This window comes from Burkholderia sp. Leaf177, assembly GCF_001424345.1.
Classification (GTDB): domain Bacteria; phylum Pseudomonadota; class Gammaproteobacteria; order Burkholderiales; family Burkholderiaceae; genus Caballeronia.
This window is the reverse complement of record NZ_LMPF01000024.1, coordinates 173,015-402,717: the sequence shown is the minus strand read 5'-3', so window position 1 is coordinate 402,717 and position 229,703 is coordinate 173,015. Positions and strand designations below refer to the sequence as shown.

Below are 229,703 nucleotides of genomic sequence, written 5' to 3'. Positions count from 1 at the left end.
TGTCGCGTTGCTGAACGATCATCTCGTGCCGCGCTTGATTGGACGCAATCCAGCCGAGTACGAAGCCATCTGGCGCGACCTGTTTTTCCACACGCACGCAACGGCGGTCGGCGCGATCACGAGCCTGGCGCTCGCCGCAATCGATACCGCCTTGTGGGACCGCAACACGCGCGTGGCGAACGTGCCGCTTTGGATTGCCGCGGGCGGCGCGAAACCGCGCACGCGCACGTATTCCACCGAGGGCGGCTGGCTGCATTTATCGGCGCAAGAACTCGTCGATCAAACCATCCAGGCGCGCGATGCCGGTTTTCATGGCGCGAAGATCAAGGTCGGCCGGCCTCATCTGGCGGAAGACATGCGCCGGCTCACAGCCGTGCGGGAAGCCATGGGCGACGATTTCGAGATCATGGTCGATGCCAACCAGGGCTTCACCTTGTCCGAAGCCATTCGCCGCGCAAATGCATATGAACCGCTGCGTCTCGCGTGGCTCGAAGAACCCATGCCTGCCGAGAATATCGCGGCGCATCAGCGTCTGAACGCGGCGAGTTCAACGCCTGTTGCCGTCGGTGAATCGATGTATCACCCGGGGCAGTTCGGCGACTATCTGAAAGCCGATGCATGTTCGATCGTGCAGGCGGACGTGGCGCGCATTGGCGGGATTACGCCGTGGCTGAAGGTCGCGCATCTCGCGGAAACCATGAACGTTTCCATCTGCCCGCACTTTTTGATGGAGTTGCATGTGAGCTTGTGCGCGGCTGTTCCGAACGCAACGTGGCTGGAATATATTCCGCAACTCGACTCGTTGACGGGCAAGCAGGTTCAGATCGAGCAAGGCTACGCCGTCGCGCCGATGGAGCCGGGCATTGGTATCGACTGGGACTGGGACGCGATTCAGGGAACGCAACGCACGCACGTTCGTGTGGATGCGCGCGCGGCCGCTTGAAGATGAACGCTCATATTGCGCGCCATTGCCTGATGCTCGATCTGCGCAATGACCCCACGGTCATTGCGCAATACGATGCTTATCACGAAGCCGTCTGGCCTGAAGTGCTGGAAGCGCTGAAGGCGTCGGGGATTGTCGACATGACGATCTGGCGACGCGAAACGCGGCTCGTGATGCTTATTAAAACCGAGCCTGATTTCAGCTTCGACAAACTCGTTGCCGGTCCTGATGTACATCCGCGCGTGACGGAGTGGAACGCGTTGATGGCGAGTTTTCAGCAGCCGTTGCCGAACGCTTCGACCAAAGAATGGCAACCGGCAAAGCTCGCGTTCAACATGCAGACGCAATTGAAGAGACCGTAACGTTCAGGTGACGCGAAGGATCAACGAGAACACTGCGACCGCAAGTCCGACGCCGCCAATAAGACAACCCGCAACCACGCACAATCGCCAGAGCGTTTTCATTTTTCGCGGACCAAAAAAGAAGGCCGCTAGGCGGCCTAAGAGGGGTACTACAGGGGGTCAAGGCACTACGTTAATTTGCCAACCTTAAGTCAACATTAAGCCGCGTTCATTGGATCAACCAACTCCTTACCCAATCTTTTCCTGCAATGAAAAAACCGATGCCGGATGAACGGATAGTTCATCCGGCATCGGTTTTACCGCTTCCTACGTTTTGCGTGAGTCGCGGATGTGAGTCAGTCTGGGAATCGCGAACTGACGCAACTTCATTAAGCTTAGTTATGCGAGTACAGGTTCTGCGTGGTGTTCGCACGAATGCGGCTGCCCGATTGCGAATGCGTGTCTTGCACGCCGCCGTAGGACTTTGCATCGCTTTGAGCTTGTGCGTTTTCAGCAGCAACGGTTTGCGCGCTTTGGCCGCGCTGCGAAGCCGGTGCGCCGACCGTCGGGTTGTACGACGGTGCCGGGCCGTAGCCGCTGCTTGCAAATGCGGGAGCAGCCAAAGCTGCGGAAGTGGCGATCAACAACGTGGCGATAAGGTTCTTTTTCATGATGCGCTCCGATATTCAGTTGTAAGGGGCGCAGTGGCGGTTTGCTCTGCTCACTGCGTCGATGAAATGCAGTGTATACCCCTACTATCGGTTTATTGTGTTCGATAGGCGCAAATCAGTTTTCGGGATAGACGAATAATAAGAGGCCGTAGCTCGATAAAACTAACCGTGAAGCGTCTTGATGATTGCCGCCGTAATCCCGCTTCTTCCGTACGAAGCCCGCTCGATCATCCCGACTGTTCGCAAGATCGGCGGCTGTGCGATCGAAACCAGCCGCAGGGACGGATCCGCCCGCCATTCCGCACGATGCAGTTCCGGCAGCACGGTCACGCCTACATTCTTCCGGACGAGCGCCACGATCGTTTCGATGGAATTCAGTTCCAGATATTCCTTCACTTCCAGCCCGAGCGCCGTCAGCGCCTGATCCACGACCACGCCGGTGCGCACGCGCCGGTCGAACCGCAGGAAACCGTTCGACGCCAATATGCGATGCGCGTCGGTATCGGTAATTTCGCGGCTCACCACCAGCATCAGCGGCTCGGTATAAAGCGGCGTCCATTTCAGCGTGTCGGGCAGCGTCTGATCGGGCCGCGCGACGACCGCCGCGATATCCACTTCGCCTTGCTCGACCATCGCGGTGAGTTCGTCCGATCGCGCCGATAACAACCTCACGTCCAGCCCGGGATGCGCGGTTTTCAGCTGCGCGACGCCCAAAGACAACGCCCCGATCACCGATACCACCGCGCCAATCACGACCGGCCCGTGCATGGAATCGGCGGGCGTGGCTTCGAGTTCATCGAGTAAATCGAGAATCTGCTCGATCTTCGAGCGAATCTCATGGCCTTGGCGGCTCAGCACGACCTGCCTCGCGCTTCGGTCGAAAAGCTGGCGGCCAAGCGCCTGTTCGAGGCCGCGCATCTGCAAGCTCACGGCCGCTTGCGTGAGCGCGACTTTATCGGCGGCGGCAGCGAACGAACCTGAACGCGCGACCGCGCGAAACGTCTTCAGCATCCGGATGGTCGGCATCGGCTTACTCAAGGAAATTTTAAGTGTCGAAAAGAAAGTTTAATATTTCCTGATGCATTGCGCCGCACATAATGAGTGTGAAAGATTCATGTCTTTGCTTCACGTCCCGTCAAAGCAGCGGAGAGTTGAAATTTGTCGACGTTGAATAAGCCGCTCCAGGATCAGCCCACGAAAACTCCCGTACTCGAAGTCAGCGGTTTCTCGCTGAAATTCTCGCGCGCCGCGAATGTGCCGAACCTCGTTGAAGACGTGTCGTTCTCGGTGAACGCGGGCGAAACGCTGTGCATCGTGGGGGAATCGGGTTGCGGGAAAAGCGTGACGTCGCTGGCAATGATGGGTTTGCTGCCGAGTCCGCCGGCGAATATCGTCGCGGGAAAAGCGCTGTTCGACGGCCGCGATCTCTTCACGCTCAGCGAACGCGAACTCGCCGATATCCGCGGCAACCGCATGTCGATGATCTTCCAGGAGCCGATGACATCGCTGAATCCGGCGTTCACCATCGGGCATCAGATTGCGGAATGCGTGCAGCGGCATCGTGGTTTGAAGGGCGCGGCGGCAAGGAAGGAAGCGCTGGAAATGCTGCGCCTCGTGCGCATTCCCGCGCCGGAAAAACGCCTCGACGCCTATCCGCACGAACTCTCGGGCGGCATGCGCCAGCGCGTGATGATCGCGATGGCGCTCGCCAATCGCCCGCAATTGCTTATTGCCGATGAACCCACGACCGCGCTCGACGTCACCATCCAGGCGCAGGTTTTATTGCTCGTGCGAAACCTGCAGGCCGAAACCGGTACGGCCATGGTCCTGATCACGCACGATCTCGGCGTGGTCGCGGAAGTCGCGGATCACGTCGCCGTGATGTACGCGGGGCGGATCGTGGAATATGGCTCGGTGGATGAGATCTTCGATGACCCGCAGCATCCGTACACCATCGGTTTGATGGGCGCGATACCGTCGGTGGGAAAACGCGAAGGCGCGTTGGCGACGATTCGCGGCTCGGTGCCGTCGCCGGAACAAATGCCGAAGGGTTGCAGGTTCGCGCCGCGTTGTCCGTTCGTGGAACAGCGGTGTATCGACCAGGCGCCGCCCGACAAGATGATCGATGGTTCACATCGCGTTGCGTGCTGGGTCGCGCCGGTCGAAGCCGCTTTGACCGATAAGGCGGCCGCATGAATCCGCCGATCATCGAAGCGCAGGAACTCACCAAACACTTCGGCGGCACGCGCAGCATGTTCACGCGCGCGCCGACCGTCTATGCCGTGAACGGCGTGTCGTTCTCCGTGCAGCAAGGCGAAACGTTCGCCATTGTCGGAGAATCGGGCTGCGGAAAATCGACGCTCGGGCGCTTGTTGCTGCGTCTTATCGACAGCACCGAAGGCCGCGTGATGTATCAGGGCCGCGACATCACGCATCTCGGCACCGAACCCATGCGCCGCCTTCGCCGCGAGATGCAGATCATTTTCCAGGACCCGTTTGCATCGCTGAATCCGGGGATGACGGTGGGGCAGATCATCGGCGAGCCAATTGCGCTGCATGGACTCGCGAAAGGCGCGGCGTTACAGGAACGCGTCGCCGATCTGCTGCGCACGGTCGGCCTGCAACCGGGTTATGCCGAGCGATATCCGCACGAGTTTTCGGGCGGCCAGCGGCAGCGGATTGGCATCGCGCGTGCATTGGCGGGCGAGCCGAAGCTGATCGTGGGCGACGAGCCCGTGTCCGCGCTCGACGTTTCCGTTCAGGCGCAAGTGATCAACCTGCTTGAATCGCTGAAACAGAAACTCGGCCTTACGCTGATCATGATCGCGCACGATCTCGCCGTGATCCGCCACATGAGCGATCGCGTGGCGGTGATGTATCTCGGCGAAATCGTGGAGATGGCCGACGTCGACGATCTCTTCGATCAACCCTTGCATCCGTACACGCAAGCGCTGTTGCAGGCGATTCCGGCGAGCAGTCCGCGTCAGCGGCGCAGCAAGGCTTCGCTGACGGGCGATCTGCCGAGCCCGACATCGCCGCCTTCGGGATGCCGCTTTCATCCGCGATGCCCGCACGCAAAATCGCGTTGCGCCGATGAACAGCCGGTCAACGAAACCTTGCCGAACGGGCATCGCGTGGCGTGCCATTTCTGGCGCGAGATTCAGAACGCGGGCGGCGGCGCGCCGCTGGTTTCTATCGTGAGCCCGAAGCTGACCGAACGGCTCGCGGTGTACCGGCAACGTCAGGCGGTTGTCGACGGCGCGCTCAAAGAACATTCGAATACACGATAAAACGGGGAAATCCAGATGCGAAAAATTCTCTTGGCGGCAGTAGCGATCACGACAATCGCCGCCAGTACGAGCGCTGCGATGGCGCAAACAAATTCCACGATTCGGATTGGCTTGCAGGACGATATCGGCACGCTGGATCCGGCGCGCAGCAGTCAGGTCGTGGACCGGATCGTGTTCAGTTCGCTGTGCAATTCGCTGGTGGATATTGGCCCGGATCTGAAGATCGTGCCCATGCTTGCCACGTCGTGGAGCATGAGCGCCGATAACAAGACGCTCACGTTCAAGCTGCGTCAAGGCGTGAAATTTCACGACGACGAACCGTTCGATGCCGCCGCCGTCAAAGCCAATCTCGACCGTTCGCGCTCCATGCCGGCGAGCAATCGCAAGAGCGAACTGGCATCGATCGATCATGTGGATGTTGTCGATGCAAACACTGTCGCCATCGTCCTGAAAGCGCCGGATGCCGCGCTGCTCGCCACGCTCACCGATCGCGCCGGCATGATGCTCGCGCCGAAAACGCTCACCGACGACGCCGGCGTCTCCACGCATCCGGTCTGCTCGGGTCCGTACAAATTCGTGCAGCGCGTGCAGAACGATCGCGTCGTGCTCGAGAAATTTGCAGGCTATTGGGACGCGGGCAAATACCCGATCCAGAAGGTCATTTTCCAGCCGATTCCGGATAGCACCGTGCGTCTTGCGAACCTGCGTTCGGGTTCGCTCGACATGCTGGAACGTCTGGCGCCGTCCGACGTGGCATCGGTGAAAAGCGACAAGAATCTCGACTTCATTTCCATGAGCGGGTTGGGTTTCTACGACCTCACGTTCAATGTATCGAACGGCGCGCGCGCGCCGAAAGCGTTCAAGGACAAGCGCGTGCGCGAAGCGTTCGAACTGGCGATCGACCGCGATGCGATCAACCAGGTTATCGGCGGCGGCATTTTTGCGCCGATCAATCAGGCGATCCCGAAGAACAGTCCGTACTTCGATACCTCGTTGAAAACCACCAAACGCGATATCCCGAAAGCGAAGGCGTTGCTCAAGGCGGCGGGTTTCGAGAAGCTCGATGTTGAGCTGACGTTCGGCAACAACACGGTGTCGAACCAGATGGCGCAAATGCTGCAAGCCATGTTGTCCGAGGCCGGCATCAACCTGAAACTGCGTCCGACGGATTACGCCGCGGCGCTGAACGCGTCCACGAAAGGCGACTTCGAATTGCTGTATCTCGGCTGGTCGGGCCGTACGGACCCGGACGGCAATCTGCATCAGTTCGTGACGTGCAAGGGCAATCTGAATTACGGTCGTTATTGCAATGCCGATGTAGACAAGCTGCTCGACGATGCCCGCGTGAAGTCGACCGTTGCCGATCGCAAGACGGCCTACGATGCCGCGCAAAAGATCCTCGCCGACGAAGATCCGATCATCTATCTCTACGCGCAGCCGTGGCCGTACGCCATGTCAAAGAAAGTGCAGGGATTCACGCCTTATCCCGACGGCCTGATTCGCCTGCGCGGCGTGAGCATCAAGGGATAACGCTCATGTTGCGAATCATCGCCAACCGCGCGCTCGTCGCGATCCCGACACTGATTCTTGTCTCGATGATGATCTTCGGCCTGCAAAAAATGCTGCCCGGCGATCCGGTCCTGGCGATGGCCGGCGAAGATCAGAACCCGCAAGTCATTGCCACGTTGCGGCTGAAATATCACCTCGATGAACCCGTGCCCGTGCAATACGCGCTGTGGGTTCGCGACATTTTTCATGGTGACCTGGGCGCGTCGTTGCGCACGGATGTGCCGGTGACGAAGCTCATCGCGCAGAAGTTGCCTGTGACCCTGCAACTCGCCGTCATGGCGATGATCATTGCCGTGGGAATCGGCATTCCGCTCGGGGTTTTATCGGCGGCGAACAAAGGCAAAGCGCTCGACTACGGCGCGAATATTCTCGCGCTCACCGGCATGTCCATACCGAATTTCTGGCTCGGGATCATTTTGATCTTTGTGGTGTCCGTGAAATGGCAGTTGTTGCCATCGTCGGGATATGTGTCGCCGGCGGAGGATTTCTGGCTGAGCATCAAGACCATGCTGATGCCCGCGTTCGTGCTCGGCGCGGCGCTCGGCGCGCAATTGATGCGGCATACGCGTAGCGCAATGTTGAGCGTTTTGCGCAGCGATTACATCCGGACGGCGCGCGCGAAAGGCTTGCTAAAAGGCACGGTCGTCGTGAAGCACGGCTTTCGCAATGCGCTGATTCCGATTGTCACGGTGCTTGCCTTGCTGTTCGGCGAATTGCTCGCGGGCGCGGTTCTGACCGAACAAGTTTTCACTATTCCGGGCTTTGGCAAACTGGTTGTCGATGCGGTTTTCAATCGCGATTACGCCGTGGTTCAGGGCGTGGTGCTGGTCACGGCGGTTGGATTTATCGTGGTGAATCTGTTTGCGGATGTTCTGTACATTCTTCTCAACCCGCGCTTGAGGAGAAGCTGATGGCAACCATTGTTGAAACCGCGTTGCCGCGCAAACGCAACCGCGCGCTCGGCCGGTTCCTGCGCAATCGTGCGGCGGTGGCGGGTGCGGCGATCGTGCTGCTCGTGATTCTCGTCGCGGTGTTCGCGCCGTGGCTTTCGCCCTACGATCCCGTTCAGGCGAGTTTCATGACCGTGCGAAAAGCGCCGTCGGCGATCCACTGGTTCGGAACCGATGAACTCGGCCGCGACGTCCTCACGCGTCTGCTCTGGGGCGCGCGGGCTTCGTTGCTCGCAGGCGTTGTGTCGGTGGGAATTGCGGTTGTGATCGGCGTGCCGCTGGGATTGCTCGCGGGCTACTTCGGCCGTTTTGTCGATGGCGTCATCTCCCGTTTCACCGATGCCTTGCTCTCCATCCCGTTCCTGATCTTAGCCATTGCGCTCGCGGCGTTTCTCGGACCGAGCCTGACCAACGCGATGATCGCCATTGGCGTCTCGGCCATGCCGCGCTTCGTGCGCCTCACGCGCGGCCAGGCGATCAGCGTCAAGGCCGAGGATTATGTGGAAGGCGCGCGCGCGATCGGGCTCGGCCATTTCCGCATTATCGCGAGGTACATCCTGCCGAACGTGCTGCCGCCGATCATCGTTCAGGCGAGTCTGACGGTCGCCATGGCGATCATCGCGGAAGCCAGCTTGTCGTTCCTCGGGCTGGGGCAATTGCCGCCGGCGCCATCGTGGGGATCGATGCTGAACACCGCCAAGGACTTCGTGAGCCAGGCGCCGTGGATGTCCGTGTTTTTCCGGGCATCGCGATCTTCCTTGCGGTCCTCGGCTTCAATCTTCTCGGCGATGGATTGCGCGACGCGCTCGATCCGCGCGAGCTTTGAACAACGCCTTGCCGCATTAACTTCACTAATCAAAGAGACGAGTTTTCCATGACCCGCTTTAACTGGCAGAACCCTTATCCGACGCCGCGCTTGCCGGTGTTCGCGCGCAATATCGTTTCGACTTCGCATCCGCTTGCAGCGCAGGCCGGTTTGCGCATGTTGTGGAAAGGCGGCAATGCGGTCGATGCCGCCATCGCCGCCGCCGCCGCGATCACGCTGGTCGAACCGGTATCGTGCGGTCTTGGCGGCGACGCGTTCGCGCTCGTCTGGGACGGCAAGAAACTGCACGGGCTGAATGCGTCGGGCGTGTCGCCGGCCGCGTGGAACGTGGATTACTTCAAGAACAAATACGGCGAGCAGAACGGCATTGCCAACAACCCGAAGCGCGGCTGGGACGCGGCAACGGTTCCTGGCGTGATCGCGGGATGGGAAGCGCTGCACGCGAAATTCGGCACGCTGCCGTTCGCCGATCTGATGGAACCGGCTATCGAAATCGCCGAGCGCGGTCATGCGGTCGCGAGCATCGTTGCTTATAAATGGGCGGCCGCCGTTCCCGAATTGAAGGACTATCCCGGTTTCGCCGAGACCTTCATGCCGCGCGGCCGCGCGCCGGAAATCAGCGAACTGATGCGTTATCCGGGTCACGCAAAAACCCTGCGCACCATCGCTGAAAAAGGTCCACGCGCGTTCTACGAAGGCGAGATCGCCGAGAAGATCGCGGCGTTTTCGAAGCAGGGCGGCGGCGCGATGACAGCCGACGATCTGCGCAATTACAAGGCGGATTGGGTCGAGCCGATATCGAAGGATTATCGCGGATATACCGTGCACGAAATTCCGCCGAACGGGCAAGGCATCGCGGCGTTGATCGCGCTCGGCATTCTCGACAAGTTCGACGTGAAGGCGCTGACCGTCGATAAAATCGAGTCGCAGCATTTGCAGATCGAAGCCATGAAGCTCGCTTTCGCCGATGTCTACCAGTACGTCGGCGATCCGCGATCCATGGACGTCACGCCCGAGCAAATGCTCGACGACGCATATCTCAGCGAGCGCGCCAAGCTCATCGATCCGAACAAGGCGAAGCACTTCGACTTCGGCATGCCGCCGGCGGGCGGGACCATTTATATGTCTGTGGCGGACGAGCGCGGCATGATGGTGAGTTTCATCCAGTCGAACTACATGGGTTTTGGTTCGGGCGTAGTCGTGCCGGATACGGGCATCGCGATGCAGAACCGTGGCTTCGGTTTTTCGATGGACCCAAAATCCGCGAACGTGGTGGAAGGCGGCAAGCGCCCGTTCCACACCATCATTCCGGCGTTCCTCACGCAGAAGGTCGACGGCACGGAAGAAGCCGTGATGAGCTTCGGCGTGATGGGCGGCGACATGCAGCCGCAAGGGCATTTGCAATCGATCGTGCGCATGCTCGATTACGGCCAGCAACCGCAAGCCGCCTGCGATGCTCCGCGCTGGAAGGTCAATCGCGATTTCACGGTGGATGTTGAAGCAACGCTCGATATGGAAACGGTGAAGGCGCTACAGGGCTACGGCCACACGATCAAATCCGTCGATGATCCTTATATGGACTTCGGTTCGGGACAGTACATCTGGAAGCTGGATCGTAACGATCCTGAACGCGGTTATGTCGCGGCGAGCGATAGCCGGAGAGATGGTCTGGCGGCTGGGTTCTAAATTAAGGCGTTTAATTTCAAGATACGCCCGGTTACTTTTATCGCATTCCGGTAGCACCTGTATCTGAACGCCGCTCCTACACTTGGTTGCGTAAACAAGAGCACGACAAGTGCGCGGAGAGACTAGATGAACAAGAAGATACTGGGTGCGGTACTGGGGCTGGGCGTTTTGATGGCATCGGCGGCAGCTTCCGCGCATGTCAACGTGGATGTGGGGATCGGCGTGCCGGGCTACTACGCGCCGCAAGCGCCGGTGTATGTGGCGCCGCCTCCGCCAGTTGTGGTGGGGTATGGCGGTTACGGCGGTTACGGCGGTTATCGTGACGATGGCTGGCGTGAACGCGAATGGCGTCGCCGTGAATGGCGGCATCATGAATGGCGCGAGCATCACTGGCGCGAACGCCATGGTTATGGGTATTGATCTTGTTCTCGATGTATGAAAGGCCGCTCTTCGACGAGCGGCCTTTTTTTATCGTCGGCCTACAAAGCCGGCGTCAACGCATATCGCCGGCAATGTTCCAGATAACCCGCCTCGTGGCTGCTCACCAGCGCAACGATACTGTTCCAGAGCCACGAAGGCGCATCGAGCGACTTGCTGCGCGCCCGCCGCAGCTCCGTCAGCCACGCGCGCCGGCCCGCTTTGTCCATCTGCCGCGCATGCGCTTTGCCGACGACCATCGCGAGGAAACGCGCTGCCTTCATGGCTTCCTCCTGCGTCAGCTGCTCGACCGTCAGCTTCATGTCTTGCGGCAACAATTCGCGAATCACGACCGAACGATCAATCAAGCGCGCCGAGCGCATGCGTTCACCGAGCGCCGGCGTCAAATGCCGCGCGCCTTCCACGATGCGTTCGCCGTTGTCGCGCGGCATGTCCTGCCCACGATAACGCGGCGCAGCGGCTTTCAGACCTTCCTTGATATCGATAAGGCAAAGATCGTCGCCTTCCACCGCGCCGCCATCCACGTCCAGCAACACCGCATATCGCAAGCGCCCGAGCGAACTGCAGCCTTTGACCCAGTAAGCAGCGTCGATGACCGAAACCTTTTCCTCGTCGGCGTCCTTGCGCAGGGCCATCGCAATGTCCGCGATCTCGCGCCGCTCGAATAGCGCCTTGATCTCGAAGCGCTCTTGTTTATCGAGCGGCCAGAAACGCTTGCCCAGCGGAATGCACGGTTCTATATCGTCGATCCGTTCCACCGCCAGATGCTTCCACGTGCGCTGGACGGCTTCTTTCATCATCACGCGCACCGCTTCGGGTTTCGTGTTCTTGATCGGCCGATCCTTGGTGGTGGCATCGAAGGCGTGTTCGTAGCCTTCCGCAAGCGCTTCGATCATGCGCGCCGTGGTGACGCCGGGCAGGTCGGAACCGCGCGCAGCCGTCGCCAGCGATAACCCCAGCCGCACGATGTCGTGCGCCGGGTTGCCGATCACGGTTTGATCGAGATCGCGAATCTGGATCTCGACGTCGCCGTCCGTATTGGCGACGGGTCCGAGATTGCCGGTGTGGCAATCGCCGCAAATCCAGATGGCCGGGCCTTCGGGAAGCTTGTGACCGTCGAGGCCGTCGAGCCATTCATAGAATTTGCTCGTGTTGCCGCGCACGTAGGCGTGCGCGGATTCGGCCATCTTCATGTTGCGGCGTGCATTGAGCAGCGCCTGACGATCATCGGTGCCGGGAAGGGCAGGGGAGTTTTTCTTGGGCATGGGGATCGTCCTGTGAGTGCTCGCTTCAAGCAAGCCGCATGCCGTTGATTTGTAATGATTTTGTAGGGTCCGGATCAGCTCAGATCTTCGAGATCCGTGCCGGCTTCCCGCTCCTCGGGCGGCTTTTTGATCCATTGTCGATGCAGCGCCTTTTCCACTCTTCGCCCGATCACCAGCAAGGCGATCAACATCGCCGTTGCGATCACGGCGACGCTCCATACGCCCAAGCCGCAAATGATGCCCACGGCAGCCGTCACCCAGATCGATGCCGCCGTGGTCAACCCGCGAATCCGGTGTTGCCCCGGCGTCTGCACGATCACGCCCGCGCCCAGAAAGCCGATTCCCGTCACGATGCCCTGAATCGCCCGCGAGACATCGGTGCTCAGGGTCGCGCTGTGCGTGGCGAAGCCCATCGCGGCCATGGTCGTCAGGCACGCGCCGAGCGAGACCAGCCCGAGCGTCTTCATGCCCGTGGGTTTGCCGTGCAAATCGCGGTCCACGCCGATGATGCAGCCAATCGCGAGCGCCCAGAACATGCGGATCACGACATCGATTAAAACGGGAAGCGGGAGCATTGCGGACCTTCAAATAATTGAGTACGGCTGCATTGTGACGCGAGTTGCGAGCCATCGGATTTTTGATCCGTTACGGTAACGCACCGTGCTTTTCCAAGGAGACACAATGACGCTGCCTACTTTCACGATGGTCGATGCCGCGCCCACGCCGGTCGCGCCTTTTTCCCACGCGGCCGAAGCCGATGGCTGGGTATTCCTCACCGGACAGATGCCGACCGATCCCGCCGATGATTCAAAGCCGCTGCCCGAAGGCGTGGAAGCGCAGACGCGCCGGGTGATGGACAACCTGATCCTGGTGCTGGAGGGCGTGGGTTTATCGCTGGATAACGTGGTCAGCGTGCGGATTTTCCTGACCGAGTTCAAACGCGATTACCCCGCCATGAACGTCGTCTACAAAAGCTACTTCGAGCCGAAACCGTTGCCGGCGCGAACGTGTATTGGCGTGACCGGGTTGGCGCGCGATGCGCTTGTGGAGATTGATTTCGTGGCGAAGCGCTGAATCATCGACGCGGTTTCGCCGCCGCGTCCACGTAGCGAAAGGTGAGATTGATGCGTTCGCCGCGCGCCTCGGGTTCTTTCGGCACACGATGCGCCCAGTCCAGTTGCGTGCGCCCGCGCATGATCAGCAAGCTGCCGTGCTTGAGTTGCAGCGTATGGATCTGGCGGCTTTTCGTGTGGCGGAACTCGAAGGTTCGCGTGGTGCCGAGACTCACCGATGCGATCACCGGCGCAAGCCCGAGTTCGCGTTCTTTGTCGGCGTGCCAGCCCATGCTGTCCTGGCCCGTCCGATACCGGTTGATCAGCACGCTGTTGAACGTGGTTTTTGCGGCGCTTTCGGCTTTCGTTTTCAACGATAAAACCGCTGGCGTCCACGCCTTCGGCACGTTGCGAATGCCCGAGTAGACATAGACCGCGCCGGGATCGCCCTGCCACGCGGTCAGGCGCGGAAACGGCACTTTTCCGCCGGGCGTGTTCATGATGTCCTGCTGCCACGCAATTTCATCGATCAACGTGGCCATGGTGTCCGACGCCGTCGCCGCGTCCAGCCAGTCAGGCAGCCAGTCGATGTCCGGCTTGGGGATGTCGTCGAAAAGGTCGAACATGGAAGTGGTTTCGGCTTTGGAATACGGGTCTTTTCGATAACTTAGCAGATTACGCAATTGCGGTTTGAACCTGCTCTGCAACCTGTGGCAGCTGCTTTCTTAATCGCTCCGAAGACGCAACGCAACCGACTTCAATACCAGCGATCGGGAACGCGTTATTTCGTCGTTGAAAGGATGTAGCTACAAATCTTGACAATTGCTCTCTGGATAAATACGTTAGATATCCTTGATACTCGGTAAGAGTTTAGAAGAGTTATTAACTCGATCTGCACCCATGCTTTTTCATCCACACACAAGACGACGCAAATTCAGATGAAAACAAGAATTCTTGTTGCAGCATTCATGCTGCTCACCCCTATTCTCGCCAACGCTGCATGCGAGGAATTTTTGAATACCTGGACGCAGAAACTCCACCCCAATCGCGCATTAGCTAGCGAATACGCCACCTGCAAACTATGGCCGGCGAATCCTGCGCTAACACTTGCTGCATTGCCTTTGCCAGCCAAGGGTTCGGATCCCGACACAGGCACTTACGATCTCGAAGTCCTGGTCGCAGACAGCGATTCCGGTTCGATCATTGCGCATTCCTATCAACCGTCCGCGATTACCTATGATGCGATGCGCTTGTCCGGAATCTCGCTGGACACTGCGCGCTATCAGTTGATGCCCGAGAACCGGGCCTTTGGTGTCCGTATCAGCCATTCCGGATCGTCGCGTGTCAACCCATACAACACAACATCGCTGAGCTTATACGTTATTGACGGGCAGAGGCTCAGGCCTGTGCTTGACCGCCTGACAGTCGAAAGAAGCGGGGGAGAATGGGACGGCCGGTGCTCGGGCGAATTCAACAGCACGAGCCGCGCGATTGACGTCGGCCCTGCAGGCGCGGACGGCTACGCGGCACTCAAAATTCTTGAAAAGTCGAAGGAAAGCACAAATGTTTTGAAGAACGGAAACTGCTCAAGTAAAGACTCACCCGGTCGCCGAACGAGCGTCGTGCTTCAGCACCGTGACGGACGGTACGTCGTCCCAAAAAGTATGCAGTCCGATTAAATAAGATAGCCGTGTTTCGGCCTTGGCCTTAAACGAAGAATTAATTAACTTAAAACGGTTAGCATTTTGCTCCGCAGAATTTCCGCTTTGCTAGGACGTGTGGGGCAAGACCTGTCTGAATACAATCTGAAATAAAGCCAAGCGAGATTTATATATCGAGAGATGCGAAAGCTCTTTGGCACATCGTTCATTTGCTTAACGCGTGTGGCACCGCTGATTCCGACTTGCGGTATCAGGACGTGGCCAGTTTCTTCCTTGACGACCCGTCATCATCGGTCCGCCCAAGGAAGTCGGCGACAGGTTGCTGCCGCGTTTTCAGAATGCTGAAGCTTTGCGGTCCGTACAAGACCGTCACTACAGTCTGGTTGGCTGTCCATACTCCACCCGTTATCAAAATTCGAATGATTGGATTATGGAAACGGTTGCGGCGGTGGAAGCGAAGAATGCTCGGATCGATACGCGAGAACGGGCGCAGGCGTAGTTAAAGCTCGCTGGATACAAGCCATGGGAAATAAAAATTCGCGCGTTAAAATGGCTTGTTGGACGCATGTTCGAGGCGAACGTTGCCTTCGACGATCACCCCTACGAATTGCGTTGTTCCGACCGGATTCAGACGGGAACGGTCGAGTCGATTATTCGATTCCTGTCCCGGCGTGACGAGGGTTGGAAGCTTTTCCAAACACCCTCGCCAGATCGGTAACCTCAGTGATTGCGGAGCGTTAGAACTGGCTCGGCGATCACTGACGGGGTAACAGCAAATCGGTCGAAAAACTTGTGCAGCTAGCTGCGAAGGATGTGGAAACATCCCTGCAACCACCGCCGTCATCTCAATGCGCAAGCTTCGTCACCGTCACGCGTTTCTTCAGCACCCTTGCCTGCAGCACGATCACGAGCAGCAGGAACACGCCGCGAATCACCGACTGCCAGTACGCCGACAAGCTGATAAAACCCAATCCGTTCTCGAAGTTCAGCAAGTTGAACACGAGCCCGAGCAAGGCCACGCCGGCGATGGTCATCGCAATCGATCCCTGTCCGCCGGTCAGCAAGGTTCCGCCCAGCACCACCGCGGATATCGCGAACAATTCCCAGCCGATGCCTTCGTTCGGCTGTCCCGCACCGAATTGCGCGGCCAGGATTGCGCCGGCCAATCCCGCGAGCAATCCACTCAGCGCATAGACCGCAACCAGCGTCCGGTCGACGTTCAAACCCATCAGACGTGACGCTTCCTCGCTGCCGCCAATCGCCAATGCGTGGCGTCCGAAGCGCGTGCTTCGCAGCGCGAGCCAACCTAAAACCGCGGCCACGGCGGCCACAATCCCCGGAATCGGCAAGCCGAACAAATCGCCCTGGCCGAAGTTGGCGAAACTGGAATCGGCGGCCGCAGCAATCGATACCGCGTCGTTATGCCCGAGCAACAGCGCCATGCCGTGCGCGCCGAGGCTCGTCGCGAGCGTCACGATGAACGGCAAGATCCGCATATGCGTGATCACGAGGCCATTCAACACGCCGACCGCGAGCCCAGCGCCCGCGCCGGCCAGCACGGCAGCCACGCCGCCATGCGAACTCGCCAGCGCCGCAACCACGCTCGCCAGCGCAGCCACCGCGCCCACCGACAAGTCGATACCGCCCGTGATGATCACAAAAGCCATGCCCACGGATATCAGCGCGAACATGGAGTTGTATCGCCAGAAGGAGGTGATGTTGTAGGCGGATGCGAAGTGGTCGTATCGCGTCACGCCGAAGACCAGAAGCGCCGCGAGTGCCAGCAGAATGGGAAGGTTCTTTTTCATATCGATCGATGCCTCTTAGCGCTGGCGCCGCTGCACATAAACCGCCGCGATGATGATGCCCGCCTTCACGACCAGCGCGGCCGCGTCGGGGATGCCGTGGGCGAGCAGCGTGTATCGGAGCAACTGGATGATCAGCGCGCCAATCAGCGTTCCGACTATGTACGCCTTGCCGCCCGTCAGCGCCGTGCCGCCGACGGCGACCGCGGCGATGGCATCGAGTTCGGAACCGAGGCCGATCACGTTGGCATCGGACGATGAATTCACCGAGATCGAGATCAGTCCGGCAAGTCCGGCCAGCGCCGCGCACAACGTGTACGCGATCATCTTCACGCGCGTGGTGGGAATGCCGCTCAGATACGCAGCCTGTTCGTTGCCGCCGGTCACGAGCAAGTATTGACCGAACAAGGTCTTGCGCACGATCCACGCGAAGATCGCGACGAGCAAAAGCATCAGGAATACTTGCGCGGGCACGCCTGCCACGCGTCCCAAGGCGATCCACTGGAACGCGGGATTATTGAAGGCTTGCAGGCTGCCATCGGTGAAAACCTGCGCAATGCCGCGCCCCGCGATAAACAGCACCAACGTTGCGACAATCGGCTGCACGGAGAGCCTCGTCACGAGGAAACCGTTGAAGACGCCGCACAGCGCGGCGGCGAGAACGGGCAGCACGAACGCCAACGCAATGCCGAATGGCCCGGCGATATTCATGAAGATCATCGGCGCGAGCGATCCGGCGATTGCCATTGAAGCACCCACCGATAAATCGATCCCGCCCGTTGCCACGACCAGCGTCATGCCAATGCCGACAATCACGATCGTCACGACTTGCGTCAGGTTGACGTTGAAGGTTTGCAGCGACCAGAAATGCTGCGTGAAAAGCAGGTTGAACACGATCATGGCGAGCAGGACGGCAATCTCGCGCTGGATCGTGATGCGATATTTCTTCTTCGCCGCGCCCGGCACGTTTTGTCCCACGGGCGCCGCCGCTGCCGGTTGAGTTTTCTGGTTCATGGCTGACCTTCTTTGGCATCGACGGCTTCCGCCAGCGCCGATTCTTCACCTGATCCGTACGCGATCGCGTCCATGATCGACGCCTCGCTCATGCGCGCGCCGTCGAGTTCGGCGACGGTCTTGCCATCGCGGATCACGACCGCGCGATCGGCCACCGCTGTCAGTTCTTCCAGTTCCGACGCCGACAGCAACACCGCCAGCCCCGAGTCGCGCAACTCGCGGATGATCTTGGCGACATCGGCTTTCGCGCCAACGTCGATACCGCGCGTGGGTTCATCGAGCAGCAACAGGGATGGATTCGTCGCCAGCCATCGTGCGAGCAAAACCTTCTGCTGGTTGCCGCCCGATAACTCGCGAATCGGCTGGTCCGGCGAACGCAATTTGATCCCCAACGATTCAATGAACCTGTCCACGATCGCGCGTTGCTTCGCGACATCGACCACGCCATGTTTCGTCAGCGTGCGCAGGCAAACGAGCGTGAGGTTGTCGCGCACGGACAGCTCCGGCACGATGCCATCGCCTTTGCGATCCTCCGTCAAATACGCGATACCACGCGCGATCGCATCTTGCGGCGACTTGAAGTTCACCGCTTTTCCATCGATGGAAAGCGAGCCGCGCTCAGCCGAATCCGCGCCGAACATCAAGCGCATGGTTTCCGTGCGGCCCGAGCCGAGCAAACCGGCGAGGCCCACGGCTTCGCCCGCGTGGACGTCGAGCGACACGTCCGTCACCTTCGCGCCCGCGCCGATGTTCTTCGCGCTGATGGCGGTCGTGCCGCGTTTCGCGAGATTCGCCTCCTTCACGGCGCTGTCCTCCTGCACCACGGCGGCGAGCGTGCGGCCGAGCATCGTGGTGACGAGTTGCAGTTTGTCGAGCGCGGCCATGGGACTTTCGGCGACGGTTTGTCCATCGCGCATGACGGTCACGCGGTCGCACAATGCATACAACTCGTCCAGCCGGTGCGACACGAAAATCACCGCGCGGCCGTCGTCGCGCAAACGCCGCACCACGCTGAATAAAAGCTCGACTTCGCGTTCATCGAGGGAAGACGTGGATTCGTCCATGATGACCATTTTCGCTTCCGACGATACCGCCCGCGCCAACGCCACCATTTGCTGAATCGCCGTGGAAAATTCGCGCACGGGTTTGCTGACATCGATTTGCAAGCCAAACGAATCGAGCAATTCCTGCGCGCGCCGGTGAATCGTCTTCCAGTCGATCAAACCAAGACGTCGCGGCTCACGGCCGAGAAAGATGTTCTCGGCAATCGAGCGGAATGGAACGAGGTTGATCTCCTGATAAATCGTGCTGATACCGGCTTCGCGTGCCTCTTTCGGCGTGCGGAAATCGGCTTCGCGGCCATCGAAACGAATCGTGCCGCCCGTGCGCCGGTAAGCGCCCGTCAGGATCTTGATGAGCGTCGATTTCCCCGCGCCGTTCTGCCCGATCAGCGCATGCACTTCTCCCGCGCGCACCGAAAGCCGCGCGTGCCGCAGCGCGGCCACGCCGCCGAAGCTGATATCGATGTCCTGCATCTCCAGCAGCGGCGCTTGAGTTGGCGTGTTCATGGAATGCGTCTCCTCGGGCGAACTGAATGGGTTCGCCGGATACAAAAGAAGCGACGGCCGGCGAAAGACCGGGCGCGCCGCTTCGAACACCTTCGTTGCTCTTTACAGCGGGCTTTTCAGCCGATCAGCCGATCAGCCGATCAGCCGCTCACTAGCCGCTTAGTAGCCGTACTGCATGCTCTGCGCGACGTTGCTCTTGTCGTAGAAGCGGTCGGAGACTTTCACCCACGGCGGGATGGTTTCGCCCTTCGCGAATTTCTGCGCAACGTCACACGCGAGCGGGCCGAAGAACGGGCTCGACTGCACGCTCGCGCCGAGTTCGCCGGCCGCGATGGCGTCCATGCCGCCCTTCGTTCCGTCGATGGTCACAAGTGTGATGTCCTTGCCCGGCTGCTTGCCAGCCGCCTTGATCGCCGCGATCGCGCCGAGCGCCATTTCGTCGTTGTGCGCGTAGACGGCGGTCACATCGGGATGCGCCTGAAGCAGCGTTTCCATGACTTGCCGGCCCTTGTCGCGCGCGAAATCGCCGCTTTGCGACGCAATGATCTGCAGGCCCGGATTCTTCGCGATCACGTCATCAAAACCTTTCTTGCGATCGTTCGCGGCGGACGCGCCCGTCGATCCTTCCAGTTCGATGATCTTGCCCTTGCCGCCCGTCGCCTTCACGAGCCAGTCGGCGGCGCGTTGACCTTGATTGATGAAGTCCGAACCAATGAACGTGATGTAGTCGCGGCCCGCCTTCGCCACGGACTGATCCACGTCGCGGTCGACCAGGATCACGGGAATGCCCGCTTTCTTCGCTTGCAAGACGATAGGCGCCAGCGGTTTTTCTTCACGCGGCGGGAACACGATCAGATCGACGTGCTGCGCGATCATGCTTTGGATATCGGCGACTTGTTTCGATGCCGAGCTGTTGGCGTCGGTCATGACCATCTGCCAGCCGCACTTCGCGGCGACGTCCTTGAAGCTCTTGGTTTCGGCAAGACGCCACGGGTTGTTACTTTCGGTCTGCGCAAAACCGACGCGCAGCGGTTTTTTGGTCGCCAGCTTGGGTAGGGGAGAGTCGTCGGCGTGAGCGACGCCGAATGCTGCCGCCATCGACAGTGCGAGCACGGACGTGGCGAGCACGCGGAACGGGGTCTTGCATGTTTTCAAGTTTTCAAGCGACAGCATGTCTTCCTCCGGTATGGATGGTCTTGCTTTTTTAAGTGCTTCGGTCCTGCTGTGTCGTGTTCTTTTTTGCGTCTTGCTCGCTCCGTCTCAAAAAGTCGAAGTGCGACGATTATTCCACCGCGTTTTATTATTGGTCAATCGCTAATATTATTAATTGCGGGCTGTTTTGCTTCGGTGAATACCCTTACTGACGCGCGTTCCACCAACGGTCCATCGAGCTTCACAACACGTCTTCGAACCGGTGCGCCCGCGGCGCGGTTGTGCTCTTCCTGCAATAACGTTTCGACCGCCCATCGGCCGAGTTCGTAGTTGGGCAAGACGACCGTGGAAAGCGGCGGATGCGTGTGGCGTGCGATTTCCTGGTCGTCGTAGCCGAGTATGGAAACGTCTTCCGGAACGCGTAAGCCGAGTTGCTTGAGCGCCTCGATTGCACCGAGCGCCATCAGGTCGTTCGCGCAGAAAATGGCCGTGGGCGGGTTCGGTTCGCGCATCAGCGAGAGCGTCTGTTCGAAGCCCGAGCCGGAACTCCAGTCGCCTTCGCGCACCAGTTCCGGCGCGAACGGCAAGTCCGCCGTGGAGAGCGCCATCCGATACCCTTTCAGCCGGTCGCGCGCCGCGTCCTGCCACGGTTCGCCGTTCACATAGCCGATCCTTCTGTGCCCCGCGTTGAGCAAATAATCGGTTGCCACATGGCCGCCCGCCACCTCGGCCGGAACCACCGATGAAAGCTCGGTATCGCTTGTGTAGCAGTTCAGCAGCACGGTCGGCACCTTCGATAACGCCGCCGGCAAGCTTACTTTTCGCGTGTACACCGTCGCGTAGATCACGCCGAGCACGTTCGGGTTTGTCAGCGTCGCGTCGAGGACCTGCTGCTCGATTTCGGCATTGCCGTGCGTTGAATAAACCGCGAGCATCCGGCCGTTTGCGAACGCCGTATCGCGCGCGCCGTCGATGTTGACTACAGGGTGCGGACTCGTCGAGATTTCATCGGCGAGATAAACAATCAGGTTCTTTTCTTCCGCCGTGACCGTGGCGTCGAGCGGCTCGCGCGTTGTCATGCGGTAGCCGAGATCTTGCGCCGCCTTCAGCACCTTGTTGCGCGTGGCGTCGGAAAACTTCGCGCTGGTCGCGTTGTTCAGCACGAGCGAAACGGTCGATTGCGAGACGCCTGTCAGCTTCGCGATGTCCGTCATCGTCGGGCGGCGTTGCGTGGATTTTTTCATGTTGAAGCGGTCCCTGGATGCCGCAAAAGGTAGCATTAATATTTCCCGCGAGCAACGCTCCGAAACCATTGGTAGGCATGGTTTTAGGCGAAATAAAGGGCGTCTAAGTGTTATTACTAATAATATTGACTCGAATGCGTCGATCGTGCGATTCTCGGGGCGTGCGTACAGTAGCCGAAAGGTCAGCCATGCGCGCCGACCGCGCCCCTATGACGCGGCGAAACTCAAGGAGACGACGATGGCCCGCTACGACGAGCGCGCGCGTAACGCGCTTGCGGAAGATTTCGAGCGCGACGGTTTTGTGCTGTTACCCGATCACTTTCCGCGCGCAACGCTCGAAGCGTGGCGCGCGGCATTCGAGCCGCTTTTCACGCCGCACGTGGACGAAGCGCGCGAAAAAGGCGGCAGCGGCAATCGTGGGCCGGGGCGGTATTACGTCACGCTGCCGTTCGAAGGCGAGTTCGCCGATCCCGCCATTTTTTGCGATGACGACGTGCTTGGCATCGTTGAACGGATTGCCGGGCCGGATCCTGTCATGTGCCAACTCGCCACCGATACCCCCGTGCGCGGTTCCGATTTCCAGGACTGGCATCGCGATACACCGCCGTTGTTCGATGACTTCCCAGAAACGCCGTCGTTTCAGCTCGCGGTGAATTTCCCGCTTGTCGATGTCGACGATCAGAACGGGTCGCTGGAAACCACGCGCGGGACGCATCGGATATCGCGGGAAGATGCGCTCGCCGGTCTGGCCGATGGCAAATTTCCATCCGAGCGCGTGCCCATGAAACTCGGCGACGTGATGATCCGCGACGTCCGTGGTTTGCATCGCGGAACGCCGAATTTCGTCGATACCCCACGCCCCATGGTCGTTATCGGCTATAGCCGTTCGTGGTATTTCCGGCCGGAAGTTCAGGTTCAGGTGCCGCGCTCCACGTTCGACGCGCTGCCGCCGCGCGCAAAACGATTGCTCCGATACAACCCGCAAGTCGACCGGACGCCGCGCAGCTTCGATGAAAGCTATCAGCGGTTCGCATATTGAGCGCCGGTCATAGCGTGGACGATCCAGCGCTGATCGAGCTTCGCGCGGGAAACCGGCGCGCGTCGATTGCGCCGCATATCGGCGGGGCGATTACGGCGTTTTTCGATCTTGCCGGCGACGGCGAGCGGCTGCACTGGCTGAGGCCTGCGTCGCCCGAAGCGCTCGCCGCGCGCAATCCGCTTGGGATGGCGAGCTTTCCGCTGCTTCCGTACTGCAATCGTCTGCGCGACGCGCGTTTTGTCTTCAATGGCGAAGCGGTGGATTTATCGCAGGATGGCAACGCGTTCGATCACGCGCTGCACGGTCACGCATGGCGTCGGCCGTGGGACGTGCTTGCGGTTTCGGCTAACGCGTGCGAGCTGAGCCTGACGCACGAGCCGAGCGGTGAAGCGGCGCATCACTGGCCGTATCGGTATAAAGCGACGCAGCGCATCGAACTCACCGATGTCGGCAATTTGCAGGTTACGCTCGCAATCCACAATCTCTCCGATAAACCCATGCCCTTCGGCATGGGCCATCACCCGTACTATCCGCGCACGCCATCCACGCGAATCCACACCCGCGTCCGCGCCATGTGGCACGCAACGCCTGACCTTCTTCCTACGATGCTGGGCGCGCATGAAAGCGTGGAAATGCTGGCATCGAAAGACGGAATGCCCGCCGATGCGTTCGATCTCGACAACAATTTCGCCGGCTGGTCGAGATCGGCAACCATCGAATGGCCCGATGAAAACCGCAGCGTGACGCTCACCGCCGAGCCGCCTTTCAATCACATGGTCCTGTACGCGCCCGCCGCGCATCCGGATTTGCTGTGCGTGGAGCCGGTATCGAATACGGTGGATTTCTTGAATCTGGACGTGCCGCAGGAAGACAAGGGCGGTGGCGTTCTGCAACCTGGGGAAGGCGTTCAGGCACGCTTTGGATGGCGACCGCACTCCGGCACATAAAGGCGTCGAGCCACTTTCCCGGTATCATCTTGAAATTATCCGCACGCTCGGTTCGTTCGGCGTGCTGGAACATTCGAGAATCTCAAAATGAGGGGAAAGGCATCATGAACACCACCGTCGGGGCACTGGGCGACTCTGGACTTCCCCGCCGGGTGTTGCTTGTCGACGATAGCGTCGATGCAGCCGAAGCCATGTCCATGTTGCTCGAAACGCTGGGTCATAACGTCCGCGTGACGCACGACGGCCCGAGCGCGCTCGCAATGGTTGATGACTTCGCCCCCGAAGTCGTGATTCTGGACATTGGATTGCCGGGCATGAACGGATTCGAGGTGGCGCGCGATCTGCGCACGCGCGATGTTACAAAGTCAGCGTTGCTGATCGCCCTGACGGGTTACGGCGCCGATAGCGACCGTCAAAAGGCGCATGACGCCGGCTTCGACCATCACCTGGTCAAACCCGTGTCGTTCACGGCAATAGAAACCGTGATCATCGATAAATTTTCGCAGGCTTGATAAGCCTCACTCCAAGCCTTATTCCACCCGCAGCTTCGCCATATACGGCAGATGGTCGGAAAGCCACGCGGTATCTTGCGTCGGCGTGATCCATTCGACCGGTTTCATGCCGCGCACGAACATCTTGTCGAGCGCGAGCGCCGGTGAAAACGCGGGGTAAGTGCGCCCCGATTCCCCGAGCATGGTCGCGACTTCGTTCATGCCGAGTTCGGCGAACAGAGGCACGGAATCGTTGCGCCAATCGTTGAAATCGCCAGCCAGAACCAGCGGACCTTCAGGCGCTTCCTTCTGTATCCATAACGCGATCCAGTTCATTTGCCGCAACCGCGCCGCCCGCGTCAGCGCGAGATGCGCGCACAACAAGGTGACTGATCGTCCGGCAAAGGTGGCGCGCGCCACCAGCAAACCGCGCCGCTCGAACCGATGCGCCGAGATATCCCATCGGCCGCCGAGATCCAGCGGATGTGGCGAAAGTATCGCGTTGCCGTGCCGCCACGATGGCTTGAACACGTTCTGCCCGAGCGCGATCTGCAAGTCGAGCGAGGTCGCGATTTCGGTTGCCTGGCAATGCCAGATATCGTCGGTCGGGGCATCGAGCGGATTGCCGAAACTCGCTGCCAGCACGGGTTGCGGCATCCGCCGCGCCATGGCTTCCTGCAGGAAATAAGCGTCGGCTTTCGTGGATTGCACCCAGCGCTGCATCGCGCTCCATGCCTGAAGCCCGAGCGGCGAGCGGCCTTTGTGCAAGTTCCAGCTCACGGCCACGAAGTCGGGGACTTCGCGAGCGGAGGGAATGCCGGAGTTGAGATGTTCTGGATTTCGCATGCGATCAGTGTGTTGCCCTTACTGCGCAGCCGTTGCGAGCGTTGCGCGGACTTTGTAGGTGAGCGTCGGGTTTTTATCGACGATTTGCCACGTCGACCATTCACCCGGTTTCAGCACCAGCCCGGGATGCGCGGCGTTGATCTGGCGCGGCTGCGGCGGTAGTTTGCAACCGGCCGCGGTGACTGGCGCCGAGCTTTCCTGCAAGGTTTCCTGGGCATCGATCTGAAGCGTGATGTCGTCGGCGTTGGCGTGGACGGGCGAGAGCGTCAAGGTGCGTTGCAGGTCGATATCGCCAGCGGGTTTGTCCGCGCAACCTACGTTGTTCTTGACGACATGATGATGGGTGTCGGTGCGGGCCTGCCCGACGGCGGTCGTGCCCGTGAAGCTGTCGATCTGCTGACCGTCCTGCAAGACCTGCAATTCCCATTTCACCGATTGCGGTGGCGCGTTTTGCGCAAAAGCGCTGAGTGGCGATGCGACTGCGGCGACTGCGGCGACTGCGGCGCAAAAAAACAACGCGGCCGTTTGGTGTTTCAACATTGAGCTTTTCTCCTGATCCCTTTCTGTGTCCGGGCGTCTCGCCCGTTCGTTCGATCCGGGTAGCTGTTTTCTGACATGCATGCTGCTCGAGCGTTCAGCCGGCAAAAGTACGTGCGGGCAATGGCGCGAATTACAAACTGAAACGCGGCGGCCGTTCTGCGTACACGCCGAACGCTGCGATGGCCTTCCTGGTCGCACGTTTCGCACCCGGTTTCGCACCCGGTTTCGCACCCGCTCAGCCCAACGATCATACAAGCGGATCGGCTCGTCTGCTTGGACGCTATCGCATTATTCCCCAATATTCCCGATTGGCAGCAAACCCCCGCGAGTGCTCGCTTGCGTGCATCTTTATGGCCGATAAACTGGATTTGCCGATCATCAAAACGGGGAAAAGCAATGAGCACCGCCGTAGTCAGACAAGAACTCGCCGTGGCGTCGTTCAGCAAGGTCTACGACCTGGACGATGTCGAAACCGCATTGAACGATTTGAGCGAAGGCGGCAGCGAAGCCCTGCGCTCGACCTACGAAAAGATGCTCAAAGCCGGCAACCTGCGCTTTTGCGTAAAGCCGAACAGGATGCCGTCCATCGATGATCTGGTGGCGGATTTGCCGAATTTTGCCGAACCGCTGAACGACATCCGCAAGCAGATTGCGCTATGCCTCGAAACCGAGGACCGGCTTGAGTTGATGCCCATGTTGCTGCTGGGCGATCCGGGCATTGGCAAGACGCATTTTGCAAAGCAGCTTGCGCGTTTGCTCGGCACGTCGTGCCATTACCTCGCGATGAGTTCACTTACCGCCGGCTGGATTTTATCGGGCGCGTCGTCGCAATGGCGCAACGCCAAGCCGGGCAAGGTATTCGACGCCCTTGTGAACGGCAGTTATGCGAATCCGGTCATGACCGTCGACGAGATCGACAAAGCCACCGGCGACGCCCAATACGATCCGCTCGGCGCGCTGTACGCGCTGCTGGAACACGATACGGCGAAGAGTTTTATTGATGAATTCGCCGAGATTCCGATCAACGCCGGCAACGTGGTGTGGATCGCGACGGCGAATCAGGCGAATACGATTCCCGAGCCGCTGCTCAACCGCATGAACGTGTACGAGATCGCGCCGCCGGACCGCGACGGCGCACGCCGGATCGCACAGGCGATTTATCATGAGATTCGCAGCGCGCACGCGTGGGGCGCGCGTTTTCCGGAAACGCTCGGCGACGCGCCGCTCGATGCGCTGACGAAAGCATCGCCACGGGAAATGCGTCGCGCCATGTTGAACGCTTTTGGCAATGCCCGGATCGATAACCGGCACGAAGTTGAGGCGAAAGATATCGAACTGACTAACGGCAGCCGCAAGAAGGCGATCGGATTTTGATTGTTGAAATTATCGAAATCTGCGAAAAGTGGGCAAAAAATGGCCTCAAACTGACTTTTTCCTGGCAAAACGGCCATTTTTCTCATTTCGACCCCGATTATTTCGGAAAGTAGTACGAGTTTCGCGATGGTTGTATCGGTAATTGTGTTTCCCGCAACAAACGCATCGTTGCCGGGCTCGCCTAGAATAAAGAGATGGACAGGATCGAATGTGTGGTGATTGGCGCGGGCGTGGTCGGTCTTGCTATTGCAAGGGCGATGGCCGCGCGCGGACGCGAAGTGATCGTGCTCGAAGCGGGCGAAGCGGTCGGGATTGGCACGAGTTCGCGCAATAGCGAGGTGATCCACGCGGGGCTGTATTACCCGCGCGGTTCGCTGAAAGCCGAGTTGTGCGTGCGCGGCCGCGCGATGCTCTACGAATATTGCGATGCGCACGGCGTGCCGTACAACCGCTGCGGCAAGTTGCTCGTCGCGACCGCGCGCAACCAGCTGCCGCAACTCGCCGCGATCCAGCAAAAAGCGCTGGAAAACGGTGTTACGGATCTGGTGCGCATCAGTGGCGCCGAGGCGACCGCGCTCGAACCGCAGCTTCAATGCGTGGAGGCGATGCTTTCGCCGCAAACGGGGATTATCGATAGCCATCAGTTCATGCTCGCTCTTCAAGGCGATGCCGAACGCGATGGCGCGAACATCGCGTTTCACACGCCGGTGACGCAAGTCGATGCGCGCGACCAGTGTTTTATCGTGGAGACGGGCGGTGAAGCGCCTTTGCGTTTTCAGGCCGATTGTGTGATCAACAGCGCCGGGCTGTTTGCAAATGACATCGCGCGGCGGATTCGCGGGCTCGATGCGCGTCATGTGCCGCCGCTTTACTTTGCAAAGGGGAATTACTTCAGCGTGAGCGGTCGCACGCCGTTTGATCGCCTGATTTATCCGATGCCCAATGAAGCCGGCCTGGGCGTTCATCTCACCATCGATATGGGCGAGCAGGCCAAGTTCGGGCCGGACGTCGAGTGGATCCAGAAGATCGATTATTCCGTCGATCCTCATCGCGCAAGCGGTTTTTACGCGGCGATTCGCGCTTATTGGCCCGGTCTGCCCGATGACGCCCTGCAACCCGCGTATGCCGGGATTCGGCCGAAGCTCTCCGGGCCGGGTCAGCCCGCCGCCGATTTCGTGATCCAGGGACGCGCGGCGCATGGCGTGGCGGGACTGGTGAATTTGTTCGGTATCGAATCGCCGGGGCTGACGGCATCGCTGGCAATCGCGGAGAAAGTCGCGAAGATGTTGAGCGTTTAATAACGCCTTTGGCGCTGCCTTTGACGATTTCTTATCTCCGTCATTTGAGTCATTCCGTACCGCCGTGCATTGATATGCTCTTGGACATCGTCGTCGACAAGAACGGCGTCCCCCAATACAACAGAGCAACGGAGCACATCAATGCAATCCTCCCGGCGTACTTTTTTGATATCTACCATTGGCGTGGCATCGGCGCTGGCTGTATCGCGCACGGCTTTCGCCGATCCGGTGAAGCTTCCCGAAACGGATCCCATGGCAAAAAGCCTGGGCTACAAGGAAGACGCCGCCACCGTCGATAAAGCCAAATTCCCGCGTTACGCCGCCGGTCAGGACTGCGGCAACTGTACGTTCTACCAAGCCAAGGCGACCGAGCCGTACGCGGCATGCCCAATGTTCGCCGGCAAGCAAGTAGCATCGAAGGGATGGTGCAACGCTTATAACAAGCGAGCCTGATCCGGCCGAGCCTAGTCCGGCCGAGCCTGGTCCGGCCGAGCATCGAACCTTGACCATGAAAGCATGACGCGCCCCCGCCATATCGGCCGGGCGCGTTTTTTATCGCTGCTTGAAAACGATCTCACCCGTCTTTACACTCGCAAGGCATTCGATCCGAGGCGCGGGCGCGCATCACCCGCTCGCAACACTGACAGGCGCAACCCAGCGATACGAACGCCCTTGCGGGCGGAGGTGACATGGCATCGGCGAGACCAGCAAGCACGATCCGCAAAACACCTAACACGCGCGCGGTCGTCGCCGCCGTGATCGGCAACGCGCTCGAGTGGTACGACTTCGTGGTCTTCAGCTTCATGACGGTGGTGATCTCCAAGCTGTTTTTCCCCACCGGCAGCGACTATTCCTCCATCCTCCTCACTACCGCCACGTTCGGCGTGGCGTTTGTCATGCGCCCGATCGGCGGAATCGTGCTGGGTCTCTATGCCGATCGCGCCGGGCGCAAAGCGGCACTGAGCATGGTGATCGCGTTGATGACGTTCGGCATCTTGCTGCTCGCGATTGCGCCACCTTATGCCGCCATTGGCCTGGGCGCGCCGTTGATCATCGTGTTCGCGCGGCTGTTGCAGGGCTTTTCGGCCGGCGGCGAGTTCGGCAGCGCGACGGCGTTGTTGATCGAAGCGGCGCCTTTCTCGCGGCGCGGTTTTTATGGCAGTTTCCAGATGGCGAGCCAGGCGGCTTCGCTGCTGCTCGGCGCGGTCGTCGGGTCGATCATCACGCGCAATATGTCGCCCGAGGCGCTGATGTCGTGGGGATGGCGCGTGCCGTTCATCTTCGGGCTGGTCATTGGGCCAGTCGGCTTTTATCTGCGCCGGAACATGCTCGAAACCGAGGCGTTCATCCACGCGAAAAAAACGGCGCGGCGCGCAACGCTCGGCGAGGTTTTCCGCGAACATGGCCGCGAAGTGATCTGCGGACTGGGCGCGGTGATCGCGCTGACCGTGACGGTGTTATGTGCTTATCGGCTATTTGCCGACTTTCGCCGTCAAGCAATTGAAGCTGCCGTATGGCCAGTCGTTCACGGCGTTGATCGTGGGGAATCTGCTGTTGACCGTGTTGTCGCCGGTTGCGGGCGCGTGGTCGGACAAGATCGGCCGCAAGGGTTTGTCCATGTGGTCGCTGGCCATCACGCTCGTGCTCATTTATCCGCTGTTCGTGTGGCTTTCCGCCGAGCCAAGCGTGGCGCGGCTGATCATCGTTCAGGCCATTTTGTCGATCACGCTTTCCGGTTACTACGGGCCGTTCGGCGCGCTGCTCGCCGAGTTGTTCCCGGCGCATATCCGCTCGACGGGGTTATCGGTTGCGTACAACATCGCGGTGATGGTGTTCGGCGGCTTCGGGCAGTTCGTGGTGACGTGGCTGATCAAGACCACGGGTTCCCCGCTCGCGCCGACGTTCTACGTCATGGCGGGCATCGTGCTGTCGCTCGTCGCGATCGGGTTCATCCCGTCCGTGCGTCACGCCGATGTCGACGAAGCCGGCGTTTTACCGTGATGGAAGGTTTATGAAAGTCATACGAAGCGGGGAATTCACCGCGGATCGTGCGTGGGGCGCGCTCGACATTGCAAACCTGAACGGCACGACATGTCGCCTTCACTGGACCGATGCGCCTTACAAATGGCACGTGAACGACGGCGAGGAAGTGTTTGCGGTGATGCAGGGACGCGTGCGCATGCGTGTGCGGCGCGAGGGCGTGGAAGAAGAATTCAGACTCGAAGCCGGCGACATCTTCCATGCGCAATCCGGCGATGAACATGTTGCGGAGCCTGTTGGCATCGCGCGGATTCTGGTCATCGAGAAGGAAGGCAGCGTGTGACGCTATAAAAAAAGCCGTCCCACGATGCACGAGGAACGGCTTTATTCTGCAGACAATAACTGCTTAGCTTGCGGTCTTGCGTTCCAGTCCGGCCTTCACGAGCAAATCGGCCAGCGCTTCGCTCATCCCGCCTTCGTGCTTCGTTGCGTGTTCTTGCAACTGCTTTACCAGATGGCTGTCGAGCTTGCACGCGAACGGCACAAGACCTTTTTCCTGATCCAGACGCCGCTGCTCGCGCTTGTCGAGTTTCGGCTCGGCCGGGTTCGCGCCAAAGCGCGCCGCGTTGCCCTGCTTCAGGTCGTTGGCGAGCTTGAGCGCCTTGTTTTTTTCGAGGTCGAATTTTTTCACGCGTTTTTCCTGAAGCAATAGAGACACAAAGGCCGAGGCGCGTATTGTACGCAGGTCACGGGTTTGCCCGGTTTCGCCTCAGTGTCCCGTCAGCCGGAAGCAGGAATGGGCGGCGCGCCAGTTTCGCCATCCATGAGGTCTTCGATACGCGCCCGTATGCGCTTCCAGTGCGAACCTTCCCAGAACACGCGCCTGCAGACATCGCAGGTGACAAAGCGCGTGTGCCGCTCGAGCACGCCGTCGGGAACGCGGTCGCTGACTTCGTCGGCGCTCGCGCGGCGCAGCGGCGCATTGCACATCAGGCAAAGCCGGAAAGGACGCACGTGTTGCGCCAGGCCGAGCCGCGCGGCGACTTCGCGCCATTGCGCATCGGGCTGAAGCGCGCGCACGTAACAGCCGTGGACGAGCGTGCGGCGCTTGAGCAATTCGCGATCGCGCGTGAGCACCACACGGTGTTCATCGAGCGCGAGCTGCTCGATTTCATCGTCGGGGAAATGGTTGTCGTAGCGCGTGTCGAAACCCGCGAGACGCAGCCGTTGGGCGAGCGCGCCAAGATGGGCATCGGCGATAAATCGCAGCGATTCCAGCCGCAGCGGCGCGCGCAGAAGATGTGAGGTATCGAGCGAGCGGGAGACGGCGTTCGCCGGATGGACATCGATGAAATCGTCTTCCACGATGGCCTCGTCGAAGCGCACCGGCACGCCATTCCGTAGAATCAGACCGACTTCAGTGTGCGGCACGCCGAGTGCTTCGATCATGTGCTTGGTGGTCGACGCCGCCGGACACCCGCACGCAAACGCCTGGTCGCGTTGCGCTCGCGCCAGGAACTCATTCAACTCCCGATGAAAACGGAACGTGGCAGTCGTCATGGTTTCGAGTATCGCATCGGTTCGGCGCGTTTGCTTTGGCGCACAACATAAAGGAGCAGGACATGGATATCGGCTTTATTGGAATTGGCGGGATGGGCAGCGCGATGGCGTTGAACGCGCTGAAGGCAGGCCACACGGTACGCGTCTGGAACCGTTCGCCCGATGCAACCAAACCGCTCGCCGAAGCAGGCGCGACCGTGGTGGCTTTGCCGGAAGAAGCGTTTGCGGGCGACGCCGTGTTCTCCATGCTCGCCGACGACGCCGCGTTGCGCGCCGTATTGATCGACAGCGGTTTGCTCGAGCGCGCGCCGAAGGGCATCGTCCACGCGAACATGGCGACCATTTCCATCGCGCTTTGCGAGGAACTCGCGGCCTTGCACGCGCATCACGGCGTGGCGTATGTGGCCGCGCCCGTGCTCGGACGTCCGGACGTCGCGGCGGCGGGCAAGCTGAATATCATCGCGGCGGGCGCGGAAGATGCCATCGATCGGTTGCAGCCGGTATTCGATGTCATCGGACAAAAGACCTGGCGCGTGGGCGCGACGCCGCAGCACGCGAACGTCTTCAAGCTGGCAGCGAATTTCATGCTGGCATCGGCTATAGAAACTACATCCGAAGCGGCTTCGCTGATGACGGGACATGGCATCGATCCCCACACTTTTCTCGATGTCATCAGCAACACGCTGTTTCCGGGACCGGTGTATCAAGGCTATGGCCGCATGATCGCCGATAACCGCTATGAACCCGCGTTGTTCAAGGCGCGCCTCGGTCTGAAAGACGTACGTCTGGCGCTTGCAGCCGGCGACGCCGTGAACGTGGCGCTGCCAGTCGGAAGCCTTGTGCGCGACAACCTGATCGAAGCGCTCGCGCAAGGCGACGGCGACAAGGACTTCGCAGTGCTCGGCAAAGTCGCGGCTCGGCGGGCTGGCAGGAAGGTTTGATTTTTGCTTGTTTTCGATAAGCGCGGAAAGGCAGGACGGCGTCGTATCGACAATAAATAACGACACTGCGCGGCAACGTTCCTTATACTTGGCGCGCCGTTGGTTTCAAGTTCCGGCTGATATGGAGCGCGAAGCATTCGGTGGCGCACAGACATGCGGACACGCCGCGCGCAGGCTGCGACAAGCGCTTGCGAGCGTATAAAAAGATGATGCGGAGACAGGACAGCGACCATATGAAAAGCAAGCTTCGGGGTCTCGTGTTCATGGTGGCATTGGCGAGCATTGGTGTGCTTTGCCTGAACATGCCCACACTCGCCCGCGCCGACGATACCCCCGCGCCCTGCAGCGCGCTAAAGCGCATTGTTGCGGCCGCGCCGGGCGGATTTTCTTCCGTGCAACCCGGCGACGCCGCTACGATCGCCCAGCCCTACGGCCAGGACGCGCAATGCGCCGCGAAGGGCGGTACGCTGACTTGCACATGGACCAAAGCACCGGATTCCGGCTCGACGAAGGACGCATTGCAAGCGGTCGCGGCTGACATTGCGTCTTGCCTGCCGGAAGCCACGCACGACCAGAATTCGGCTGCGCGCCAGCATTTTTATATCGGCGAGCGCGGACAACGCACGCAGATCACGGCGACCACGGCCGGCGCCGGAAAGTTGTCGCTCGTGGTATCGGGCAAATAGGGGGCTGTCATGACCAAGCGTGTTCTCATAGCCGATGACGACGATGACGCCCTCAGCTGCCTCGCCAACTTGCTCACCGCTCTCGGCCATCAGGTTGCGCAGGCGTGTTCCGGCAAGCAGGCGCTGGAAGTTGCGCGGCAATTTGGTCCGGAAGTAGTGATCCTCGATCTCGGCATGTCGCCAATGGACGGTCTTTCTGCCGCTCGCGCGTTGCGCGCTTTACCCGAAGGCCCGTCGATGTTGCTCGTTGCGCTAACCGGTTGGGGCCAACCGCAGCATCATGAAATGACGCAGGAAGCAGGTTTCGATATCCATCTGGTCAAGCCGGTTTCTATCGACCAGTTGGGATTTATCCTGTCGATGACGCAGCCTTGAGTTTGTTGCATCGAAAAGACATATGACGAAGAGGATGTTGCGCTGCACCAATGGTTCGGGTACAGTGAACTTGTCTCCTCCATGTCTCCACTGATATGGATTCAGCCCGCCAATCATGCGCGGGCTTTTTTTTGCCCGCGTTTTTGCGCGGATCTGCCGCAATGACATCGCGTTGACGCGCATTCGCATTAAAATGGCGTTTTTACCGCGCATCCGAACCAGCGAGATCAAGATGACCACGAAAGTATTTGTCGACGGACAGGAAGGCACCACCGGCCTGAAGATTTTCGAATATCTGTCGGCGCGCCGTGACGTCGAGATCCTGCGTATCGATGACGCCCGCCGCAAGGACGTGGAGGAGCGCCGCCGCTTGATCAACGCGTCGGACGTGACTTTCCTGTGCTTGCCGGACGTGGCGTCGCGCGAATCGGTCTCGCTCGTGGATTCGGACAATCACCGTACCGTGATGATCGATGCCAGCACGGCATTTCGCACGCAGGACGACTGGGCGTACGGTCTGCCCGAACTCATGCCCGCGCAACGCGAGCGCCTGCGCACGGCGAAACGCATTGCCGTGCCGGGATGCCATGCATCGGCTTTCCTTCTGGCCATGAAACCGCTGGTTTCAAGCGGCCTCGTTTCCGCCGATTTCCCCGCGCACGCTTATTCCATCACCGGTTACAGCGGCGGCGGCAAGAAGATGATTGCGGAATTCGAAGCGGGCGGAAATGCGAAGCTGATGAGCCCGCGGCCTTACGCGCTTGGCCTGACGCACAAGCATTTGCCGGAAATGGCCGTCCGCTCCGAGCTGAAGCGCGCGCCGATTTTTACGCCTATTGTGGGTAACTTCTTGAAGGGCCTGGCCGTCACGACGTACTTTTCGCCGGAGCAACTGACGCGCGCAACGAAGCCGCAAGACGTGCAATCGCTTTTCGCCGAGTACTACGCCAACGAGCCGTTCGTGCGCGTGTTGCCGTTCAACGCGGAGAGCAATCTGGACGATGGTTTCTTCGATGTCCAGGCCAACAACGATACCAATCGCGTCGACCTTTTCGTATTCGGCAACGACGAGCGTTTTGTCACGGTCGCGCGACTGGACAATCTTGGCAAGGGCGCATCGGGCGCTGCGATCCAGTGCATGAATCTCGCGATCGGCGCTGATGAGGACGCGGGTCTTATCGCGTGATTTCGCGTGATTTCGCGTGATTGATTGCGCGTGAACGCCGCGCGCGTTCATCGATAAAAAGCCGGTTTCTGCCTTCGGGCGAAACCGGCTTTTTTGCGTCTGCGCGATCTTCGCCAATATTTCCATAGGGAATCTCCTAATTTATTAACGAACGTTCGTTCGTCAATGATTACGCGTTTTCGCGATCAAACCTTCTTCGTTTTCCAGTTTGACTAAACAAAAATTCTCCACTGAATGGTCGTAACGAATTTTTGTTTCAAAGCGCCTCGTGCGCCTTGCCAGTCAAGGCGCTTCGGAACAGCGGCTGTTTGAATCGCCGCCCGGAAAATTCGAGCCAATCGCCAAACGAAGGGCGACCGCGAAATTACTGCGCAAAACTAAATCAGGGAGACAGCGGTATGCCGTATGCCATTTCGAAAGGACTCGCGCTCGCACTTGCGGCCGCGCCGTTGTTTATTGCGTGCGGCGGAGGCAAGGCCGACGATCCGGGTCCGATCAACACGCCGCAATGTTCGGGCGCGAGTTGTGGCACGCAAGGCGCGCCGGGCGTTGGCGCGGGCGCGGCGCCGTTGTGTCCGGCGAACGTGGATATTGTCGCGAACACGTATTTGGGCGGCGCGGGCAGCGGCGAGATCGTGAGCCTGAATATCGATGCCGTGAACATGAAATACACGCTCAAGTGGCTCGAATCGCCGATACCGCTCGTCACCGGCACCGTTAATCCGACGCGCAAGGGCACGACGATCGCGGGCGCGGTGGTTCATCCGCCAGCGGGCACGTTGCCAACTGCCGAGCAAACGCGATGCGCGTTCGTGCTGACGCCGGGCGGCGGCAAGGCATCGGATGGATCGACTTACACAACGGCCGCCGCGTTCAACCAGGCGAATCCGCCGACCATCTTCATTGGCCAAGGCGTGGCGGGCGGCGGCATTCCGGGCGCGACCGTGCAGTACAACGGCGCAACGCTCACCGCCGATGGCGTCCACGCCATTCCCGGTTTCCCGCAATTGTTCCCCGTGCCGAACCGGCATTTCGACTTCTATCCGTTTATCGGCTTTGCGTCGGTGAGCACGAATGTCGCGGATCTCAAGGGCACGTATAACGCGTTGCTCTACCACTTGGTTCCATCGAATAACTACGCAACCACCACGACCCAGGCGCAGGAATCCTTCGATACCGCCGGCAATTGCACCGTGCCCGCGCCGGCATCGAACACGTCGTGCCAGACCACCGGCGGCACGTGGACAGCGAATGCGGGCGGTTCGTACTTCACCAGCGCCGTTGCGCCGCAAGTCCAGGGCAAGCGCGCCACGCCCACGTTGCCGCTCGTCGGCGCGCTGACGTTCCCGGCCGTGGCGAACGCGAACATGGTGATCGGCAAGATCAACGGCGCGATTGTCCCAGTCGTCGTGCGCACGGGTCAGGTCTTCGTGCCGTCGCCGCTTACGCCGCTGAACACGAACGCAGCGCAAGTCGACGATGAATCCGGCATCGCCATGCTCGCCCCGAACACGGCGCTGAAATCGGGCGCATTCGATGGCGGTTATGTCGGCGCGGATTCCAACTTCAAGTACACCGCGGCGTTGCTGCAAGGGCCGGTCGGCTCGTTCATCAATCCATCGACGCAAAGCACCGAGACCGGCTTCGGTATGAGCTACGCGCAGCAATTGCCTGGCTTGATCGGCGTGCAGGACCAGAACGGCGGCAAGGGCGCGTTGATATCGGCAGGCGGCTTGTACGGCGTATTCATAACCGGAAGCTCGGTGAATGGCGGGCCGACATCGACCTCCGTCAACGCCGATACCCCCGCGAGCCCGTACTTCGGCATTGGCGCGTTGCTGAGCAAATAAGTGGAAAACACGGCGGCCGGCATGCGCTGGCCGCCAACGAACGAACCCATGTGGATGGAGACAGCAGCATGAGCATGAACTGGAAAACGCGGAGAACTTTGGGCGGAATTGTGCTGATTGCGGGCGGTACGCCGTTTTTGATGAGCGCGTGCGGCGGCGGCAGCGATGCGCCCCAGGCGCCGGTCGTCCGTTTGTGCCCGGCATCGCTTGATTACACGACGAACTTCACCGGCGGCGGTGGCGACGGCGAGCTCGTCAAGCTGCAGCTCGATACCACCAAGCTCACGTGGCAAGTAACGTACATTGAATCGCCGATACCCGCCGCGACCGGCACCGTCTCTCCCACGCGCGCCGGCACCACGCAAAGCGGCACGCTCACGATGGAAACCGGCCTGCCCACGCAGAAGCTCAATCAATGCGCGTACCAGCTGAATGGCGCGACGCTCGATCCCACGCGGCCCGCGCGCATCTTCGTGGGCGAAGGCGTGGCGGGCGGCGCGATTCCAGGCAAGCGGCTGCAGTTCAATGGGATCTTGGGACAGGGCGTCGTGCCGGATCGCACGTTCCCGTATTACCCGTTTATCGGCTTCTCGACGCTGGAAACGAATCTCGCCAACGTGGCCGGATCGTATAACCAGCTTGGCTATCACGAGGTTCCGTCGCAGAGTTATGCGCGTATTGCCGTCGATTCGAAGATCACCATCAACGCCGACGGCACCTGGCAAGAGTGCGACAACACGGGCGTGAACGCCGGCAAGTGCCAGCAGGCGGGATCGAACTTCACGCCATCGCCCGATGGCAGCGGCGCGTTCGTCACCAGCAACTTCCTCGGACAAGGCAAGCCGACGCTCGCCGCCGGTCCGCTCGGCAAGGGCTACATGATCGTCGGCAAACTGCGCGGCGCGAACGTGCCCATTCTGGTTCGCGCGGGAACGGCGAACGCCACGATCACGACCGGCTTTCCGCCTTTTGCCGACGACGAATCCGGCATCTCGATGCTCTCGCCGCAAACCAATGTTGCGTCGGGATCGGTGAATGGCGAATACGTTGGCGTGGATAACCAGTTCAATTACCGCACGACGGCGCTCGCCGGCACGCAGGCCACGCTCATCGATCCATTCCAGCCGTCGCAGGTTGCGTTGTCGCGCGCGTTGAATCTCGACTACACGCAGACCATTCCGGGTCTGGTCACGTCCGCGGTCGTCAATGCATCGACCGGCGCAACGCCTACCGGCAAGTTCATTTTCTCGGGCGGCGTGTTCGGTTACCTCGATCAAAGCGATCCAGCAACGCCCTATTTCACCATCGGCTCATTCGTCGAGTGACCGTCCCGCAGCCCACCAAAAGGGCTGCGCGCGTGCACGCCTGCTTCATTGAAAGCGGCGTGACGCGTGACGGCCTGTAATCGAAGAGAGATGAAATGAGAAAAATTCTGGCAGCGGCGATCGGGTGCGCCTGGGCGTGCGCTTCAATGACGGCGCACGCGCAAAGCGCCGGCGACAACGTCGTGGGTCTCGGCTGGTTTCACGTGATGCCACAGGATTCGAGCAGCGAACTCACCACGCATGTGGCGCCCGTGCCGATCAACACGCCGCTGCGCTTGCCGTCGCAATTTACGTCGGCGGGAACGAGCCTTTCGACGAAAAGCGCCGATACCTTCGGCCTCGTCTTCACACACTTTTTCACCGATCACATCGCGACGACGTTCGTGGGCGGCGTGCCGCCCGAGTTCGAACTCGATGGTCACGGCACGATCCGTCCGCCCGGACCCGCGGGCGCGCTCGGCAATCAGAATCTCGATCAAACCAATCCGATCGTGAAGAGCGTGCGGCAATGGAGTCCGGCGCTGATTTTCCAGTACTACTTCAATTCGCCGACATCGGCGTTCCGGCCGTTTGCGGGCATTGGCGTGTCGTACAACTTCTTCACGAACATCAAGCTCACGAACGGCTTCGTCAATTCGACGCAGAACAATCTGGGCTCGGTTCTGGCGGCGGCCGCGGGCAAGCCTGGACAGACTTCGGTGGACGCGAAGGCATCGTCGTCGTGGCAGCCGGTGTTCAACATTGGCGCGACCTACAATTTCGATAAACACTGGGGTTTGATCGCGTCGCTCACGTATATCCCGTTGAAGACGACGTCGTCGCTGATCATCAAGGCGGCCGACGGCACCGAACTCGCCACGACCAAAGGCAAGCTGAACGCCGATCCGTTGATCACGTTCCTGGCGGTGTCGTATCGTTTTTGATTGCATCGACAGTCCCGCGAATCATTCGATGCCATTTAGGCGCGATTCGGCGGGACGAATTTCCGCTGCTTTAATCAGGCGGTGGGTTTGCCTACTTTCCCGTCCAGCGGGCCGTGACGGCCGCAATGCGCGCGCCAAAGGCTTTTGCCGTTTCGAGGTCGCCAGGCGGAGGCGCTTCGTCAGGGGATGCATCGGCGGGAGATTGGGTGAGCAAGCCAGAAAACCCGCCAACGTAGTTCAAGTCGTTGCGCGTGGCGGCCTTCGTGTTCGACGGCATCATGCCCGTGCCCGCCCAGATCATGCTGTGCTGCATGGCGAGCGTGATGAAATACGCAATGGTCGAGTGCTTGTCGCCGTTCATGGTCGCCGAGTTGGTGAAGCCGGCAGCGACCTTGTCCTTCCACGATTGCGCGAACCAGGGTTTGGAACTGGCATCGGCGAATTTCTTGAAGTCGGCCGACGGGCCGCCCATGTAGGTTGGCGCGCCGAAGATAATGCCGTCGGCGGCGTCGAGTTCGGCCCAGCCGGCGTCGTCCAGTTCGCCAACGGTCAGCAGCTTGGCATCGGCGCCAGCGTCGGAGGCGCCTGCCAGAACCGCTTCGGCGGCTTTCTTCGTGTGACCGTAGCCACTGTGATAAACGATGACGATTTTCGGCATGTCATTCCTTCTGCGACGCTACGTCGCGGGTTGAACGGAGAATCAGTCTATCAAGCCAAATTCCCGCCGATTGCATGCGCTTGCGGCGTGTCTGGTCATCGTCCGTAAGTCACCACGAGTTGCGCGCTGGACAAGGCCGTGGTGCGGATTTCGTGCTCGAACATCAGGGCGGGGCTGCTTTGACGCAGCCGCAAGTCGGCGCTGTTGAGCGCGTAGACGGTTACGATGTACCGATGTGGTTTGCCTTGCGGCGGACAAGGTCCAGCGTAGCCGTCTATATCGAAATCATTGCGTGATTCGACCGCGCCGATCTTGCGCAGATATCCCGAGGCGCTGGCATTGGACGGCAGCTTTTCGACGCTCGCAGGAATGCCGGCCACCGCCCAATGCCACCAGCCGCGGCCGGGTGCATCGGGATCGAAAATGGTCACCGCGAAACTCTGCGTGTTGGCTGGCGCGTTATGCCATGAAAGCTGAGGAGATCGATTGCCGCCCTTGCAGTCGTTCTGATTGAAAACGAGCGAAAGCGGAGCGCGCTGGTCTGCAACGATGTCGGCGCTTGTCAACGTAAATGGAACGGATGCAACAACTTCGGCGACTGCACGCGGCGCATTTGATAACATCGCGGCGCAGAAAAACGGAAACAGCATTGAGCGGCGGGAGATTCGGCCGAGCAAAACGCGGCAGCCAACAACGCGGTACACAGCACAAACCACAAGCCCGGTCCCCAAGCGCATGGTGCGAGTTCTCCTGTCTCGGGCGTAGCCAGAACTGGCGTTTCACCCTTTGTAACGATGTATTTTGTCTCAGAAATAGGCTTAATGCTGGATTCAAGTTTAACATTGCGCGAAAGGACAAAATTTTTCAAATGTTCGGCACATAACTCAGCAAGCGGCAACCCGTTTGACTCAGGTTTCGCTAGGATTTTCATCTCCGGGCTGAAGGGGTAACGTAATGAACAAGAGCACATTGCCTATAATGCGCAAGGGATTTATCCATTTACGAACCAGGGGTAAATAATGGGTCAACGGATAAAAGTCATTATTGCCGATGACCATCCTGTCATTCTGTTTGGCGCTGCGCAGGCATTACTGAAATTTCCCGAAATTGAAGTGGTCGGGCAAGCGCGTCAATCCACGGAATTGATTCAGTTGCTGCAAAAGTCGCCATGCGACGTGGTTGTGTCGGATCTCGCCATGCCGGGCGGCCAATATGGCGACGGCATGCCACTCCTGGGTTATATAGGGCGGCAGTTTCCGACTGTGCGCATTGTCGTGTTGACCATGCTCGAAAATCCCGCATTACTGAAACGTCTACGTGAAGTAGGCGTGACCGCGGTGATCAATAAATCCGACGACCTGAGTCACATTGGTCTCGCCATTGTTCACGTCATGCGCGGGCAGGAGTACATTGGGCCTTCAGTAAGGGTGGCGCTCGACAGCATGGGTTTGTCTGCGAGCGGTCAGCAACGCGACGTGGTGTTGTCCAAGCGTGAACTGGAAGTCGTGCGTTTATTTGTATCCGGCATGACGATTACCGAAATCGCGGCGCAATTGAAACGCAGCATCAAAACAATCAGCACGCAGAAAAATACCGCTATGCGTAAACTGGGCATTGAACGCGATTCGGAATTATTTCAATATGCCCAAAGCAATGGTTTGTTGAATCTGTCGGCGTATGTCGGCGATGGAAATCTAGACGACGTTTTACCGGTAGATAGTAAATAAACGTTAAATCGATCACAATAAAAAATCCGCTTGTTGATTGCAGCAAGCGGATTTTTTGTTTCATCGCACATATGAAATCGCGGATTATTTCGGCGATGCCGTCACGCCACCGTGCGCCGCCGACCATTCGGCCGGTGAATGCAAAAACTGCTCGACCTCTTCCAGCGTCTTTGTCTCGAAATAACCCGCTTCCTTGGCAACGCGCAATACATCCCACCAGGTTGCAAGCGCATGCAATTTCACATCGATATCTTTCAGAACCGAAACGCTTTCTGGAAAAATATTGTAATGAAACAGCACAAAACAATGGTTCACTTTCGCGCCCGCCGAACGTAGCGCACTGATGAAATTGATCTTGCTGCGGCTGTCGGTGGTCAGGTCCTCGACCAGCAGCACACGTTGACCCTCAGTCAGCACACCTTCAATCTGCGCATTCCGTCCGAAGCCCTTCGGCATTTTGCGCACGTACTGCATTGGCACTGTCAGCCGGTCGGATAACCACGCTGCAAACGGAATGCCGGCGGTCTCGCCGCCCGCGATGGCATCGATTTGTTCATAACCTATGTCGCGCAGGATGGTGATTTCGGCCATTTCCATCAGGCCACGGCGCACGCGCGGATAGGAAATCAGCTTCCGGCAATCGATGTACACCGGGCTCGCCCATCCCGACGTGAAGATGTACGGCTTTTCCGCGTTGAAATGCACGGCCTCGACTTCGAGCAGCATTTTTGCGGTCGTATCCGAGATCGTCTGGCGGTCGATACCTGTCATGGGCACGTCCTTTCGGTTGAGTGGCTGGAGAGAACCTGCCGCCGATACTACCCGTTCGTTAAGTTGCGAATGATGACAATTGGCCCGGTCGTCATGCAATCGATGCGATGCGTTTAGTGCCTCAGACGCGCTTTCCTTCGAAAATGGTGCTCTGCGTCAAAATTATCTCGCGGTGTACACTATTTATCCCCGAAAAATGCTAAGGCGCGGTTTGAGCGCACAGTGATTCTCCTGTGGGCTGCGAACGCCGCGTGACTCAACGAATTCTCTCAGCCAGCCCGAAATCAACGACCCGCAACAAAGGCGCGCGAACCCGGCGCTGAGTCTGTCGCGAAGAACGATTTCACACTTTTCCACTTTCCTAAACGTCTCAGGCCAATCATGGACGAACAACTGAAGCTCAGCGCCCTCGCATATCACCAGTACCCGAAGCCCGGCAAGATCTCGGTCACGCCGACCAAACCCTTGTCGAACCAACTCGATTTGTCGCTGGCCTATTCGCCTGGCGTGGCCGCTGCCTGCATGGCCATCTTCGACGAACCGCTCGATGCCCAGAAGTACACGTCGCGCGGCAATCTGGTCGGCGTGGTGACCAACGGCACCGCAGTGCTGGGCCTTGGCAACATTGGACCGCTGGCCGCCAAGCCCGTGATGGAAGGCAAGGGTTGTCTGTTCAAGAAATTCGCTGGCATCGACGTGTTCGATATCGAGCTTGCCGAGACCGATCCGGACAAACTCGTCGATGCCATCGCCATGCTCGAGCCCACACTCGGCGGCATCAACCTGGAAGACATCAAGGCGCCGGAGTGCTTCTACATAGAGAAGAAGCTGCGCGAGCGCATGAAGATTCCCGTTTTTCACGACGACCAGCACGGCACGGCGATCATTGCATCGGCGGCGATTTTGAACGGCCTGAAAGTGGTCGGCAAGAAGCTGGACGAAGTGAAACTCGTGTGTTCGGGCGCGGGCGCGGCGGCGATTGCGTGTCTCGATTTGCTCGTCCACCTCGGACTGAAGAAGTCGAACATTCTGGTCTGCGATTCCAAAGGCGTGATCTACGAAGGGCGCGGCAACCTGGATCCATCGAAGGAACGTTACGCCGCGAACACCACGGATCGCACGCTCGCGGACGCCATCGACAAAGCCGACGTTTTTCTCGGCTGCTCGAGCGCCGGCGTGCTCAAGCCGGAAATGGTCAAGGTCATGGGCACGCAGCCGCTGATCCTGGCGCTCGCCAATCCGGAGCCGGAAATCCGCCCGGAAGAGGCGAAGAAAGTGCGTCCTGACGCGATCATTGCAACTGGCCGTTCGGACTATCCGAACCAGGTCAACAACGTGCTGTGCTTCCCGTTCATCTTCCGCGGCGCGCTCGACGTGGGCGCGACGACGATCACCGAAGAGATGAAACTCGCGTGCGTGCGCGCGATCGCGGAACTCGCCGAAGAGACCGATCAAGGCGATGAAGTCGCCAAAGCATACGAAGGCCATTCACTCGAATTTGGCCCGGATTACCTGATTCCGAAACCGTTCGATCCGCGTCTGATCATCAAGATTGCGCCGGCGGTCGCGCAAGCCGCGATGGATTCGGGCGTCGCCACGCGTCCCATTCACGATATGGACGCGTATCGCGAGGAACTCGGGACGACGGTTTATCGAACGGGCATGGTCATGCGGCCGGTGTTCGCGGCGGCCAAGGCAGCGCCCGCGCGCATTGTGTTCGCCGAGGGCGAGGACGAGCGTGTGCTGCGCGCCGCGCAATTCGTGCTGCTGGAAAAGATTGCGAAGCCGATCATTATCGGCCGGCCTTCGGTAGTTGAAATGCGGTTGCAGAAAATGGGCTCGAAGTTGAAGCCCGGCACTGATTTTGAGATCGTGAATCCGGAAGACGATCCGCGGTACCAGAAGTGCTGGCAGGAATATCACAACATTGCTGCACGCGAGGGCGTGACGCCGGACAACGCGAAGGCCGCGCTGCGCAAGTTCAATACGCTGATTGGCGCGCTGCTCGTTCGTCTTGGCGATGCCGACGGCATGATCTGCGGCATGATCGATACATACCACGATCATCTCAAATTCATCGAGCAGGTTTTGGGCAAGGCTGACGGCGTACAAAACTTCGCGGCGATGAACCTGTTGATGTTGCAAGGGCGCAACCTCTTCATCAGCGATACGTACGTCAACGAGATCCCAACGCCCGCGCAACTCGCCGATATGACCATTCTGGCGGCGCGCGAAATCGAGAAATTCGGGATTGCGCCGAAGGTGGCGTTGCTGTCGAACTCGAACTTCGGCAGCGTGCCGACGGCTTCATCGAAGCGCATGGCCGAGGCGCGCAAACTGATCGCCGAACGTGCGCCGGAACTTGAAGTGGATGGCGAAATGCATGGCGATGCCGCGCTTTCCGAGATGGTGCGGAAGGCGGCAATGCCTGCATCGACGCTGACCGGAGAAGCGAATCTGCTGATCATGCCGAACGTGGAAGCCGCGAACATCACGTACAACTTGCTCAAGATGGTGAGCGGCGAGGGCGTGACCGTCGGGCCGTTCCTGCTCGGCGCGGACAAGCCAGTGCACATTCTCACGCCGGCCGCGACCGTGCGGCGGATCATCAACATGACGGCGGTGGCATCGGCGAATGCGCGAGTGGCTAATTCGAAGTAACACGCTTTTGAACAGGAAAGGTAGGTAGTCGTCGCCAGTATGTGCGACACCTACCGTGAAGCGGTGACCGGGCATCTCGGTCACCGCTTTTTTTATCGTCAAATTAGGCTCGAAACATCTAGCGTATTTAAGTTAAGAGCACTTAGCGATTTTTTTAAAGAGATGCGAAAGTTGTGGTGCGTACAACGGCAACTCCTTATTCGGACATATCTGATTCGATTGGCAAGTGGTGCTGAGTAGAGTCGCGGATCGTTTCATATACCTGATCGCCGTCATGAATTGTTTCTCATATTCGTTTCGCGTCAGACACTTTCCGCACAACTCTTTGCAGGTATTCAGCATGAACAAGGTCTTTAAGTCGATTTGGAGCGAAGCTCTGGGAGCTTGGGTCGCAGCATCGGAACTGTGTCGTGGACGCGGGAAGGGCGGCGGTAAGGCGGCGCGGGCGGTGGCGTTGGTGATTGGGTTGGGCGTGGCGGGTGGGGCGTTTGCTGCAGGAAATGGGACATCGGTCTCGAATGCGAGTCCGGCCACTGCAACGAATTTGACCGACATCGCGATCGGCTCGGGCGCGACGGCAACGAGCAAAACCAAGGACGCAATTGCTATCGGCGACACAGCGGCTAGCACCGCGGATGGCGCCATCAGCATTGGCGGAAGCGTTTCGAATGCTGCCGCCAATTCCATTTTGATGGGTAACGCGGGAGTGCCGGCCGGAACAACTGGCCAAGTACCGGTCGCTTCTATTGATGCCGGTTCGAGCGCGTCAGTATTTTTCGCACCTGCTGGCGGCTCGGTTCAGACATCGGCAAACTCGTTTTCCTTCAATCCCTATGCCGGGATCAAGACATCGGCTTCGCCTGATTCCGTGAATATCTCCGGAACGGTAAGTGCAGCGCCATCGTCTGTAGCCATTGGTAGCAAGTCCAGCGTTACCAACACACAAAATGCAGCCACAGCGGGCGTCGCGATTGGATCCAATGCGTCCGTACAGGCGTTGAATTCGGTGGCAATCGGTGCTAACGCAGTTGCAAACCGGGTCAATTCGTTCTCGGTTGGCGGGAACGGTACGACACGGGTGATCACGCAAGTGACGAGCGGCACGAAAGCAACTGATGCCGTCAACGTGTCGCAAGTCCAAAATATTGTGGACGGTTTGGGTGGCGGAGCGGAAATCAACACAGACGGCTCGATAACAACCCCCACGTATTCCGTGAACGGATCGGATCAGCAAGGCGTCGGTCAGGCAATCAGTGCGCTGGACACGCGTCTGCAGAACGCCGTCATGTACGACGGCGTCTCCAGTTCCATCACGCTCGCCGGCAGCAATGGCACGCAGATCCATAATCTCGCTGCTGCATCTGCGGCTACTGACGCCGTCAACTTCAAGCAATTGACCGACGCTGGTTTGATCGTGGACTCGACAGGTGTTGTGACGAATGCGTTCGTTGCCTACACCGACAAGACCGAAAGCACCGTTTCGCTTGGCGGTTCAGGTGGAACGAAAGTCAAAAACGTCGCGGCGGGCGTTGACGCGCAAGATGCTGTGAACGTGAAGCAATTGACCGATGCAGGCGCGGTTGTAGATTCAACGGGCCAGGTGACCAACTCGTTCGTCGCGTACACCGACAAGACCGAAAGCACCGTTTCGCTTGGCGGTTCTGGTGGAACGAAAGTCAAAAACGTCGCGGCGGGCGTCGACGCGCAAGATGCTGTGAACGTGAAGCAATTGACCGACGCAGGCGCCGTTGTGGACTCAACGGGCCAGGTGACAAACTCGTTCGTTGCGTACACCGACAAAACCGAAAGCACCGTTTCGCTTGGCGGTTCTGGTGGAACGAAAGTCAAAAACGTGGCGGCGGGCGTTGACGCGCAAGATGCTGTGAACGTGAAGCAATTGACCGATGCGGGCGCCGTTGTGGACTCAACGGGCAAGGTGACGAATGCGTTCGTTGCGTACGACGGCACCACAAAAGATTCCGTGTCGCTGAAGGGCACGGCTGGCACGCAGATTCATAACGTGGCAGCAGGTACTGCCGAAAAAGACGCAGTCAACGTCAAGCAGTTGACGGACGCTGGCGCTGTTGTTGATTCAACCGGCACGGTGACAAACGCATTCGTCGCCTACGATGGCACGACAAAAGATTCAGTCTCGCTGTTAGGCACGAACGGCGGCACGGTGATTCACAACGTTGCAGCGGGCGCTGTGGACATGGATGCCGTGAACCTGAAGCAGTTGAAGGACGCAGGCGTCGTTGTCGATTCAACCGGCACGGTGACGAACGCGTTCGTCGCCTACGATGGCACCACACGAGATTCAGTCTCGCTGTTGGGAACGAACGGCGGCACGGTGATTCACAACGTTGCAGCGGGCGCTGTGGACATGGACGCTGTGAACCTGAAGCAGTTGAAGGACGCAGGCGTCGTTGTCGATTCAACCGGCGCGGTGACGAACGCATTCGTCGCGTATGACGACAACACGTCCAAGGATTCGGTCTCGTTGCTAGGCGGCACTAACGGTACAACGATTCATAATGTCGCCGCAGGCGTTGAAGAAAAAGATGCGGTGAACGTCAAACAGTTGACGGACGCTGGTTTCAACATTGACACGAGCGGGGTGGTCACGAACGCGTTCGTCGCGTATGACGACAACACGTCCAAGGATTCGGTCTCGTTGCTAGGCGGCACTAACGGTACAACAATTCATAATGTTGCCGCGGGCGTCGAAGAAAAAGACGCAGTGAACGTCAAACAGTTGACGGACGCGGGCTTCAATATCGACACGAGCGGGCAGGTGACGAACGCATTCGTTGCATACGACAACAATACATCGATGGATTCCGTCACGCTCAAGGGCGGGAATGGCACGGTGATTCACAACGTTGCAAACGGCGAAGTCTCGGCAACCAGCAAGGACGCAGTCAACGGTTCGCAACTTTTCGAGGCGACGCAGAACATGCCGGCGTTCGCTGACTCGGTCAACTACGCGTCTCCCGCACACGACAAGATCGCGTTGGTCAGTACCGCCGGCGGCCAGGTGACGATCTCGGGTGTGGCACGCGGAGCGATGACTGCGGACAGTACCGAAGCAGTCAATGGCGCGCAGCTTTTTGAAGTCGACGCAAAAACGAATCAGAACGCGTCCGATATCAAGAATATCAACAAGACCATCAATAACATCGTCAACGGCGGCGACGCATATGTATCGCAGGATGCAGCCACGGGAACGATCTCTATTGGAGGAAGCGTTGGTGGCAATGAGATCAACGTCTCCAGCACGACCGGCTCACGCAAGATCACGGGCGTAACCGCAGGCAGCGTTTCGGCCGCCAGCGACGAAGCAATCAACGGCTCGCAGTTGTACAACACGGCGGCATCGACTGCGGCGGCATTGGGCGGTGGCGCGGGCGTCGATGCCAACGGCGGCATTACGGCACCGACCTACACGGTCGGCGGCACGGATGTTCACGACGTGGGCACGGCCATCAGCAACCTCGACGCACGCACGGCGCAGAATACGACCGACATCACGAACATTGGCAATGCGACCAAGAATGCCGTCACCTATGACTCCGACGCCCATGACAAGGTCACGCTCGGTGGCACTGCGGCGGCAGACGGTACCAACGAAAATGCGGTTCAGTTGAGCAACGTGAAGGCCGGAGAACTGTCGGCGACCAGCACCGACGCAGTGAACGGTGCGCAGTTGAACGCAACCAATGCGCGCGTCGATTCATTTGAGAATGTTGTTAACAACATTTCCGGTACGGGAAGTCCGTTCATTGCAATCAACTCATCGGTCGCGACGGCTCCTGCGCCGACGGCGACAGGTACAGACGCTGTTGCAATCGGCGCAAATGCGCATGCCTCCGGGAATAACTCGATAGCACTGGGTGCGAACTCCGTCGCTAGCGAAGACAACACGGCATCGGTTGGATCGGCGGGTAACGAACGTCGCGTAACCAACGTGGCCGCTGGGCAAAGTGGTACGGACGCAGCCAATATGAATCAGGTCAACGATCTGCGTAATGAAGTTGGCCAGAACATTACGGCGTTGCAACGCAGCGCGTTCGGTGGCGTAGCTTCAGCCATGGCAATGCCGAGTCTCTCGCCGCGCGAACCCGGCAAGACGTTGGTCGCAGTCGGCGTGGCGAACTACAAGGGCTACGGTGCGGTTGGTGCTGGCGCCACGTATCGTTCACGTGACGGTAACTGGCTGATCAACGGCGCGTTGTCGGTGACACCTCATGGCGATACAGGCGCACGCGCTCAGGTTGGCTACGAGTTCTAAGGTCTGAGTTCGCGCGCTGCAGTTGGCGCGCGCAATAAAGCGACGTAATGCAAAGGGTGATCCGGAGTCGGATCACCCTTTTTTGTTCGATGCATCCCTTGCATCCGCTCAGAGCGATGCTCGAAATCCGCTCAACTATGCGTTGGGACCAAGCGCAGCTTCGGCTGACGACTTTCTCAGCTCACATTTAGGTTCGCGCGCAATGCGTGACCAACCATCCAGACCGAAGCATCCAGATCGCTCCGTTATTTCTTGCGTCGATCCATAAAAATCCGGATGAAAAACTGAAGCTCTAACGGTTCCCGAACATCGAATCGGGTAGCGACTCAGTCTATTCAAGTAGTGGCTGCTGATCTGCTCCACGCGTCCGGGTTATCGTGGAGACGATGACCGGCGTCATCGGCGTCATCGGCGTCAGATGCACGCAGCGTCCTGATGCGTATCCAAGAAATACTCCAATAATCGCGCACCTCGAATCCCAATTAGCGTCGCGCGATTCATCGCAGAACACAGTCAATTTCTTTCGCCTCGATCACGAAACATCGAATAGTCCGTTTCCATACGCGTTCGTTCTTATAAGAACGCGCCTATGCGATACAGGGCGTTGTCCTAATACAGTACGTTCTGAAGCGAGATAGAACAGATTGGACGCCACGCGCATCGTCTTTCTCTGCTCCTCGTCTATTGGTAATGAGTCGCATGAATCGGGCGACCTGTGAATCTCCGAGCACGTTTTTTCGAGCATTTGAAACGGCCAGGTGGGATACCGATTCAGAACCTTTTGAGTTGGCCTGCGCACCAAAAGCTGAATATTTTATTAGGAAAGCATATCAATTATGAATCGAATTCATAGGTCTAAAAATAATGACTCGACTAAAACGAGTGTCGCCGTCGGAGAAAATGCAAAAGGCGGAAAGTCGTTGGTAAAAAGAGTACAGGCGTCGTTGGCGTCAGCTTCACTGGCTGTAAGCGCAGCGGTAGCGATGGGATCATCGGCTAACGCTCTCGCGAATGAGACGACGTCGTCGATGAGTTACCAGTTTGAGGCACCGGACTCGGCGAATAGCCAGGGTTCCGCATTGCAAGGGGCTGTGAGCCAGGTTAATACAGCGCAGGCGGATGTGTCGGTTCAAGTGTCCGATTCAACTGACGACGTGACGACTCTAGCGACGGCGCCGGAGAACCCAATGCAAACCACCACTACTATGGGCAGTGTGGCCGGAACGGGTGCGTCTAGTGTCAAGGCTACACGCTTATTAGGAAGCACCGCGGATACAAACAACGGTTCGCAATTACTCGGCGCAGGCCTTTTGCAGGCGAGCAGTGCCGCGGATATGGCGTTCGGCGGTCCGCTCGGTACTGCCACCCCGGTAAATGGCCGATATGAGACCGATGCTGCGATTGCCCAAGGTGCAAACGCAATTGCCATTGGACGTGGATCTGTAGCAGCTCTTAATGGCGTCGCAATGGGAGTGCTCTCTGAAGCAGCAGGCGGAGAAGGCGCGAGTTCGGGCGTCGCGATCGGATACTCGTCGTCGACGGCGTGGGGTACCGCGATTGGTAATTACGCTAGAGCGATGAACGGTACGGCAATAGGCCCTTACGCTAGTGCGTCCGGCAACAGCGCAATTGCATTGGGTGACACTAGCAGTGCCTCAGGAACAAGTTCGGTGGCTGTTGGAAATGCGAGTACCGCCGTTGGAGCTTATTCGATAGCGCTGGGAACGAAAGCGACCGCCAGTGCCAATAAGGCAGTTGCACTTGGTAACTTCGCAGTCGCTGACCGGGTAAGCACCGTCTCCGTGGGTTCGGCCGGCGCGGAAAGCCAGATCGTGAACGTAAAAGCCGGTACATCATTGACCGACGCCGTGAACATGGCGCAGTTGAAAGCGCTCGGCATGACAACCGACGCGGGCGGCACAATCACCAATGCCTTCGTTGCGTATGACAGCGCGAATAAAAACACCATCAAACTTGGTGGCACGGCGGGTACCAAGCTTTCGAACGTAGCAGCGGGAATACTTTCGGCAACGAGCATGGACGCAGTGAACGGCTCGCAATTATTCGCATTGACGGATGGTACGAGCGTAACTAATTCCGCCTATATGAGAGTGATGGGGGCAGGAAACGGGTCGGATAACGCAAGTATTGTGAATGCAGTAAATTCAATAGCCATTGGCTCGCGAGCTAACATTCAAGAAGATCCGAAAGGAGGGGCCAATCATATAGCTATCGGTACGAATGCAACTGCATTGGGTAACGCTAATGAGGTAACCGCGACAACAGTCGTCGGAAGCAACGCTTTGGCCAAGGGCGCATCGTCTGCCTTCGGTTCGGGCGCATCTGCCAATAGCACCTACTCAGTGGCGATCGGAGCAAATAGTCTTGCGAGCGTTGGAGGTGCAACCGCGGTCGGCTCCGGTGCCCAATCAGTCGGATACAGTTCGTTGGCAATCGGAGCCACCTCGAAAGCGAGCAACGACTTCGCCACAGCGATTGGCGGACAGGCAAACGCCACTGCCCCCAGCAGTGTTGCGTTAGGAACTAACTCGGTGGCCGATCGCTATAACACTGTCTCCGTTGGTGCTGCAGGGTCCGAACGCCAGATCGTGAACTTGAAGGCGGGTACATCATCGACCGATGCCGTGAACGTATCGCAATTGACCGCACTTGGCATGACAACCGATGAAAGCGGCACGATCACCAACGCATTCGTCGCCTATGACGACACAAACAAAAACACCATCAAACTTGGCGGCACGGCGGGTACCAAGCTTTCGAACGTAGCAGCGGGAATACTTTCGGCAACGAGCATGGACGCAGTGAACGGCTCGCAATTATTCGCATTGACGGACGGTACGAGCGTAACCAATTCCGCTTATATGAAAGTGACGGGCGCTGGAAATGGGTCGGATAACGCAAGTATTGTGAATGCAACAAGTTCAATAGCCATAGGTTCGCGAGCTAAAGTTCAAGAACTTCCTGTAGGAGGGAGCAATCACATAGCAATTGGTACGAATGCGACCGTAATCGGTAACACTTCGCCAATCGCGACGACAGTCGTGGGCAGTAATGCTGTCGGTTATTCCGCATCGTCCGTCTTCGGTTCAGGCGCCACCGCCAATAGCAACTACTCAGTAGCAATCGGAGCAAACAGTCTTGCGAGCGTTGGAGCTTCAGTCGCAGTCGGCATCGATACCAAGGCCGTCGGATACAGTGCAGTGGCATTTGGATCCGGCTCGACTGCGAGCACCGACCACGCTGTGGCGATTGGCGGAAACGCGCTTGTCACCGCCGGCGGAAGTGTTGCGTTGGGATATAACTCGGTGGCTGATCGCTTTAATACCGTCTCCGTTGGTGCTGCGGGGTCCGAACGCCAGATCGTGAACTTGAAGGCGGGTACATCATCGACGGACGCCGTGAACGTGTCGCAATTGACCGCACTTGGCATGACAACCGATGAAAGCGGCACGATCACCAACGCATTCGTCGCTTATGACGACACAAACAAAGACACCATCAAGCTTGGCGGTTCGGCCGGCACGATTATCGGAAACGTGAAGGCAGGTGTCGAGCAGAGCGATGCCGTCAACGTCGCGCAGTTGAACGCGGCGGGGCTGGTCATCGGCTCGGACGGCGCGGTTTCGAACGCGTTCGTGGCCTACGACGACACGCTGAAAGACACCATCACGCTGGGCGGAACGGATGGCACGATCATCGGGAACGTGAAGGCAGGCGCGTTGACGCCAACGAGCATGGAAGCGATCAATGGATCGCAATTGTTCGATACATCGACGCGCATGGCCGCGATGCTCGGCGGCGGAGCAAGCGTGAATGCAATGGGCGCGCTGCTCGCACCTACGTACAAGGTTGGCGGCGCCGAAGTGCATGACGTCGGCTCTGCAATAGGCAACCTCGACGGCCGCGTGACGCAGAATAGTTCCGATATCGCAGGAATCCTGGGCACGCTCGCGAGCGGCTCAGGTTCCACGCCGAATCCAAATCCGGATCCGAATCCAAATCCAAACCCGAGTCCAAATCCCGATCCTGCGACCACAAATCCCACGCCGGTCAACCGGAACGCGCTTGTCTACGATTCGGCCGATCGCGATCAGGTGACGCTCGGTGGATTTAATATGGCTTCAGCGCCGGTGAGGTTATCGAATGTGGCGGCCGGCGAGCTTTCAACGTCCAGCACCGACGCCATCAACGGCGCGCAGCTCAACACAACGAACGGTCGTTTGTCGGCGACTGAAAACGCGATCGCCGGATATCAGGCGGCGGGACTCGAGTTCGTGATGGTCAATTCGCCGACAGATAGCGGTTCCAAGCCTTCGGCATCGGGTCAGGATTCCATCGCGATAGGCTCGAACGCCCAGGCCGCCGGCAATAACTCGATTGCTATTGGCGCGCATTCGGTGGCCGACGATCCCAACACGGTATCGGTGGGTTCGGCCGATAACGAGCGCCGAGTGACCAACGTTGCCGCCGGCACGAAAGGCACCGACGCCGCCAACGTGAACCAGTTGAACAAGTTGCGCGACGACGTTGGATCGGACATGAGGTCGTTGCAACGAGCGGCGTTCAGCGGCGTGGCTGCGGCGATGGCAATGCCTAACCTGATGCCGAGCGCACCCGGGAAGACGGTCATGGCGGCGGGCGTGGGCAACTTCAAAGGCTACGGCGCGTTCGGCGCGGGCGCGACCTACCGTTCAGGCGACGGGAAATGGCTGGTGAATGGCGCAGTGTCGCTGACAGGTAATGGCGACGCCGGCATGCGCGCGCAAGTTGGCTACGAGTTCTGACGCTGGATTAAAACATCCTGGTTATTCCGGTGTAATGCATTCAGTCCGGCTTACCGCACAAAAAGATATCCGTTTGCAGCACCCAATCAAGTTTTGGTTGGGTGCTTTTGATTTATAGAAACTTCCGGATTATTGAATCAGTGTGTTTACAGATAATCCAAGATTTATCTTAAATTAGAAAGAACACGCGACGCTTATATTAATACTCACGCAAGGGGTAAAAGCCCTCGCAACGGTTGCAAGGCGTTCTTGAAAGCCTGGCTCCACAAAAGCTAAACATCAAACCCTGATTCGCGCCACTAGAGCTTAGCAAAGCTCGGCGGAGCCAATGCTTCAAGCGTGGCTGGTCGAGTCAGTAATCAATTTTCTTTGGAATTCAAACTGAAATGACCAAGACTCGACGTTCTACATTAATTGTTTTTGTAATTCAGATCATCATGATCTGCGGCCTCGGCGTTTTCTTCGAGACGCTGAAGGAAGTTATTTCTCACAACCCTGTTGTCAATTCACTGATCCTCGCTGTTTTAATATCGTCGATTGTTTATTCCATATTCGCTGCAGTAGTTGTGTTTCGTGGCGAGTCTACCTGGACGCGTATTGCAGTTAATCCTGCTTCACCGAACGCGCTGAAAACTGTTGCAAAACACTTTCCGGATGTTGGACACGCGGAAGCAGCGCATCGTCATTCGGCAATCGAAGCGCTCAACGAAGCTCTTGAATGGCGCGGCCGGATGCTGGACTACGCATCGGGCGTGCTGATCGGCCTGGGATTGCTCGGCACGTTCGTCGGCCTCATGCACACCATGGCGGGTATCAAGGACGCCATGGCGCTGGTATCGGGCGCTGGCGGAAAGGCCTCGGCGAGTGCGTTGATTGGTGGCCTGACCGCGCCGCTGGCCGGTATGTCGACGGCATTCTCCGCTTCGCTGCTCGGTTTGATCGGCTCGCTCGCGGTGGGCGCACTGGCTCAGTTCATCAGCCGTTCTTCAAGCAACTGGATTGAATCGATCCGCGAATGGGCAACGGTGGTCGGCGGTGACGAATCCACCGGCGACGCTGCACCCGCCACTGGCGGAAACAACAACGCCGCGATGGTTCGCATCGAACACGTGGCGAGCGCTATTGAAGCGCGTATTGCGCAACTCGTCGATGTAACCAGCGCCGGCCGTAAAGAACAGGACCGCCTTGCCGCTGCGAGCTTCGATGCGCTGAATCGCATGGCCAATCTGGCGGAACGCCAGGAGGTTTTGCTCGGTGGAATCCAGCACAGCTTGCAAGCCAACACGGTTGCAATGGAATCGGCGAAAGAAGCCGTCATCACCATGGCGGCGAGCGTGGAAGCAAATCGCGTTCAAGTGACGGCAGCCGTGGACAGCGTGACGGACGTACTTGTCGATATCAAGACGAATACGGAACACACGGTTGCAGGACTCGAAGCATTCCAAAGCAGTCTGGCGACCAAGCACGCCGCGCTGGAGAAGATGAGCGTATCGGTGCAAATGCAGCGCAACGCGGTGATGGACTGCGTCGAGCAAATCTCTCGTGCTCGCGTAGCGATCGAATCGGGACGCGTCCGCGCTCCCGGCTCAGCGGTCGCCATGGCCGAAGCAGCGTAAGGAGCAATTCATGGCACAAACCTCCTACGCACCAAAAAAGCTGCTTGCAGCCCTCATGTTCAGCGGTGTCTGCGCTAGCGCATCGGCCGCGGACAACCAGATCCTGACTCGACTCGTCGACCGGATGATCAACAATCCGTCGACAGCAACGCCTTCGGCCAACCCGCTTCAGCTGGGGCAATACCCCATTCCCCCGGCGGTTCGTCCTCCGAAAACAGATGTCAACGGCGCACTCGACGGACAACTGCTGGCTCCGCCAACGAGCGACCTGCCCAACGTCCCGGCTGCAGAACGCGCCGATGGAAACATCGAAAGGTCGTCGGCAGCGAATCAGGCAACCGGCAACACGATGGATCTCGCCCGTTCGCTCGATGCCGCAACCGACAACGCGTTGTCCACCAAAATTGCCCGCGGTCAGGCGGATCAAGCGCAGGCACGTGTAATGGGCGCACGCTCCGCTTACTTCCCGAAGTTGAGCGTGATCGCGAAGACGCCGGACAAGATCGTCGGCGCGTCGCAAGGATATGGCCGGAGCTACGACCAGGCAGCGCAGGCAAGCGCCACGCTGCAATACACCATGTTCGATTTCGGCCGTCGGAAGAACCAGGTGCAGAGTGCATCGCTCGCGGCCAAGGCATCGGAAAGCGCGTACCAGAGCGAAGTCGAAACACTCACGTTCGAAACCTCGCGCGCTTATCTCGATGTAGTCAAAAACCAGCATCTGAGCAAGATCGCCGATGACTACATTGCGCAGGTGCGACGCCTCAACCAGGTGATCGAACAGCGTGTGAGCGGTGGCCTTGCAGCGCAATCGGACGCCATTCGCGGACAACTAGCGCTGACTTCGGCACAGGCACGCGGCCGGCAAATCAAGTTGCAGCTCGCGAAATCCGAGCAACAGTTTCGCTCCATAACGGGGAAGGACGCGCTGCCGGCATCGCTCGATGCAGTCAAGCAATTGCCGCTCGTCGATGTTCAGCCGCTGCTCGACGCAGACGCCGACGCCAATCTCGCCGTGCAGGCGCGTCGTCTGGATGTGGCGAGCAACATGGCCATGGTGAATGTCGAGCGCGCGTCGCGTTATCCGCGTATCGATCTAGTTGGTACGTATAGAAAGCCGCTTCAGTCAGTGCCTTCGCCGGGCAGCTCGGTGATGGTGCAAGTGTCGTTCGATCTGTTCGACGGCGGCCTGCGCAAGTCGCGCATCAATGAAGCCGTGGCCGCCAAATATGTCGCGCAACAGCAGCTTGAACAAGAACTGCGCAACGTGAACGATCAAAAACAATCGTTGCAGTCGGACTGGAGCAGCGCACGCGATCAGTGGACCTTGAGCGTTGAAGGCGAGAAGCAGGCGCTGCGCACGCTCGATCTGTACGCGGACGAGTTCCGCCTCGGCACACGGCCGCTGTCCGATCTCATCAGCGCGCAAGTCGATTTGTTCAGTGCGCGAAGTGATCGTGAACAAGCCGAGGCGAGCTACAAACTTTCGACGCTCGCGCTCTACAACCTCGATGCACGAACAATGGACGGGCTGCGCGCCCTCAATCTGGTGAAGGGAGAAATGTAATGTCTGCTAGCTCGAAAAGTAACCATATCTGGCCGGCTTACGTCGACATGATGACCGTGTTGTTGATGGTCTACATGCTGCTAAGCATGATCTTCCAGGTGCTCGCAGCAATGGCCACGCCTTCATCGGGAACGCCAGACGCGCCGCCTGTTTCCAACGCGACGTCCGCGGAGGCAATGGCCGTCACGCATCAGGCGACGATGGACGACAGCCTGACGCAACTGCCGACGGATTTCGTCGCGAAAGTCGGCGAGGACGAAAATTTCCTCCAGCCGGCCGAACGTGCCGCCACGCGTGCCTGGATCAGCCAGAACGCGGCAGCTATTCGCGCACGGGGCATCCTGGTGTTTTCGCTGACGCGCACGACCGACGCACCGCTCGGCGTGCGCCTGCGAATGCAGTTCGAGCGCTCGCTCATGGTGGTGTCCATCGCCGATGAACTGAAGATTCCCCGCGACAAGATCGAGTTGAGGAATCCGGTTCCGGAGAAGGGAACGCAGGACTCCATCATCCTCCGGCTCAAGTAAGCGGCGGCCTTATTACTCAGCGGCACGGCGTCTCGTGCAGAGGTACTCAACATGAATAAATTCGAAATTACCAGGAAGAAAGTGGCCGATGTCGTTGCGCCATATCGCCGGTTTGCGCCACGCGGTGTAACGGGCGCCGCGCTGCTGGGGCTGATGCTGTTCGCGCTCTGGTCAACCGCGTTCAAACTCGACGTCCTGGTTCACGGACCGGGCGTGATCCGGGTGGAAAGCCACAACATCGTGGTCCAGCATCCTGATGGCGGCCAGCTCGAAAAGCTGCTGGTGCGTGAAGGGCAATCGGTTCACAAAGGCCAGTTGCTTGCGGTGATGGACAACACGTATGTATCCGAGGAGTTCGCCAAGAATACGGCGGCGCTCGATACGCTGCGTCTTCGCGAACAGCGGCTGGTTGCCGAGATCGCACGGACGCCGTTCACTCCGGCCGAGTCGGCGGAGCCGGAACATGCAAAGGCTATCGCTAGCGAAAAGGGATTTTACGAGTCGCGCCAGCGGACATTGGAACAGTCCATTTCCATTTCCGCTGTGCAGGCCGATCAGCGTTCCGCGCAACTGGCGGAATTGCGCAGCCGTATCGCGGATCAAGAAAAAGAAGTGGCCCTGATGCGACAGCAGGTCGACATGATCGAACCGCTCGTGCGTAAAGGCGCGGCCGCCGAGGGCGTGCTGCTGCAGAAGCGGACCGACCTGCAAAGCTCGCAAGGTGCATTGAACGAAGCGCGCGCGAAGGTTCCGCGATTGATTGCGGAAGAGCGCGAGTATCGGCTGAAGGTGGATCAGACCAAAACGGATTTCATATCCGATGCACAAAAACAATTGTCGCAAGTGCGCGATGAACTGGCGCAATCGAACGCGAAGACATCGGCCAGCGAGGATCGTCGCAAACAGGCGCAGATACTCAGCCCTGCCGACGGCGTGATCCAGCGCGTCGTGAATCCTCACGCGGGCGCGGTCGTCAAACCCGGCGGCGATTTGTTCGAGATTGCCCCAAGCGACGTGCCGCTGGTCGCGCAGGTCAAGATCCGTCCCGAAGACCGGGACAAGATCTGGCAAGGCATGCCGGTGCGTGTGCACGTGAATGCTTTCGGCAACAGTTATACGGACACGCTGAATGGGCGCGTGGAGGTGGTCAGCGCCGACGCGCTGGGCGACGACCGCACGGGGCGCTTTTACGACGTCACCGTGGAAGTTCCCAAAGCAAATCTGAAGAAGCCGATATATCCAGGCATGGCCGTAGAAGGTTACTTGCTCGCGGGGCATCGTTCGCTCGCGCAGTATCTTTTGAAGCCGCTGATGACGGGCGCATCGACCGCGCTTTCCGAGTCCTGATATCCGTACGTTGTAAATCATATTGTTGAACGGTTCATGTTGATGGACCGTCCTGCTGGAGCCTTAACATGAAATTGCCAATCCCCAAACAACTCGACACAACGGTCATTCTCGAGACGTACTCGAAAAACGAGTTGCCGTTCAAATTCTCCGACGTGCAGATTTCCATCAACGGTCCTGACATCGTTGTCAAGACTGCCGACGGACACACCATGACTTTCCCGTTCGCGGCGCAATTTGCGACCATGGGCAAGCAGGTCTTCACGTTGGTATTCGCCGATGGAAAAGAGATTCCGTCGGATCAGTTGCTGGCCTATGTGACCACGGTCACGGTCGCGCCAAACGCTGCCGCGCCTGTTGCGCATCACGAAGAAAGCAAGGGCGCGGCTGAAAAGGAAACATCGAAAGAGGTGAGCAAGGAAGAGACCAAAGTGGTCACGAAAGAGGAGGTCGTTGTTGTTGAAACGCCGCCGCAGGAAGCCGCGGGCGCCGACCATAGCGACGCGGCGCACAAGGCGCCGCCGGTGGTGCATCCGGGAGACCTGAGCAAGCATCGCTTCGATACAGAAGAGTTGCCGCGCGTCGATCATATTGCCGGTATGCCGCCCAAGCCGGAGAATCCGCCGGTTAAAGCCGAACCGGTGCCGCAGGATGAAACGCCTGTAGATGCAACGCCCGTAGAGCCGGCGCCAGCGGACCCGCCGCCCGTAGAACCGACGCCCGTAGAACCGACACCCGTAGAACCGACGCCCGTAGAACCGACGCCCGTAGAACCCACGCCCGTAGAACCGACACCCGTAGACCCGACGCCGGTTGACCCGACGCCGGTAGATCCGACGCCGGTAGACCCGACGCCGGTAGACCCAACGCCGGTAGACCCGACGCCGGTAGACCCGACGCCGCCAATCCCTCCGACATTGAAGGACGTGGTGTTGCTGGAAACGCAAGCTGTCGCCGATCAAACCACCCACGACTATCTCCTGGGTGGCGGGGCGGACGCAGCGCGCACGGACGGCCGGATCTCCACGCAATACGGCGCTCGGAATGTCGATCTAAGCCAGGAAACCGCCAACTGGACCATTCACGCCGATAGCAGTGCTGGCGCGACGGAACCCGGCAGCATGGTGCGTATTGTCAATGCGGGCAGCGTAAGTGAATTGAGCGACGTATCGGTGAGCGCAGATCTCGCGGCCAAAGGCGTGAGCATCATTTTGTGGAATTCCGACGAAGGCATTGCACTTGGTCTCAAGTCCAACGAGTTTGCGCTGCGTTATCCGATCTCCAAGCAAGTGCTCGATGGCGTGTTCAGCATCCATATCGACTTTGTCGATGCAGAGTCCGGACAAGCTGGCTCGACCGATCTCAAGTTCCAGGTCATCGATTCCCCCACGGCCTTGCGCAACGAGAGCGATGTCTACCAGCTGAGCCGTCACGACAACGACGTGTCGATCCACGCCGGTTCCGGCGATGACACCATCATTGCCGGCACGGCGAACGGCGTCTACGACGGCGGCGGCGGCGTGAACACGCTCGATTATTCCGGATTTACATCGGCGCTCTCAGTGGACCTTTCCGCCGATGTACGCAGCGCACTCGGCATAACGCCGACCGGTGAAATCACGGTCGACATGGGCCGCGTCAAGTCTGGCGACACCACGAACAGTATTGAAAACATCCAGATCATCAAGGGTGGCTCGGGCGCCAACACGTTCATTGGCAACGCATTCGACCATCAGTTCATAGGCGGCTCGGGCGACAACACGTTTATCGCGAATGGCGGCAACAACGTATACACCGGCGGTGGCGGCAAGAACGTGCTCGACTATTCGCGAGCCGGAGCAGGCGCGTTCGACACCGCCACCCTCGGCGCCAGCGGACGCACGCTCGTACTCGATGGCGTTGATATCGACATGTCGAAAGGCGTGACGTCGAACAATGGCTGGACCGATGCGAATGGCAAGTCGGCAGTCGATCATTTCAGCGGCGTGAATCAGATCACGGGTTCGGCGCATAACGATCGCATCAAGGGCAGCGACGGCGATGACGTCATCTTCGCCGGCGGCGGTGACGACCTGATCATCGGCAGTGGCGGGAACGACACTATCGACGGTGGCACGGGTTTCAACACGATCAGCTATGCCGAGATGACAGGCGCGGTCGATGTCGATCTAAACGGTGCAACCGGAAAAGCTGTCAAGAGCGACGGCGGCGTGGATTCACTCGCGCATATCCAGTCTGTCATCGGCGCGGCGGGCGGCGGCACGCTGACCGGATTGACCGGCAGCGACAATTTGTTGATCGGCACCGGTGGCGACACGCACTTTGTAACGAACGCGGGCGTGAACCAGCTTTACGGCGGTGCGGGTAACAACACGTTCGACGTCATGCAGGGGACCAACACGATCGTAGGCGGCGCCACGTCCAATACAGCAAGATCTGTCGGCGGCGCGAACACCTTTTATGCCGGCGATGGCGTCAACGTATTCGCCGCGGATGGCGGCAACACCTTATACAAGGGCGGCGCTGGCACCAACACGTTCACGAGCACGAACGCCGGAACGAACACCATGATCGGCGGGAGCGGCACGAGCGAATTCCACGCAACGGGCGGCGGCTCGAACTCGATCACCGCCGGCACCGGAGACATGCATGTCTTCAGCGGCGGCGCCAACAATACGGTCACGGGCGGTTTGGGCGGAAGGGTCACCGTGGATTACACCGCTTACGAAGGCGACGGACACCTGGAAATCTCGCTCGACCGTAACCTCGCGCTCGTTGGGAACGACTTTGTCGACCGATTGTTCGACATCGACGTGATCATTGGGAACAAGAGTGGAAACAGCACGATCCGGGGCGCCAATCACGGCATCGAGATTCACGTTTCCGGCGACAACAATTTGATGATCGGCGGGACGGGCACCAATATTTTCGATGGTGGATCAGGTGCGAACAATACGGTCGACTACAGCAACTCGACAGGTGCGTTGAATATCAATCTGGAAACAGGCGTTGTTTCGAAAAATGGTAATGGCTTTACGGACCGGATTACCAATATCGACAGGATCGTGGGCAATAACGCATCAGGCAATGTGTATCAAGGAAAGAACGGCGCAAACAATTGGATTGATCTGGGTACAGGCGCTAACGACACTGTCATTGCATCGAAGGGCAACGATACCTACGTAAGCCATAACGCGACCAGCAAACTCGATTACTCGCAGCTTAACGCCGGAATTCAGCTCGACACGGGCACAGGCATTGTGCAGAAGGGCTCAAACGGCCAGGACACGTTGGTGAATGGGTTCGGCACCGTGGTGGGTACTAATCATGGCGATTCCTTCGTGGTAAGCAATCTGGTCAATATCAGCGGAGGCGCGGGTGACGACAAGATTGCCATAAAAGGAAATCCGTATGCGTCGATTATCGATGGCGGAGGCGGACGCAATGAACTCGATGCAACTGCTGTAAACGGTGGCGCTTTCACCGCATTCGTTCTTAATCCGGACGGGCGTAGCGGAACTGTGCAAGGTGATAACACAGCTAACTGGACGACCGGTACAGTGGCAAACGGTGCTACTGGATACGCGACATTCAAGAACATCGACGCAATCAAGACATCGAACTTGATGAGCAATCTTGTCAACTGGGGCACCGCGAATCATGTCACGATCAACGGCGCTGCGAACCAGCAGGATTACTACTTCGTGAATGGCGGTGGCAACAAGATCGACGGCAACTATCACGGAACCGGAGAGAGCATTGCCGCACAAAGCGCATCCCGGGCGGTTATTTCGTATGTGAAAACTACGACTGGCTTGAATGCCGATTTCGATGCTGGAACGGTGTCGTTCACCGACGGCCGGGAAAGCGACACGCTGACTAACTTCAGCCGGTTCCGCGGTACGACGGGCGATGACATTATCAAGGGGCATGCCAACCAGAGCGATTGGATTATTGCATCCGATGGCAGCGATTCAATCGACGCGGGTGGCGGCACGAGTAACGTGTATGCCGTTGCGGACGCTACGCTCGTTGTTCACGCTGACTTCGATACTGGATTAGTGGTCAAGACGGTCGCTGGTGGGGCGCTGATCGGCAACGATACGATCGCGAATTTCCAGCAGTACAGCGGAGGCAGCCAGAATAACGACTGGGTGCACGGTAAAGACGGCGTAGACATGACTTTCTCAATGGGCAGCGCGGGCACCAAGACGCTCATGGCCAGTAACGCTAATAACACCATAATCGGCGGCGGCAGCACTACCACCATCAATTACTCCAACATGGACGCACCCATCACGGTAGACCTTGCCAACGGGAAGGTAACTAAAAGCACAAGCGTCGATACATACAGCGCAGTCTCAAAAGTGGTAGGAACAACCGGCGATGACGTCTTTACATTCAACACGCAGGCCGACGTGACCAAAACCAGTCAGGATGGCGGCGGAGGAAATGACGTATTGCAAAAGACGGGTAATACAGCTTCGACGTACGACCTCACCACCATGCTGGCGAAAGTGACGAATATTCAGAAGATCGATTTCTCGACCAGTACCGCCGCGGACAAAATAACCATCGACTTTACTGGCCTCCTGACACGCGGAAATGAAACGCTGACAATCAATACCGGATCGAAAGACACTATATCCATGTCCCATAACGCCGCGCTCGACGGATGGACGCATACTACGTCGGTCAGTGACGGACATACGACCGACACTTATGCGCTCGGCGGTCATCAATTGATCTGGAATCACTGAGTCTGTGGTTCGTTTTTATATTTGAAACTATTCCATTAAAGCAAGTATTTCAATTCGGATAGCTAATCTCTTAAACGTGAACGCGGCCGAAGAACATGCCGCGTGCTTATCCCTCTGCACGCCGGTGCCTGAGATTGCGCTCCCGCAACTAAAGAAAGGACAAAAATAATGAATATCCAAATGGAGTATCCCGCAGCGGCATTACTTCAAGCTGCGGGCATTGCAATTACTGGTATCCACGGTGAGCTGGCTCAGGAGCGGTGGCGTCGCACGTGTGCCGCGCTCGCGGGCACGAGCAGTGAAAATGCGTTGCTCGATCAGGTTGGACGCGAATACGGGCTTGATTTTTTGCCAGTGCGAGCGAGCATGCAGCGACTCGACGGCGATGTATATCTCGCACGCGACGACAGCCAATTATGGCAATGCGTCAGCGTGCAAAACGGTGTGCTGACCGATGGTGTTTCGACCGGAAGTCAGGGCAATGCCGCGTTATCAGCCAGCGTGAAGCCGCTGTATCGCGTGGTAAAGGTTCAGCGTCTTGGCGCATTGTCATTTCACACGTTCATCAATCAGTGGCGTAAAGAAGGCCGGCTCTTGTCGCAACTGCTGTGGGGCACGTTTGCGCTCAATCTTTTTGCGCTCGTCATTCCGCTGTACATGAATGCTATCTATAGCCGCGTGATTCCTGCGCAAGCGGACGCGTCGCTGTGGGTTCTATCCTTTGGCGCGTTGCTCGCGTTCGGACTCGAGTATCTGTTTCGCATGGAACGCGCCAAAGTCATGGTCGGATTGTCGCGCTCGATCCGTAGCCACATTGAACCCCAAGTTGTCGATCAACTCGTGCGCGCGCCGCTATCGCGCACCACCGACTGGGGTATGGCAACGCTCAACGGACTGACTGGATGGGCCAAGGCACGGTCGCTGTTCTGGAGTCTCGCGGCGAGCACGGTACTCGACGTGCTGTTCTGCGTGATGTTTTTTACGGTGATCGCCATTGTTGCCGGTTGGCTGGTGTTCGTGCCGCTCGCAATCTGGATCATCGAGTGCGCAGTCGTATGGCGCTTCGATAAACATCTGCAGCGAAGCGGTCTCGAAACGCCGTCTACGCCTTTCGCGCCACTCGCGAAACCGTCGGCTTACTCGGCTGGTGGCGCATTCGACCTGTTGCGAAGCATGTTTTTGAGCAACGTGGAGCGCAATACATCCGTGGAGGAACGCAAGCACGTGCTGCAGACGCGCTGTTACGCGGTGCTGATGGCGTTGTCTTCGGTGCAGACCGTGGCTACGGTTGTTGCGGCGTTTTATCTCCTGCAAGGCGGTCATCTTGCGGCGGGCGCGCTGTTCGCCACTGTGATCCTTGCTGGCCGCCTTGGACAACCGGTGTTCGCGCTGGTCAGCGTCCTTCCCGTTCTGCGGCAGTTGCGCGCGGTGTTCGCCGGCATCAATCGCACAAACGAATCGGCCACGGTTACGGATGCAAATATTGTCCAGGCCGTACCGAACGAGCAGGGATGGCGTGCCGTCGATCTGCAGTTCAGCTATATGCCGAATCAGCCATTGTTAAGCGGCATCAATCTCCAGATATTGCCGGGCGAGAAGGTCGCGATTGTTGGTGCGCCTGCATCCGGAAAAAGTACGCTCGCGCATATTTTGCTCGGGCTCATGCCGCCGGAACACGGCCAGGTTCGCTACAACGGGCAGCGGCTGACAGGTCGTCGCGTGGAAGCGCTGAGTTATCAGACGCACTACATGGGTCAGGACGGCATGCTGCTTGGCGACACGCTGGGTGAATATTTGTCGGCTGAGACGCCTGAAACCGATGAAGCCTGCGTCGCCGCATTGAGCCGCGCGCCATTGCAATGGCTGCCGCCCATGCTGCCGGATGGTCTGCACACGCGCTTCGACAAAATGCCTGCAAGGCTGACTTCGGCGCAACGTCAAATGCTCGCAATGGCGCGTCTCGCGTTGACGCAACGTCCCATCTGGCTGCTCGATGAACCGACGGCCAATCTCGACGGACCGACTGAAAAGGCGTTTATTGAACTGGCAAAGGACAAGATGAGCTCGGCGACAACGGTCGTGCTATTGACCGATCGTGGCAATCTGCTCTCGCTTGTTGAGCGCGTGATTGTTTTGACCGATGGAAGCGTTGCCTTCGACGGTTCGCGCGATGCATTTACGAAAATGCGTGCTCACGCCGCGGATGTTTGAGATGGAACGCAATACGCTTGGAGTGCGCGACCAGAAGGACGGAGGCGGCGGTAGACAGTCTTCGTTGCAACGAGATCTATCCCGTTTTGTTGCTATTGTGAGCAGCAGCATCGTCTTCTCGACCGCAACAGGAAATGCAAATGCCTCGCCTCCCCAGCCAAGTCTCACCACCGTTTCAATAGATCCGATCAGTGTCGGGGATCTCAATTCGCTTGATAGCGAGGCTATTGCGGCCAGGATATTTCCCGACGAAGAGCCGGATGCATCGGCTCAAGCAAGTCCGTTGACTGCATCGACGGCATCGAGCGCGAAACTTGCCGGCGTAGTGAAAAAAGCAGAAACAATGATTGGCGTGCCTTATCTATGGGGCGGTAATTCGCCAGAAGAAGGTCTTGATTGCAGCGGTTTCGTGCGCTATGTCTATCAGAAAGTGACGGGAATGCTGCTGCCCAGACTATCGGCGCAAATTAGCACGAAAGGCAGTGCCATCGCGCAACCCGACCTGCATCCGGGCGACCTGGTTTTCTTTAATACGCCGAGGGGCGCGGCTACGCACGTTGGCATTTACGTAGGCGACCAGCAATTCATTCACGCACCGCGAACAGGCGCGTTTATTCGTATTGAATCAATGAAAAGCGCTTATTGGACATCGAGATATTACGGGGCAAGGCGGGTTACCTGAAGCGCGGAATTTTTTTGCTTGATCCGCGATTGTTGAGACATCGCCGGGTATATGGCGTCTTGATATCAATCCAAGCGAGTCATCGAAGATATCTCAAACCGATTTGGGAATTCGCCTATGAGGATTCTCAAATCATCCTAATAGAATACTTTTTGAAGAAGGCGGAGGAAGCGGCAATCGCGTGACCTGATATCGAGGCTATGAATTAATCAGTCACGCACGATAACTGATGCGGTTTCCTGGATATGTTGATCCCACCATTTTTAAAGAAAATCTAACATTTTAGGAATGCGTATCACTTATGAAAAAGCAATATACAACGGTACTGAACAAGGTCATCGAGAAGCAGGTTTCTGTCGATCAGAAAAGCAATGTTGGCTTTCGATTGTTCGAAAGGAAGCATGCGATTCAACTAGCGCGTCCTTCAAAAGATAAAGGTCCCGCCAGCTTGCGGTTGTGGTTATGAACTCGGCGATGATCGAAATGACAAAGCATCTTTCCCACGACGCGCGGTTCGCTGCAGCTGCGCCCGCTGGCACAGCGCCGCAAGGAGCGCGATATTCCCGCTTGTTGGCCGTCGCGTTCGGCACGCTTGTAATCGCTTCGGCGTCCACAACGGCTTCTGCTGTGCCAATGAATATGGATTCCGTGTCGGCATCATCGTTGGACTTGAGCAGTTTGTTCGCCCAGGAAACCGCGACAGCGAGCTTGAGCCGCAAGCATGTAGCCATGGGCGCTATTAAGGGCAAAAATCCTGTCTCGCTCAACGGCGATGCCCTGCTTTACGTTCCGGCTCAAGAAGGTAATGCCGCCAGTGAAAACGGATTCACTAGCGTCGCGCCCACCACGAGACTTTCCGACGTTCTCGAAAAAGCCGAAACCATGATTGGCGTTCCGTATTCATGGGGCGGCAATACGCCGGAGCAAGGACTCGATTGCAGTGGTTTCGTGCGATACGTGTATCAAGAAGCAACTGGCATTTTATTGCCGCGTGTATCGTCGCAAATAAGCCGGAAAGGCGTGGCAATCACCCGAACGAATCTTCACCCTGGCGATCTAGTGTTCTTCAACACCACGCGAGGCACGGCGACTCACGTTGGCATCTATGTTGGTGAAAACCAGTTCATTCATGCGCCGAAGAAAGGTGCGTTCGTGCGTATCGAATCCATGAAGAGCGCCTATTGGACTCGCCGATATTACGGCGCGCGCCGCGTTGCCTGACGTGCTCGAATGTAGTGGCTCTAAAAATAAAACGCCCGATGAACATTCATCGGGCATTTTGCCATGCGTTACAAAAACGTCACGCCACTTGCCGCGTTTCACTGCCTGCCGGCGCGCGCCATTTCGCCAGCAATGCATTCCATTTGACCCGCGCTGCATTGACGTTATTGTCTTTCACGTGACCATAACCGCGCATGGAATCAGGCAAGCTCGCCAGTTCGATTGCCAGCGGCAATTTATCGAGCGTCAAGCCGCCAATCAACTCCTTCACCAGCGCTTCGTAATCCGCGATCAATGCGCGTTCCATTTTGCGTTCATCGGTCTTGCCGAAAACATCCAGCGACGTACCGCGCAAGAACTTCATTTTCGCCAATACTTTCATCGCCGATAAAACCCACGGCCCGTATTGCTTCTTGATGAGATGGCCGTGCGCGTCTTTCTTCGAGAACATAGGCGGCGCGAGATGGAAGTTGATCTTCCAGTCGCCTTCAAAGCTGCCCTTCAAGCGCTCGACAAACGCCGGATCGGCATAAAGGCGCGCGACTTCATATTCATCCTTGTACGCCATCAGCTTGTGCAGATTCCGGGCGACCGCTTCGGTTAGCGCGTACTGACCGTCCGGCACGCCGAGCGCCGCTTCGGCCACGCGAACTTCGGCCACGAGCCGGCCGTATCGCGCGGCATAAGCCTCGTTCTGATAATCGGCGAGATAGCCGATGCGCTTTTCAATCAACGCATCCAGCGCCTTTGGCGTGTGCAGCGTGATGACCTTGCCTTGAACGCCCGCGGAAACAGTGCCACTTTGTCCTTTTACCAGCCGTTCGAGGCCCGGAAGATCGTGCGCCGCGTGACGTCCCCATTCGAACGCCGCGAGATTCTTCTCGACTTGCACCGCATTGAGTTCGATCGCGCGGACGAGCGATTCATGGCGCAACGGCACCCAGCCGCGCTGCCACGCGAAACCGAGCACGAACGGGTTTGTGTATATCGCGTCGCCCAGGAGCGCGACGGCGAAACGGTTGGCATCGACTAACGCAACGTGTTCGCCCGCGGCCGTGCGGATATCCGCTTCCGCGCTCGCGCCCGGGAAGCGCCAGTTCGGGTTCTTGATGAACTCGGCGGTCGGCGTTTCAGCGCTGTTCACGACCACGCGCGTATGGCCAGGCTGCATGCGCGAGCCGCATTCGTCGCTGGCCGTGACAATCGGATCGCAACCGATAACAAGATCCGCCTCACCCATTGCAATGCGCGTGGCGTGGATATCGCCAGGCTGATTCGCAATCTGCACGTGGCTCATCACGGCGCCGCCTTTTTGCGCGAGGCCGGTGACGTCGAGCACGGTCACGCCTTTTTGCTCGAGATGCGACGCCATGCCGAGCAATGCGCCAATCGTCACAACACCAGTTCCACCAACGCCCGTGACCAGCACGCCGAAAGGACGGCCGATTTCAGGAAGCGTGGGCATGGGAACGGGCGTCATGGCATCGCCGGAAATGCTCGATGCTTTCGGCTTCTTCAACTGGCCGCCTTCAACCGTGACGAAGCTCGGGCAGAATCCGTTCACGCACGAGTAGTCCTTGTTGCACGTGGACTGGTTGATCTGGCGCTTCGTGCCGTATTCGGTGTCGAGCGGTTCGACCGACAGGCAATTCGATTTCACCGAGCAATCGCCGCATCCTTCGCAGACGGCTTCGTTGATCACAACGCGCTTTGCCGGATCGGGATACGCGCCGCGTTTCCTTCTGCGGCGTTTTTCGGTCGCGCATGTCTGGTCGTAAATCAGGATCGTAGTGCCCGCGATTTCGCGGAGTTCGCGCTGAACTTCGTCGAGTTTTTCCCGATGATAGATCTGGATTCCAGGCGCAAGGCCGACGTTCGCGTCGTACTTGGACGGTTCGTCGGTGACGATCACGATTTTCTTCGCGCCTTCTGCCGCGAGTTGATGCGTGATTTGCGGCACGGTGAGCACGCCATCGACGGGCTGGCCGCCGGTCATCGCGACGGCGTCGTTATAGAGCAGCTTGTACGTGATATTCGTTTTTGATGCGATCGCCGCGCGTATCGCCAATAGTCCGGAATGGAAATACGTGCCATCGCCGAGATTGGCGAACACGTGCTGGTCGTTCGTGAAAGGCGCTTGCCCGATCCACGCCACGCCTTCGCCGCCCATCTGGCTGAATGTGCTCGTGCTCCGGTCCATCCAGACGGTCATGTAATGGCAACCGATACCCGCCAATGCACGCGATCCTTCGGGCACATTCGTGGATGTATTGTGCGGACATCCCGAGCAGAACCACGGCTTGCGCTCGGCCTCGACGCGCGGCCTCGCCAGCGCACGTTCCTTCGCTTCGATCACCGCAATCCGCGTTGCGATGCGCGCGCGCACTTCGGGCGGAAGATCGAATTTATCGAGCCGCGTTGCAATCGCCTTCGCAATGATCGCCGGCGACAACTCGTAATGTGCCGGCAGCAGCCAGTTGCCCATCGGCACGGACCATTCGCCGCCGGCGCCGTCTTTTTCGTCGAACTTGCCGAATACGCGCGGACGTTGCGCGTCGGGCCAGTTATAAAGCTCTTCCTTGATCGCGTATTCCAGGATCTGGCGTTTTTCCTCGACCACCAGAATCTCTTCCAGCCCGTGCGCGAACGCGTGCGCGCCTTGTGCTTCGAGCGGCCACACGCAACCGACCTTGTACAAACGCACGCCGATGCGCGCGCAGGTTTCATCGTCGAGACCAAGGTCTGATAAAGCCTGACGCACATCCAGATACGCCTTGCCCGCGGTCATGATCCCGAAACGCGCGTTCGGCGATTCAATTTCGATGCGATCCAGCTTGTTCGCGCGCACGTAGGCGAGCGCCGCGTACCACTTGTAGTCGAGCAGCCGCGCTTCCTGAACCAGCGGCGGATCGGGCCAGCGGATATTGAGTCCGCCATCGGGCATCGCGAAATCCGTGGGCAAGACAATCTGCACGCGATTTGGATCGATATCCACCGAAGCCGACGATTCCACCACGTCGGTCACGCATTTCATGGCGACCCAGAGGCCGGAATAACGGCTCATTGCCCAGCCGTGCAACCCGAAGTCCAGGTATTCCTGCACATTCGATGGAAACAGCACCGGCAATCCGCACGCCTTGAAAATGTGTTCCGACTGATGCGCGAGCGTGGAGGATTTGGCGGCGTGATCGTCGCCGGCGAGCACAAGAACGCCGCCTTTCGCCGATGAACCCGCCGAATTCCCATGCTTGAACACGTCGCCGGTTCTATCGACGCCCGGTCCTTTGCCGTACCACATCGAGAAAACGCCGTCGTACTTGGCGCTCGGGTAAAGATTGACCTGCTGCGAACCCCAAACCGCGGTCGCCGCCAGGTCTTCATTCACGCCGGGCTGAAACACGATTTCGTGCGACGCGAGATGTTTCTTCGCTTTCCACAAATGTTGATCGAGCGCGCCAAGCGGCGATCCGCGATAACCCGAAATAAACCCGGCGGTATTCAAACCGGCGGCGTGATCGCGTTGTTGTTGCAGCATCGGCAACCGGACGAGCGCCTGAATCCCGCTCATGTAAGCGCGGCCGCGTTCGAGGGTGTATTTGTCGTCGAGGGTGACGTTCGTGAGCGCGGCCTCAAGCTTGGCTTGTTGTTCCGCGTCTAGTGGGGCATTCATTGTGGGGTCTCTCCGCCTACGTTTGGGATCGCCAAAACTCTTGGGCTTTAGCGTCTTGTGAACGCGGCAGCCGGGATTTTGAGTGTGCCTGTTTTGTATTTCTGACAGCACTGGTAAAAACCCGCTGAAAAGAAATTTCACGATCGTTCGCGTGTTACGAGGTGTAAAAACGCCCGAGTTTTATTTCACGAAGGAACCGCTCGCGGGAAGTTCATTCAAACTCCGCGATGCACATCTCGATGCACGCAGTTGAAGGAGGAAGCAGTGAAGCAAAGATACATTCAGAATTTCTTGATGGTTTCGGCCGCATTTTTCGCGATGAACGCGCCTGTTCGCGTCGGCGCGGCGGCCGGATCCGAGAGTTTGATGACCGGTGCGCCACGCATGGCGCAGGTTCGCATCGAACAGAATTCGAAAAATCAGGCCGCGGACAAAAAAGACAAAGCCTGAAATTCTCACCTTGAATAAAAAACGGCGATCGTTCAGATCGCCGTTTTTTTAGCCTGGCGTGGTGTCCTTGACCACGCCGCGTCGAATCTGATCGAGTTCAATCGATTCGAACAGCGCCTTGAAATTACCTTCGCCAAATCCCTGATTGCCCTTGCGCTGAATGATCTCGAAGAAAATCGGGCCAATCTGGTTTTCCGTGAAGATCTGCAGCAGGATTTCATCGCGCACGCCATCGATCAGAATCTTGCGCTTCTTCAGTTCCGCGACCGATTCGCCGTGGTTCGGCACGCGCCGGTCGACAAGTTCGTAATAGGTATCGATGGTATCCAGCAGCGCGATATCCGCGCGGCGCAAACCGTCGACCGTGTCGTAAATGTTGTTCGTCCCGAGCGCGATGTGCTGAATCCCTTCGCCGCGATACGCATCGAGATATTCCTGAATCTGCCCCGACGTGTCCGAGCCTTCTTCGTTGATCGGAATGCGGATTTTGCCGCATGGCGAACTCATCGCTTTCGACTTCACGGCGGTGACTTTGCCTTCTATATCGAAATAACGCGCCTCGCGGAAATTGAACAGGCGCTCGTAGAACTCGGCCCATTCGACCATTCGCCCGCGATGCACGTTGTGCGTCAAATGGTCGATGTACGTCAGTCCGTGACCTGCCGGATTTTGATCGGCGCCGGGAATCGGCTCGAAATCGACGTCGTAAATGCTGATATCGCCAATAGTGCCGGGCTGCGCGCCGTTCTTGCCGCGCCAGCGGTCCACGAAGTAGATCAGCGAATCGCCTACGCCTTTGATCGCGGGAATGTTGAGTTCCATGGGACCGGTTTTGTTGTCGAAGCCCCATGCGCCGAGATCGAGCGCGCGCTTATAGGCTTTGCCGGCATCGGCGACGCGAAACGCTATTGCGCAAATGGACGGACCGTGCAAACGCGTAAAACGCTGCGCGAAGGAATCGGGCTCGGCGTTGATCAGGAAATTGATCTCACCTTGCCGGTACAACGTCACGTCCTTGTGCCGATGCCGCGCGATCGCAGTGAAACCCATCTGTTCGAAAAGCTTGCCGAGAGCAACCGGATCCGGCGCCGTGTATTCGATGAATTCAAAACCATCCGTGCCGACGGGATTGTCCCAGGTCGTTGGCTGCATGCGTTGTCTCCGTATTCGCGATCAATAGGACAAAGTCTATCGAGATGCGCGTGGCGGATACTTGCGAATCAAAACGTGCATCGCTACGATGACGCACGTTCATAGCGTGTAATCGAAGTTAAGAGGCAGAATATGGCGCGAATTGAACTTGATGCGATCGATCGGAAGATTCTTGCAATTCTTCAAGTCGACGGACGGCTGTCGAATCAGGATATCGCGGATCAGGTGAGTTTGTCGCCGAGTCCTTGCCTGCGGCGTATCCGGCGATTGGAAGAGGCAGGCGTGATTCGCGGTTATGTTGCGTTGCTGGAGCCGCGCCTGCTTGGACTTGGGCTGCTTGCTTACGTGAATGTGCGGCTGGAGAAGCGCGGTGGAACGGTGGCGTCCGCAGGAATGAAAAATCCGCCGACGCACGCTGATCGATTCCGCGAAGCCTTGCTGACCTGGCCGGAGGTCGTTGCCTGCGACGCCATGACCGGCGATACAGACTATCTGTTGCGCGTCCAGGTCGAAGACATGGAGCACTTTTCACGTTTTGTGCAGGATCAATTGCTGCACCACCCATCGGTTATCGATGTGAAGAGCAGCTTTTCGCTCGAGCGCATCAAAGAAACGACGGCTTTGCCTATCCGATGATCCAGACGCAAAAAAGGCGGCTTTCGCCGCCTTTCGTGCTTTTGCGCATGCTTGCTGATTCGGCTGAAACTTAAGCCGCGTCGGCAGTAGGCATGAACGCCTGAAACATTTGCGATGCCCGGCGCGCCTGGCGCTTGATCGCGTAATCGAAGACCGCCGCCTGTTCCTGAAGCATCTCCGTGAGAATGCTGCTTTGGTCGGCGGGCGTCAGGGACAAATAGGCATCGGCTTCGCCGTACGCGTATTCGATCTTCATGCCCGACTTCTTCGCTATGTGCATCATGGTCGAGTTGCGTGACAAACAATGCATGTAGAGCATTGAAACATGCGTATTGCGGCTGCGAATGGCGGCGCGCTCGAACAAGCGGCTTCCCACACCACGGCCGCGCGCGCTTTCCAGAACGGACACGCCGAATTCGGCCGTGCGTTTGTTGCCTTCAGCCGGCAAATAGGCCAAATGGCCGACGCCAACCAGAGTCAACGCTTCGTCGAAAACGCCAAAAACTGTATCGCGTGAAAAATCGATATTCGTGACGTAGTTCTCGATCACCCGATCCGGCACGATCTGGCCGAAGCGCAAAAGGCGATCGTCTTCGTCCAGTGCGAGGAAATGCGTCATCAGGCGCTCGCGATCTGCAGAGGACAACTCACGCACGAGAACGGGCGAACGACCGGCAGCCTTAGGCGAGCGATCGGCTGATGCAAAGATCGATGCGGCGGGGCGGTTGAAAGATAAGTTCACGATGGTGGCTCCTTGAATCGTCGAGCGACGTGCTGCGTCGCAGAACGAATTCTAGCCGAACCATCGTTCGAGTACTAGGGAAAACCCGTAATTCAGCGTGGAACGTTGCCTCTAGTCATCAAATCATAAGAATCTTATTCGTTTCAATTCAACGACTTGGGACGAAATCTCAAAATTGGACGACTGTGCGAAAACCGACACACGACTTTTGGGGATCTTTCAAGCGTCGCCGTTCATGCCATGTTCGATCACGTTGACAACTTGTTCTGCAAATTCGCGATATCCCAGCTTGCCGTCCGGCTTCAGCCAGGTGAACGTCCAGTTGATCATGCCGAAAACCATCATCGTAAGAGCGGTCTGATTTTCTTTCGTCGCCCGCTTCGGATATGCGCGCGCGAGTTGCCGCGCGAACGCCGCCACGATTCCGCGCTGACGTTCAAGCACGATTTCGCGCTGTGTATCTTCGAGATATTTCACATCGTTGAGCAACGCGACGTGCCGGCTATGCGATGTCTCGTATTCCGCTAGAAACGCACGAATGAGCTCGGCGAACGCTTCGCGTTCGGTCAGCCCGCGCCGCTGGCTTGCGCCTTCCACCTCGGCAATGATCAACATCAGCCGTTTGGTGTAACGGTCGAGCAAGTCGAAGAGAATGGCTTCCTTGCTCGCGTAGTAGTGGTAAAGGCGCGCCTTGGAAGTGCCGCTGGCGGCGGCGAGATCGGCCATCGATGTGCTCGGGTAGCTCGTCTGCGCGAATTTGGCGGCGGCGAGTTCGAGTATCTGCTCGCGTTGTGTGTCGTGGTCGGGCGCTCTGGTGCGGGCCATTGAGTCTCGGAGAAGTGCTGGGTCGAACGGAATTCTAATGCTTGATCGAGGCTCGGCCGGCAGCTGCGGTTAATGCGCGGCGCGGCGGAGTTTTGCGTCGGCTATTTTCGCGAGATCGCCGCGGATTTCCAGCTTGCCGGCGGCGACCAGTTCGCGGCATCGCCAGAGCGCGATGGAATCGCTGACCAGAAAGCCGAAATTTTGCCCCATCACATGGCCTGCGAGCCGAGGCGACTTGATCCAGCCTTCAGTCGCTATTTGGAGGATGGTTTCATCGATATCGGAAAACGTGCCGGAGATAAACGTGTTGTCGCGCCAACGCCGTGTTTCGCTGTTGATCTGCTTCACTTCCTGCCATTCCAGCGCAAGCCTGCTGATGCGCAACACGGAGATGGGCGCGGCCGTCGGCAGTTTGGCGCCGAGTTCGGCCGCCGTGAACATGCCGACCGCCGTAATGGCGTCGCCGCGTCCACGACGACGCTCTTTGCCGTCATCGGAGGAAAGAAGCGGCAGGTCGTCGGCGGTGAGCTTCGCTTCGTTCAGGCGTTGCGGCACGTTGCGCAAAAAGTAGGCGACGCGACGCAGCATCAACTGATCGCCCGCGCTTTGCCCGTGCCACACCACGACCTGGCCCGTTCCCTGCGCGAGTTCACGCAACAGCGCGTCCTGTTCCTTGAGCTTCGAGATGAAATCGACTTTGTGCTCGTCGAGCACTTGTTGCCAGAAGAGGGCGCGCGTTTCCGGGTTATCGTCGATACCCCTCAGATGGCCGACCGCGAGATCGTCCTTCAAAGGAATGACGCGCTCGTCGCGTGAAACCGCATTCAGCGCTTCGCGGAGTATCTCGGCGGCGTAGTCGCCGTTGGTAACGTGAATGGTGCTCATCAGTAACGGTGACCGCAAACGTAAGAAGGCCGGCTGCTGCGTGATCGATTAGGCGACAACCACGCAACAGGCGACCCTTAGTGTAAGCGAATTGAATCAGTGCAATCCGCCAACCGCTTGCTCAACGTTCGTCATAGCTCACAACTACATTATCCGAGACCGGATGGCACTGGCATGTCAGCACGAAACCGGCATCGATTTCATGTTGTTCCAGCGTGAAGTTCTTCTCCATGCGTACTTCGCCTTCGAGCACTTTTGCGCGGCACGTGCAGCAAACGCCGCCTTTGCATGCGTAGGGTAACGCGAGGCCCGCCTTCAGCCCAACGTCCAGCACGCTGACGCCTTGATAGGGCAAGCGCAACTTGCGCTTCTTCCCGTCGATGATCAATTCAAGATTTGCCGCCGGGGTATCGTCCGTGATCTCTATTTGCGGCACGCCGGCTTGCGGCAACGGCGTTCCAAAGCGTTCCACGTGGACCTGCTTCGACGGCACGCCCGCGCTCTTCAACGCGGCTTCGGCGGCGTCCATCATGGGACCGGGACCGCAGATGAAGGCTTCATCGATTTCACTGGCAGGAACGAGCGCTTCCAGGAATGCGGCGCATTTTTCCTGGTTCAGCACGCCGTTGAACAGTTCGACATCCTGCAAATCGTCCGATAAAACGTGGTACAGCGAGAACCGGCTCATGAAGCGGTTCTTCAGGTCTTCCAGTTCCTCGGCGAACATGATGGCGTCGACGCTGCGGTTGCCGTAGATCAACGTGAAGCGGCTGGTCGGTTCGGTTTCCAGCGTCGTCTTGACGATGGCAAGCACCGGCGTAATGCCGGAACCGCCCGAAAACGCCACGTAATGCTTGACGTGATCCGCGTTCAAATGCGTGAAGAAGCGGCCATCGGGCGTCATGACTTCAATTTCATGGCCTGGCTTTAGCGTGTCGAAAGCAAAGTTCGAAAAGCGGCCGCCGCGCACGCGCTTGATGCCAATGCGCAACTCGCCGTCGCGATCGTAATCGGTCACGCCCACGCAAATGGAGTACGACCGCCGTGTTTCTTCTCCGTCTATATGCGTCTTCAAAGTAACAAACTGGCCCTGCGTGAAACGGAACGCATCGCGCAGGTTTTCGGGGACATCGAAGGAAACGGTCACAGCGTCCGACGTCTCGGGACGAACGTCGCGGATGCGCAGCGAATGGAATTGCGGAGTCGCCATGGTCGGTTTAGTACGGTTTGAAGTAGTCGAACGGTTCGCGGCAATCCATGCAGCGATACAGCGCCTTGCACGCCGTCGAGCCGAACTGCGCAAGACGTTCGGTGTGCAGAGAACCGCAGCGCGGGCAGGCGGGTTTATCGACAACGCGCGGCATGAAGCGCAGCGGCCGTTCTTGCGGCGCGTGTTCATTCGAGCCGCAATTGCCCAAAGGCGGAGCGATGCCGTATTGCTTGAGTTTTTCGCGCGCGGCGTCGGTCATCCAGTCGGTGGTCCACGCGGGCGCCAGAACGGTCTCGATCCGATGTTTCTTGAAGCCCGCACCGGTCAACGCGGCGCCGATGTCTTCCGCGATCTGATACATCGCCGGGCAACCGGAATACGTCGGCGTGATGACGATTTCCAGCGTGTCGTCGGCGGCGCGGCGGACGTCGCGAAGAATGCCCAGTTCGCGGATGGACACCACCGGGATTTCCGGGTCCGGCACGGTTTCGAGCACCTGCCAGACTTGATCCAGCGTGACGTCCTGTGAAGCAGTCATCGCGTTCACCACGTCGCGCCCGGATGTTGCCGCGCGATGCTCTGCAATTCCGCGAGCAGATAACCCATATGCTCGGAATGTTCGCCAAGTTTGCCTGTAGTCACGTGCTTCGCCTCGGCGGGCTTTTGCAGGGTGGCTTCGGCAAGCGTTGCGTCCACGTCTTCGCGCCACGCTGCTTCCAGATCGGCGGATAGCGGACCAATACCGGCATCCGCGATGCTCGTTTCCACGTCGTCCACGCTGAAAAACTCACGTGTGTACGGCATCAGATAATCCACCGCGGCTTGAGCTCGCCGATGCGATTCTTCGGTGCCATCGCCAAAACGCAGCAGCCAGTCGCTCGCGTGATTCAGGTGGTAGCGCGTTTCCTTGATCGACTTGGACGCAATCGCGGCAAGTTGCGCGTCGCTCGATTGCGTGAGCGACGTCCAGAGATGCGCCATCAGCGTCGAGTAAAGGAAGTTGCGCACGACCGTTACCGCGTAGTCACGATCCGAGCGTGCCGTGCCCGACAACGGACCAGCATGCGGCAATTCGGTCAGCGTGAAGTTGCGGAAGTCGCGCTCGTTGCGGAAATACGCGTAGTCGTCTTCGGTTTTTTTCGAACCGTGAAGCTCGGCTTCGAGCGCGGCCGCGTGCGAATAAAGCAGTCGCGCCTGGCCGATCAGATCGAGGCTGATGTTGGCGAGCGCGATATCTTCCTCGAGCACAGGACCGTGTCCGCACCACTCGCCGTTACGCTGGCCGAGGATCAGCGCGTTGTCGGCCAGGCGCAGCACGTAAGAAAGATGTTGTGGCGTCGTCATGAGCTAGACCCTTCGATCACATATGGTTGATTTCGTCGGGCAGCACGAAGAACGTCGGGTGACGATAAATCTTGTCGCCAGCGGGTTCGAAGAACTCGGCTTTGTCGGCGGGATCGGACGCTGTAATTGCCGCCGATGGCACCACCCAAATGCTCACGCCTTCCTGACGCCGCGTGTAGACGTCGCGCGCCATGCGCAGCGCCGCGGGCGCGTCGGGCGCATGCAGACTGCCGCAATGCTTGTGATCGAGGCCCTGTTTGCTGCGCACGAACACTTCCCAGATCGGCCATTCGTTGTTCATTTTTCGCTCCTTATGCAGCTTGCTTTTGGGCACGCGCAGCCTGTTTCGCGGAATAGGCAAGGGCCGCTTCGCGAACCCACTCGCCGTCTTCGTGCGCCTTGACGCGCGTGGCCAGCCGTTCCTTGTTGCACGGACCGTCGCCATTTACGACGCGCCAGAACTCGTCCCAATCGATCGCGCCGTAGTCGTGCGCCTGACGTTCTTCGTTCCATTTCAGATCGGGGTCGGGCAGCGTAACGCCGAGGATTTTTGCTTGCTCGACGGTGGCATCGACGAACTTCTGGCGCAGATCATCATTCGATATGCGCTTGATGCCCCACTTGAACGACTGCCCGCTATGGATGGAATCCTTGTCGCTAGGACCGAACATCATCAGCACCGGCCACCACCAACGATCGACCGCTTGCTGGACCATGTCTTTCTGCGCTTGCGTGCCTTTCATCATGGAGAGAAGCGCGTCGAAACCCTGCCGCTGATGGAACGACTCTTCCTTGCAAATGCGAATCATGGCGCGCGCGTATGGGCCGTATGTGCAACGGCATAGCGGAATTTGATTCATGATCGCGGCGCCATCGACCAGCCAGCCGATCACACCAACGTCCGCCCAGGTCGGCGTGGGGTAATTGAAGATGCTCGAATATTTGGCTTTTCCGGCATGCAAGGCATCGATGAGCTGATCGCGCGATACCCCCATGGTTTCCGCCGCGCTATATAAATAGAGGCCGTGGCCGCCTTCGTCCTGCACCTTGGCAAGCAGGATTGCCTTGCGCTTCAGGCTCGGCGCGCGCGAAATCCAGTTGCCTTCCGGCAGCATTCCGACAATTTCCGAATGTGCGTGCTGCGAAATCTGGCGAACCAGCGTCTTGCGATACGCGTCGGGCATCCAGTCCTGCGGTTCGATCTTGCCGTCGGCAGCCATTACGGCGTCGAAGCGGCTCAATTCAGGCGATGTAGACGCCGGATCGATTGACTGCACGTTGCCGGGGGTATCGAGGGATTGCGTGTACATGACGATCGCTCGCTGTATGAAGTCACTGTGCGGCAATTATAAACCGACCGGACGGTCGGTTTATAGATATTTTTTGGGATGGCGCGTGGCCGAAGCTGCGTTCCTTCGAATGCGACAATACGGGCTAATCCCTTTCTTTTTCGCTCTGCATGCCGTCATCCATCGAAACTCGTATTGCGCGCGTGGCCGTTATTGGCGGCGGCCCGGCTGGCCTGATGGCGGCCGAGGTTTTGGCGATGGGCGGCGTGAAAGTGGATCTGTATGACGCAATGCCCTCGGTTGGCCGCAAGTTTCTGATGGCAGGCAAAGGCGGCATGAATCTCACGCATTCCGAACCAGCCGAGGCGTTTTTATCCCGATATAGCGAACGTCGGGCGCAGATCGAGCCGTTGTTGACACGTTTCGATGCCACCGCCTTGCGCGCTTGGGTTCGCGATCTTGGCGTGGAAACGTTCATCGGCAGCTCGGGCCGCGTGTTTCCCACGGACATGAAAGCGGCGCCAATGCTGCGCGCGTGGTTGCATCGGCTACGCGAATCGGGCGTGCATTTCCATATGCGGCATAAATGGATCGGCTGGGAAAACGGCACGCTGCGATTTTCCGCGCCGGAAGGCGAGGTCAATGTTAAAGCCGATGTCGTCGTGCTCGCCCTTGGCGGCGCGAGTTGGCCACGTTTGGGATCGGACGCGGCGTGGATCGGATTTTTGGAGGCGTATGCGGAAATAACGCCGTTCAAGTCATCGAATTGCGGATTCGATATCGACTGGAGCGAGCACTTCAGCGGCCGCTTCGCCGGCGAGCCGCTGAAATCGGTGGCGATCGGTTTGCCGCGGGAAGACGGCGGCGTGGACTGGCGCGCGGGAGAGTGTTTGCTGACATCGACGGGCATCGAGGGCAGCCTGATCTACGCAGTGTCCGCGCGCATACGCGATCGTCTCGCCGATGGCCACGCCACCTTCCTGCTTGATCTCGCGCCAGGTTTGACGCCCGAGCGCGTCCACGATGAAGTCACGCATCCGCGCGGCGCGCGCTCCATGTCGAGTCATTTGCAGAGCCGCCTGAAGCTGACGGGCGCAAAAGCGGGTTTGCTGCGCGAATGCCTGAGCCGCGAAGATCTCGCCCATACCACCCGTCTCGCGCAACGCATCAAGGCTTTGCCGCTAACGGTGACGCGGCCGAGGCCCATCGCCGAAGCGATCAGCAGCGCTGGCGGTGTGAAATTCGAATCGCTGGATTCGCACTTGATGTTGACGGCATTGCCCGGCGTGTTCTGCGCCGGCGAAATGCTGGATTGGGAAGCGCCAACCGGTGGCTATTTGCTGACGGCATGTTTCGCGAGCGGAATGGTCGCCGGGGAAGGGGCGCTGGCTTTTCTGGATCAAAACTCGAATCAAAACCGCGCCCCGACGCTGTAATCAAGCCGGAACTAGGCGCCACAACGAAGTCACCTCAGCCGATCGCGCTTGATACAGCGGATCGGTTTTATCGGCGGCACGGGGGTGATGCGGACGAACGTCCATTCGGCCATCGGTCTTCAGCCCGGCTTTATCGACCCATTCCTGGAATTGCGCGCGCGTACGCAAACCCAGATGCTCCGCCAGATCCGACAAGATCAGCCAGCCTTCGCCGCCCGGCGTCAGATGCGCGGCGAGTCCGTCGAGGAAACCGCGCAACATCCGGCTTTCCGGGTCATAGATTGCGTGCTCGATCGCCGAACTCGGCCGTGCCGGCAACCAAGGCGGATTGCACACGATCAACGGCGCGCGGCCTTCCGGAAACAGATCGGCTTCGATCACCTTGACTTGCTGCGAAAACCCGAGCGTGTCGATGTTTTCGTGCGCGCACGCCAACGCACGCGGATCGATTTCCGTCGCGATTACGCGCTTCACGCCGCGCTGCGCCAGCAACGCGGCCAGAACGCCGGTGCCGGTGCCGATATCGAATGCAAGTTCCTTCGATGGCAACGGCTGATCCGCCACCAGCTTGACGTACTCGCCACGCACTGGCGAAAACACGCCGTAATAGGGATGAATCCGCGCGCCGAGCGCCTCCACGTCCACGCCCTTCTTGCGCCACTCGTGCGCGCCGACCAGCCCGAGCACTTCGCGCAAAGACACGACCGAATCTCCCGCCGCCGGGCCGTACGCTTCCTCGCACGCTTCCTTCACGACTGGCGCGCGACGCAACGTAATTGCGTACTCGGCGTCGAGCGGCAGCAAAAACATGCCGAGCGTACGGGCACGCTGCGACTGAGCAAGCCGATACAAATTGAACGCCTCGGCAGGCGCGGCCGGTTCAACCGGCGCGTCCGGCGTTGCGCTGCGCTGCTTCGCTTTCGCCTTCGCGGACTTTTTGGGGCGTGTTTCGATGCGCCGTGCCACGGCCTGCAACAATTGCCGCGCGTTCTGGAAATCGCCGCGCCACAGAATCGCGGTTCCTTCGCTAGCCAGGCGGTAAGCTGAATCGGCTGTCATCTGGTCATCGCCGATAACCACGCGTTTGGGCGGCGCGATTCCGCTTTCCGAGCGCCAGAGCGCCGAATGGCTCTCGCCTTGTTCCTCCCATTCAATGAGGGCGGATGCAGCGTTGGTGCTGGAAGAGGTCTTGGAATGCATGCTGAATAAGTACCGGACAAAGTGAGAACCGCGAGGCGGAATGCCGACATTCTGAGGGCTTTTCGCAAAACGGTCCGACTTTCCGTCCATATGGAAGGCTTGCGACGGCGCTATGTCCACTGTAATCGCGCGGTCTGCTGCCGGTCTGCTGCCGGTTTGTCGCATAAGGCACAATCGGCTTTTCCCCAAAAAATTCCCGCTCCCCGATGAACCTTCGCGTCCTCTCCGCCGTTGCCGCCGCGACACTTTCCGCCCTCCTGCTTTCGTCCGCCCCAGCCTCCGCAGACGAAGCGCCGTCGGGACATTGGGTCAGCGCATGGAGCACGGCGCTCCAGCAGATTCCGCAGCGCGCCGAGTTGCCCGCGCTGTATCGCGCGCCTGAAATTGGCGGACGAACGGTCAGGCAGATCGTTTATCCGGCTATCGATGGAAAACAGCTTCGCCTGCGGTTCAGCAACGTGTACGGCACGGAGCCGCTGGTTATCGATGGCGCGCAGGTTGCGCGCGCCGTTTCGGGCAACGCGGCAGGCACGCGGGCCGGAACGAGTCGACCAGTGACATTTGGCGGTAAATCGAGCGTCACCATCGCGCCGGGTGGCCAGATCGACAGCGATCCTGTCGCATTCAACGTCGCCGCTTACCAGCCGCTGGCCGTAAGCACCTATATGGCAGCCGGTCAGAAATTGGCCGCCTGGCATCGCGTGGCGAGCCAGGTCAATTACATCTCGACGCCCGGCAACCATTCCGCCGATCCCGACGCTTCCGCCTTCCGCACGCGCTTCACGCAATTCGTGTGGCTGACGAGCGTCGCCGTCGATACCCCCGCGCAGACGCTGGTCGCCATCGGCGACTCGATCACCGACGGAATGCGCTCGACGCCGAACGCCAATCGCCGATGGACCGACGCACTCGCCCGCAGGTTGACGCAAAACGGGATGGAAGGGACGTCGGTCGTGAACGCGGGAATCAGCGGCAATCGCTTGCTGAGCCCGTCGCCTTGCTACGGCGACGCGGTTCTCAGCCGCTTCGATCGCGATGCATTACGACAGCCGGGCGTTCGCTCGGTGATCGTGCTTATCGGCATCAACGACATCAATTTCCCTTCGATGCCCGCGCGCGCCGGCCTCGATTGCGACGATCCCCACACGCCGGTTACCGCCGACTCGCTGCTTCGCGGATACCAGCGGCTGATCGCCCAGGCTCACCAGCGCGGCGTCAAGATATACGGCGCAACGCTCACGCCCGCCGCGTTGCCGCCCGACCGCGAGGCGATCCGCACCGCCGTCAACAATTCCATCCGTTCGAGTCATGCATTCGACGGCGTCGTCGACTTCGATCGCGCGCTGCGAGACCCCGATCATCCGGACAAACTGCAACGCCGTTACGACAGCGGTGACCACATTCACCCAAGCGATGCAGGTTACGCAGCGATGTCGGAGGCGGTTCCTATCGACGAAATGGGACTGACTCGACATTCCATCGGGACGAAATAAAGGATTTGCCGAAATAGTTTCAAGATGCCCTTGCCACGAGCCAAGCCATGGCCTATTATTCGGCTCCTCGTTTCGCAACGAGGACCGCCAACGAAACGGGCGGGCTCCAAAGTCGGTAAGTTTGAAAGCAATCGCTCAAAAACTTGTTGACAAGGAGAAAAAGATTCTACATAATCTCGTTTCTGTGCTGCAAACGCAGCGACGCGAARGCGGTRGTGTTCYGAGGGTTGGGATGCTGCGGTTTTTCGCGAATGTTCTTTAAAAACTAACAGCCGATAAGTGTGGGCGCTTGGTGTTTTGCTTTTGAGCGTGGTGGTGTCGGTGTCTTTCGAGGTTACTTGGAAGGTTGCTGCCGTGAAGYGAAAGTATCAAGTCTCACACTAGTATTAAGGTAGGTTTTGAGCGTCTTTTCAGAGATGGAAAGATGGGAGGAACTTGTCAGTACGTTGAGTGAGCGACCTATTCGCAAGAATAGAAAACAGTAACAGGCATTGAACTGAAGAGTTTGATCCTGGCTCAGATTGAACGCTGGCGGCATGCCTTACACATGCAAGTCGAACGGCAGCACGGGGGCAACCCTGGTGGCGAGTGGCGAACGGGTGAGTAATACATCGGAACGTGTCCTGTAGTGGGGGATAGCCCGGCGAAAGCCGGATTAATACCGCATACGATCTACGGAAGAAAGCGGGGGATCCTTCGGGACCTCGCGCTATAGGGGCGGCCGATGGCAGATTAGCTAGTTGGTGGGGTAAAGGCCTACCAAGGCGACGATCTGTAGCTGGTCTGAGAGGACGACCAGCCACACTGGGACTGAGACACGGCCCAGACTCCTACGGGAGGCAGCAGTGGGGAATTTTGGACAATGGGGGAAACCCTGATCCAGCAATGCCGCGTGTGTGAAGAAGGCCTTCGGGTTGTAAAGCACTTTTGTCCGGAAAGAAAACTTCTGCCCTAATACGGTGGGAGGATGACGGTACCGGAAGAATAAGCACCGGCTAACTACGTGCCAGCAGCCGCGGTAATACGTAGGGTGCGAGCGTTAATCGGAATTACTGGGCGTAAAGCGTGCGCAGGCGGTTCGTTAAGACAGATGTGAAATCCCCGGGCTTAACCTGGGAACTGCATTTGTGACTGGCGAGCTAGAGTATGGCAGAGGGGGGTAGAATTCCACGTGTAGCAGTGAAATGCGTAGAGATGTGGAGGAATACCGATGGCGAAGGCAGCCCCCTGGGCCAATACTGACGCTCATGCACGAAAGCGTGGGGAGCAAACAGGATTAGATACCCTGGTAGTCCACGCCCTAAACGATGTCAACTAGTTGTTGGGGATTCATTTCCTTAGTAACGTAGCTAACGCGTGAAGTTGACCGCCTGGGGAGTACGGTCGCAAGATTAAAACTCAAAGGAATTGACGGGGACCCGCACAAGCGGTGGATGATGTGGATTAATTCGATGCAACGCGAAAAACCTTACCTACCCTTGACATGGTCGGAACCTGGCTGAAAGGCTGGGGTGCTCGAAAGAGAACCGATACACAGGTGCTGCATGGCTGTCGTCAGCTCGTGTCGTGAGATGTTGGGTTAAGTCCCGCAACGAGCGCAACCCTTGTCCTTAGTTGCTACGCAAGAGCACTCTAAGGAGACTGCCGGTGACAAACCGGAGGAAGGTGGGGATGACGTCAAGTCCTCATGGCCCTTATGGGTAGGGCTTCACACGTCATACAATGGTCGGAACAGAGGGCTGCCAACCCGTGAGGGGGAGCTAATCCCAGAAAACCGATCGTAGTCCGGATCGTAGTCTGCAACTCGACTACGTGAAGCTGGAATCGCTAGTAATCGCGGATCAGCATGCCGCGGTGAATACGTTCCCGGGTCTTGTACACACCGCCCGTCACACCATGGGAGTGGGTTTTACCAGAAGTGGCTAGTCTAACCGCAAGGAGGACGGTCACCACGGTAGGATTCATGACTGGGGTGAAGTCGTAACAAGGTAGCCGTATCGGAAGGTGCGGCTGGATCACCTCCTTTCTCGAGCTCAAACGTTTTAAAGTGAAGCGCTCAAGCGCTCACGCTTATCGGCTGTAAGAAGACAGGCTAAGGGTCTGTAGCTCAGTTGGTTAGAGCACCGTCTTGATAAGGCGGGGGTCGTTGGTTCGAATCCAACCAGACCCACCATTTACTCTTTGCGCGTTTGAAGTGACGTGCGCAGATAAATGCAGACCCTCAGGCATCAAGGTATCTGGGGGATTAGCTCAGCTGGGAGAGCACCTGCTTTGCAAGCAGGGGGTCGTCGGTTCGATCCCGTCATCCTCCACCAATCATCAATGCCAAACACGTTTGATCTGAGCAAGATCAATGCGAAGCGTGGTTTGCATTGGCGATTGAGCCAGTCAGTAAGCGATTTTAAGCATAGCGCTTAAAGTCGTGCTGTCGTTCTTTAACAATCTGGAAGAAGTAGTAAAGAGATTCACGAAAGCATACTTAGAGATGGGTGTGTGAGTAGGTGAATCAAGGGTTGTGATTGTATCAATGTATGAAAAGTTATCGAAAGATGGCTTGGAATACGGCGCAACACGAATACTCAACCTATAGCGGTGTGAAAGAGGTGTTCGATTTAACGGACTTCGGTCGGTTGGGTTGGAACTCTCGGAGACACACTCGTTATAGGGTCAAGCGAACAAGTGCATGTGGTGGATGCCTTGGCGATCACAGGCGATGAAGGACGCGGTAGCCTGCGAAAAGCGACGGGGAGCTGGCAAACGAGCTTTGATCCGTCGATGTCCGAATGGGGAAACCCACTCCGAATGGAGTATCCATGACTGAATACATAGGTCATGAGAAGCGAACGCGGTGAACTGAAACATCTAAGTAACCGCAGGAAAAGAAATCAACCGAGATTCCCAAAGTAGTGGCGAGCGAAATGGGATCAGCCTGTACTCTTTAGCACGACCGTTAGCCGAACACTCTGGAAAGTGTGGCCATAGCAGGTGATAGCCCTGTAGGCGAAAGCGGATGTGTGGAACTAGGTGTACGACAAGTAGGGCGGGACACGTGAAATCCTGTCTGAAGATGGGGGGACCATCCTCCAAGGCTAAATACTCGTGATCGACCGATAGTGAACCAGTACCGTGAGGGAAAGGCGAAAAGAACCCCGGGAGGGGAGTGAAATAGATCCTGAAACCGCATGCATACAAACAGTCGGAGCCTCGTAAGGGGTGACGGCGTACCTTTTGTATAATGGGTCAGCGACTTACGTTCAGTAGCAAGCTTAACTGATTAAGGCAGGCGTAGCGAAAGCGAGTCCGAATAGGGCGTTCAGTTGCTGGGCGTAGACCCGAAACCAAGTGATCTATCCATGGCCAGGTTGAAGGTGCGGTAACACGTACTGGAGGACCGAACCCACTAATGTTGAAAAATTAGGGGATGAGCTGTGGATAGGGGTGAAAGGCTAAACAAACTTGGAAATAGCTGGTTCTCTCCGAAAACTATTTAGGTAGTGCCTCGTGTATCACCTTCGGGGGTAGAGCACTGTCATGGTTGTGGGGTCCATTGCGGATTACTACGCCATAGCAAACTCCGAATACCGAAGAGTGCAATCACGGGAGACAGACATCGGGTGCTAACGTCCGGTGTCAAGAGGGAAACAACCCAGACCGCCAGCTAAGGTCCCCAAATATTGCTAAGTGGGAAACGAAGTGGGAAGGCTAAAACAGTCAGGAGGTTGGCTTAGAAGCAGCCACCCTTTAAAGAAAGCGTAATAGCTCACTGATCGAGTCGTCCTGCGCGGAAGATGTAACGGGGCTAAGCAATATACCGAAGCTGCGGATGCGAGATTTATCTCGCATGGTAGGAGAGCGTTCCGTAAGCCTGTGAAGGTGCATTGAAAAGTGTGCTGGAGGTATCGGAAGTGCGAATGCTGACATGAGTAGCGATAAAGGGGGTGAAAAGCCCCCTCGCCGTAAGCCCAAGGTTTCCTACGCAACGTTCATCGGCGTAGGGTGAGTCGGCCCCTAAGGCGAGGCAGAAATGCGTAGCTGATGGGAAGCAGGTTAATATTCCTGCACCATTGTTAAATGCGATGGGGGGACGGATCGCGGAAGGTTGTCCGGGTGTTGGAAGTCCCGGTCCTTGCATTGGAGAAGGCGCTTAGGCAAATCCGGGCGCGTAATTCAAGGGTGTGAGGCCATTCGCTTAGGCGAAGAAGCAATCGGAAGTGGTTCCAAGAAAAGCCTCTAAGCTTCAGTTTAACAAGACCGTACCGCAAACCGACACAGGTGGGCGAGATGAGTATTCTAAGGCGCTTGAGAGAACTCGGGAGAAGGAACTCGGCAAATTGGTACCGTAACTTCGGGATAAGGTACGCCCCTGTAGCTTGATGCGCCTGCGCGCAAAGGGTGAAGGGGTTGCAATAAACTGGTGGCTGCGACTGTTTAATAAAAACACAGCACTCTGCAAACACGAAAGTGGACGTATAGGGTGTGACGCCTGCCCGGTGCCGGAAGATTAAATGATGGGGTGCAAGCTCTTGATTGAAGTCCCGGTAAACGGCGGCCGTAACTATAACGGTCCTAAGGTAGCGAAATTCCTTGTCGGGTAAGTTCCGACCTGCACGAATGGCGTAACGATGGCCACACTGTCTCCTCCCGAGACTCAGCGAAGTTGAAGTGTTTGTGATGATGCAATCTCCCCGCGGCTAGACGGAAAGACCCCATGAACCTTTACTGTAGCTTTGCATTGGACTTTGAACCGATCTGTGTAGGATAGGTGGGAGGCTATGAAACGGGAACGCTAGTTTCCGTGGAGCCGTCCTTGAAATACCACCCTGGTTTGTTTGAGGTTCTAACCTTGGCCCGTGATCCGGGTCGGGGACAGTGCATGGTAGGCAGTTTGACTGGGGCGGTCTCCTCCCAAAGTGTAACGGAGGAGTACGAAGGTACGCTAGGTACGGTCGGAAATCGTGCTGATAGTGCAATGGCATAAGCGTGCTTAACTGCGAGACCGACAAGTCGAGCAGGTGCGAAAGCAGGTCATAGTGATCCGGTGGTTCTGTATGGAAGGGCCATCGCTCAACGGATAAAAGGTACTCTGGGGATAACAGGCTGATACCGCCCAAGAGTTCATATCGACGGCGGTGTTTGGCACCTCGATGTCGGCTCATCTCATCCTGGGGCTGTAGCCGGTCCCAAGGGTATGGCTGTTCGCCATTTAAAGAGGTACGTGAGCTGGGTTTAAAACGTCGTGAGACAGTTTGGTCCCTATCTGCCGTGGGCGTTGGATATTTGAAGGGGGCTGCTCCTAGTACGAGAGGACCGGAGTGGACGAACCTCTGGTGTACCGGTTGTCACGCCAGTGGCATCGCCGGGTAGCTATGTTCGGAAGAGATAACCGCTGAAAGCATCTAAGCGGGAAACTCGCCTTGAGATGAGATATCCCCGGAGCTTTAAGCTCCTTGAAGGGTCGTTCTAGACCAGGACGTTGATAGGTCAGGTGTGGAAGTGCAGTAATGCATTAAGCTAACTGATACTAATTGCCCGTAAGGCTTGATCCTATAACCAGTGTGTTTCATATGAGCGAAACGCTCACACACGCCAAGGTTGAGATCAGTGTTGTGCCCAGTAACATTCACAACCCAAAGCAGCACCAGTAATAACGAGAGACTTTCTCGACTACTTCTTCCCCAGATTGGTTGCGGTGGCCTTAACCCCCACCCCAACACCCCCTTATGCCTGATGACCATAGCGAGTTGGTACCACCCCTTCCCATCCCGAACAGGACCGTGAAACGACTCCACGCCAATGATAGTGCGGATACCCGTGTGAAAGTAGGTAATCGTCAGGCTCCCCCATTCCTCTGCATTCCATCGCAGTCGCTCAAAACCCCACCCGAAAAGTGGGGTTTTTTGCGTTTACGGNCGCCGATGTCTATCGGGCATACATTGCGTGCTTCGACTCCACGCCAATGATAGTGCGGATACCCGTGTGAAAGTAGGTAATCGTCAGGCTCCCCCATTCCTCTGCATTCCATCGCAGTCGCTCAAAACCCCACCCGAAAAGTGGGGTTTTTTGCGTTTACGGGTCGCGCGGACGTGGCGGTGATTTATCGCGCTTTACACAGCTCGCATGATCGCGAAAGCACGTCAAGCGCGCGCAAAGACACGCTACATTTACGCAGTCTGCCGTGTGATTGTCGGCTGCGGCCACCTTTTCAACACAGCCTGGATACCGGTCTCAAACGGAGTTCTTCGACCGATATGCATGTCATTTAATGCAGTCGATGCGAGATGACAATCCTTCGGTCGAGGCGTTGCGTCCATGGGTTCATTTTGACAATGAAACTTGGCATCAACCCGCAACACCCGGGCGATGCAAGTGGCGATATCGAACTTTGTCATGGGTTCATCGCCGGACCAGTGAACTACGCCGTTCACAGGCGTGCCGGATTCATAGCGTTCCAACAGTTGCCGGATCACGATCGCCACATCTGGCGTAAAAGTCGGATATCGCGTAGCCCATCCATCCATGCTCACAGCAACACTGTCAACGGCTGACTTCGCAATCGCCGGCGCCAGACTGGTTACAGCCGACTCGCTCCAGTCTGTCACCGGCCCATAAAGCAGCGGCAGCCGCAAAACACAAGAACGGTCCATTGATCGCATCAACGCACGTTCACCTTCTAGCTTGCTCCGTCCGTAAGCATTAAGTGGCTTAGGCTCATCGTCGGGATGATAGGGCGGTCGAGTGCCATCAAATACGTAGTCAGTGGAGATCGACAGTACCCAAGCGCCAATTTCATTGGCAACAGCCCCGATAAAGCTCAACGCGTCTACATTCAACGCTCTTGCTAGCGAAGGATCGTTCTCGCATATATCCGGACGGCGTTCGGCTGCGGCTACGACGATGGCATCCGGTTTCTGCCCAGCAATAAAACTACGCACCGCTTCTTCGTCGCGGATATCAAGCTCGACGCTCTCCGCATCCACGTGACGATAGGCCGTCTGGACAACCTGCCATCGCGTCCGTTCGGCGAGTTCGCTGGAAATTGCCCGACCTAGCAGTCCGGACGAGCCGATCAAGACGACTCTGAAGTCAGCGCTCCCAATCTTCATGTTGTTTTTGCCGACAGGACAGGATAGCCGGCTTCGTCGATGGCTTCTTTAAGGTCATCGACCGTTTTGGATGAAGCCACTACAACCTTCCCTTGCTCGAGGTCAACCTGGACCTTGGCGGCCGCATCGATCTCCTGAATTGAGCGCGTCACAGCAGCAACACAATGCTGACAACTCATGCCTTCCACTTGAAATTCCGTCACGACGATTCCTTAGTTTGTCCTGCAAGAACGATCATGCTATACCTTCCCACTATTGGAAGGTGTAGAGTCCAGATAATATTTTGGAGATTAACGATGAACATTGGCGAAGCAGCGCGTGCGTCAGGTGTGACGGCCAAAATGATTCGATATTACGAGAGCGTCGGGCTACTGCCGCCGGTGGGACGGACCACCTCGGGCTATCGTGTCTACGGGACGCACGAGGTTCACGCGCTTCAGTTTGTTAGGCAAGCGCGTCGACTTGGATTCCTTGTTGAAGATATACGGAAGCTTCTGGCGCTATGGCAAGACCGAAAGCGCGCTAGCGCGGAAGTCAAAGCGATTGCGCTTGAGCACGTCGCAGAGCTGGACCGGCGAATCGCCGAGCTCACCAACATGCGCGAGACGTTGGCGCACTTGGCGGTCAATTGCCATGGCGATGATCGACCCAACTGTCCTATCCTTGAGCAACTGGCAGGCTGACAACGTTTGGTGCAAGCCGTACTGTGGGCCGCCGAAAAATGCACCATATCGGATCATATCACGGTCATAACTTCGTGCTATTTCCGAAAAACGCTAACGAATCAAAGCCTTGTACGGTCATAGTGCATGCACCATTCCAAAACAGAATGCACCCAATGCAAGCATTTCACTAACACCTGCTCAGCTCTTCCTCTATAATTCGGGTTAACCCTTTTGAGGGATATCCCTGACCCGAACCGCCGGGGATTCATTTGAAATCCTTGGAGAAAAAATCATGTTTGCATTCCTGCTCGAAAAAGTCAGCATCTGGTTTGAAACCGCCGAACGTAATCGTCGCGAAGAATATTTGGCGCAATCGTCGGATATCGTTCAGCTCGAAAAACGTATTCGTTCGCTGGAAACCGAAGGCTACTCGCTGTAAATTGCCGCCAGCAATCTGGCGGAGAATTGAACAAGCCCCGCATGCGGGGCTTTGTCGTTTTCAGCCTTCGACGATTATTTGCTTTGAGGGTGCGTTGCTAGCCATCGCTTCATGAACGCGATCTCTTTGTCTTGTGAAGCGATGATCTCTTTAGCCAGGGCGCGCAGCTTCGCGTCTTTCCCGTACTTGAGCTCGACTTTGGCCATCGCCACTGCTCCCTCGTGATGCGGAATCATGTGCGTTACAAAGTCGTGATCGGCGTTTCCGGTGTACTCGATGCCGGACATGCCCGACATCATCGAATGGTCGGCTGCCTGGAATGCCTTCGTTGCTTCGTCGGCGAGGCCGTTTTTCATGGCCGACATGTCCATGCCAGACATCGCGCCAGTGGGTGTTGATGCTTGAGCATAAGCAATTAGCATCGATACAGCGATAGACGCGACGAACGCAGCGATGCTCGCAACAAAGGTTTTCGAAAACTTCATTGAATCTCCTTAAGTGTCAGCTTCAAGAACGCTAGCCTAAGGCTTACCATCGCGGTAAGGTAAAGCGCTTTCATATGATTTGAATGGGTTTACGAAAAACAGCAGGCAATCAGGCATTTGACGCGGGGGCGCCATGAGCTTTAAAACGACGGTGATCGGGTATGCGGCGCCAGTGTGCGTAATGCTGATTTCCAGCGCAATGGTTGCGGATGCGTTCGCACAAGCAGGAGGACGGCCTCTCATCCTCAACACGCAAACCGGTATTCAAAGCGGCGCTGGAGGCACGGTTTTACAGACGGGGCCGCTAAATGAGCCGGGCATGGTTCCCGCGCGCCCGCTTGGAGCGCTGCCCGAAGTTCCGCAGCAGGAACAGCAGCCAATCATAGTTTCGCCATATATCGAAGTACAGCCTGGTGGGTACAACGGGGCGCAAGGGTATGGCATAGCGCCAAGCACGCAGTCTCGATCAGGCAACGCCGGAACAGGGACCAGCCGCGGACTGCGCTCGTCAGCATCGCATTCCGGTGGCTTGTACGGCGGGCCTCCTAGCGTTCAACCTAACGTGCATCCGCAGTCTCAACAACCGCGTGCGCGACCGCAAACCGCGGTATCTGTTGCGCCAGTATCGACCGCGACAGATCCGTCAACTATCGCAAGAACCGCCGGGGCCAAACCGAAGACTTCCGGTCGTTCCACCGATCCACACACGGCAACGGGTTCCGTCACATCCGCGCAATAGCGCATAGGTGTCGTTCAGTCGCCGCGATGCTCCAGCTTGAATGAAGCTTTACTGTCCTGGCCGAGTGCGTCGACCAGATAAGGGAGCGCCTCTTTCAGCTCTGCGGCCAGCGTGTACGGCGGATTCACGACAAACATTCCGCTACCGAACAAGCCGAAGCCATCGACTGGCGGCTTGCTCACGGTCAACGAAACATGCAGCCAGTTCTTCGGCTGAACGCGCTTTAGCTGATCGGCAAAACGCTGCGACTCCAAGCGCGTCACTTGCGGATACCAGACCGCGTAAGTTCCTGTCGCAAAGCGCTTCAGGCTCTCCTCAAGACAATTAAGCGTGCGTGCGTAGTCACGCTTGTCCTCGTACGACGGGTCGATGAGCACCAAGGCCCGGCGAGGTGGAGGCGGCAAAAGCTTGAGAATGCCGTCGAAACCATCGCCTTCGAAAAGCATCGCGCGGCGGCCGGCATCGCGGAAATTGTGACGCAACACATCGATTTCCGTTGAATGGAGTTCGAATAGGCGCATCCGGTCCTGCTCGCGCATGGTCCGCCACGCAAGGTAGGGCGAGCCGGGGTAAAACTGCAGCGTGCCGTCGGCATTGAGCGCCTTGACTTCCTTGACGTAGTCCTTCAGCAAGCCAGGCAGGTCGCGCTTGCCCCAAAGCTTGGCTATGCCGGTTTCATACTCGCCTGTTTTGGTCGCATAACCATCCGCAAGCGAATAAACGCCGGCGCCAGCGTGGGTATCGACATACCAGAACGCCTTGTCTTTCTGGCAAAGGTACTGCAGCAACTGCACGACGACCGCGTGTTTCAGCACGTCTGCGTGATTGCCTGCATGAAAGGCGTGTCGATAACTAAGCATGGCGATGAATGAACGGAGGCGAGAAACGAGAGGGAGCGGGGCAAAGCCAGCCAGATGAATACTTGTCGCCGAGGCCCAAACATATTTACCCCGACGGGTCGTTATTGTAGCTGACGAGGCCCGACGCCCCGTCGCAACTCACACGAACGCGTCGCCGACGATCTCCTCGATGCGCGCCTTGATTTCGGGCGTGATCTTTTTCACGATGTCGATCGCCTTCATGTTTTCGTGAATCTGTTCAACGCGCGACGCGCCGGTGATGACCGTGCTGACATGCGGATTCAACAAGATCCAGGCAAGGGAAAGTTGCGCGAGCGAACAGCTGAGCTGATCCGATACCTCGGCGAGCCGCCCGACAATATTGTTCGTGCCTTTATCCGTAAGCTTCTTCGATAACCACTCGTAACCCTGCAGTTTCGCGCGGCTGTCGGCGGGAACGCCATCTCGATACTTGCCAGTCAGCAATCCCGATGCAAGTGGGCTCCATGTCGTCAGCCCCAATCCGATGTCCTCATAAAGCCGCGCATATTCTTTTTCAACGCGCGTGCGATGCAGCAGGTTGTACTCCGGCTGTTCCATCACGGGCTTGTGCAGATGATGCCGGTCGGCAATGTCATAGGCGCTGCGGATCTCGTCGGCGCTCCACTCGGACGTGCCCCAATAAAGGGCCTTGCCGCGTGTGATGATGTCACTCATTGCGCAGACGGTCTCCTCGATCGGCGTGTGCGGATCCGGCCGATGACAGAAAACGAGATCGACATAATCGAGCTGCAGACGTGCAAGCGATCCGTCGATGGCGTTATGCAAGTACTTGCGATTGAGCGTTTGATGCTGGTTCGTCCCATCATTGAGGCCGAAGAAAAATTTGGTCGACACCACATAACTGACGCGCGGCCAGGCGAGTTCCTTCAATGCGCGGCCCATGATTTCTTCCGAAGCGCCTTTGGAATAGACCTCGGCGTTATCGAAGAAATTGACACCGTGGTCGCGCGCTGCAGCGAGCGATTCGCGTGCAGCCCGGTGATCGACTTGAGTGCCATAGGTCACCCACGAGCCGATCGACAATTCGCTGACCTGCAATCCGGAACGTCCAAGCCGACGATAGTTCATATGCGATATCTCCAGTTTCGGGTTTTTAGTAAGGCAAGCTGCGTCTCAAAGCTTAATCGGTTTTCGAAATCAACGCGGCGACGGGGCATCGTCCAGGTTCAAAGCGTACGGCGGCACGGCGGCGTCGAATAGCTGGCCGAATGGGGTACGAGGTGTCGAGAAGGTTGATTGGTGCGGATTTGCATGGTCTCATTGCGCTCAGTGATCAGGCATCGGTGCTTCGGCGTGTTACACGTCAAAGGAGTTTCAATGGCAGACAGGACGGATAGTGTTGACGGGCGTGCAAAGACAAAACGAGGGAAGGCAACGAGCGAGCCTCGCAAGGTGACGTTGCTCGATGTCGGGGAGTTGCCCGAAGCCACGGCATCAGGCGGAGCGATGAGGCTGCCGCCCTACGAAACCATTGCGTTGATGTTGCAAGGAGGCGGGGCGCTCGGCGCTTATCAGGGCGGTGTTTATCAAGGTTTGAACGAAGCGGGCATTCATCCGAACTGGATCGCGGGGATCTCGATCGGCGCGTTGAACACGGCGATCATCGCAGGTAACGCGCCGCAGGACCGCGTGCCACGTTTGCTCGAGTTTTGGAAAACGATTTGCCAGCCGGCCTTCATGCCACCGCTGCCAGCTTTCGTCGAGCACGCATTCTTCAATTCGACCGATGAAATCCGCAAAGCCTTCACTGCCATGCAGGCGACGAGCGCACTGGTGGAAGGGCAGAAAGGGTTTTTCATTCCGCGCTTTCCGCCACCGTCTCCACTAGCCGCGGGCGATCCCGGTACTGCCAGCTACTACGACACGCGGCCATTGAAGGCGACGCTCGAAGGCCTGTGCGATTTCGACCGGATCAATTCGCGGGAGACGCGGGTATCGGTGGGCGCGGTGAACGTGGCGACAGGAAACTTCGCGTATTTCGATAACACGCGCATGAAGCTGCGAGCGGAGCATTTCATGGCGTCAGGCGCGTTGCCGCCGGGTTTTGCCGCGGTCGAGATCGACGGCGAATACTTCTGGGATGGCGGACTCATGTCGAACACGCCGCTATACGAGATTGCTCAGGCTACGCCGCGTCGTGACACGCTCGCGTTCCAGGTCGACCTGTGGAGCGCGAAAGGTCCGGTGCCGGATAGCATTGTGGATGTGATGGGACGCGTGAAGGACGTGCAGTTTTCGAGTCGGACGAGGCTTGTGACGGACACCATGCAGCGTTCACAACGGTTCCGGAACGTCTTGCGGGAAGTGTTGGAGAAAGTGCCAATAGATGTTCGCAATAGCGATCCATGGTGCAAGGCGGCCGAGGAGTTGGCGTGTTCGAAGCGCTACAACGTGATCCACCTGATCTATCGGCACAAGGAATTCGAAGGGCATTACAAGGACTATCAATTCGGCTTGTCGACCATGCAGGAGCATTGGGAAAGTGGTTTAACCGATATTCGCGGCACTCTCAACCATCATGATTGGCTGGATATGCCGAAGAACGATTCTGGTTTCGTAACACACGATATCCATCGCGACGGGCCCTAAGTGGATCGGAGGCGCAAAAAAACAGCGCCCGGAAGGAGCGCTGTTTTTGGGTACCGCGCAAAAACAAACTTACTTCAATACGGTCGCAATGGCATTTGCCACGACTTCGAGGTTGCGCGTATTGAGTGCGGCAACGCAGATCCGGCCCGTGCCGACAGCGTAGATGCCGAACTCTTCACGGAGACGATCGACTTGCGGCGCAGTCAGGCCAGAGTAAGAAAACATACCGCGTTGCTTGTTGACGAAGCTGAAGTCGCGTTCTACGCCTGCTGCCTTGATCTGCTCGACCAGACCATTGCGCATTGCGCGAATGCGGTCGCGCATTTCACCGAGTTCCTGTTCCCACGTTGCTCGCAGTTCCGGCGATGCCAGGACAGCCGCCACCACCGATCCACCATGCGTAGGCGGGTTCGAATAGTTGGTGCGGATCACGCGCTTGAGTTGCGACAACACGCGGCCAGCTTCTTCTTTGCCGCTCGTGATGATCGACAACGCGCCGACGCGCTCGCCGTAGAGTGAAAACGACTTGGAGAACGAAGACGACACGAAGATGTTGATGTCGGACTTGGCAAACAGGCGCACGGCGGCTGCATCGGCGTCGATGTTTTCGCCGAAGCCTTGATATGCGATGTCGAGGAACGGCACGAGCGAACGCGCCTTGACCGTCGCCACGACTTGTTCCCATTGCGCCGGGGTCAGGTCGACGCCAGTCGGGTTGTGGCAGCACGCGTGCAGCACGACGACAGTACCTGCCGGATAGCTATTGAACGCTTCGAGCATGGCGTCGAACTTGACGCCATGCGTGGCCGCGTCGTAGTACGGATAGTTTAGGACTTCAAAACCGGCATATTCGAACAACGCGCGGTGGTTTTCCCAGCTCGGATCGCTGATGGCGACCTTGCCTGCCGGATTCAAGCGCTTCAGGAAGTCAGCGCCGAGCTTCAGCGCACCCGTTCCGCCGAGGGCCTGAGCCGTGATCACCCGGCCCTCCGCGATCAGCGGGGAGTCGTTGCCGAGCAGCAGTTTTTGCACGGCGGCGTCATATGCAGCGATGCCTTCCATGGGAAGGTAACCGCGCGGTGCGGCCAGTTCCACGCGTGCTTTTTCGGCTTCGCGGACGGCGCGCAGAAGCGGAATCTTGCCTTCTTCGTTGAAATACACGCCGACGCCGAGATTCACCTTGGTGCTGCGCGGATCGGCATTGAAGGCTTCGTTCAGACCCAGGATCGGATCACGGGGGGCAAGCTCGACGGCTGAGAAAAGGGACATGATTTATCGACGGTAGTGGGAAGGCATGCGCGGGCGTTCGGGATGGAAGTCGCGGCATGCTGTGCTTCGACCGCGCCGTTAAGAGTGAACAAAAAACTCCTTCCCATCGATGAAAACCCCAGTTCGGCATTGTAACGAATTGAGCGGCGCTTTTTTGCCCGGCAAAGCCGAAGAACAGCGGAAATTTGCGGTTTCAGATAGCGATTCCTGCGCCTTTCTGAAGAAACGGAACCACGCCGGCGCGACTTACCGATTTCGTGGTCGGATGCTTTCGGCCGCTAAAACAGACACTTGTGTTTCAACGCGAACGCCTCAAATGAAAAACATTGGGCAAACGCGTGAGAAGCGACGCGCGTAGCCCAGATCCGTCCAATATCCCCCGATCCGCCGTCAAGCTCGCTCCATCGTGAACCGCTAGAATGGATGTTTGCTCTCGGCCAAAGGCACCGTTTCCTCATGTCCGATACCCCGCTAATAGAAGCCGCAGAAACGCTCGACGAGTCGAAGTTTGTCACCTTCGAAGGCTCGCCGTTCCAGCTTTATCAACCGTATCCGCCCGCAGGCGATCAGCCGACAGCGATTGCCACGCTCGTGGAGGGGATCGAGGACGGCCTGTCGTTCCAGACGCTGCTCGGCGTAACCGGGTCCGGCAAGACGTTCACCATGGCGAACGTGATCGCGCGCATGGGACGTCCGGCGATCGTGTTTGCGCCGAATAAAACGCTCGCCGCGCAGTTGTACGCGGAGTTTCGCGAGTTTTTCCCGCGTAACGCCGTAGAGTATTTCGTTTCCTATTACGATTATTACCAGCCTGAAGCCTACGTTCCGCAGCGCGATCTGTTCATCGAAAAGGATTCATCGATCAACGAGCATATCGAGCAAATGCGGCTTTCCGCGACGAAAAGCCTGCTCGAGCGGCGCGACGTGGTGATCGTGGCAACGGTATCGGCGATTTACGGTATCGGTAATCCGTCGGAATATCACAAGATGATTCTGACGCTGCGTACTGGCGACAAGCTGGGCCAGCGCGACATCATTGCCCGGCTGATTGCGATGCAATACAACCGCAACGAAGCGGATTTCTCACGCGGCAGCTTTCGCGTGCGCGGCGATACCATCGATATCTTCCCGGCCGAACATGCCGAAATGGCGGTGCGAGTCGAGCTTTTCGACGACGAAATCGAGTCGATGCAGCTCTTCGATCCGCTCACAGGCCGCGTGCGCAACAAGATCCCGCGTTTCACCGTGTATCCGTCGTCCCATTATGTGACGCCGCGCGACACGGTCATGCGCGCAATCGAGACGATCAAGGCGGAATTGCGCGAGCGCCTCGAGTTTTTCCACAAGGACGGCAAGCTGGTCGAAGCGCAGCGGCTCGAGCAACGCACGCGTTTCGACCTGGAAATGCTGCAGGAACTCGGTTTCTGCAAAGGCATCGAGAATTATTCGCGGCATTTCTCGGGCGCGGCGCCCGGCGAGCCGCCGCCGACGCTCGTCGATTATTTGCCGCCCGATGCACTCATGTTGCTCGACGAATCGCATGTGCTGATCGGCCAGTTGAACGGCATGTACAACGGCGACCGGGCGCGCAAGGAGAATCTGGTCGATTACGGTTTCCGGATGCCGTCGGCGCTGGACAACCGACCGCTCAAGTTCAACGAGTTCGAACGCAAGATGCGCCAAGCGGTTTTTGTCTCGGCAACACCCGCCGATTACGAAAACAGGACGTCGGGGCAGGTCGCCGAACAACTTGTGCGTCCAACAGGTCTTGTCGATCCCGAAATCGAAGTGCGCCCGGCGCGCTCCCAGGTGGACGACGTTCTCGGCGAGATCAACGCTCGCGTGAAAGTGAACGAACGCGTGCTGGTCACGGTGCTGACCAAACGCATGGCCGAACAGCTGACCGAATTCCTGGCGGATCACGGCGTGAAGGTGCGTTATCTGCACAGCGATATCGATACCGTCGAGCGCGTTGAAATCATCCGCGACTTGCGCCTGGGGTCGTTCGACGTACTCGTCGGGATCAACTTGTTGCGAGAAGGGCTGGATATTCCCGAAGTGTCGCTGGTCGCAATTCTCGACGCCGACAAGGAAGGTTTCCTTCGCGCCGAACGCTCGCTGATCCAGACGATTGGCCGGGCGGCCCGGAATGTGAACGGCAAGGCGATCCTCTACGGCGACAACATCACGGATTCAATGAAGCGCGCTATCGGCGAAACCGAGCGGCGGCGTACCAAGCAGATCGCGCATAACCTCGCGATGGGGATTACGCCGCGCGGCGTGACGAAGCGGATCAAGGACATCATCGATGGCGTTTATAACGTCGACGATGCCCGCGCCGAGTTGAAGGAAGCGCAGACGCGCGCGAAGTTCGAAGATATGTCCGAAAAGCAGATTTCGAAGGAAATCAAGCGGCTCGAAAAACAAATGATGGATCACGCGAAAAACCTCGAATTCGAGAAAGCAGCGCAGACGCGCGACCAACTGTCGCTGCTGCGGCAGCGCGTTTTCGGCGCGAACGTAGGCGACCATCTTTGAGCCTTTCGTAGCGGGAGGAACAGCACAGCGGGCTTTGTAGCCCGCTGTTTTTATGTGCGGAAACGGGCGATAAAACCCGTCAAAACCCTTGCCGCTACAAGGCTTTGTTCGCTGCGGCGAATTGTTCGTCCTTTCGATCGGTGCTAAACTTCCCAATCATTGAGAATGGTTCGTATTAACTTTCGGCTCGCATTCTCATTCCTATTTTTTGAGTCAATGCTGGGGCGTTGGCGAAACAACTGTATCGGATCGGATGCATCGATCAATAACAACAAGGAGTTACGGATGAAGGTTTCAACTTTGGTACGCGGCTCGGTGGCCGCGGTCGCTCTTGCGGCAATGGCATTGGCTTCGGCTGCGGAATATCCGATCGGCAAGCAGAACATCCAGAACGGCATTGAAGTCGGCGCTGTTTATTTGCAGCCCATCACGATGGAACCGGAAGGCATGATGCGCAAGGCGTCGGATTCGGACATTCACCTCGAAGCCGACATCCACGCCGTCAAGAACAACCCGACGGGCTTCGCGGAAGGCGACTGGATGCCGTATCTCCAGGTCACGTACGAGCTGACCAAAGTTGGCACGACACAAAGCATCAAGGGCGACCTGATGGCCATGGTCGCGAGCGACGGCCCCCATTACGGCGACAACGTAAAACTCTTCGGCCCGGGCAAATACCATCTGAAACTCAACATTGCGCCGCCGATGCAAACCGGCCACATGGCGTTCGGCCGCCACGTCGACAAGGAAACCGGTGTGGGTCCGTGGTTCAAGCCGTACACCATCGAGTATGACTTCCCGTTCGCCGGCATCGGCAAGAAGGGTGGTTACTAAGGCCGTCTAGTTGTACTCAGGCGTCCGGCTGAACTCGTACGGTTTGCCGGACACCGCAGCCAGGAAGGATGCATGAAACGTAAATACAGATTGATCGCGGCGTCGCTGGCGATCACTGCAGGTTGGGTTGCCAGCGCGGCGTCAGCGCAAGCCGCCGACCTCCCGACATTCAAGCTCGAAATGAATGACGGCAAGCTGAATCCCGCGCGTATCGAAGTGCCGGCGGGCGTGCGCTTCAAGATCGAAGTGCACAACATTGGGAAGGGCGCTGCGGAGTTCGAAAGTATTCAGTTGCGCAAGGAGAAGGTGCTTGCTCCGGGCGCTGATTCTTTCGTGGTGATTGCGCCGCTGGACAAGGGCGAATACAAGTTTTTCGACGATTTCCACCAGTCGGCGCAAGGCGTCATTGTTGCGAAGTAATGGTTGCATCGGCTAGTTAAGCGGGAGAGAAGGTAATGGGTCAGGTTCTTTTCATCGTGTGGCGGGAGAGTGTCGAGGCGCTGCTGGTCGTCGGCATCCTGTACGCATGGCTGAAAAATGGCGATGCCGACGCGCGTCGCGGTATCCCGTATCTGTGGGCCGGCGTGGTGATCGGCTTGCTGGCCGCCGTGGCGCTGGGCGCGGCGCTCGTGGGTTTCACCGAAGTGTTGTCGGGCGACGCGCAGGATTATTTCCAGACCGGCATGGTGCTGGTGGCGTGTGTGCTGATCGTGCAGATGGTGCTGTGGATGAAGCACCACGGGCGATCGATGAAACGCGACATGGAAGCGTCGCTGCAAAAGAGCAAGCAGGGCGCGAACTGGTGGGGCGTGACGCTGTTGGTTGCGCTCGCTATTGCACGCGAAGGCAGCGAGACGGTGATTTTCCTTTACGGCCTGGGTTTCGGCCAGTCGGGACATGTCGATACCGCGCAGTATCTCGCCGTCGTGATCGGCCTTGGACTGGCCTTCCTCACGTTTTACCTGCTGCAACTCGGCGGCAAGATCTTCTCGTGGCGCCTGTTTTTCCGCGTTACCGAAATCATGTTGCTGTTCCTTGCAGCCGGCTTGTTCGAGAGCGGCGTGGACAAGTTGATCGACAAGGAAATCCTGCCTGTCGTCGTGAATCAGGTCTGGAATACGTCCTGGCTTCTCGATGACTCCAGCACGTTCGGCTCGCTCGTTGCGACGCTCACGGGATATCGCGCGCATCCGGCCGGCATGAACCTGATTGCGTACGCGGTGTACTGGGCCGTGATCTTCCTTCTGCTGCGCCGTTCCAAGAACCGCATGGCGCAAAAATCGGCGAGACGTCCAGCATGAGCGATGTATTGAATCGGCCCGGCCGGCTGCAACAAGCCGGGCAATGGATGCAACAGCACGGCAGCATAATCCGCGGAATCCAGTGGGTCGTGGTGCTGTTCTATGCATTCCTGATTCTTGTTCCTGCTGTGATGCCATTGCCGGATAACACGGCGCATATCTGGAACAACCTCACGGTCGCGGCGCAGTTCGTGTTTTGGGGCATCTGGTGGCCGTTCGTATTGTTGTCCATGGTGATGCTCGGCCGCGTATGGTGCGGCGTGTTATGTCCCGAAGGCGCGCTGACCGAGTTCGCGAGCAAGTTCGGGCGCGGCTGGGCGATACCGCGCTGGTTGCGCTGGGGCGGCTGGCCGTTCGTGGCGTTTGGCATCACGACCATCTACGGCCAGATGGTCAGCGTGTATCAATATCCGAAAGCTGTCTTGCTGGTGCTGGGCGGATCGACTGTCGGCGCAATGATCATCGGCGTGTTGTACGGGCGCGAGAAGCGCGTCTGGTGCAAATACCTGTGTCCGGTGAATGGCGTGTTTTCGTTGCTGGCGCGGCTCGCGCCGTTTCATTACAAGGTCAACGAGGACGCGTGGCGCAAGTCGTATAAAGAAGGCGAGCATGGGCACAGGGTGATTCCGGTGAACTGTGCGCCGCTCGTGCCGCTGCGGGCCATGAAGGGCGCATCGGATTGTCATATGTGCGGACGTTGCAGCGGACATCGCGATGCGATCTCGCTGACGTGGCGCTCACCTTCGTCCGAGATCGTCAAGCTCGGCGACAAGCAAGCCAATCCGTGGGACACGGCGCTGGTTTTGTACGGCTTGCTAGGAATCGCGATCGGCGCGTTTCACTGGACCGTGAGTCCGTGGTTCGTCCAGCTGAAGCAGTTCTTCGCGAGCTGGCTGATCGACCACAACATCCTCTGGCCGCTCGATACCAACGCGCCGTGGTTCCTTTTTACGCATTATCCGGAGCAGAACGACGTTTTCTCGTGGCTCGACGGAAGCATGGTGATTGGATATATCGTCGTGACCGGGCTGGTTTATGGCACCGCGCTGCTGGGTTTGCTCGCAGCCGGCACGCGCACCCTCGGGCACTTCGAGTTCAAGCGGCTGCATCATTTGACGCAAGCGTTGATTCCTGTGGCCGGCGTGGGCGTATTCCTGGGTTTGTCGGCGACTACGGTTTCCCTGTTGCGCGCCGAACACGTGCCGCTCTGGTGGGTCACCGACATGCGCCTGGGTTTGCTCGGCGTCGCAAATCTCTGGAGTGCGTGGCTGGCATGGCGGGTCATCGGACGGTATGTTCCCGGTCGCATGATGCCGCGTGGCTTGACCGCGATGCTGTGGTTTATCGTGGCACTGGCTGTTGTCGATAGCGCCTGGTACCTGATGTTCTGGGGCTTCTCGCGGTAACCTTGCGGGTATTCGCAATTGCAACCTGGAGGTGACACATGAGAACCAAACCCGCATTGACCGATGAAGACGTAAAGATCATCGCAGCGGCTGCCGAAGCGCACGCGCTCGCGAACAAGTGGAACGTGACGATTGCCATTGTCGATGAAGGCGGGCATTTGCTGCATCTCCATCGGCTCGATGGTGCTGGCGCGAGCACAGCCGAGATGGCGACGGGCAAAGCACGCACTGCGGCTGTCGGACGTCGCGAAACGAAACTTTACGAAGACATGATCAAGCAGGGCCGCGTCGCATTCCTGAGCGCGCCGATGACCGCGATGCTCGAAGGCGGCGTGCCGATCATGGTCGGCGCCGACATGGTCGGGGCGGTCGGCGTTTCGGGCGTGAAGTCGGATCAGGATGCGGCAGTGGCGAAGGCGGGTATTGCAGCGTTGGGTATCGAAAACGTCTGATTTGCCAGCTCGTTCGAATAAAAAAAGCACGTTTCCATTCGGAACGTGCTTTTTGCTTTATTGGTGGCGCTTTGGCGCGCACTCGATGGGAACCAAAAAAAGCGGCTTCGCTGGCTATCGACGACTGGCTGGTGTTTGCACGAAGGGGTCTAAATTCTCGCGTGCAAGCCGTCATGGCTGGCTATTGCCAAACACCTCTCAGGGAGGTGGTCCCCACAATACCTGGTACTGAAATTCGGTCTAGCGTGTTACTTCGTGAGAATCAGCTTACCGAGCCGCGTGGCGCGCAGCTGATACGTCTCGCCGTTATGCATGATGCTGATGTGACTCTGACCTTGCAGCAGCGTATCGCTACGCAGCGTGCGTTCGCTACTCTCTGCGGAAACAGTCGAAGCCGGACGCGCCGTAGTCACGGCGGCAGTACGCGGCCGCGCGATGGTCGCCGCGGCGGAACGCTCGACCGGGCGACGCAGCCGAAGCGTGTTGGAGCGCAGGATGTCGGTCATGTCGAGAAGTCCGGTCGTTGAGTCGATGGATTAATCTTAATGATAACCATTCTTATTTGCAACAACGATGTCTTCATCGATTTTAGGTTTTGATAGTCAACGGCTTTCTATCGAAACGTTGTTGCACTTCTAATGCAGTGGCCCTTCGAGTTTGTCGCCGTGCGCGAACTGGCGAATCAGCCTGACCGTATCGATATCCGCTTCCCGATACGCCGACTTCACGATCTCCTGCGTTTGCAGGGCGTCGGGACTGGCGTTGGGATCATCGGCCACGAGAAGGGTGGTTGCGTAGGTAAAGCGCAGGAATAGCTGAAGCTCGTCCGGCTGTTCAATAGCCATGGTCAGCGAGCCGCCCACGTGCTCGGCCGTTGGCAGAATGTCGTAGCGCACGCTGCTTTCGGGGATGAAAGTCACGCGGTCACGCACGCGCGCCTGACCATAGTGCAATTCGCGTTCGATTACATCGCCGTCGCGGGACAGGATCGCGCATCGATCAAGCCCGATCACGAACAATTGTGGCTGTTCTGCGCGCAGCACGAGCCCTTGCCAGACCTGCTCGCGCGTCATGGCCGTAACGAACGGGTTGAGCGGGTCGTTGATCTGGATGAGGTGTTCGAAATTCAAAACGACGTTTTCCTTGAGGTGATCGGTGAATTTATTGACGGCGTGCGTTCAAGCGGGCGTGAGCCCGGAGTTGATCGCGATCGAACCGGACAGGATCTTGTGCACAGGGCATGCATTCGCGATTTGCAAAAGACGTTCCCGCTGAGTGTCATCCAGCTCGCCCGTCAGCTTGATCTGACGGTCTATCACCGTAGCTTCCGGCGGGGTGGACTGGTAGGTAAGCGTGACGTGCACGGCTTCCAGCGGCCAGCCCTTGTGCTTGGCGTACATCTTGAGCGTGATCGATGTGCATGCGCCCAGGCTTGAAAGCAGCAGGCCATGTGGCGTCGGGCCGGTATCGGCGCCGCCGTGTGACGCGGGTTCATCGCCGAGCCATTCATGCTTGCCGTCGCTCAAGGCGACCTGGAAATCCTCGGCGCCAATGCTGGCGCTGACAACCGGCGACACAAACTTTTCGGACATGCGGTACTCCGTGTGAATGGGACGGGTGGCGCGCGAATATGCAGACGATAAAACAACGCGGCACGAAGGACTATTGTGACGCAAATAGTGTCCTTCGTGCCGCGCCGGTGAAACGTACGCCTGAGTGGTCCGGTCAGTGGTTGATTGCGCCCATCCGGCCTGCCTGATAGTCCACCACGGCCTGACGAATCTCATCTTCCGTGTTCATTACGAAAGGACCGTAGCGCACCACAGGCTCTTTCAGCGGCACACCGCCCAGCAGCAGCAATTCGAGCGGTTCTTCGCCGGCGGTGAAGGTGACGGTTTCGCCATCGTCCGCAAAAACGATCATCTGCCGCGCCTTGACCGGCTGTTTATCGGAGCCGTAAAAGCCATCGCCTGACAACGCATAACCGAACACGCGAAAATCCTTCGGCACCGGCTGCACGACCGATGCACCCGGTTGCAGCGAGAAATGCTGATAAAGAATTGGCGTGCGCGTTTCGATAGCCGCCTTCACGCCCAGCGCTTCCCCGGCGATAACCTTCACGCGCACACGCCCGTCGTCGCTCTTACCAACCGGAATGCTCGCCGATGAAATCTCCTGATAATGCGGCGCAATCATCTTGTCGCGCTTAGGCAGATTCACCCAAAGCTGCAGCCCGTGCACACGGCCGCCAGTGCGTGTGAATTCCGGATCGGGCATTTCGCTGTGAACCACGCCGGAACCCGCGGTCATCCATTGCACATCGCCTTCACGCAAGGTGCCCGAATGTCCGGCCGAGTCCTTGTGGCCGAACTGGCCTTCGAGCACATACGTGACGGTCTCGAACCCGCGATGCGGATGATCCGGCGCGCCTTTGGCCTCACCCGGCGCGTAATCGACGGGTCCCATTTCGTCGAGCAGCAGAAACGGATCGAAGTCCATCAAAAGACGCGTTGGAAACGGCCGATGCACGACAAAACCGCCGCCTTCCACCGTGCGGATCGCCGGGATGGTGCTTTCGATACTGCGTGTGGTGTCCATTTTCGTCCTCGCCTCAGTCGATCAACAGTGGGCGCCAAGTCATCGATTAGCGCCAAATTTAAAACATGGAGCTATTATATGGAGCGTATTTCGGAGAAAAAGCCGTCCATCCGCAATGGATTGTCCTACCACTGAAACAACCGCTTTATTTACCTCGCGCTCGCATGAAACCTGACTCGCACGACCTCAACGATCTGATGTACTTCTCGTACGTTGTCGAACACGGCGGGTTTTCGGCGGCTGAGCGTGTGCTGGGCATTTCGAAGTCGCGTTTGTCGCGGCGGGTGTCGGAACTAGAAACGTCGCTCGGCGTGCGGCTGATGCAACGGTCCACGCGCAAGCTCGCGCTGACCGAAGCCGGGCAACTTTTCTATCAGCATTGCAAGGGCATGCTCGCCGAGGCGCAAGCGGCCGTCGATGTCGTCCACAGCCTTCGGGATTCACCGCGCGGCAGCGTGCGCGTGAGCGTGCCCGTGACCATCGCGCAGACGTTTTTATCGGAGGTGATTCCTGATTTCCTGCATCGATTCCCCGAAGTCCGCGTGGTCATGAGCGTGACGAACCGGGTGATCGACCTGTTCGAAGATCCCGTCGATGTCGCCCTGCGCGTGCGTTCCGAGCCGCCGGTCAATTCCACTATCGTCGCGCGGCCGCTGTGGCGAACGGAGCAGATGCTGGTCGCGGCGCCGTCGCTGCTCAAGCCCAATGCGCCGCCGATCGTGCCCTCGGAGCTGGCACAGTTCGATACCATCGATGTTCCCTCGAGCGACGGCCGCCACGTGTTCCGGATGATCGCCCCCGACGGCACACGCCACGAGTTCGAACACGAGCCGCGCCTGGTCACGGCGGACCTGGGCATGATCCGCGAGGCCGTGTTGCGCGGCGTCGGCATCGCGGCGTTGCCGGAAATGTTGTACGGCGCTGCGCTGCGCACTGGCCAGATGTCGCCGGTCATGCCGGGCTGGACGTTTCCTACGCCGCAGTTGTATGCGGTATTTTTATCGCGACAAGGCATGGTTCCGGCGATTCGCGCTTTCGTAGACTTTCTGGTCGAGTCAATCAATGACGGCGATCGCTTCCCGGGAGAATGTCCTCTTCCGGTTGAGCGCACTCACGAAACAGTTTGACTAAACGCGGTGTGATCGCAAGTTTCTGACATTGAAGCATGCGCTTGCGATGCAGAGATTCAATCGGCGTGCGCTTGAACGGGTGGTATCCCGACGCTATATTGAAATCTCTTCGCTAAGGAGCTGCTTATGCGAAAACTCACGGCCACTTTTATAGTAGGCCTGATAGGGCTAATCGCGCTGTCCGTGTCGAGCACGGCTGTCGCATGTGGCGATGCCGCGGGATCGGGCTACTCGGCCCCAAAGTAACCGCTAGCCCGAATGTGCCGCGCGCACACAAAAAAAGGCCTTCATCATGGTGATGAAGGCCTTTTACTTTGTGGCGCGTAAAACTTATTCTGCGGCGGCTTTCGGCTCGGTCACAAAACCAATCTTCGATAAACCGCCGCCTTGCGCGGCCGACATCACGTCGGCGACACGTTCATACGGCACCTTCCGGTCCGCGCGCAAACGCAACTCGGGCTGCGGCGTCTGTTTCGATGCATCGGCGATCCGCGCTTGCAGGGCGTTATCGTCGACTTTCTGGTCGTTCCAGAGCACCGTGCCGTCCGCTTCCACGGCGACGTCCACGTGCGCCGGCTTGGTGTCCTGCGGCTGGCTGCTGGCCTTGGGCAAATCGATTTTCACCGCGTGGTTGATCGCGGGAATCGTGACGAGAAAGATGATCAGGAGAACGAGCATGACGTCGACGAGCGGCGTCATGTTGATCTCGCTCATCATGCCGTCGTCCTCGTCGCTGGAAAAAGGGCTCATGGCCATGACGACGTCCCCTTAGCTCACACGCGATGCAGGCTTGACACCCGACGGCGTGCTTGCTTGTTGCGTGGCGAGGCGCAGGCCGTCGCCGCGTTTGCTCGATGCGAGCTTGGTGCCCGTCACGAAGAACGCGTGCAGGCCGTGCGCAAAGCGGTTCAGCTTCGTCACAATCGCCTTGTTCCAGCGCGTCAGCGCGTTATAACCGAGCACGGCCGGAATCGCGACGAACAGGCCGAACGCCGTCATGATCAGCGATTCGCCAACCGGTCCCGCAACTTGATCGATGGACGTCTGCCCCGTTGCACCGATGGTCAGCAGCGCGTGATAAATCCCCCACACCGTGCCGAACAAGCCGACGAACGGCGCGGTGCTGCCAATCGATGCGAGCACGGCAAGACCCGCTTGCATGCGGCCGACACCTTCGTCCATGGTGTCTTTGAGGCAGCGCGTGATCCAGTCCGATACATCCATGCGGTCGTGCAGATGCGGTTGCGTCTGGTGATGATGATCGGCGGCGTCCTGGCCCGAAAGCGCAAGCGCGAGAAAGGGGTTGTCCTGCGTTTTGGCCGAATGATTACTGAGCTTCTTGATGCCGTCGGCGAAATCGTCGGAATGCCAGAACGCCTGCTCGGCGTTTTTCGTGAGGCGCTTCAGGCGCAGCACGTTCAGGCCTTTCACCACGATCACGGTCCACGACAGCACCGACATGATCGCCAGCGCGAGCGCGATGCCTCGCGTTACGAAATCCCCTTGTGCCCAGACGTGGGCCAAACCATAGCTTTGCATTGCAGTTCCTGTAGATATCTAAAAATTAGGTCGGATCTTGTGTTCTTGCCGGCGTGCGTCAGTCGTTCAGCCCGAAGACGAACGGCTGGGAATAGGCGGCGCGGATCGCCTCGCCATTTTCCTTGTACGGCTTGCAGGCGCTCGAGCGCATGGCGTCGAGCGCGGCGTCATCGAGCCGCGACGAACCGCTGCTCTTCTTTAGTTCGATATTCTCGATCTTGCCCGTCAGCCCCACGACAAACTTCACCACCGCTGTACCCGATTCGCCTCGACGCCTCGAGAGCGCCGGATATTCCGGCATCGCGATGTTGCATTCGAGATGCGCGACGTCCTTCGGCGCGTTGAGCGACATCGTCGGACGGCCGATCGCCGGCGCGGCCGCCGGCGGGGCGGCAGGGGCCGGCGGCGCGGGCGGAGCAGGCGTTGGTTCGGGCGCGGCAGCCGCAATCGTCGATGGCGCCGTGGTTTCCGGCAGCGGCGTCGGCGCGGCTTTCACGTGTGGCTGCACGGTGGGCTTGAGCTTGGGCGTGGGCTTCGGTGGAACCGGTTTCGGTGGCGGAGGAACGGGCGTCGACTGAATGGCGGCGGGCGCGGCGACGGGTTGCGGTGGCGCGGCGCTGATCAGTTCGGCGGTGATCGTCTTCGATTCGATAGGGCGCGGCGGCGGTTCGTTGCGCATCGTGAGCGCGACTGCGAGCAAACCGATGTGGATTGCCACCACGGCAACGCCCGCCGCGATAACGCGCGGATTGATAGACGAATGGTCCGGCGGGCTTGCGCCGAACGCGCTGCCCGGCGTGAGAGATGAAGACGGCATATCAGCGTGGTTGCACGGCCGCGAAGCCGTACGAACAGCGAAAGCCCATGCAGCATGTAGGACTGGAGGACTTCATTTTCGGAAGATGAGCAGAGAAATAAACAGCGTGGCCACAAAACCGATCAGCAGTTCCATCGATCCCTCCTTGATTGGGGGTTGGCGTGCTGGCTTGATGTGACGTGGCTTGCGAGCGGAAAACGGAAAACTTCGGTGTTGCACGTGTTCCACTTTTCACGGCTTGAGGCCGGACGTCGTGGAGCTTTTTCGGAATCGCGAGCGTCTGGAACTGCGCATTCGAATCGCGCAGGTCCAAAGAAAAGCACTTAAGCCGCTTTGCGTTCGTAGAACGTCAGGGGCACGGCCTGATGCTGATCGCCACGCATGCCGCAATGCGACGCACATCCGCTTTGCAACATCACGTCGCGCACGGTTTCTTCGCACTTGCCGCAACACATCGCGACACCTAGTTCGAATTGCAGTTCATCAAAAGTAGAAGCGCCGTCGGCAATGGAAGCGCGAATCTTTCTGTCCGATACTGACTTGCAAACACAGACGATCATGTGGCAACCGCGATAGCTAACGTTAATGCGAATTATTATCATTCCTTATGCGAAGGTTGGCAATAGGGGACGTTGGTTTTTTTGGACGGTCATTGCGGGAAAATAAGGGACGGGTCGGAGATTCCCACGGGGCGTGACACTGCCATCTGCACAACGCGGTGAAACCGCATGCCCGGGAGGGTTTTATTTAGCCCGATACGGCAAATTGCGGTTGGTTTTTGAGCGGTATTCGTCCGCAGAACGTGTTCAAGCGAATCAGGCCGCGCCAGATTCCAAAGCTCGCGTACGGCGCGACGGGATATCGACGCGCTCCACGTTGATATCGATTCCCAGCAACGATGCCACCAGTTTTTGCTGCATCCGGCCATCGTTGGTCGAGCAAAAACGCGGCGCGTGCACGTCGTGCGAGGGCGCCGCGCGCATGCCGTGCAGATCCAGTTGCCGCTCGAGTTGCCGGGCAATCGCAACGCTCGTGTCGATCAACGCAAGGCGATCGCCCGCGATTGTGCGGATGGCTTTGTCGAGGAAAGGGTAGTGGGTGCAGCCGAGCACGAGCGTGTCGGCGTTGGCATCGAGCATGGGTCGCACGTAGGTTCTCAGCAACTCGATCAGCTCAGGCGAATCGACATCGCAACGTTCCACTGCCTGGACCAGACCGTGTCCCGGCTGAAGGATGAAACGGCAATCAGTCGAATAGCGTTCAGCCAGCGCCTGAAAGCGTGCGCTGCGCAAAGTGACGGCGGTAGCCAGCACTCCGGCCACGCGTGTTTGCGACATCAGCGCGGCGGGCTTGATGCCCGGTTCTACGCCGATCATGGGAATGGGCAAGCGCTCGCGCGCCTGGGCGATAGACTGCGCCGTCGCGGTATTGCAGGCTACAACGAGCGCCTTCGCGCCCTGCGCAATGAGCCACTCGCCAATCGCCAGTGTCCGGTCGGCGATGAAATCGTCATCGCGTTCACCGTACGGGGCGTACAGGGAATCCGCGACGTAGATCAGCCGTTCGTCCGGCAACGCGGCGCGCACGGCGCGAAGTACGGATAAACCGCCGAGACCCGAATCGAAAATGCCCACGGGCGAGTTCACGCCGAGCGAGTTCACGCCGAGCGCATTCACGCCGAGCGAATTCACGCCGAGCGAATCTACGCCCGTCGCGTTGACACTGGTTGCCGGCAAAGAAGAACGAATTGCGTCGAGAGGCATTGCAGCTGTTGGATTACTCGTGTTCGCCCATCATGGTTTGCTGATAGTTCTGGATGCCGACCTTCGCGACGAGATCGATCTGCGTTTCCAGCCAGTCGATATGTTCTTCCGTATCATCGAGAATCTTTGTGAAAATCTCGCGCGAGATGAAATCGCGAACCGACTCGCAATAAGCGATCGCTTCCTTGCACGTGCTTTGCGAAATCTGTTCCAGCTTCAAATCGCACTGGAGGATCTCGAGCGTTTCTTCACCAATCAACAGCTTGTGCAGGTCTTGCAGGTTCGGCAAACCGTCGAGCATGAAAATGCGCTGGATCAGCCAGTCGGCATGCTTCATCTCGCCGATGGACTCGTCGTACTCATGCTTGCCGAGCTTCTCCAGGCCCCAGTGCTTGTACATGCGCGCATGCAAGAAGTACTGGTTGATCGCCGTCAGTTCGTTCTTCAACTGCAGGTTCAGGTATTCGATCGCTTTTACGTCGCCTTTCATCGTGGTTCCTTTGGGGCGTTATAGCTTTTTAAACATAACCGCTCGGGTTTAAAAAGCCAATATGAAAATGGTGTTTTTGCCGTGATTCGCGGGCTTAATGGTCATTCGCAGTCATTCAAGGTCATTCACAAAGTGAAATGAGAATGACAACAGTTCTCTTCAGAGCGTCTTCAAAATGCAAGAGCCGGGCACGAGGCCCGGCTCTTATCGCTTCGGATTACTGGAGCAGGAGTTTAAACCCTCTACGCCGTTGCAACCGGAATTTTGCCGATTTTTGCCTGCCATTCCTTGGGTCCCGTCTGATGAACCGACGTCCCGGTCGAGTCCACGGCGACCGTCACCGGCATATCTTGCACATCGAACTCATAGATGGCTTCCATGCCGAGGTCTTCGAACGCGATGACCTTCGCGCCGCGAATCGCCTTCGACACCAGATACGCCGCGCCGCCCACCGCCATCATGTACGCGGCCTTGTGCTTCTTGATCGCCTCGATGGCCGTCGGGCCGCGCTCGGCTTTGCCGATCATCGAGATCAGGCCGGTTTGCGACAGCATCATGTCGGTGAACTTGTCCATGCGCGTTGCCGTGGTCGGACCCGCCGGGCCGACGACTTCTTCGCGCACCGGATCGACCGGACCGACGTAGTAGATCACGCGGTTCGTGAAGTCGACCGGCAGCTTTTCGCCCTTCGCGAGCATGTCTGCAATGCGCTTGTGCGCGGCGTCGCGGCCCGTCAGCATCTTGCCCGAGAGCAGCAGCGTTTGCCCTGGCTTCCATGCGGCAACCTGTTCCTTCGTCAGCGTGTTCAGGTCCACGCGCTGGCTGGTTTCCGTGTTCGCGACCCATTCGACCTTCGGCCATGCATCGAGTGAGGGCGCTTCGAGCTTCGCGACGCCCGAGCCATCGAGCGTGAAATGCGCGTGACGCGTTGCCGCGCAGTTCGGAATGATCGCGATGGGTTTCGATGCAGCGTGCGTGGGCTCGGCCATGATCTTCACGTCGAGCACGGTGGCGAGGCCGCCGAGACCTTGTGCGCCGATGCCCAGCGCGTTCACCTTCTCGTGCAGCTCGACGCGCAACTCTTCGATCCAGTCCTTCGGGCCGCGCGCGATGACATCCTGAATGTCGATGGCGTCCATCAGCGATTCCTTCGCCATGACCATCGCTTTCTCGGCTGTGCCGCCAATGCCGATTCCAAGCATGCCCGGCGGGCACCAGCCGGCGCCCATCAGCGGCACGGTTTTCAGCACCCAATCCACGATGGAGTCCGACGGATTCAGCATCGCGAACTTCGTCTTGTTTTCCGAGCCGCCGCCTTTGGCCGCGATCTGGACATCGACTTTATCGCCGGGGACGATCTCGTAGTGGATCACCGCCGGCGTGTTGTCCTTCGTGTTCTTGCGGGCGCCTTCGGGCGGGCTCACGATGGACGCGCGCAGCACGTTGTCCGGGTTCAGGTAACCGCGGCGCACGCCCTCGTTGATCATGTCGGTGACGCCCATGGTCGCCGATCCTGTTCCGCTCGCCCAGCGCACGTCCATGCCGACTTTCACGAAGACCGTGACGATGCCCGTGTCCTGGCAGATCGGCCGATGACCTTCCGCGCACATGCGGCTGTTCGTCAGGATCTGCGCGATCGCGTCCTTCGCGGCCGGACTCTCTTCGAGTTCGTATGCGCGGCCGAGCGCCTGGATGTAGTCGAGCGGATGGTAAAAGCTGATGTGCTGCAGCGAATCCGCGATGCTTTGAATCAGGTCTTCCTGCTTGATGATGGTCATGGCTTGATCGTGTGGGGACGGGCTTATGAGAAACTTTATCGTGACGATGGTACTTTCAGCGGCGCCTTGAAGAGCGCTCGTTCAATGTTGCTTCAACTTATTCGTGAGCCTTCGCCGGTGCTTCGTGGAAGTGCTCGGGATGCGTGTGCGTGGTCAGGCGATCGACCCAGGCCATGATCAGCGCAGACGCGAGGAACGCGACATGAATCACCACTTGCCACATCACCGCGTGTTCGGAGTACTGATCCGGATTGATGAACGTCTTTAGCAAATGGATGGACGAAATGCTGATCAGCGCCATGGAAAGCTTCACCTTCAGCACGCCAGCGTTCACGTGATCGAGCCATTCGGGCTGATCCGGATGACCTTCCACGCCGAGCCGCGAAACGAATGTTTCATAGCCGCCCACGATAACCATGATCAGCAGGTTCGAGATCATCACCACGTCGATCAGGCCGAGCACGACCAGCATGATGTTGGTTTCATCGAGCGTCGTCATGTGCGTGACGAGGTGCCAGACTTCTTTCAGGAACAACACCACGTAGACCGCTTGCGCGACGATCAGGCCGAGATAGAGCGGAACCTGTAGCCATCGGCTCATGAAAATGACGACGGGGAGCGGCTTCATCGGACGCCGGGGGGAGCGGGTGCCGGGGATGTTCGGGGATGCGGACATGAGCGGTGCCGGGTCGGTGGATGAAATGTTCTGATCTGTAAAAACGCCGGGCTGGACGCGTAAAACAGCGCAGCCTGCCAATTTTGAGAAAGTCCGGCATTGTAGCGCGATGACGTGACCGGTCTGCGGGTCAACCCGTAGTTGCGGCCGACATTGCTGACAACCAGCAGCATGGCGCGACGAGATAGAGCGCGTAACGATTCAAGCTGGAATCCACGCGACGAGTTCAGTTAACATGCTTGGTGCCATGGCTTGGTGTCATGGGACAGCGAATCTTGGCGCAAGTGGGTCTGGCAGCGCCCGCCAACGAAGGGCATCATTGCATTGGCACGTGCGGTGTGAAGGTGCGGGCGAATACGTGTATACCCCGTGGGTTTCAGGCGCTTTGCGTAAGTAGCGGGTAAGGCGCGCGGCTTATCTTCGCCGGTGTAGGTTTCGTGGCCACACGAACGCGCATGCTGCGTTGCATCGAAAGTGTCAGGCACGCAGTGACCATGTTGCGTGGCGCGAATCGCTCGATCGCGAGTGGCGCATGTGGGACCAGAGTAAGGCGCTAAAAGCGCCAACTCTGGTCGACCGCGAGTCACCCGCGTGGGACCAGAGTAAGGCGCTAAAGCGCCAACTCTGGTCGACAAGCAACAAGCAAAGGCTCACGCGTCTCACCGCGTATGCCGTCTGCGTCGCAAAAAACATAGCGGCTTTGGAGCATGCTCGGAAGCCGCAGATTCCAGATTCACCATCAAAGAAGGGGTTGTCGATGTCCGCGATTGAATCCGTACTCCAGGAACGCCGTATCTTCCCGCCATCGGCCAAAGCGTCCGAAGGCGCCTCGATCTCCGGCATGGATGCGTACAAGGCCTTGACGTCCGAAGCCGAACGCGATTACGAAGGCTTCTGGGCGCGGCTCGCGCGCGAAACGCTCAGCTGGCACAAGCCGTTCGAGACCGTGCTCGACGAATCGAATCCGCCGTTCTACAAGTGGTTCGAGGACGGCGAAATCAATGCGTCGTACAACTGCATCGACCGGCATGTGGAAGCGGGCAACGGCGAGAAGCGCGCGATCATTTTCGAAGCCGACGACGGCACCGTCACCAATGTCACCTATCAAGACCTGCTCCAGCGCGTAAGCCGATTCGCGAACGCGCTGAAAAAACGTGGCGTGAAGAAGGGCGACCGCGTGGTGATCTACATGCCGATGTCCATCGAAGGCGTGGTCGCCATGCAGGCTTGCGCGCGCATCGGCGCTACACATTCGGTGGTGTTCGGCGGGTTCTCATCGAAGTCGCTCAACGAACGGCTCGTGGACGTGGGCGCGGTCGCGCTCATTACCGCCGACGAACAAATGCGCGGCGGCAAGGCGCTCCCGCTGAAAAATATCGCCGACGAAGCCATCGCCACCGGCGGCTGCGAAGCGGTGAAGAGCGTGATCGTGTACAAGCGCACAGGCGGCAAAACGCAATGGCACGAAGGCCGCGACTTGTGGATGCACGAGCTCGTCGAGCAAGAGTCCGACACGTGCGAACCGGAATGGGTCAGCGCCGAACATCCGTTGTTCATTCTCTACACGTCCGGTTCCACGGGCAAACCGAAAGGCGTGCAGCACAGCACCGGCGGCTTCCTGCTGTGGGCCGCGCAAACCATGCAGTGGACCTTCGACGCAAAGCCAGACGACATCTTCTGGTGTACGGCGGACATCGGCTGGATCACGGGGCATAGTTACATTGCGTACGGCCCGACCGCGATCGGCGCGACCCAGATCGTCTTCGAAGGCGTGCCCACGTACCCGAATGCCGGGCGCTTCTGGGACATGATCGCGAGACACAAGGTCACCATCTTCTATACCGCGCCGACCGCGATCCGTTCGCTCATCAAGGCCGCGGAAGCTGATTCGAAAATCCATCCGAAGAGCTTCGATCTGTCCACGCTGCGCATTCTCGGCACCGTCGGCGAGCCGATCAATCCGGAAGCGTGGATGTGGTATCACGAGAACGTGGGCGGCGGCAAATGTCCTATCGTCGATACCTGGTGGCAGACCGAAACCGGCGGTCACATGATCACGCCGCTGCCGGGCGCGACGCCGCTCGTGCCGGGTTCATGCACGTTGCCGTTGCCGGGCATCATGGCGGCCGTCGTCGATGAAACCGGTCAGGACGTGCCGAACGGGCAGGGCGGCATTCTGGTGATCAAGCGGCCGTGGCCATCGGCGTTGCGCACGGTGTGGGGCGATCCGGATCGCTTCAAGAAGAGCTACTTCCCGGAGGAACTTGGCGGCACGCTGTACCTCGCCGGCGACGGCGCCGTGCGCGACAAGGAGACCGGCTACTTCACCATCATGGGCCGTATCGATGACGTGCTGAACGTGTCGGGACATCGGCTGGGGACCATGGAGATCGAGTCCGCGCTGGTGTCGAATCCGATCGTGGCGGAAGCGGCCGTGGTGGGCCGTCCCGACGATACAACCGGCGAAGCCGTCTGCGCGTTCGTGGTCTTGAAGCGCTCGCGTCCGGAAGGCGATGAAGCCAGGAAGATCGCGAACGATCTGCGCGCGTGGGTCGCGAAAGAGATTGGTCCGATCGCGAAACCGAAGGACATCCGTTTCGGCGAAAATCTTCCGAAAACGCGTTCGGGAAAGATCATGCGTCGCTTGTTGCGCTCATTGGCGAAGGACGAGGCAATCACGCAAGATGTCTCGACGCTGGAAAATCCAGCCATCCTCGATCAACTCGGCGAAGCGCATTAAATTCTTCGAGTAGTATCTGGCTTGCGCAACGGCTCCCTTTTTCAGGGAGCCGTTTTTATATCGACCACGTACGAGCAATGTCGATCCCGATTGCCGCCTGGCAAAGCATTTGGTAGATAAGCACATGCCCTCTACGCCGCCGTCCTCGAATTCGCCATCGCCACCATCTCCGCCGCCCGTGACGGCGGAGATGGCGCGTGCTCACCAGGTGTATTGGCGGACGAACGTAGCGTTGATATCGGTGCTGATGCTGATCGGCTTTGTTGTCTCGTTCGGCGTTCCGCTCTTCGCAACGCGCCTGGCAAATTTTCGTTTCGCTGGCTTTCCGCTGCCGTTTTATTTTGGCGCGCAAGGGGCGATCCTCGTGTATGTGGCGCTGATCGTCGTGTATATCGTGCTGATGCAGTTTGCCGATGCGCGCCTTCAGCGTACGCTTGCCGCCATGACCGATCGATGAAGCTCAACCATCGCCTGATTCGCGCCTATGCGCTTTATACGCTCGGCTTCTTTGCGTTCATCTATGTGATGACGAGGATCGAGCGCGTGACCGGCCCCGGCATGTGGATTGGCTACGTGTTTCTGTTCGTGCCGATCGCCGTGTATGCCGTGATCGGGTTGTTGTCGCGGACATCCGATCTGGTCGAGTATTACGTCGCGGGGCGGCGCGTTCCGTCCGCGTTCAACGGCATGGCAACCGCGGCCGACTGGTTGTCGGCTGCGTCGTTCATTGGCTTGGCCGGGTCCATCTATGCAACCGGTTACGACGGCCTTGCCTACATGATGGGCTGGACCGGCGGCTATTGCCTCGTCGCGTTCCTGCTCGCGCCCTATGTGCGCAAGCTCGCGCGCTACACCATTCCCGACTTTCTCGGCACGCGCTTTTCCAGCAACCTCGTGCGCGGAATCGCGGCGTTCGCGGCCATCCTGTGTTCGTTCGTTTATCTCGTTGCGCAGATCCAGGGCATCGGGCTGATTGCGTCGCGGTTTATCGGCATCGATTTCGCGATCGGGATCTTCTGCGGGCTCGCCGGCATTCTCGTGTGCTCGTTTCTTGGCGGCATGCGCGCCGTCACGTGGACGCAAGTTGCGCAATACATCATCCTGATCAGCGCAATGCTGATTCCTGTGTCGATGATCGCGCATCGCGAAGGTCTCGGATGGTTGCCGCAACTTTCGTACGGGCACTTGCTCGAGCGCGTGGAAACGCTCGAACGCGATGTGCCGGGTTCGCCCGAAGAAGCGAGAGTTCGCGATGGATACAGGCGGCAGGCGCAGCAGATCCAGGCGCAGATCGACCAGTTGCCGGGATCGTTTTATACGGAGCAGGCGCGCCTCACCGGCGAGATAGCCGACCTGCGCCGGCAAAATGGTCCTCTGCGCGATATCGGTGAACGCGAGCGGGAACTGGCGTCGTTCCCAAAAGACATTACCGAGGCAGGCATTCGATGGACGCGCGATCGCGATGCCATGCTGGAACGTGCCGCGCCGCCGGTTCCGATGGCCCAGGCGTTTCCGCCGTCCAACGATGACAACGCTCAACTGCACCGGCGAAATTTCTTGTCTCTGTTGCTGTGTTTGTCGCTTGGAACCGCGAGTTTGCCGCATATCCTGACGCGCTATAACACGACGACATCGGTTGCATCGGCGCGGCGGTCGGTTGGCTGGACGCTGTTTTTTGTCGCGCTGTTCTACGTCACCGTGCCCGTGCTCGCGGTGCTGATCAAGTATGAAATGCTGACGGGCATTGTCGGCCACAAGTTTGCGGATCTGCCGACGTGGGTCACGCAATGGCGCAAGGTCGAGCCGTATCTGATTCGTATTGGCGATACGAACGGCGATGGCATCGTGCGCTGGGCCGGCATTCAGATGCAGCCGGATATGGTGGTGCTAGCGGCGCCCGAGATCGCGGGCTTGCCGTATGTGATGTCGGGATTAATTGCGGCGGGCGCGCTTGCCGCGGCGCTTTCTACCGCCGATGGTCTGCTGCTGACGATTGCGAACGCGCTTTCGCACGACGTGTATTACTGCATGGTCGATAAAAACGCGAGCAGCCAGAGGAGGGTGACGATATCGAAAATATTGTTGTTGGGCGTTGCGTTGTTTGCTTCTTATGTGGCGTCGCTCAATACCGGAAATATCCTGTTTCTGGTGGGCGCGGCGTTTTCGCTGGCGGCGTCGAGCTTGTTTCCGGTGCTGGTGTTGGGCGTGTTCTGGAAGCGGACCACGAAGCTTGGCGCGGTTTGCGGGATGCTGGCGGGATTGGGCGTTTGCGTTTATTACATCGTTTCGACTTATCCGTATTTCACGCAGATAACGGGGTTTTCCGGCGCAAGGTGGTTCGGGATCGAGTCGATAAGTTCAGGCGTGTTCGGCGTGCCGGCGGGATTTGTGGTGGCTGTTGTGGTGAGCTTGTTCGACCGGAAACCGGATGCTTATACACGGGCGCTGGTGGATTATATTCGGCATCCGTGAGGGCGGCGGAATGTAAAAAACCCGCATCGGCGCGAGGCTCGATGCGGGTTTTGGTGCTGCTCAACTATGTGCAACGTATTCTGGCGGAGAGACGGGGATTCGAACCCCGGTTAGGTTTGACCCTAAACACGCTTTCCAGGCGTGCGACTTAAACCGCTCATCCATCTCTCCAGCAAGTCGCGGATTATAGCAAACTCGAGCGATCGTGCCAGCCCCTTGTGCAGCCTGGCGATGTTGTCGAGGATCATGAAGGTCCGCTGATTCCAAACATCGAGAGAAGTTTTGTTGGCCTACCAACACGCAAGGCCACCTCACGCTTCTGATTTCTCGAATCCGAATTGCGCAACGTAACCCGATGGGTTACAGTGCACAAATGATCAAATCGTTCAAACACAAAGGGCTTGAGCGCTTTTTCAAGACGGGTAATCAGGCGGGGATACAGGCGATTCACGGAAAACGTCTTCGTCTGGTGTTGGCCTTGCTGAACGACGCCGTTGAGATTGACGATATCGATGCTCCCGCGCTCAGGCTGCATCCATTAAAAGGCGATCTTGCCGGATTCTGGGCTGTGACCGTCCAGGCGAACTGGCGAGTCATTTTTCAGTTCGAGAACGGCGACGCATACATAGTCGATTACGTCGACTACCACTAACCGAGGACACCATGCGCATGCATAACCCGCCGCATCCCGGCGAAATTCTTTCTGAGCTTTGGCTTGAGCCGCTGGAGTTGTCGATCACCTACGCAGCCGAAGGCCTCGATGTGTCTCGCAAGACGTTGTCCGAGATCGTGAATGGACGAGCTGCGATCAGTCCAGAAATGGCGATGCGCCTTGAGATTGCGTTCGGTAAGAGCGCGGAATCGTGGCTAGCTCATCAGGCCGCATTTGACCTTTGGCAGGTTGACCAGAATAAGGCGGCGTTGCATGTTCAGAAGCTGAAGCGCGGTCGCGCTGACATGCAGTGAACCCTCGCTGCGGCGATTGAGGCCAAGCATGCTCAACTTGTGCTCGGCGTCGTACTTCATGTTCAGTCGCGCTGATAAGGGTAGGAGAAGGGTCGCTTTGACCCTTGCATCCGATCTGTTTCTGCCACTTCGATAGCCGGCAGGAGTCCGCTGGATTCGCCTTCTTAAGCGCGCATCCAACGAACTTTCCGTGCAACTGTTTACCCCCGCAACGCCTTCACCTCCAGCCGGAACTTATGCAACAACGGCTCCGTGTACCCGCTCGGCTGCGCGCGTCCCTCAAAGACCAGCGCCTTCGCCGCCTTGAACGCCAGCGATGTCTCAAAGTGCCCGGCCATCGGCTGATAGTGCGGATCGTTGGCATTCTGCGCATCGACAACCTTCGCCATGCGCTCGAACGTCTCGTTCACCAACGCCTCCGAAACAACCCCGTGATAAAGCCAGTTGGCAATATGCTGACTCGAAATGCGCAGCGTCGCGCGATCTTCCATCAGGCCGATATCGTGGATATCCGGCACCTTCGAACAACCCACGCCCTGATCGACCCAACGCACCACATAACCCAGAATCCCCTGCGCGTTGTTCTCGATTTCCTGTCGAATCTCGGCATCGGACCAATCAGCCTTTTCAACAACAGGAATCGTCAGCAGCCCATCGAGCAACGCGTCACGCGCGCTGTCGTAACCGGTCTTTTCGAGCTCTTGCTGCACGGCCTGGACATCGACCTGATGGTAATGCAGCGCGTGCAGCGTCGCGGCCGTCGGCGACGGCACCCACGCCGTGTTCGCACCAGCTTTCGGATGCGCGATTTTTTGTTCGAGCATCGCGTGCATCAGGTCGGGCATTGCCCACATTCCCTTGCCGATTTGCGCACGACCGCGCAGCCCCGAACTCAACCCCGCCAGCACGTTATTGCGCTCGTACGCCGTGATCCACGCCGACGATTTCATGTCGCCTTTTCGCATCATGGGACCGGCTTCCATAGCGCTGTGCATCTCGTCGCCGGTGCGATCGAGGAAACCCGTGTTGATGAACGCCACTCGCGCCGATGCCGCTGCAATGCAAGCCTGCAAGTTGACGCTCGTGCGCCGCTCCTCGTCCATGATGCCTATCTTGATGGTGTGACGCGGCAAGCCGAGCAGATCTTCAACGCGTCCAAACAGCTCGTCGGAGAACGCGACTTCAGCTGGTCCGTGCATCTTCGGCTTGACGATATAAATCGATCCCGTGCGCGAATTGAGCTTGTTTTTCAGGTCGTGCACGGCGCCGAGCGACGTCATCACGGCGTCGAGAATGCCTTCGGGAATCTCGTGGCCATCGCGATCGATCACGGACGGATTTGTCATCAGGTGCCCGACGTTCCGAATGAACAGCAGCGAGCGACCATGCAGTTTCACGCTGGAACCATCGGGCGCGGTGTACTCGCGATCGGCGTTCAGGCGGCGCGTGAACGTCTTGCCGTTCTTCGTGACGTCCTCGGCCAGATCGCCTTTCATCAAGCCGGTCCAGTTGCGGTAGAGCTGGACTTTATCGGCGGCATCGACGGCGGCAACCGAGTCTTCGCAATCGATGATCGTCGACACAGCCGCTTCCATCAGCACGTCTTTCACGTGGGCGGAATCGGTCTTGCCGATGGAATCCGTCGCGTCGATCTGGATCTCGAAGTGCAGGCCGTTGTGCTTGAGCAGGATGGCGGAAGGGGCGTTTGCATCGCCCTGGAAGCCGATGAACTGCTCCGGAAACTTCAACGCCGACGAGCCGCTTTTGAGCGCGACGGTTAGCTTGCCGCCTTCCACGCGATACGCGGTGGCATCGGCGTGCGAACCGTTTGCGAGCGGCGCGGCTTCATCGAGGAACGCACGAGCGCGCGCAATGACCGCCGCGCCGCGAGCCGGATTGAATTGCGCGGTGCGCTCGCCGCCATGGGTGTCGGGGATCGCGTCGGTGCCGTAAAGCGCGTCGTACAAACTGCCCCAGCGCGCGTTCGCGGCGTTGAGCGCGTAACGCTGGTTCGAAAGCGGCACGACGAGTTGCGGTCCGGCCTGCGTCGCGATTTCCGTATCGACGTTCTGGGTCGTCGCCTTCACGACCGCGCTCGATGGCACGATATACCCAATGCTCTCCAGGAATCCGCGATACGCCTTCAGGTCGCGCACAGGTCCGGGATTCGCCTTGTGCCATTGATCCAGTTCCACTTGCAGCCGGTCGCGCTCGGCGAGCAGCGCGCGGTTCTTCGGCGCGAGGTCGTGGACAAGGGCATCGAAACCTTTCCAGAATGCTTCACTCTCGATGCCGACGCCCGAAAGCGCTTCGTCATCGACGTACTTGGCGAGCACGTCGGCAACCTGTAAACCGTTTCGCTTAATCATTTGACTCATGAGTATCTCCAGCTCTGTTTATATTCGTCGCGATGCAGCATTGTAATAGCCATGTTAACGCTTCTTGATCCAATCGACCGGTTGGTAACGCCACCCGGGGCATGGAGGATCACCTCTAGGACGCCATTGGCGCTCGCGGCGAAAAGACAGGATCGGGCGGAATGTCTATATTTGTCGTCCAGTGCGCTGAAATTCACCCGATGAATCATGCAAGCCGCGCATCATTTCCCGGCGTCCCACGCTTATCGTCTAAAGGATTCACATGACCGACTTGTCCGCTTTCCCCATCACGGCAAAATGGCCTGCGCAGCATCCCGAGCGGCTCCAGCTTTATTCGCTGCCGACGCCCAACGGCGTCAAGGTCTCGATCATGCTGGAGGAAACCGGCCTGCCATACGAGCCGCATCTGGTGAGCTTCGAGACCAATGACCAGATGTCGCCGGCGTTTTTATCGTTGAATCCGAACAACAAGATTCCGGCGATCGTCGATCCGAATGGTCCGGATGGCAAGCCGCTCGGACTGTTCGAGTCGGGCGCCATCCTGCTTTATCTCGCCGATAAAACCGGCCAGTTCATCCCGCAAGACGCGGCTGGCCGCTACGAGACGATCCAGTGGGTCATGTTCCAGATGGGCGGTATTGGCCCGATGTTCGGCCAGCTCGGTTTCTTCAACAAGTTCGCCGGCAAGGATTACGAGGACAAACGTCCGCGCGATCGTTACGTGGCCGAAGCCAAGCGCCTTCTTGGCGTGGTCGAACAGCGGCTCGACGGCCGAAAGTGGATCATGGGCGACGACTACACGATCGCCGATATTGCGAGCTTTCCTTGGATCCGCAACCTGATCGGTTTCTACGAAGCCGGCGATCTCGTGGGCATCGATAACTTTCCAAATGTGAAACGCGCACTGGAAGTTTTCGTTGCGCGACCCGCGGTTGAGAAAGGTTTGAATATTCCGAAACGCAATTGATGGTTCAAGTCTCAAAAAGGCGGCAATTGTGCTGCCTTCTTTACTTCGCGCTTAAAAATCACCAATAAAAAATCTATTTTGCTTCGATTGTTATTGAAACAAAAACGTCGAAATAATCGGCTTAATCGTCCTGCATTATCAAAATAATAAACCGCTTGACGCTTTTCTCTCCTGCGCCAACAATCACTCCCACAGCGGCATCTCGAAAACACGGCTTCAATTACAAGTGTTTTAACGTCGGCATAATCATGACTAAAACCGAAACGTCCCCTCGGAAAACAGAGGAATTGCGTAGCTTTTTGTTCCTGACCATCGTCATGGTTCCGGCGCTCACCATCATGTTCGTGGCGGTTTATGGTTTCGCGGTCTGGTTTTATCAAATGCTGATCGGTGGTCCGCCGCACTGACCCATCCGTAAATCATTTTTTGCTTTCTACAACGACAGGAGTCGGGGTTATGTCTGCGCGCCTGAAAAATGCATTTATTGAAATGGCTTTAATTCCCGAATCGCATATTGCGGGAATTGTCGTTCATGCAAGTAAATCGGATATGGAAAAGATCAAGCAGGCCATTGCAATGTTTCCAGGCTCGGAAATTCACGCGATCAGTCCCGAAGGAAAAATGGTCGTGACCCTCGAAGCGGACCGGTCGAGTGTTATTGCGGATCAGATCGGCGCTATTCACTCCATGCCAGGCGTTTATTCAGCATCGCTGGTTTATCAGCATCACGAAGATGTTGCCGCGCTTGACGAGGAGATCCGCAATGAGCCTCACGCGTCGAAGCTTTATTAAACAGACGGCAGCGGCCACGGCGGCGTCGGCGGCGGGAATGACGCTGCCCGCGCTCGCCACGGGCGTGGACCGGATGGCAGCAGTTGCCGACACCGAAGTGAAGTGGTCGAAGGCGCCATGCCGCTTTTGTGGAACGGGATGCGGCGTAAGCGTCGGCGTGAAAGGCGGCAAAGTTGTCGCGACACAAGGCGATCCGCAAGCCGAAGTGAATCGCGGACTGAACTGCGTCAAGGGCTATTTCCTGTCGAAGATCATGTATGGCGAGGATCGGCTGACCACGCCGCTTTTGCGTTTGAAGGACGGCAAGTACGCGAAAGACGGCGAGTTCACGCCGGTTTCGTGGGACCGGGCGTTCGCAACGATGGCCGAGCAATTCAAGCGCGTGATGAAAGAGAAGGGTCCGACGGCCGTCGGCATGTTCGGCTCGGGGCAATGGACCGTATTCGAGGGTTACGCCGCCTTGAAACTCATGAAGGCGGGATTTCGCACCAATAACCTCGATCCGAACGCGCGGCATTGCATGGCGTCGGCGGTAACGGGGTTCATGCGCACGTTCGGCATGGATGAACCCATGGGCTGCTATGACGACATCGAACAAGCCGATGCGTTCGTGCTGTGGGGATCGAATATGTCGGAGATGCACCCGATCCTCTGGACGCGCGTAACGGACCGCAGGATGAGCGCGCCGAATACGAAGGTCGCGGTGTTGTCCACGTTCGAGCATCGCAGTTTCGATCTCGCCGACTACCGTGTGATCTTCACGCCGCAATCGGATCTGGCCATTTTGAATTACATCGCGAACGTGATCATCAAGACGAATCGGGTCGACAAGGATTTCGTCGCGAAGCATGTGAACTTCAAGGAAGGCAATGCGGACATTGGTTACGGACTTCGCCCCGAACATCCGCTGCAGAAAGCCGCTAAAAACGCGGGCGATCCAAACGGCTCGAAGCCGATCGATTTCGATACCTTCGCGCGATTCGTATCGAAGTACGACGCGGATTACGTGACGAAGTTGTCGGGTGTATCGAAGGTGAAGCTCGATCAACTCGCCGAGCTTTACGCGGATCCGAAAATCAAGGTGATGTCGTTCTGGACCATGGGTTTCAACCAGCACACGCGCGGCACGTGGGCGAACAACATGATCTATAACCTGCATCTGCTGACAGGCAAGATATCGACGCCCGGAAACAGTCCGTTCTCGCTGACGGGGCAACCTTCGGCGTGTGGCACGGCGCGCGAAGTCGGGACGTTTTCGCATCGGCTTCCGGCGGATATGGTGGTGACGAATCCCGAACATCGCGAGCACGCGGAACATATCTGGAAGCTGCCCGCGGGGACCATTGAGCCTAAACCCGGTTATCACGCCGTGCTGCAAAACCGGATGTTGAAGGACGGCAAGCTGAACGCGTACTGGGTCATGTGCAACAACAACGTCCAGGCTGGCGCGAACCTGAACGAAGAGATCTTGCCGGGATATCGGAATCCGGACAATTTCATTGTGGTTTCCGATGTTTATCCGACCGCAACCGCAGTCTGCGCCGACCTGATCCTACCGGCCGCCATGTGGGTCGAGAAGGAGGGCGCCTATGGCAACGCCGAGCGCCGCACGCAGTTCTGGCACCAACTGGTCGATGCCCCCGGCGGCGCGCGCTCGGATCTCTGGCAACTCGTGGAGTTCTCGAAGCATTTCAAGGTCGAGGAAGTCTGGCCGGCCGAACTGATCGCCAAGCAGCCGGAACTGAAAGGCAAGACGCTTTACGACGTGCTTTATCGCAACGGTCAGGTCGACAAATATTCGCTGAAGGAAACAAGCGCCCACTATCAAAACGCCGAGGCGAAAGCGTTCGGGTTCTATCTGCAGAAGGGCCTTTTCGAGGAATACGCCAGTTTCGGCCGGGGCCACGGTCACGACCTCGCGCCCTTTGACGCGTATCACGAAGCACGCGGAATCCGCTGGCCAGTTGTCGACGGAAAGGAAACACGCTGGCGCTACAAAGAGGGAACAGATCCGTACGTCAAGGCGGGAACGGGTTATCAGTTCTACGGCAACAAGGACGGCCGCGCGGTGATCTACGCGCTGCCGTATGAACCACCGCCCGAAGCGCCGGACAAGGAGTTTCCATTTTGGCTCGCGACCGGACGTGTGCTCGAACACTGGCATTCGGGGTCCATGACGCGGCGCGTGCCGGAGTTGTATCGGGCGTTCCCGAACGCTGTTTGTTTCATGCATCCCGACGATGCAAAAGCGCTCGGCTTGCGGCGCGGCGTGGAGGTGAAAGTCATGTCGCGACGCGGTTTCGTCCGCACGCGCATCGAGACGCGGGGACGCGACAAACCTCCGCGCGGGCTTGTGTTCATTCCTTGGTTCGATGCAAGCCAGCTGGTCAACAAAGTGACGCTGGACGCGACCGACCCGATCTCGCTCCAGACCGATTACAAGAAGTGCGCAGTCAAGATCGTCAAGGTCTGAGGAGGCAGCCATGCGATCGCTGACCATGTTCATTGCGTTTATTAGCGTAAGTCTTTTTGTGTTTTCGCAGGCGGCGCCGGCCCAGCCGGTGATTCCCGCCGAACCGTTTCACGACGCCATGCGCGGCACGACGCCCATAGATGAAGAGGCGAAACCGCCGTTGATTGCCCCAACCGAAAATAAGGATGTCATCCGTGGCCGCGCCTATGCACAGCAGCCGCCGACGATCCCGCACAAGATCGACGGCTATCAACTCGACAAGGACGCCAACCGCTGCCTTGCGTGCCATGCGAGGAGCCGCGCGGCCGACAGCGGAGCCGTGCCTGTCGGCATATCGCATTACCTCACCCGAGACGACCTCACGCTCGGAAGTCTCTCGCCGAGGCGCTATTTCTGCACGCAGTGCCACGTTCCGCAGGCCGATGCGAAGCCACTCGTTGGCAACACGTTCACGGATGTGGAGGATGTGCGCGTTGCGCCCGGGCCTTCCGCGCCGCAATCGCCCGGCAAGAAGTAGGAGCGCGCGATGTTCCGCCTGATCAAGCGGTACTGGCAGACGATCAATCGTCCGAGCACTTATTACAGCCTTGGTTTTCTCACGCTGGGCGGGTTTATTGCCGGTGTGGTGTTCTGGGGAGCGTTCAACACGGCGCTTGAAATGACCAGTACCGAGGCGTTTTGCACGGGTTGTCACGAGATGCACGACAACACGTTTGCCGAACTGAAGACCACGATCCACTACAGCAACCGCAGTGGTGTGCGGGCGATCTGTTCGGACTGCCATGTACCGCATAACTGGACGGACAAGATTGCCCGAAAGATGCAGGCATCGAAGGAGGTATGGGCAAAAGTGTTCGGCACGGTCAACACCCGCGAGAAGTTTCAGGACAAGCGGCTCGAACTCGCCGAACACGAATGGAGAAGATTCAAGGCGAACAATTCGCTGGAATGCAGGAACTGTCATTCCTTCGAGTCGATGGATTTCACGCGCCAGAGTCCGCGCGCACAGAACGCGCACCAGCGTTTTCTGGCGACGGGCGAAAAGACGTGTATCGATTGTCACAAGGGCATTGCGCATGAACTACCGAACATGACGCAGGCAATGCGGGATCAACAGTTGCGCGACGCGCGTCCAAAGTGAGAGGTTTATCGATGAATCAAGATCTGTTTGTCCAGTCCGAAAACGAGCTGCAAGAAAGCAGGAATGCGTTGCTGTCCGTCGATAAACTCGGTTTCGATCGCGCCGGCGAGATGCTTTTCAGCAACGTGGGTTTTAACGTGGACGCAGGACAGGTCCTGCAGATCCACGGTCCCAATGGCAGCGGAAAGACCACGCTGCTGCGCGTCCTCGCGGGACTTTTGCGGCCGAGCGCCGGCACCATTCGCTGGCGCGGCAAGGACGCGCACGCGCATCCGGAGTCGTGGCGGCAGTCGCTCGCGTATCTCGGTCATCTGAACGGGATCAGCGACGAACTGACCGCTGCCGAAAACCTCGCCTTCAGTGCAGTGCTGGGCGATGTCGCGGAAGAACGCGTCGAGATCGAGGAGGCCGCGCTCAAGAGCGTCGGGCTCGACCGGTATCGGCATGCGATCGTGCGCGGGTTGTCGCAGGGACAAAAACGCCGGCTCGCGATCTCGCGTCTGCTGCTCGAACACAAGCCGTTGTGGCTGCTCGACGAACCCGCTGCCGCGCTCGATGAAGAATCCTCCGGCGTGCTGGAAGAGTGCATCAAGGGGCATCTCGATCGCGGCGGGATCGTGCTGATGACCACGCACAAGCTGATCACCACGTCGCCATCGGCCACGCGCAACCTGTACTTTGAACCGAGCGGCCGATGCTCAGACTGACCGCGCGCATCGTGCATCGCGAGCTGGCGCTGACATGGCGCAGGCGTACGTCGGCGCTTGGCTGCCTGCTGTTTTTCGTGATCGCGGCGAGCCTTTTTCCATTGGCGGTGGGCGCCGATGCCGCGTTGCTGCGGGCGATCGCGCCAGGCGTGCTATGGGTCACGGCGCTGTTCGCGGCAATGCTCTCGCTCACGCGTTTGTTCGGCCCGGATTTCGCCGATGGCGCGCTCGACCAGATGCTGCTCTCGCCGCAATCGCTGCTTGCAATGGTCATGGCGAAGATCGGCGCGCACTGGCTGACGAGCGGCTTCGCGCTGGTGCTGCTGGCGCCGTTTTTGGCGCTGCAATACGGCCTTTCCTTCGATGCCGTTTGCCGCCTCACGCTGGCGTTGCTGATCGGTACGCCAGTTCTCAGCCTGATCGGTTCGGTGGGCGCGGCGCTGACGCTCGGCGTGCGCGGCGGCGGCATGTTGCTCGCGGTCCTGGTATTGCCGCTGGAAACTCCCGTGCTGATTTTCGGTGCGAACGCCGCCGATGCATCCCGCATGGATGGCTGGTCCGCCGCGAACTTTTCCCTGCTCGGCGCGGGTTTGCTCGCGGCGCTTGTGTTATGTCCGGTCGCGACCACGGCGGCGCTGCGAATTTCTGCTGAATGAGCCTGAAATGATCTCCACATTCGCTCAAGCTGGATGGTTGCGCTACGCATCGCCGAAACCTTTTTATCGGCTGGCGGGACGGATGATTCCCGGCTTCGCCATTGCCGCAATCCTGTTTGTCATGCCCGGCATACAAATCGCGCTCTTCGTCGCGCCGACGGACGCCGTTCAGGGCGATGTCTATCGCATCATGTTCGTGCATGTGCCGGCCGCGTGGATGTCGATGCTGCTCTACGTGGTGATGGCCGCGTACGCCGGGCTGGGTCTCGTCCTCAACGCACGACTTTCCGCGATGATGGCGCGCGCGATCGCGCCAACTGGAGCGCTATTCACGGCGCTCGCGCTGATCACCGGCGCGCTCTGGGGACGTCCGGCGTGGGGCGCGTGGTGGGTCTGGGACGCACGGCTCACTTCCGAGCTGATCCTGCTTTTTCTTTACCTCGGCTTTATCTCGCTGCATGGCGCTATCGACGATACCCGTCGTGCCGATCGCGCCTGCGCCGTGCTCGCGCTCGCGGGCGTCGTCAACATTCCGGTCATCTATTTTTCGGTGCAGTGGTGGTACACGCTGCACCAGGGCGCGTCGCTTTCGTTTGGCAGCGGTGTGTCGATGGACACATCCATGCTCGCCGGCATTCTCGTCATGACGCTCGCCTTCTGGTGTTACGCCATCGCGATCGTGCTCGTGCGGGTGCGGCGGATTATCGATGAACGTGAATTCTGACCCGCGGATAAAAGGCGTACGGCTATGAACCTCCTGAACGGTGCAAATGGTGACCTCTGGTATCTGTGGGTCGCCTTCGACATTACGTTTGTCGTGCTGGCAATCGAAATCGCGATCACGGTCAATGCGGGCAGGAAGTATCGGCGGCGCGAGCGGCTGATCCAGCCACGCACCCGCACGAGCACGCTGACGGAGAGACCGTGAAGGGGCGCACGCGACGTGCGTGCGGTGTCGCCGCCGGGCTGGTGACGCTCGGCGGCGCGGCGGCGCTGGTGCTCAACGCGTTCAATTCCAACGTGATGTTTTTTGTCACGCCGAGCCAGCTTGCGGCTGACGGCATGGTGCATCCGGCGCGGCTGCGAGTAGGCGGACTCGTCGAGCACGGTTCGGTCCAGCGCGATGCAAACGGGCTGACCGTGCGTTTCATGATCACCGATACCGCTCGCGAAATCCCTGTTGTTTATCGTGGCGTCCTGCCGGATCTTTTTCGCGAGGGAAAGGGCGTGGTCGCACAAGGGCATGTGTCGGCGGAGGGTGTTTTCGTGGCGGATCAGGTTCTCGCCAAGCACGATGAAAACTACATGCCGCCCGAAGCCGCCGATGCGCTCAAGCGCGCCCGGCCCACCGTGAAAATATCCGACAAGACAGGACCGATCCGATGATCCCCGAGCTCGGCCAGTTCGCGTTGATCGTTGCGTTGCTGCTCGCCGTGACCTGCGGCGTGCTGCCGCTGATTGGCGCGGCGTGCGGCATTCGCGGCTGGATGCGCAGCGCATGGCCGCTCGCACGCGGACAAACCGCGTTCGTCGCGATGGCGTTCGCGTGCCTGGCGGTATCGTTTATCAACGACGATTTTTCGGTTGCCTACGTGGCGTCGAATTCCAATTCCATGCTGCCGCTTGCATACCGTTTCGCCGCCGTCTGGGGCGGACACGAAGGCTCGCTGTTGCTCTGGACCTTGCTGCTGACGTTCTGGATGACCGCGGTCTCCATCTTCAGCAAACAGCTTCCCATGCCGATGGTCGCGCGCGTGCTCGGCGTCATGAGCTGGATCAACACGGGTTTTCTCGCCTTCATGCTGTGGACGTCGAATCCGTTCAACCGCCTTTTGCCTCCTGCGATGGACGGCCGCGATCTCAACCCTTTGTTGCAAGACCCCGGCATGGTTTCGCATCCGCCGATCCTCTACATGGGTTACGTGGGTTTTGCCGTGGCGTTCTCGTTCGCGGTGTCGGCGCTGTTATCCGGTCAGCTCGATGCCACCTGGGCACGCTGGTCCCGACCATGGACCACGGCCGCGTGGACCTTTCTCACGCTCGGCATCATGCTCGGCAGCGGCTGGGCGTATTACGAACTCGGTTGGGGCGGCTGGTGGTTCTGGGACCCGGTGGAGAACGCGTCGTTCATGCCGTGGCTCGTCGGCACGGCGCTGATGCATTCGCTCGCCGTCACCGACAAACGCGGCAGCTTTCGCGCGTGGACCGTGCTGCTCGCCATCTGCGCGTTTTCGCTGAGTTTGCTCGGCACGTTCCTCGTGCGCTCGGGCGTGATTACGTCGGTTCATGCGTTCGCCACCGATCCCACGCGCGGCCTCTTCATTCTCGTATTCCTCTCGATAGTGACCGGCGGCGCGCTGATGCTGTTTGCGTGGCGCGCGCCAAAGATCGGTCTGGGCGCCGGTTTCGCGCTGGTATCGCGCGAGTCGTTGCTGTTATCGAATAACGTGGTGTTGATGGTCGCCGCGGCTTCCGTTCTGCTCGGCACGTTGTACCCGCTTGCGCTCGATGTGCTCGGGCTCGGCAAGATCTCCGTCGGCGCGCCGTATTTCGATGCCGTGTTCGTGCCGCTCATAACGCCCGCCATTTTCCTGATGGGCATAGGACCGATCGCCCGATGGAAGTCCGCGCGGCTGCCGGATATCGCCATGCGCCTTTGCTGGGCGGCGCTGGTCAGCGTGGCTTCGGCGGTCGCTGTGCCGTTGCTTGCCGGCGGGTGGAGGCCGCTGGTTGCGTTGGGGATCGGACTTGCCGTGTGGTGCGCGACCTCGACACTGACCGCGCTCGTGGTGCGTATCGCCGAGCAGCGCGGCGCGTTTCTCATGCGATTTTTTCATGTGCCGCACGGCTTCTACGGCATGTGCGCCGCGCATTTGGGCGTCGGCGTTTTTATCGCGGGCGTGACGCTCGTCAAAGGCTACGAAAGTTCCGGCGATGGAAGGCTCGACGTCGGCCAGTCAGTCAGCGCCGGCGGTTATACGTTCCGCTTCGATGGCACCAAGGAAGTCAACGGTCCTAACTATCGGGCATTGCGCGCGACGGTCGTGGCGAGTCGCGATGGCGCCGTGATCGCCGTGATGCATCCGGAAAAACGCTACTTTGTTGTGCAGAAAACCACGATGACCGAAGCCGCCGTCGACCGTGCGCTGTTGCGCGATCTGTACGTCGCACTCGGCGATGCCGCTGCCGACAGCCCGACCGCGTGGACCTTGCGCGTACAAGTGAAGCCGTTTGTGAACTGGATCTGGGGAGGGTGCCTTCTGATGGCATTTGGCGGCTTGTTGGCGGCGAGTGACCGGCGGTATCGGCTTGCTGTGAAAGCGCGGCGCGAGGCGTCCGGTGCGTCCGCTGCCTCCGCTGCCTCCGCATTCACCGCTCGCAGCCGGCTTCAGGCTCAATCCGCCATTGCAACGGCGCACGCAAAGGAGACGCGCTAGATGAAACGCTTTTTGCTGCCGCTGATTTTTTTCGCGAGTTTGAGCGCGGTGCTGGCGGCATCGTTGTCAAACGATCCGCGACGTTTGCCGTCGGCGTTTATCGGCAAGAACGCGCCTCAGTTCGACCTTCCTCGCCTGGACAATCCCGGCAGAAATCTTTCTCCCGGCGCGTTGCGCGGGCAAGTGTGGATCATGAACGTCTGGGCGTCGTGGTGCGAATCCTGCCGCGACGAACATTCCCTGCTGGTCTCGCTTGCGAGCAAGAACGTCGTGCCCATCTACGGGCTCAATTACAAGGACGAGCCGGAAGCGGCGCGGCAATGGCTGCGGCAAGCGGGCAATCCGTATATTGCATCGATGGTCGATCGTGCGGGGCAAACCGGCATCGACTATGGCGTGTACGGCGTGCCGGAGACCTTCGTGATCGACCGGCAGGGCGTGATCCGCTTCAAGCGTTCGGGGCCGCTCACTCAAACCGCGCTCGATACACAAGTTCTGCCACTGGTCCGAGAGCTGCAAAACGAGGGCAGCGATGAATAAGCTCGCCTGCTTGTTGTTCCTCCTTGGTTGCTTCGCGCAGACTCGTGCGCTCGCGGTCGAGGTCGCGCCTAACAAGAGCGCGAACCCCGAAGTCAAAACGCGGATAACCCGGCTGGAATCGAATTTCCGATGTCTCGTCTGCCAGAACGAAACCATTGCGGACTCGACCGCCGATCTCGCGGCGGACCTTCGCGCGGTCATCCATCATCAGGTGGAGCAGGGCGCGACCGATGCGCAAATACGCGATTACATGGTGACGCGATACGGCGACTTCGTACTTTACGATCCGCCGTTCAAGACGCTGACCTGGGCGCTCTGGATCGGACCATTTGTTTTGCTCGTGCTTGCGTTTGCCGCGCTTGTTAGCGTGGTGTTGCGTCGCCGGAGAACGCCGCCGCCCGGGCTCACGGACCTCGAGCGCAGACGCGCGAGGCGTCTCCTGGGCAGCCGCTCATGATCACTTTCTGGATCGTCGCGGCCGCCATGCTCATCGCGGCAATTTTGTGCGCGGTCGTGCCGCTGATGCAGCGCGACGACGCCACTCATACACACAAGATCCGCGCGCCGAATGTGGCGCTGTATCGTCAGGAACTCGCCGATGCCGACCGCGACCGGCTCGCGGGCAACCTATCAGACGATCAGCACGCAACGTTGCGCAGCGAGCTGGAACAGCGCGTTCTCGCAGACACCGTGACGTTGGTCGGGCCGACCGCGCCGGCGCCGCCACACGGCGCGGCTACGCGCGCAGCCAGCGCCGCGCTTCTGATCGCGCTGTTTCCGGCCGCTGCGTGCGCGCTGTATCTCACGCTTGGACAGCCCGCGGCGCTCGGCCTGGACGACTCGCTCGGCGCATCGCATGACATGGGTTCGGCTTCGGTGGAAATGATGGTGTCGCGCCTTGCGTTTCGTTTGAAAAGCCGCGTCCCCGATCCCGGCGATGCCGCGAATTGGGCCACGCTCGCGCGCTCGTACGCGGTGCTCGAGCGCCCGGCGGACGCAGCAGCGGCCTACGCGCGTGCAGTCGCACTCAATCCCGCCGACGCCCAGATGCGCGCCGATTTCGCCGATACGCTCGCAAGCGCGAACGATGGCCATCTCGATGGCCGGCCTTCAGAGGAAATCGCAGCGGCGCTGGCCATCGAACCGGCGAATCCGAAGGCGCTGGCGCTAGCTGCATCGGCGGCATTCGAGGCGCGGCGCCTGGCATCCGCGATCGGCTATTGGCGGCGTTTGATCGCCACGCTCGATGCCACGTCGCCCATCGCGGTCCAGGCGCAGAAGAATATCGATCAGGCGCTGAGCATGAGCGCGGTCACGGTATCGCTGCAGTTCGCCGACGGCGCGCACACAGCGCCCGATGCCACCGTGATCCTGAGCGCGCATGCGCTCGGCGGGGCCGGGACATTGCTGGCCGAGCGGCATTTATCGGCGAGTGAATTGCCGGTCACGGTCGTACTCGATGACTCGTTCGCTCTCAATCTCGCCGATACGCTTTCGGCCTTTCCGCAAGTCAGCGTGGAGGCGCGCGTGGTCACGGCAGCGCCGGGCGGGAATCTGTCGGCTCAAACGAATGTCACTGCAGGCGAAAACCGGCACGCTGCGCTCGTGATCGCGGCCGCGCCGGGATAGGTGAGTGAAAAAATTGTTAAGCTCGGCGTTCGGCCACTTTTCTCTCCGATATGTTCGAGTTCGACGAGTTGTTCCAGATTGCCTACAAACGCGAGCGCGCGATCAGCCGCCGGTTGACGAAGCTCACGGCGCTTTCCGAGCACGCCGCGTTGACGCAGACGCTCGAGAAGTCAGCGGGTGCCGCGTCGCTTGCTGAACTGGTCGAGGCGCGGCGTCTGGAACAGGCGACGGCGCTTCGAGCCGCGCAGCGCCGCCGGGAAGACCGTGCGGCCGTCCGCGCTGCACGCAACCTGAAAACAATCAGTCGCGATACCGTCACGTGGCACGCATGGTTCGATGGCTCCGCGCATCCGAATCCGGGGAAGATCGGCATTGGCGGATTGCTGGAAAGTCCCGACGGCGAGATCATGAAAATCAGCGCGATCGCCGGTCATGGCGATAGTTGCAAGGCGGAATATCTGGCGCTGGTCGCGGTGCTGGAAGCGGCGTTATCGCAGCGGCCTGCGCCTCGGATACTGGTGATTCACGGCGACAGTCAGATTGTCATAGAAGACGTTTTACGCGATACCGCCAGCAGCGCGCCCGCGCTCATTGCGTATGCAACGCGAGCGCGCGAGTTGATCGCGCAACTCGCCGATGTGCGTTTTCAGTGGATCCCACGCCACCGCAACACAGCCGCCGATGCGCTATCACAAAGCGCCATCCGCGAAGATCACGCCAACTCACGTACGTCCGTCACGGGCGTTTCTCCGAACGCATCGCTCAACGCATAATCGAGCACTTTTCGCGCGGCATCGGCGGGCGTGGAAAGCTGGCCGCTGCGCTTGAGTTCATCGAATTTTTCGCGCAGCGGAAACGCATCCAGACCCGTATTGCGGATCTCGGCTTGCATGTCTGTATCGATAACCCCCGGTGCCACGCTGCCAATGCGCAACGCACGATTGTCATCCAGCGCAACAGCGCGTGCGTGATGATCCAGCGCGGCTTTCGTCGCGCAATAGATGCTCCAGCCGGGGTATGCATTGCGCGCGGCGCCGCTTGAAATATGCACGATCCGGCGATCCAAAACGCTTGCGCCCGTTGCCGCTACCGCCGCCGATAACATCAATGGCGCCGCCACGTTCAAACTGACGGACCGGCCGATCGCGCCCACATCCTGGCCTTCCAAAGGACCGACCGGCTGCAACATGCCCGCGTTGTTGATCAGCAATACGGTATGCGCGCCCTCCACGAACTGCGTCAATGCGCCCGTTGCGATCCATGTTTCGAGCGCGGATGTATCAGCGAGATCGAGTTCCACTTCCTGCAATAAATCCGACGCGCGCACACCGCTGCGACTGCGCGAAATCCCGAGCACGGCAATGCCGCGCGCGATCAAATTACTGGCGAGCGCCGCCCCAAGACCGCGCGTATGACCGGTGAGAATCGCCTTGATGGTGTTCATGTGATTGCGGTCCGTTGAATGAAGTCGAACGGGAAAGTTATCACGAGTTTTAAACGTCCACATCGCACGTGCCGTTTCGCAAGATGGTGCAACGAAGCTTCCTAATAGCGCGACATATTGACGACGATCAATCGATTTGCATTTTCGACGCCGTCTCAAAAAGTTGAACGCTGTATGTGCAAGGCTTTGCGACACATTTACCGATCGCGCTGGGATAATCGCCGCTCCTTATATGTCGGACTCCTGCGTTATCGAGTCTGGTTGAAAAATGTCTTTGAGTTTTCAGTTCGCACATCGCGGTGTCAAACCTTAATCGAGATTTCCCATGACTTCACACTCGTCCGGCTCGTCGCAGACGCGCTCGTTTACGACCGTTTTCCTGATCGAGATGTGGGAGCGTTTCGGCTATTACGGCATGGCCGCGTTGCTCGTCCTGTTCATGATCGACAAGCTTGGTTTCACCGATGAACATGCCAACCTCACCTGGGGCGCATTCACCGCGCTGGTGTTCTCGGCGCCGGCAATTGGCGGCTGGATCGGCGACAAGATCCTCGGTGCACGGCGCACGATGATCTTCGGCGCGTGCGTGCTGGCCTCGGGCTATTTGATGCTCGCAATCCCGTTCGAATCGCTCGGTTATATGTATGCGGCGCTCGGCGTGATCGTGGTGGGAAACGGCCTGTTCAAGGCGAACGCGGCGAACCTCGTGCGGCGCATTTACGAAGGCGACGACGCGCGGCTCGACAGCGCGTTCACCATCTACTACATGTCGGTGAATATCGGCTCGACCATCTCGATGCTCGCCACACCCTGGATCAAGGACCATTGGGGCTGGCATGTCGCGTTTGCCGTATGTTTCGCGGGCATGGTGCTTGGCCTGATCAATTTCGCGATCATGCGCAACACGGTGGCGCGCATTGGTTCCGCTCCCGACGACAAACCCATGCAATGGCGCCACTTCGCCGCCGTCGTGGCGGGTGCCGTAGCGCTTGGCGTGGCGACCGTGTTCGTGCTCCAGAACGAACAGGTCGCGGCGGTTTGTGTGTACGCGGCGGGTGCCGCCATTCTTGTCATCTTCGGCTGGATGCTGATGAAATGCGATCGCAGTGAACGCGCGGGTTTGCTCGCCGCGTTGATCCTGACGCTGCAAGTCATTTTGTTCTTCATCTTCTATCAGCAGATGTCGACTTCATTGACTTTATTCGCGCTTCGCAACGTGGATCCGTCGTTCACGCTGTTCAACGTGAAGCTGTTCTCGTGGAGCGCGGCGCAATTCCAGGCGCTCAATCCAATCTGGATCATGTTGCTGAGCCCGTTCCTCGCGATCGGTTACACGCGCCTCGCAAACAAGGGCATCGATCTGCCGATCGCCGCAAAGTACGCGCTCGGGTTCGTTGTCGTGGCACTGGGCTTCTTCGTATTCGCATTCAGTGGCCGTTATGCAGTCGATGGCCGCGTGTCGTCATGGTTCATGGTCGGCGGCTACGGGCTGTATTCGCTCGGCGAATTGCTGGTCTCGGGTCTCGGCCTCGCGATGATCGCGCACTACGTACCCGTGCGCATGAGCGGTTTCATGATGGGCGCGTATTACGTCGCAACTGGCGTGTCGCAGTATCTCGGCAGCGTGGTCGCCAACCTGGCGCGCATGCCATCGGGCGATCTCGGTCCACTGCAATCGTTGCCGCTTTACACGTCGCTGTTCTTCGGTCTGGGCTGGGTTGCAGCGGGAGGGGCGGCGGTCGCGGTCGTGTTGTTGCCGCTGCTGAAGCGCTTGTCGAAAGAACATCGCCGATGCCTCGATGCCACGCGTAATGGTGTCGATGCCTATCCGGCGCCATAGTGGGATCGACACGATAGATTCAACGCGGCTTCATCGAGTTGCAATATTCGTCGATTAGGTTTGACCGCGCATGCCCATCCCGCTATAATCTTTTTCGCGGGGTGGAGCAGTCTGGCAGCTCGTCGGGCTCATAACCCGAAGGTCGTAGGTTCAAATCCTACCCCCGCAACCAAAGATTCAAACGCATAAAGCCCGGTCTATCCGGGCTTTATGCGTTTACGGCTGTTAGCTAAGATCCACGCTTTTTCCGCGTCACGCACATGGCTAACAAAACGCCGAACAAACGCCAAAAGCCCACACGATGATCACATTGTGCAGGCTTCCAAATTCTGGTTTGCGCGGCGGTCGATGCAGGCGATAACCGCAACCTGCGAATGCGCGACTTATGGGGCAACTTGATTTGTCACCAGGCGTGTGCCCGAGCGGATTGCATCAGGGCAACGCGTAGTTCGGATGGCCCGTGAGCCATACAACTACTTCAATAGAATTTCTTCGGCAACTGGGCGCGACGGATTTGCTTGCGCAGACGAGCAACGGCAGCAGCTTTCTTGCGCTTGCGCTCAGTGGTCGGCTTTTCATAAGCCATACGCGACTTCAGTTCCTGAATCAGGCCGGTACGTTCGACGGTGCGACGAAAACGGCGCATGGCGACGTCGAAAGGCTCGTTCTCTTTCAACAATACTTTAGTCATTGAGTTCTCAGTTGTTCTGGCCCTGCCAGAAAATTAAACGAAATGCAATTGTACACTTTTTGATGCCTTCATTGCAGGCGGCTCAACAATGGCGTGCTTCGCAGTGGCCGGGAAGAACATCGTAGGTCATTGATAAAAGACAACAATCCCGGATTACCCGGGCAATCGCAAGGCTCCGGTCAGCCGTCTCAAAACCCTCGGCCACGGCCAGGTTTTGCATCCGCCGCAAGAGGAATCGGCTGGAAATCGGCATGAATTTTTATATTCGCGAGCGGCATCGCCACGCACGGAAGAATCCAGCCTTGAGCTTTTTCTTCAGCGCTCAAACCCGGCCATTCAATCCTGTAGTGGACATCGCCGTCTTTCAGCTGGCATAAGCACGCCCGGCAGGTCCCATTTCGACACGAACTGGACAACCGCAAGCCGGCGGAGGCCGCAGCTTCAAGAATGGTCATCTCGCCCGCCGCTGGGAAGCTGCGATTCGACGGCAGCAAAGTGATCGTGAATGTTTGCGGGAGCATGGCGACTTTTACGGTGTTTTCACGATGACCGCGCGCCCGTGCGTCAAGTCGCGGATTGCATCGGCTGCAGCATCGCGGACGGCGAGCGGCATCTGAATGGAAAGGCTTACCGTCATGCCGTATCCAGGCTCGGCGAGCGCGTGGCCTTCTTGCTCGACCCATCGCCGAACGCGGGCTTCATCGGCGTAATCCACTTCCACTTCGAGCAGCCCGAGCGCCACACGTTCAATGCGCTCGGCAAGCTGCATGGCGGTCGCGATGGCGTCCGTGTACGCGCGCACGAGTCCGCCCGCGCCGAGCTTGATGCCGCCGTAGTAGCGCACGACGGCCGCCAGCACGCCGTCCACCTCATGGTGGCGCAACACTTCGAGAATCGGCCGGCCAGCGGTGCCGGAGGGTTCGCCGTCGTCGGACATGCCCGATTCACCGCCCGCCAGCAATGCCCAGCAAACGTGCGTGGCGGCGGGATGTTGGGCGCGCAGCGAATCGAGTTCGAGCATCGCGGCGGCGCGATCGGCGACCGGCAAGACCAGCGCGATGAAACGGCTCTTGCGGATATCGATTTCAGCCGTGACAGCGGCGGCAAGGGTGTACGTGGGCAAATGCAACTCAGACGGGAAAATGCGATTACGGGCGACGCCGTGTGGAACAGGACAGCGGATCCATACTTTATCTCGGTGGCAGCAACGGTTTGTCTTCGCCGAGCGGACGTTGCATGAGCACGGTATCGACCCATTGGCCGTGTTTGTAGCCCGCCTTGCGCAGGACGCCGACATGTTCGAAGCCAAGCCGCGTGTGCAGCGCGATCGATCCCGCGTTGCCGCTGTTGCCGATCACGGCGACCATCTGCCGCCATGGGCCGGCTTCGCATCGTTCGATCAGGGCGGACAGGAGCGCGAGACCAAGCCCACGTCCACCGTGACCATCGGCGATATAAACCGAATCCTCGATGGTATGCCGGTACGCCGAGCGCGGCCGATACGCCGTCGCATACGTATAACCGACCACTTCGCCCTGTTGTTGCGCCACCAGGTAAGGCAAGCCCGCGTTCGTGATGGACGCATGCCGCGCGCGCATTTCATGTGCATCGGGCGGCGTTTCCTCGAACGTGGCAAGCGCGTGCAATACGTAATGCGCATAGATGCGCGTGATTGCGTCGAAGTCGGCTGCGGTTGCGTCGCGGATAGTGAACGCGTGGGCATCGTCCAGTGCCATTGATTGCCTCCTTGAGTCGGGCGTGGCGAAGTAGTGGGAATGTTCACGGCTTGCCCGATTTTCTCACGAGTCCCGGCCATATCCGCCATTCGCCAGACGCCTGCGCACATGCGTCGTAAAAGTACTAGACCGGCGTGCGGCAGCCCACCAAAGGGCACATTTCGTCGCTGCAGAAGCATTGAAGCGATGCATCCGCGACCGCTACACTGGGTCGCTTGCGTGCGCGCGGTCGCGCCACATAAGCGCTACATGAACGCTACATGAGCACGACACGAGCACTACACGAGCACTGGCTAAGACCAGCATGCCGCGCCCGTGAACATTGAACCACACTGTTTCTTCCGGCAAAGCCAATCAGAAGCACGCGGCGTGACTTGCGTCGAAAACCACAAGAGGCACACAAGGCATGACGGACAGGAAGACTCACGCATGACGAACACCTTCAATATCGCCGGTACTGCCCGTTCGCGCGCTCTTCCCTGGAACTGGCTGTTCGCGGGACTCGCGGGCGGACTCGCTGTTTCCGCCTGGCTCGGCCTGCTGATGGTCCGGCGCCTCTCACCGCTCGGGCAGCTCAGCGACGCCGTGCGCCGGCATCAGTTTATTGTCGCGTATCAGCCGATTGTCGATCTCGACACGCGGCAGTGCATTGGCGCTGAAGCACTGGTCCGATGGAAGCAGAACAACCGTATCGTGCGTCCCGATCATTTCATTCCGCTGGCCGAAAATCGCGGGCTGATCCAGGCGATCACGGACCAGGTGTTCGACACCATCCTGTTCGAGCTCGGCGAGTTCTTGCAGCGGTATCGCGAGATGTATGTGTCGATCAACCTGAGCGCGCCCGATCTCGTCACGCGGCGCTTTCTCGACCGCCTGACTCCGGCGCTTGCAGAAGCAGGCATTTCGCCGCGACAGATCCGGATCGAGGCCACCGAGCGCTGTTTCCTCGACGCCGATGCCGCAAAGGAAGTCATCCAGGCGTTTCGCGACGCCGGGCATCCGGTTTATATCGATGACTTCGGAACGGGGTATTCCAGTCTTTCGCACTTGCAGAATTTCCAGGTCGATGCGCTGAAGATCGACAAGTCGTTCGTCGATACCGTCGGTCAGGACGCAGCGTCCAGCAGCGTGGCGTCGCATATCGTGGACATGGCGCAGACGCTCGGCGTGCAGGTCGTGGCCGAGGGTATCGAGCGCGAGGAGCAGGCGTGTTACCTGCACGCACGCGGCGCGCAATTCGGGCAGGGATGGCTTTTCTCGGAACCGCTTTCTGCGCCGGAATTTATTCGCTATGCAGGGCGCACACCCGTGACGGTGTAGGCTTCGGGCATCGAACTTATATTTCGGAACCCGCCCATGACCGCCAGAATGACCGACGCCGTTGCGTCCGCTTTCCTCAAGGATGTACGCCATCCGCTGCTGGCGCTGCACCGCAGTCTTCTCGATGAATTGCGCGCCCGACACGAAGCCGAGTTCGGCGCGGTATCGCCGGGCGAATTTTTGCAGATCGTCATCAACGGCAGCGCTTTCAAATGGCTCGGGCCGCTCTCGACGCTGATCGCGGCGCTCGACGATGTCATCGACGATTCGGAAGCCACGCCCGACGCACGCATCGACATGGCGCAAGCGGTGACATCGATGTTCGGAGCCAAGGACCGCAACGCCGCCTTCGACGTTCACTATTTGCCGATGTTGCAAACCAGCCCGGACATTGCACTCGCAAACGGCCGCGTGGCGAGCCAGGTGCGCGCCGTACTTCCTGCCGAGCCTGAAAAAGACTGACGAATCGTCGGCGCATTGCGGCCATGCGAAAGGCGAGGGCGTTTGCCCCAATGCCGGTGCAATGGCCGGTTTCGGTAGAATCCGCAGCCATGATCGAATCGATCGGACCCTTCAGACTCATCCTCCGGGGAGAATGCGTTGGACACATCCGCACAAACCGCAGCATCGGCCGCCGCGAAAAACGCCGCGGTCAAACTCGTCGCGCGCGACATCCACAAGCGTTTCGGCGACAACGAAGTACTCAAGGGTGTTTCCCTCGCCGCCAATGCCGGCGACGTGATCAGCATTATCGGGTCGAGCGGTTCAGGCAAAAGTACCTTCCTGCGATGCATCAATTTTCTCGAACGGCCGAATGCGGGCGACATCATCGTCGACGGAGAACCGGTGCGCACGAAAACCGATAATCGCGGCAATCTCGAAGTCGCCGATCACAAACAGCTTCAGCGCGTGCGCACCAAGCTCGCGATGGTGTTCCAGCATTTCAACTTGTGGGCGCACATGACATCGATTGAAAACGTCATGGAAGCGCCCATGCATGTGCTGGGATTATCGAAGAAAGAGGCGAGCGAACGGGCGCGCGAATGTCTCGAGAAAGTCGGGCTTGCTCCGAAGGTCGAGAAGCAATATCCGTCGCATTTGTCGGGCGGCCAGCAGCAGCGCGTGGCGATTGCGCGCGCGCTCGCCATGCATCCGGACGTGATGCTCTTCGACGAACCCACGTCGGCCCTCGATCCGGAACTCGTTGGCGAAGTGCTGAAGGTGATGCAAAAGCTGGCTGAAGAAGGCCGCACCATGATCGTCGTCACGCATGAAATGGGCTTTGCGCGCAATGTATCGAATCATGTGATGTTTCTGCATCAGGGACGCACCGAGGAAGAGGGCGCGCCCGCCGAGGTCCTGAGCCGGCCGAACAGCGAACGGCTGCGCCAATTCCTGTCCGGCAGCCTGAAGTAACGTGCTGGCTGGCGCTGGGCCGCGACCGTTGCGGGTGGTCATCGAGGTGATCGCCCCGTGTTCGATGAGCGGCGCCGGGCCGGTCATCGACACGTTGCGGCTCGCGAACGAAATCGATGGCAATGCGTTGTATGAGTGGCAGGTCGTATCGCACGATGGCCGCGATGTTTTCTTAGGCAGCAGCGCGTTCCTGAAAGCGCAGGCTGCATTCAGCGCGGAAATTGAATGCGACTGGCTGATCGTGCTCAGCGAAGGTTTTCAGCCACTCGGCGGGCAACGCGCGTTTCTTCAGGCGCTGGCTCGCGTGGCGTCAAACACGCCGCTGATCAGCGGGATTCATCATGGCGTGTGGTGGCTCGCGCTGGCAGGATTGCTCGATGGTTATCGTGCAGCCGTGAATTGGGACATGGCGCAGCAATTCACGGAACAGTTCGAAAGCTGCATTGTTTCGCAGCAGATCTTCGAAGCCGATCGCGACCGCGCCACGTGTTGCGGCGGCCAGCCCACCGCCGATTTCATGCTTGCGATGATCGCGCGGCAAACCAATCGCGATCTCGCGGAGCGCATTGCAGACGCGCTCGGCATGAATGCGCTGCGTTCCGGCGATGAACGCCAGCGGATTCCATACGTGACCGCGCCGGGCGAGCGTCATCCGCGTCTGAACGATGCGCTGCAACTGATGGAAGCAAATATAGAAGAGCCGCTCGCCAGCGATGAAATCGCGGCGCTCGTCGGCATTTCGCGTCGCCAGCTGGAGCGGCTCTTCAAGCAATATCTCGGCGCAATGCCGGCGAAGTATTACCTCAATCTCCGGCTCGTCAAGGCACGCACGCAATTGCAGCGAAGCAGCCAGTCGGTCGTGCAGATCAGCCTGGCTTGCGGATTTGCGTCGGCGGCGCATTTTTCCAATGCGTATCGCGAAAGATTCGGCGTGACGCCGCGCGAGGAACGACGCAACTGGATCGAGCGGAACTCACGCTGACCTGACGCTGATGTGTCCATGAAAAACGTGTCGCGTTCACGCAAGACGCGCGCGCCGCTGCGGGCTACGATTCGCTGACCTGTCCTTTAAGCAGATCCCGCCCAAGGAGCGATTCATGACTGACCTCAACGTGACACGCGGTACCTTCGATGAAGTAATGGTGCCTCTGTTCTCCCCGGCCAATTTCGTGCCCGATCGCGGACTCGGTTCGCGCGTCTGGGACACACAAGGGCGCGATTACATCGATTTTGCTGGCGGTATCGCGGTGACGGCGCTGGGTCACGCGCATCCCGAACTGCTCAAGGTTCTCCACGATCAAGGCCAGAAGCTTTGGCACATCGGCAACGGTTATACCAACGAGCCCGTTCTCAGGCTTGCGACCCGTCTCACGGATCTCACCTTTGCCGATCGTGCCTTCTTCGCGAATTCCGGAGCGGAAGCGAACGAAGCCGCGCTGAAACTCGCGCGCCGTTTCGCTATCGACAACAGCGGTCCGCAGAAAGTCGAAATCATCTCGTTCACGCAATCGTTCCACGGCCGCACGCTTTTTACGGTCAGCGTTGGCGGGCAGCCGAAGTACGCCGAAGGTTTCGGTCCGACGCCGCAAGGCATCACGCATCTTCCGTATAACGATCTTGCGGCGGCGCGCGCCGCAATTGGTCCGCAAACGTGCGCGGTGATCGTCGAACCGGTCCAGGGCGAAGGCGGCGTGTTGCCTGCGGACCCCGCGTTCCTGCAAGGCCTTCGCGACGCCTGCGATCAACATGGCGCACTGCTGATTTTTGATGAGGTACAAACGGGCGTGGGCCGGACCGGCACCTTTTACGCGTACATGGGCTATGGCGTGACGCCGGACATCCTGACCACCGCGAAGGCGCTCGGCAATGGTTTTCCGATCGGTGCAATGCTCACCACGACGAAGATTGCCGCGCATTTCAAGGTCGGCGTGCATGGCACTACGTACGGCGGCAATCCGCTGGGCGCGGCTATCGCGGACAAGGTGGTCGAACTGATCAGCAATCCGTCCCTGCTCGAAGGCGTGCAGCAACGCAGCGACGCGATCAAGGCGCATCTGAGGCGTATCGATGAACGTTTTTCAGTGTTCAAGGAAATCCGCGGCAAGGGTCTTCTGATTGGCGCGGAACTCGCCGATGCCTACAAGGATCGCGCAAAAGACGTGCTGACCGCAGCGGCGAAACATGGCGTGATCATGCTGATCGCGGGACCGAACGTGCTGCGTTTTGCGCCTTCGCTGATCATGCCGATGGCCGATCTCGACGAAGGTTTTGCCCGCATCGAAAAAGCTATCGCCGACGTGGCGCAGTGAACGTGCGCTTTTCCTCGGCTTCTTTCAACTCAACGGAATCGCCGATGCTCATCGTCCGCCCCGCAACGCTTGCCGACCTCGACGCTCTCGAACGCATGGCGCATGCCGCGCATCCCGTGCTGCATTCGTTGCCGCGCGACCGGCGCGTCCTGGAGACGCGGGTTGCGCTTTCAGAAGATTCGTTTCGCGCCGATGTCGATTTTCCCGGCGAAGAGTTTTATCTTTTCGTGCTCGAAGACACAACGACGGGGACGTTGCTTGGAACGTCGAGCATCGTGGCATCGGCGGGATATTCGGAACCGTTCTACGCGTTTCGCAACGACGCGCTGATCCACGCATCGCGCGAACTCAAGGTGAACCGCAAGATCCATGCGCTCACCATGTCGCACGAACTCACGGGCAAGAGCCGCCTGACAGGGTTTTATATCGACCCGGCAATACGCGAATCAACGCACGATGCCGCCGCGCATCTGCTCTCGCGCGCCCGCATGATGTACGTGGCCGCGAACCGCAAGCGTTTCTCCGACGACGTCTTCTCGCTGATGCTCGGCGTCACAGACGACGCGGGTGTATCGCCGTTCTGGGAAGCCGTCGGGCGCAAATTTTTCGGCCGTGATTTCGAGCAGGTCGAACTCGAATCGGGCGGACGCAGCCGCACGTTTATCGCGGAAGTGATGCCGAGTTATCCGCTTTATGTGCCGTTGTTGCCGCCCGAAGCGCAGCGCGTGCTGGGCGAGCCCGACGACGGCGCGTTGCTCGCGTATGACATTCATCTTGAAGAAGGTTTCGAGCCCGATCGTTTCGTCGATATCTTCGATGCAGGTCCTGTCCTGACCGTTGCGGTTGAACGCAGCGCGTCGGTGCTGGCGAACGAAGTGCGCACGGTAAGCGATTGTCCGGATAACGCAGTGGCTTCAGGCAAGCCGTATCTGGTTGCCGCCGGCGGCGCGCATGCGTTTCGGTGCGCGCTCGCCAGCCTGCCGTCATCGCGTGCGAGCGGTGCGCCGCTTTCCGCCGAACTGCGCGAAACGCTCAGCGTAAAAGAATCCGATACGGTGCGCTGCGTGCCGCTTCACCAAGCTTCGGGAGAGTTGCAATGATCGTTGTCCGCTGCGTGCAGCCTGGAGATGTCGATGCGCTGGTCGCGCTCGCGCACGAAACGGGACCGGGACTCACCACCTTCAAGCCGGATCGCGATGCACTGACCGCGCGCGTGGAGCGTGCACGCCGTACGCTCGCCAATGAAGCCGCGCCTTACGAGGCCGGCTATCTGTTTGCAATGGAAGACACGGCGACCGGCGATATCGCGGGCGTATGCGGCATTGAAACGGAAGTGGGACTCGAGCAACCGTTTTATAACTACCGGGTCTCAACGGTCGTTCATGCAAGCCGTGATCTCGGCGTCTGGACCAAGATGTCGCTGCTCAACATCTCGCACGACCTGACCGGTTACGCCGAAGTCTGTTCGCTGTTCCTGAGCCCGCGATACAGAACAGCAGGCGTCGGTGGATTGTTGTCGCGCTCGCGCTTCATGTTCATCGCGCAATTCCGCGAGCGTTTTCCTGAGCGTTTGTGCGCCGAACTGCGCGGTCACTTCGATGAAAACGGCGTCTCGCCATTCTGGCAAGCGGTCGGCTCGCATTTCTACCAGATCGATTTCAACGCGGCGGATTACCTGAGCTCGCACGGCAAGAAGTCGTTTTTGGCCGAGCTGATGCCGCGTTATCCCGTCTATCTCGCGATGTTACCCGAAGACGCGCAGGCGGCGGTTGGCCTGACGCACCGCGACACCATGCCCGCGCGCAAGATGCTCGAAACGGAAGGGCTGCGCTACGAAAATCACGTCGATATCTTCGACGCCGGACCGGTGCTCGAATGCCATACGGCGGACCTGCGCACGGTGCGCGAAAGCGTGCTGGCGACGGTGCATATCGGCGAGCGTCATGAAGACGGTGAGGCGCGAAGCCTTGTATCAAATACGTCGCTCGATGACTTCCGTTGCGGCGCGACGTTCGGCATTCCGGAAGACGGAGCGTTCTTGCTGAGCGAAGACGAAGCCGCGGCGCTGCGCGTGAAAGCAGGCGATACGGTGCGCGTCTTGGCATCCCAACCGCGCCCGAAAAACGCAAGTTAAGGACAGGAACATGACTACGATTTCGACTCGATTGTTTATCGATGGCACCTGGAGTGATGGCGGCGGTGCGCCGTTTGCATCGCGTAATCCGGGCAATGGCGAAGTGGTTTGGGAAGGGGCGAGTGCATCGGCGCACGATGTCGATCGCGCGGTGCTTTCTGCACGGCGAGCGTTTGCTTCTTGGTCCGCTTCGACGCTCGACGAACGTATCGCGATCACGCGCCGCTTCGCTGAGTTGCTGAACGAGAACAAGGAAACGCTGGCGCATACCATTGGTCATGAAACGGGCAAACCCTTGTGGGAAGCGCGCACGGAAGTCGCGACCATGGCTGCCAAAGTCGATATCTCGGTCAAGTCGTATCACGAGCGTACCGGCGAGAAACGGCAGGATATGGCCGATGGCGTCGCCGTGTTGCGGCATCGGCCGCATGGCGTCGTGGCGGTTTTCGGGCCTTACAACTTCCCGGGGCATTTGCCGAACGGACATATCGTGCCGGCGTTGATCGCAGGCAATACGGTTGTGTTCAAGCCATCGGAATTCGCGCCGGCCGTGGCCGCCATTACCGTCGATTTATGGGCGCAGGCTGGCTTGCCTTCGGGCGTGCTGAATCTTGTTCAAGGTGAGAAAGACACGGGTATTGCGCTCGCCAATCATCGGCAGATCGATGGTCTGTTCTTCACTGGTAGTTCGGATACCGGAACGTTATTGCATCGGCAATTTGGCGGGCGTCCCGAGATCGTGCTGGCGCTTGAGATGGGCGGCAATAACCCGCTGGTCGTGGCCGAAGTCGAGGACATCGACGCCGCCGTCCATCACACGATCCAGTCGGCGTATCTCTCCGCCGGACAGCGTTGCACGTGCGCGCGACGCTTGTTCGTGCCCGATAACGCTTTCGGGCAACGCTTCACGCAACGCCTGATCGATGTGACATCGAAGATCAAGACTGGCGCTTTCGACGCCGATCCGCAGCCATTCTTGGGCGCGGTGATCTCGGCACGCGCGGCGTCGAAGCTCGTGCAGGCGCAGAAGCAATTGGTTGAAGCGGGCGGCAAGCCGTTGCTCGAAATGACGCAGCAATCGAAGGAACTTGGCTTCGTCACGCCGGCGATCATCGACGTGACGAATGCGCAGAACGTGCCCGACGAGGAACATTTCGGCCCGATGCTGCAGCTCACGCGTTACGCCACTTTCGATCAGGCGATAGAACGCGCGAACGATACCGCGTACGGTTTATCCGCGGGTCTTCTCGCCGACGACGCAGCCACGTGGACGCATTTCCAGCACGCCATTCGCGCGGGCATTGTGAACTGGAACCGGCCGACGAACGGCGCGTCATCGGCGGCGCCGTTCGGCGGTATCGGCAGGTCCGGCAATCAGCGACCGAGCGCGTTTTACGCGGCGGATTATTGCTCGTACCCGATGGCGTCCGTTGAAAGCACCCAGTTGCTCATGCCCGCGAGCGTTTCGCCCGGCCTTCAGTTTTGAGGATCCACGATGCAAGCATTCGAAGCGAATTTCGACGGGCTGGTCGGCCCGACGCACAATTACGCGGGGTTGTCGTTCGGCAATGTCGCGTCGCGCAACAACGAGAAATCGGCGGCGAATCCGAAGGCGGCTGCAAAGCAGGGGCTTCGCAAAATGAAGCGTCTTGCCGACATTGGTTTTTATCAAGGCGTGTTGCCGCCGCTTGAACGGCCGTCGCTGAAGTTGTTGCGCAACTTGGGCTTCACGGGCACGGAGGCTGAAGTCATCGAACGTGCATCGCGTGAAGCGCCCGAGTTGCTGGCAGCGGCGAGTTCGGCGTCTGCAATGTGGACCGCGAACGCCGCGACCGTCAGCCCGTCGGCGGATACGAACGATGGCCGCGTGCACTTCACGCCGGCGAATCTTTCGACGAAGTTGCATCGTGCGATCGAGCATGAAGAAACGCGCCGTTCGCTGGCATCGATCTTCTCCGACGAACAACGCTTCAAGATTCACCACGCGCTACCCGGCACGCCCGCTTTGGGCGACGAAGGCGCGGCGAATCACACGCGTTTTTGCCGCGAATATGGTGAGAAAGGCGTCGAGTTTTTCGTCTATGGCCGCAGCGAATATGGTCAGGGCGCAGCCGAACCGAAGCGTTATCCCGCCCGTCAAACACTCGAAGCCAGCCGCGCGGTCGCACGCCTGCATGGTCTCTCCGATAACGCCACCGTGTTCGCTCAACAGCTCCCCGACGTGATCGATGCCGGCGTGTTCCACAACGACGTGATTGCAGTCGGCAACCGCAACACGCTGTTCTGCCATCAGCGCGCGTTCCTCGATCAGGCGAATGTCTACGATCAACTTCGCATAAAACTCGAGGCGCACGGCAGCACGTTCACTGCAATCGAAGTGCCGGAAGACGAAGTCAGCGTGGCCGACGCCGTATCGTCATATCTGTTCAACAGCCAGTTGCTCACGCGTCCCGACGGCCGGCAAGTCCTCGTCGTGCCGCAGGAATGCCGCGAGAACGCGCGCGTCGCAAAGTATCTGGATTCGTTGGGCGAGCGGCATACATCGATTGACGACGTGCTCGTTTTCGACCTCCGCGAAAGCATGAAAAATGGCGGCGGCCCGGCGTGCTTGCGTCTACGTGTCGTGCTGAACGACGCAGAACGCGCGGCCGTGAATCCTGGCGTATGGATGAACGACACGCTCTTCGCGCAACTCGACGCATGGATCGACACGCATTATCGCGATCGTGTTGCGCCGGCGGATCTCGCCGATCCAAAGCTGCTCGATGAATCGCGCGCGGCCCTCGATGCGCTGACGGGTATTCTCAAGCTGGGTACAATTTACGATTTCCAGCGCTGAGACCACCATGTTCACGAACTTTCTCGACTTCGTCATCGATGGAAAAAAGCCTGCGCTGACCGAAGGCACGTTGCCCAACGGCGTGAAGTGGACGTGGCTCGGCGATGGCATCGTGCGCTTCGAGCCTGGCCATGACGTACAACAAAGCGTGGTGGCATCGGCGGGAATTCATGGCGACGAAACCGCGCCCATCGAAATCCTTTCCGCGCTCGTGGCGGACATCGCAAGCGCAAAGGCGCCGTTGAAAAGCCGCTTGCTGGTGATCTTCGGCAATATCGATGCAATGCGTGCGTCGTGCCGTTATCGCGATGACGATCTGAACCGTTTGTTCAATGGCCGTCACCTGACGCTCGCGGCGAGTCACGAGTCGCCACGCGCGGCCGAGCTGGAAAACGTGACGCGCGATTTCTTTGCGGAGGCCGATTCCACGCACGCAAAGTGGCACATCGATATGCACACGGCCATTCGTCCGTCAGTGTTCGAGCAGTTTGCGCTGCTGCCTTATACGGGCGAGCCGTTGTCGCGGGCGATGTTCGACTGGTTGCAGGACGCAGGGTTATCGGCGGTGCTTTTGCACAAGGAAAAGTCGAACACGTTCACGCATTTCACGGCGGAACAATATGGGGCGCTGGCTTGCACGCTTGAACTTGGAAAAGTTCGTCCGTTCGGGCACAACGATTTGACGCGGTTCGCCGCATCCGATGCAGCGTTGCGCCGCTTGATCGCGGCCGAACCGCCGTTGGCGAAGTCGGGCGACACGTTGAAAGTCTTCACCGTGATTGGCCAGATCACCAAACAAAGCGAGGCGCTCAAGCTGCACGTTGCCGGCGACGTCGCAAACTTCACGCCGTTTGAGCGCGGCACGGTGCTGGCTGAAGACGGCGATTACCGCTATGAAGTCACGCGTGACGAAGAACGCATCGTGTTCCCGAATCCGACCGTGAAGCCGGGATTGCGCGCGGGGCTGATGGTTATCGATACAACCGAAGACACGTATAAAACGTTGACTTGAGCGCGCTCAGATCGACGGCGTGACGGTCACCGTGCATGTGGTTCCGGCGGCGAGTATCAGGCCGTCCGGCACTTCGTCGATACGAATGCGCACGGGCACGCGTTGCGCCAGCCGGACCCAGTTGAAAGTGGGATTCACATCGGCGAGGAGTTCGCGGCTTTCAGGATTGTCCCGGTCGTAGATGCCGCGCGAAATGCTTTGCACGTGACCCTTCAAAACGCCACCGCTCATTAGCTGCATCTCGGCTTTATCGCCGACGCGAACATGCGGCAGTTTCGTTTCCTCGAAGTATCCATAGACCCAGAACGAATGGCTATCGACAATGGCGAGCTTCGCCGCGCCCGCCGTTGCATAGTCGCCGCGATGCGTGTTCAGGTTGGTCACGTAGCCGTCGACGGGCGCGATGACCTTGGTGCGTTCGAGGTTGAGCTCGGCGGCATCGAGCGCGGCCTGAGCCTGCTGCAGATTCGCAGCCGCGCCTGACGCAGCTTGCGTGGCGTTGTCGCGCGATTCCTTCGATACCACCTCGTTGTCCATATCGGCACGGCGCGCGGCGTCGTCGCGGCGCATGCGCAAATCAGCGTTGCGCGCGGCTACGTTCGCCTTCGCCTGTTCAACGGCAATCCGGTAATGCGCGGGATCGATTTGCATCAACAGGTCGCCCTTGTGGACGAACTGGTTATCAATGACGGGCATCTCTACGACTGCGCCGGAGACGTCGGGCGCCACGTTGATCACGTCGGCGCGCACGCGGCCATCGCGCGTCCACGGCTGGTCCATGTAATGCACCCAGAGCGTACGCCCGATCAATATTGCCGCGCCGAAAATAAGCGCCGTCATGACGATGCCGAAAATTTTCCTGATGATCATGATGCTGTTCCAGTCCTTCAATTATCGGTACACCGAAAGTCCAAGTAGTCCGCACACGCACACGAGCAGGCACGCGCGAAATAGCGACGGATGCCACACGACACGATACAAACCCGTCAACGCAAGCACCCGGTCGATGATCCACGTCGCCATTCCGCCCGCGATGAACAACAGCAAAATGGCGGGCACATAGGCATCGAGGATCGCGATATCACGCGGCATTTAGGGCTCCTTCGCCGCTGTTTAGCGATGCCATCGGCGATTCGGGATCGAGCAGCGCGGTTCGGATGAAATGGAGCTGGCTCAGCATGCGTTGCAAGCGGTGACGTTCATCGCGCGGGTCGATTTTGGTTTCGGATTCGAGCAGCGCACGGAGATCGTCTATTGCAATCGATGTCGCCGATAACGCCTTCTGAAAACGTGACGACGATGGGTGATCGAAGAGACTCGCGAGCTGGTTTATCGCTTCGTTGATTTTCATGTGCTCGTTGCCGGTGTCCTTGATTTCAGTTCGCAAATCGATCACCGCGTGACCTGCTTCAAGCACCGCGAAAAGCCAACGCAATGCATCGCGCTGCAATGCTTCGTTGCCGGCGGCGAGGGCATCGAGCTGGGAAAGCAGATCGCGCGCACCGCTTTCAAAGCGCGTCGCGAGGCCATTCAAACGCGCCTTGCTTGCGGTAACGACTTGCAATCGCAATTCGCGCAGCAGCAACCGGCGCAACCATGGCGCGTTGGTCGGCAGCAATACAGCGAACGCGACAGCGCAAACCAGCATGGAGATGACGAGCGCAATGGCGTCGTTGATGAACCCCGATGGGTCGTACTGAATGACGTTATCGGGACCGGCGAGGAAGCAGAAGAAAATGCAATAGCCCAAGCCATAACCCATCATGCCGCGGCGCGTGGTCAAAAATGCGCCGAGCATCAGGAACGGCACGAGCGCCGCCGACAGCAACATGAAGCCATCCATGAGCGGGTACAACGCAAAGACCACAATCATTCCCGCAACAGCGGCGAGCGTCGTGCCGCCGGCCATCTGAAAAGCCATCTGCGTGGGCCTCGGCGACGACGATGCCAGCGCGACCACGGCGGCGGCATCGAGCACGGCGGTGCCGCCGCTTGGCCACGCGGACAGGATCCAGAAACCGCTGAGTATCAGGATGACGATAAATGCCCGCACGCCGGACACGCTCGCTGCCAGCATGCTGGTCTTCGGCACGTAGCGCGGGACGCGCTGCTCGCGCGCATGTGACGGAACGGCAAGCGACGCGTAGGTTTGCGCGTACGCATGCAGGTCATCGACGAATCGATATAGCAGCTCGGCGGCGGTATCGAATTCGAGGCCGTTCGCCGCTGGATCGAGCGTCAATCGCGCGGCCCGGATCCGTTTGGGCAACGATGCTTTGAAGGTATCGAGTTGCGCGGCGGCGTGGACGGCATCGGCGGCGTTTTTCACCGGGTCGCCCTTCGCGGTCAGCAACGGCGAGACTTCCCGGAAGTACGGCTCGAGCGCTTCGACCGTCAGCGTCGCGCCTTCCACGCGCAGACGATTCATCAACTGATGCAGCGCATGAAGCCGCGTTGAGACGCTCATGAATTCCGCGTTCAGCCGCGCGACGCGGCCGCTGCGCATGCGGCTATCGGGATCTTCGAACACGGCGACGCTGCGCTGCGCTTCAAGGCCGACGATATCCGCCACGAACGCCGCGTTGATACGCTCTATTTGCGCTCGTTCAATATTCCCGCCGAGCGCCTTCGAGATGTAATCCACGAACTCGATGAAACGGCGCCGGACCGTCGCACGAACCTGTTCGCTCGCATGACGCGGAAACACGAGTGCGCTCACCGCCCCCGCGCAGACAATGCCGAGCGATACTTCGGCAACGCGGGTCATGGCCGTGATGAAAGCGGCGTCCGCGTGCTGCGCAGCCGGCACGCCGATGAGCGCCGCCGTATAGCCCGACAACACGAATCCATACGAGCGAAAGTTGCGGTTACGCGCCGCGCCCGCTGTGCAGATCCCGACCCAAAGTGCCGTCGCCGATAAGAACATCACCGGTTGTTGAGAGAACAGGCTGATCAATATAAGCATCACGATCAAGCCGACGAGCGTCCCGCAAAACCGATAAAAACTCTTGGCGAGCACCATGCCGCTTTGCGGCTGCATCACGACGAAGACCGTGGTCATCGCGGTGCGTGGTTGCGGCAAGTCGAGCCGCATCGCGATCCAGAGCGTGAGCAGCGCGGCGAACACGGCCTTGAAGACGAAGAGCCACGCAACGCCATCCGTGCGCGCCCAATCGGCGAGAAGCGGATGCAGCGGCTTGAATGTGGAGGCGGGCGTCGACATGTTCATTCGCTCTTCGAAAACGGCCCGATGTGTTTTGCCGGAAGCATCCGGGTGTCCGTTGGACTGTCGCTTGAACTATGGTTTGAACTGTCGTTTGAATCGTCGATACCGCCGCCCAGCGCCGCCGAAAAGGTCGCATACACGGCCAGCCGGTCCGCTCGGACGCGCGCCTCACCGTCCTGCGCGCGCAGCAGTTGCGTCTGCGCGACCAGCACGTTGAGGTAATCGGTCAAGCCGCGCTTGTAGCCTTCGTCGGCCAGGTGATAGCTTTTTTGGGCGGCGGCGACCGAGCGGCCGGCGGCGTCGAGCTGCCGGTCGAGCGACTGGATGCGCACGACCTGATCGGCGACGTCCCGCAACGCGCCGACCAGCGTCGCGTTGTACTGATCGACGGCCTGATCGTATTGCGCCGATGCCGCCCCGAGTTGCGAGCGCAGCCGTCCGCCTTCGAATATCGGCAGCGTCATGGCCGGACCTGCGCTCCAGCCGCTGCCGTTGCCGGTCAGGAAGGTGAAGAGGGCGCCGCCGGCCGACATTTGCGAAAGCGACGCCAGCAGATTGATGTTCGGATAGAACTGCGCCCGGGCTACGTCGATACCACGCGCCTGCGCCGCCACTATCCAGCGTGCGGCGACCACGTCCGGGCGGCGCCCGATCAATTCGGCCGGCACCGCCGATGGCAATCCAAGCGGCGTTGCAAGCGACAACACCGGTCGCGTGATCGAATCCCCCGCGCCCGGACCCGCGCCGGCAAGCGCCGCAAGCTGGTTGCGTGAAAGCGCGATGGCTTCGTCAAAGGTCTCGAGCTGACGCTCGTAGTCGGGCAGCGACGCTTCCGCTTGCGCGACTTCCAGCTGCGTTCCAATGCCGCCTTGCAGCCGCCGGCGAGCGCGCGCGGCGATTCTTTGCTGCTGCTCGAGCGTCGATTGAGCGATATCGCGCAACGCAAATCCCTGCGATAACCCGATATACGCGCGCACCACATTCGCTTCGAGTTCGAGTTGCGCGGCGCGGGCATCGGCGGCGCGGGCGTGGGCGGCGTCGAGCGCTCGATCCGCCGCGTTCCGGTCGCGGCCCCACAGGTCCAGGTTGTACGAGAGTTGCAGCGCGCCTGTGTCGTTCCAGGTGGTGACATCGTTGAACTTGCCCGGACCGTAATAGGCGTTTTCCGGCCAACGCTTGCGATTAATCGATAGCGACCCGTCGACCTGCGGCGAAAGTGCCGATTCGGCGATCCCAGCCAGCGCCCGCGCTTCGCGCACACGCGCCGCGGCCAAAGCCAGCGATGGACTTCCGGATTGGGCTCGCTCGATCCACGCATCGAGCTGCGGATCGTTGTACGAGCGCCACCATGCCGATGCGGGCCAGCCTGCATCAGTATTGGCCGCGCGCAAGGACGCGCCTGCATCGAGCAACGACGGGTCCTTCAGGGAATTCTCGGGACCGACGTTTTGAGTGCTCGCGCAGCCTGCTATTGTTAAAATAAATGTAAGAACCATCGGCACGATGGTCTTTTCCAGCATCCGGGCTAACAAAATTAGTTCTCAAATCTGATTGAGATGGGTGTATGGATTGTATTTTTGCCCTCATTATGAAAAAACCGGTAAAAATGCAAAGCATCTTTACGCATTTCGATGTAATCGATAACGCTCAACGCGCAACAATGACGCATCACTTGAGAGAGACTCAGCGCTAATGGATACCCTCCAGAACATGCGGGTGTTTTCACGGGTCGTGGAAGCCGGCAGCTTTACGGCAGCGGCGCATCAGTTGAATACGACGACGGCATACACATCGCGTGCGGTTTCCGATCTCGAAGCACATTTGCGTACGCGTTTGCTCAACCGCACGACGCGCCGGATTGCGCTAACCGAAGCCGGCGAGCGTTATTTACAGCGATGCGAGCAGATCCTCGCGTACGTGGATCAGGCAGAGGCCGAGGCCGGCGACGCCCACGCAAGGCCGTCCGGCAAGCTGAAGATGCATGCCATGGCGGGTATCGGCCAGCACTACATCGTGCCGATGATTTCGCGCTATCAAAAGCTGCATCCGTCGGTGCAAATCGATTTGACACTGGCCTCGCGCGTGCCCGACTTGCTGGACGAAGGTTTTGACGTGTCGATCGTGCTTGGCAGCGAATTGCCGGATTCAGGGCTGGTATCGCAACGGCTGGGCAGCGTGTTCACGATTGCCTGTGCGTCGCCGGCGTATATCGAGGCCCACGGCGTGCCGCAATCCGTGGCGGACCTCAACGAGCACACATGTCTGCAATTGGTTACACCCGCATTTCCGCCAACCCGATGGACCTTCGATGGCCCGAACGGTCCAGAAAGCGTCACCCTCGGTCCGACGCCGTTCACTGTGAACGTCGCGGAAGCCATGGCTGTGGCAATCAGCGAAGGCATGGGCGTTGGCGTTTTGCCCACTTCCTCTGCATTGCCTGCGCTGCGCGCGGGAACGATCGTGCGAGTGTTGCCTGAATACACCATGCAATTGTTCAATGTATTCGCGCTTTATTCGTCGCGGCAGTATTTAGATGCGAAAATCCGCACATGGGTGGACTTTTTGCGCAATGAGTTGCCTGGCGCACTCGCCGCCGACGAAAAATTGCTGCAAGAATTTGTGGCGGCGTAAGCTTATGAGCAGGAGAATAGGCGTCAGCAAACGCGAAGCACTCGGCTTTATTGCGGCGCAACACTTGCTTACGTCTATTTCAGCCTCATCTTGTTAGCTTAAGAGCTTGTTTTCGTTTCATCGATTCACTTTTACCGATTTTCTGACATTGTCCGAGGAAGGTTATGAATACGCCGCTGATGTTCGCTATCTATGCACTGCTTGGATTGATCGCTGTGCCCGCAACTCGTGAACTGCTGCGTACCGCACGTGATAACGCGAAACGTGCTCGCCTGATTCCGATCCGCATCGACGAACGCAAGAACCGCCAGTCGCGCGACCGCTGATCCGACAAAGACCGGTTTGCCGGTTTCTATTTTTGCTCGAACGCTTCAGCCAGACGCAGTTTTAGAACGCGGTGAGGGCTTTTGACGGCCCGGGCGAGCTGCGCCTCGGAGACGAACGTCTTATACCGTTGATTCGCCGCGCACGTTCGTGTAGCCGTCGCCCTGCGGCGCCTGGCGATCAGATCTCGACCACCTTATCCCACTCAAACGCCGGATTCTCTGGCAAACCCGTTCGCCGATCTCGGTAACCACGCGGATTGCAAACGACCCTCGTTCCTTCCACGACATAATCAAACGCCGTATGCGTGTGGCCATGTACCCACAACGCCACGGGTTCGCGCACGAGCAACGGCAAGTCGCTGACAAACGACGCCGATACACGGTCCGTCGCGTATTTCTCAGCGAGACTCTCCCGCAGCGGCGCATGATGCGTCACGACGATAGTCTTCCCTTCGAAAGGCCTGGCGAGTTCCTCTTTTAGCCATGCGAGCGCTTGCTGATGCAGCGCCAAGGAATCGCTCGCAGTGAACGAACGCGGCTCGTCCTCGGGTTCTGGCCACGAAACCTGAATCACGCCCCTGAAATCGACCATCACGCGCTCGGCCTCCTGCATGGAAATGCGCAACGCCTCGTCGCTCGATCCATACAACGCGAAGTCCGTCCATAAAGTAGTGCCCAACACGCGCCATTTGCCATACCGGTCGATCAGCGCGCTGTTGTTCAGGAAATGCACGTTCGGCAAGCTGTTCGCGGCATCCCTCATTGCGGTTTCAAGCGCGCCAAACTCGCCGTCGTAATACTCGTGATTGCCCGGCACATAGATCACGGGGACATCGGGACCGAAGTTTTCCGCCGCCCAGCGCAGGCCTTCGGCGTGATTGTGAATATCACCGGCGAGCACGACGAGCTCGGACTCCGCATATGGAATGGCGAGCGGTTCGTCGTGTTCGAGATGCAGGTCTGACAGGACACGGATCTTCACAGCGATTTTCTCCTTTGCAGCTTTACGATGCACGCACGTCCGGCAACACCTTGGCCGGGTTCATCAGGTTTTCCGGATCGAGCGCTGTCTTGATCGCGCGCATCAGGCGGATTTCAACCGGAGATTTGTAGTGCATCGCCTCGGCCACCTTCAATTGTCCCAAACCATGCTCGGCGCTAATGCTGCCGTGGTACGCGTTCACGCGTTCATAAACGAGGGCGTTCACGCTCGCCTGATGTTCGGAAAGGAAAACTTTCGGATCGATGCCTTCCGGCGCCTGCACGTTGTAATGCAAATTGCCGTCCCCCAGATGCCCGAACGTCACCATGCGCACGCCCGGAATGGCTTGGGCAATAAGCGCATCCGTTTCCGCGATAAAACTCCCGATGCTCGATATCGGCACCGAAATATCGTGCTTGATGTTGAGACCTTCCTGAGCCTGCGCAAGCGGAATGTGTTCGCGCAGATTCCAGAACGCCCTGGATTGAGACAAGCTCTCGGCGACCACTGCGTCTTTCACGAGGCCTTGTTCCATTGCGTGCTCCATCAGCCGTTCGAAGAGGGCGCGGCCGTGTGCTTCGCTCTCGTTATCGGATAGTTCAAGCAGCACGGTTTGCCCGTGCTGTTCAGAGAACGGATAACGCAACTGCGGGAAATGGCTGGATACGAGATGCAGCGCGAAGTCCGACATCAGCTCGAAGCCAGTCAGCAACGGTCCGGCAAAACGCTGAGCAGTGGCAAGGAAATCGAGCGCCGCGTGTGGAGATTCGACCGCGGCCAGCGCCGTGACGCGAGCGACAGGCGCCGGGTGCAGTTTCATCACCGCTGCAGTAATGATCCCAAGCGTTCCCTCTGCACCAATATAGAGATCGCGCAAGTCGTACCCTGTGTTGTCCTTGCGCAGCCCGCGCAAACCATCCCAGATATCGCCTTGTGGTGTAACCACTTCCAGCCCGAGACACAACTCGCGCGTATTTCCGTAGCGCAACACGGCGGTGCCTCCGGCGTTCGTCGAAAGATTGCCGCCAATCGTGCAACTGCCTTCGGCCGCGAGACTGAGTGCGAAGAGACGGTGTTCCTGTTCGGCGCGCGCCTGCAGGTCCGCCAGAATCACGCCGGCTTCCACGGTAATGGTGTTGTTGATCGGATCTACGGCGCGGACACGGTTCATGCGGCGCAGGCTGATAACTGCTTGCGTGCCACTGTCGTCGGGCGTGGCTCCGCCCGAATGGCCCGTATTCCCGCCTTGCGGCACGATCGGAACGCGATGTTCGCGCGCAAGCCGCACGACCCGAGCAACCTGCTTCGTGTCACCAGGAAGAAGCACGGCGCATGTTTCACCTCGATAACGCTTGCGCCAGTCCATAAGAAACGACGCTGTGTCGTGCGTATCGGTCAAAACGTTGGCGACGCCAATTGCTTCGATGCAGGCTTCTACGAAGTACTTCGAACGGTCGTTGATTGCGGTCATGTATGTGGGTTGCTTCGTTGGCTTTTGCGTGAGGAGCAGGCGATGACACAGTATTGCTCTTTCGCGGCCCTCGCGAAACCTGGCCGAATGGCATAGGGCTCCGTCAAGCGGGTGAATCCATGCTACAAACCATTCTGGTCCGCGGCGGCCTTGCTTCCATGCCGTTTTGCGGCACGTGCGGCACGCTTGAACGGAGCAACAAAGGCCAGCGCACAGACGAAGTACACGAGCGCGAGCAGCGCTTCAATCCAGCCGAGCCGCGCCGACAATCCGCCGTCTGTCATGCCGCGGACAATGCCTTCGGCCAGATGGAGCAAGACGAGCATGGACGCCCATTGCAATGTGTACAGGTTGCGCCTGAACGTGCCTCGAAGCGCGAATACCAACGGGATCGCCTTCAGTGCAAGCGCGGAACCGCCGGGACGCAAGGGCGCGAGCCACAGCTCCCACAAGAGCGACAACGCAATCAGCGCGATGAGGCTGAATAGCGCGATGCGCGCGGGGCCTGCATTGGCGGACGTGGTGCTCATCAAGCGCCGCGCTGGAGTTTAAGCGCGGTTTGAGCGAGGCGCGCACCGAGGGCGATAGCGAGCGCTTTTTCATCGGCGGAAATTCCGGTGTCGGCCGTTTCCGCACGCGCGAAATGCGACGCGCCGTAGGGCGTGCCGCCGGTTTGCGTGGTGGTGAGCTTCGGCTCGGTGTACGGAATTCCCACAATCAGCATGCCGTGGTGGAGCAAGGGCAGCATCATGGAAAGAAGCGTGCTTTCCTGGCCGCCATGCAGGCTGCCAGTGGAGGTAAAGACGCTCGCGGGTTTGCCGGCTAGCGCGCCGGAAAGCCACTGTGGCGACGTGCCATCGAGGAAATATTTAAGCGGCGCCGCCATGTTGCCGAACCGCGTCGGCGAGCCGAGTGCGACGCCTGCGCATTCCTCGAGGTCGCGTACTTCGGCGTAGGGCGGGCCATCGGCGGGAATGTCCGGTTGCGTTGCTTCGCAAACGGTCGAGACGGGGGGCACGGTGCGCACGCGCGCTTGCATGCCGGGCACGCTGTCGACGCCCTGCGCGATCGCCTGGGCAAGTTCGCGGGTGGCGCCGTTGCGGCTGTAATAGAGCACGAGAATGTCGTTCATGAGCCTTTTCGGTGAACGGGTATTATAAGGATTGGGTCTGCGAACGTACTTTTGGCGTAGTTTGCTTTTTGTGAAGCCGTATCGCAAATCCGCTGTAACGATTGAGGAGAGAGTTTCTTGTTGAAGTTTCCCATCGATCTCGACACGACAAAGCGGCTCGCAGGATTCGTTGCGCGCCGAACGGGTGAGGATCGCGTCGCGCAGGTGGCCGGCAGCCTGACCTTCACCACCGTCCTGTCGCTCGTGCCGCTGGCGACAGTTGCGTTCGCGTTGTTCACCGCGTTCCCTATCTTCGCTTCGTTCCAGATGTCGTTGCAGGATTTTCTCGCCTCGCATCTGATGCCTTCGCAGATCAACAGCCAGATCTTCAAGTATCTGAACCAGTTTGCATCGAAAGCGAAAGGCCTGACCACGGTCGGCATGATCATTTTGTTTGTGACGTCCGTGATGACCATGATGACGGTTGAATCCGCGTTCAACGTGATCTGGCGCGTGCGTAAATCGCGGCCCCTGGCGCAACGCATTCTGGTTTATTGGGCAATTATCACGCTTGGGCCCATCTTGTTTGGCGTGAGTTTGTCGATGTCTTCGTATCTGTTTGCGCAATCCATCGCGTTTGCCGGCTCGCACAATCTTTTGCCGCCGGGCGTTGAATGGGCGCTGACGAGTGCCACGTTGCCATTCACGGTTCTGGCGTTCGCGATGCTTTACGTGTTCCTGCCTAATTGTAAAGTGGCGTGGCGCGATGCACTGGTCGGCGGCCTGATCGCGGCAATCGCGTTCGAACTAACCAAGCGCGGTTTCGGATACTACGTGCGTCGCATTCCTACCTATACGGCCGTTTATGGCGCATTCGCCGCGTTGCCGGTATTCCTGCTGTGGGTCTATATCTGCTGGATGATCACGCTGATCGGTGCAATGGTCACGTCGGCGTTGCCGGCCATCCGAACTGGCCAGTTTCATCGCGCGGATTTTCCGGGCAGCGACTTGCTCGATGCCCTCGAATTGCTCGCGCGGCTTGCCGAAGCGCGCGATGCCGGGAAGCCCGGCTACACCGGTCTAGAACTTGCACGCATGCTGCGTTGTGACATGGATACGACCATGCGACTGGTTCGCAAGCTCGACGACCTGGAATGGGTTGCGCGTCTTGAGAATTTGCGGGTGCCGCGTTACGTGCTGATTGCGAGTCCGCAGCAAATCACGGTGTCCAGCCTCTTCGATCTTTTTGTGATCGATCGCGAGGAACTGGATTATCAGCTGGGCCTGGATTCATCCCACATTGACGACGCAACCCTCATGAACGCCCTCAGCAACGACAAGATGGATGTCACGCTGGCTGCGCTTCTGGCTGCGCGCACTGCTTCCCGGGAGGCTCGTGCACGCGAATCTGAGAGCCAGACGTCAATGCCGCGTCAGACCGCTTGATCGAAAACTAAAGCGAAATCCTGCCAATGCAGATGTCCTTGAACATCACCCAGTCGCCCATCAGGCTATAAAGCGGATGGCGAAACGTGGCGGGGCGATTTTTCTCGAAGAAATAATGACCAACCCACGCGAAGCCATAGCCGCAAATGACGGCCGCCGGCAGCCAGAGCCAGTCGCCCGTTGCTATGGCCATTGCCACGCAACCGATCGCCCCAAGTGAACCGATAAAATGAAGCCGCCGCGACACCACGTTGCGGTGCTCTTCAAGATAGTACGGATAGAACTCCGCAAAGCTCGCGAAGTGTTCCGAATGAGCGGTTTGGGCCATGACAATCTCCTTGTCGGGCGGTGTCTGTAAGGCGTATTAGCGGCTTACGAAGCAATACGAGCAAAATCCATTCTCCGGCGAACAAGGCTACGGCGCAACCGGGAAACCGCACCGTCGGGAAATGTTCAACGCACCACCCATTTGTCTAATAGCGGATCTCGACGAGGCTCGATAAGCTTGGTTCACGCCGATCGATTCGCAAAACCGAATAGTGCGGCGAGGGTTCCATCCGGTTGTTCACTCATGAGCGCGTGACCGGCGTCGAGCATGACGGTTTCTACCTGAACACCTGCGTGTTTCATTGCATCGGAGAGTGCACGGCTCGCGCGCGGCGGCGTCATGGCGTCCCGCTTGCCTGTCAATATTTGCACTGGACATTGCAACGTTGCGGCACGTTCGAGCCCATCCGCGTATTCATTGCAGGCACTGAAATCGGTGTGAAAGAGTTGCGGCTCGCCGCGAACGGCCATGCGTTCCATCAGGCGCTGGTTTGATCCATGAAGCCAGAAACCCGGACCCGGGCTGGAGGGTTTCGCGGCAATCGACGAGTGCGACCATTGATTCACCATGTCGATGGCATCAGGCTCGCGGTCGCGAGCGGCGTCGAGGAGAGCGTCCGAGACGGTCATCGGAAACGCGGTGGCGAGAAGCGAAAGCCGCGTCACGCGCGATGGATAACGTGCGGCGGTATCCAAAGCAATCAACGAGCCCATGCTGTGGCCAATCAGCATTGCGCGTTGGACGTTTGCGGCGTCCAGCAGCGCGATGACCCAGTCGGCCAGCTCGGCAATGCTCCGTTTTGCAGGTCCCACGCTGCGGCCGTGGCCGGGCAGGTCGACGGCAAGAACGCTCAGGCCGTGATGAGCGAAGTAACGCGTCTGCAGCGCCCAGACGCTGTGATCGTGCTGTGCACCGTGCAGGAAGACGGCCACCGGGCGTTCTGAGTCGAACGCGTGGCCGCCGGTGTAAGCATAGGCGGGCGCGCCGCCGGCTTTGAGCATCATGCGCGGCTCCCTTCGCTCTTTTGCGATGCCTTGAGGCCGCGCTTTAGGTCATCGATCAGATCGTCGGGATCTTCCAGGCCAATCGACAACCGGATGCGCCCCGGCGCAATTCCCGCGGCGGCGAGGGCAGCGGCGTCCATGCGGAAATGCGTGGTCGACGCCGGATGGATGACGAGCGAACGTGCATCGCCCACGTTGGCCAGGTGCGAGAACAGCGTGAGCGATTCAATAAAGCGCCGTGCGGCAGCGACATCGCCGCGCAGATCGAAGCTGAAAACAGCGCCGGCGCCGCGTGGCAGCAGCCGTTTGGCGAGCGCGTGATCGCGATGGTTTTCCAGCTCCGGATAAGCCACGCCTTCGACCGCCGGGTGTGCAAGCAGGAACTCGACGACCTTGCGCGTATTGGCCACATGGCGGTCCATGCGCAACGGCAAGGTTTCAATGCCTTGGAGCAGTTGCCACGCGGCCTGGGGATGCAGACACGCGCCGAAATCACGCAGGCCTTCGCGACGGGCCCGCAACAGGAACGGCGCGACTGTGCTTTCCTCGGCAAAGACCATGCCGTGAAAGCCATCGTAGGGTTCGGTGAACTCCGGAAAAAGCGTGCTCGCGGTGAAGTCGAACGTGCCGCCATCGACCAGCACGCCGCCAATCGTCGTGCCGTGGCCGCCCAGAAATTTGGTTGCGGAGTGGTAGACGAAGTCGGCACCGTGATCGAACGGACGCAGCAGATAGGGCGTGGTGAAGGTCGAATCCACCAGCAGCGGTACACGGTTCGCATGCGCGATTTCAGCGATGGTTTCTATGTCCAGGACATCTAGACCAGGATTGCCCAGCGTTTCGCCGAACAACAGTCGCGTGTTCGGCCGGACCGCGGCGCGCCAGGCATCGGGATCGTGGGGCGGCACGAATGTAGTGTCTATGCCGAAGCGCCGCAGCGTGTAGTGCAGCAAGTTGTGCGAGCCGCCGTAGAGCGCGCTCGACGCAACCACGTGCGATCCGGCGCCCATTAGCGTAGCGATCGCGAGATGCAGCGCGGCCTGTCCGCTCGCCGTGCCGATTGCGCCCGCGCCGCCTTCGAGCGCCGCCACGCGTTCTTCGAAAACGGCAACCGTCGGATTCGATATGCGCGAATAAACGTGGCCCGAGCGCTCCATGTTGAAGAGCGACGCGGCGTGATCGGTGTCTCGAAACGAGAACGACGTGGTCTGGTAGATCGGCGTGGCGCGTGCGCCAGTTGTGGGGTCGGGCGCGGCGCCCGCGTGCAGCACGAGCGTATCGAAGCGATTGGCGGACATCGTGGGCGGCTACCATGGAAAAGAGTCATTTATCGTAACATCGGGTATGGCCGGACAAACTTGGGGTAGACGTGAGCGTCTGCGCGCTTCGCTGGTGTGAGCTTCCCAGTGCGGCAACGCTAAGGGTTGACCCGGCGCAAAAGCCCGTCCCGTATGCTTGTGCAGACGAATTACGTGTGTCCTGCACGCTTTCTTTTTAATCGTCTTTCCGCTAGGATCGACAGACAGTCAGGCTTTTCGCGAGGAGACAGTCATGCGAGTCAGCGACATTTTGAACGTCAAGGGCAACGCGCTCTTCACGGTAACGCCCGATACGCCGTTGAGCGAAGCCATCGACGCAATGGCGTCACACGATATTGGTTCACTGGTGGTCATTGAGTACGGCGATCTGGCCGGCATGCTGACGTTCCGCGAGATCATCCTGATCCTCAGCAAGAACGGCGGCAGCGTAGGCACGTTTACCATCCGCAAGGTCATGGACGATCACCCTATCACGTGTACGCCGGAAACCGACGTGAACGAGGTTCGCCGCATGATGCTCGAGCATCACGTGCGTTATTTGCCGGTCATGGAAAAGGGCGTGCTCATGGGCGTCATTTCTTTCTACGACGTCGCGAAAGCCGTGGTGGAAGAACAGGGCTTCGAGAACAAGATGCTCAAAGCCTATATCCGCGACTGGCCGGAGCAGCAAGAAGAAGCGCGCTGATTTAGCCAAACGTAATCGCGATTGGCCGGACAGCGCGTAGCAAACGCTCGCAAAAATGCGCGCCCAGATGGCGCGCATTTTTTTTGTCTCAAAAAAGAGGCGGCGCCGCGTAAAACCCGGTGACAACGTATCTCAGCTACCAACTCCAATAATCCATGAGTGAATTGCCTGCATCATCGAGCCGAAAATCCGCAAATCCTGCACACGGCGACGGCCAGTTCCGGCTGTTAGGCGAACGACGCTTCGCGCCGTTTTTCTGGACGCAGTTTCTCGGAGCACTCAACGACAACGTCTTCAAAGTTGGTTTCACGTCGCTTGTGACATTCCAGGCCGCGCGTTTTTCCGGCGTCGATCCGAAAACCGCCGCTTTTCTGATATCGGCGATTTTCATCCTGCCGTTCGTATTGTTTTCCGCGACATCGGGTCAGATCGCCGATAAATACGACAAAGCCACGCTCACGCGTTGGGTGAAAACCTTCGAGATCGCCGTGATGCTGGTCGGAGGTGCGGGTTTTGTCCTGCACAGCGCGCCGCTGCTTTACCTTTGCACGTTTCTGATGGGTGTCCATTCGACCGTATTCGGCCCTGTGAAATATGCGTATTTGCCGCAGCACTTGCAGGCGTCCGAGCTCGTGGGCGGGAACGGGCTCGTCGAAATGGGGACGTTCGTGGCCATTCTGATTGGCACGATCATAGGCGGCGCGTCGGCCGGCTGGATGGAACATGGCGCAATTCTGCTCGCGGGATGTTGCCTCGTGGTCGCGTTGATCGGGCGCGTGGCGTCGAGTTTTGTGCCAAGCACGGCGGCGCTTCAGCCCGACTTGAAGATCAACTGGAATCCTTTCACCGAGACGTGGCGCAACCTCGCGCTCGCGCGTCGCGATCGGACCGTCTTCCTGAGTCTGCTCGGGATCTCGTGGCTTTGGTTTGTTGGCGCGACCTTTCTCACATCGTTTTTCAATTTCGCCAAGGACGTGCTGTCGGCGAATCCCGACGTGGTGACCGTGTTGCTCGGTACGTTTTCTATTGGAATCGGCACGGGTTCGCTTTTGTGCGAAAAACTTTCGAAGCGGCGCGTCGAGATCGGGCTCGTTCCGCTGGGATCGATTGGGATCAGCGTGTTTGCCATCGACCTGTTCTTCGCGAGCCACAACGCTGTGCCGGCCGGACACCTGATGGGTGTAGGTGAGTTTCTCCAGATCGGCGGGCACTGGCGCATTCTCGCGGACCTTTTCCTCCTCGCCATGTTCGGCGGGTTCTACAGCGTGCCGCTCTACGCGCTGATCCAGGCGCGCAGCCAGCCGACGCATCGCGCGCGGATCATCGCTGCAAATAACATTCTCAACTCGTTTTTCATGATCGTGTCGGCGCTGATGGCCATGGGCCTGACCGCGGCGGGCGTGGGCATTCCGGGGCTTTTTCTCACCACGGCGCTGCTGAATATCGTAGTGGCCGCGTACATCTATTCGCTTGTGCCCGAATTCCTGCTGCGTTTTCTTGCCTGGATTCTCGTGCATACGTTCTACCGGATCAGACTTGTCAACGCCGAGCGCATTCCCGAGCACGGCGCAGCGGTCCTCGTGTGCAACCACGTGAGTTTTGTCGATGCCATCGTGATCATGTCGGAAAGTCCGCGGCCAATCCGCTTTGTGATGGATCACCGGATTTTCCGTTCGCCTTTGCTCGGATGGCTTTTCCGGCACGTAAAAGCGATCCCGATCGCGCCGGCCCACGAGGACCCGATCCTTCTCGAAAAAGCCTACGACGCCTGCGGCCGCGCGCTCGCCGACGGTGATCTCGTCTGCATCTTTCCAGAAGGCAAGCTGACGCGAACGGGTGAACTGAACCCGTTTCGTCACGGCATAAGCGAGATTCTCAAGCGACATTCGGTGCCGGTCATACCAATGGCGCTGCGAGGGTTGTGGGGCAGCGTGTTTTCGCGTCACGAAGACAAGCGCTGGCCGCGCCCGATCCAGCGCGGCGTGATGAGCCGGCTAACGTTGGCAGTTGGCGAGCCGATCGATCCCGTCGCTGCCACCCCGGAACACTTGCAGCAGCTCGTCGCGGCCCTTCGCGGCGCCCGCAAATAGGGGCTGGACAAGGCTGGAAGGGCGCTCGGCTGGCATAATATCGGCTCTTTCGATCTTTTCAGGACGACGCTCATGTCCGGCAATACACTCGGCACGCTTTTCACCGTCACGAATTTCGGCGAGTCGCATGGTCCCGCGATCGGCTGCGTGATCGACGGCTGCCCGCCGGGAATGGCGCTGACTGAAGCCGATATCCAGATCGAGCTCGACCGTCGCAAACCGGGCACGTCGCGCCATGTGACGCAGCGCCAGGAAGCCGACCAGGTCGAGATTCTTTCGGGTGTGTTCGAGGGCAAGACGACGGGTACGCCCATCGCCTTGTTGATCCGCAATACCGATCAGCGCAGCAAGGATTACGGCAACATCGCGGAGACGTTTCGCCCCGGGCACGCCGATTACACGTACTGGCAGAAGTACGGGATTCGCGACTACCGAGGTGGCGGCCGTTCGTCGGCGCGGTTGACGGCACCGACCGTGGCGGCGGGCGCCGTCGCGAAGAAATGGCTGCGCGAACGCTATGGCATTGAAACTCGCGGCTTCATGAGCGCGCTCGGCGAGATCGCGATTCCGTTCGTCAGTTGGGAACACGTGCGCGAGAATCCGTTCTTCGCGCCGAATGCCGAGATCGTGCCGCGTCTCGAGGAATACATGGACGCGTTGCGAAAAGACGGCGATTCCATTGGCGCGCGTATCGGCGTGATTGCGACGGGCGTGCCCGCAGGTCTCGGCGAGCCGCTCTACGACCGCCTCGACGCCGACATTGCCAAAGCGATGATGGGCATCAATGCGGTGAAGGGCGTGGAAATCGGCGCAGGTTTCGCGAGCGTCGCGCAACGCGGCAGCGTTCACGGCGACGAAATGACCCCGGAAGGTTTCGCCGCGAACAACGCGGGCGGCGTGCTGGGCGGCATTTCCAGCGGGCAGGACATCACAGTTTCGATCGCGATCAAGCCAACGTCGAGCATCCGCACGCCGCGCGAATCCATCGATAAAGCCGGTCATGCAGCCACCGTCGAGACATTCGGCCGCCACGATCCGTGCGTCGGCATTCGCGCGACGCCTATTGCCGAAGCGCTGCTCGCGCTGGTTCTGATCGATCACGCGCTCAGGCATCGCGCGCAAAACGGCGACGTCGAAACCACAACGCCTCACATCGCCGCACATATTCCCAAATAAAAAATCGCCGGTTCTCATAAGGAACCGGCGATTTTTCTACGCCTTCAATCTGGCCGAACGATCACATGTTCGGATAGTTCGGACCGCCGCCGCCTTCAGGCGGAACCCAGACGATGTTCTGCGTCGGATCCTTGATATCACACGTTTTGCAATGAACGCAGTTTTGCGCGTTGATCTGCAGGCGTTCGCTGCCATCGTCGTTTTTCACGAATTCGTACACCTGCGCGGGGCAATATCGGCCTTCCGGTCCGGCGTACGTGCGCAGATTCACATCGACGGGAACCGATGCGTCCTTCAGCGTCAAATGCGGCGGCTGACCTTCGTCGTGATTCGTGTTCGATATGAACACCGACGTCAGCCGGTCGAATGTCAGCTTGCCATCCGGCTTCGGATAAACGATCGGCTTGCATTGCGATGCGGGCTTGAGCGTTTCGTTATCGGCGTGTTGATGATGCAGCGTCCAGGGCACGTTGCCGCCAAGCAGCTTCTGCTCGAGTCCAACCATGAATGTGCCCAGATACAAGCCCTTGCTCATCCACTGCTTGAAATTGCGCGCGCGATAAAGCTCGGTCTTGAGCCACGAGTTATCGAACGATTCGGGATACGCGGTGAGTTCATCGGCTTGACGGCCGGCTTGCACCGCGTCGAAAGCTGCTTCGGCGGCCATCTTTCCGGACTTGATCGCCGCGTGGCTGCCCTTGATACGCGATGCGTTCAGGAAACCGGCATCGTCGCCGACCAGCGCGCCGCCCTTGAAAACGAGCTTTGGCAGCGACATGAGGCCGCCCGCGGCAATTGCACGCGCGCCGTAGGACACGCGCTTGCCGCCTTCCAGGAACGTGCGGATTGCCGGATGCGTCTTGTAGCGCTGGAATTCCTCGAATGGCGAGAGATACGGATTTGAATATCCGAGGCCGACTACAAACCCCACCATCACCTGGTTATTGTCCATGTGATAAAGGAACGAACCGCCGTAGGTATCGGTTTCGAGCGGCCAGCCAGCGGTATGAATCACGAGACCCGGCTTGTGTTTCGCCGGATCGATTGTCCACAGTTCCTTGATGCCGAGGCCGTAGACTTGTGGATCAGCGTCGCGGCCGAGCTTGAATTTGTCCATCAGCTGGCGGCCCAGATTGCCGCGCGCGCCTTCGCAAAAGAGCGTGTATTTGGCGTGCAATTCCATGCCGAGCTGGAAGTTGCCTGTCGGTTCGCCGTTCTTGCCCACGCCCATGTTGCCCGTTGCCACGCCTCGAACCGCGCCGTCTTCGGTGTAGAGCACTTCGGCCGCGGGAAAGCCCGGGAAGATCTCGACGCCGAGCGCTTCCGCTTGTTGGCCTAACCAGCGGGTAACGTTAGCAAGCGAAATGACGTAATTACCGTGGTTCTTGAAGTTATCGGGCAGGAGCCAGTTGGGTACTTGCTTTGCACTGTCCTTCGATAAAAACAAAAACCTGTCTTCGGTCACTTCCACGTCGAGCGGCGCGCCTTGCGTCTTCCAGTCGGGCAACAATTCGCTCAGCGCGCGCGGGTCCATCACGGCGCCGGAGAGGATGTGGGCACCAATCTCGGAGCCTTTCTCCAGCACGCATACGCCTAGCTCGACGCCTTTTTCCTGCGCAAGCTGTTTCAGCCGGATGGCCGCAGAAAGTCCCGCAGGGCCGCCGCCCACGATCACGACGTCGTACTCCATGGACTCACGTGGACCGTACTGCTCGATGAGACTTGCCGGGGTCATCCAATGCTCCTGTCTAACGTTAGAATGCTTTTTTGGGGATCGCGTATTGTCAGGGAACGGTAGGTATGGTGCAACTAACGTTCCGGAGATTAGTACGATCGTATTAATTCACGATAGCATATCGGCTGACTGAATCCTGGAGCAGAGTCGACGCAGATCCCGGGCGATTGGGTGCGTCGGGCAAGCAGGACAGACCAGTCCCGGGCAACTCAACCGCTTTCAACCAAGGAATAACAATGGGCCGTTCGATCAATCTGGAAGGCAAATGCGCACTGGTCACAGGCGCTTCCAGCGGACTGGGCAAGCGCTTTGCACAAGTGTTGTCGCAGGCGGGCGCACGCGTCGTGCTGGCGAGCCGGCGCACTGAGCGCCTCAAGGAACTGCGGGCGGAAATCGAGGCGTCGGGCGGCGCGGCGCACGTCGTATCGCTCGATGTCACCGACTACCAGAGCATCAAGTCTGCCGTCGCGCACGCGGAGACGGAGGCGGGCACTATCGATATTCTGGTGAACAACTCGGGCGTTTCGACGCAGCAGAAATTGACGGACGTGACGCCGTCGGATTTCGATTTCGTGTTCGATACCAACACGCGCGGCGCATTTTTCGTTGCCCAGGAAGTGGCCAAACGGATGATCATGCGAGGCAACGGCACCGCCAAGCCGGGCTACCGGATCATCAATATTGCTTCCATGGCGGGATTGAAGACGTTGCCGCAGATCGGCGTCTATTCAATGAGCAAGGCGGCCGTCGTACATATGACGAAAGCGATGGCGCAGGAATGGGGCCGTCATGGCATCAACGTGAACGCAATCTGCCCGGGTTATATCGATACCGAGTTGAACCATCATCACTGGAAGAGCGAAGCGGGACAAAAACTGCTGTCCATCCTGCCGCGCCGCCGTGTGGGCACGCCCGAAGATCTGGACGGCCTGCTGCTGCTGCTCGCGGCCGACGAATCCCAGTTCATTAATGGCTCGGTGATCGCCGCCGACGACGGGTTCGGCTTATGAGCCAGGTTTTCGAGCAGGCGTCGGACGCGGCGCAAGGCGGTTTTCATCGTGTGATCGACTTGTCCATGCCTATCCGTTGGGGCGACATGGACGCATTTGGCCACGTCAACAACACCGTCTATTTCCGCTTCATGGAAGAAGTGCGGATCACGTGGTTTCGCCAGTTGGACATTGCCGGAGCCAATGCCAAAGGGCAGGGGCCGGTGGTTGTAAATGCATCGATGGAATTCCTCCGGCAACTCCACTATCCCGGCGATGTAATCGGCAGCATGTTCGTGGGCGCGCCCGGGCGCAGCAGTTTCGATACGCGCTTCGAGCTGTATCGCGCCGATGACCCCGCCAGACTCTACGCCCGCGGCACGGCGAAATGCGTGTGGGTCGATTACGCGGCGGCGAAGTCGGTGCCCATCCCGGAACTTTTGCGCCACGCGATAGAAACGGCGGCGCCGCAAAAGTAATCAGTCGCCCAATAGCCGTTGCAGCAATTCGGTCGCGTTGCCTGTATCGTATTTACGCATGAGTTTCGAGCGATAGACGTCCACGGTCCGCGGGCTGATGTCCAGCGCGCGGCCGATCTGCTTGCTGGTTTTGCCAGTCACGAGTTGCGCGGCGATCTCTCGCTCGCGCGGTGTCAGTTCTATTGCGACCCGCCGCGTCGCGCTCAGGTCTTCGAACGTCCAGACGCCTGCGGCGTGGGGCGCGCTCAGATCGAGCGAGCGTCCAGTCACATGACACCAGAACAATTCCCCGTTTGCGCGTTTCATGATCCGGTCGTCCGCGTAGCTGCCCTGGCGTTGCATCAATGCGGAAATGCGCGCGCCGATCCGCTCGAACTCCACGGGCGATGGATACAAAACCTGAAAAGAACGTCCAATCAACGCGTCCGGTTTCACGCCGAAAATTGCACAAAGCTGCGCGTTGCAGTCTTCGATAATCCGTTCCCGTGACAACACCAGCCCGACTGGCGCAAGATGAAACGCAGTTTGGTAATCCAGTTGAGGCATTTTGGCTCGGACGACGGGCGTTTGACGTTTGCATCGCCGCGCACTACGGCGATTACTTATGTATTTTTGCGTATTGTGCCGGATCAGTGCGCCGTCGTACTCTTTCGGCAGGTCAGAAAGTTGCGATCGCTGGGTAATTAATAGCGCGCGGCTCGAATAATCAGATTTCATCCAGATCAGGAAGGGACAAATGAACAAGGTCTATCCCGGCGCGAAAGAGGCGCTCGAAGACATCGTCAAGGACGGACAGACGTTCGCCGTCGGCGGTTTCGGACTGTGCGGCATTCCCGAAGCGCTGATCGCGGCATTGCGCGACACGGGCGTCCAAGGAATCACGTGCATCAGCAATAACGCAGGTGTCGATGGTTTCGGACTCGGTCTTCTGCTCGAAACCCGTCAGGTCAAGAAAATGATTTCGTCGTACGTGGGCGAAAACAAGGAATTCGAACGCCAATATCTGGCCGGCGAACTCGAACTCGAATTTACGCCGCAAGGCACGCTGGCCGAAAAGCTGCGCGCGGGCGGTTCCGGCATTCCGGCGTTTTTCACGAACACGGGCTACGGCACGGTCATCGCGGAAGGCAAGGAAACGCGCAAGTTCGGCGATAACTTCTACGTGCTCGAACCGTCGCTGACGGCAGACGTGGCGCTGGTCAAAGCATGGAAAGCCGATAAATCCGGCAACCTGATTTATCGTCGCACCGCCCGCAACTTCAACCCGATGTGCGCCATGGCCGGCAAGATTACCGTTGCCGAAGTGGAAGAAATCGTGGAAGTCGGCGAACTCGATCCCGACGCAATCCACACGCCGGGCATTTTCGTGCAGCGTATCGTGCTGAACGCGCATCCGGAAAAACGCATCGAACAACGCGTCGTGCGCGCAAAAGGAGACTGATCATGGCATGGGACCGGAACCAGATGGCCGCGCGGGCGGGCAAGGAATTGCAGGACGGGTTTTACGTGAATCTCGGGATTGGGCTGCCTACGCTGGTCGCGAACCACGTGCCGGCGGGCATGGAAGTGTGGCTGCAATCGGAGAATGGTTTGCTTGGAATCGGGCCTTCGCCGACAGAAGAAGAGGTCGACGCCGATCTCATCAATGCCGGCAAGCAAACGGTGACTACGTTGCCGGGATCGTCGATATTTTCATCGGCGGATTCGTTTGCCATGATCCGCGGCGGCCATGTGAACCTGGCAATTCTCGGCGCCATGCAGATCAGCAAGAACGGCGACCTGGCCAACTGGATGATTCCCGGCAAGATGATCAAGGGCATGGGCGGCGCCATGGATCTGGTCGCGGGCGTGAAGCGCGTGATCGTGCTGATGGAACATGTTGCAAAGGGCGATCAACACAAGATCCTGGATGAGTGCACGCTGCCATTGACGGGCAAGGGCGTGGTCGACCGGATCATTACGGATCTCGGGGTAATCGATGTAACGGATGCCGGCCTCAAGCTTGTGGAGCTTGCTCCGGGCGTCAGTGTGGAAGAGATTCAGCAGAAAACAGGCGCGCCGCTCGATGTGAGTGGCATCAAGTAGGATTTTTTTTGCGCTGGCGAGGTTTGCTGGTCGAGAAGGGCTGTTCCAACCTTGCGTTGGCGCAGCCTTTTTTCATTGGATCGGATGTCGTGGCGATGCTTTTGTAACTTTCTGTCGGTCGAATGCGGCCGCACATAGACCGAATGGCTAACGTTGCGATCGGTGAAGAAGTGCGCCGTGCAAAGCGTTTACAATCATTTTCGATTGATCTATTCGTTATGCAGCAGCGCCACCGCGCGCCGAGGAAAACCTTATGTCCGCGACTATCGTCGAAGCTGCGCCTCCGCCCGTCTCTGCTCCGCGTCAACGTCACGTGCAATGCATCAGCCCGTCCGGATTGCATCGCATGGCGTACACGGAATGGGGCGATCCGGCCAACCCGCGTGTACTCGTATGCGTGCACGGGCTGACGCGATCAGGCCGTGATTTCGACGAGATAGCGAAAGCGTTCTCGCGCGAATATCGCGTGGTGTGTCCGGACGTGGCGGGGCGAGGGCTTTCCGACTGGCTCGCCGATCCGAAACACTACGGCGTGCCGCAATACGTTTCGGACATGGTTTCGCTGGTTGCGCGCCTGAACGTTGAAACGGTGGACTGGTTTGGTACGTCAATGGGCGGTTTGATCGGGCTCGGACTCGCTGGTCTGCCGAATACGCCCATTCGCAAGATGTTATTAAACGATGTCGGGCCGCATATAGAGCCGGTAGCGCTCGAGCGGATCGGCAGCTATTTGGGACGGGACGAGACTTTCGCCACGCTTCAGGATGGCATCGACAACGCCGCGCAACTCGCGTCTTCTTTTGGGCCGCTGAGCGCTGAAGAATGGCGCGCGATCAACACGCCGCTGATGCATGAGCGCGATGGACGCTGGGCGTACCGATACGATCCGAAGATCGCCGTGCCCTTTGCCGCAGCAGATTCAAATGCGGCATCGCTCGGCGAGGCGATCCTTTGGCATTCGCTCGCGGCAATCAAACATCCGGTTCTGGTCGTGCGCGGTGAGAAATCGGATCTGTTGTCGCGAGAGACCGTCGAAAAGATGGTCGCCACCGGGCAGGCCGTGACCAGTGCTGAGGTCAAGGGCGTAGGCCATGCGCCCGCGTTTCTCGCGGCCGACCAGATAGATCTCGCCTACCGCTTCTTCCTCAACGCGGAAACACCCGAGGCATAATATTGGGCTTCGCACGGTATTTTTGACAATTCACTTATCAGAGGCATTCATGGCAGTCATCCGTCTCCATGTCGGCGCGCGTCTTTCCGAAACCGCGATTCACAACGGCACCATCTATCTCGCGGGTCAGATTGCCGAAGACACCGACCAGGACATCACGGGCCAGACCCGCGAAGTGCTCGGCCATATCGACCGTCTGCTGGCGGAAGCTGGCAGCGACAAGACGCAACTGCTCTCGGTGCAAATCTACATCTCCGACATGGCGAATTTCGCGGCCATGAATGCGGCGTGGGACATGTGGGTGCCTGAGGGAAATGCGCCTCCGCGCGCCACCGTCGAGGCGAAGCTTGCCAACCCGGCATGCCTTGTAGAAGTCGTTGCCATCGCAGCCATGCTCGATAAGCCGCAGGGCTGAGAGTCGAACATTCCACCGCATTGATACTCGCATGCCTAATACCGCAGTCGCCGCAGCAATGAACCCCGAGCCGTCATTCGACGACGCGCTTGCGTTCGTGCGCGAGCACGCCGGCGACGCGCGGCTTACCAGCGGAGAATTGCTGGCCGAGCACTCGGCCGGCACCGCGCGAATCATGCAGACGTTGAACGTGGATCCTGCGGCGGTCGCGGCGGCGGCGCTGTTTGCGATCGCGCCGCATATCGACAATCCGGAACGCGTCATTACGGAGCGTTTCGGCGAAGAAGTACAAAGCCTTGTCGCCGATGTCCGCAAGCTATGGCGTCTTGGCTCGGTCAGTTCGCGGGCCACTCAGGCAAAGCTGCCTGAAACGGGTCGCGATGCGCAGGCTGCGCGTCGTGCGCAGGTCGAGGCGTTGCGCAAGATGTTGCTTGCGTTCGCACAAGACATTCGCGTGGTGCTGATCCGTCTGGCTTCGCGACTTCAGACGTTGCGCTATTACGCGGCGAACAAGCTCGATCCGTCGCCCGACGTCCCGCGCGAGACCCTCGAGATCTATGCGCCGCTCGCAAACCGGCTCGGCATCTGGCAACTGAAATGGGAACTCGAAGACCTCGCATTTCGTTTCGAGGAACCGCCTACGTATAAACGCATCGCCAAGTTGCTCGACGAAAAACGCGTCGAGCGCGAAGCGTATGTGACTGATGCCATCGCACGTTTGCAGACCGAACTGGCTACGGCGCATATCCGCGCTGAAGTCAGTGGGCGCCCGAAGCACATCTACAGCATCTGGAAGAAGATGCGCGGCAAGGAGCTGGACTTTTCCGAGCTGAACGACGTGCGCGCGTTCCGCGTGATTGTCGACGACATCAAGGATTGCTACACGGTGCTGGGGATCGTCCATAACCTGTGGCAGCCGGTGCCAAGAGAATTTGACGACTACATATCGCGGCCGAAGCCCAATGGCTACAGGTCGCTGCACACGGTGGTGGTCGGTGACGACGGCCGCGCATTCGAAGTCCAGATCCGCACAATGGAGATGCACAGCTTCGCCGAGTACGGCGTGGCGGCGCACTGGCGCTATAAGGAAGCCGGTACCCGGGCGTATGGCGGCCAGGTGACGGCTGCTGAAAAATACGACGAGAAAATTGCGTGGTTGCGGCAACTGCTCGCGTGGAAAGAAGACGTGTCCGAAGGCGAGCAACCAGGCGCGCAGCCTTGGCAGCATCTGCGTGAAGCGACGCTCGACGACGACCACATCTACGTGCTCACGCCGCAGGCCCGCGTGATCGCGATGCCACACGGTTCTACTCCGGTGGACTTCGCGTATCACCTGCATAGCGAACTGGGACATCGTTGCCGCGGTGCCCGTGTCGACGGCGCAATGGTGCCGCTCAACACGCCGTTACAGAACGGCCAGACGGTCGAGATCGTTGCGGTTAAGGAGGGCGGTCCATCGCGCGACTGGCTCAACCCTTTGCTCGGCTATCTGAACAGTCCGCGCGCACGGCAAAAGGTCCGCGCATGGTTCAACTCCGTCGATTCCGAAGAGAACGTAACGAACGGCCGCGCGCTGGTTGAAAAGACGTTGCAGCGTGAGGGAAAGACGTCCGTCAACCTGGACCAATTAGCATCGAAACTCGGTTTCAAGACGCCGGAAGATCTGTATGCGGTCGTAGGGAAGGAAGAGTTCAGCCTGCGCAATATCGAGCAGGCGCTGCACGACACGCCGCCGCCCGAGCCCGAGCCCGAAGCGCCCGCTCAGTTCGAAAAGCGCAGCAGCGGGCAAAGCGTAGCGCAGGGTGCGTCGACCGGCGTGCTGGTCGTCGGAGTCGACGCGTTGCTTACGCAACTCGCGCGTTGTTGCAGGCCGGCGCCGCCCGATCGTATCTCCGGGTTCGTGACGCGCGGCAAGGGTATGTCGATTCATCGCAGTGATTGCGCAACGTTCCAGCGTATGGCCGAACACTCGCCGGAACGTGTGCTCGAAACTGCCTGGTCTGCCGATGTCATGAACGGGCGAGGTTCGTCGGTGTATCCGGTGGACCTGGCTGTTGAATCGAATGATCGGCAAGGACTATTGCGCGACATTTCGGAAGTCTTCGCACGCGAAAAGATGAATGTCACTGGCGTAAAAACGCAGAGTCGGCGCAACGTCGCTTACATGCAGTTCACGGTAGAGGTGTCGAGTGCTGCGCAGATCCAGCGTGCGTGCTCGTTGCTGAGCGAAGTACAGGGCGTGGTTCGTGCATCGCGGCGTGGATAACGAAAAGCCTGATGCGCGTTTGCTCGGGCTTAACCATTTGAATTTGAAGCGCATTGTTCGAGCTTGTTAATCGTATCCACGAATATCTTCAGTGTCATTGCATCAAAGCACTTGCCAGGATTCAAAACGCACCATATAATTTCGCTTCTTCAGGCTCGTAGCTCAGCTGGTTAGAGCACCACCTTGACATGGTGGGGGTCGTTGGTTCGAGTCCAATCGAGCCTACCAACGAAAGTGAAAGTCCGGCTCGCCGGATTTTCAAAACTGCAGCAAGCGTTTTGGCGCGAAAGGCAAATGAACAAGATGGCACCGCGAACGTTGACCGATACAACTTCGGAGCGACGCTAGTCGAGGACCACTTTCGCCTTTGCAGTTGTAGGAAAAGTGAATGCGGCCCCTCGAATGTGGGGCCGCATTTTTTTTGTCTTCGCGCGTTTGTTTCGCGTCTTGCAAGGCATTGTTGAATGAACTTGGACGCCGGTTTCGGCATCTTGGAGAACGAAATGGTTTCGATACGTTTGCCCGACGGCTCAGTTCGCCAGTACGACCACCCGGTGACGGTTGCGGAAGTTGCCGCATCGATTGGCGCTGGGCTTGCCAAGGCCGCACTGGGCGGCAAGCTCGACGGCGAATTGGTCGATACGTCCACGCTGATCGAGCGCGACGCAGCGCTTTCGATCGTCACGGACAAGGACGCCGACGGTCTCGACATCATTCGTCACTCCACCGCGCACTTGCTGGCTTACGCGGTCAAGGATCTGTACCCGGAAGCGCAAGTCACTATCGGTCCTGTGATCGAGAACGGCTTTTACTACGACTTCGCGTACAGCCGTCCGTTCACGCCGGAAGATCTGGAAAAGATCGAAAAGCGCATGGCCGAGATCGCGAAGAAGGACGAGCCGGTTTCGCGCCGCGTCGTCACGCGCGGTGAAGCGGTGGACTACTTCAAGAGCATCGGTGAGAAATACAAGGCGGAGATCATCGAATCGATTCCGTCCACCGACGACATCAAGCTCTACTCGCACGGCGGGTTCACCGACTTGTGCCGAGGCCCGCACGTGCCGTCCACCGGCAAGCTGAAAGTCTTCAAGCTGATGAAGGTCGCGGGCGCGTACTGGCGCGGCGATTCGAAGAACGAGCAGTTGCAGCGTATCTACGGCACGGCCTGGACCAAGAAGGAAGACCAGGAAGCGTACCTGCACATGCTGGAAGAGGCCGAGAAGCGCGATCACCGCAAGCTCGCAAAGCAGCTCGACCTGTTTCATCTGCAGGAAGAGGCGCCGGGCATGGTGTTCTGGCATCCGAAAGGCTGGGCAATCTGGCAACAGGTCGAGCAATACATTCGCCGTCGGCTGAGCGAAGTTGGTTATCTCGAAATCAAGACGCCGATGATCATGGATCGCTCGCTCTGGGAGGCGTCCGGTCACTGGCGGAACTATCGTGAAAACATGTTCACGACGGAGTCGGAAAAGCGCGATTACGCCATCAAGCCAATGAACTGTCCCGGCCACGTGCAGGTGTTCAATCATGGTTTGCGGTCGTATCGAGACCTACCGCTGCGCTACGCGGAATTTGGCTCGTGTCACCGGAATGAGGCGTCCGGCGCGTTGCACGGCCTTATGCGCGTGCGTGGATTCGTTCAGGACGACGCGCACATTTTCTGCACGGAAGACCAGTTCATCGAAGAATCGATCGCGTTCAACACGCTTGCAATGAGCATCTATAAGGACTTTGGGTTCGATCACATCGACATCAAGCTGTCGCTGCGCCCCGATGCCCGTGCCGGTACCGACGAAACCTGGGATCGCGCCGAGCAGGGTTTGCGCGACGCGCTGACGGCTTGCGGTCTGACCTGGGAAGAGTTGCCGGGCGAAGGCGCGTTCTACGGTCCAAAGATCGAGTACCACATCAAGGATGCACTTGGCCGCTCCTGGCAATGCGGTACGCTGCAGCTCGACATGGTTCTGCCGGAACGGCTGGGCGCGGAATACGTGGCCGAAGACAATAGCCGCAAGCGTCCTGTGATGCTGCATCGTGCAATCGTCGGGTCCATGGAGCGTTTCCTGGGCATTCTGATCGAGCACTATGCTGGTGCAATGCCCTCGTGGCTGGCGCCGGTGCAGGCTGTCGTCCTGAATATCGCGGAAAGTCAGGCCGAATATGCGCAGGAACTGACCCAATCGTTGCAAAAACAAGGGCTTAGAGTTGAGAGCGATTTGCGCAACGAGAAGATTAGTTATAAAATACGAGAGCACACGTTGCAAAAGGTCCCTTATTTGCTGGTTGTCGGGGACAAGGAACGTGAGGCACAAACCGTAGCCGTGCGTGCTCGTGGCGGTATCGATGCTGGCGTGATGCCGGTCGATGCATTCCTTGAGCGTCTGCAGCAGGACGTGCAGGCGTACAAGTAAGCCCACCCGCAGCGCGGCTAGTTTTTTGAACATTTAGAGGAAACGTAACATCGCTACTGATAAGTCTGCACATCGCATCAACGGGGAAATCACGGCACCTGAGTTGCGCCTGGTCGGAGTGGACAATGAGCCGCTGGGAATCGTGAAGCTCGCCGATGCTTTCCGCATGTCGGAACAACAAGACGTGGATCTCGTCGAAATCGCGCCTCAGGCCGTTCCGCCTGTTGCACGCTTGATGGACTACGGCAAGTTCAAGTATTCGGAAGCCAAGAAGCAGCACGAGGCGAAACTCAAGCAGAAGATCGTTCAGGTCAAGGAAGTCAAATTCCGTCCTGGCACCGACGACGGTGACTACAACGTGAAACTGCGCAACCTCACGCGCTTCCTCGAAGACGGCGACAAGACGAAAATCACGTTGCGTTTCCGCGGCCGCGAAATGGCCCACCAGGAAATTGGCATGCGCGTGCTCGAGCGGCTGAAGGCCGACCTCGAAGAGCACGGTCAGGTCGAGCAAATGCCGAAAATGGAAGGGCGCCAGATGATCATGGTCATGGCCCCGAAGAAAAAGAAGTAAATCGATGGATCGCGCGGCCGGAACGTCATGGTCTGCGCGGCATCGATTGAGCAGGTTTCAGGGTGTTGCCTGATAATGGCGGCGCTCATGAAAAAGCGGTGATTTTTATAGATTGTTAAAAATTGCCGCTCATAAGTGGTATGTGGGTTTCGAAGGGCGGGTCAGGATCGTTTGGATCGACCGCACACCCATATCCATCTAATAAACTGGAGTAGTTCATGCCGAAGATGAAGACCAAGAAGAGTGCTGCAAAGCGCTTCGTGGTGCGTCCGGGCGGTACCATCAAGCGTGGTCAAGCCTTCAAGCGTCACATTCTTACCAAGAAGACCACCAAGGTAAAACGCCATTTGCGCGGTTCCACGGAAGTTCATGCATCTGACATGAATTCGGTGCGCGCAATGTTGCCGTTCGCTTAACCCTTAACTGACACTCACAGGAGCGCACTATGCCTAGAGTCAAACGTGGGGTTACCGCACGGGCCCGTCACAAGAAGATCATCAAGCTGGCCAAGGGTTACCGCGGCCGTCGCAATAACGTCTATCGCATCGCCAAGCAAGCGGTCATGCGCGCAGGGCAATATGCCTATCGCGATCGCCGCAACAAGAAGCGTGTGTTCCGTGCTTTGTGGATCACGCGTATCAACGCGGCGGTGCGTCAGCACGACATGACGTACAGCGTGTTCATCAACGGCCTGAAAAAGGCTTCGATCGAACTCGACCGCAAGGTGCTGGCCGACATGGCTGTGTTCGACAAGGCTGCTTTTGCTGCGATCGTCAAGCAGGTAAAAGCCGCCGTTGCAGCCTGATCAAGCTTGTTAGCGAGATTGGTACTGCGTGGTTCGTTGTAGCGTTATCCGTTGGCGGTTGTACGGTAACGCAACAACTCAAAACGGGGCTCGACATGAGCCCCGTTTTTGTTGGTGAAGCCGGGTTGAAGCTGGCCCGGGAACGATCAGAAGGACTTTGACGCTGAAATGATGGGATCAATGGATCTGGACCAGATTGTCGCCGACGCGCGAAATGCCTTCGAACAGGCTGCAGACGCGGCCACACTCGAAAACGAAAAAGCCCGCTTTCTTGGCAAGTCCGGGGCGCTTACCGATCTGCTGAAGGGTTTGGGCAAGCTCGATCCCGATACCCGCAAGACCGAAGGTGCGCGTATCAACGCGGTCAAGCAGCAAGTGGAAGCAGCGCTGAACGCGCGCCGTCAGGCGCTGGCGGATGTGCTGCTGAACCAGCGGCTGGCATCGGAATCAATCGATGTCACCTTGCCCGGCCGCGGTCCCGGCGCCGGCAGCCTGCATCCGGTCATGCGCACGTGGGAACGCGTCGAACAAATTTTCAGCACGATTGGTTTCGATGTGGCCGATGGCCCGGAAATCGAAACGGATTGGTACAACTTCACTGCGCTGAACAGCCCGGAAAATCATCCCGCGCGTTCCATGCAGGATACGTTTTATATCGACGGGAAAGATGCGGATGGGCGGCAACTCCTGCTGCGCACGCATACGAGCCCGATGCAGGTGCGTTACGCGCGTATGAACAAGCCGCCGATCAAGGTGATCGTGCCGGGCCGGACGTACCGTGTGGACAGCGACGCCACGCATTCGCCCATGTTCAACCAGGTCGAAGGACTGTGGATTGAAGAGAACATCAGCTTTGCCGACCTGAAGGGCGTGTACTCGGATTTCCTCAAGAAATTCTTTGAGCGCGATGACATTCTCGTGCGCTTCCGGCCATCGTATTTCCCGTTCACCGAGCCGTCCGCTGAAATCGACATGATGTTCGAGCACGGCAAGAATGCCGGAAAATGGCTTGAAATCTCGGGCTCGGGCCAAGTGCATCCGAACGTGATCCGCAACATGGGACTCGACCCGGAGCGGTATATCGGCTTTGCGTTTGGCAGCGGTCTCGAACGCCTGACCATGCTGCGTTATGGCGTGCAGGACCTGCGCCTTTTCTTCGAAAACGATCTGCGTTTCCTCGAGCAGTTTGCCTGAGACATTTATCTCCGAGCACGTTGCCAAAGGCCGTCGTCCAGACGCAGACACACCCTATTTCGAACTAGACACACATGCAATTCCCGGAATCCTGGCTTAGAACTTTCGTCGATCCGAAGCTTTCGACCGATGAACTCTCACACGCGCTGACCATGGCGGGTCTCGAAGTGGAGGGGCTCGCGCCGGTTGCGCCGCCGACCACGAAGATTGTCGTCGGGCACGTGCTGGAAGTGGCGAAGCACCCCAACGCCGACAAGCTCAACGTGTGTCAGGTCGATGCCGGTACGGGCGAGACGCTGACCATTGTGTGCGGCGCGCCGAATGTGGCGCCGGGCATCAAGGTTCCGGTCGCGCTGGTCGGCGCGGAATTGCCGCCCGCCGAAGCCGGCGGCGCGCCGTTCGCGATCAAGCTGTCGAAGCTGCGCGGCGTGGAAAGCCAGGGCATGTTGTGTTCGGCGCGCGAGCTGAAGCTGTCGGAAGACCATAGCGGCCTGATGATCCTGCCCGCAGAAACGGCGATCGGCGAGGACATCCGCAAGACGCTGAATCTCGATGACACCGTGTTCGAAATCAAGCTGACGCCGAACAAGGCGGATTGTCTGTCGGTGTTTGGCGTCGCCCGCGAAACGGCTGCAATCACCGGCGCAGCGTTGCATCCGCTGGATATCCAGCCGGTGACGGTGACTATCGATGAAATCTTGCCGGTCAAAGTGTCGGCGCCGGATTTGTGCGGACGTTTCTCCGGCCGCGTGATTCGCGGCGTGAATGCTCACGCAAAGACGCCAGCATGGATGGTCGAGCGCCTCGAACGCTCGGGTCAGCGCAGCATTTCAGCGCTCGTCGATATCTCGAATTATGTGATGCTGGAACTCGGCCGTCCGTCGCACGTGTTCGACCTGGACAAGATCCAAGGCGGCATTGAAGTGCGTTGGGGCAGACAAGGCGAGACGCTCAAGCTGCTCAACGGCAACACGGTCGAACTCGATGAAACCGTCGGCGTCATCTCGGACGACCAGCATGTCGAAAGCCTTGCCGGGATCATGGGCGGCGACAGCACGGCCGTTTCTCTGGACACAACAAACATTTATCTGGAAGCCGCATTCTGGTGGCCGGACAGCATCCGCGGCCGCGCGCGCAAATACAATTTCTCGACCGATGCAGCGCATCGGTTCGAACGTGGCGTTGATTACTCGACGACCGTTGAACACATCGAGCGCATTACCCGGCTGATTCTCGATGTTTGCGGCGGCAATGCCGGTCCGGTCGATGACCAGACGCTCAACGTTCCAAAGCGCGAACCGGTGAGCATGCGTGTTTCGCGCGCGAACCGGATTATCGGCGTGACGATCGGCGCGGAAGAAATCGCACAGATTTTCACGCGGCTCGGCCTGAAGTTTACGCACGACGGCGACGTTTTCGCCGTGACGCCGCCGCCGTATCGATTCGATATCGAAATTGAAGAAGATCTGGTTGAAGAGGTTGCGCGCATTTACGGGTTCGAAAAGATTCCGGCGCGACCGCCTGTCGCAATCAGCGAAATGCGGCCGACCAACGAAACCAAACGTTCCGTTCATGTGCTGCGACACGCGGTCGCCGCGCGAGATTATGTAGAGACGGTGAACTTCAGTTTTGTCGATGCTGAATGGGAAGCGGATTTCGCCGGCAATTCGAATCCGGTGAAATTGCTGAATCCGATCGCAAGCCAGCTTTCGGTAATGCGTACGACGCTTTTCGGCAGCTTGATCAATGTGTTGCGCTACAACCTGAACCGTCGCGCCGACCGGATTCGCGTATTCGAAGCCGGTCGCGTGTTCCTGCACGATCCGTCGATCAAGGCGGGCGAACTGGCGGTTGAAGGTTTTGCCCAGCCGAAGATGATTGGCGGCCTGGCTTATGGCCCGGCGCTCGAGGAACAGTGGGGCGCGCCATCGCGGGCGGTCGATTTCTTCGACGTGAAAGGCGATGTGGAAGCGCTATTCGCGCCCGTGGTTCCGCGGTTTGTGAAAGCGGAGCATCCTGCATTGCACCCGGGACGCAGCGCCCGGATCGAGATCGACGGTCGCGCGGTAGGCTGGATCGGCGACCTGCATCCGCGCTGGATGCAAAAGTACGACTTGCCGCATGCGCCGGTTTTGTTCGAAATCGAAGCCGAAGCCTTGATGCAACGCGCGTTGCCTGTACCCGCCGACGTGACGAAATTCCCGCCTGTCCGACGCGATATTGCGGTTGTCGTGGATCAGAAAGTAGAGGTCCAGGCGCTCCTTGACGAGCTCGAAAGCGCTCGCTCGGAGCCTGCCTGCAAGTACATCACGAAGCTTGCTTTATTTGACGAATTCCGTCCAAAATCAAGCACTTCCGGTGGGTTGGGTGAGCACGAGAAAAGCCTTGCCTTCCGTGTAACGTTGCAAGATACTGGCGGGACGCTTCAGGACGAAACGGTCGATACGGCCATCAAAACACTGGTGGAACGCTTGACTCGAGTACATGGCGCGCGATTGCGCGGATAGCCAGCAGCTGGCGCCCTCCGTCTTCATCGTCACGCCATTTTTTCGATATGAACCAAATGAACTCGAGTGATTTCGAAGCCCTTCTTTCGGCGCAACGCAGCGCCATGATCCGAGATGTCTCCACTTCGAACAGTGCAGCAACGGCAGAAACGCCTACGCTCACCAAAGCCGAATTGGCGGAGATGCTATTCGACCACGTCGGGTTGAATAAGCGCGAAGCCAAAGACATGGTGGAAGCATTTTTTGAGGTCATTCGCGACGCCCTTGAAAGCGGCGACAGTGTCAAGCTATCTGGTTTTGGCAACTTCCAATTGCGCGACAAACCGCAACGTCCCGGCCGTAATCCAAAAACGGGAGAAGCCATTCCCATTGCGGCGCGCCGTGTCGTCACGTTTCATGCGAGTCAGAAGTTGAAAGCACTGGTGGAAGCCGGTGCTGAAAACAGTTTCGGCCGCTGAAGTGACGGGCATACGTTGTGTATCGCCCAAGCGCTTATTAGCGATATCCATCAGATTCGCGACATTCACCAAGACGGTTGATTGACGATGGAAAAAGTCGTCCTGCCTCCAATCCCTGCAAAACGCTACTTCACAATTGGCGAAGTGAGCGAGCTGTGCGGCGTCAAGCCGCATGTGCTTCGTTACTGGGAACAGGAATTCACGCAGTTGAGGCCCGTAAAGCGGCGCGGTAATCGTCGTTATTATCAGCATCATGAAGTGCTGCTGATCCGCCGCATTCGAGAATTGCTTTACGAGCAGGGTTTTACCATCAATGGCGCGCGTAACCGTCTCGATTCACACGGCCGTCCGAATGGAAGTGCGGCCGATCTGGATGACGCGGGAGAAACGGCCGGTGTGCCTGAAGCAAATGTCGCGGTCGATGTCGAGCAATTGCGCACGGAATTATTGAAGGTGATCGATTTACTGGGCGGTTAAGCGACAGGCTTATATCCGACTCGCTACTGAAAAGAGTCGCTGATTATTCAGCGACTCTTTTTTATATCAACAGACTGAAGATTTGGCGGCGACGTACATGCGATTTGACGCGCCAGTCATTTTCTGGCGTTATCGCGTCTTATTTCAGTCAATGGCAAATCCGATTCCGAAAGCATCGCTTTCAATACATCATTGGCAAAATCCTCGACTACCGCGTGCCACTCCAAGGTACCTACCGGAAAATCAGCAGGAGACGCCTTGCCTTGCGCCTTTCGGATTGCGCCGACACTGATACTCAATGCCCGCGCCCTCAGAAAGGTCGGATCATTCGAGTCGTCGGCAAGATTCTTTTCGTGGTTCATAGATGGGCTTTCGGCCACCGCGAGAAAAACTTTAGCGTTATTTAAAGGGACGGGTGCAAGCTCAACGCGCAAGCGCCCATCATCGTCGCCGCTTCATTCAAGAAAAGAAGTTGTGAAAACGTAGATAAACAGCGATTCAATTAGATGAAATTATGATCAGAGAATTGAACACTGCTTAAGTCAGCGGATTGCATAATCATTCGACCGTTTGCATCATTTACGGCTAAATTCTGGATAAACTTTAAGCGAATGGAATTATGCATCGGGAAAAGCTGCGGCGCTTGAATGGGCGGTAAAAGTGATCCATGTATGCACTTCCAACGTAAAGTCTCATTGCAAAAAGTACTGCAATGCGGTTGTACGGCACCCCTTCCGTATGCAACAGGTTCCGTTTTATTGATTATTCGTTCATATCGGTCGATTGACGCGCCTCTCGCTCGTCGTGTCGACAGAAGGCGCTAAGTCCACACCGTCTTCAGATGGTCCATTACATTCAACTGAGGAGCACTGCAATGTCCACGTCTACCGTCAAGCCGATCCCGGACGGGATGCATACCATCACGCCTCATCTGATTTGCAAAGGCGCCGCCGATGCCATTGCGTTCTACGGCAAAGCGTTTAATGCGGTCGAACACATGCGCTTGCCTGGACCGGGCGGCACGGTGATGCATGCAATGCTCGGTATCGGCGATTCCACATTGATGCTTGCAGAAGAGTTCGAGAATTGCGGTCACCACAGTCCACTCGCGCTGAAAGGGTCGCCGGTGACGTTGCATCTATATGTGAACGATGTCGATAGCGCCTTTGCGCAAGCCGTTGAAGCTGGCGCAAAGGTCATCATGCCGGTCGCCGACATGTTTTGGGGTGACCGCTATGGCCAGGTGGAAGACCCGTTCGGTCATCGCTGGTCGCTCGCAACGCATACGCGCGACTTAAGCCCGGAGCAAATCCGGGAAGCGGCGGCCGCGGCAATGTCGCAGTAATTTCCAAGCGTTGCGCGCTTTAGGCGTCGCGCGCAACGCTCGCCTACTGGCCGAACTTCTCTAGCCAAACGGCCGCTTCGCCCGCCGTCATTCAACAAATAACAAAAATGAATTTGGGATGAAGCACGCGCGCCGGTACGATCGCGCGTTTTGAAGCAATTTTTATAGCTTTCTTTGCAGCTTCTTTCGGCGCAGCCCATCCCATGTCCACTTCCTTCGCGGCCGAGCCCGCACTTGCATCGTCGGCGTCCGACGCCACGCGCCCCGTCATCCGCAGCGCTGCCGATGTCTCGAACCTCGTCAATCGCGGCGCCGCGGTAGGAAGCGACGCGCGCATCGTCATCGCGATTGCGCTGGGCGGCGTTTTCCTCGATGCCTACGATCTCGGTGCGCTCGCATTCGGCGTAAAAGACATCGCGCGGGAATTTTCGCTGGCGCCGGCGGCCACGGGTTTCGTCGCGTCGGCCATCACGTTCGGGGCGATCATCGGCGCGTTTCTGGGCGGTTATCTCACCGACAAGATCGGCCGATACCGCGTCTTCATGGCCGACATGTTTTTCTTCGTCGTCGCGGCGATCGCGTGCGGCCTTGCGCCGAATGCCTGGGTGCTCGGCGGCGCGCGTTTTGTGATGGGCCTGGGCGTTGGCATCGACTTGCCAGTCGCGATGGCGTTTCTTGCGGAGTTCTCCCGGCTGAACGGCCGTGGCAACAAGGCGGCGCGCATTGCGATGTGGTGTCCGACCTGGTATGCCGCCATCAGCGTGTCCTACTTTCTGGTGCTCGCCTTGTACGCCGTGTTGCCCGCCAGCCATTCGGGCTGGTTATGGCGCCTCACGCTCGGGTTCGGCGCGTTGCCGGCGTTGGTGATCATCGCGATCCGGAGCCGTTACATCAGCGAGTCACCGGTCTGGGCCGCAAACCAGGGCGATTTGCGCGGCGCTGCGCAAATCCTCAAGCGCTCGTACGGCATTGATGTAGACGTCGATGCCGCCGCGCTCCAGAGCGCACAAGCGCCGGTGCACAAGGCGACCTGGAGCAATTACGGCGCGTTGCTGCGCGGCGTTTATCTTCGCCGTACCGTCCTCGCGACCGTTATTGCCGTGGCTTCATCGTTTGCGTATAACGCCGTGGCGTTCGGTTTGCCCGTGATCATCTCGAGCTTTCTCGCGCAGTCGATGTTGACCACCATTCTCGCCTCGCTCGCGTTGAATTTGTGCTTCGCGTTCGTGGGCGGACTGATCGCGGTGCGCACCGTGCCGAAGGTCGGCGCGTGGAAGCTGACCGTGCTCGGCTACGCGTTTCAACTGGCGGCGTTGATCGGTTTGGCCGTGGTCGGACGCCCGGCTGGCGGTGCGCAAGTTGCGCTGGCGATAGGCTTTCTCGCCGTCTTCCTGCTCGGCCAAGGTTTCGGTCCCGGTTCACACAGCATGACGTTTGCGTCGCTCAGTTACCCGACTTCGCTGCGTGGTGTTGGCGTGGGTTTCAACCAGACGCTGATGCGCGCAAGTTCGACGGTGTCGTTGTTTTTGTTTCCCGTGCTGTCGGCGGCGTTGGGCACGAAGGTCTTCTGGATCATTGCGGTCGCGCCGCTGGCGGGATTGGTTGCGTTGCTTTCGATCCGGTGGGAACCGTCGGGTTATGACGTCGACGCCGAGGATTTTGTTTCGGCCAAGCAAGCTTAGTGGTGCAGTGGTGTAGTGGTGGCTTTCTTGCAGCCACCGAGTGCGATCGAAGTGAAACGCCGGTACGATTGCTCGTGGTGAGTCCAACGGCGGCTTGGTTTACGGCCGCATTATTTTATGTCCACGAGGAAAAAATGATCGTTGAAATGCGTATCTACCATTGCGCGCCTGGCCGTTTGCCTGCGTTGAACGACCGGTTCACCAATATCACGCTGGAATTCTTCAAGAAATATGGCATCGAACAGATCGGGTTTTTTACGACGATCGCCGGTCCAAGCAATCACGCCCTGACGTATTTGCTGAAGTGGGAAAGTCTGGCTGAGCGCGAAACCAAGTGGAACGCGTTTCAAGCCGATGCCGAGTGGATCGCCAAGCGCGCCGAGACGGAGGCGAAGTTGCCGATCGTCGAGCGCATCGAAAATCATTTTCTGACGCCAACGGCTTATTCCGCCTTGCGTTGATGGCTGCATTGTTTGAAAGACGCCCGGTTATCGTTCGATAGCCGGGCGTTTTTGCGTGATGTTATGCGGCACGTAGCGAGGGAGTGTTGACGTTTTTCGAGCTGCCGCGCGATCCACGACGGGCCGTCTGCGAAGGCGGCGCAATCTCCGGCAGTCGTCCGTGTTCCTGGAAGTATCCGACCAGTTCGACGGCAGCGCCATAATCTCGCTGCGCGAACCAGCCTTTCATGGCGACCAGGAAACCATCGATGGCGTCATCGCCAAAATCCTTCGCTACATCTGCAAGTGCTTCCGCCAGCGCATTGATGCGCTGCTGCGGCGACAACGTGCTGGCAATATGCGACGCGCTTCTCGACACGGTCATTGCGTGAACCGGCCAGAGCTTGCTATCGAAAGCGCTGCTGTTTGCTTTTTTACGGCCTTTGCTGACTGACATTTGTGTTTCCCCGGAATGCGGCAGTAGGGTCGCGGCAGAATTGAGCCGGCCGGTCTGGCCTTGGTTTTATAGTGGTTGAAGGTCTATACGCGGCGAGCGCGCGACCGGATGCGCGCACTGCAGCAAAATTGCGGAGCAAACGAAAAAAGGACCTAGGCGGTTAAGCCTAAGTCCTTCATCAAACTGGTCGGGGCGAGAGGATTTGAACCTCCGACCACCTGCACCCCATGCAGGTACGCTACCAGGCTGCGCTACGCCCCGAAAGAGGAAAAGTATATCAGAGAGTTTCCAAATTTTGAACTGGCGAACTCGTTTTCGAGCGGAGTTCCGAGCAATTCACTCCTTCCGGAAGCAATTTGCGTTCATTCGGTCGGAGCACCAAGCGCCTCACAAAAGGTCGCTTAATACCGCAATTCAGACTGGGTGTATTCGGACGTTTGAATCATCACTGAAGGCTCTTCGCGGCTGCGATCACGCAACCGGAACCTAAGCGCCATGACGGCCGCAACCGCGCACGGTATGGCGTAAGCGATCGCACGCTCGCCGCAAGCGGACAGCGACGATAAATCGATGTAGCGCTCCTTGTCCGTGGTAGTCGCCGACGCAAAGACGAAGGTCAGCACGAAATCCAGCGTCATCGCGAGAAGGCAGAAGCCGACAAAAATCAGCGCGCCGTTCCAGAAGGGCTCGCGTCGTGCGTTGTTGAGCACGTTGCAGATCAGGATGGCGGCGGCCAGCAATACGAAATTGAGGAGCAACGGAAACCAGGGGAAATTCATCACCAGCCCGACGTAGTTGTCTTGAGAAATGGAAGGTCGCTTCAACGAAACCAGATAGCGAATCGGCGCGATCTTCACACGGGCGGTGACACGATTTGAATACGATTTATCCTAGTTTTCGAGCCGAATTTGACGGGCCGTGTGTGTCGAAGGCGTCACCATTCGAGAGCGCCTCGGAGACAAAGTCGATGAACGTTCGCACCTTGGTCGTCATGTATTTGCGGCTTGTGTAAACGGCGTAGACGCGCGGCGCGAAGGTCGTGTAAGCGGGGAACAGATGCGTCAACGCGCCTGACGCCAGATCCTGTTCCACGATCCATTCCGGCATGTAAGCAAGACCGAGCCCGGCGCGTACGAGCTGGAGCGACATGGAGCTGTCGTTGGTCTTGAGCACGGCGTTGTTCTTGACGCTGAACACGCCATCCGGACCGCTGAACTCGACACTATCCACGCTGGTGTATGTCGGCAATATGATCTCGTGGCGTTCGCCCAGTTCGCGCGGATGCTGCGGCTGACCACGACGCTTCAGATAGCCGGGCGAACCCACCAGCACGAAAGGCACCTTGCACAGAGGCCGGACGATCATCGTAGGCGAAGGTTCGGACGTTGCGCGCAACGCCATGTCGTAACCTTCTTCTACCAGATCGACGAAGCGATTCTCGAGCCGCAGATCGATCAGCACTTCGGGATAACGCGCACGATACGCCACCAGGATATCGGCGAACTTTGCATTGGCGAACCACCCCGGCGCCGTGATCTTCAGCACGCCGCGCGGTTTGTCGGTTTGCGAACCCACAGCGGATTCTGCGGCCTGCAGTATGTCCAGCGCCTCGCGGCATTGCTCGTAATAGACGCTGCCGGCCTCGGTCAAGCTCAAGTGCCGCGTCGTCCGGTTCAAGAGGCGCACGCCGAGTTGCCGTTCGAGGTTCGCGACGTGTTTGCTGGTCATCGCGGTCGAGATGTCGAGGCGTTCGGCTGCCTTCACAAAACTGCCGGCTTCAACAACGTCGCGGAAGACGCGCAGGCTGGTCAATCCATCCATGACACTTTCCCGGCAGAAAACAAAGCGCTTAGTTTAGCGGCGTTTATCGATGGAGCGAGTTGCGTTCGGACGTTTCGGCCATTCATCGAGTTCATCGTTGAAGAGCGATGCCACCAGAGCGCGCAGCCATGTCGTCCGGGGATCGTTGTGAAACTTCCGATGCCAGTGCTGCTTCAAGTCGAAGTTGGGCAAGGGCAACGGCGGCTCGGCAAGCGTGATGGACGCGTGTTCCGCCACGTACGCATAGCCGATCGCGTGCGGCACGGTCGCGATGAGGTCAGTGCGCGAGAGGATGAACGGCAGGCTCATGAAGTGCGGCGTTTCGAGTACGGCACGGCGGCGGATGCGTTTTTTATCGAGGAAATTCTCGAGTATCTCCTGGCTTCGGCCTTCGGCACGCACCACTGCGTGGCCGCATTCGATGTATTGCCCGAGCGTCAGCGGCCCGCGTGCGCACGGATGATCGCGCCGCATCAGGCAGATGAAGCGATGCGAAAAGAGCCGCTGCTGGAAAAAGTTGGCGCCGTCGAGATCGGGAAAATATCCGACGGCCAGATCGATATCGCCGCTTTCCAGCGCGCGCTCCACCTGATCGTGCCTCAACGATACGGACCGCAAATTCGCCCGCGGCGCCACGTTCGCGAGCGTCTGCAAAAGGCGCGGCAAGAAGACGATTTCGCCCACGTCGGATAGCGCGATGGCGAAGGTATCGGTTGTCACGGCTGGATCGAAATGCTGGGTGTCGAGCAGGCCGCGCTCGATGTGATTCAGCGCTTCGCGTGCCACGGGAACGAGCGCCAGAGCGCGCGGCGTCGGGTCCATGCCACGCGATGTCCGCACGAACAACGGATCGTTGAAATACGTGCGCAGCCGTCCCAGCGCGGTGCTGACACGTGGCTGACTCACACCTAGCCGTTCGGCTGCGCGACTGACGTTGCGCGTCTCTTCGATTGCAACCAGATACGGGATCAGGTTCAGGTCGAGGTCATGTAGCGCGAGGTCGCCGGGTTTCATTGCAGCCATGATCTAGCCGCGCCTCGCGACCATTTCCGATACGCGTTGCGCTGCATCGAGCAATGGATCGAGGAACGCTTTCACCATTTGCTTCGCGTTCTTGCGCTGCGCGTTGCCGCTGATGTTCAGCGCCGCAATCACACGGCCCTGGCGGTCGCGAATGGGCGCGGACATGGAAATGAGGCCTTCTTCCAGTTCCTGGTCGACGATGGCCCAGCCTTGTTTGCGCACCACTTTGAGCGCGGCCTTGAGCGCGGTTTTATCGGTAATCGTGCGGGGCGTGCGGGCTTCGAGCGGACTGGCATTGAGGACGGCGTCGAGTGTGTCGTCATCGAGTGCGGCGAGCAGCACGCGTCCAAGCGACGTACAAAACGCCGGCAAACGGCTGCCGATGGACAAGTTGATGGTAATGATCTTGTGCGTCGGCACGCGCAGCACATACACGATTTCCGTGCCGTTCAGCACGGCCGCCGAACAGCTTTCGTGCACCTGGCCGACCAGTTCTTCCATGACCGGTTCGGCGAGATTCCAGAACGGCATGGACGTGAGATATGCGAAACCGAGATCGAGGATCTTCGCGGTGAGCGTGAATTGACGGCCATCGGCTTCAACATATCCGAGCGCCTGTAAGGTCAGCAAGATTCGTCGTGCGCCGGCGCGCGTCAAGCCAGATGCCGCCGCGACTTCGGACAGTGTTTGCGCGGGGCGCGAAGCACTGAACGAACGAATCACCGACAAACCGCGCGCGAACGACTGAACATAAGCGTCGCCGGGACGGGACGCCGGGTCCGTGTCGGGCAGGTCGCTTTCCTGAGGAAGGGTGGGCATCGTGAATCTTGTCCTTGAAACGGCTCATCGGGACAAACCCGAGGTTCATTGACAGCGCAACGAATGCGGGAATACCATAACATTTGTTCGCTAAACGAATCGATGTTCGCACAGCGAACTTCTAAATGCAAGCGATGCATATCGGTTCAGTCAAAGGAAGGACAGCATGATCAACAAGATTTTCGACTCACTCAGTCAGGCGGTGAAGGACGTTCAGGACGGCGCGACCGTGATGATCGGCGGATTCGGCACGGCGGGCATGCCGTCCGAATTGATCGATGCGCTGATCGAGCAGGGCGCGCGTGAACTCACCATCGTGAACAACAATGCGGGCAACGGCGAAACCGGGCTGGCTGCGCTGCTTAAAGCCAAACGCGTGCGCAAGATCATCTGTTCGTTTCCGCGGCAAAGCGATTCGCAGGTGTTCGACGGTTTGTATCGGGCGGGAGAAATCGAGCTCGAACTCGTGCCGCAAGGCAATCTCGCCGAACGCATTCGCGCGGCGGGCGCGGGTATCGGCGGATTTTTCACGCCGACCGCTTACGGCACGAAGCTGGCTGAGGGCAAGGAAACGCGTCTTATCGATGGCCGGCATTACGTGCTCGAAGCACCGCTGCACGCCGATTTCGCACTGATCAAGGCGTTCAGGGGCGATCGTTGGGGCAACTTGGTGTATCGGAAAACGGCGCGCAATTTCGGGCCGATCATGGTAACGGCGGCGAAGACGGCGATCGTTCAGGTCTCGCAGGTCGTGCCGCTTGGCACGCTTGATCCGGAAGACATCGTGACACCGGGGATTTTCGTGCAGCGCGTGATCGAAGTGCCGCAGGTGGACCATGCCGCCGAGCTGGCGGCATGAACGCAGGTCATCGAAAGGAAATCGACATGAAAAAACTCACTCGCGACGAAATGGCGCAGCGCGTGGCGCGCGACATTCAGGAAGGGGCGTACGTGAATCTGGGCATCGGTGTGCCGACGCTCGTCGCCAATCACCTCGCGGCCGATCGCGAAATTTTTCTGCACAGCGAAAACGGTTTGCTCGGGATGGGACCGGCGCCCGAAAAAGGCGCCGAAGACGACGAGCTGATCAACGCCGGCAAGCAGCATGTCACGTTGCTCACCGGCGGCGCGTTTTTCCATCACGCCGATTCGTTCGCGATGATGCGCGGCGGCCATCTGGATATCTGCGTGCTTGGCGCGTTCCAGGTATCGGCAAAGGGCGACCTTGCCAACTGGCACACGGGCGCGCCCGACGCAATTCCGGCAGTCGGCGGCGCGATGGATCTGGCAATCGGCGCCAAACACGTCTACGTGATGATGGAACTGCTGACCAAACAAGGCGAGAGCAAACTGGTGGCGGAGTGTTCCTATCCAGTGACGGGCGTGGATTGCGTTGATCGCGTGTACACGGATCACGGCGTGTTCGATGTGACGCAGAGTGGATTCGTGGTGCGGGAAATTATCGATGGCTTGTCGTTCGACGAGCTCCAGAAACTGGCGCAAGTGCCCTTGACGTACGAACCGCTTGATGCAGTCTCGGTGGCTTCGACCGTCGCGGCGCAATAAAGGACAACACAGGAGATGGGCATGAAAGAAGCATTCATTTGCGACGCAATCCGCACGCCGGTTGGCCGTTACGGCGGTGCGTTGTCTTCGGTTCGTGCCGATGATCTCGGCGCCGTGCCACTGCGCGCGTTGATGGAACGCAACAAGGACGTGGACTGGAATGCGATCGACGACCTTATTTTCGGTTGCGCGAACCAGGCAGGCGAAGACAACCGGAACGTCGCGCGGATGTCGGCCTTGCTGGCCGGCTTGCCTGATTCACTGCCCGGGTCGACGATCAACCGCCTGTGCGGATCGGGCATGGATGCAATCGGTGTGGCCGCGCGCGCGATCAAATCGGGCGAAGCGGCGCTGATGCTGGCGGGCGGCGTGGAGAGCATGAGCCGCGCGCCGTTTGTTCAGGGCAAGGCGACCAGCGCTTTCTCGCGCCAGGCGGAAATCTACGATACGACCATCGGCTGGCGTTTCGTGAATCCGCTGATGAAGAAGATGTACGGCGTCGATTCCATGCCCGAAACAGCCGAAAACGTCGCGACCGACTATAAGGTGAGTCGCGAGGATCAGGATGCCTTCGCGTTGCGCAGCCAGCAAAAAGCGGCGCGCGCGCAAAAGGACGGAACGCTCGCGCAAGAGATCGTGTCGGTTTCCATCGCGCAGAAGAAGGGCGATCCGGTGCTGGTTTCGCAAGACGAGCATCCGCGTGAGACGAGTCTCGAGGCGCTCGCGAAGTTGAAGGGCGTGGTGCGGCCGGACGGCAGCGTGACGGCAGGCAATGCGTCGGGCGTGAACGACGGCGCCGCAGCGCTGCTTCTCGCCGATGAAGACAGCGCCAAGCGCTTCGGTCTCGTGCCGCGCGCCCGCGTGCTCGGCATCGCGACGGCCGGCGTGCCGCCGCGCGTGATGGGCATCGGTCCGGCGCCGGCATCGCAGAAACTGTTGAAGCGGCTGGGCATGAGCATCGATCAGTTCGATGTGATCGAGCTGAATGAGGCGTTTGCATCGCAGGGATTGGCCGTGTTGCGCATGCTCGGTATTGCCGACGAAGATCCTCGCGTCAATCCGAACGGCGGCGCGATCGCGCTCGGTCATCCGCTGGGCATGAGCGGCGCTCGACTTGTCACGACCGCGATGTATCAGCTGCACCGGACGGGCGGACGCTTCGCGCTTTGCACAATGTGTATTGGCGTGGGGCAGGGCATTGCGATTGCCATCGAGCGCGTGTGATGTCCGTGTCCGATGCGGCATTTTCCGCGACCGGGCGGCTCACCGATCTGATCTGCGGCACGCACGAGATGAACGCCGTGTGGTCGGCACGCCAGACCGTTCAGTCGATGCTCGATGTCGAAGCGGCGCTCGCCAGGGCGTCGGCCGTGCACGGCGTGATTCCGGCGAACGCGGTCGAGGCGATCGTGAGCGCGTGCAACGCTGATTTGATCGATGCAGACACGCTGATGTCGGGCGCCGCGTCGAGCGGCAATCTAGCGATTCCGTTGGTCAAGCAACTGACGGCGGCGGTCAAGTCCAAGGACGCCGATGCCGCCAAGTTCGTTCATTGGGGCGCGACGAGCCAGGACATCATCGATACCGGCACGATCCTGCAATTGCGTTCCACGTTCGATGTGCTGGAAACCGGGATCGATGAGTTATGCGTCGCGCTCGCGCTTCAGGCCGACAAATATCGTACGACGCCGATGATCGGTCGCACGTGGCTTCAGCAAGCCTTGCCTATTACGCTTGGTCTCAAATTCGCCCAATGGCTCGACGCGCTGACGCGGCATCGCGAACGTCTGGCGCAATGCCGCGCGCGCGTGCTGGTGCTGCAATTCGGCGGTGCCGCCGGGACGCTGGCAAGTCTGCGCGACAAGGCGCCTCAAGTGGCGAAAGCATTGGCCGATGATCTGAAGCTTCAACTTCCCGCGCTGCCGTGGCATACCCAGCGCGACCGGATCGCAGAGGCGGCGACGTGTTTCGGCATGCTCATTGGCACGTTGGGGAAAATTGCCCGAGATATTTCCCTGCATATGCAGACGGAAGTTGGCGAACTCGCGGAACCGGCCGCGGCGGGCAAAGGCGGTTCGTCCACGATGCCGCACAAACGTAATCCCGTCGGCTGCGCCGCTGTTCTGACCGCCGCAATGCGCGCGCCGAATCTGGTGGCCACCGTTCTTGGCGGCATGGTGCAGGAGCATGAAAGGGCGCTCGGCGGATGGCAGGCCGAATGGGAAGCGCTGCCGGATCTTGCCCGATTGTCCGGCGGAGCACTCGCCCAGATCACCGCAATCGTCTCGAATATTGAAGTGAACACGCAGCGGCTTGCAGCCAATCTCGACCTCACAAATGGGCTGATCCTCGGCGAGGCGGTGATGCTTGCGCTTGGCGATCGCATCGGCCGGCTCGATGCTCATACGCTCGTTGAACATGCATCGAAGGAAGCTGTTTCGAAAGGAACGACGCTCCACGACGTACTTTCAAACGATGAACGCGTCACCCAGCATCTGTCTTCCATACAACTGCAAGCGCTGCTCGATCCCGCCAATTACGCGGGTCAGGCGGCCGCTTTCGTCGATGCCGCACTGAAGCTGCATCGGTCAAATTCATCCAGGAGCGCTTCGTAATGCCTTATGCCGCCGTCAACGGTATCCAGTTGTTTTATCGCGTCGATGCTTCGGCCGGCCACGATGCGCCCTGGATTGTGCTGTCGAATTCGCTTGGCAGCGACGTATCCATGTGGACGCCGCAAGTCGAAGCGCTGGCGGCGAAATATCGCGTGCTGCGCTACGACACGCGTGGCCACGGCCGCTCGGACGCGCCGGCGGGTCCGTACACGCTCGACGAGCTTTCCGGCGACGTGATCGGCCTGCTCGATTCTCTCGGCATCGAGCGCACGCATTATTGCGGCCTGTCGATGGGCGGCATCACCGGCATTGCGCTTGCCGCGCGCTTTCCGGAGCGCTTCGAGCGCGTGGTGCTTTCGAACACGGCAGCGTTGATCGGCTCGGCTGCGACGTGGAACCCGCGGGCCGCAAAAGCGCGCGAGGAAGGCGGTATGTCCGCGCTCGTGGATCCGGTCTTGCAGCGCTGGTTTACGGCGGCTTTTATCGCGGACCATCCGCTGCTGTTGTCGGGGATTCGCGACGTGTTCCGCCATACATCGGGCGAGGGTTACGCGGCGAACTGCGAGGCGTTGCGCGACGCCGACGCTCGCGAAGAAGCTAAGACCATCAAGGCGCCGGTGCTCGTGATCGCCGGTACGCACGACCAGTCCACGACCGCCGAGCAAGGGCGCGAACTGGCGGCTTACATAAAAGGCGCGCGATATGTCGAGCTCGATGCCGCGCATTTATCGAACATAGAACAAGCGGGCGCCTTCACTAAAACGCTGCTCGAATTCCTGGGAGACTGACATGACCGAAGACAAACGTTACGAAGCGGGATTGACCGTACGTCGCGCGGTGCTCGGCGACGCGCACGTCACGCGCTCGCTCGAAAATCGCACCGATCTCACGACTGAGTTCCAGAATCTGATCACGCGATATGCATGGGGCGATATCTGGACGCGGCCCGGTTTGCCGCGCCATACCCGCAGCCTCCTGACCATCTCGATGATGGTCGCGCTCAATCGCAGTGAAGAGCTCGCGCTGCATCTGCGCGCCGCGAAGAATAACGGCGTCACACGCGATGAAATCAAGGAAGTGCTGCTGCAGACGGCGATTTATTGCGGCGTACCTGCCGCGAATTCGGCGTTCCATCTGGCGCAAAAGATCTTCGATGAAGAAGACCGCCCGGGCTGATTTCGCGCGTTGTATGGTGTAGTCACCAAATAAAAATACATGGCAGGAGACAACCATGGCCCAGCTTGACGGCACGCTCGACGTGCAAAGGTTCATCGACGAACGGCGGTTTTCGCCCTATCAGTGGATGATCCTGATCTTGTGTTTCTTGATCGTGGCGGCCGACGGCTTCGATACGGCGTCCATCGGTTTTGTCGCACCCGCGTTGGTACAGGAATGGCATCCGAGCAAGGCCGCGCTCTGGCCGGTCATGAGCGCGGCGCTTTTCGGGCTGGCCATAGGCGCGCTCTTTGCCGGGCCGCTTGCCGACCGGATCGGCAGAAAACGCGTGCTGATCGGTTCGGTGCTTTCGTTCGGCGTCTTTAGCGTGCTGTGCTCTTTTTCCACATCGCTTTCCATGCTCGCCGTCATGCGGCTTTTGACGGGCATCGGCCTCGGCGCCGCGATGCCCAACGCCACCACGCTGATGTCCGAATATTCGCCGGCCCGCATGCGTGCGTTGATCGTCAACACGATGTTTTGCGGTTTCACCGTCGGTGCTTCGGCCGGCGGCCTGGTTGCCGCGATGATCATCCCGCATTTCGGCTGGCGAAGCGTGTTTGTGGTCGGCGGGATCTTGCCGCTGGCGCTTTCGGTCGTGTTGATCGTGTTGCCGGAATCGGTCCGTTTCATGGTGTTGCGTGGCTGGCCGGTCGATAAGATTTCGGCGGTGCTTCGGAGAATCGCCCCCGAGGTTCCCCTGCAGAATTTGCGGTTCGTGCTGCCAGAGAATGCCGATCCACAAAAGCGCAGTGGATTGGCCGTTGTCCTGTCCAGCCAATTCCGGACGGGGACAGTGCTCCTGTGGATCACGTACTTTGCGGGGCTTCTCGTCTATTACTTGTTGACCAGCTGGCTGCCCACGTTGATCCGCGATACCGGCTTCACGATCCGCGAAGCGTCCGTTGTGACGGCGCTGTTTCCGCTTGGCGGAGGCATTGGCGCCATCGGGGTCGGCTGGCTGATGGATCGTTTCGAGCCGCATCGAGTCATTGCCATCACCTACGTGCTGACCGGCTTTTTTGTGTGGCTGGTCGGGCAACAATCGGCGAGCATCATGTGGCTCGGTGCGTTGACGTTCGTCGCCGGCGTCTGCATGAACGGCGCGCAATCGTCCTTGCCGGTGCTGGCTGCCGCGTTCTATCCGACCAGCGGACGCGCGACCGGCGTTGCCTGGATGCTGGGCGTGGGCCGGTTCGGCGGAATCCTTGGTGCATCGACGGGAGGTTTCCTGCTGCAAGCCGGAGTCGGGTTCAGCGCCATTTTTGGATTGCTCGCGGTGCCGTCGCTGATTGCGGCTGTCGCGTTGATCATCAAGCGCGGTGTATCGCGAAGCACGCAGGTCGGGATGGAAGGGCGGCCGTTATAGAAGGTTTTTTCAAAGTAATTAGTTCTTAGTTGAGCGGCGGCGTTGGAAACAACGTCGCCGTTTTTGCGTTTGGTTTTGCGTTCGGGATGGACTCACGGTTTGGGATTAGGACGGAGCGCATCGCGTCATATAGCCCGATCGGGATAAGAGCAAGACTCGAATTATTCTGTACTCGCGTTGACTGAGTACCTGTAGAGCCCTGTATCGGCTTGGTTTCTCTATATCAATGACATCGATCCCCTCGATTTAAGAGTTTACTGATAGGGGAAATTTATCTCGATCTGTCAAAGTAGCACACATGCGTGCAATCTTTTTCAGGTTGCACAAGTGCGGCGTCCATGATGTTTCTTCGTGCAACAGGGTAATTCGTTATCCGAAGAAACTCTTGCATACGCTCAAGTCAATTGTCTGGATTGTTCGGACAGTCCTGAGGCCACGTCAACACTTCCGGGTGCGCATAAGCGTGCTCAAGACCTGAGCGAGTCATCCAAATGAAATTTACGCAACGCGTTCCAGCAAACAAACCAACCGAAGTGTCGGCCATTGGACTTCGTACGTCGCGCGTAAGGACGTTCTCTGAGGCGAGCTTCCTTCGCCGGCGAACCCCGATCGGCACGGCAATATTGCTCGCGCTGGCACCTGTTTCTTTGCTTACTTTGTCGCCGGCTGCGAGCGCGGCGCTTGTCGATGATCTCATTCATGCATCGCAGCTGCGCCAGGCTCTGGCCGCGGTGGTGCCCACTGTCTCGTCCGGCCTGACGCCGGAACAACTGATTGTGTCGGGGCTTGTGGACGGCCTGACCCCGAGTGAAGCGATCGGCACCAATTCGGTCGCAGTGGGTGTGAACACCCACGCAATGGGCGACTACGCGATCGCCGTTGGCTCATACGTGGGGGCGGCTGCGGGCAGCGTTGCAGTCGGGATGGGTGTGTCGTCGAACGGCGCTGAATCTACCGCGATGGGCGTTCGCACGGCAGCGGATTCAGATCGAAGCCTGGCGATCGGCTGGCGAACGAACGTTAATGCGAATAGCCCGGATTCGCTGGCAATCGGATCGTCCACCCAGGTCATGGGTGTAGCCGCAGGCGGTATCGGCAAGGACAACGCCGTTGGGGGAGCCGGAACTTATGCGGTGGGTAACGACAACGTCGCGTTCGGCGCAGGCTCGTTCGTGCTTGGCAGCAATGTCACGGCACGGGGAAACAACAGCGTTGTGCTCGGAGCAAATAGCGACGGATCGATGAGTAACGTGGTGTCGGTCGGAGATACCGGGACTGAACGGCGCATCGTGCATGTGTCCGCGGGACGCGACGGAACGGACGCGGTCAACCTGAATCAGCTCAAGGCCCTCGGCGCGACCACGAATTCAGCTGGTGCCATCACCAATGGATTCGTTGCATATGACAACGTGGATAAAACGGCGATTGCACTCGGCGGGACGTCAGGGCCGGCTGTCCGGATCAGCAATGTTGCTGCCGGTGGATTGAATTCGCTGAGCAGCGAAGCGGTGAACGGCGCGCAACTTTACGCAACCAACTCGAACCTGAGCGACGTCACCACGTTGCTCACAGGTTTGACTCGAGCAGAACCCTTGAAGCTGACTTACGCAGACGATTCGAAAGCGAACGTCATGCTCGGCGGAACCAACGGAACGGTCATCTCCAATGTGAAATCAGGAGTGATGGATCAGGACGCGGTCAACGTGGCTCAATTAAAGAGCGCCGGCTTAATCGACGCGGCAGGCAATGCGGCTGCAGCCGTTACCTACGACTTGAATGTAGACGGCACGGTCAATCGAAGCAGCGTGACGCTGGGTGGGCAAGGCGTTGCCGTACCGGTTGCGTTGCGCAACGTGGCCGCGGGTGAGGTCAAGGCGGGCAGCACCGACGCAGTGAACGGCGACCAGTTGTTCCAGACCGCGCAACTCGTCGACAGCATCCAGAACGGTGGAGCGCTGAAATATTTCAACTCCAATTCGACACTTGGAGCTGCAACAGCAACAGGCGCCGACGCGACGGCTATCGGCGGCAATGCGCTCGCGAGCGGGAGCAACGCCATTGCACTGGGTGCGAACTCCGTGGCTGACCGGGCAAACAGCGTATCGGTGGGTGCTGAGGGCAGCGAGCGGCAGATTACCAACGTGCAGGCCGGTACAGCCGATTCCGATGCGGTCACCGTTGCTCAGTTGAAGAACGCGGGACTGGTGGATTCAGCAGGCAATGCTACCGCGGCGCTTACGTACGACATGCGGCCGGACGGAACGGTCAATCGAACGAGTATTACGCTCGGCGGAGCAGACGCAACTGCACCGGTCGCGTTGCGCAATGTAGCGGCGGGCACGGTGAAGGCAGGCAGCACCGATGCAGTGAACGGCGACCAGTTGTTCCAAACTGCGCAACTTGTCGACAGCATCCAGAACGGTGGAGCGCTCAAGTACTTCGTCTCCAACACCACGCTTGGAGCAGCAACGGCAACAGGCGCCGACGCGACGGCTATCGGCGGCAATGCTCGGGCAAGCGTGGACAACTCTGTCGCGCTGGGTGCAAATTCCGTGGCTGACCGGGAAAACAGCGTGTCAGTGGGAGCGGCCGGTAATGAGCGGCAGATTACCAATGTGAAGGCCGGCACATCGGACACTGACGCAGTCAACGTCGCCCAATTAAAAACCGCGGGTCTTGTCGATGAAAACGGCAAGGCAGCAACGGCGCTCACCTACGACAAAGATGCAACTGGCGCCACCGATCTTGGCAATGCTACGTTGGGGCAAGGTATTGCCGGCGGCACGGTTCTGCACAACGTCGCAAGCGGCGCCGTCGCTACAGACGGGGTGAACCTTGGGCAACTCAACGACGCGGTGTCCCGCGTGAACAACTTCACGGCGTCGAGCACCGCACTTTATGCGGCTTCCGGCGATACATCGAAAGAAGCCGCTGCTGCTACCGGCGATCATTCCGTCGCACTCGGCGCGAACGCTACTGCCACAGCCGCGAACTCCGTGGCGCTCGGCGCGGGATCTGTCGCTGACCGAGTGGCATCGGTATCGGTTGGAGCGCGTGGAAGCGAGCGCCAGATCACCAATGTGGCAGCCGGTACATCTTTGACCGATGCCGTCAATCTGGATCAACTGAACAAGTCGGCCAGCTCGACGCTTAGTCAGGCCAACAGTTATACGGATCAACGGTTCAGCAATACCGACCAGCAAATCCGCGATCTCGATCGCAATACGCGCAAAGGTATTGCATCGGCATCGGCGTTAAACGTCGTCACGCCGTATCTGCCAGGACGCACCACGCTGAATGCAGGGGTTGCGGCGTATCGGGGGCAGGCAGCAATGGGCATCGGCGTATCGCGCTGGAACGACAAGGGAACCATCAACTTCAATGGTGGCGTGTCGTCGTCAGGTGGCAACAGCACGATCGTCCGCGCGGGCGTGGGGTACGTGTTGGGCATTTAACCGGTCGGCACGAAGAGCTCGTTTCGACTGTCACTCATCGCCGCGATGCGTCGCGGCGCGTATAGCCAATCTGCGGCGGTGATCTGCCGCGGATGCCCACCTCGCTGAAATATGAAAGCCATTATCTTCGGCGTTGCCTGCCTTTTTGTGCTGACGGGCTGCGCAAATAACGCAGTGCGCGACAGTCTCGGCATTCAGGATCCAACCGTATTGCAAACCGGTTTCGGCGCGGAGCAAAGCGCGCAAGCGGGCGCAGCGACCGAGCCATGGACGGAAACGTATGGCCATGTGGGTAATCCCCGTAGGACGCTCGGTCTCCTGCAGGCGCGACTCGACCAGATGGATGACCGCAAGAACAGCTATTTTGGCTTCAAGGATCAATGTTGGATCGACGCAGCGAAAAGCGAGCTTGAAGCAGGGGATCGCTGGGGGTTTGTTGAAGAGTCCATCGGGGAAGCTGCGCGACTGACGGCTGGCTTGGAGGGCTCGCAGCCGCTGACATTCGACAATCCTCCGTTGCGCACGGTCGCACCCTTACGGATCGATTTGACGCGGAGTTTTCGCGCAGCGCTCGCTGATCCTCGAGTCCTCAACTGCCCACAGGCTCAAAAGCAAATTGCATGTTCCGAGGTTGGATTGATGCACGCGGGCCACGATGCCTGGACCCGGCAGTTCAATGCGGCCAAGGCAAAGGTAGACAAGATCGAGTCGACACTCGCCGATGTCCAACAGAGCCTTGAAAGCTGCGGCGTTTCGGCTATGCAAACCGACGTGCCAGTCGTCGAGCCAACAGTAGTCGCTTTACCAACCGATATGCTTTTTGCTTTCAACGGCAGCAAGGTCGAATCGATCACAGCGGACGGTCGCGAAAAGCTCGACGACCTTATCGCCGGCGCGAACAGCGTTAAGAACAACTACGCCGTGAAGTCGATCACGATTTCCGGATTCACCGATCGTCTTGGCAGCAACCCCTACAACCTGCATTTGTCGCAGAGGCGGGCAGATGCCGTCCGGCGCTATCTGGTTGATGGCGGCGTGCGGGCGGACGTGGTGGCGCAGGGATACGGGCGGGCATCGCCGGGAACGGATTGTCGAATGCGCGACTGGAATTCGTTGGTCGCATGTCTCGCGAACGATCGCCGTGTCGAGCTGCGTTTCGAGCATGCTGGACCAACGAGCGGTGAGCAAAGCGATGACTAAATGCTGCGGCTCTAATGTAGGAGCCACAGCATCGAGACACACGTCCAACGCCTAGAACGCGTAGTAAGGACCGTTGCCAGCCGGCGTTACTTGCGCTTCGATCGCAGTGAAGACACGTCTACCGAAAAAGAAGGGCAGGCCCCAGTCGATATAACCATTGGTTGGACCGGCAAGATTGCCAAACGCATTGTTATTGCTGGCGAAAAGCGTCAATGCGTTGCCTATGGTAAATGTCACGCTCTTCGTTGCACTGTTGGTGCCTATAACGCTTGCCGAAAGGCTCTGCGTGGCTGTCGGGCAAAACCAAAGGCCGCATCCGGGAATTGAAGCGGCCGGGAAGAACAAGCCGTTCGAGCCGCTATCGATAAAACTCGTAGCGTACGTGCTTCCCTGAAACGCGGTCTTTACAAATCCCGTGACGCCGTTGCCCGGTAGTACTTGCGCGCTTCCCAATTGATTGTTCGACTGCGAGCCTATGCCGAACGTCATGCTGCCGGAAATGCTGGGTGCGCCGGTGTCGGCAATCGAAGGCAACTCGATCAAAACGCCATTGTTATCGGTAGCAAAGTTGCTGACCGGATTGGTCACTTGCTGGGTAACGGGAAGCTTTGTCGATACGCACGCTCCAGATGTGCAACTGTAGTACCAGCGCGGCAAGGCAGTGGTCGCGCAACCACTGCCGCAATCGGCGGCGAATGGGCCCACGCCGAGAATGCCGTTACTCCGCAGCGCCGTTGCTGTGAGCATAGGTAGCCCTGAGTTGCTGCAGTTGGCCGGAACCGCTGGCACGGATGGATCGGCGATGACCTGGATAGATGTCGATGCAGCTACTTCGCTGGCAAGGTGGACATCGGCGGTACGCACTGAGCCCCATGTATAGCCCGAACCAAAGACAGTGCAGGAGGCGGTCGATGCGCCGCCAGCGCTCCTTACTGCTGGGAGGGCCAATGCAGGTGTGAGCGCCGAGGCGAGGATGCGAAGTCCTTGCGAGCCGGTATCGACTTGAATGTTGTCGATGGTCTGGCAAGTCGCCGTTCCCGGCACGCAGATCGTCACACTGGTTTGCAGCATGTTGCGCGTTCCAGTCGCGATTTTCGCAACCGTGATCGGTACGACATTTGGTGTCGTCGATTGAACCACGACGTTGACGGGTGGACTGGCGGCTGTTTCTGGAGCGGAAGCAGGGGCCGCTACGGAAGCAGGCGCGGCGGCAGCGGGTGCGCTCGCGGCCGGGACTGAACTGGCAGTTGCAGGCGCGGCAGCGCTAGTGGAAGTGGAATCGCTTCCTCCGCCACCACCGCAGGCCGCGACGATGGAGCACGCAACAATGAGCATCAGGAACAAAAAAATTCGCATGATTGCCCCTTATTCGATGTCGGCGGTGGTCACGCCGGCGGGCAATGCTTCGGGAAGCCATGCACGGCCACTGAACTCGCGAAGACGCACGCTCGTCTCGGTAACGAAGTCACTGCCTTCAACGTGTGAAGAACGCAGGCTGTTGGCGTTTTCCAATGCTGCACTGGCGCCTTGTCGATACCCGTCGAACCGTGTGCCGAGCAAGACAGATACATCGGGCATGGCCGGACCATCCCAACTAACGGCGTAGACCAGACCATTCGCTGATACGTACTGACGTACGCGGATCTGGTTGGCATCGATCGTTTCTTCCCAGCGCAGGGCGCTGTTATCGGCTTGATGGATTACCGGTGCGAGCTGATCGGACGTACCTGACGATACAGTTGCGGTGCCGATGGTAGATCCCAGTTGTGCATGGACTGATCCGCCGGCCGTGGCCAACAAGATTGCTGTGGCTGCTCGATGCGATATGAGCTTGTGAAGATACGACATGATTTACTCCGTTCTCGTGGCCGTTCTTGTTATTGAGGCTTAATTTTAAGATGGCGGAGTAATCTGAAATCAAGTTAGGAATTATCTTGTAGGGTCTTTTAAGAAGTCTAAAAAATTATTTAAAACTGCTTATTAAACAAAGTGTTGAGGCGGAAAAATTCGCTAAGACTGTTTGAGATCACTTGTCATAAATTGTCGCGACCCATGTCTCAGCGTCGATTTTTGAGATTCGCGGTGAAATTGGGCGAGTCAAATCGATATCGAAACCAAACGAAGAATCAACACAAAACCGCAGATCGAAACACCTTGCTCGAAGCGCTCAAATACGCAACGATCGGAAGCACATCAGCGTATCGATTTCGTTCAGAACAACAGAGATTGAGTCTCGTCACACAAGCATTGCAGCCACCCAAGCCTGTTGTTTTTGCACGGCGGCTCGCGGGACCGGTAAAATGCTTGGTTGATCCACGGAAAACGCCGTGGCGTAGCGGAAGGATTTCCCAAACATGACAGATTTTCGTGTGAACAAGCCGGCTTTGAAGGTGGCAGCCCTCCTGATGGTGGGTGGCCTGGTTGCCGGATGTGGTACTTCGTCGCCTAACGCAATCAATTACAAGAGCGATTCCCGATCAAAACAGGCGTCTCTCGCTGTGCCGCCCAACCTCCTCGAGGAATCGGGCGACCAGCGCTCGCTGCCGCCCCAAGGTGGTCAGGCTTCGCTGTCCGACCTCCAGCAGGTGCAGAAGGTTGCGCCGAGCGCGCCCACGGTGATTCCGCCGGTTTCCGGCATGCATGTCCAGCGCGACGGTACGGAACGCTGGCTGGTTATCGACAACAAGTCGCCAGAACAGGTGTGGCCGCAGATTCGTCGTTTCTGGCAGGAACAGGGTTTTCTGCTCGTCGTCGACGCACGTGACAAAGGCGTCATGGAAACGGACTGGAATGAAACCCACCCGCAAATTTCCGACGGCCTGATTCGCAACACGCTTTCCATGGCGACCGGCAATTCGTATGTGGCTGCCGAGCGCAACAAGTACCGCACGCGGCTGGAAGCGGCTCCGAATGGCGGCACTTATGTGTTCGTGAGCCAAAAGGGCATGCGCGAAGCGCTGACGGGCACGAATAACGACAATAGCCAATGGCAAGCCAAGCCGAACGATCCCGCGCTGGAGGGCGAGTACCTTAAGCGCCTCATGTCGTCGCTCGCGCTGGCGGATGCACGGCAGGCAAGCGGCCAGACGGGTATGAGCGACGCGGCCATGGCTGCGTCGGCGGCGAGTGGACCATCGGCGGCTACAGCGTCGTCGCGTGCGGCGCAGAACGTGGCGCTCGCAGCACAAACGCCCATCAAGGAAGATGTGATTCTCGAAGCCGCTTCGGATCAGATTACGTTGTCGGAGCCTTACGATCGCGCGTGGTTGCGTGTGGGTCTGGCGCTCGACCGCACGAACTTCACGGTCGATGATCGCGATCGCGGCCGTGGAATTTATTTCGTCCGCTACGTCGATCCGAAAGACATGAAGGCAGCCGAGCAAGGCTTCTGGAACCAGGTCTTCCACGGCAAGATAGAAAAGCTTCCGAAAAATTACGAAGTCAATGTCCGCGCGCTCACGGAAACGCAGACCCGGGTGTCGATTATCGACAACAAGGGCAATGTGGATTCATCACCGCAAGCGCGTCAAATCATGGGCTTGCTCGACGATCAGTTGCGTTGAGCCTGGAGCTCAGCCTGTTGGGAACGAACCCGCCTGCTATCAGGCGGGTTTTTTTACGCCCGCAAAAGTTAAGCGCGAATTAGAGCTATTCCTCGCACTGCAATGCGGGGTAACGCGCGCGTACGGCGCGCGCAGCCCGTTAAGCTTCGTTCAGGATATCGGGCGACGCTCATGTAATCGATGTCACGTTACGCCCGAGCGTTACATCAATCGAAGCAAAGTGGATTCTGCGTTTTTATGTGCGGGAAAGCTTATAGGAATCAACCGCATAGGGATTACATTGCATCCATGGCATGTAATCTGCGTGACGCCCGGAATGGTGTACCTCACCCTCTGCGTTGTCCGTGCCGACCTGCTTAACTTTCACGAATTGCGATCCGCTGGCCAAGCGGATCTCGATGGCCCCGTCGCCTATCCTCGTAGGGCGACGGCTTTTGCCCGCGCTCCCAAAAGGGAACGCGGGCTTTTTTCTTGTGGCCCGGGATTTCGGCAAGAGTGGTGCGCGAACGTTATGCTTGGCGTTTTAACCTGGAGTCAAAACATGTCGGAAATCGCCGTGGTCGCAACGTTCGTAGCCAAGCCTGGGAACGAGGAAAAGCTGAAGGAATTGCTGCAAGGCATCGTGGCGCCGACGCTCGCCGAACCGGGCGCCATTCAATACGATCTGCATCGCGATATCAAGGAGCCGCGGCGCTTTGTATTCTTCGAACGATGGAAGAATGAAGCGTCGCTCGCCGAACACAACAAGACGCCTCATATCCAGACGCTCGGCAAGGCTTTGCCGGACCTGATCGAACACGGCGAGATCAACGTAGTGGCGAAGCTCTGAGCGTCTAGGGCACGCCCACGAAGAACAGCCCCAGCACACAGTACCAGCGGTTCGTCAGTGCGTTTCGTGCGGGACGTCTAGGATCAGGATGATGGTCCAGTCGGCGTCGCCGTCATGATGATATTGCCGCTCGGCAACAATAAACGGCTGCTGCTTGCCGTCCGGACCCAGGAACAGCACGTCGCCTTCCATCGGGAGGCATTCCACGGGCGGTAGCGCGAGATACGCGTCCTTGTCCTTCGCGTTGCGCGGCATCAGCTTTTCAATTTTGCGCGATGCCGCTTCGGTCCATTCAATGTCCAGCTGGATGTTGCTCATAAGATCCTCCGCACGCGGTGCGATTCAATTTATCGACGCGGAATGTAGCATACCGCCGCATCGGTCATCGCATCACGTGTTTCCTGGAGCGCGCGAGTCCAGCGAGCATCCAAAAAAAGAGCCGGATAAATGCGTCGTGCATTTATCCAGCTCTGTGTCGAACGGCTAACGTTTGCGTGCCGTCGCGACCTTCGCATCCGATTACTTACTGGCTCGCGCCGGCAGCGTGGGCTGCTTTTTTCGAATGTTTTGCACCCGACTTCTTGTGGTGCGTGCCGCTTTTGTGCGCCGGCATTTCGTGCGGTGCGCTAGCCTGGTTCGATTGCAGGGCTTGTGCGCGCTGCTCGATATCGGAGATTTTAGCCGGATCGGTGCTCATGGTGACGCCTTGACCCGACTGTGCGAACGCTGCACCAGTAATCGCGCTTAAAGAAACCAGGACTGCCAGGGACATTTTCTTCATTGTTACCTCCATAGATTCGTTGAACCCGGGTTGGCCTGTCACGTTATACGAGACATTGAACGCTGATTAGCAAGCGCCGATCCAGCGCGATCCGTAAAACATCGTGTCGGACCGTTGTGCTCTACAGCGGCAATCGCGCGCTTTGTTTCAAATGGGCGCCATCCCGGACAGTCGATTGACCGCGCCGGCGATAATACCGGCGAAGTGCAATGCTTTCTAGTACTGAATTTCGAGATAAGAAACGGCCGTATCGGCCGTATGCGTAGCTGCTCGTTGTCTCAATAAAGTCCAACAGTTCGATACACGTAAAAGCGCGCAAGTCCGACCATCTCGTGAAGCGCGGTTTCCGAATCGATAAACCCACGCGGGCGCGGGAAGAACGACACCCGGGGATGTCGAACGTTGCTGACAAACGGTTGCGCGTTCATGCCGAATGCGCTGAATGCCGCCAGCGAGCGCCGCATGTGATAAGCCGACGTCACGAGCACAAACGATTCGTCGTGCACGGGACCAAGCAGTCGAGCCACGTTGCGGGCGTTCTCGTAAGTGTTGACGCTTTCGTTCTCGCGCAGCACGTCACCGGCGTTCACGCCTCGGGCGACAAGGAAGGGCGCATAGTTATCGGCTTCAGCTTGTTCGTGATGCTCAGGATTGCCTCCGCTCACGACTACGCTGCAGACGCCTCCGGCTCGCCGGCATTCCCGGTACAAATCGGCGGTCGCTATCACACGTGTAAAAGCGTCGCGCCGGGGAACAAGGCGATCGTTGTCGTCGTAACGTGTTCCTCCGCCTAACAACACGAAGATCGTTCGCGATGCGAAGCGCATGTCTTGTGGAACTGAAGGCTGTTCAAAACCGCTTTGGGCCAGGTGCAGCAGCGGAGTTCCTAACCAGCCGGCGCCGAGGGCCCAGAAAAGCATCCCGCATACTGCAGCTACCGCGAGTCTGCGTTGACGCCAAACGGCAAACAGTGCAAAGAAAAGCAGCAATAAAGTTATAAGAACCAATTTGGTTTGAGGTAACGTATAGGTTTTCGAGATAATCCGCTTCGTGGTCATCGCATTCAATAGAATGCATCGCCGGAAATGCGGGACGCGTTGCGTAATGCGCGTTTAACGGGAGCTCGGAATTATAAGTTGCAGTAAGAATCAAGCAGCACCTAGCGCAAGCGGCGGCTGCGAGTTCCGGTCAGGGGTCGCATTGTCGGCATTTTGACTGGTTTCGGGGCGTGCCGCGTTTAGTCGGCGCCGTTGGCAGGCGATTCAACTGTCAAGTGGCGCTGTCACGGCTGCACTGGAAGACATAACGAAATGACCACGTATTCAAACGAAGCCGTACTCGAAGCGCTCCGGCGAGCTCAGTATCGTCAAGTTCCGTGGGCAAGACGCCCCAACGTTTTCAGCCACCTACGCGACTTAGGCCTCCTCGAGCTCGTCAGGCAACGCACCGTTGCACCGGCCCCGGGCTTTCACGCCCCGGTGGACATTGCAGTCGTCACCGAGCGCGGCAAACTCGAATTTTCCCGCCTCTCACGCGAAGAGCGCTCGATGGATTGGGATTTAACCCGCGCCGCACCGTATTCCCTGGCTGTTGTCCCCGAACCTTTCGCCGAAGCGCGCGTATAGATTCCAGTCGGTTTCCATACTTTCGATTTCAAGAACGTGGAGTCACAACCGTTGAGGCTTAGTCCGCGCAAACGGTTGCGGACGGCGGAAACATAACATTCGTCCTGGATCTTATGCATTCGGCCAGACGCAATGTCCCGTAAAAAAAGCCCGTACCACGGGGATACGGGCTTACCGGATTTACTTCTGCCACGCTGTGCTCATGGCACAAATCCGACTTCTCTTTTGCAGTTCGGTTCCCGCAAATCTACTGGGAGGCCTTTTTATCAAACGCCACATCGCAATCTCTTTCAGTGCCGACGTGGGCGCGCTGCGCGCTCCGCTTCGGGGCGTGCGTGCACATTGCTTGCGATATCCCCGCGTAAATCGCCACGCGGCGTAGGCTCCGCCGGTTGGCTATTGCGCACGGGCTCCTTCTTCCATGACTGCATGCCTGCTTCGGCATCTGCACGTAGCGCGAAATTTCCACCTTGTGATTCGGCATGCACCGGATTGGCGATGCCAAGCGATGAAATCACAATGCCGCACGCCACCAGTGACATTGGTTTCATGATGAGCTCCCTTCAGACTTCACAGTCTGTTAGCTAGCTTCATAACTTATGCCAGTGCGCGAAAGGGCACTGTAAATAATGGTAAAGAGTTGTTTCCAGATCGTGCCCGATCTCGCATTGAAGGCAAAAGGCGCGCCATCGCCCGGCCTTTTGGAGCAAAAGGCCGGGCGAGCTTGGCTGATCGTGATGTTGACGGCCTGCGTAGGGCAGGCCGGCGATCCGGCATCCGATACACAAACTATCGAAAGAGACCTGGTTCAAGCGCAGAAAAGTCTGCGCGCGGGTGCTTCGCGGTATTGCTTGAGTCGTGCTGGCGGTATTTAAACCGGCATCAGCTGGGAACGTACCAGCCCGATGGTGATCCAGGCCAGCAGAACCGAGCCAGAATCAAGCCATCTTGACTGGAGCGCGCCACGATTCCGGATTCGTCCAGAATGCGCCACGCAAACGGTCGCGGCTCGGCGGTGCAGGCGGTTTTGCGGCCGTCGAACCAATCCGGCCGCGCAACGACACTTCGCGGCCATTGTTGCCAAGGCGTTTCACGATCTCGGCCAGCGTGCCATCGGCTTGCCATTCATCGAAACGACGGCGGCACGTCGGCGGCGAAGGATAGCGGCCCGGCAACTTCGACCAGCCTTCGCCGGTCGACAACACCCACAAGACGGCATTGACGACAGCGCGTGCTTCCACGCGCGGCCGGCCGCGGCGTTCACTGCGTGCAGGTTCTGCACAGAACAAGGCCTCGACCAGCGCCCACTCGTTATCTCTTAAATCGTCGAACATCATGTTTCACCTCAGCGAAGCTAACCCCGGTGCGCTGCCCCGCGCCGCGCACTCTGGTCGGAATTCGAAGATCGAACCCAGGTAAGGTCGGAGCAGACATTGCGACGGACGATTTGCGTTTAAAACTGCAATGGCGCCGACCCCTGCGCAAGTAAATGCGAGAACCGTGCCATGCGAGTACTCATCGGCCGGAAAGCCTCGTGGCAGTAGGCTGGCGTACTGCCAGCATGGGCCGTATGAGACGCTATAAGTGCAGTTAATGAAATCGGGACAATCACCAATCAAGTGCAGCAAGCCCATCGCACGTGCGCGATGCCTGTTTGCTGCACCGCAGCGCAACCGCGGTCCACACCGGTTTTCCGTGCATGTGATTTACACTCTGCATTTATTCGATCGATTGATGAGGCAGATGTATGAATCGCGGGCTCAACGTGACTTTGCGGCAGCTGCGCGTTTTTATCGAGGTGGCGCGGCTGCAGAGTTTTAGCCGCGCGGGCGACGAAATTGGCCTGACGCAATCGGCGGTCAGTCGCTGCGTGCGGGAGCTGGAGGGTGAAATCGGCCTGAAACTCGTCGATAGAACGACGCGCGAGGTCCAGCTCACCGACGTCGGGACGAATCTCGTCGGCAGCGTCTCGCGCCTGCTGACTGATCTGGACGAAGCCTTGCGCGAGATCCGCGATCTTGGTCAGCAAAAGCGCGGGCGGGTGATCGTCGCGGCGAGTCCGACCGTCGCGTGCCGGCTGATGCCGCGCGTGATTTCCGCCTGCCTCGATGAATTTCCGTTGATATCGCTGGGTCTGCGCGATGACCTCCAGGCGGACGTCATCCGGAAGGTCAAGTCGGGCGAAGTGGATTTTGGCGTCGCGATCGGCCCTCTCGCGCACGATGATCTGCATGCCGAGATCGTCACCACCGATTCGTTCTGCGCCGTTTTGAAGCGCGACCATACGCTTGCGGGCGCCAGCGAAGTGCGGTGGGAAGCGTTATCGGGCGAGCGGCTGGTCATGCTCGACCACGCGTCGGGAAGCCGTCCGATCATCGATACGGTTCTGCGCGAGCATGGCGTCGCGGCGGATGTCGTGCAGGAACTTGGCCACTCGGCGACGGTATTCGGTCTGGTGGAAGCGGGCGTTGGTATAAGCGTGTTGCCTTGGCTTGCCTTGCCGTTGCCGGCGAATTCATCGCTGGTGGCTTTGCCGCTCGTGCCGCGCATCGAACGAACGGTGGAACTGGTGCGCCGGCGCGATCGTTCGCTTTCGCCGGCCGCCGAGTCAGTGTGGGCGCTGGTCGCGCGCCTGCCAAAGCGTGTGGAAGAACTCGAATAAGCCGGCAATCGAAACGGTCGGAAAAACTGGCCTGATGGCTAACGTGCGAGCCGTATCGCGCGTTTCGGGAATCGTCGCGTTAGACTTTTGCTTTCGATCTGCGGAGACGGTAATGAGCGAATCAGAAGGGGCGGTAATCTCGGAGCTGGGCGCACTGACCGGTCAGATAAGCGCTGAAGGCGCTTCGGGCGTGCGTCCGCCCAACGCGCGAGATGCGGTACGTGCGCTGCGGCCATCGCAGATTCGTGAAGTGGCGAACGCTGGTTTCGGCGTCCCGGATGTCCTGCCTTTCTGGTTTGGCGAGTCCAATCAGGTAACGCCGCAGTTCATTCGCGATGCCGCAAGCCAGGCGCTCGCCGACGGCGCGACCTTCTACACGCACAACCTGGGTATTGCGCCACTGCGCGAAACGCTCGCGGGTTACGTTGGCAGGTTGCACGGCGCGACTCGACCGTCGGAAATTGCTGTGACAAGCGCCGGCGTCAATGCACTGATGCTTGCGGCGCAACTGGTGGTGGGCGCGGGTGATCGCGTCGTCGCAGTGACGCCGCTCTGGCCCAACCTCGTGGAAATTCCAAAAATTCTCGGCGCGACTGTCGAGACGGTTTCGCTGAGTTACGGAGAAGACGGCTGGGTGCTGGATCTGGACCGCTTGCTCGCTGCCCTTACGCCGGGCACGCGCATGCTGATGATCAACTCGCCGAACAATCCCACTGGCTGGGTAATGACGCGCGAACAGCAGCAAGCCGTTCTGGATCGATGCCGCGAAAACGACATCTGGCTGATCGCCGATGAAGTCTACGAGCGTCTCTATTACGGCAACGACGCGACCGTCGCGCCGTCATTTCTTGACCTTGCTACCCGCGACGAGCGTGTGATCGCGGTGAATTCCTTTTCAAAGGCGTGGCTGATGACCGGCTGGCGGCTTGGCTGGATCGTCGCGCCCGAGCGCGTGATGGAGGATCTGGGCAAGCTCGTTGAATACAACACATCGTGTGCGCCTTCTTTCGTGCAACTTGCCGGAATCGCCGCGGTCCGGGACGGCGAGCAATTCACGCAGTCGGTGGTCGCCGGCCTGCGCACTAGCCGCGACTACCTGGTGACGGCGCTTCAAAGCATTCCCGGTGTGGATGTACGTGCACCGCTGGGGTCCATGTATTTGTTCTTCAAGCTTCCGGGGGCAGATCGCAGCCTCGATCTATGCAAGGCCCTCGTTCGCGAGAGCGGCTTGGGACTTGCGCCAGGGAGCGCGTTTGGTCCGGAGGGCGAGGGCTATGTACGCTGGTGTTATGCCTGCGATACCGAACGCCTCGACGCCGGCGTCGCGCGCTTGCGCCAGTTCCTGGAGACGAAAACCGGGCAATAACGATGTGTTGGACGCGGGACTTGGGCGAAAACTCTTTGGCTTGGCGTGCCGCTAAGCTCGGGCGCTCAGCAGACCAGTCCGGCAAACCCTTTATAGACGTGAGGCCGGGCGCGGGTCGATGTTTCACCTTTACGCACCGTTTTTTTTTGCGTAATATGCGTCCAGTCACGCGCTTCCGCCTTGGAAAGTGCTACTTCGTCCGGCTGGGAAAGCTCGGCGATCAGGATCTGATCCCGTGTTGTGCCTCCCCCCGGTGCGTGCTCCCAATCATTATGACCGATCATAAATCGGGCGAGCGCGTCGTCAGTTTCCGCGTCCACGATTGTCCAGTCTGAGCGTTGCGAATGGTTCGAGTAATTGGCGTCCTTCGTTTCGGCCTGACTTGACCGGTTCATAGACCATACAGGGTCCTATCTAGCTGCATGAATACCCAAGAGGCGAAGATCGTCCTCGAGACAGCCTTGATCTGCGCGCAGGAGCCGCTGAAACTCGCCGAGTTGCGCAAGCTCTTCGCCGACGATATCTCGGCGGATACGGTTCGTACCTTGCTCGACACCCTCAAGCAGGACTGGTCGGGACGCGGTGTGGAACTCGTGGCTCTCGCGTCCGGATGGCGGTTTCAGAGCAAGCCCGCGATGCGGTCATATCTCGATCGGCTCCATCCCGAGAAGCCGCCCAAATATTCGCGCGCCGTTCTTGAAACGCTGGCGATCATCGGTTACCGGCAGCCGGTCACACGCGGCGATATCGAAGAAATTCGTGGTGTGACCGTGAATACGCAAGTGGTGAAGCAACTTGAGGATCGTGGCTGGATTGAAGTAATCGGGCATCGCGATGTCCCTGGCCGGCCCGCTCTGTATGCGACCACCAAGCAGTTTCTGGACGATCTTGGCTTGAGCGCGCTCGACGAGCTTCCCGCACTCGACAACCCATCGGCGCAATTGGAAGCATCGCTGTTGGCACAGCACGCTATTGATTTTCCCGGCGACGACGCTGCCGCTGCGCTTGCGCAAGGTCCGGTCGCCAGTACGGTCGACCTCGATGCCGGCGATGAGACAGATACATCGGATGTAGCGTCCGCTGAACCGGTTTCGGCACAGGAACCCGCATCCAACGCCGTGGTCCACGCAGAAGACGCTCCGGTTTCGCACTACGACGATACGTCGAGCGAATCACCGAAGACAGACCGCGGAGACCGGCAAACAAACGCGCTGCCGGAAGATGTTCCTGTGGCGACTGAGCTTGTTGGTCAGCCATCGATTGAAGAAGCGCTCAGCAGTAAAGCGGACTCAGTCCAGTCAGACGGCGATGAATCGCCGGCTGTAGCGAGCGAAACCGGCAATACGGCCGGCCATCACGCATCAAATGACGACGGCGCAACGAAAGCGCCAGACGAAGCAAACGAATCCGACGCACCGGACGACCGGACTGCGCGCAGGGCTTGAGCCTTACAACGGCAAGCCGTAACGGCAAGCCGTAACAGCTAGCCCGTTTTGCACGGAACCTTCATTCGGCTATTCATCACCATCGGCCGGATTTTTTGACGCGCTCGCGACGGGCGCGCGACCCGACACAATTGAGGTTGTTTTGACACATTCCCACGACAGCGATTCGCCCGAATCCGAGCGCCCCGTTCGTGCCGATGACGCACATGGCCAGGCCGACGCAGGCGATCGCACACGCACCGACGAACCCGCCAACGGCGAGGAGCGTCCGCGTCGCGGCTTGCGGCGTGGTCCTCGCAGCCTGATTGCGCGTCGTCGCGCTGTCGCGAAGACGAAGGGCGCCGAAGGCGCACCGCCGGCGCAAGACGGCGTGGAAACGTCAGCGGAGGGTGAAACCGCGGCTCCTGCGCGTGCACCCCGCAAGGACGCTGGCCCGCGCGCGCCCAGAGCGCCGCGCGCACCGCGCGATCAGGCAGCATCGAACGGCGAAAACACCCGCGAAGCATCGGGTGGCAGGCCGCCTCGCGGACCACGCCCGCCGCAAGGCGAAGGCCAGCGCGAAGGACAAGCACCGCGCGAAGGTGGCCGCCGCCAGCCGCGTCAGGCGCAGGCCGGTCAGGGCCAAAAGCGTGGCCGTCGTGATGAAGCCGTGATCAACCCGACTCCCGCAGCCGCTGCAGTAGATGACGTTTTCGAATATGTGACATCGCCGGCATTCGATGCCGACAACACGTCAGGCGGCGTACGCGCTCCGATGCTGCGCCGAGGCAAGCCCGCGCCGCAAAAGCGAGTCCTCGAAGCCGACGACGACACGCCGAAGCTCCACAAGGTGCTGGCAGAAGCCGGCATGGGCTCGCGCCGCGACATGGAAGAATTGATCGTGGCGGGGCGGGTATCGGTGAACGGGGAGCCGGCTCACATCGGCCAGCGCATCATGCCGACCGACCAGGTTCGCATCAATGGCAAGCCGGTGAAGCGCAAACTGTCGAGCAAACCGCCGCGCATTTTGCTCTATCACAAGCCGACTGGTGAGATCGTGAGTCATGCCGATCCGGAAGGCCGTCCTTCGGTATTCGACAGCCTTCCGCCCATGAAGACGGCCAAGTGGCTTGCAGTCGGCCGGCTCGACTTCAATACGGAAGGGCTGTTGTTGCTGACTACTTCCGGCGATCTGGCCAACCGTTTCATGCATCCGCGATACAGCGTTGAGCGTGAATACGCGGTTCGCGTGGTGGGTGAATTGTCGGAAGGGATGCGCCAGAAGCTGCTGAGCGGCGTTGAACTGGAAGACGGTCCGGCGAATTTCCTGCGTATCCGCGATGGCGGCGGCGAAGGCACGAACCATTGGTATCACGTAGCGCTGGCTGAAGGCCGTAATCGCGAAGTGCGTCGCATGTTCGAAGCGGCCGGCTTGATGGTGAGTCGCCTGATCCGGACGCGCCATGGCCCGATCGCCTTGCCGAAGGGCTTGAAACGCGGCCGTTGGGAAGAGCTGGAAGATAACGAAGTCCGTGGTTTGCTGGCATCGGTGGGATTGAAGGCGCCGGCCGAAGAGCGTGGCTCCCGCAGCGCCGCGCCGCGTGTGCAGCCGGATCCGCTGCAAACATCGATGGGCATCATCACGCGTGAGCCGGTCCTGAGTTCCCATAACCGCTTTGCTCAAACCACGCCGACACGCGGCGGCCCCGGCGGCCGTCGTGGCGCGCCGGGCGGTTTCGGCGGCGGTGGTTTTGCCGGCAATGGCAATGGTGCCGGCGGCGGTTATGGCGCACGTGGCACCGGCGGCGGCCGCGAACCGAACGGCAACCGCGCCGGCGGCGAAGCAAACGGCAACCGTGCGTTGCCGCGTCCGGGTGGATCGGCCGGCGGCCCGCGTGGTAGCCGTCCTCCGGGCGGACCGGGTATGGGCGGTAACGGCGCACCGGGCGGACGTCCGGCGAACGCCGGCGGCAAACGCTCCGGCCAGGGTGGTCGTCAAGGCAGTCCGGGCGCTGGCCCGCAAGGCAACGGCGGCAATGCCCGCGGCGGACCAAGCCGCGACGGCGCTCGCCCGGCGCCGCGCAATCGCACGCGCGGGCGCTGATCATTTGCTGCATCGTCGAGCTGCACAATGTTCGTTCGACGATGCAAAAAAAGAGTACGAGCGCAGGTTCGATCCGCTTGCTTCGCGCGTGAACCACGTGTTGGCATCGCGGTTCAGGTCTTTTGGTCAGCACCAAAGCGCGCGAAAGTGCGGCGAAAGCGCGATAAACAGCTTCGATTTGTCTTGTAAATGGCCGTCAAACGCCTTTACACAGGGCGTATTGGTTGCGTTTATCCCGAAAAATGGCTAAAATCACGAAGTCGATGGGCATGGTGATTGTTTCGCCGCCCGGATGTGATCGCGGTACAGAAGGATGGGCGTTGCGCCCATTTTTTTTTGGGCTTTCGGTTCAGCATCTTGGGTGTGCGAATGCGCCGGCTCAAGGCGCGGTCCGCAGGTGTTCGGCGTGGAGCGCGCGAACATCTTGGAGTCTTTTACTGTGCAACTGACGGAAATCATCGAAACCACGGTCTCTGGCCTGGGCTACGAACTTGTTGAAATCGAGCGCGCGGGAGGCGGTTTGCTGCGTATCTCGATCGACCAGCCCGCCGGTATCGCGATTGAAGACTGTGAGAAAGTCACACGTCAGCTTCAGTATCTGTTCGAAGTGGAGAATATCGATTACTCGCGGCTCGAAGTCGGGTCGCCGGGTCTCGATCGTCCGCTCAAGAAATTGGCGGATTTCGAACGCTTCGCAGGCAGCGAAGCCACCATTACATTGAAGAAGCCGCTGGACGGGCGCAAGTCGTACCGGGGCATCCTGCATGCACCAGACGGCGAGTCGATCGGTTTGGAATTCGAAGGGAAGGACGGCGGCGCTGCGATGCTCGATTTCACGCTCGCAGACCTCGATAAAGCACGTCTCGTCCCCAAAGTTGACTTTAGGAGCCGCAAACAATGAGTCGCGAAGTTTTGATGCTGGCGGATGCGCTGGCGCGCGAGAAGAACGTCAACAAGGACGTGGTGTACGCAGCGCTCGAAGCTGCACTTGCTTCGGCAACGAAGAAGCTGTTCGAGGAAGACGTGGACATCCGCGTGGCGATCGACCGCGAAAGCGGCGAGCACGAGACGTTCCGCCGCTGGAAAGTGGTGCCGGACGAAGCCGGCCTGCAAGAGCCGGATCAGGAAATCCTGTTGTTCGAGGCGAAAGAAGAAAAGCCCGACGCGCAGATCGACGAATTCATCGAGCAACCCATTCCGTCCATCGAGTTTGGCCGGATCGGTGCGCAGGCTGCCAAACAGGTCATTCTCCAGAAGGTTCGAGATGCCGAACGCGAGCAGATCCTGAACGACTTCCTGGAACGCGGCGAAAAGATCATGACCGGCGCAGTCAAGCGTCTGGACAAAGGTAATTTCATCGTCGAATCGGGTCGTGTGGAAGCGCTCTTGCGCCGCGACCAGCTGATTCCGAAGGAAAACCTGCGAGTCGGCGACCGGGTTCGCGCGTATATCGCGAAGGTTGATCGTACGGCGCGTGGCCCGCAGATCGAACTCTCGCGCACGGCGCCCGAGTTCCTGATGAAGCTGTTTGAAATGGAAGTGCCGGAAATCGAGCAGGGTTTGCTCGAAATCAAGGCGGCTGCGCGCGATCCTGGCGTGCGTGCGAAAATTGGTGTGATCGCTTATGACAAGCGCATCGACCCGATCGGTACGTGCGTGGGGATTCGTGGTTCGCGGGTGCAGGCGGTGCGAAATGAGCTCGGTGGCGAGAACGTCGACATCGTGCTATGGTCGGAGGATCCCGCCCAGTTCGTGATCGGCGCTCTCGCGCCGGCTGCCGTACAGTCGATCGTCGTCGATGAAGAAAAACATTCGATGGACGTCGTCGTGGACGAGAATGAACTGGCGGTCGCCATTGGCCGTAGCGGCCAGAACGTGCGTCTTGCCAGCGAGCTGACCGGCTGGCAGATCAACATCATGACGCCGGACGAGTCGGCGCTTAAGCAAAACGAAGAGCGTGGCACCTTGCGCGGCCTGTTCATGGCGCGTCTCGACGTCGACGAAGAAGTAGCTGACATTCTCATCGACGAAGGCTTTACCAGCCTCGAAGAGATCGCGTATGTGCCGCTCAACGAAATGCTCGAAATCGAAGCCTTCGACGAAGACACGGTTCACGAACTGCGTAACCGCGCTCGTGACGCACTTCTGACAATGGCGATTGCGAATGAAGAGAAGGTCGAAGGCGTTGCACTCGACCTGAAGAGCCTCGAAGGCATGACCGACGAGTTGTACGCGAAGCTCGAAGAACATCAGATCCGGACACGCGACGACCTCGCGGAGCTGGCTGTAGATGAGCTGGTCGAGATGACCAGTATTGAAGAGGATGCCGCTAAGGCGTTGATCATGAAAGCACGTGAACACTGGTTCCAGTGAGAAATGACCATGGCGCACTGATATATCGCGGCCGGCTGGCCGCATGACCCCGATCAAACAGCAGGGAATTTGTCCTTGCATCAAGAGGAATGAATGGCGAGTAACAACGTAGCCCAATTTGCCGCGGAACTCAAAATGCCTGCGGGCGTCCTGCTCGAGCAGTTGCAGGCGGCTGGCGTCACGAAAGCGAGCGAGGATGACGATTTGTCCGAGACGGACAAGTCGCGCCTGCTCGAACACTTGCGCAAGTCGCACGGTTCCGCCGACGCCGACAAACGCAAGATCACTTTGACCCGCCGGCATACGTCGGAAATCAAACAATCCGACTCTACGGGTAAAGCTCGCACCATTCAGGTCGAGGTCCGCAAGAAGCGCGTGTTCGTGCAGCGTGATCAGAGCGGTGTCGAACAAGTAGCCGAAGGTGCGAACCACGTCGAAGACGAAGTGGACGAAGCCGAATTGCAGCGTCGCGATGAAGAAGCGCGTCATGCTGCTGAGCTGCTTGAGAAAGAAGCGCTTGAACTGAAGGAACGCCAGGAGCGCTTCGAGCGCGAAGAGGCGGAACGTGTTGCGCGCGAAGCGGCAGCTGAAGCCGAGCGCCGCCGCGCTGAGGAAGAAGAAGCGAAGCGTGCTGCCGCCCAGGCGGAAGCTGCGGAGATCTCGCGTGCTGCGGCGACTGCCCGTCAGGATACGCGTGCCGAATCGAAGACGGAAAACGTGGCCGACGAACCCGTGAAAGCCGAAGTGGTTGCGCCGCAAGTCGATGAAAAGGCCGCTGCCGAGCGCGCCGCTCAACGCGAAGCTGCCAAGAAGGCTGAAGACGCTGCGCGCGCCGCGACCGAAAAGGCTCGCGCCGAGCATGACCAGATTGCGAAACGCCGTGCCGCGGCTGAAGCCGAAGCGCGCGCCATTCGCGAAATGATGAATACGCCGCGCAAGGCTCAGCAGGCGAAGCCAGCCGAGCCGACTCCGGCCGCCGTAGCTGCCGCGGCCGCTGCTGCCAAGGTGGCCGAAGGCGCGAAGGCTGCGGAAGCCAAGGGCACGCTGCACAAGCCGGCACGTCCGGAAGGATCTGCACCGGCACGTCCGGCAGCGGCGAAAAAGCCGGCTGCAGGCGCACCGGCAACGACCGCTCCGTCGCTCGGGCCGGACAAGAAGAAGGCCGGCGGCAAGAGCAGCTGGCAGGACGATGCAGCCAAGCGTCGCGGTATCAAGACGCGCGGCGACACCAGCGGCGGCGTAGACCGCGGCTGGCGCGGCGGCCCGAAGGGTCGTGGCAAGCATCAGGATCAGACCAACTTCCAGGCGCCGACGGAACCCGTGGTGCGCGAAGTGCACGTGCCGGAAACGGTATCGGTCGCGGATCTGGCGCACAAGATGTCGGTGAAGGCTTCGGAAGTCATCAAGGTGATGATGAAGCTTGGCCAGATGGTCACCATCAACCAGGTGCTGGACCAGGAAACCGCGATGATCGTCGTGGAAGAACTGGGTCACAGCGCGGTTGCGGCCAAGCTGGACGATCCGGAAGCATTGCTGGTCGAAGGCGAGACGCAGGAAGAAGTGGGCGAACGCCTGCCGCGTCCTCCGGTGGTCACGGTCATGGGTCACGTCGACCACGGCAAGACCTCGCTGCTCGATTACATCCGCCGTGCGAAGGTTGCATCGGGTGAAGCGGGCGGGATTACGCAGCACATTGGCGCGTATCACGTGGAAACGCCGCGCGGCGTGATCACGTTCCTCGACACCCCTGGCCACGAGGCCTTCACGGCCATGCGGGCCCGCGGCGCGAAGGCAACGGACATCGTGATTCTCGTGGTTGCCGCGGATGACGGCGTGATGCCGCAAACGAAGGAAGCCATTGCTCACGCGAAGGCGGGCGGCGTGCCTATCGTCGTGGCGATCAACAAGATCGACAAGCCGGGCGCAGCGTCCGAGCGCGTGAAGCAGGAACTGGTCGCTGAAGGCGTTGTGCCGGAAGAGTACGGTGGTGATTCGCCGTTCATCGAAGTGTCGGCCAAGACCGGTGTTGGTATCGACAGCTTGCTGGAAAATCTGTCGCTGCAAGCCGAAGTCATGGAACTCAAGGCGCCGGTCGATGCACCTGCCAAGGGTCTCGTGATCGAAGCGAAGCTCGACAAGGGCAAGGGTCCGGTTGCGACCATCCTGGTGACGTCGGGTACGTTGAATCGTGGCGACATCGTGCTGGCGGGTACGGCTTTTGGCCGCGTTCGAGCCATGCTCGACGAAACCGGCAAGCCGATCAAGTCGGCAGGTCCGTCGATTCCGGTCGAGATTCAAGGTTTGTCGGAAGTGCCGGGCGCTGGTGAAGAAGTCATGGTCCTGCCGGACGAACGCAAGGCGCGCGAAATCGCGTTGTTCCGTCAAGGCAAGTTCCGCGACGTCAAGCTGGCGAAGCAGCAAGCCGCCAAGCTGGAAAACATGCTGGAGTCCATGACGGAAGGCAACGTGCAGAACCTGCCGTTGATCGTCAAGGCCGACGTGCAAGGTTCGCAGGAAGCGCTGGTGCAGTCGCTGGTCAAGTTGTCCACCAACGAAGTGCGCGTGCAGATCGTGCACAGCGCGGTTGGCGCGATCAGCGAGTCGGACGTCAATCTGGCGACGGCTTCGAAGGCGGTCATCATCGGCTTCAACACGCGTGCGGATGCTCAGGCTCGCAAGGTGGCGGAGTCGAACGGTATCGACATTCGTTACTACAACATCATCTATGACGCTGTGGATGAAGTGAAAGCGGCAATGTCGGGCATGCTCTCGCCGGAGAAGCGCGAAGTGGTCACGGGTATGGTCGAGGTTCGCCAGATCATCCGCGTGCCGAAGATCGGCGCGATTGCGGGTTGTATGGTTACCGACGGCGTGGTCAAGCGTAACTCGATGGTTCGCGTGTTGCGCAACAACGTGGTTGTCCACACGGGCGAAATCGATTCGCTCAAGCGCTTCAAGGACGACGCGAAGGAAGTGCGCCAAGGCTTCGAGTGCGGTATCTCGCTGAAGAACTACAACGACATGGTCGAAGGCGACCAGTTCGAGATCTTCGAAGTGACCGAAGTCGCACGGACGCTGTAAAAGATTCATCGCTGGACTCGAGGGCGGAGTGGGCTTCACGCCCGCTCCGCCCTTTTTATTTGCGCGTCCGGCGATACACAAATTATCGGAAATATCATGGCCAAGAAACGTACTTCCCCTAACCGCAACGTGCAGATTGCGGATCAGATCCAGCGCGATCTCGCCGAACTGGTGCGTGACGTGAAAGACCCGCGAATCGGCATGGTGACGTTTCAGAGCGTCGAACTGACGCCCGACTACGCGCACGCGAAGGTTTATTTCACGACGCTTACGGGCGATCCCAAGGAAACCGAAGCCGGCTTGAATCACGCGGCGGGGCATTTGCACAACTTGCTGTTCAAGCGCCTGCATATCCACACGGTTCCGACGCTGCATTTTCACTACGACCAGACCGTCGTGCGTGCAGTGGAAATGTCGAAGTTGATTGACGAAGCCAACTCCACGCGCGCGAAGGACGACGAAGAACCTGAGCAAGCAGAGAAGGGCGCCTGATCGATGAACGGTGCTGCTCGTCCAAAGATTCCCCGGCGTTTGCTCGATGGCGTGTTGTTGCTCGACAAACCGCTTGGCTTGTCCAGCAACGACGCGCTGATTCGCGCCAAGCGAATTTATCTGGCGAAAAAGGCCGGGCACACCGGCACGCTTGATCCGCTGGCGACTGGCTTGCTGCCGCTTTGTTTTGGCGAGGCGACGAAATTTTCGCAGGACTTGCTCGAAGCCGATAAAACCTACGAAGCCACCATGCGCCTCGGCGTTCGCACTACCACGGGCGACGCGGAAGGCGAAGCGCTGGAAACACGCGAAGTCACGTGCAACGAAGCCGCGATCCACGCCGCAATGGCTGCTTTTCGCGGCGAGATCACGCAAATCCCGCCGATGTATTCAGCGCTCAAGCGCGACGGCAAGCCGCTGTATGAATACGCGCGGGCCGGGCAAACGGTCGAGCGCGAGGCGCGCAACGTGACAATTCTTGCGCTGGAAATGATCGCATGCGCGTTGCCGAACGTGACGTTTCGAGTGACGTGCAGCAAAGGCACGTATGTGCGCACGCTGGCTGAGGATATCGGCGAGAAGCTGAATTGCGGAGCGCATCTGGTGGCGCTGCGGCGTACCGGCGTCGGCACGTTGACGCTTGAAAACGCGGTCACGCTGGACACGCTTTCCGACGCTACGCCCGAAGCCCGTGACAGCTGGCTGCAACCTGTGGACGCGTTGTTGTCCACGTTCCCGGCCGTCCATCTCGACGCCGATGCCAGCCGCCGCTTTACCCAGGGTCAGCGGCTCAAGCTTGCGGATATCGCGGATGCGCCGGCAAACGCGGATCGCGTAAGAGTCTATTCCCGCGATGAACAACGTCTGCTCGGCGTAGCCCGAGCCGGCGAAGGTGTACTGGCGCCGGAGCGATTGGTGGTGTCGGGTCAGGGAGAATAAAAAAACGCCACGGGATGCCGTGGCGTTTTCACATAATCGAGCGCTGTTTCAATGCGCTGCCGAAGCCGCCGCAGCAGAGTCGCCGCCACCTGAGCGTTCAGGTTTCGTGATCCAGATCAACGCAATCAACGCGACAAAAATCGCCGCCGAGATATAGAACAAATCGTTCACGCCCAACTGCGCAGCCTGCTGCGTCGCCATGCTGTTGAACAACCCATAACCCTGATCCTTGCTGAATCCAGCCGCCCCGAATTGTTGCATCGACGCGTTGAAGTTCGGGTTATACAGATTGGCTTGCTCCACGAGTTGCGCGTGATGCACGCCCGACCGATGATCCCAGGCGGTTGAAAATATCGATGTCCCGATCCCGCCGCACATGATCCGCACGAAGTTCGACAATCCCGATGCCGCCGGAATCCGGTGGCCCGGAAGTCCCGACAACGTGATCGATACCAGCGGAATAAAGAACCCTGCCATGCCGATGCCCTGAATCAACGTCGGCAACATCAACGAGAACGTATCCACGCCGGTGGTGTAGCGCGAGCGCATCCAGAACACGAGCGCGAACACGAGGAACGCACCCGTCGCGATCTTTCGTGGATCGATACGCGGCAAAAACTTGCCGACCACGGGCGAGAGCAGCACCGCAAACAAACCGACCGGCGCGAGGACAAGGCCGGCATCCGTCGCCGTGTAGCCAATGTCGGTTTGCAACCACAGCGGCAACAGCACGAGATTGCCAAAGTACAAACCATAGCCAATCGCGAGCGCGATCGTTCCGCCGGTGAAATTTCGCAGCTTGAAAAGAGATAAATCGACGACCGGATGTTCCTCGGTCAGCTCCCACACAATGAAGAACGCGAGCGCGATCACCGCGATCAACGTCAGCACGACGATGGTCGTAGAGTTGAACCAGTCGAGGTCCTTGCCTT

At 58.9% G+C, this 229,703-nt stretch carries 207 protein-coding genes, 6 tRNA genes, 3 rRNA genes and 4 pseudogenes (2 of these 220 running past the window's edge); 137 read left to right on the top strand and 83 right to left on the bottom strand.

Going from position 1 to position 229,703, the window contains the following annotated elements; genetic code table 11:
• Both ASG35_RS26235 and ASG35_RS26230 read left to right on the top strand, forming a co-directional pair.
• Window positions 1-943: the 3' portion of a mandelate racemase/muconate lactonizing enzyme family protein gene (locus tag ASG35_RS26235; RefSeq protein WP_056364479.1), read on the top strand. Its footprint begins 176 nt before the window's first position; only the last 943 of its 1,119 coding nucleotides appear in the window; its start codon lies off the left edge, out of view; it ends in the stop codon at window positions 941-943.
• Between the two features lie 2 nt (window positions 944-945).
• A complete protein-coding gene (locus ASG35_RS26230; protein ID WP_056364477.1) occupies window positions 946-1,305 on the top strand; it encodes an L-rhamnose mutarotase in 360 nt (119 codons plus the stop codon).
• Window positions 1,306-1,679: 374 nt separating this feature from the next.
• Here ASG35_RS26230 and ASG35_RS26225 read toward each other — a convergent pair whose 3' ends face one another.
• The gene (locus tag ASG35_RS26225; protein WP_056364475.1) at window positions 1,680-1,955 is read right to left on the bottom strand and encodes a hypothetical protein; all 276 of its coding nucleotides are present in this window, start codon (window positions 1,953-1,955) and stop codon (window positions 1,680-1,682) included.
• Between the two features lie 162 nt (window positions 1,956-2,117).
• On the bottom strand, window positions 2,118-2,981 hold the full coding sequence (locus ASG35_RS26220; RefSeq protein WP_056364473.1) for a LysR family transcriptional regulator: 864 nt from the start codon (window positions 2,979-2,981) through the stop codon (window positions 2,118-2,120).
• Between the two features lie 132 nt (window positions 2,982-3,113).
• On the opposite strand from ASG35_RS26220, the gene ASG35_RS26215 reads away from it, so the two are divergent.
• The 7 genes and pseudogenes from ASG35_RS26215 (at window position 3,114) to ASG35_RS26185 (ending at window position 10,696) form a co-directional block, all read left to right on the top strand.
• Window positions 3,114-4,151 carry an ABC transporter ATP-binding protein gene (locus ASG35_RS26215; protein WP_327019666.1) on the top strand — a complete coding sequence of 346 codons (1,038 nt, stop codon included), beginning with the start codon at window positions 3,114-3,116 and terminating at the stop codon, window positions 4,149-4,151.
• Window positions 4,148-5,245, top strand: a complete 1,098-nt coding sequence (locus tag ASG35_RS26210) for an ABC transporter ATP-binding protein (RefSeq protein ID WP_056364471.1) — start codon at window positions 4,148-4,150, stop codon at window positions 5,243-5,245. Before ASG35_RS26215 ends, ASG35_RS26210 begins: the two co-directional genes overlap by 4 nt.
• 15 nt (window positions 5,246-5,260) lie before the next feature.
• Window positions 5,261-6,775 (top strand): ABC transporter substrate-binding protein, encoded by a 1,515-nt coding sequence (locus ASG35_RS26205; protein WP_056364469.1) that lies wholly within the window; start codon window positions 5,261-5,263, stop codon window positions 6,773-6,775.
• 5 nt (window positions 6,776-6,780) lie between these two features.
• Entirely contained in the window at window positions 6,781-7,725 is a 945-nt protein-coding gene (locus tag ASG35_RS26200; protein ID WP_056364466.1) for an ABC transporter permease, read from the top strand.
• A pseudogene (locus tag ASG35_RS26195) lies at window positions 7,725-8,590 on the top strand (ABC transporter permease). The gene ASG35_RS26200 and the pseudogene ASG35_RS26195 overlap by 1 nt, the downstream one beginning before the upstream one ends.
• Before the next feature lie 48 nt (window positions 8,591-8,638).
• Entirely contained in the window at window positions 8,639-10,276 is a 1,638-nt protein-coding gene (gene ggt, locus ASG35_RS26190; protein WP_056364464.1) for a gamma-glutamyltransferase, read from the top strand.
• A gap of 126 nt (window positions 10,277-10,402) precedes the next feature.
• Entirely contained in the window at window positions 10,403-10,696 is a 294-nt protein-coding gene (locus ASG35_RS26185) for a hypothetical protein (protein WP_056364461.1), read from the top strand.
• Window positions 10,697-10,755: 59 nt separating this feature from the next.
• Here ASG35_RS26185 and ASG35_RS26180 read toward each other — a convergent pair whose 3' ends face one another.
• Both ASG35_RS26180 and ASG35_RS26175 read right to left on the bottom strand, forming a co-directional pair.
• A complete protein-coding gene (locus ASG35_RS26180; protein WP_056364458.1) occupies window positions 10,756-11,979 on the bottom strand; it encodes a DUF2252 domain-containing protein in 1,224 nt (407 codons plus the stop codon).
• 74 nt (window positions 11,980-12,053) lie between these two features.
• Window positions 12,054-12,554, bottom strand: coding sequence for an MgtC/SapB family protein (locus ASG35_RS26175; RefSeq protein WP_056364456.1), 501 nt, complete (start codon window positions 12,552-12,554; stop codon window positions 12,054-12,056).
• Window positions 12,555-12,660: 106 nt separating this feature from the next.
• Here ASG35_RS26175 and ASG35_RS26170 point away from each other — a divergent pair, with 106 nt between their 5' ends.
• Window positions 12,661-13,053: a RidA family protein gene (locus ASG35_RS26170; protein WP_056364454.1), complete on the top strand. Its 393-nt coding sequence runs from the start codon at window positions 12,661-12,663 to the stop codon at window positions 13,051-13,053.
• A gap of 1 nt (window position 13,054) precedes the next feature.
• Here ASG35_RS26170 and ASG35_RS26165 read toward each other — a convergent pair whose 3' ends face one another.
• The gene (locus tag ASG35_RS26165; RefSeq protein WP_056364450.1) at window positions 13,055-13,657 is read right to left on the bottom strand and encodes an alpha-ketoglutarate-dependent dioxygenase AlkB family protein; all 603 of its coding nucleotides are present in this window, start codon (window positions 13,655-13,657) and stop codon (window positions 13,055-13,057) included.
• 312 nt (window positions 13,658-13,969) lie between these two features.
• Here ASG35_RS26165 and ASG35_RS26160 point away from each other — a divergent pair, with 312 nt between their 5' ends.
• Complete coding sequence (locus ASG35_RS26160; RefSeq protein ID WP_056364447.1) at window positions 13,970-14,710, top strand: hypothetical protein; 741 nt, start codon at window positions 13,970-13,972, stop codon at window positions 14,708-14,710.
• A gap of 268 nt (window positions 14,711-14,978) precedes the next feature.
• Window positions 14,979-15,410, top strand: a pseudogene (locus ASG35_RS32865) (DUF2145 domain-containing protein).
• A gap of 127 nt (window positions 15,411-15,537) precedes the next feature.
• Here the strand turns inward: ASG35_RS32865 and ASG35_RS26155 are convergent.
• The 5 genes from ASG35_RS26155 to ASG35_RS26135 form a co-directional block, all read right to left on the bottom strand.
• Window positions 15,538-16,500, bottom strand: coding sequence for an ABC transporter permease (locus ASG35_RS26155; RefSeq protein ID WP_056364445.1), 963 nt, complete (start codon window positions 16,498-16,500; stop codon window positions 15,538-15,540).
• Window positions 16,501-16,515: 15 nt separating this feature from the next.
• Entirely contained in the window at window positions 16,516-17,511 is a 996-nt protein-coding gene (locus tag ASG35_RS26150) for an ABC transporter permease (protein ID WP_056364443.1), read from the bottom strand.
• Window positions 17,508-19,079 carry a sugar ABC transporter ATP-binding protein gene (locus ASG35_RS26145; protein WP_056364700.1) on the bottom strand — a complete coding sequence of 524 codons (1,572 nt, stop codon included), beginning with the start codon at window positions 19,077-19,079 and terminating at the stop codon, window positions 17,508-17,510. Before ASG35_RS26145 ends, ASG35_RS26150 begins: the two co-directional genes overlap by 4 nt.
• 159 nt (window positions 19,080-19,238) lie before the next feature.
• A complete protein-coding gene (locus ASG35_RS26140) occupies window positions 19,239-20,252 on the bottom strand; it encodes an ABC transporter substrate-binding protein (RefSeq protein ID WP_056364440.1) in 1,014 nt (337 codons plus the stop codon).
• Window positions 20,253-20,386: 134 nt separating this feature from the next.
• Entirely contained in the window at window positions 20,387-21,445 is a 1,059-nt protein-coding gene (locus tag ASG35_RS26135; protein ID WP_056364697.1) for a LacI family DNA-binding transcriptional regulator, read from the bottom strand.
• A 268-nt stretch (window positions 21,446-21,713) separates the two neighbouring features.
• On the opposite strand from ASG35_RS26135, the gene ASG35_RS26130 reads away from it, so the two are divergent.
• The 3 genes from ASG35_RS26130 to ASG35_RS26120 all read left to right on the top strand — a co-directional run bounded on the left by ASG35_RS26130 (window position 21,714) and on the right by ASG35_RS26120 (window position 23,973).
• Entirely contained in the window at window positions 21,714-22,514 is an 801-nt protein-coding gene (locus ASG35_RS26130) for a phytanoyl-CoA dioxygenase family protein (RefSeq protein WP_056364438.1), read from the top strand.
• Window positions 22,511-23,461: an aldose 1-epimerase gene (locus tag ASG35_RS26125; protein ID WP_056364435.1), complete on the top strand. Its 951-nt coding sequence runs from the start codon at window positions 22,511-22,513 to the stop codon at window positions 23,459-23,461. The genes ASG35_RS26130 and ASG35_RS26125 overlap by 4 nt, the downstream gene beginning before the upstream one ends.
• 104 nt (window positions 23,462-23,565) lie before the next feature.
• Entirely contained in the window at window positions 23,566-23,973 is a 408-nt protein-coding gene (locus ASG35_RS26120) for a response regulator (protein WP_056364433.1), read from the top strand.
• A gap of 18 nt (window positions 23,974-23,991) precedes the next feature.
• Here the strand turns inward: ASG35_RS26120 and ASG35_RS26115 are convergent, their stop codons facing one another.
• Together ASG35_RS26115 and ASG35_RS26110 are read right to left on the bottom strand one after the other, a co-directional pair.
• Window positions 23,992-24,798, bottom strand: a complete 807-nt coding sequence (locus tag ASG35_RS26115) for an endonuclease/exonuclease/phosphatase family protein (protein ID WP_056364431.1) — start codon at window positions 24,796-24,798, stop codon at window positions 23,992-23,994.
• Window positions 24,799-24,816: 18 nt separating this feature from the next.
• The gene (locus ASG35_RS26110) at window positions 24,817-25,338 is read right to left on the bottom strand and encodes a hypothetical protein (RefSeq protein ID WP_056364428.1); all 522 of its coding nucleotides are present in this window, start codon (window positions 25,336-25,338) and stop codon (window positions 24,817-24,819) included.
• A gap of 396 nt (window positions 25,339-25,734) precedes the next feature.
• Between ASG35_RS26110 and ASG35_RS26105 the strand changes: the two genes are divergently transcribed.
• The 5 genes and pseudogenes from ASG35_RS26105 (at window position 25,735) to ASG35_RS26085 (ending at window position 30,333) form a co-directional block, all read left to right on the top strand.
• Window positions 25,735-26,712 (top strand): AAA family ATPase, encoded by a 978-nt coding sequence (locus ASG35_RS26105; protein ID WP_056364426.1) that lies wholly within the window; start codon window positions 25,735-25,737, stop codon window positions 26,710-26,712.
• Between the two features lie 194 nt (window positions 26,713-26,906).
• Window positions 26,907-28,010 carry an NAD(P)/FAD-dependent oxidoreductase gene (locus ASG35_RS26100; protein ID WP_056364424.1) on the top strand — a complete coding sequence of 368 codons (1,104 nt, stop codon included), beginning with the start codon at window positions 26,907-26,909 and terminating at the stop codon, window positions 28,008-28,010.
• Between the two features lie 141 nt (window positions 28,011-28,151).
• The gene (locus tag ASG35_RS26095) at window positions 28,152-28,463 is read left to right on the top strand and encodes a high-potential iron-sulfur protein (protein ID WP_056364422.1); all 312 of its coding nucleotides are present in this window, start codon (window positions 28,152-28,154) and stop codon (window positions 28,461-28,463) included.
• Window positions 28,464-28,699: 236 nt separating this feature from the next.
• A pseudogene (locus ASG35_RS26090) lies at window positions 28,700-30,011 on the top strand (MFS transporter).
• Between the two features lie 10 nt (window positions 30,012-30,021).
• A complete protein-coding gene (locus ASG35_RS26085) occupies window positions 30,022-30,333 on the top strand; it encodes a cupin domain-containing protein (RefSeq protein ID WP_056364421.1) in 312 nt (103 codons plus the stop codon).
• Between the two features lie 63 nt (window positions 30,334-30,396).
• Here the strand turns inward: ASG35_RS26085 and ASG35_RS26080 are convergent, their stop codons facing one another.
• The gene (locus ASG35_RS26080) at window positions 30,397-30,681 is read right to left on the bottom strand and encodes a hypothetical protein (RefSeq protein ID WP_056364692.1); all 285 of its coding nucleotides are present in this window, start codon (window positions 30,679-30,681) and stop codon (window positions 30,397-30,399) included.
• Window positions 30,682-30,770: 89 nt separating this feature from the next.
• Window positions 30,771-31,550, bottom strand: coding sequence for a Mut7-C RNAse domain-containing protein (locus ASG35_RS26075; RefSeq protein WP_056364419.1), 780 nt, complete (start codon window positions 31,548-31,550; stop codon window positions 30,771-30,773).
• Window positions 31,551-31,612: 62 nt separating this feature from the next.
• Between ASG35_RS26075 and ASG35_RS26070 the strand changes: the two genes are divergently transcribed.
• From ASG35_RS26070 to ASG35_RS26040, 7 genes are all read left to right on the top strand, one after another.
• Window positions 31,613-32,491 carry an NAD(P)-dependent oxidoreductase gene (locus tag ASG35_RS26070; RefSeq protein ID WP_056364689.1) on the top strand — a complete coding sequence of 293 codons (879 nt, stop codon included), beginning with the start codon at window positions 31,613-31,615 and terminating at the stop codon, window positions 32,489-32,491.
• A 233-nt stretch (window positions 32,492-32,724) separates the two neighbouring features.
• Window positions 32,725-33,177 (top strand): hypothetical protein, encoded by a 453-nt coding sequence (locus tag ASG35_RS26065; RefSeq protein WP_200945785.1) that lies wholly within the window; start codon window positions 32,725-32,727, stop codon window positions 33,175-33,177.
• 9 nt (window positions 33,178-33,186) lie between these two features.
• Window positions 33,187-33,552: a response regulator gene (locus ASG35_RS26060; protein WP_056364417.1), complete on the top strand. Its 366-nt coding sequence runs from the start codon at window positions 33,187-33,189 to the stop codon at window positions 33,550-33,552.
• 232 nt (window positions 33,553-33,784) lie between these two features.
• Window positions 33,785-34,738 (top strand): N-acetyl-gamma-glutamyl-phosphate reductase, encoded by a 954-nt coding sequence (argC, locus tag ASG35_RS26055; RefSeq protein WP_056364681.1) that lies wholly within the window; start codon window positions 33,785-33,787, stop codon window positions 34,736-34,738.
• A gap of 398 nt (window positions 34,739-35,136) precedes the next feature.
• A complete protein-coding gene (locus tag ASG35_RS26050) occupies window positions 35,137-36,588 on the top strand; it encodes a DUF2957 domain-containing protein (RefSeq protein ID WP_056364415.1) in 1,452 nt (483 codons plus the stop codon).
• 74 nt (window positions 36,589-36,662) lie between these two features.
• Window positions 36,663-37,913 carry a DUF2957 domain-containing protein gene (locus ASG35_RS26045; RefSeq protein ID WP_056364675.1) on the top strand — a complete coding sequence of 417 codons (1,251 nt, stop codon included), beginning with the start codon at window positions 36,663-36,665 and terminating at the stop codon, window positions 37,911-37,913.
• 95 nt (window positions 37,914-38,008) lie between these two features.
• The gene (locus tag ASG35_RS26040; RefSeq protein ID WP_056364413.1) at window positions 38,009-38,836 is read left to right on the top strand and encodes an OmpW/AlkL family protein; all 828 of its coding nucleotides are present in this window, start codon (window positions 38,009-38,011) and stop codon (window positions 38,834-38,836) included.
• 91 nt (window positions 38,837-38,927) lie between these two features.
• On the opposite strand, the gene ASG35_RS26035 is transcribed toward ASG35_RS26040, so the two are convergent.
• Together ASG35_RS26035 and ASG35_RS26030 are read right to left on the bottom strand one after the other, a co-directional pair.
• Entirely contained in the window at window positions 38,928-39,494 is a 567-nt protein-coding gene (locus ASG35_RS26035; RefSeq protein WP_056364411.1) for a flavodoxin family protein, read from the bottom strand.
• A gap of 95 nt (window positions 39,495-39,589) precedes the next feature.
• A complete protein-coding gene (locus ASG35_RS26030) occupies window positions 39,590-40,144 on the bottom strand; it encodes a YbhB/YbcL family Raf kinase inhibitor-like protein (protein ID WP_056364409.1) in 555 nt (184 codons plus the stop codon).
• 369 nt (window positions 40,145-40,513) lie between these two features.
• On the opposite strand from ASG35_RS26030, the gene ASG35_RS26025 reads away from it, so the two are divergent.
• Window positions 40,514-41,221, top strand: coding sequence for a response regulator (locus ASG35_RS26025; protein WP_056364407.1), 708 nt, complete (start codon window positions 40,514-40,516; stop codon window positions 41,219-41,221).
• An 84-nt stretch (window positions 41,222-41,305) separates the two neighbouring features.
• Here the strand turns inward: ASG35_RS26025 and ASG35_RS26020 are convergent, their stop codons facing one another.
• Window positions 41,306-41,992: an orotate phosphoribosyltransferase gene (locus tag ASG35_RS26020; RefSeq protein ID WP_056364404.1), complete on the bottom strand. Its 687-nt coding sequence runs from the start codon at window positions 41,990-41,992 to the stop codon at window positions 41,306-41,308.
• 381 nt (window positions 41,993-42,373) lie between these two features.
• On the opposite strand from ASG35_RS26020, the gene ASG35_RS26015 reads away from it, so the two are divergent.
• From ASG35_RS26015 to ASG35_RS25965, 10 genes are all read left to right on the top strand, one after another.
• Window positions 42,374-44,653 (top strand): NADP-dependent malic enzyme, encoded by a 2,280-nt coding sequence (locus tag ASG35_RS26015; protein ID WP_056364402.1) that lies wholly within the window; start codon window positions 42,374-42,376, stop codon window positions 44,651-44,653.
• 340 nt (window positions 44,654-44,993) lie between these two features.
• Window positions 44,994-48,944, top strand: a complete 3,951-nt coding sequence (locus ASG35_RS26005) for an ESPR-type extended signal peptide-containing protein (RefSeq protein WP_056364398.1) — start codon at window positions 44,994-44,996, stop codon at window positions 48,942-48,944.
• A gap of 836 nt (window positions 48,945-49,780) precedes the next feature.
• Window positions 49,781-53,749, top strand: coding sequence for a YadA-like family protein (locus ASG35_RS32860; protein ID WP_082508616.1), 3,969 nt, complete (start codon window positions 49,781-49,783; stop codon window positions 53,747-53,749).
• A gap of 386 nt (window positions 53,750-54,135) precedes the next feature.
• A complete protein-coding gene (locus ASG35_RS25995; protein WP_156393352.1) occupies window positions 54,136-55,365 on the top strand; it encodes a MotA/TolQ/ExbB proton channel family protein in 1,230 nt (409 codons plus the stop codon).
• A 10-nt stretch (window positions 55,366-55,375) separates the two neighbouring features.
• Window positions 55,376-56,932 (top strand): TolC family protein, encoded by a 1,557-nt coding sequence (locus tag ASG35_RS25990; RefSeq protein ID WP_082508615.1) that lies wholly within the window; start codon window positions 55,376-55,378, stop codon window positions 56,930-56,932.
• A complete protein-coding gene (locus ASG35_RS25985) occupies window positions 56,932-57,459 on the top strand; it encodes a hypothetical protein (RefSeq protein ID WP_156393351.1) in 528 nt (175 codons plus the stop codon). The genes ASG35_RS25990 and ASG35_RS25985 overlap by 1 nt, the downstream gene beginning before the upstream one ends.
• Window positions 57,460-57,510: 51 nt before the next feature.
• Window positions 57,511-58,806: an HlyD family type I secretion periplasmic adaptor subunit gene (locus tag ASG35_RS25980; RefSeq protein WP_082508614.1), complete on the top strand. Its 1,296-nt coding sequence runs from the start codon at window positions 57,511-57,513 to the stop codon at window positions 58,804-58,806.
• 68 nt (window positions 58,807-58,874) lie between these two features.
• Complete coding sequence (locus ASG35_RS25975) at window positions 58,875-63,566, top strand: beta strand repeat-containing protein (RefSeq protein ID WP_056364386.1); 4,692 nt, start codon at window positions 58,875-58,877, stop codon at window positions 63,564-63,566.
• Window positions 63,567-63,734: 168 nt separating this feature from the next.
• The gene (locus ASG35_RS25970) at window positions 63,735-65,777 is read left to right on the top strand and encodes an ATP-binding cassette domain-containing protein (protein ID WP_082508613.1); all 2,043 of its coding nucleotides are present in this window, start codon (window positions 63,735-63,737) and stop codon (window positions 65,775-65,777) included.
• A gap of 1 nt (window position 65,778) precedes the next feature.
• Window positions 65,779-66,459: a C40 family peptidase gene (locus ASG35_RS25965; RefSeq protein ID WP_056364381.1), complete on the top strand. Its 681-nt coding sequence runs from the start codon at window positions 65,779-65,781 to the stop codon at window positions 66,457-66,459.
• A 335-nt stretch (window positions 66,460-66,794) separates the two neighbouring features.
• On the opposite strand, the gene ASG35_RS31850 is transcribed toward ASG35_RS25965, so the two are convergent.
• The gene (locus tag ASG35_RS31850) at window positions 66,795-67,178 is read right to left on the bottom strand and encodes a hypothetical protein (RefSeq protein ID WP_162244444.1); all 384 of its coding nucleotides are present in this window, start codon (window positions 67,176-67,178) and stop codon (window positions 66,795-66,797) included.
• A gap of 10 nt (window positions 67,179-67,188) precedes the next feature.
• On the opposite strand from ASG35_RS31850, the gene ASG35_RS31845 reads away from it, so the two are divergent.
• Window positions 67,189-67,680, top strand: coding sequence for a C40 family peptidase (locus ASG35_RS31845; RefSeq protein ID WP_162244443.1), 492 nt, complete (start codon window positions 67,189-67,191; stop codon window positions 67,678-67,680).
• Between the two features lie 79 nt (window positions 67,681-67,759).
• Here ASG35_RS31845 and ASG35_RS25955 read toward each other — a convergent pair whose 3' ends face one another.
• A complete protein-coding gene (locus ASG35_RS25955) occupies window positions 67,760-71,350 on the bottom strand; it encodes an indolepyruvate ferredoxin oxidoreductase family protein (RefSeq protein ID WP_056364377.1) in 3,591 nt (1,196 codons plus the stop codon).
• 264 nt (window positions 71,351-71,614) lie between these two features.
• Here ASG35_RS25955 and ASG35_RS25950 point away from each other — a divergent pair, with 264 nt between their 5' ends.
• Window positions 71,615-71,800, top strand: a complete 186-nt coding sequence (locus ASG35_RS25950) for a hypothetical protein (RefSeq protein ID WP_156393350.1) — start codon at window positions 71,615-71,617, stop codon at window positions 71,798-71,800.
• 48 nt (window positions 71,801-71,848) lie between these two features.
• Here ASG35_RS25950 and hppD read toward each other — a convergent pair whose 3' ends face one another.
• A complete protein-coding gene (gene hppD, locus ASG35_RS25945; protein ID WP_056364373.1) occupies window positions 71,849-72,952 on the bottom strand; it encodes a 4-hydroxyphenylpyruvate dioxygenase in 1,104 nt (367 codons plus the stop codon).
• Window positions 72,953-73,084: 132 nt separating this feature from the next.
• Between hppD and ASG35_RS25940 the strand changes: the two genes are divergently transcribed.
• A complete protein-coding gene (locus ASG35_RS25940; RefSeq protein ID WP_056364371.1) occupies window positions 73,085-73,588 on the top strand; it encodes an Lrp/AsnC family transcriptional regulator in 504 nt (167 codons plus the stop codon).
• Between the two features lie 70 nt (window positions 73,589-73,658).
• Here the strand turns inward: ASG35_RS25940 and ASG35_RS25935 are convergent, their stop codons facing one another.
• From ASG35_RS25935 to paaA, 8 genes are all read right to left on the bottom strand, one after another.
• Complete coding sequence (locus ASG35_RS25935) at window positions 73,659-74,330, bottom strand: GNAT family N-acetyltransferase (RefSeq protein ID WP_200945784.1); 672 nt, start codon at window positions 74,328-74,330, stop codon at window positions 73,659-73,661.
• A 219-nt stretch (window positions 74,331-74,549) separates the two neighbouring features.
• The gene (locus ASG35_RS25930; RefSeq protein ID WP_056364370.1) at window positions 74,550-75,155 is read right to left on the bottom strand and encodes a TetR/AcrR family transcriptional regulator; all 606 of its coding nucleotides are present in this window, start codon (window positions 75,153-75,155) and stop codon (window positions 74,550-74,552) included.
• Between the two features lie 69 nt (window positions 75,156-75,224).
• Window positions 75,225-76,040, bottom strand: coding sequence for a DUF1835 domain-containing protein (locus ASG35_RS25925; RefSeq protein ID WP_056364368.1), 816 nt, complete (start codon window positions 76,038-76,040; stop codon window positions 75,225-75,227).
• A 121-nt stretch (window positions 76,041-76,161) separates the two neighbouring features.
• Window positions 76,162-77,250, bottom strand: a complete 1,089-nt coding sequence (paaE, locus tag ASG35_RS25920) for a 1,2-phenylacetyl-CoA epoxidase subunit PaaE (RefSeq protein WP_056364366.1) — start codon at window positions 77,248-77,250, stop codon at window positions 76,162-76,164.
• Between the two features lie 7 nt (window positions 77,251-77,257).
• Entirely contained in the window at window positions 77,258-77,788 is a 531-nt protein-coding gene (gene paaD, locus ASG35_RS25915) for a 1,2-phenylacetyl-CoA epoxidase subunit PaaD (protein WP_056364671.1), read from the bottom strand.
• 5 nt (window positions 77,789-77,793) lie between these two features.
• On the bottom strand, window positions 77,794-78,594 hold the full coding sequence (paaC, locus tag ASG35_RS25910; RefSeq protein ID WP_056364364.1) for a 1,2-phenylacetyl-CoA epoxidase subunit PaaC: 801 nt from the start codon (window positions 78,592-78,594) through the stop codon (window positions 77,794-77,796).
• 16 nt (window positions 78,595-78,610) lie between these two features.
• Window positions 78,611-78,895, bottom strand: a complete 285-nt coding sequence (paaB, locus tag ASG35_RS25905; RefSeq protein WP_056364669.1) for a 1,2-phenylacetyl-CoA epoxidase subunit PaaB — start codon at window positions 78,893-78,895, stop codon at window positions 78,611-78,613.
• Window positions 78,896-78,905: 10 nt separating this feature from the next.
• A complete protein-coding gene (gene paaA, locus ASG35_RS25900; protein ID WP_056364362.1) occupies window positions 78,906-79,904 on the bottom strand; it encodes a 1,2-phenylacetyl-CoA epoxidase subunit PaaA in 999 nt (332 codons plus the stop codon).
• 149 nt (window positions 79,905-80,053) lie between these two features.
• On the opposite strand from paaA, the gene ASG35_RS25895 reads away from it, so the two are divergent.
• Window positions 80,054-81,319: a TIGR03862 family flavoprotein gene (locus ASG35_RS25895; RefSeq protein WP_056364359.1), complete on the top strand. Its 1,266-nt coding sequence runs from the start codon at window positions 80,054-80,056 to the stop codon at window positions 81,317-81,319.
• Here ASG35_RS25895 and ASG35_RS25890 read toward each other — a convergent pair whose 3' ends face one another.
• Window positions 81,320-82,519 carry a methyltransferase gene (locus ASG35_RS25890; protein WP_056364667.1) on the bottom strand — a complete coding sequence of 400 codons (1,200 nt, stop codon included), beginning with the start codon at window positions 82,517-82,519 and terminating at the stop codon, window positions 81,320-81,322.
• Window positions 82,520-82,725: 206 nt separating this feature from the next.
• On the opposite strand from ASG35_RS25890, the gene ASG35_RS25885 reads away from it, so the two are divergent.
• The 6 genes from ASG35_RS25885 to rrf all read left to right on the top strand — a co-directional run bounded on the left by ASG35_RS25885 (window position 82,726) and on the right by rrf (window position 89,848).
• Window positions 82,726-84,012, top strand: a complete 1,287-nt coding sequence (locus tag ASG35_RS25885; protein WP_056364358.1) for an SGNH/GDSL hydrolase family protein — start codon at window positions 82,726-82,728, stop codon at window positions 84,010-84,012.
• Between the two features lie 493 nt (window positions 84,013-84,505).
• A 16S ribosomal RNA gene (locus ASG35_RS25880) occupies window positions 84,506-86,038 on the top strand.
• 70 nt (window positions 86,039-86,108) lie between these two features.
• A tRNA-Ile gene (locus ASG35_RS25875) sits at window positions 86,109-86,185 on the top strand.
• Between the two features lie 66 nt (window positions 86,186-86,251).
• Window positions 86,252-86,327 (top strand) — tRNA-Ala (locus ASG35_RS25870).
• A 350-nt stretch (window positions 86,328-86,677) separates the two neighbouring features.
• A 23S ribosomal RNA gene (locus ASG35_RS25865) occupies window positions 86,678-89,558 on the top strand.
• Between the two features lie 177 nt (window positions 89,559-89,735).
• Window positions 89,736-89,848 (top strand): 5S ribosomal RNA (rrf, locus tag ASG35_RS25860).
• The 16S, 23S and 5S rRNA genes sit together here with 2 tRNA genes alongside, the layout of an rRNA operon.
• A gap of 325 nt (window positions 89,849-90,173) precedes the next feature.
• Here rrf and ASG35_RS25855 read toward each other — a convergent pair.
• Together ASG35_RS25855 and ASG35_RS25850 are read right to left on the bottom strand one after the other, a co-directional pair.
• Window positions 90,174-91,115: a dTDP-4-dehydrorhamnose reductase family protein gene (locus tag ASG35_RS25855; protein WP_056364355.1), complete on the bottom strand. Its 942-nt coding sequence runs from the start codon at window positions 91,113-91,115 to the stop codon at window positions 90,174-90,176.
• Complete coding sequence (locus ASG35_RS25850) at window positions 91,112-91,318, bottom strand: heavy-metal-associated domain-containing protein (RefSeq protein ID WP_082508611.1); 207 nt, start codon at window positions 91,316-91,318, stop codon at window positions 91,112-91,114. The genes ASG35_RS25855 and ASG35_RS25850 overlap by 4 nt, the downstream gene beginning before the upstream one ends.
• A 93-nt stretch (window positions 91,319-91,411) precedes the next feature.
• Between ASG35_RS25850 and cueR the strand changes: the two genes are divergently transcribed.
• Window positions 91,412-91,798, top strand: coding sequence for a Cu(I)-responsive transcriptional regulator (cueR, locus tag ASG35_RS25845; RefSeq protein ID WP_056364352.1), 387 nt, complete (start codon window positions 91,412-91,414; stop codon window positions 91,796-91,798).
• Window positions 91,799-92,072: 274 nt separating this feature from the next.
• Window positions 92,073-92,219 (top strand): DUF3563 family protein, encoded by a 147-nt coding sequence (locus ASG35_RS31655; protein ID WP_087882081.1) that lies wholly within the window; start codon window positions 92,073-92,075, stop codon window positions 92,217-92,219.
• A 74-nt stretch (window positions 92,220-92,293) separates the two neighbouring features.
• Here the strand turns inward: ASG35_RS31655 and copM are convergent, their stop codons facing one another.
• The 3 genes from copM to ASG35_RS25830 all read right to left on the bottom strand — a co-directional run bounded on the left by copM (window position 92,294) and on the right by ASG35_RS25830 (window position 95,413).
• Entirely contained in the window at window positions 92,294-92,704 is a 411-nt protein-coding gene (gene copM, locus ASG35_RS25840; RefSeq protein ID WP_056364348.1) for a CopM family metallochaperone, read from the bottom strand.
• A 753-nt stretch (window positions 92,705-93,457) separates the two neighbouring features.
• Complete coding sequence (locus ASG35_RS25835) at window positions 93,458-94,303, bottom strand: 23S rRNA (adenine(2030)-N(6))-methyltransferase RlmJ (protein WP_056364346.1); 846 nt, start codon at window positions 94,301-94,303, stop codon at window positions 93,458-93,460.
• Window positions 94,304-94,441: 138 nt separating this feature from the next.
• On the bottom strand, window positions 94,442-95,413 hold the full coding sequence (locus tag ASG35_RS25830) for a potassium channel beta subunit family protein (RefSeq protein ID WP_056364344.1): 972 nt from the start codon (window positions 95,411-95,413) through the stop codon (window positions 94,442-94,444).
• Window positions 95,414-95,791: 378 nt separating this feature from the next.
• Here ASG35_RS25830 and ASG35_RS25825 point away from each other — a divergent pair, with 378 nt between their 5' ends.
• Window positions 95,792-96,934 (top strand): DUF3734 domain-containing protein, encoded by a 1,143-nt coding sequence (locus ASG35_RS25825; RefSeq protein WP_082508627.1) that lies wholly within the window; start codon window positions 95,792-95,794, stop codon window positions 96,932-96,934.
• 69 nt (window positions 96,935-97,003) lie between these two features.
• Here the strand turns inward: ASG35_RS25825 and ASG35_RS25820 are convergent, their stop codons facing one another.
• Window positions 97,004-98,203, bottom strand: a complete 1,200-nt coding sequence (locus tag ASG35_RS25820) for an amino acid aminotransferase (RefSeq protein ID WP_056364340.1) — start codon at window positions 98,201-98,203, stop codon at window positions 97,004-97,006.
• A 456-nt stretch (window positions 98,204-98,659) separates the two neighbouring features.
• On the opposite strand from ASG35_RS25820, the gene uvrB reads away from it, so the two are divergent.
• The 6 genes from uvrB to ASG35_RS25790 all read left to right on the top strand — a co-directional run bounded on the left by uvrB (window position 98,660) and on the right by ASG35_RS25790 (window position 104,734).
• Window positions 98,660-100,741 (top strand): excinuclease ABC subunit UvrB, encoded by a 2,082-nt coding sequence (gene uvrB, locus ASG35_RS25815; RefSeq protein WP_056364338.1) that lies wholly within the window; start codon window positions 98,660-98,662, stop codon window positions 100,739-100,741.
• A 285-nt stretch (window positions 100,742-101,026) separates the two neighbouring features.
• Window positions 101,027-101,575, top strand: coding sequence for an iron transporter (locus ASG35_RS25810; protein ID WP_056364665.1), 549 nt, complete (start codon window positions 101,027-101,029; stop codon window positions 101,573-101,575).
• Between the two features lie 72 nt (window positions 101,576-101,647).
• Window positions 101,648-101,995: a cupredoxin domain-containing protein gene (locus ASG35_RS25805; protein WP_056364336.1), complete on the top strand. Its 348-nt coding sequence runs from the start codon at window positions 101,648-101,650 to the stop codon at window positions 101,993-101,995.
• Window positions 101,996-102,030: 35 nt separating this feature from the next.
• The gene (locus ASG35_RS25800; protein ID WP_056364332.1) at window positions 102,031-102,876 is read left to right on the top strand and encodes an FTR1 family iron permease; all 846 of its coding nucleotides are present in this window, start codon (window positions 102,031-102,033) and stop codon (window positions 102,874-102,876) included.
• Window positions 102,873-104,282, top strand: a complete 1,410-nt coding sequence (locus ASG35_RS25795; protein WP_200945783.1) for a 4Fe-4S binding protein — start codon at window positions 102,873-102,875, stop codon at window positions 104,280-104,282. The genes ASG35_RS25800 and ASG35_RS25795 overlap by 4 nt, the downstream gene beginning before the upstream one ends.
• A 38-nt stretch (window positions 104,283-104,320) precedes the next feature.
• A complete protein-coding gene (locus ASG35_RS25790; protein WP_056364330.1) occupies window positions 104,321-104,734 on the top strand; it encodes a GlcG/HbpS family heme-binding protein in 414 nt (137 codons plus the stop codon).
• A gap of 248 nt (window positions 104,735-104,982) precedes the next feature.
• On the opposite strand, the gene hemP is transcribed toward ASG35_RS25790, so the two are convergent.
• The 4 genes from hemP to ASG35_RS25770 form a co-directional block, all read right to left on the bottom strand.
• The gene (hemP, locus tag ASG35_RS25785) at window positions 104,983-105,240 is read right to left on the bottom strand and encodes a hemin uptake protein HemP (RefSeq protein WP_056364328.1); all 258 of its coding nucleotides are present in this window, start codon (window positions 105,238-105,240) and stop codon (window positions 104,983-104,985) included.
• 129 nt (window positions 105,241-105,369) lie between these two features.
• Window positions 105,370-105,864: an SRPBCC family protein gene (locus ASG35_RS25780; protein WP_056364326.1), complete on the bottom strand. Its 495-nt coding sequence runs from the start codon at window positions 105,862-105,864 to the stop codon at window positions 105,370-105,372.
• Between the two features lie 48 nt (window positions 105,865-105,912).
• On the bottom strand, window positions 105,913-106,326 hold the full coding sequence (locus ASG35_RS25775; RefSeq protein WP_056364324.1) for an OsmC family protein: 414 nt from the start codon (window positions 106,324-106,326) through the stop codon (window positions 105,913-105,915).
• 133 nt (window positions 106,327-106,459) lie between these two features.
• Window positions 106,460-107,332 (bottom strand): pirin family protein, encoded by an 873-nt coding sequence (locus ASG35_RS25770; protein ID WP_056364322.1) that lies wholly within the window; start codon window positions 107,330-107,332, stop codon window positions 106,460-106,462.
• A 164-nt stretch (window positions 107,333-107,496) separates the two neighbouring features.
• Between ASG35_RS25770 and ASG35_RS25765 the strand changes: the two genes are divergently transcribed.
• A complete protein-coding gene (locus ASG35_RS25765) occupies window positions 107,497-108,459 on the top strand; it encodes a LysR substrate-binding domain-containing protein (protein ID WP_056364320.1) in 963 nt (320 codons plus the stop codon).
• Window positions 108,460-108,792: 333 nt separating this feature from the next.
• Here ASG35_RS25765 and ASG35_RS25760 read toward each other — a convergent pair whose 3' ends face one another.
• The 8 genes from ASG35_RS25760 to ASG35_RS25725 all read right to left on the bottom strand — a co-directional run bounded on the left by ASG35_RS25760 (window position 108,793) and on the right by ASG35_RS25725 (window position 115,525).
• The gene (locus tag ASG35_RS25760) at window positions 108,793-109,218 is read right to left on the bottom strand and encodes an ExbD/TolR family protein (protein ID WP_056364318.1); all 426 of its coding nucleotides are present in this window, start codon (window positions 109,216-109,218) and stop codon (window positions 108,793-108,795) included.
• Window positions 109,219-109,230: 12 nt separating this feature from the next.
• A complete protein-coding gene (locus ASG35_RS25755) occupies window positions 109,231-110,001 on the bottom strand; it encodes a MotA/TolQ/ExbB proton channel family protein (protein ID WP_056364315.1) in 771 nt (256 codons plus the stop codon).
• A gap of 58 nt (window positions 110,002-110,059) precedes the next feature.
• Complete coding sequence (locus ASG35_RS25750) at window positions 110,060-110,818, bottom strand: energy transducer TonB (protein ID WP_056364314.1); 759 nt, start codon at window positions 110,816-110,818, stop codon at window positions 110,060-110,062.
• Between the two features lie 323 nt (window positions 110,819-111,141).
• Entirely contained in the window at window positions 111,142-111,378 is a 237-nt protein-coding gene (locus ASG35_RS25745) for a (2Fe-2S)-binding protein (protein ID WP_056364311.1), read from the bottom strand.
• 255 nt (window positions 111,379-111,633) lie between these two features.
• Entirely contained in the window at window positions 111,634-112,581 is a 948-nt protein-coding gene (gene murI, locus ASG35_RS25740; protein ID WP_082508610.1) for a glutamate racemase, read from the bottom strand.
• Window positions 112,582-112,594: 13 nt separating this feature from the next.
• Window positions 112,595-113,071, bottom strand: a complete 477-nt coding sequence (gene bfr, locus ASG35_RS25735; protein WP_056364309.1) for a bacterioferritin — start codon at window positions 113,069-113,071, stop codon at window positions 112,595-112,597.
• 242 nt (window positions 113,072-113,313) lie between these two features.
• Window positions 113,314-114,849 carry a fumarate hydratase gene (locus ASG35_RS25730; protein ID WP_056364308.1) on the bottom strand — a complete coding sequence of 512 codons (1,536 nt, stop codon included), beginning with the start codon at window positions 114,847-114,849 and terminating at the stop codon, window positions 113,314-113,316.
• A 97-nt stretch (window positions 114,850-114,946) separates the two neighbouring features.
• On the bottom strand, window positions 114,947-115,525 hold the full coding sequence (locus ASG35_RS25725) for a TIGR00645 family protein (RefSeq protein ID WP_056364306.1): 579 nt from the start codon (window positions 115,523-115,525) through the stop codon (window positions 114,947-114,949).
• A 757-nt stretch (window positions 115,526-116,282) separates the two neighbouring features.
• On the opposite strand from ASG35_RS25725, the gene acs reads away from it, so the two are divergent.
• The 3 genes from acs (at window position 116,283) to ASG35_RS25710 (ending at window position 120,737) form a co-directional block, all read left to right on the top strand.
• Window positions 116,283-118,265 carry an acetate--CoA ligase gene (acs, locus tag ASG35_RS25720; RefSeq protein WP_056364304.1) on the top strand — a complete coding sequence of 661 codons (1,983 nt, stop codon included), beginning with the start codon at window positions 116,283-116,285 and terminating at the stop codon, window positions 118,263-118,265.
• A gap of 124 nt (window positions 118,266-118,389) precedes the next feature.
• Window positions 118,390-118,722: a DUF4212 domain-containing protein gene (locus tag ASG35_RS25715; protein WP_056364302.1), complete on the top strand. Its 333-nt coding sequence runs from the start codon at window positions 118,390-118,392 to the stop codon at window positions 118,720-118,722.
• A complete protein-coding gene (locus ASG35_RS25710) occupies window positions 118,719-120,737 on the top strand; it encodes a sodium:solute symporter family protein (protein ID WP_056364301.1) in 2,019 nt (672 codons plus the stop codon). The genes ASG35_RS25715 and ASG35_RS25710 overlap by 4 nt, the downstream gene beginning before the upstream one ends.
• Before the next feature lie 81 nt (window positions 120,738-120,818).
• Here the strand turns inward: ASG35_RS25710 and ASG35_RS25705 are convergent.
• A tRNA-Ser gene (locus ASG35_RS25705) sits at window positions 120,819-120,908 on the bottom strand.
• 202 nt (window positions 120,909-121,110) lie between these two features.
• Between ASG35_RS25705 and ASG35_RS25700 the strand changes: the two genes are divergently transcribed.
• Both ASG35_RS25700 and ASG35_RS25695 read left to right on the top strand, forming a co-directional pair.
• The gene (locus ASG35_RS25700) at window positions 121,111-121,389 is read left to right on the top strand and encodes a type II toxin-antitoxin system RelE/ParE family toxin (protein ID WP_056364659.1); all 279 of its coding nucleotides are present in this window, start codon (window positions 121,111-121,113) and stop codon (window positions 121,387-121,389) included.
• Window positions 121,390-121,400: 11 nt separating this feature from the next.
• The gene (locus ASG35_RS25695) at window positions 121,401-121,703 is read left to right on the top strand and encodes a HigA family addiction module antitoxin (protein ID WP_056364299.1); all 303 of its coding nucleotides are present in this window, start codon (window positions 121,401-121,403) and stop codon (window positions 121,701-121,703) included.
• 200 nt (window positions 121,704-121,903) lie between these two features.
• Here the strand turns inward: ASG35_RS25695 and ASG35_RS25690 are convergent, their stop codons facing one another.
• Entirely contained in the window at window positions 121,904-124,081 is a 2,178-nt protein-coding gene (locus tag ASG35_RS25690; RefSeq protein ID WP_056364297.1) for a malate synthase G, read from the bottom strand.
• A gap of 262 nt (window positions 124,082-124,343) precedes the next feature.
• Between ASG35_RS25690 and ASG35_RS25685 the strand changes: the two genes are divergently transcribed.
• From ASG35_RS25685 to ASG35_RS25610, 16 genes are all read left to right on the top strand, one after another.
• A complete protein-coding gene (locus ASG35_RS25685; protein WP_056364295.1) occupies window positions 124,344-125,048 on the top strand; it encodes a glutathione S-transferase N-terminal domain-containing protein in 705 nt (234 codons plus the stop codon).
• Window positions 125,049-125,296: 248 nt separating this feature from the next.
• Window positions 125,297-125,455, top strand: a complete 159-nt coding sequence (locus ASG35_RS25680; protein ID WP_056364293.1) for a periplasmic nitrate reductase, NapE protein — start codon at window positions 125,297-125,299, stop codon at window positions 125,453-125,455.
• Entirely contained in the window at window positions 125,439-125,840 is a 402-nt protein-coding gene (locus ASG35_RS25675) for a chaperone NapD (RefSeq protein ID WP_235527717.1), read from the top strand. Before ASG35_RS25680 ends, ASG35_RS25675 begins: the two co-directional genes overlap by 17 nt.
• Window positions 125,812-128,313 (top strand): periplasmic nitrate reductase subunit alpha, encoded by a 2,502-nt coding sequence (gene napA, locus ASG35_RS25670; protein WP_056364289.1) that lies wholly within the window; start codon window positions 125,812-125,814, stop codon window positions 128,311-128,313. The genes ASG35_RS25675 and napA overlap by 29 nt, the downstream gene beginning before the upstream one ends.
• A gap of 25 nt (window positions 128,314-128,338) precedes the next feature.
• Window positions 128,339-128,830, top strand: coding sequence for a nitrate reductase cytochrome c-type subunit (locus ASG35_RS25665; RefSeq protein WP_442854868.1), 492 nt, complete (start codon window positions 128,339-128,341; stop codon window positions 128,828-128,830).
• A 9-nt stretch (window positions 128,831-128,839) separates the two neighbouring features.
• A complete protein-coding gene (locus ASG35_RS25660; protein ID WP_056364285.1) occupies window positions 128,840-129,454 on the top strand; it encodes a NapC/NirT family cytochrome c in 615 nt (204 codons plus the stop codon).
• An 11-nt stretch (window positions 129,455-129,465) separates the two neighbouring features.
• A complete protein-coding gene (ccmA, locus tag ASG35_RS25655) occupies window positions 129,466-130,161 on the top strand; it encodes a cytochrome c biogenesis heme-transporting ATPase CcmA (protein ID WP_056364284.1) in 696 nt (231 codons plus the stop codon).
• The gene (ccmB, locus tag ASG35_RS25650) at window positions 130,149-130,817 is read left to right on the top strand and encodes a heme exporter protein CcmB (RefSeq protein WP_056364282.1); all 669 of its coding nucleotides are present in this window, start codon (window positions 130,149-130,151) and stop codon (window positions 130,815-130,817) included. The genes ccmA and ccmB overlap by 13 nt, the downstream gene beginning before the upstream one ends.
• Before the next feature lie 7 nt (window positions 130,818-130,824).
• The gene (gene ccmC, locus ASG35_RS25645) at window positions 130,825-131,541 is read left to right on the top strand and encodes a heme ABC transporter permease CcmC (RefSeq protein ID WP_056364280.1); all 717 of its coding nucleotides are present in this window, start codon (window positions 130,825-130,827) and stop codon (window positions 131,539-131,541) included.
• Between the two features lie 24 nt (window positions 131,542-131,565).
• Complete coding sequence (gene ccmD, locus ASG35_RS25640; RefSeq protein WP_056364279.1) at window positions 131,566-131,745, top strand: heme exporter protein CcmD; 180 nt, start codon at window positions 131,566-131,568, stop codon at window positions 131,743-131,745.
• Window positions 131,742-132,203 (top strand): cytochrome c maturation protein CcmE, encoded by a 462-nt coding sequence (gene ccmE, locus ASG35_RS25635; protein ID WP_056364276.1) that lies wholly within the window; start codon window positions 131,742-131,744, stop codon window positions 132,201-132,203. The genes ccmD and ccmE overlap by 4 nt, the downstream gene beginning before the upstream one ends.
• Window positions 132,200-134,254 carry a heme lyase CcmF/NrfE family subunit gene (locus ASG35_RS25630; RefSeq protein ID WP_056364273.1) on the top strand — a complete coding sequence of 685 codons (2,055 nt, stop codon included), beginning with the start codon at window positions 132,200-132,202 and terminating at the stop codon, window positions 134,252-134,254. The genes ccmE and ASG35_RS25630 overlap by 4 nt, the downstream gene beginning before the upstream one ends.
• Window positions 134,255-134,794 carry a DsbE family thiol:disulfide interchange protein gene (locus ASG35_RS25625; protein ID WP_056364271.1) on the top strand — a complete coding sequence of 180 codons (540 nt, stop codon included), beginning with the start codon at window positions 134,255-134,257 and terminating at the stop codon, window positions 134,792-134,794. It abuts the gene before it with no gap.
• Window positions 134,787-135,251, top strand: coding sequence for a cytochrome c-type biogenesis protein (locus ASG35_RS25620; RefSeq protein WP_056364270.1), 465 nt, complete (start codon window positions 134,787-134,789; stop codon window positions 135,249-135,251). Before ASG35_RS25625 ends, ASG35_RS25620 begins: the two co-directional genes overlap by 8 nt.
• Window positions 135,248-136,423, top strand: coding sequence for a c-type cytochrome biogenesis protein CcmI (gene ccmI, locus ASG35_RS25615; protein ID WP_056364267.1), 1,176 nt, complete (start codon window positions 135,248-135,250; stop codon window positions 136,421-136,423). Before ASG35_RS25620 ends, ccmI begins: the two co-directional genes overlap by 4 nt.
• A gap of 50 nt (window positions 136,424-136,473) precedes the next feature.
• Entirely contained in the window at window positions 136,474-137,196 is a 723-nt protein-coding gene (locus ASG35_RS25610) for a ribonuclease HI family protein (protein ID WP_082508608.1), read from the top strand.
• Here ASG35_RS25610 and ASG35_RS25605 read toward each other — a convergent pair.
• On the bottom strand, window positions 137,136-137,867 hold the full coding sequence (locus ASG35_RS25605; protein WP_056364266.1) for an SDR family oxidoreductase: 732 nt from the start codon (window positions 137,865-137,867) through the stop codon (window positions 137,136-137,138). The genes ASG35_RS25610 and ASG35_RS25605 overlap by 61 nt on opposite strands.
• Window positions 137,868-138,192: 325 nt before the next feature.
• Here ASG35_RS25605 and ASG35_RS25600 point away from each other — a divergent pair, with 325 nt between their 5' ends.
• Window positions 138,193-139,707 (top strand): peptide MFS transporter, encoded by a 1,515-nt coding sequence (locus tag ASG35_RS25600; protein WP_056364264.1) that lies wholly within the window; start codon window positions 138,193-138,195, stop codon window positions 139,705-139,707.
• A gap of 95 nt (window positions 139,708-139,802) precedes the next feature.
• Window positions 139,803-139,879: transfer RNA gene (locus ASG35_RS25595), tRNA-Met, on the top strand.
• A gap of 306 nt (window positions 139,880-140,185) precedes the next feature.
• On the opposite strand, the gene rpsU is transcribed toward ASG35_RS25595, so the two are convergent.
• From rpsU to ASG35_RS25575, 4 genes are all read right to left on the bottom strand, one after another.
• Window positions 140,186-140,398: a 30S ribosomal protein S21 gene (rpsU, locus tag ASG35_RS25590; RefSeq protein WP_006999077.1), complete on the bottom strand. Its 213-nt coding sequence runs from the start codon at window positions 140,396-140,398 to the stop codon at window positions 140,186-140,188.
• Window positions 140,399-140,586: 188 nt separating this feature from the next.
• On the bottom strand, window positions 140,587-140,853 hold the full coding sequence (locus ASG35_RS25585; protein WP_235527723.1) for a 2Fe-2S iron-sulfur cluster-binding protein: 267 nt from the start codon (window positions 140,851-140,853) through the stop codon (window positions 140,587-140,589).
• A gap of 74 nt (window positions 140,854-140,927) precedes the next feature.
• Complete coding sequence (locus tag ASG35_RS25580) at window positions 140,928-141,521, bottom strand: IMPACT family protein (protein ID WP_056364657.1); 594 nt, start codon at window positions 141,519-141,521, stop codon at window positions 140,928-140,930.
• Between the two features lie 67 nt (window positions 141,522-141,588).
• Entirely contained in the window at window positions 141,589-142,134 is a 546-nt protein-coding gene (locus tag ASG35_RS25575; RefSeq protein WP_056364260.1) for a GNAT family N-acetyltransferase, read from the bottom strand.
• 429 nt (window positions 142,135-142,563) lie between these two features.
• On the opposite strand from ASG35_RS25575, the gene ASG35_RS25570 reads away from it, so the two are divergent.
• From ASG35_RS25570 to astE, 10 genes are all read left to right on the top strand, one after another.
• The gene (locus ASG35_RS25570; RefSeq protein WP_327019665.1) at window positions 142,564-143,454 is read left to right on the top strand and encodes an EAL domain-containing protein; all 891 of its coding nucleotides are present in this window, start codon (window positions 142,564-142,566) and stop codon (window positions 143,452-143,454) included.
• A gap of 36 nt (window positions 143,455-143,490) precedes the next feature.
• Window positions 143,491-143,916 (top strand): hypothetical protein, encoded by a 426-nt coding sequence (locus ASG35_RS25565; RefSeq protein ID WP_056364259.1) that lies wholly within the window; start codon window positions 143,491-143,493, stop codon window positions 143,914-143,916.
• A 138-nt stretch (window positions 143,917-144,054) separates the two neighbouring features.
• Window positions 144,055-144,870: an ABC transporter ATP-binding protein gene (locus ASG35_RS25560; RefSeq protein WP_056364257.1), complete on the top strand. Its 816-nt coding sequence runs from the start codon at window positions 144,055-144,057 to the stop codon at window positions 144,868-144,870.
• Window positions 144,871-144,934: 64 nt separating this feature from the next.
• Window positions 144,935-145,852, top strand: a complete 918-nt coding sequence (locus tag ASG35_RS25555) for a GlxA family transcriptional regulator (protein WP_082508606.1) — start codon at window positions 144,935-144,937, stop codon at window positions 145,850-145,852.
• Window positions 145,853-145,967: 115 nt separating this feature from the next.
• Window positions 145,968-147,179 carry an aspartate aminotransferase family protein gene (locus ASG35_RS25550; protein ID WP_056364255.1) on the top strand — a complete coding sequence of 404 codons (1,212 nt, stop codon included), beginning with the start codon at window positions 145,968-145,970 and terminating at the stop codon, window positions 147,177-147,179.
• A 44-nt stretch (window positions 147,180-147,223) separates the two neighbouring features.
• Complete coding sequence (gene aruF, locus ASG35_RS25545; protein WP_056364653.1) at window positions 147,224-148,279, top strand: arginine/ornithine succinyltransferase subunit alpha; 1,056 nt, start codon at window positions 147,224-147,226, stop codon at window positions 148,277-148,279.
• A complete protein-coding gene (gene astA / locus ASG35_RS25540; RefSeq protein WP_056364253.1) occupies window positions 148,276-149,313 on the top strand; it encodes an arginine N-succinyltransferase in 1,038 nt (345 codons plus the stop codon). Before aruF ends, astA begins: the two co-directional genes overlap by 4 nt.
• Window positions 149,314-149,323: 10 nt before the next feature.
• The gene (gene astD, locus ASG35_RS25535; protein ID WP_056364251.1) at window positions 149,324-150,799 is read left to right on the top strand and encodes a succinylglutamate-semialdehyde dehydrogenase; all 1,476 of its coding nucleotides are present in this window, start codon (window positions 149,324-149,326) and stop codon (window positions 150,797-150,799) included.
• A gap of 9 nt (window positions 150,800-150,808) precedes the next feature.
• Window positions 150,809-152,152, top strand: a complete 1,344-nt coding sequence (gene astB / locus ASG35_RS25530; RefSeq protein WP_056364249.1) for an N-succinylarginine dihydrolase — start codon at window positions 150,809-150,811, stop codon at window positions 152,150-152,152.
• A gap of 7 nt (window positions 152,153-152,159) precedes the next feature.
• Window positions 152,160-153,164, top strand: coding sequence for a succinylglutamate desuccinylase (gene astE / locus ASG35_RS25525; RefSeq protein WP_056364247.1), 1,005 nt, complete (start codon window positions 152,160-152,162; stop codon window positions 153,162-153,164).
• Window positions 153,165-153,170: 6 nt separating this feature from the next.
• Here the strand turns inward: astE and ASG35_RS25520 are convergent, their stop codons facing one another.
• Genes ASG35_RS25520 through ASG35_RS25505 form a run of 4 tightly spaced genes read right to left on the bottom strand, consistent with a single transcriptional unit; the run spans window position 153,171 to window position 157,910 of the window.
• Window positions 153,171-154,034 (bottom strand): efflux RND transporter periplasmic adaptor subunit, encoded by an 864-nt coding sequence (locus ASG35_RS25520; RefSeq protein ID WP_056364651.1) that lies wholly within the window; start codon window positions 154,032-154,034, stop codon window positions 153,171-153,173.
• A 21-nt stretch (window positions 154,035-154,055) separates the two neighbouring features.
• Complete coding sequence (locus ASG35_RS25515; RefSeq protein WP_056364246.1) at window positions 154,056-154,256, bottom strand: DUF1656 domain-containing protein; 201 nt, start codon at window positions 154,254-154,256, stop codon at window positions 154,056-154,058.
• Complete coding sequence (locus tag ASG35_RS25510) at window positions 154,246-156,387, bottom strand: FUSC family protein (protein WP_056364243.1); 2,142 nt, start codon at window positions 156,385-156,387, stop codon at window positions 154,246-154,248. The genes ASG35_RS25515 and ASG35_RS25510 overlap by 11 nt, the downstream gene beginning before the upstream one ends.
• Window positions 156,388-156,389: 2 nt before the next feature.
• The gene (locus ASG35_RS25505) at window positions 156,390-157,910 is read right to left on the bottom strand and encodes an efflux transporter outer membrane subunit (RefSeq protein WP_056364241.1); all 1,521 of its coding nucleotides are present in this window, start codon (window positions 157,908-157,910) and stop codon (window positions 156,390-156,392) included.
• A 172-nt stretch (window positions 157,911-158,082) separates the two neighbouring features.
• Between ASG35_RS25505 and ASG35_RS25500 the strand changes: the two genes are divergently transcribed.
• Window positions 158,083-159,021 carry a LysR family transcriptional regulator gene (locus ASG35_RS25500; RefSeq protein ID WP_056364239.1) on the top strand — a complete coding sequence of 313 codons (939 nt, stop codon included), beginning with the start codon at window positions 158,083-158,085 and terminating at the stop codon, window positions 159,019-159,021.
• Between the two features lie 164 nt (window positions 159,022-159,185).
• On the top strand, window positions 159,186-159,347 hold the full coding sequence (locus tag ASG35_RS31995) for a hypothetical protein (RefSeq protein ID WP_200945782.1): 162 nt from the start codon (window positions 159,186-159,188) through the stop codon (window positions 159,345-159,347).
• Window positions 159,348-159,525: 178 nt separating this feature from the next.
• Here the strand turns inward: ASG35_RS31995 and ASG35_RS25495 are convergent, their stop codons facing one another.
• The 4 genes from ASG35_RS25495 to wrbA all read right to left on the bottom strand — a co-directional run bounded on the left by ASG35_RS25495 (window position 159,526) and on the right by wrbA (window position 162,932).
• On the bottom strand, window positions 159,526-160,329 hold the full coding sequence (locus ASG35_RS25495) for a metallophosphoesterase (protein WP_056364238.1): 804 nt from the start codon (window positions 160,327-160,329) through the stop codon (window positions 159,526-159,528).
• Between the two features lie 22 nt (window positions 160,330-160,351).
• Entirely contained in the window at window positions 160,352-161,800 is a 1,449-nt protein-coding gene (locus tag ASG35_RS25490; protein ID WP_056364236.1) for an FAD-binding oxidoreductase, read from the bottom strand.
• Window positions 161,801-161,922: 122 nt separating this feature from the next.
• Window positions 161,923-162,330, bottom strand: a complete 408-nt coding sequence (locus ASG35_RS25485; protein WP_056364234.1) for a DUF2069 domain-containing protein — start codon at window positions 162,328-162,330, stop codon at window positions 161,923-161,925.
• Window positions 162,330-162,932, bottom strand: coding sequence for an NAD(P)H:quinone oxidoreductase (gene wrbA / locus ASG35_RS25480; protein WP_056364233.1), 603 nt, complete (start codon window positions 162,930-162,932; stop codon window positions 162,330-162,332). The genes ASG35_RS25485 and wrbA overlap by 1 nt, the downstream gene beginning before the upstream one ends.
• A gap of 117 nt (window positions 162,933-163,049) precedes the next feature.
• Here wrbA and ASG35_RS25475 point away from each other — a divergent pair, with 117 nt between their 5' ends.
• Complete coding sequence (locus tag ASG35_RS25475; RefSeq protein WP_056364231.1) at window positions 163,050-164,357, top strand: YihY family inner membrane protein; 1,308 nt, start codon at window positions 163,050-163,052, stop codon at window positions 164,355-164,357.
• Window positions 164,358-164,364: 7 nt separating this feature from the next.
• Here the strand turns inward: ASG35_RS25475 and ASG35_RS25470 are convergent, their stop codons facing one another.
• From ASG35_RS25470 to ASG35_RS25460, 3 genes are all read right to left on the bottom strand, one after another.
• Window positions 164,365-164,685 (bottom strand): Mpo1-like protein, encoded by a 321-nt coding sequence (locus tag ASG35_RS25470; protein ID WP_056364229.1) that lies wholly within the window; start codon window positions 164,683-164,685, stop codon window positions 164,365-164,367.
• A 182-nt stretch (window positions 164,686-164,867) separates the two neighbouring features.
• The gene (locus ASG35_RS25465; protein ID WP_056364226.1) at window positions 164,868-165,689 is read right to left on the bottom strand and encodes an alpha/beta fold hydrolase; all 822 of its coding nucleotides are present in this window, start codon (window positions 165,687-165,689) and stop codon (window positions 164,868-164,870) included.
• On the bottom strand, window positions 165,686-166,987 hold the full coding sequence (locus ASG35_RS25460; protein WP_056364224.1) for an O-acetylhomoserine aminocarboxypropyltransferase: 1,302 nt from the start codon (window positions 166,985-166,987) through the stop codon (window positions 165,686-165,688). The genes ASG35_RS25465 and ASG35_RS25460 overlap by 4 nt, the downstream gene beginning before the upstream one ends.
• Before the next feature lie 253 nt (window positions 166,988-167,240).
• On the opposite strand from ASG35_RS25460, the gene ASG35_RS25455 reads away from it, so the two are divergent.
• The 3 genes from ASG35_RS25455 to aroC all read left to right on the top strand — a co-directional run bounded on the left by ASG35_RS25455 (window position 167,241) and on the right by aroC (window position 170,959).
• Entirely contained in the window at window positions 167,241-167,693 is a 453-nt protein-coding gene (locus tag ASG35_RS25455; protein ID WP_056364222.1) for a CBS domain-containing protein, read from the top strand.
• Window positions 167,694-167,848: 155 nt separating this feature from the next.
• Window positions 167,849-169,783, top strand: a complete 1,935-nt coding sequence (locus tag ASG35_RS25450; RefSeq protein WP_056364221.1) for an MFS transporter — start codon at window positions 167,849-167,851, stop codon at window positions 169,781-169,783.
• 72 nt (window positions 169,784-169,855) lie between these two features.
• Window positions 169,856-170,959 carry a chorismate synthase gene (gene aroC / locus ASG35_RS25445; protein ID WP_056364219.1) on the top strand — a complete coding sequence of 368 codons (1,104 nt, stop codon included), beginning with the start codon at window positions 169,856-169,858 and terminating at the stop codon, window positions 170,957-170,959.
• Window positions 170,960-171,020: 61 nt separating this feature from the next.
• Here the strand turns inward: aroC and ASG35_RS25440 are convergent, their stop codons facing one another.
• Window positions 171,021-172,694, bottom strand: a complete 1,674-nt coding sequence (locus tag ASG35_RS25440) for an electron transfer flavoprotein-ubiquinone oxidoreductase (protein WP_056364218.1) — start codon at window positions 172,692-172,694, stop codon at window positions 171,021-171,023.
• Between the two features lie 236 nt (window positions 172,695-172,930).
• Between ASG35_RS25440 and ASG35_RS25435 the strand changes: the two genes are divergently transcribed.
• Window positions 172,931-173,704 (top strand): SDR family oxidoreductase, encoded by a 774-nt coding sequence (locus tag ASG35_RS25435; protein ID WP_056364217.1) that lies wholly within the window; start codon window positions 172,931-172,933, stop codon window positions 173,702-173,704.
• Window positions 173,701-174,162, top strand: coding sequence for an acyl-CoA thioesterase (locus ASG35_RS25430; protein WP_056364215.1), 462 nt, complete (start codon window positions 173,701-173,703; stop codon window positions 174,160-174,162). Before ASG35_RS25435 ends, ASG35_RS25430 begins: the two co-directional genes overlap by 4 nt.
• Here the strand turns inward: ASG35_RS25430 and ASG35_RS25425 are convergent, their stop codons facing one another.
• Entirely contained in the window at window positions 174,163-174,708 is a 546-nt protein-coding gene (locus ASG35_RS25425) for a LuxR C-terminal-related transcriptional regulator (protein ID WP_056364213.1), read from the bottom strand.
• 190 nt (window positions 174,709-174,898) lie between these two features.
• Here ASG35_RS25425 and ASG35_RS25420 point away from each other — a divergent pair, with 190 nt between their 5' ends.
• The 14 genes from ASG35_RS25420 (at window position 174,899) to ASG35_RS25355 (ending at window position 188,525) form a co-directional block, all read left to right on the top strand.
• On the top strand, window positions 174,899-175,603 hold the full coding sequence (locus ASG35_RS25420) for a CoA transferase subunit A (RefSeq protein WP_056364211.1): 705 nt from the start codon (window positions 174,899-174,901) through the stop codon (window positions 175,601-175,603).
• A 2-nt stretch (window positions 175,604-175,605) separates the two neighbouring features.
• Window positions 175,606-176,247: a CoA transferase subunit B gene (locus tag ASG35_RS25415; RefSeq protein ID WP_056364209.1), complete on the top strand. Its 642-nt coding sequence runs from the start codon at window positions 175,606-175,608 to the stop codon at window positions 176,245-176,247.
• Window positions 176,248-176,500: 253 nt separating this feature from the next.
• A complete protein-coding gene (locus ASG35_RS25410) occupies window positions 176,501-177,418 on the top strand; it encodes an alpha/beta fold hydrolase (protein ID WP_056364207.1) in 918 nt (305 codons plus the stop codon).
• A 49-nt stretch (window positions 177,419-177,467) separates the two neighbouring features.
• The gene (locus ASG35_RS25405) at window positions 177,468-177,833 is read left to right on the top strand and encodes a RidA family protein (protein WP_056364206.1); all 366 of its coding nucleotides are present in this window, start codon (window positions 177,468-177,470) and stop codon (window positions 177,831-177,833) included.
• Window positions 177,834-177,864: 31 nt separating this feature from the next.
• A complete protein-coding gene (locus ASG35_RS25400; RefSeq protein ID WP_056364205.1) occupies window positions 177,865-180,099 on the top strand; it encodes a RelA/SpoT family protein in 2,235 nt (744 codons plus the stop codon).
• Window positions 180,100-180,250: 151 nt separating this feature from the next.
• Window positions 180,251-180,327, top strand: a tRNA-Val gene (locus ASG35_RS25395).
• A gap of 275 nt (window positions 180,328-180,602) precedes the next feature.
• The gene (thrS, locus tag ASG35_RS25390; RefSeq protein ID WP_056364649.1) at window positions 180,603-182,510 is read left to right on the top strand and encodes a threonine--tRNA ligase; all 1,908 of its coding nucleotides are present in this window, start codon (window positions 180,603-180,605) and stop codon (window positions 182,508-182,510) included.
• A gap of 49 nt (window positions 182,511-182,559) precedes the next feature.
• A complete protein-coding gene (gene infC, locus ASG35_RS25385; protein WP_075359824.1) occupies window positions 182,560-183,084 on the top strand; it encodes a translation initiation factor IF-3 in 525 nt (174 codons plus the stop codon).
• Window positions 183,085-183,302: 218 nt separating this feature from the next.
• Entirely contained in the window at window positions 183,303-183,500 is a 198-nt protein-coding gene (gene rpmI / locus ASG35_RS25380; protein WP_031359004.1) for a 50S ribosomal protein L35, read from the top strand.
• 29 nt (window positions 183,501-183,529) lie between these two features.
• Window positions 183,530-183,889, top strand: coding sequence for a 50S ribosomal protein L20 (gene rplT, locus ASG35_RS25375; RefSeq protein ID WP_007585475.1), 360 nt, complete (start codon window positions 183,530-183,532; stop codon window positions 183,887-183,889).
• A gap of 180 nt (window positions 183,890-184,069) precedes the next feature.
• Entirely contained in the window at window positions 184,070-185,083 is a 1,014-nt protein-coding gene (pheS, locus tag ASG35_RS25370) for a phenylalanine--tRNA ligase subunit alpha (RefSeq protein ID WP_056364203.1), read from the top strand.
• A 74-nt stretch (window positions 185,084-185,157) separates the two neighbouring features.
• Complete coding sequence (pheT, locus tag ASG35_RS25365; protein WP_056364202.1) at window positions 185,158-187,590, top strand: phenylalanine--tRNA ligase subunit beta; 2,433 nt, start codon at window positions 185,158-185,160, stop codon at window positions 187,588-187,590.
• Between the two features lie 47 nt (window positions 187,591-187,637).
• The gene (locus tag ASG35_RS25360) at window positions 187,638-188,048 is read left to right on the top strand and encodes an integration host factor subunit alpha (RefSeq protein ID WP_056364192.1); all 411 of its coding nucleotides are present in this window, start codon (window positions 187,638-187,640) and stop codon (window positions 188,046-188,048) included.
• An 87-nt stretch (window positions 188,049-188,135) separates the two neighbouring features.
• Window positions 188,136-188,525 carry a MerR family transcriptional regulator gene (locus tag ASG35_RS25355; RefSeq protein ID WP_056364190.1) on the top strand — a complete coding sequence of 130 codons (390 nt, stop codon included), beginning with the start codon at window positions 188,136-188,138 and terminating at the stop codon, window positions 188,523-188,525.
• 116 nt (window positions 188,526-188,641) lie between these two features.
• Here ASG35_RS25355 and ASG35_RS25350 read toward each other — a convergent pair whose 3' ends face one another.
• Window positions 188,642-188,887 (bottom strand): hypothetical protein, encoded by a 246-nt coding sequence (locus ASG35_RS25350; RefSeq protein ID WP_056364187.1) that lies wholly within the window; start codon window positions 188,885-188,887, stop codon window positions 188,642-188,644.
• A 512-nt stretch (window positions 188,888-189,399) separates the two neighbouring features.
• On the opposite strand from ASG35_RS25350, the gene ASG35_RS25345 reads away from it, so the two are divergent.
• The 3 genes from ASG35_RS25345 to ASG35_RS25335 all read left to right on the top strand — a co-directional run bounded on the left by ASG35_RS25345 (window position 189,400) and on the right by ASG35_RS25335 (window position 192,013).
• Window positions 189,400-189,870 carry a VOC family protein gene (locus tag ASG35_RS25345; protein WP_056364185.1) on the top strand — a complete coding sequence of 157 codons (471 nt, stop codon included), beginning with the start codon at window positions 189,400-189,402 and terminating at the stop codon, window positions 189,868-189,870.
• Window positions 189,871-190,073: 203 nt separating this feature from the next.
• Window positions 190,074-191,552, top strand: a complete 1,479-nt coding sequence (locus ASG35_RS25340) for an MFS transporter (protein ID WP_056364183.1) — start codon at window positions 190,074-190,076, stop codon at window positions 191,550-191,552.
• 134 nt (window positions 191,553-191,686) lie between these two features.
• The gene (locus ASG35_RS25335) at window positions 191,687-192,013 is read left to right on the top strand and encodes an NIPSNAP family protein (protein WP_056364647.1); all 327 of its coding nucleotides are present in this window, start codon (window positions 191,687-191,689) and stop codon (window positions 192,011-192,013) included.
• A 61-nt stretch (window positions 192,014-192,074) separates the two neighbouring features.
• Here the strand turns inward: ASG35_RS25335 and ASG35_RS25330 are convergent, their stop codons facing one another.
• The 6 genes from ASG35_RS25330 to ASG35_RS25305 all read right to left on the bottom strand — a co-directional run bounded on the left by ASG35_RS25330 (window position 192,075) and on the right by ASG35_RS25305 (window position 196,112).
• A complete protein-coding gene (locus ASG35_RS25330; RefSeq protein ID WP_056364180.1) occupies window positions 192,075-192,449 on the bottom strand; it encodes a hypothetical protein in 375 nt (124 codons plus the stop codon).
• A gap of 184 nt (window positions 192,450-192,633) precedes the next feature.
• Window positions 192,634-192,710, bottom strand: a tRNA-Pro gene (locus ASG35_RS25325).
• A 140-nt stretch (window positions 192,711-192,850) separates the two neighbouring features.
• Window positions 192,851-193,306, bottom strand: coding sequence for a hypothetical protein (locus ASG35_RS25320; protein ID WP_056364178.1), 456 nt, complete (start codon window positions 193,304-193,306; stop codon window positions 192,851-192,853).
• Window positions 193,307-193,334: 28 nt separating this feature from the next.
• Window positions 193,335-194,270, bottom strand: coding sequence for a LysR family transcriptional regulator (locus tag ASG35_RS25315; RefSeq protein ID WP_056364176.1), 936 nt, complete (start codon window positions 194,268-194,270; stop codon window positions 193,335-193,337).
• A 33-nt stretch (window positions 194,271-194,303) separates the two neighbouring features.
• Window positions 194,304-195,284, bottom strand: a complete 981-nt coding sequence (locus ASG35_RS25310; RefSeq protein WP_056364645.1) for a LysR family transcriptional regulator — start codon at window positions 195,282-195,284, stop codon at window positions 194,304-194,306.
• A 12-nt stretch (window positions 195,285-195,296) separates the two neighbouring features.
• Window positions 195,297-196,112 (bottom strand): IclR family transcriptional regulator, encoded by an 816-nt coding sequence (locus ASG35_RS25305; protein WP_056364174.1) that lies wholly within the window; start codon window positions 196,110-196,112, stop codon window positions 195,297-195,299.
• Window positions 196,113-196,278: 166 nt separating this feature from the next.
• On the opposite strand from ASG35_RS25305, the gene ASG35_RS25300 reads away from it, so the two are divergent.
• The 9 genes from ASG35_RS25300 (at window position 196,279) to ASG35_RS25260 (ending at window position 207,532) form a co-directional block, all read left to right on the top strand.
• The gene (locus tag ASG35_RS25300) at window positions 196,279-196,971 is read left to right on the top strand and encodes a 3-oxoacid CoA-transferase subunit A (RefSeq protein WP_056364172.1); all 693 of its coding nucleotides are present in this window, start codon (window positions 196,279-196,281) and stop codon (window positions 196,969-196,971) included.
• Window positions 196,972-196,997: 26 nt separating this feature from the next.
• The gene (locus ASG35_RS25295) at window positions 196,998-197,678 is read left to right on the top strand and encodes a 3-oxoacid CoA-transferase subunit B (RefSeq protein ID WP_056364169.1); all 681 of its coding nucleotides are present in this window, start codon (window positions 196,998-197,000) and stop codon (window positions 197,676-197,678) included.
• A gap of 21 nt (window positions 197,679-197,699) precedes the next feature.
• Complete coding sequence (pcaF, locus tag ASG35_RS25290) at window positions 197,700-198,902, top strand: 3-oxoadipyl-CoA thiolase (protein WP_056364642.1); 1,203 nt, start codon at window positions 197,700-197,702, stop codon at window positions 198,900-198,902.
• Complete coding sequence (locus ASG35_RS25285) at window positions 198,902-200,293, top strand: 3-carboxy-cis,cis-muconate cycloisomerase (RefSeq protein WP_056364167.1); 1,392 nt, start codon at window positions 198,902-198,904, stop codon at window positions 200,291-200,293. The genes pcaF and ASG35_RS25285 overlap by 1 nt, the downstream gene beginning before the upstream one ends.
• Entirely contained in the window at window positions 200,293-201,081 is a 789-nt protein-coding gene (pcaD, locus tag ASG35_RS25280) for a 3-oxoadipate enol-lactonase (RefSeq protein WP_056364166.1), read from the top strand. The genes ASG35_RS25285 and pcaD overlap by 1 nt, the downstream gene beginning before the upstream one ends.
• Window position 201,082: 1 nt before the next feature.
• Window positions 201,083-201,469, top strand: coding sequence for a 4-carboxymuconolactone decarboxylase (gene pcaC, locus ASG35_RS25275; protein ID WP_056364165.1), 387 nt, complete (start codon window positions 201,083-201,085; stop codon window positions 201,467-201,469).
• 55 nt (window positions 201,470-201,524) lie between these two features.
• Window positions 201,525-202,877 carry an MFS transporter gene (locus tag ASG35_RS25270; protein WP_056364164.1) on the top strand — a complete coding sequence of 451 codons (1,353 nt, stop codon included), beginning with the start codon at window positions 201,525-201,527 and terminating at the stop codon, window positions 202,875-202,877.
• Window positions 202,878-203,368: 491 nt separating this feature from the next.
• Window positions 203,369-206,332: a YadA family autotransporter adhesin gene (locus ASG35_RS25265; RefSeq protein ID WP_056364163.1), complete on the top strand. Its 2,964-nt coding sequence runs from the start codon at window positions 203,369-203,371 to the stop codon at window positions 206,330-206,332.
• A 339-nt stretch (window positions 206,333-206,671) separates the two neighbouring features.
• Complete coding sequence (locus ASG35_RS25260) at window positions 206,672-207,532, top strand: OmpA family protein (protein ID WP_162244442.1); 861 nt, start codon at window positions 206,672-206,674, stop codon at window positions 207,530-207,532.
• 51 nt (window positions 207,533-207,583) lie between these two features.
• Here ASG35_RS25260 and ASG35_RS25255 read toward each other — a convergent pair whose 3' ends face one another.
• The gene (locus tag ASG35_RS25255; protein WP_056364159.1) at window positions 207,584-208,888 is read right to left on the bottom strand and encodes a DUF3443 domain-containing protein; all 1,305 of its coding nucleotides are present in this window, start codon (window positions 208,886-208,888) and stop codon (window positions 207,584-207,586) included.
• Window positions 208,889-208,897: 9 nt separating this feature from the next.
• Window positions 208,898-209,380, bottom strand: a complete 483-nt coding sequence (locus ASG35_RS25250) for a DUF2844 domain-containing protein (protein ID WP_082508605.1) — start codon at window positions 209,378-209,380, stop codon at window positions 208,898-208,900.
• 506 nt (window positions 209,381-209,886) lie between these two features.
• On the opposite strand from ASG35_RS25250, the gene bamC reads away from it, so the two are divergent.
• Together bamC and ASG35_RS25240 are read left to right on the top strand one after the other, a co-directional pair.
• A complete protein-coding gene (gene bamC / locus ASG35_RS25245) occupies window positions 209,887-211,095 on the top strand; it encodes an outer membrane protein assembly factor BamC (RefSeq protein ID WP_056364158.1) in 1,209 nt (402 codons plus the stop codon).
• Window positions 211,096-211,636: 541 nt separating this feature from the next.
• Window positions 211,637-211,924 carry a putative quinol monooxygenase gene (locus ASG35_RS25240; RefSeq protein WP_056364157.1) on the top strand — a complete coding sequence of 96 codons (288 nt, stop codon included), beginning with the start codon at window positions 211,637-211,639 and terminating at the stop codon, window positions 211,922-211,924.
• A gap of 54 nt (window positions 211,925-211,978) precedes the next feature.
• Here ASG35_RS25240 and ASG35_RS25235 read toward each other — a convergent pair whose 3' ends face one another.
• From ASG35_RS25235 to ASG35_RS25225, 3 genes are all read right to left on the bottom strand, one after another.
• The gene (locus tag ASG35_RS25235; protein WP_031358965.1) at window positions 211,979-212,242 is read right to left on the bottom strand and encodes a hypothetical protein; all 264 of its coding nucleotides are present in this window, start codon (window positions 212,240-212,242) and stop codon (window positions 211,979-211,981) included.
• Window positions 212,243-212,447: 205 nt separating this feature from the next.
• Window positions 212,448-212,705, bottom strand: coding sequence for a hypothetical protein (locus ASG35_RS25230; protein ID WP_056364155.1), 258 nt, complete (start codon window positions 212,703-212,705; stop codon window positions 212,448-212,450).
• A 278-nt stretch (window positions 212,706-212,983) separates the two neighbouring features.
• Window positions 212,984-213,532 carry a YdcF family protein gene (locus ASG35_RS25225; RefSeq protein WP_235527712.1) on the bottom strand — a complete coding sequence of 183 codons (549 nt, stop codon included), beginning with the start codon at window positions 213,530-213,532 and terminating at the stop codon, window positions 212,984-212,986.
• Between the two features lie 483 nt (window positions 213,533-214,015).
• On the opposite strand from ASG35_RS25225, the gene ASG35_RS32325 reads away from it, so the two are divergent.
• Window positions 214,016-214,330, top strand: coding sequence for a hypothetical protein (locus tag ASG35_RS32325; protein ID WP_082508604.1), 315 nt, complete (start codon window positions 214,016-214,018; stop codon window positions 214,328-214,330).
• Window positions 214,331-214,620: 290 nt separating this feature from the next.
• Here ASG35_RS32325 and ASG35_RS25220 read toward each other — a convergent pair whose 3' ends face one another.
• The gene (locus ASG35_RS25220) at window positions 214,621-214,881 is read right to left on the bottom strand and encodes a hypothetical protein (RefSeq protein WP_082508603.1); all 261 of its coding nucleotides are present in this window, start codon (window positions 214,879-214,881) and stop codon (window positions 214,621-214,623) included.
• Window positions 214,882-215,271: 390 nt separating this feature from the next.
• Window positions 215,272-215,667: pseudogene (locus ASG35_RS25210) on the bottom strand (transposase); the annotation flags it as partial.
• A gap of 410 nt (window positions 215,668-216,077) precedes the next feature.
• Between ASG35_RS25210 and ASG35_RS25205 the strand changes: the two are divergent.
• Together ASG35_RS25205 and ASG35_RS25200 are read left to right on the top strand one after the other, a co-directional pair.
• Window positions 216,078-216,992 carry a LysR family transcriptional regulator gene (locus ASG35_RS25205; RefSeq protein WP_056364141.1) on the top strand — a complete coding sequence of 305 codons (915 nt, stop codon included), beginning with the start codon at window positions 216,078-216,080 and terminating at the stop codon, window positions 216,990-216,992.
• A gap of 112 nt (window positions 216,993-217,104) precedes the next feature.
• Entirely contained in the window at window positions 217,105-218,358 is a 1,254-nt protein-coding gene (locus ASG35_RS25200) for a pyridoxal phosphate-dependent aminotransferase (protein WP_082508602.1), read from the top strand.
• Window positions 218,359-218,423: 65 nt separating this feature from the next.
• Here the strand turns inward: ASG35_RS25200 and ASG35_RS25195 are convergent, their stop codons facing one another.
• Window positions 218,424-218,753: a hypothetical protein gene (locus ASG35_RS25195; RefSeq protein ID WP_056364139.1), complete on the bottom strand. Its 330-nt coding sequence runs from the start codon at window positions 218,751-218,753 to the stop codon at window positions 218,424-218,426.
• Between the two features lie 27 nt (window positions 218,754-218,780).
• Between ASG35_RS25195 and scpB the strand changes: the two genes are divergently transcribed.
• The 7 genes from scpB (at window position 218,781) to truB (ending at window position 228,771) form a co-directional block, all read left to right on the top strand.
• Entirely contained in the window at window positions 218,781-219,803 is a 1,023-nt protein-coding gene (gene scpB, locus ASG35_RS25190; RefSeq protein WP_056364138.1) for an SMC-Scp complex subunit ScpB, read from the top strand.
• 142 nt (window positions 219,804-219,945) lie between these two features.
• A complete protein-coding gene (gene rluB / locus ASG35_RS25185; RefSeq protein ID WP_056364137.1) occupies window positions 219,946-221,886 on the top strand; it encodes a 23S rRNA pseudouridine(2605) synthase RluB in 1,941 nt (646 codons plus the stop codon).
• A 439-nt stretch (window positions 221,887-222,325) separates the two neighbouring features.
• The gene (rimP, locus tag ASG35_RS25175) at window positions 222,326-222,787 is read left to right on the top strand and encodes a ribosome maturation factor RimP (RefSeq protein ID WP_056364635.1); all 462 of its coding nucleotides are present in this window, start codon (window positions 222,326-222,328) and stop codon (window positions 222,785-222,787) included.
• Window positions 222,784-224,259, top strand: a complete 1,476-nt coding sequence (gene nusA, locus ASG35_RS25170; RefSeq protein WP_056364135.1) for a transcription termination factor NusA — start codon at window positions 222,784-222,786, stop codon at window positions 224,257-224,259. Before rimP ends, nusA begins: the two co-directional genes overlap by 4 nt.
• A gap of 93 nt (window positions 224,260-224,352) precedes the next feature.
• Complete coding sequence (infB, locus tag ASG35_RS25165; RefSeq protein WP_056364133.1) at window positions 224,353-227,340, top strand: translation initiation factor IF-2; 2,988 nt, start codon at window positions 224,353-224,355, stop codon at window positions 227,338-227,340.
• Window positions 227,341-227,436: 96 nt separating this feature from the next.
• Window positions 227,437-227,832, top strand: a complete 396-nt coding sequence (gene rbfA / locus ASG35_RS25160; protein ID WP_056364132.1) for a 30S ribosome-binding factor RbfA — start codon at window positions 227,437-227,439, stop codon at window positions 227,830-227,832.
• A gap of 3 nt (window positions 227,833-227,835) precedes the next feature.
• Window positions 227,836-228,771, top strand: coding sequence for a tRNA pseudouridine(55) synthase TruB (gene truB / locus ASG35_RS25155; protein WP_056364131.1), 936 nt, complete (start codon window positions 227,836-227,838; stop codon window positions 228,769-228,771).
• 48 nt (window positions 228,772-228,819) lie between these two features.
• On the opposite strand, the gene ASG35_RS25150 is transcribed toward truB, so the two are convergent.
• Window positions 228,820-229,703, bottom strand: the 3' portion of a protein-coding gene (locus ASG35_RS25150; protein WP_056364129.1) for a DHA2 family efflux MFS transporter permease subunit. The gene runs 676 nt beyond the window's last position; 884 of the gene's 1,560 nt are visible here — the last part of the coding sequence; the start codon falls outside the window, past its right edge; it ends in the stop codon at window positions 228,820-228,822.

What these genes read in the sequence shown, in the direction of transcription:
- ASG35_RS25340 (WP_056364183.1), top strand. Translation starts at nt 190,074, where the DNA reads ATGTCCACTTCCTTCGCGGCCGAGCCCGCACTTGCATCGTCGGCGTCC.
- ASG35_RS26085 (WP_056364421.1), top strand. Translation starts at nt 30,022, where the DNA reads ATGAAAGTCATACGAAGCGGGGAATTCACCGCGGATCGTGCGTGGGGC.
- ASG35_RS26170 (WP_056364454.1), top strand. Translation starts at nt 12,661, where the DNA reads ATGACGCTGCCTACTTTCACGATGGTCGATGCCGCGCCCACGCCGGTC.
- ASG35_RS25505 (WP_056364241.1), bottom strand. Translation starts at nt 157,910, where the DNA reads ATGCTGGAAAAGACCATCGTGCCGATGGTTCTTACATTTATTTTAACA.
- ASG35_RS25895 (WP_056364359.1), top strand. Translation starts at nt 80,054, where the DNA reads ATGCCGTCATCCATCGAAACTCGTATTGCGCGCGTGGCCGTTATTGGC.
- ASG35_RS25990 (WP_082508615.1), top strand. Translation starts at nt 55,376, where the DNA reads ATGGCACAAACCTCCTACGCACCAAAAAAGCTGCTTGCAGCCCTCATG.
- ASG35_RS25775 (WP_056364324.1), bottom strand. Translation starts at nt 106,326, where the DNA reads ATGTCCGAAAAGTTTGTGTCGCCGGTTGTCAGCGCCAGCATTGGCGCC.
- ASG35_RS32860 (WP_082508616.1), top strand. Translation starts at nt 49,781, where the DNA reads ATGAATCGAATTCATAGGTCTAAAAATAATGACTCGACTAAAACGAGT.
- cueR (WP_056364352.1), top strand. Translation starts at nt 91,412, where the DNA reads ATGAACATTGGCGAAGCAGCGCGTGCGTCAGGTGTGACGGCCAAAATG.
- ASG35_RS26065 (WP_200945785.1), top strand. Translation starts at nt 32,725, where the DNA reads ATGAAAAGCAAGCTTCGGGGTCTCGTGTTCATGGTGGCATTGGCGAGC.
- rbfA (WP_056364132.1), top strand. Translation starts at nt 227,437, where the DNA reads ATGGCCAAGAAACGTACTTCCCCTAACCGCAACGTGCAGATTGCGGAT.
- ASG35_RS25570 (WP_327019665.1), top strand. Translation starts at nt 142,564, where the DNA reads ATGACGAACACCTTCAATATCGCCGGTACTGCCCGTTCGCGCGCTCTT.
- truB (WP_056364131.1), top strand. Translation starts at nt 227,836, where the DNA reads ATGAACGGTGCTGCTCGTCCAAAGATTCCCCGGCGTTTGCTCGATGGC.
- hppD (WP_056364373.1), bottom strand. Translation starts at nt 72,952, where the DNA reads ATGCAGCCAACGACCTGGGACAATCCCGTCGGCACGGATGGTTTTGAA.
- ASG35_RS25265 (WP_056364163.1), top strand. Translation starts at nt 203,369, where the DNA reads ATGAAATTTACGCAACGCGTTCCAGCAAACAAACCAACCGAAGTGTCG.
- ASG35_RS25450 (WP_056364221.1), top strand. Translation starts at nt 167,849, where the DNA reads ATGAGTGAATTGCCTGCATCATCGAGCCGAAAATCCGCAAATCCTGCA.
- ASG35_RS26180 (WP_056364458.1), bottom strand. Translation starts at nt 11,979, where the DNA reads ATGCCCAAGAAAAACTCCCCTGCCCTTCCCGGCACCGATGATCGTCAG.
- ASG35_RS25760 (WP_056364318.1), bottom strand. Translation starts at nt 109,218, where the DNA reads ATGGCCATGAGCCCTTTTTCCAGCGACGAGGACGACGGCATGATGAGC.
- paaA (WP_056364362.1), bottom strand. Translation starts at nt 79,904, where the DNA reads ATGTACACGCAATCCCTCGATACCCCCGGCAACGTGCAGTCAATCGAT.
- ASG35_RS25220 (WP_082508603.1), bottom strand. Translation starts at nt 214,881, where the DNA reads ATGAAACCAATGTCACTGGTGGCGTGCGGCATTGTGATTTCATCGCTT.
- astD (WP_056364251.1), top strand. Translation starts at nt 149,324, where the DNA reads ATGACTACGATTTCGACTCGATTGTTTATCGATGGCACCTGGAGTGAT.
- ASG35_RS26025 (WP_056364407.1), top strand. Translation starts at nt 40,514, where the DNA reads ATGGGTCAACGGATAAAAGTCATTATTGCCGATGACCATCCTGTCATT.
- ASG35_RS25225 (WP_235527712.1), bottom strand. Translation starts at nt 213,532, where the DNA reads ATGCGCTTCGCATCGCGAACGATCTTCGTGTTGTTAGGCGGAGGAACA.
- pcaF (WP_056364642.1), top strand. Translation starts at nt 197,700, where the DNA reads ATGAAAGAAGCATTCATTTGCGACGCAATCCGCACGCCGGTTGGCCGT.
- ASG35_RS25755 (WP_056364315.1), bottom strand. Translation starts at nt 110,001, where the DNA reads ATGCAAAGCTATGGTTTGGCCCACGTCTGGGCACAAGGGGATTTCGTA.
- ASG35_RS26015 (WP_056364402.1), top strand. Translation starts at nt 42,374, where the DNA reads ATGGACGAACAACTGAAGCTCAGCGCCCTCGCATATCACCAGTACCCG.
- ASG35_RS25710 (WP_056364301.1), top strand. Translation starts at nt 118,719, where the DNA reads ATGAAGCTCAACCATCGCCTGATTCGCGCCTATGCGCTTTATACGCTC.
- ASG35_RS26095 (WP_056364422.1), top strand. Translation starts at nt 28,152, where the DNA reads ATGCAATCCTCCCGGCGTACTTTTTTGATATCTACCATTGGCGTGGCA.
- argC (WP_056364681.1), top strand. Translation starts at nt 33,785, where the DNA reads ATGACCACGAAAGTATTTGTCGACGGACAGGAAGGCACCACCGGCCTG.
- ASG35_RS26185 (WP_056364461.1), top strand. Translation starts at nt 10,403, where the DNA reads ATGAACAAGAAGATACTGGGTGCGGTACTGGGGCTGGGCGTTTTGATG.
- ASG35_RS25455 (WP_056364222.1), top strand. Translation starts at nt 167,241, where the DNA reads ATGCGAGTCAGCGACATTTTGAACGTCAAGGGCAACGCGCTCTTCACG.
- ASG35_RS25205 (WP_056364141.1), top strand. Translation starts at nt 216,078, where the DNA reads ATGAATCGCGGGCTCAACGTGACTTTGCGGCAGCTGCGCGTTTTTATC.
- ASG35_RS25835 (WP_056364346.1), bottom strand. Translation starts at nt 94,303, where the DNA reads ATGCTTAGTTATCGACACGCCTTTCATGCAGGCAATCACGCAGACGTG.
- ASG35_RS25515 (WP_056364246.1), bottom strand. Translation starts at nt 154,256, where the DNA reads ATGCCGCGTGATATCGCGATCCTCGATGCCTATGTGCCCGCCATTTTG.
- ASG35_RS25500 (WP_056364239.1), top strand. Translation starts at nt 158,083, where the DNA reads ATGGATACCCTCCAGAACATGCGGGTGTTTTCACGGGTCGTGGAAGCC.
- ASG35_RS25750 (WP_056364314.1), bottom strand. Translation starts at nt 110,818, where the DNA reads ATGCCGTCTTCATCTCTCACGCCGGGCAGCGCGTTCGGCGCAAGCCCG.
- ASG35_RS25715 (WP_056364302.1), top strand. Translation starts at nt 118,390, where the DNA reads ATGCCCTCTACGCCGCCGTCCTCGAATTCGCCATCGCCACCATCTCCG.
- ASG35_RS26030 (WP_056364409.1), bottom strand. Translation starts at nt 40,144, where the DNA reads ATGCTGTTTCCGTTTTTCTGCGCCGCGATGTTATCAAATGCGCCGCGT.
- ASG35_RS25700 (WP_056364659.1), top strand. Translation starts at nt 121,111, where the DNA reads ATGATCAAATCGTTCAAACACAAAGGGCTTGAGCGCTTTTTCAAGACG.
- ASG35_RS26220 (WP_056364473.1), bottom strand. Translation starts at nt 2,981, where the DNA reads ATGCCGACCATCCGGATGCTGAAGACGTTTCGCGCGGTCGCGCGTTCA.
- ASG35_RS25980 (WP_082508614.1), top strand. Translation starts at nt 57,511, where the DNA reads ATGAATAAATTCGAAATTACCAGGAAGAAAGTGGCCGATGTCGTTGCG.
- ASG35_RS25485 (WP_056364234.1), bottom strand. Translation starts at nt 162,330, where the DNA reads ATGAGCACCACGTCCGCCAATGCAGGCCCCGCGCGCATCGCGCTATTC.
- ASG35_RS25660 (WP_056364285.1), top strand. Translation starts at nt 128,840, where the DNA reads ATGTTCCGCCTGATCAAGCGGTACTGGCAGACGATCAATCGTCCGAGC.
- ccmI (WP_056364267.1), top strand. Translation starts at nt 135,248, where the DNA reads ATGATCACTTTCTGGATCGTCGCGGCCGCCATGCTCATCGCGGCAATT.
- ASG35_RS26110 (WP_056364428.1), bottom strand. Translation starts at nt 25,338, where the DNA reads ATGTTGAAACACCAAACGGCCGCGTTGTTTTTTTGCGCCGCAGTCGCC.
- ASG35_RS25810 (WP_056364665.1), top strand. Translation starts at nt 101,027, where the DNA reads ATGAAGGTTTCAACTTTGGTACGCGGCTCGGTGGCCGCGGTCGCTCTT.
- ASG35_RS25610 (WP_082508608.1), top strand. Translation starts at nt 136,474, where the DNA reads ATGTTCGAGTTCGACGAGTTGTTCCAGATTGCCTACAAACGCGAGCGC.
- uvrB (WP_056364338.1), top strand. Translation starts at nt 98,660, where the DNA reads ATGTCCGATACCCCGCTAATAGAAGCCGCAGAAACGCTCGACGAGTCG.
- ASG35_RS25195 (WP_056364139.1), bottom strand. Translation starts at nt 218,753, where the DNA reads ATGAACCGGTCAAGTCAGGCCGAAACGAAGGACGCCAATTACTCGAAC.
- ASG35_RS25830 (WP_056364344.1), bottom strand. Translation starts at nt 95,413, where the DNA reads ATGAACTATCGTCGGCTTGGACGTTCCGGATTGCAGGTCAGCGAATTG.
- ASG35_RS25250 (WP_082508605.1), bottom strand. Translation starts at nt 209,380, where the DNA reads ATGTCGTATCTTCACAAGCTCATATCGCATCGAGCAGCCACAGCAATC.
- ASG35_RS25310 (WP_056364645.1), bottom strand. Translation starts at nt 195,284, where the DNA reads ATGAAACCCGGCGACCTCGCGCTACATGACCTCGACCTGAACCTGATC.
- ASG35_RS25270 (WP_056364164.1), top strand. Translation starts at nt 201,525, where the DNA reads ATGGCCCAGCTTGACGGCACGCTCGACGTGCAAAGGTTCATCGACGAA.
- ASG35_RS25350 (WP_056364187.1), bottom strand. Translation starts at nt 188,887, where the DNA reads ATGAACCACGAAAAGAATCTTGCCGACGACTCGAATGATCCGACCTTT.
- ASG35_RS26140 (WP_056364440.1), bottom strand. Translation starts at nt 20,252, where the DNA reads ATGCTGTCGCTTGAAAACTTGAAAACATGCAAGACCCCGTTCCGCGTG.
- ASG35_RS25400 (WP_056364205.1), top strand. Translation starts at nt 177,865, where the DNA reads ATGCCTAATACCGCAGTCGCCGCAGCAATGAACCCCGAGCCGTCATTC.
- ASG35_RS31995 (WP_200945782.1), top strand. Translation starts at nt 159,186, where the DNA reads ATGAATACGCCGCTGATGTTCGCTATCTATGCACTGCTTGGATTGATC.
- scpB (WP_056364138.1), top strand. Translation starts at nt 218,781, where the DNA reads ATGAATACCCAAGAGGCGAAGATCGTCCTCGAGACAGCCTTGATCTGC.
- ASG35_RS25680 (WP_056364293.1), top strand. Translation starts at nt 125,297, where the DNA reads ATGACTAAAACCGAAACGTCCCCTCGGAAAACAGAGGAATTGCGTAGC.
- ASG35_RS25550 (WP_056364255.1), top strand. Translation starts at nt 145,968, where the DNA reads ATGACTGACCTCAACGTGACACGCGGTACCTTCGATGAAGTAATGGTG.
- ASG35_RS25235 (WP_031358965.1), bottom strand. Translation starts at nt 212,242, where the DNA reads ATGAGCAACATCCAGCTGGACATTGAATGGACCGAAGCGGCATCGCGC.
- bfr (WP_056364309.1), bottom strand. Translation starts at nt 113,071, where the DNA reads ATGAAAGGCGACGTAAAAGCGATCGAATACCTGAACCTGCAGTTGAAG.
- ASG35_RS25765 (WP_056364320.1), top strand. Translation starts at nt 107,497, where the DNA reads ATGAAACCTGACTCGCACGACCTCAACGATCTGATGTACTTCTCGTAC.
- pcaC (WP_056364165.1), top strand. Translation starts at nt 201,083, where the DNA reads ATGACCGAAGACAAACGTTACGAAGCGGGATTGACCGTACGTCGCGCG.
- ASG35_RS26200 (WP_056364466.1), top strand. Translation starts at nt 6,781, where the DNA reads ATGTTGCGAATCATCGCCAACCGCGCGCTCGTCGCGATCCCGACACTG.
- ccmC (WP_056364280.1), top strand. Translation starts at nt 130,825, where the DNA reads ATGATCTCCACATTCGCTCAAGCTGGATGGTTGCGCTACGCATCGCCG.
- ASG35_RS26160 (WP_056364447.1), top strand. Translation starts at nt 13,970, where the DNA reads ATGAAAACAAGAATTCTTGTTGCAGCATTCATGCTGCTCACCCCTATT.
- ASG35_RS26100 (WP_056364424.1), top strand. Translation starts at nt 26,907, where the DNA reads ATGGACAGGATCGAATGTGTGGTGATTGGCGCGGGCGTGGTCGGTCTT.
- ASG35_RS26165 (WP_056364450.1), bottom strand. Translation starts at nt 13,657, where the DNA reads ATGTTCGACCTTTTCGACGACATCCCCAAGCCGGACATCGACTGGCTG.
- ASG35_RS25335 (WP_056364647.1), top strand. Translation starts at nt 191,687, where the DNA reads ATGATCGTTGAAATGCGTATCTACCATTGCGCGCCTGGCCGTTTGCCT.
- ASG35_RS25600 (WP_056364264.1), top strand. Translation starts at nt 138,193, where the DNA reads ATGACTTCACACTCGTCCGGCTCGTCGCAGACGCGCTCGTTTACGACC.
- ccmB (WP_056364282.1), top strand. Translation starts at nt 130,149, where the DNA reads ATGCTCAGACTGACCGCGCGCATCGTGCATCGCGAGCTGGCGCTGACA.
- ASG35_RS26120 (WP_056364433.1), top strand. Translation starts at nt 23,566, where the DNA reads ATGAACACCACCGTCGGGGCACTGGGCGACTCTGGACTTCCCCGCCGG.
- rpmI (WP_031359004.1), top strand. Translation starts at nt 183,303, where the DNA reads ATGCCGAAGATGAAGACCAAGAAGAGTGCTGCAAAGCGCTTCGTGGTG.
- infB (WP_056364133.1), top strand. Translation starts at nt 224,353, where the DNA reads ATGGCGAGTAACAACGTAGCCCAATTTGCCGCGGAACTCAAAATGCCT.
- paaB (WP_056364669.1), bottom strand. Translation starts at nt 78,895, where the DNA reads ATGAACAACGAATGGCCGATCTGGGAAGTGTTCGTGCGCAGCAAACAG.
- ASG35_RS26130 (WP_056364438.1), top strand. Translation starts at nt 21,714, where the DNA reads ATGGCCCGCTACGACGAGCGCGCGCGTAACGCGCTTGCGGAAGATTTC.
- astE (WP_056364247.1), top strand. Translation starts at nt 152,160, where the DNA reads ATGTTCACGAACTTTCTCGACTTCGTCATCGATGGAAAAAAGCCTGCG.
- ASG35_RS26075 (WP_056364419.1), bottom strand. Translation starts at nt 31,550, where the DNA reads ATGACGACTGCCACGTTCCGTTTTCATCGGGAGTTGAATGAGTTCCTG.
- ASG35_RS25555 (WP_082508606.1), top strand. Translation starts at nt 144,935, where the DNA reads ATGAGCGGCGCCGGGCCGGTCATCGACACGTTGCGGCTCGCGAACGAA.
- ccmA (WP_056364284.1), top strand. Translation starts at nt 129,466, where the DNA reads ATGAATCAAGATCTGTTTGTCCAGTCCGAAAACGAGCTGCAAGAAAGC.
- ASG35_RS26035 (WP_056364411.1), bottom strand. Translation starts at nt 39,494, where the DNA reads ATGCCGAAAATCGTCATCGTTTATCACAGTGGCTACGGTCACACGAAG.
- ASG35_RS25285 (WP_056364167.1), top strand. Translation starts at nt 198,902, where the DNA reads ATGTCCGTGTCCGATGCGGCATTTTCCGCGACCGGGCGGCTCACCGAT.
- ASG35_RS25490 (WP_056364236.1), bottom strand. Translation starts at nt 161,800, where the DNA reads ATGACCGCAATCAACGACCGTTCGAAGTACTTCGTAGAAGCCTGCATC.
- ASG35_RS25435 (WP_056364217.1), top strand. Translation starts at nt 172,931, where the DNA reads ATGGGCCGTTCGATCAATCTGGAAGGCAAATGCGCACTGGTCACAGGC.
- ASG35_RS25425 (WP_056364213.1), bottom strand. Translation starts at nt 174,708, where the DNA reads ATGCCTCAACTGGATTACCAAACTGCGTTTCATCTTGCGCCAGTCGGG.
- ASG35_RS26175 (WP_056364456.1), bottom strand. Translation starts at nt 12,554, where the DNA reads ATGCTCCCGCTTCCCGTTTTAATCGATGTCGTGATCCGCATGTTCTGG.
- acs (WP_056364304.1), top strand. Translation starts at nt 116,283, where the DNA reads ATGTCCGCGATTGAATCCGTACTCCAGGAACGCCGTATCTTCCCGCCA.
- ASG35_RS31655 (WP_087882081.1), top strand. Translation starts at nt 92,073, where the DNA reads ATGTTTGCATTCCTGCTCGAAAAAGTCAGCATCTGGTTTGAAACCGCC.
- ASG35_RS25940 (WP_056364371.1), top strand. Translation starts at nt 73,085, where the DNA reads ATGGCGCGAATTGAACTTGATGCGATCGATCGGAAGATTCTTGCAATT.
- ASG35_RS25360 (WP_056364192.1), top strand. Translation starts at nt 187,638, where the DNA reads ATGAACCAAATGAACTCGAGTGATTTCGAAGCCCTTCTTTCGGCGCAA.
- ASG35_RS26020 (WP_056364404.1), bottom strand. Translation starts at nt 41,992, where the DNA reads ATGACAGGTATCGACCGCCAGACGATCTCGGATACGACCGCAAAAATG.
- ASG35_RS25330 (WP_056364180.1), bottom strand. Translation starts at nt 192,449, where the DNA reads ATGTCAGTCAGCAAAGGCCGTAAAAAAGCAAACAGCAGCGCTTTCGAT.
- thrS (WP_056364649.1), top strand. Translation starts at nt 180,603, where the DNA reads ATGGTTTCGATACGTTTGCCCGACGGCTCAGTTCGCCAGTACGACCAC.
- ASG35_RS25315 (WP_056364176.1), bottom strand. Translation starts at nt 194,270, where the DNA reads ATGGATGGATTGACCAGCCTGCGCGTCTTCCGCGACGTTGTTGAAGCC.
- ASG35_RS25995 (WP_156393352.1), top strand. Translation starts at nt 54,136, where the DNA reads ATGACCAAGACTCGACGTTCTACATTAATTGTTTTTGTAATTCAGATC.
- ASG35_RS25930 (WP_056364370.1), bottom strand. Translation starts at nt 75,155, where the DNA reads ATGGCCCGCACCAGAGCGCCCGACCACGACACACAACGCGAGCAGATA.
- ggt (WP_056364464.1), top strand. Translation starts at nt 8,639, where the DNA reads ATGACCCGCTTTAACTGGCAGAACCCTTATCCGACGCCGCGCTTGCCG.
- ASG35_RS25685 (WP_056364295.1), top strand. Translation starts at nt 124,344, where the DNA reads ATGACCGACTTGTCCGCTTTCCCCATCACGGCAAAATGGCCTGCGCAG.
- ASG35_RS25790 (WP_056364330.1), top strand. Translation starts at nt 104,321, where the DNA reads ATGAGAACCAAACCCGCATTGACCGATGAAGACGTAAAGATCATCGCA.
- ASG35_RS25260 (WP_162244442.1), top strand. Translation starts at nt 206,672, where the DNA reads ATGGATGACCGCAAGAACAGCTATTTTGGCTTCAAGGATCAATGTTGG.
- ASG35_RS25955 (WP_056364377.1), bottom strand. Translation starts at nt 71,350, where the DNA reads ATGAATGCCCCACTAGACGCGGAACAACAAGCCAAGCTTGAGGCCGCG.
- ASG35_RS26155 (WP_056364445.1), bottom strand. Translation starts at nt 16,500, where the DNA reads ATGAAAAAGAACCTTCCCATTCTGCTGGCACTCGCGGCGCTTCTGGTC.
- copM (WP_056364348.1), bottom strand. Translation starts at nt 92,704, where the DNA reads ATGAAGTTTTCGAAAACCTTTGTTGCGAGCATCGCTGCGTTCGTCGCG.
- ASG35_RS25440 (WP_056364218.1), bottom strand. Translation starts at nt 172,694, where the DNA reads ATGACCCCGGCAAGTCTCATCGAGCAGTACGGTCCACGTGAGTCCATG.
- ASG35_RS25630 (WP_056364273.1), top strand. Translation starts at nt 132,200, where the DNA reads ATGATCCCCGAGCTCGGCCAGTTCGCGTTGATCGTTGCGTTGCTGCTC.
- ASG35_RS25825 (WP_082508627.1), top strand. Translation starts at nt 95,792, where the DNA reads ATGAGGCTGCCGCCCTACGAAACCATTGCGTTGATGTTGCAAGGAGGC.
- ASG35_RS25575 (WP_056364260.1), bottom strand. Translation starts at nt 142,134, where the DNA reads ATGGCACTGGACGATGCCCACGCGTTCACTATCCGCGACGCAACCGCA.
- ASG35_RS26050 (WP_056364415.1), top strand. Translation starts at nt 35,137, where the DNA reads ATGCCGTATGCCATTTCGAAAGGACTCGCGCTCGCACTTGCGGCCGCG.
- bamC (WP_056364158.1), top strand. Translation starts at nt 209,887, where the DNA reads ATGACAGATTTTCGTGTGAACAAGCCGGCTTTGAAGGTGGCAGCCCTC.
- ASG35_RS25620 (WP_056364270.1), top strand. Translation starts at nt 134,787, where the DNA reads ATGAATAAGCTCGCCTGCTTGTTGTTCCTCCTTGGTTGCTTCGCGCAG.
- aruF (WP_056364653.1), top strand. Translation starts at nt 147,224, where the DNA reads ATGCTCATCGTCCGCCCCGCAACGCTTGCCGACCTCGACGCTCTCGAA.
- ASG35_RS25800 (WP_056364332.1), top strand. Translation starts at nt 102,031, where the DNA reads ATGGGTCAGGTTCTTTTCATCGTGTGGCGGGAGAGTGTCGAGGCGCTG.
- ASG35_RS25470 (WP_056364229.1), bottom strand. Translation starts at nt 164,685, where the DNA reads ATGGCCCAAACCGCTCATTCGGAACACTTCGCGAGCTTTGCGGAGTTC.
- ASG35_RS26070 (WP_056364689.1), top strand. Translation starts at nt 31,613, where the DNA reads ATGGATATCGGCTTTATTGGAATTGGCGGGATGGGCAGCGCGATGGCG.
- ASG35_RS25605 (WP_056364266.1), bottom strand. Translation starts at nt 137,867, where the DNA reads ATGAACACCATCAAGGCGATTCTCACCGGTCATACGCGCGGTCTTGGG.
- rpsU (WP_006999077.1), bottom strand. Translation starts at nt 140,398, where the DNA reads ATGACTAAAGTATTGTTGAAAGAGAACGAGCCTTTCGACGTCGCCATG.
- ASG35_RS25985 (WP_156393351.1), top strand. Translation starts at nt 56,932, where the DNA reads ATGTCTGCTAGCTCGAAAAGTAACCATATCTGGCCGGCTTACGTCGAC.
- ASG35_RS25925 (WP_056364368.1), bottom strand. Translation starts at nt 76,040, where the DNA reads ATGAGCACCATTCACGTTACCAACGGCGACTACGCCGCCGAGATACTC.
- ASG35_RS25970 (WP_082508613.1), top strand. Translation starts at nt 63,735, where the DNA reads ATGAATATCCAAATGGAGTATCCCGCAGCGGCATTACTTCAAGCTGCG.
- paaE (WP_056364366.1), bottom strand. Translation starts at nt 77,250, where the DNA reads ATGGCGACTCCGCAATTCCATTCGCTGCGCATCCGCGACGTTCGTCCC.
- ASG35_RS26230 (WP_056364477.1), top strand. Translation starts at nt 946, where the DNA reads ATGAACGCTCATATTGCGCGCCATTGCCTGATGCTCGATCTGCGCAAT.
- ASG35_RS26105 (WP_056364426.1), top strand. Translation starts at nt 25,735, where the DNA reads ATGAGCACCGCCGTAGTCAGACAAGAACTCGCCGTGGCGTCGTTCAGC.
- ASG35_RS25240 (WP_056364157.1), top strand. Translation starts at nt 211,637, where the DNA reads ATGTCGGAAATCGCCGTGGTCGCAACGTTCGTAGCCAAGCCTGGGAAC.
- ASG35_RS32325 (WP_082508604.1), top strand. Translation starts at nt 214,016, where the DNA reads ATGACCACGTATTCAAACGAAGCCGTACTCGAAGCGCTCCGGCGAGCT.
- ASG35_RS25770 (WP_056364322.1), bottom strand. Translation starts at nt 107,332, where the DNA reads ATGGACACCACACGCAGTATCGAAAGCACCATCCCGGCGATCCGCACG.
- ASG35_RS25520 (WP_056364651.1), bottom strand. Translation starts at nt 154,034, where the DNA reads ATGATCATCAGGAAAATTTTCGGCATCGTCATGACGGCGCTTATTTTC.
- pcaD (WP_056364166.1), top strand. Translation starts at nt 200,293, where the DNA reads ATGCCTTATGCCGCCGTCAACGGTATCCAGTTGTTTTATCGCGTCGAT.
- paaC (WP_056364364.1), bottom strand. Translation starts at nt 78,594, where the DNA reads ATGACGACGCCACAACATCTTTCTTACGTGCTGCGCCTGGCCGACAAC.
- ASG35_RS25725 (WP_056364306.1), bottom strand. Translation starts at nt 115,525, where the DNA reads ATGTCCGCATCCCCGAACATCCCCGGCACCCGCTCCCCCCGGCGTCCG.
- ASG35_RS31845 (WP_162244443.1), top strand. Translation starts at nt 67,189, where the DNA reads ATGGGCGCTATTAAGGGCAAAAATCCTGTCTCGCTCAACGGCGATGCC.
- ASG35_RS25805 (WP_056364336.1), top strand. Translation starts at nt 101,648, where the DNA reads ATGAAACGTAAATACAGATTGATCGCGGCGTCGCTGGCGATCACTGCA.
- aroC (WP_056364219.1), top strand. Translation starts at nt 169,856, where the DNA reads ATGTCCGGCAATACACTCGGCACGCTTTTCACCGTCACGAATTTCGGC.
- ASG35_RS25695 (WP_056364299.1), top strand. Translation starts at nt 121,401, where the DNA reads ATGCGCATGCATAACCCGCCGCATCCCGGCGAAATTCTTTCTGAGCTT.
- ASG35_RS25410 (WP_056364207.1), top strand. Translation starts at nt 176,501, where the DNA reads ATGTCCGCGACTATCGTCGAAGCTGCGCCTCCGCCCGTCTCTGCTCCG.
- ASG35_RS26135 (WP_056364697.1), bottom strand. Translation starts at nt 21,445, where the DNA reads ATGACGGACATCGCGAAGCTGACAGGCGTCTCGCAATCGACCGTTTCG.
- nusA (WP_056364135.1), top strand. Translation starts at nt 222,784, where the DNA reads ATGAGTCGCGAAGTTTTGATGCTGGCGGATGCGCTGGCGCGCGAGAAG.
- rplT (WP_007585475.1), top strand. Translation starts at nt 183,530, where the DNA reads ATGCCTAGAGTCAAACGTGGGGTTACCGCACGGGCCCGTCACAAGAAG.
- ASG35_RS25255 (WP_056364159.1), bottom strand. Translation starts at nt 208,888, where the DNA reads ATGCGAATTTTTTTGTTCCTGATGCTCATTGTTGCGTGCTCCATCGTC.
- ccmD (WP_056364279.1), top strand. Translation starts at nt 131,566, where the DNA reads ATGAACCTCCTGAACGGTGCAAATGGTGACCTCTGGTATCTGTGGGTC.
- ASG35_RS25460 (WP_056364224.1), bottom strand. Translation starts at nt 166,987, where the DNA reads ATGTCCGCCAATCGCTTCGATACGCTCGTGCTGCACGCGGGCGCCGCG.
- ASG35_RS25820 (WP_056364340.1), bottom strand. Translation starts at nt 98,203, where the DNA reads ATGTCCCTTTTCTCAGCCGTCGAGCTTGCCCCCCGTGATCCGATCCTG.
- ASG35_RS25745 (WP_056364311.1), bottom strand. Translation starts at nt 111,378, where the DNA reads ATGATCGTCTGTGTTTGCAAGTCAGTATCGGACAGAAAGATTCGCGCT.
- ASG35_RS25795 (WP_200945783.1), top strand. Translation starts at nt 102,873, where the DNA reads ATGAGCGATGTATTGAATCGGCCCGGCCGGCTGCAACAAGCCGGGCAA.
- pheT (WP_056364202.1), top strand. Translation starts at nt 185,158, where the DNA reads ATGCAATTCCCGGAATCCTGGCTTAGAACTTTCGTCGATCCGAAGCTT.
- ASG35_RS25585 (WP_235527723.1), bottom strand. Translation starts at nt 140,853, where the DNA reads ATGACCATTCTTGAAGCTGCGGCCTCCGCCGGCTTGCGGTTGTCCAGT.
- ASG35_RS26205 (WP_056364469.1), top strand. Translation starts at nt 5,261, where the DNA reads ATGCGAAAAATTCTCTTGGCGGCAGTAGCGATCACGACAATCGCCGCC.
- ASG35_RS25230 (WP_056364155.1), bottom strand. Translation starts at nt 212,705, where the DNA reads ATGAAGAAAATGTCCCTGGCAGTCCTGGTTTCTTTAAGCGCGATTACT.
- ASG35_RS25430 (WP_056364215.1), top strand. Translation starts at nt 173,701, where the DNA reads ATGAGCCAGGTTTTCGAGCAGGCGTCGGACGCGGCGCAAGGCGGTTTT.
- ASG35_RS26045 (WP_056364675.1), top strand. Translation starts at nt 36,663, where the DNA reads ATGAACTGGAAAACGCGGAGAACTTTGGGCGGAATTGTGCTGATTGCG.
- murI (WP_082508610.1), bottom strand. Translation starts at nt 112,581, where the DNA reads ATGCCTCTCGACGCAATTCGTTCTTCTTTGCCGGCAACCAGTGTCAAC.
- ASG35_RS26040 (WP_056364413.1), top strand. Translation starts at nt 38,009, where the DNA reads ATGAGAAAAATTCTGGCAGCGGCGATCGGGTGCGCCTGGGCGTGCGCT.
- napA (WP_056364289.1), top strand. Translation starts at nt 125,812, where the DNA reads ATGAGCCTCACGCGTCGAAGCTTTATTAAACAGACGGCAGCGGCCACG.
- ASG35_RS25420 (WP_056364211.1), top strand. Translation starts at nt 174,899, where the DNA reads ATGAACAAGGTCTATCCCGGCGCGAAAGAGGCGCTCGAAGACATCGTC.
- ASG35_RS25305 (WP_056364174.1), bottom strand. Translation starts at nt 196,112, where the DNA reads ATGCCCACCCTTCCTCAGGAAAGCGACCTGCCCGACACGGACCCGGCG.
- ASG35_RS25975 (WP_056364386.1), top strand. Translation starts at nt 58,875, where the DNA reads ATGAAATTGCCAATCCCCAAACAACTCGACACAACGGTCATTCTCGAG.
- hemP (WP_056364328.1), bottom strand. Translation starts at nt 105,240, where the DNA reads ATGACCGACATCCTGCGCTCCAACACGCTTCGGCTGCGTCGCCCGGTC.
- astA (WP_056364253.1), top strand. Translation starts at nt 148,276, where the DNA reads ATGATCGTTGTCCGCTGCGTGCAGCCTGGAGATGTCGATGCGCTGGTC.
- wrbA (WP_056364233.1), bottom strand. Translation starts at nt 162,932, where the DNA reads ATGAACGACATTCTCGTGCTCTATTACAGCCGCAACGGCGCCACCCGC.
- ASG35_RS25730 (WP_056364308.1), bottom strand. Translation starts at nt 114,849, where the DNA reads ATGACCATCATCAAGCAGGAAGACCTGATTCAAAGCATCGCGGATTCG.
- ASG35_RS25665 (WP_442854868.1), top strand. Translation starts at nt 128,339, where the DNA reads ATGTTCATTGCGTTTATTAGCGTAAGTCTTTTTGTGTTTTCGCAGGCG.
- ASG35_RS25855 (WP_056364355.1), bottom strand. Translation starts at nt 91,115, where the DNA reads ATGAAGATTGGGAGCGCTGACTTCAGAGTCGTCTTGATCGGCTCGTCC.
- ASG35_RS25510 (WP_056364243.1), bottom strand. Translation starts at nt 156,387, where the DNA reads ATGTCGACGCCCGCCTCCACATTCAAGCCGCTGCATCCGCTTCTCGCC.
- ASG35_RS25355 (WP_056364190.1), top strand. Translation starts at nt 188,136, where the DNA reads ATGGAAAAAGTCGTCCTGCCTCCAATCCCTGCAAAACGCTACTTCACA.
- ASG35_RS25965 (WP_056364381.1), top strand. Translation starts at nt 65,779, where the DNA reads ATGGAACGCAATACGCTTGGAGTGCGCGACCAGAAGGACGGAGGCGGC.
- ASG35_RS25890 (WP_056364667.1), bottom strand. Translation starts at nt 82,519, where the DNA reads ATGCATTCCAAGACCTCTTCCAGCACCAACGCTGCATCCGCCCTCATT.
- ASG35_RS25300 (WP_056364172.1), top strand. Translation starts at nt 196,279, where the DNA reads ATGATCAACAAGATTTTCGACTCACTCAGTCAGGCGGTGAAGGACGTT.
- ASG35_RS25295 (WP_056364169.1), top strand. Translation starts at nt 196,998, where the DNA reads ATGAAAAAACTCACTCGCGACGAAATGGCGCAGCGCGTGGCGCGCGAC.
- ASG35_RS26060 (WP_056364417.1), top strand. Translation starts at nt 33,187, where the DNA reads ATGACCAAGCGTGTTCTCATAGCCGATGACGACGATGACGCCCTCAGC.
- ASG35_RS26145 (WP_056364700.1), bottom strand. Translation starts at nt 19,079, where the DNA reads ATGAACACGCCAACTCAAGCGCCGCTGCTGGAGATGCAGGACATCGAT.
- ASG35_RS25200 (WP_082508602.1), top strand. Translation starts at nt 217,105, where the DNA reads ATGAGCGAATCAGAAGGGGCGGTAATCTCGGAGCTGGGCGCACTGACC.
- ASG35_RS26115 (WP_056364431.1), bottom strand. Translation starts at nt 24,798, where the DNA reads ATGCGAAATCCAGAACATCTCAACTCCGGCATTCCCTCCGCTCGCGAA.
- ASG35_RS25405 (WP_056364206.1), top strand. Translation starts at nt 177,468, where the DNA reads ATGGCAGTCATCCGTCTCCATGTCGGCGCGCGTCTTTCCGAAACCGCG.
- pheS (WP_056364203.1), top strand. Translation starts at nt 184,070, where the DNA reads ATGGATCTGGACCAGATTGTCGCCGACGCGCGAAATGCCTTCGAACAG.
- ASG35_RS25625 (WP_056364271.1), top strand. Translation starts at nt 134,255, where the DNA reads ATGAAACGCTTTTTGCTGCCGCTGATTTTTTTCGCGAGTTTGAGCGCG.
- ASG35_RS25690 (WP_056364297.1), bottom strand. Translation starts at nt 124,081, where the DNA reads ATGAGTCAAATGATTAAGCGAAACGGTTTACAGGTTGCCGACGTGCTC.
- ASG35_RS25345 (WP_056364185.1), top strand. Translation starts at nt 189,400, where the DNA reads ATGTCCACGTCTACCGTCAAGCCGATCCCGGACGGGATGCATACCATC.
- ASG35_RS25415 (WP_056364209.1), top strand. Translation starts at nt 175,606, where the DNA reads ATGGCATGGGACCGGAACCAGATGGCCGCGCGGGCGGGCAAGGAATTG.
- ASG35_RS26150 (WP_056364443.1), bottom strand. Translation starts at nt 17,511, where the DNA reads ATGAACCAGAAAACTCAACCGGCAGCGGCGGCGCCCGTGGGACAAAAC.
- ASG35_RS26210 (WP_056364471.1), top strand. Translation starts at nt 4,148, where the DNA reads ATGAATCCGCCGATCATCGAAGCGCAGGAACTCACCAAACACTTCGGC.
- paaD (WP_056364671.1), bottom strand. Translation starts at nt 77,788, where the DNA reads ATGACTGCTTCACAGGACGTCACGCTGGATCAAGTCTGGCAGGTGCTC.
- ASG35_RS25885 (WP_056364358.1), top strand. Translation starts at nt 82,726, where the DNA reads ATGAACCTTCGCGTCCTCTCCGCCGTTGCCGCCGCGACACTTTCCGCC.
- ASG35_RS26005 (WP_056364398.1), top strand. Translation starts at nt 44,994, where the DNA reads ATGAACAAGGTCTTTAAGTCGATTTGGAGCGAAGCTCTGGGAGCTTGG.
- ASG35_RS25565 (WP_056364259.1), top strand. Translation starts at nt 143,491, where the DNA reads ATGACCGCCAGAATGACCGACGCCGTTGCGTCCGCTTTCCTCAAGGAT.
- ASG35_RS25465 (WP_056364226.1), bottom strand. Translation starts at nt 165,689, where the DNA reads ATGATGCTCAAAGCCGGCGGCGCGCCCGCCTATGCTTACACCGGCGGC.
- ASG35_RS26225 (WP_056364475.1), bottom strand. Translation starts at nt 1,955, where the DNA reads ATGAAAAAGAACCTTATCGCCACGTTGTTGATCGCCACTTCCGCAGCT.
- astB (WP_056364249.1), top strand. Translation starts at nt 150,809, where the DNA reads ATGCAAGCATTCGAAGCGAATTTCGACGGGCTGGTCGGCCCGACGCAC.